Origin of the sequence: Pseudomonas sp. CFBP 8758 (genome assembly GCF_014841725.1) — a bacterium.
In the GTDB taxonomy this organism is placed as follows: Bacteria; Pseudomonadota; Gammaproteobacteria; order Pseudomonadales; family Pseudomonadaceae; genus Aquipseudomonas; species Aquipseudomonas baltica.
The window spans coordinates 114,602-342,501 of sequence record NZ_JACYUK010000007.1 but is presented as its reverse complement, the minus strand read 5'-3'; the positions used below and the strand labels follow the sequence as shown (position 1 = coordinate 342,501).

206 protein-coding genes, 2 tRNA genes, 3 pseudogenes and 1 riboswitch (2 of these 212 running past the window's edge) are annotated in these 227,900 nt (G+C 63.5%); of the genes and pseudogenes, 119 read left to right on the top strand and 92 right to left on the bottom strand.

What is annotated here, in order from left to right; translation table 11 throughout:
* Positions 1 to 61: the 5' end (the start) of a Cd(II)/Pb(II)-responsive transcriptional regulator gene (gene cadR, locus IFT75_RS17530; RefSeq protein ID WP_192055899.1), read on the bottom strand. 389 nt of this gene lie to the left of the window's left edge; only the first 61 of its 450 coding nucleotides appear in the window; the start codon lies at positions 59 to 61; the stop codon falls past the left edge of the window.
* A gap of 85 nt (positions 62 to 146) precedes the next feature.
* Here cadR and IFT75_RS17525 point away from each other — a divergent pair, with 85 nt between their 5' ends.
* Positions 147 to 2,381, top strand: a complete 2,235-nt coding sequence (locus tag IFT75_RS17525) for a heavy metal translocating P-type ATPase (protein WP_192055897.1) — start codon at positions 147 to 149, stop codon at positions 2,379 to 2,381.
* Positions 2,382 to 2,646: 265 nt separating this feature from the next.
* Here the strand turns inward: IFT75_RS17525 and IFT75_RS17520 are convergent, their stop codons facing one another.
* Positions 2,647 to 4,005 (bottom strand): DUF3482 domain-containing protein, encoded by a 1,359-nt coding sequence (locus tag IFT75_RS17520; RefSeq protein ID WP_192055895.1) that lies wholly within the window; start codon positions 4,003 to 4,005, stop codon positions 2,647 to 2,649.
* Positions 3,998 to 5,377 carry a DUF2868 domain-containing protein gene (locus IFT75_RS17515; RefSeq protein ID WP_122480537.1) on the bottom strand — a complete coding sequence of 460 codons (1,380 nt, stop codon included), beginning with the start codon at positions 5,375 to 5,377 and terminating at the stop codon, positions 3,998 to 4,000. The genes IFT75_RS17520 and IFT75_RS17515 overlap by 8 nt, the downstream gene beginning before the upstream one ends.
* A 65-nt stretch (positions 5,378 to 5,442) precedes the next feature.
* Between IFT75_RS17515 and IFT75_RS17510 the strand changes: the two genes are divergently transcribed.
* The gene (locus IFT75_RS17510; RefSeq protein ID WP_192055894.1) at positions 5,443 to 5,955 is read left to right on the top strand and encodes a dihydrofolate reductase; all 513 of its coding nucleotides are present in this window, start codon (positions 5,443 to 5,445) and stop codon (positions 5,953 to 5,955) included.
* A gap of 58 nt (positions 5,956 to 6,013) precedes the next feature.
* Here the strand turns inward: IFT75_RS17510 and IFT75_RS17505 are convergent, their stop codons facing one another.
* The 3 genes from IFT75_RS17505 to IFT75_RS17495 form a co-directional block, all read right to left on the bottom strand.
* Positions 6,014 to 7,405, bottom strand: a complete 1,392-nt coding sequence (locus tag IFT75_RS17505) for an L-cystine transporter (protein WP_192055892.1) — start codon at positions 7,403 to 7,405, stop codon at positions 6,014 to 6,016.
* Between the two features lie 206 nt (positions 7,406 to 7,611).
* Positions 7,612 to 9,453: a dihydroxy-acid dehydratase gene (gene ilvD / locus IFT75_RS17500; protein ID WP_122480534.1), complete on the bottom strand. Its 1,842-nt coding sequence runs from the start codon at positions 9,451 to 9,453 to the stop codon at positions 7,612 to 7,614.
* Positions 9,454 to 9,864: 411 nt separating this feature from the next.
* Positions 9,865 to 11,061, bottom strand: coding sequence for a class I SAM-dependent rRNA methyltransferase (locus IFT75_RS17495; RefSeq protein ID WP_192055891.1), 1,197 nt, complete (start codon positions 11,059 to 11,061; stop codon positions 9,865 to 9,867).
* Between the two features lie 184 nt (positions 11,062 to 11,245).
* Here IFT75_RS17495 and mutM point away from each other — a divergent pair, with 184 nt between their 5' ends.
* Together mutM and IFT75_RS17485 are read left to right on the top strand one after the other, a co-directional pair.
* Positions 11,246 to 12,058 (top strand): bifunctional DNA-formamidopyrimidine glycosylase/DNA-(apurinic or apyrimidinic site) lyase, encoded by an 813-nt coding sequence (gene mutM, locus IFT75_RS17490; protein ID WP_192055889.1) that lies wholly within the window; start codon positions 11,246 to 11,248, stop codon positions 12,056 to 12,058.
* Positions 12,059 to 12,167: 109 nt separating this feature from the next.
* The gene (locus IFT75_RS17485; RefSeq protein WP_192055887.1) at positions 12,168 to 12,512 is read left to right on the top strand and encodes a multidrug transporter; all 345 of its coding nucleotides are present in this window, start codon (positions 12,168 to 12,170) and stop codon (positions 12,510 to 12,512) included.
* Positions 12,513 to 12,546: 34 nt separating this feature from the next.
* On the opposite strand, the gene IFT75_RS17480 is transcribed toward IFT75_RS17485, so the two are convergent.
* Complete coding sequence (locus tag IFT75_RS17480) at positions 12,547 to 12,798, bottom strand: YfhL family 4Fe-4S dicluster ferredoxin (RefSeq protein WP_043191560.1); 252 nt, start codon at positions 12,796 to 12,798, stop codon at positions 12,547 to 12,549.
* Between the two features lie 101 nt (positions 12,799 to 12,899).
* Positions 12,900 to 13,382, bottom strand: coding sequence for a pantetheine-phosphate adenylyltransferase (gene coaD, locus IFT75_RS17475; RefSeq protein WP_122480527.1), 483 nt, complete (start codon positions 13,380 to 13,382; stop codon positions 12,900 to 12,902).
* Between the two features lie 268 nt (positions 13,383 to 13,650).
* Between coaD and IFT75_RS17470 the strand changes: the two genes are divergently transcribed.
* A complete protein-coding gene (locus IFT75_RS17470; RefSeq protein WP_192055885.1) occupies positions 13,651 to 14,505 on the top strand; it encodes a sulfurtransferase in 855 nt (284 codons plus the stop codon).
* On the opposite strand, the gene IFT75_RS17465 is transcribed toward IFT75_RS17470, so the two are convergent.
* Genes IFT75_RS17465 through IFT75_RS17450 form a run of 4 tightly spaced genes read right to left on the bottom strand, consistent with a single transcriptional unit; the run spans position 14,468 to position 18,934 of the window.
* Positions 14,468 to 15,499 (bottom strand): hydrolase, encoded by a 1,032-nt coding sequence (locus IFT75_RS17465; protein WP_192055883.1) that lies wholly within the window; start codon positions 15,497 to 15,499, stop codon positions 14,468 to 14,470. The two genes, IFT75_RS17470 and IFT75_RS17465, sit on opposite strands and share 38 nt — an antisense overlap.
* Positions 15,500 to 15,523: 24 nt before the next feature.
* Complete coding sequence (rsmD, locus tag IFT75_RS17460; protein ID WP_192055881.1) at positions 15,524 to 16,111, bottom strand: 16S rRNA (guanine(966)-N(2))-methyltransferase RsmD; 588 nt, start codon at positions 16,109 to 16,111, stop codon at positions 15,524 to 15,526.
* Positions 16,111 to 17,586 carry a M16 family metallopeptidase gene (locus IFT75_RS17455; protein ID WP_192055879.1) on the bottom strand — a complete coding sequence of 492 codons (1,476 nt, stop codon included), beginning with the start codon at positions 17,584 to 17,586 and terminating at the stop codon, positions 16,111 to 16,113. Before IFT75_RS17455 ends, rsmD begins: the two co-directional genes overlap by 1 nt.
* Entirely contained in the window at positions 17,579 to 18,934 is a 1,356-nt protein-coding gene (locus IFT75_RS17450) for a M16 family metallopeptidase (RefSeq protein WP_192055877.1), read from the bottom strand. Before IFT75_RS17450 ends, IFT75_RS17455 begins: the two co-directional genes overlap by 8 nt.
* Before the next feature lie 232 nt (positions 18,935 to 19,166).
* On the opposite strand from IFT75_RS17450, the gene ftsY reads away from it, so the two are divergent.
* The 4 genes from ftsY to rpoH all read left to right on the top strand — a co-directional run bounded on the left by ftsY (position 19,167) and on the right by rpoH (position 23,353).
* Complete coding sequence (gene ftsY, locus IFT75_RS17445) at positions 19,167 to 20,648, top strand: signal recognition particle-docking protein FtsY (protein ID WP_192055876.1); 1,482 nt, start codon at positions 19,167 to 19,169, stop codon at positions 20,646 to 20,648.
* A complete protein-coding gene (gene ftsE, locus IFT75_RS17440) occupies positions 20,645 to 21,316 on the top strand; it encodes a cell division ATP-binding protein FtsE (protein ID WP_122480520.1) in 672 nt (223 codons plus the stop codon). The genes ftsY and ftsE overlap by 4 nt, the downstream gene beginning before the upstream one ends.
* Entirely contained in the window at positions 21,313 to 22,344 is a 1,032-nt protein-coding gene (gene ftsX, locus IFT75_RS17435) for a permease-like cell division protein FtsX (protein WP_122714503.1), read from the top strand. Before ftsE ends, ftsX begins: the two co-directional genes overlap by 4 nt.
* 154 nt (positions 22,345 to 22,498) lie before the next feature.
* Complete coding sequence (gene rpoH, locus IFT75_RS17430) at positions 22,499 to 23,353, top strand: RNA polymerase sigma factor RpoH (protein ID WP_043191535.1); 855 nt, start codon at positions 22,499 to 22,501, stop codon at positions 23,351 to 23,353.
* A 104-nt stretch (positions 23,354 to 23,457) separates the two neighbouring features.
* Here the strand turns inward: rpoH and mtgA are convergent, their stop codons facing one another.
* Positions 23,458 to 24,180 (bottom strand): monofunctional biosynthetic peptidoglycan transglycosylase, encoded by a 723-nt coding sequence (mtgA, locus tag IFT75_RS17425; RefSeq protein ID WP_192055939.1) that lies wholly within the window; start codon positions 24,178 to 24,180, stop codon positions 23,458 to 23,460.
* 79 nt (positions 24,181 to 24,259) lie between these two features.
* Between mtgA and IFT75_RS17420 the strand changes: the two genes are divergently transcribed.
* The 4 genes from IFT75_RS17420 (at position 24,260) to trmB (ending at position 26,498) form a co-directional block, all read left to right on the top strand.
* Positions 24,260 to 24,631 (top strand): DUF423 domain-containing protein, encoded by a 372-nt coding sequence (locus IFT75_RS17420; protein WP_122480518.1) that lies wholly within the window; start codon positions 24,260 to 24,262, stop codon positions 24,629 to 24,631.
* 70 nt (positions 24,632 to 24,701) lie between these two features.
* Positions 24,702 to 24,917, top strand: a complete 216-nt coding sequence (gene thiS, locus IFT75_RS17415) for a sulfur carrier protein ThiS (protein ID WP_342030363.1) — start codon at positions 24,702 to 24,704, stop codon at positions 24,915 to 24,917.
* Between the two features lie 54 nt (positions 24,918 to 24,971).
* Positions 24,972 to 25,766, top strand: a complete 795-nt coding sequence (locus IFT75_RS17410; protein ID WP_122480517.1) for a thiazole synthase — start codon at positions 24,972 to 24,974, stop codon at positions 25,764 to 25,766.
* A gap of 9 nt (positions 25,767 to 25,775) precedes the next feature.
* Positions 25,776 to 26,498: a tRNA (guanosine(46)-N7)-methyltransferase TrmB gene (gene trmB, locus IFT75_RS17405; protein WP_122480516.1), complete on the top strand. Its 723-nt coding sequence runs from the start codon at positions 25,776 to 25,778 to the stop codon at positions 26,496 to 26,498.
* Between the two features lie 119 nt (positions 26,499 to 26,617).
* On the opposite strand, the gene IFT75_RS17400 is transcribed toward trmB, so the two are convergent.
* The 8 genes from IFT75_RS17400 to IFT75_RS17365 all read right to left on the bottom strand — a co-directional run bounded on the left by IFT75_RS17400 (position 26,618) and on the right by IFT75_RS17365 (position 32,936).
* Positions 26,618 to 26,941 carry a DUF3392 domain-containing protein gene (locus IFT75_RS17400; RefSeq protein WP_122480515.1) on the bottom strand — a complete coding sequence of 108 codons (324 nt, stop codon included), beginning with the start codon at positions 26,939 to 26,941 and terminating at the stop codon, positions 26,618 to 26,620.
* 11 nt (positions 26,942 to 26,952) lie between these two features.
* Complete coding sequence (gene hemW, locus IFT75_RS17395; protein ID WP_192055874.1) at positions 26,953 to 28,140, bottom strand: radical SAM family heme chaperone HemW; 1,188 nt, start codon at positions 28,138 to 28,140, stop codon at positions 26,953 to 26,955.
* Positions 28,137 to 28,733: an RdgB/HAM1 family non-canonical purine NTP pyrophosphatase gene (gene rdgB / locus IFT75_RS17390; protein WP_192055873.1), complete on the bottom strand. Its 597-nt coding sequence runs from the start codon at positions 28,731 to 28,733 to the stop codon at positions 28,137 to 28,139. The genes hemW and rdgB overlap by 4 nt, the downstream gene beginning before the upstream one ends.
* A 112-nt stretch (positions 28,734 to 28,845) precedes the next feature.
* Positions 28,846 to 29,466 carry a methionine biosynthesis protein MetW gene (gene metW / locus IFT75_RS17385; protein ID WP_043191520.1) on the bottom strand — a complete coding sequence of 207 codons (621 nt, stop codon included), beginning with the start codon at positions 29,464 to 29,466 and terminating at the stop codon, positions 28,846 to 28,848.
* Between the two features lie 7 nt (positions 29,467 to 29,473).
* Positions 29,474 to 30,613 (bottom strand): homoserine O-succinyltransferase MetX, encoded by a 1,140-nt coding sequence (gene metX / locus IFT75_RS17380; protein WP_122480513.1) that lies wholly within the window; start codon positions 30,611 to 30,613, stop codon positions 29,474 to 29,476.
* A 152-nt stretch (positions 30,614 to 30,765) separates the two neighbouring features.
* Positions 30,766 to 31,356, bottom strand: a complete 591-nt coding sequence (locus IFT75_RS17375; protein WP_122480512.1) for a YggT family protein — start codon at positions 31,354 to 31,356, stop codon at positions 30,766 to 30,768.
* 21 nt (positions 31,357 to 31,377) lie between these two features.
* A complete protein-coding gene (proC, locus tag IFT75_RS17370) occupies positions 31,378 to 32,199 on the bottom strand; it encodes a pyrroline-5-carboxylate reductase (protein WP_192055871.1) in 822 nt (273 codons plus the stop codon).
* The gene (locus IFT75_RS17365) at positions 32,196 to 32,936 is read right to left on the bottom strand and encodes a YggS family pyridoxal phosphate-dependent enzyme (RefSeq protein ID WP_192055870.1); all 741 of its coding nucleotides are present in this window, start codon (positions 32,934 to 32,936) and stop codon (positions 32,196 to 32,198) included. Before IFT75_RS17365 ends, proC begins: the two co-directional genes overlap by 4 nt.
* Positions 32,937 to 33,002: 66 nt before the next feature.
* Here IFT75_RS17365 and IFT75_RS17360 point away from each other — a divergent pair, with 66 nt between their 5' ends.
* Entirely contained in the window at positions 33,003 to 34,037 is a 1,035-nt protein-coding gene (locus tag IFT75_RS17360) for a type IV pilus twitching motility protein PilT (protein WP_192055868.1), read from the top strand.
* A 226-nt stretch (positions 34,038 to 34,263) separates the two neighbouring features.
* Here IFT75_RS17360 and IFT75_RS17355 read toward each other — a convergent pair whose 3' ends face one another.
* Positions 34,264 to 34,899, bottom strand: a complete 636-nt coding sequence (locus IFT75_RS17355) for a C40 family peptidase (protein ID WP_192055867.1) — start codon at positions 34,897 to 34,899, stop codon at positions 34,264 to 34,266.
* Between the two features lie 249 nt (positions 34,900 to 35,148).
* Between IFT75_RS17355 and IFT75_RS17350 the strand changes: the two genes are divergently transcribed.
* Entirely contained in the window at positions 35,149 to 35,556 is a 408-nt protein-coding gene (locus IFT75_RS17350; protein ID WP_122480507.1) for an NINE protein, read from the top strand.
* Between the two features lie 211 nt (positions 35,557 to 35,767).
* Here the strand turns inward: IFT75_RS17350 and IFT75_RS17345 are convergent, their stop codons facing one another.
* The 7 genes from IFT75_RS17345 to gshB all read right to left on the bottom strand — a co-directional run bounded on the left by IFT75_RS17345 (position 35,768) and on the right by gshB (position 41,807).
* Positions 35,768 to 37,039, bottom strand: a complete 1,272-nt coding sequence (locus IFT75_RS17345) for a dihydroorotase (RefSeq protein ID WP_192055865.1) — start codon at positions 37,037 to 37,039, stop codon at positions 35,768 to 35,770.
* Positions 37,036 to 38,040 (bottom strand): aspartate carbamoyltransferase catalytic subunit, encoded by a 1,005-nt coding sequence (locus IFT75_RS17340; RefSeq protein WP_122480505.1) that lies wholly within the window; start codon positions 38,038 to 38,040, stop codon positions 37,036 to 37,038. Before IFT75_RS17340 ends, IFT75_RS17345 begins: the two co-directional genes overlap by 4 nt.
* 11 nt (positions 38,041 to 38,051) lie before the next feature.
* The gene (gene pyrR, locus IFT75_RS17335) at positions 38,052 to 38,570 is read right to left on the bottom strand and encodes a bifunctional pyr operon transcriptional regulator/uracil phosphoribosyltransferase PyrR (protein WP_185794912.1); all 519 of its coding nucleotides are present in this window, start codon (positions 38,568 to 38,570) and stop codon (positions 38,052 to 38,054) included.
* Positions 38,571 to 38,787: 217 nt separating this feature from the next.
* Positions 38,788 to 39,228, bottom strand: coding sequence for a Holliday junction resolvase RuvX (ruvX, locus tag IFT75_RS17330; protein ID WP_122714513.1), 441 nt, complete (start codon positions 39,226 to 39,228; stop codon positions 38,788 to 38,790).
* The gene (locus IFT75_RS17325; protein ID WP_192055863.1) at positions 39,228 to 39,797 is read right to left on the bottom strand and encodes a YqgE/AlgH family protein; all 570 of its coding nucleotides are present in this window, start codon (positions 39,795 to 39,797) and stop codon (positions 39,228 to 39,230) included. The genes ruvX and IFT75_RS17325 overlap by 1 nt, the downstream gene beginning before the upstream one ends.
* Positions 39,798 to 39,858: 61 nt before the next feature.
* The gene (locus IFT75_RS17320; protein ID WP_122480501.1) at positions 39,859 to 40,764 is read right to left on the bottom strand and encodes an energy transducer TonB; all 906 of its coding nucleotides are present in this window, start codon (positions 40,762 to 40,764) and stop codon (positions 39,859 to 39,861) included.
* A gap of 89 nt (positions 40,765 to 40,853) precedes the next feature.
* Entirely contained in the window at positions 40,854 to 41,807 is a 954-nt protein-coding gene (gene gshB, locus IFT75_RS17315) for a glutathione synthase (RefSeq protein ID WP_192055861.1), read from the bottom strand.
* Positions 41,808 to 41,999: 192 nt separating this feature from the next.
* Here gshB and IFT75_RS17310 point away from each other — a divergent pair, with 192 nt between their 5' ends.
* The 7 genes from IFT75_RS17310 (at position 42,000) to IFT75_RS17280 (ending at position 50,843) form a co-directional block, all read left to right on the top strand.
* Positions 42,000 to 42,389, top strand: coding sequence for a response regulator (locus IFT75_RS17310; protein WP_122714517.1), 390 nt, complete (start codon positions 42,000 to 42,002; stop codon positions 42,387 to 42,389).
* 54 nt (positions 42,390 to 42,443) lie between these two features.
* Positions 42,444 to 42,809: a twitching motility response regulator PilH gene (gene pilH / locus IFT75_RS17305; protein WP_122480669.1), complete on the top strand. Its 366-nt coding sequence runs from the start codon at positions 42,444 to 42,446 to the stop codon at positions 42,807 to 42,809.
* A 9-nt stretch (positions 42,810 to 42,818) separates the two neighbouring features.
* Positions 42,819 to 43,358, top strand: a complete 540-nt coding sequence (locus tag IFT75_RS17300) for a chemotaxis protein CheW (RefSeq protein WP_185794914.1) — start codon at positions 42,819 to 42,821, stop codon at positions 43,356 to 43,358.
* A gap of 58 nt (positions 43,359 to 43,416) precedes the next feature.
* Positions 43,417 to 45,474 (top strand): methyl-accepting chemotaxis protein, encoded by a 2,058-nt coding sequence (locus tag IFT75_RS17295; RefSeq protein WP_192055859.1) that lies wholly within the window; start codon positions 43,417 to 43,419, stop codon positions 45,472 to 45,474.
* Positions 45,475 to 45,476: 2 nt separating this feature from the next.
* On the top strand, positions 45,477 to 49,550 hold the full coding sequence (locus IFT75_RS17290; protein ID WP_192055857.1) for a hybrid sensor histidine kinase/response regulator: 4,074 nt from the start codon (positions 45,477 to 45,479) through the stop codon (positions 49,548 to 49,550).
* Entirely contained in the window at positions 49,543 to 49,998 is a 456-nt protein-coding gene (locus IFT75_RS17285) for a chemotaxis protein CheW (protein WP_122714520.1), read from the top strand. Before IFT75_RS17290 ends, IFT75_RS17285 begins: the two co-directional genes overlap by 8 nt.
* An 86-nt stretch (positions 49,999 to 50,084) precedes the next feature.
* A complete protein-coding gene (locus IFT75_RS17280) occupies positions 50,085 to 50,843 on the top strand; it encodes a substrate-binding periplasmic protein (RefSeq protein ID WP_192055856.1) in 759 nt (252 codons plus the stop codon).
* A 34-nt stretch (positions 50,844 to 50,877) separates the two neighbouring features.
* Here the strand turns inward: IFT75_RS17280 and IFT75_RS17275 are convergent, their stop codons facing one another.
* The 4 genes from IFT75_RS17275 to gpmI all read right to left on the bottom strand — a co-directional run bounded on the left by IFT75_RS17275 (position 50,878) and on the right by gpmI (position 55,854).
* Positions 50,878 to 51,633, bottom strand: coding sequence for a divergent polysaccharide deacetylase family protein (locus IFT75_RS17275; RefSeq protein ID WP_192055854.1), 756 nt, complete (start codon positions 51,631 to 51,633; stop codon positions 50,878 to 50,880).
* A gap of 1 nt (position 51,634) precedes the next feature.
* Positions 51,635 to 52,960: a S41 family peptidase gene (locus tag IFT75_RS17270; protein WP_122480492.1), complete on the bottom strand. Its 1,326-nt coding sequence runs from the start codon at positions 52,958 to 52,960 to the stop codon at positions 51,635 to 51,637.
* Between the two features lie 62 nt (positions 52,961 to 53,022).
* The gene (locus IFT75_RS17265; RefSeq protein WP_192055853.1) at positions 53,023 to 54,315 is read right to left on the bottom strand and encodes a murein hydrolase activator EnvC family protein; all 1,293 of its coding nucleotides are present in this window, start codon (positions 54,313 to 54,315) and stop codon (positions 53,023 to 53,025) included.
* A gap of 3 nt (positions 54,316 to 54,318) precedes the next feature.
* Entirely contained in the window at positions 54,319 to 55,854 is a 1,536-nt protein-coding gene (gene gpmI / locus IFT75_RS17260) for a 2,3-bisphosphoglycerate-independent phosphoglycerate mutase (protein ID WP_192055851.1), read from the bottom strand.
* Positions 55,855 to 56,071: 217 nt separating this feature from the next.
* On the opposite strand from gpmI, the gene IFT75_RS17255 reads away from it, so the two are divergent.
* Genes IFT75_RS17255 through secB form a run of 3 tightly spaced genes read left to right on the top strand, consistent with a single transcriptional unit; the run spans position 56,072 to position 57,272 of the window.
* The gene (locus IFT75_RS17255) at positions 56,072 to 56,485 is read left to right on the top strand and encodes a rhodanese-like domain-containing protein (protein ID WP_122480489.1); all 414 of its coding nucleotides are present in this window, start codon (positions 56,072 to 56,074) and stop codon (positions 56,483 to 56,485) included.
* A gap of 1 nt (position 56,486) precedes the next feature.
* Positions 56,487 to 56,741 (top strand): glutaredoxin 3, encoded by a 255-nt coding sequence (gene grxC / locus IFT75_RS17250; RefSeq protein ID WP_122480488.1) that lies wholly within the window; start codon positions 56,487 to 56,489, stop codon positions 56,739 to 56,741.
* Between the two features lie 45 nt (positions 56,742 to 56,786).
* Positions 56,787 to 57,272: a protein-export chaperone SecB gene (gene secB / locus IFT75_RS17245; RefSeq protein WP_122480487.1), complete on the top strand. Its 486-nt coding sequence runs from the start codon at positions 56,787 to 56,789 to the stop codon at positions 57,270 to 57,272.
* Positions 57,273 to 57,374: 102 nt separating this feature from the next.
* Here the strand turns inward: secB and trmL are convergent, their stop codons facing one another.
* Positions 57,375 to 57,830: a tRNA (uridine(34)/cytosine(34)/5-carboxymethylaminomethyluridine(34)-2'-O)-methyltransferase TrmL gene (trmL, locus tag IFT75_RS17240; RefSeq protein WP_122480486.1), complete on the bottom strand. Its 456-nt coding sequence runs from the start codon at positions 57,828 to 57,830 to the stop codon at positions 57,375 to 57,377.
* Between trmL and IFT75_RS17235 the strand changes: the two genes are divergently transcribed.
* Positions 57,829 to 58,269, top strand: coding sequence for a hypothetical protein (locus IFT75_RS17235; RefSeq protein ID WP_192055849.1), 441 nt, complete (start codon positions 57,829 to 57,831; stop codon positions 58,267 to 58,269). The genes trmL and IFT75_RS17235 overlap by 2 nt on opposite strands.
* Before the next feature lie 856 nt (positions 58,270 to 59,125).
* Here the strand turns inward: IFT75_RS17235 and ntrC are convergent.
* From ntrC to glnA, 5 genes are all read right to left on the bottom strand, one after another.
* Positions 59,126 to 60,562 (bottom strand): nitrogen regulation protein NR(I), encoded by a 1,437-nt coding sequence (gene ntrC, locus IFT75_RS17230; RefSeq protein ID WP_122480484.1) that lies wholly within the window; start codon positions 60,560 to 60,562, stop codon positions 59,126 to 59,128.
* On the bottom strand, positions 60,559 to 61,644 hold the full coding sequence (gene glnL / locus IFT75_RS17225) for a nitrogen regulation protein NR(II) (RefSeq protein WP_122480483.1): 1,086 nt from the start codon (positions 61,642 to 61,644) through the stop codon (positions 60,559 to 60,561). The genes ntrC and glnL overlap by 4 nt, the downstream gene beginning before the upstream one ends.
* A 277-nt stretch (positions 61,645 to 61,921) precedes the next feature.
* Complete coding sequence (locus tag IFT75_RS17220) at positions 61,922 to 62,518, bottom strand: DUF4124 domain-containing protein (RefSeq protein ID WP_192055938.1); 597 nt, start codon at positions 62,516 to 62,518, stop codon at positions 61,922 to 61,924.
* Entirely contained in the window at positions 62,518 to 63,033 is a 516-nt protein-coding gene (locus IFT75_RS17215) for a DUF4124 domain-containing protein (protein ID WP_185794922.1), read from the bottom strand. Before IFT75_RS17215 ends, IFT75_RS17220 begins: the two co-directional genes overlap by 1 nt.
* 132 nt (positions 63,034 to 63,165) lie before the next feature.
* Positions 63,166 to 64,572 carry a glutamate--ammonia ligase gene (gene glnA / locus IFT75_RS17210; protein ID WP_122480480.1) on the bottom strand — a complete coding sequence of 469 codons (1,407 nt, stop codon included), beginning with the start codon at positions 64,570 to 64,572 and terminating at the stop codon, positions 63,166 to 63,168.
* 422 nt (positions 64,573 to 64,994) lie between these two features.
* On the opposite strand from glnA, the gene thiI reads away from it, so the two are divergent.
* The 4 genes and pseudogenes from thiI to IFT75_RS21685 all read left to right on the top strand — a co-directional run bounded on the left by thiI (position 64,995) and on the right by IFT75_RS21685 (position 70,725).
* The gene (gene thiI, locus IFT75_RS17205; protein ID WP_192055847.1) at positions 64,995 to 66,449 is read left to right on the top strand and encodes a tRNA uracil 4-sulfurtransferase ThiI; all 1,455 of its coding nucleotides are present in this window, start codon (positions 64,995 to 64,997) and stop codon (positions 66,447 to 66,449) included.
* 263 nt (positions 66,450 to 66,712) lie between these two features.
* Complete coding sequence (gene typA / locus IFT75_RS17200) at positions 66,713 to 68,533, top strand: translational GTPase TypA (protein ID WP_122480478.1); 1,821 nt, start codon at positions 66,713 to 66,715, stop codon at positions 68,531 to 68,533.
* Positions 68,534 to 68,751: 218 nt separating this feature from the next.
* A pseudogene (locus IFT75_RS21690) lies at positions 68,752 to 69,603 on the top strand (cache domain-containing protein); the annotation flags it as partial.
* A 36-nt stretch (positions 69,604 to 69,639) separates the two neighbouring features.
* A complete protein-coding gene (locus IFT75_RS21685) occupies positions 69,640 to 70,725 on the top strand; it encodes a methyl-accepting chemotaxis protein (RefSeq protein ID WP_446731082.1) in 1,086 nt (361 codons plus the stop codon).
* 218 nt (positions 70,726 to 70,943) lie between these two features.
* On the opposite strand, the gene IFT75_RS17190 is transcribed toward IFT75_RS21685, so the two are convergent.
* On the bottom strand, positions 70,944 to 71,354 hold the full coding sequence (locus IFT75_RS17190) for a YkgJ family cysteine cluster protein (RefSeq protein ID WP_122480476.1): 411 nt from the start codon (positions 71,352 to 71,354) through the stop codon (positions 70,944 to 70,946).
* A 187-nt stretch (positions 71,355 to 71,541) separates the two neighbouring features.
* On the opposite strand from IFT75_RS17190, the gene IFT75_RS17185 reads away from it, so the two are divergent.
* From IFT75_RS17185 to IFT75_RS17115, 15 genes are all read left to right on the top strand, one after another.
* Positions 71,542 to 73,992, top strand: coding sequence for a glycogen/starch/alpha-glucan phosphorylase (locus IFT75_RS17185; RefSeq protein ID WP_122480475.1), 2,451 nt, complete (start codon positions 71,542 to 71,544; stop codon positions 73,990 to 73,992).
* 329 nt (positions 73,993 to 74,321) lie between these two features.
* Positions 74,322 to 75,332: a class 1 fructose-bisphosphatase gene (locus tag IFT75_RS17180; protein WP_122714533.1), complete on the top strand. Its 1,011-nt coding sequence runs from the start codon at positions 74,322 to 74,324 to the stop codon at positions 75,330 to 75,332.
* Between the two features lie 367 nt (positions 75,333 to 75,699).
* Positions 75,700 to 76,188 carry a lipocalin family protein gene (locus tag IFT75_RS17175; protein ID WP_425312021.1) on the top strand — a complete coding sequence of 163 codons (489 nt, stop codon included), beginning with the start codon at positions 75,700 to 75,702 and terminating at the stop codon, positions 76,186 to 76,188.
* A gap of 146 nt (positions 76,189 to 76,334) precedes the next feature.
* Positions 76,335 to 77,045 carry a histidine utilization repressor gene (hutC, locus tag IFT75_RS17170; protein ID WP_240998863.1) on the top strand — a complete coding sequence of 237 codons (711 nt, stop codon included), beginning with the start codon at positions 76,335 to 76,337 and terminating at the stop codon, positions 77,043 to 77,045.
* 114 nt (positions 77,046 to 77,159) lie between these two features.
* A complete protein-coding gene (locus IFT75_RS17165) occupies positions 77,160 to 78,128 on the top strand; it encodes an ABC transporter substrate-binding protein (RefSeq protein WP_122480471.1) in 969 nt (322 codons plus the stop codon).
* Between the two features lie 45 nt (positions 78,129 to 78,173).
* Positions 78,174 to 79,025: an ABC transporter permease gene (locus IFT75_RS17160; RefSeq protein WP_122480470.1), complete on the top strand. Its 852-nt coding sequence runs from the start codon at positions 78,174 to 78,176 to the stop codon at positions 79,023 to 79,025.
* Positions 79,022 to 79,843 (top strand): quaternary amine ABC transporter ATP-binding protein, encoded by an 822-nt coding sequence (locus IFT75_RS17155; protein ID WP_185794927.1) that lies wholly within the window; start codon positions 79,022 to 79,024, stop codon positions 79,841 to 79,843. The genes IFT75_RS17160 and IFT75_RS17155 overlap by 4 nt, the downstream gene beginning before the upstream one ends.
* A 134-nt stretch (positions 79,844 to 79,977) precedes the next feature.
* Entirely contained in the window at positions 79,978 to 81,123 is a 1,146-nt protein-coding gene (srmL, locus tag IFT75_RS17150; protein ID WP_185794928.1) for a PheS-related mystery ligase SrmL, read from the top strand.
* Positions 81,124 to 81,227: 104 nt separating this feature from the next.
* Positions 81,228 to 82,199 carry a prolyl aminopeptidase gene (gene pip / locus IFT75_RS17145; protein ID WP_122480467.1) on the top strand — a complete coding sequence of 324 codons (972 nt, stop codon included), beginning with the start codon at positions 81,228 to 81,230 and terminating at the stop codon, positions 82,197 to 82,199.
* A complete protein-coding gene (dtd, locus tag IFT75_RS17140; protein WP_122480466.1) occupies positions 82,196 to 82,633 on the top strand; it encodes a D-aminoacyl-tRNA deacylase in 438 nt (145 codons plus the stop codon). The genes pip and dtd overlap by 4 nt, the downstream gene beginning before the upstream one ends.
* Before the next feature lie 262 nt (positions 82,634 to 82,895).
* Entirely contained in the window at positions 82,896 to 84,641 is a 1,746-nt protein-coding gene (locus IFT75_RS17135; RefSeq protein ID WP_122480668.1) for a glucan biosynthesis protein, read from the top strand.
* Positions 84,634 to 87,210, top strand: a complete 2,577-nt coding sequence (gene mdoH / locus IFT75_RS17130) for a glucans biosynthesis glucosyltransferase MdoH (RefSeq protein ID WP_192055843.1) — start codon at positions 84,634 to 84,636, stop codon at positions 87,208 to 87,210. The genes IFT75_RS17135 and mdoH overlap by 8 nt, the downstream gene beginning before the upstream one ends.
* Positions 87,211 to 87,560: 350 nt before the next feature.
* Positions 87,561 to 88,358, top strand: a complete 798-nt coding sequence (locus tag IFT75_RS17125; RefSeq protein WP_122480464.1) for a transporter substrate-binding domain-containing protein — start codon at positions 87,561 to 87,563, stop codon at positions 88,356 to 88,358.
* Positions 88,359 to 88,433: 75 nt separating this feature from the next.
* Positions 88,434 to 89,396 (top strand): ABC transporter permease subunit, encoded by a 963-nt coding sequence (locus tag IFT75_RS17120; protein WP_192055841.1) that lies wholly within the window; start codon positions 88,434 to 88,436, stop codon positions 89,394 to 89,396.
* The gene (locus tag IFT75_RS17115) at positions 89,389 to 90,123 is read left to right on the top strand and encodes an ATP-binding cassette domain-containing protein (protein WP_192055936.1); all 735 of its coding nucleotides are present in this window, start codon (positions 89,389 to 89,391) and stop codon (positions 90,121 to 90,123) included. Before IFT75_RS17120 ends, IFT75_RS17115 begins: the two co-directional genes overlap by 8 nt.
* A gap of 127 nt (positions 90,124 to 90,250) precedes the next feature.
* Here IFT75_RS17115 and IFT75_RS21680 read toward each other — a convergent pair whose 3' ends face one another.
* The 11 genes and pseudogenes from IFT75_RS21680 to ubiE form a co-directional block, all read right to left on the bottom strand.
* Positions 90,251 to 90,964 carry a methyl-accepting chemotaxis protein gene (locus IFT75_RS21680; RefSeq protein WP_446731081.1) on the bottom strand — a complete coding sequence of 238 codons (714 nt, stop codon included), beginning with the start codon at positions 90,962 to 90,964 and terminating at the stop codon, positions 90,251 to 90,253.
* A gap of 141 nt (positions 90,965 to 91,105) precedes the next feature.
* Positions 91,106 to 92,167 (bottom strand): annotated as a pseudogene (locus IFT75_RS21675) (methyl-accepting chemotaxis protein); the annotation flags it as partial.
* A 129-nt stretch (positions 92,168 to 92,296) separates the two neighbouring features.
* Positions 92,297 to 93,004, bottom strand: a complete 708-nt coding sequence (locus IFT75_RS17105) for a 16S rRNA (uracil(1498)-N(3))-methyltransferase (protein ID WP_192055837.1) — start codon at positions 93,002 to 93,004, stop codon at positions 92,297 to 92,299.
* On the bottom strand, positions 93,001 to 93,789 hold the full coding sequence (tatC, locus tag IFT75_RS17100) for a twin-arginine translocase subunit TatC (RefSeq protein WP_122480460.1): 789 nt from the start codon (positions 93,787 to 93,789) through the stop codon (positions 93,001 to 93,003). Before tatC ends, IFT75_RS17105 begins: the two co-directional genes overlap by 4 nt.
* A complete protein-coding gene (gene tatB / locus IFT75_RS17095; RefSeq protein ID WP_192055835.1) occupies positions 93,786 to 94,262 on the bottom strand; it encodes a Sec-independent protein translocase protein TatB in 477 nt (158 codons plus the stop codon). The genes tatC and tatB overlap by 4 nt, the downstream gene beginning before the upstream one ends.
* 3 nt (positions 94,263 to 94,265) lie before the next feature.
* A complete protein-coding gene (locus IFT75_RS17090; protein WP_122480458.1) occupies positions 94,266 to 94,526 on the bottom strand; it encodes a twin-arginine translocase TatA/TatE family subunit in 261 nt (86 codons plus the stop codon).
* A 25-nt stretch (positions 94,527 to 94,551) separates the two neighbouring features.
* Positions 94,552 to 94,887, bottom strand: coding sequence for a phosphoribosyl-ATP diphosphatase (locus IFT75_RS17085; protein ID WP_122480666.1), 336 nt, complete (start codon positions 94,885 to 94,887; stop codon positions 94,552 to 94,554).
* A complete protein-coding gene (hisI, locus tag IFT75_RS17080; protein WP_192055833.1) occupies positions 94,880 to 95,281 on the bottom strand; it encodes a phosphoribosyl-AMP cyclohydrolase in 402 nt (133 codons plus the stop codon). The genes IFT75_RS17085 and hisI overlap by 8 nt, the downstream gene beginning before the upstream one ends.
* 52 nt (positions 95,282 to 95,333) lie before the next feature.
* Complete coding sequence (ubiB, locus tag IFT75_RS17075; protein WP_122480456.1) at positions 95,334 to 96,941, bottom strand: ubiquinone biosynthesis regulatory protein kinase UbiB; 1,608 nt, start codon at positions 96,939 to 96,941, stop codon at positions 95,334 to 95,336.
* On the bottom strand, positions 96,938 to 97,561 hold the full coding sequence (locus IFT75_RS17070) for a ubiquinone biosynthesis accessory factor UbiJ (protein WP_122796584.1): 624 nt from the start codon (positions 97,559 to 97,561) through the stop codon (positions 96,938 to 96,940). The genes ubiB and IFT75_RS17070 overlap by 4 nt, the downstream gene beginning before the upstream one ends.
* Complete coding sequence (gene ubiE / locus IFT75_RS17065; protein WP_043191385.1) at positions 97,561 to 98,331, bottom strand: bifunctional demethylmenaquinone methyltransferase/2-methoxy-6-polyprenyl-1,4-benzoquinol methylase UbiE; 771 nt, start codon at positions 98,329 to 98,331, stop codon at positions 97,561 to 97,563. The genes IFT75_RS17070 and ubiE overlap by 1 nt, the downstream gene beginning before the upstream one ends.
* 129 nt (positions 98,332 to 98,460) lie before the next feature.
* On the opposite strand from ubiE, the gene IFT75_RS17060 reads away from it, so the two are divergent.
* Positions 98,461 to 98,739, top strand: a complete 279-nt coding sequence (locus IFT75_RS17060) for a polyhydroxyalkanoic acid system family protein (protein WP_043191383.1) — start codon at positions 98,461 to 98,463, stop codon at positions 98,737 to 98,739.
* Here IFT75_RS17060 and IFT75_RS17055 read toward each other — a convergent pair.
* The 6 genes from IFT75_RS17055 to IFT75_RS17030 all read right to left on the bottom strand — a co-directional run bounded on the left by IFT75_RS17055 (position 98,736) and on the right by IFT75_RS17030 (position 106,255).
* Complete coding sequence (locus tag IFT75_RS17055; protein WP_192055832.1) at positions 98,736 to 99,113, bottom strand: gamma-butyrobetaine hydroxylase-like domain-containing protein; 378 nt, start codon at positions 99,111 to 99,113, stop codon at positions 98,736 to 98,738. The two genes, IFT75_RS17060 and IFT75_RS17055, sit on opposite strands and share 4 nt — an antisense overlap.
* 153 nt (positions 99,114 to 99,266) lie before the next feature.
* The gene (gene hslU / locus IFT75_RS17050) at positions 99,267 to 100,604 is read right to left on the bottom strand and encodes an ATP-dependent protease ATPase subunit HslU (protein WP_192055830.1); all 1,338 of its coding nucleotides are present in this window, start codon (positions 100,602 to 100,604) and stop codon (positions 99,267 to 99,269) included.
* Positions 100,605 to 100,691: 87 nt separating this feature from the next.
* A complete protein-coding gene (gene hslV / locus IFT75_RS17045) occupies positions 100,692 to 101,222 on the bottom strand; it encodes an ATP-dependent protease subunit HslV (protein ID WP_043191380.1) in 531 nt (176 codons plus the stop codon).
* A 204-nt stretch (positions 101,223 to 101,426) separates the two neighbouring features.
* On the bottom strand, positions 101,427 to 102,116 hold the full coding sequence (locus IFT75_RS17040; protein ID WP_122480451.1) for an SPOR domain-containing protein: 690 nt from the start codon (positions 102,114 to 102,116) through the stop codon (positions 101,427 to 101,429).
* A gap of 1 nt (position 102,117) precedes the next feature.
* Positions 102,118 to 103,854, bottom strand: coding sequence for an arginine--tRNA ligase (argS, locus tag IFT75_RS17035; RefSeq protein ID WP_192055828.1), 1,737 nt, complete (start codon positions 103,852 to 103,854; stop codon positions 102,118 to 102,120).
* A 181-nt stretch (positions 103,855 to 104,035) separates the two neighbouring features.
* Complete coding sequence (locus IFT75_RS17030; RefSeq protein ID WP_192055826.1) at positions 104,036 to 106,255, bottom strand: primosomal protein N'; 2,220 nt, start codon at positions 106,253 to 106,255, stop codon at positions 104,036 to 104,038.
* 303 nt (positions 106,256 to 106,558) lie between these two features.
* Here IFT75_RS17030 and rpmE point away from each other — a divergent pair, with 303 nt between their 5' ends.
* The 3 genes from rpmE to IFT75_RS17015 all read left to right on the top strand — a co-directional run bounded on the left by rpmE (position 106,559) and on the right by IFT75_RS17015 (position 109,031).
* Complete coding sequence (gene rpmE, locus IFT75_RS17025) at positions 106,559 to 106,777, top strand: 50S ribosomal protein L31 (RefSeq protein ID WP_043193699.1); 219 nt, start codon at positions 106,559 to 106,561, stop codon at positions 106,775 to 106,777.
* 50 nt (positions 106,778 to 106,827) lie between these two features.
* The gene (locus tag IFT75_RS17020) at positions 106,828 to 107,583 is read left to right on the top strand and encodes a thermonuclease family protein (protein ID WP_342214385.1); all 756 of its coding nucleotides are present in this window, start codon (positions 106,828 to 106,830) and stop codon (positions 107,581 to 107,583) included.
* A gap of 179 nt (positions 107,584 to 107,762) precedes the next feature.
* Entirely contained in the window at positions 107,763 to 109,031 is a 1,269-nt protein-coding gene (locus IFT75_RS17015) for a malic enzyme-like NAD(P)-binding protein (RefSeq protein ID WP_122714552.1), read from the top strand.
* A gap of 246 nt (positions 109,032 to 109,277) precedes the next feature.
* Here IFT75_RS17015 and IFT75_RS17010 read toward each other — a convergent pair whose 3' ends face one another.
* Positions 109,278 to 111,722, bottom strand: coding sequence for a penicillin-binding protein 1A (locus tag IFT75_RS17010; protein ID WP_425312023.1), 2,445 nt, complete (start codon positions 111,720 to 111,722; stop codon positions 109,278 to 109,280).
* 183 nt (positions 111,723 to 111,905) lie between these two features.
* On the opposite strand from IFT75_RS17010, the gene IFT75_RS17005 reads away from it, so the two are divergent.
* From IFT75_RS17005 to IFT75_RS16960, 10 genes are all read left to right on the top strand, one after another.
* The gene (locus IFT75_RS17005; protein ID WP_122480446.1) at positions 111,906 to 112,970 is read left to right on the top strand and encodes a pilus assembly protein PilM; all 1,065 of its coding nucleotides are present in this window, start codon (positions 111,906 to 111,908) and stop codon (positions 112,968 to 112,970) included.
* Positions 112,971 to 113,540 (top strand): PilN domain-containing protein, encoded by a 570-nt coding sequence (locus tag IFT75_RS17000; protein ID WP_122480445.1) that lies wholly within the window; start codon positions 112,971 to 112,973, stop codon positions 113,538 to 113,540.
* Entirely contained in the window at positions 113,537 to 114,196 is a 660-nt protein-coding gene (gene pilO, locus IFT75_RS16995; RefSeq protein ID WP_122480444.1) for a type 4a pilus biogenesis protein PilO, read from the top strand. The genes IFT75_RS17000 and pilO overlap by 4 nt, the downstream gene beginning before the upstream one ends.
* On the top strand, positions 114,193 to 114,720 hold the full coding sequence (pilP, locus tag IFT75_RS16990) for a type 4a pilus biogenesis lipoprotein PilP (protein WP_192055824.1): 528 nt from the start codon (positions 114,193 to 114,195) through the stop codon (positions 114,718 to 114,720). The genes pilO and pilP overlap by 4 nt, the downstream gene beginning before the upstream one ends.
* 36 nt (positions 114,721 to 114,756) lie before the next feature.
* Positions 114,757 to 116,859 carry a type IV pilus secretin PilQ gene (pilQ, locus tag IFT75_RS16985; RefSeq protein ID WP_185794939.1) on the top strand — a complete coding sequence of 701 codons (2,103 nt, stop codon included), beginning with the start codon at positions 114,757 to 114,759 and terminating at the stop codon, positions 116,857 to 116,859.
* Between the two features lie 4 nt (positions 116,860 to 116,863).
* Positions 116,864 to 117,382 carry a shikimate kinase AroK gene (gene aroK / locus IFT75_RS16980; protein WP_185794940.1) on the top strand — a complete coding sequence of 173 codons (519 nt, stop codon included), beginning with the start codon at positions 116,864 to 116,866 and terminating at the stop codon, positions 117,380 to 117,382.
* Positions 117,383 to 117,465: 83 nt separating this feature from the next.
* Positions 117,466 to 118,569 carry a 3-dehydroquinate synthase gene (gene aroB / locus IFT75_RS16975; RefSeq protein ID WP_185794941.1) on the top strand — a complete coding sequence of 368 codons (1,104 nt, stop codon included), beginning with the start codon at positions 117,466 to 117,468 and terminating at the stop codon, positions 118,567 to 118,569.
* Positions 118,570 to 118,639: 70 nt separating this feature from the next.
* Positions 118,640 to 120,214 (top strand): SPOR domain-containing protein, encoded by a 1,575-nt coding sequence (locus IFT75_RS16970; protein ID WP_122480664.1) that lies wholly within the window; start codon positions 118,640 to 118,642, stop codon positions 120,212 to 120,214.
* A gap of 394 nt (positions 120,215 to 120,608) precedes the next feature.
* Positions 120,609 to 125,057, top strand: a complete 4,449-nt coding sequence (gene gltB / locus IFT75_RS16965) for a glutamate synthase large subunit (protein WP_185794942.1) — start codon at positions 120,609 to 120,611, stop codon at positions 125,055 to 125,057.
* A 33-nt stretch (positions 125,058 to 125,090) separates the two neighbouring features.
* On the top strand, positions 125,091 to 126,509 hold the full coding sequence (locus IFT75_RS16960; RefSeq protein ID WP_122714560.1) for an FAD-dependent oxidoreductase: 1,419 nt from the start codon (positions 125,091 to 125,093) through the stop codon (positions 126,507 to 126,509).
* Between the two features lie 177 nt (positions 126,510 to 126,686).
* Here IFT75_RS16960 and IFT75_RS16955 read toward each other — a convergent pair whose 3' ends face one another.
* On the bottom strand, positions 126,687 to 127,727 hold the full coding sequence (locus tag IFT75_RS16955) for a threonine aldolase family protein (protein ID WP_192055822.1): 1,041 nt from the start codon (positions 127,725 to 127,727) through the stop codon (positions 126,687 to 126,689).
* A gap of 211 nt (positions 127,728 to 127,938) precedes the next feature.
* Here IFT75_RS16955 and IFT75_RS16950 point away from each other — a divergent pair, with 211 nt between their 5' ends.
* The 9 genes from IFT75_RS16950 to IFT75_RS16910 all read left to right on the top strand — a co-directional run bounded on the left by IFT75_RS16950 (position 127,939) and on the right by IFT75_RS16910 (position 138,677).
* Positions 127,939 to 128,649, top strand: a complete 711-nt coding sequence (locus tag IFT75_RS16950) for a TraX family protein (RefSeq protein ID WP_192055821.1) — start codon at positions 127,939 to 127,941, stop codon at positions 128,647 to 128,649.
* 161 nt (positions 128,650 to 128,810) lie between these two features.
* The gene (gene glyA / locus IFT75_RS16945) at positions 128,811 to 130,064 is read left to right on the top strand and encodes a serine hydroxymethyltransferase (protein ID WP_122480436.1); all 1,254 of its coding nucleotides are present in this window, start codon (positions 128,811 to 128,813) and stop codon (positions 130,062 to 130,064) included.
* Between the two features lie 16 nt (positions 130,065 to 130,080).
* Complete coding sequence (locus tag IFT75_RS16940; protein WP_192055818.1) at positions 130,081 to 131,331, top strand: sarcosine oxidase subunit beta family protein; 1,251 nt, start codon at positions 130,081 to 130,083, stop codon at positions 131,329 to 131,331.
* Between the two features lie 14 nt (positions 131,332 to 131,345).
* Complete coding sequence (locus IFT75_RS16935; RefSeq protein ID WP_122480434.1) at positions 131,346 to 131,672, top strand: sarcosine oxidase subunit delta; 327 nt, start codon at positions 131,346 to 131,348, stop codon at positions 131,670 to 131,672.
* Positions 131,669 to 134,686: a sarcosine oxidase subunit alpha gene (locus IFT75_RS16930; protein ID WP_122480433.1), complete on the top strand. Its 3,018-nt coding sequence runs from the start codon at positions 131,669 to 131,671 to the stop codon at positions 134,684 to 134,686. The genes IFT75_RS16935 and IFT75_RS16930 overlap by 4 nt, the downstream gene beginning before the upstream one ends.
* A 155-nt stretch (positions 134,687 to 134,841) precedes the next feature.
* On the top strand, positions 134,842 to 135,474 hold the full coding sequence (locus IFT75_RS16925) for a sarcosine oxidase subunit gamma (RefSeq protein WP_185794945.1): 633 nt from the start codon (positions 134,842 to 134,844) through the stop codon (positions 135,472 to 135,474).
* A gap of 143 nt (positions 135,475 to 135,617) precedes the next feature.
* Entirely contained in the window at positions 135,618 to 136,475 is an 858-nt protein-coding gene (gene purU, locus IFT75_RS16920; protein ID WP_185794946.1) for a formyltetrahydrofolate deformylase, read from the top strand.
* 200 nt (positions 136,476 to 136,675) lie between these two features.
* Entirely contained in the window at positions 136,676 to 137,875 is a 1,200-nt protein-coding gene (gene fdhA / locus IFT75_RS16915; RefSeq protein WP_122796568.1) for a formaldehyde dehydrogenase, glutathione-independent, read from the top strand.
* Positions 137,876 to 138,104: 229 nt separating this feature from the next.
* Complete coding sequence (locus tag IFT75_RS16910) at positions 138,105 to 138,677, top strand: DUF2780 domain-containing protein (RefSeq protein ID WP_122480429.1); 573 nt, start codon at positions 138,105 to 138,107, stop codon at positions 138,675 to 138,677.
* On the opposite strand, the gene IFT75_RS16905 is transcribed toward IFT75_RS16910, so the two are convergent.
* Positions 138,678 to 139,568 (bottom strand): acyltransferase, encoded by an 891-nt coding sequence (locus IFT75_RS16905; protein WP_192055817.1) that lies wholly within the window; start codon positions 139,566 to 139,568, stop codon positions 138,678 to 138,680.
* A 143-nt stretch (positions 139,569 to 139,711) separates the two neighbouring features.
* Here IFT75_RS16905 and rloA2 point away from each other — a divergent pair, with 143 nt between their 5' ends.
* From rloA2 to IFT75_RS16890, 3 genes are all read left to right on the top strand, one after another.
* The gene (rloA2, locus tag IFT75_RS16900; protein WP_192055815.1) at positions 139,712 to 140,215 is read left to right on the top strand and encodes a retropepsin-like aspartic peptidase RloA2; all 504 of its coding nucleotides are present in this window, start codon (positions 139,712 to 139,714) and stop codon (positions 140,213 to 140,215) included.
* A gap of 154 nt (positions 140,216 to 140,369) precedes the next feature.
* The gene (locus IFT75_RS16895; protein WP_185794949.1) at positions 140,370 to 140,633 is read left to right on the top strand and encodes an antitoxin; all 264 of its coding nucleotides are present in this window, start codon (positions 140,370 to 140,372) and stop codon (positions 140,631 to 140,633) included.
* Complete coding sequence (locus tag IFT75_RS16890) at positions 140,630 to 141,034, top strand: type II toxin-antitoxin system VapC family toxin (RefSeq protein WP_192055813.1); 405 nt, start codon at positions 140,630 to 140,632, stop codon at positions 141,032 to 141,034. The genes IFT75_RS16895 and IFT75_RS16890 overlap by 4 nt, the downstream gene beginning before the upstream one ends.
* A gap of 13 nt (positions 141,035 to 141,047) precedes the next feature.
* Here the strand turns inward: IFT75_RS16890 and IFT75_RS16885 are convergent, their stop codons facing one another.
* The 8 genes from IFT75_RS16885 to IFT75_RS16850 all read right to left on the bottom strand — a co-directional run bounded on the left by IFT75_RS16885 (position 141,048) and on the right by IFT75_RS16850 (position 149,789).
* On the bottom strand, positions 141,048 to 141,671 hold the full coding sequence (locus tag IFT75_RS16885) for a glutathione S-transferase (RefSeq protein WP_244652774.1): 624 nt from the start codon (positions 141,669 to 141,671) through the stop codon (positions 141,048 to 141,050).
* Positions 141,672 to 141,821: 150 nt separating this feature from the next.
* Positions 141,822 to 143,459, bottom strand: a complete 1,638-nt coding sequence (locus tag IFT75_RS16880) for an ATP-binding cassette domain-containing protein (RefSeq protein WP_192055811.1) — start codon at positions 143,457 to 143,459, stop codon at positions 141,822 to 141,824.
* A gap of 484 nt (positions 143,460 to 143,943) precedes the next feature.
* Positions 143,944 to 144,309, bottom strand: coding sequence for a DUF6508 domain-containing protein (locus IFT75_RS16875; protein ID WP_192048074.1), 366 nt, complete (start codon positions 144,307 to 144,309; stop codon positions 143,944 to 143,946).
* Positions 144,310 to 144,317: 8 nt separating this feature from the next.
* The gene (locus IFT75_RS16870) at positions 144,318 to 145,508 is read right to left on the bottom strand and encodes an ADP-ribosyltransferase (RefSeq protein WP_192055809.1); all 1,191 of its coding nucleotides are present in this window, start codon (positions 145,506 to 145,508) and stop codon (positions 144,318 to 144,320) included.
* 186 nt (positions 145,509 to 145,694) lie between these two features.
* Positions 145,695 to 145,856, bottom strand: coding sequence for a hypothetical protein (locus IFT75_RS16865; protein WP_163007696.1), 162 nt, complete (start codon positions 145,854 to 145,856; stop codon positions 145,695 to 145,697).
* Positions 145,857 to 145,873: 17 nt separating this feature from the next.
* On the bottom strand, positions 145,874 to 146,998 hold the full coding sequence (locus IFT75_RS16860; protein ID WP_185794953.1) for a PepSY-associated TM helix domain-containing protein: 1,125 nt from the start codon (positions 146,996 to 146,998) through the stop codon (positions 145,874 to 145,876).
* 143 nt (positions 146,999 to 147,141) lie between these two features.
* Entirely contained in the window at positions 147,142 to 147,849 is a 708-nt protein-coding gene (locus IFT75_RS16855; protein WP_185794954.1) for an exonuclease domain-containing protein, read from the bottom strand.
* Positions 147,846 to 149,789, bottom strand: a complete 1,944-nt coding sequence (locus IFT75_RS16850; protein ID WP_192055807.1) for a putative nucleotidyltransferase substrate binding domain-containing protein — start codon at positions 149,787 to 149,789, stop codon at positions 147,846 to 147,848. Before IFT75_RS16850 ends, IFT75_RS16855 begins: the two co-directional genes overlap by 4 nt.
* Positions 149,790 to 149,951: 162 nt before the next feature.
* Here IFT75_RS16850 and IFT75_RS16845 point away from each other — a divergent pair, with 162 nt between their 5' ends.
* Complete coding sequence (locus IFT75_RS16845) at positions 149,952 to 150,398, top strand: response regulator (protein WP_192055805.1); 447 nt, start codon at positions 149,952 to 149,954, stop codon at positions 150,396 to 150,398.
* Between the two features lie 224 nt (positions 150,399 to 150,622).
* Here IFT75_RS16845 and rarD read toward each other — a convergent pair whose 3' ends face one another.
* The 3 genes from rarD to IFT75_RS16830 form a co-directional block, all read right to left on the bottom strand.
* Positions 150,623 to 151,510, bottom strand: a complete 888-nt coding sequence (gene rarD, locus IFT75_RS16840; protein WP_122480420.1) for an EamA family transporter RarD — start codon at positions 151,508 to 151,510, stop codon at positions 150,623 to 150,625.
* Positions 151,511 to 151,619: 109 nt separating this feature from the next.
* Positions 151,620 to 152,594, bottom strand: coding sequence for a serine/threonine protein kinase (locus tag IFT75_RS16835; RefSeq protein WP_122480419.1), 975 nt, complete (start codon positions 152,592 to 152,594; stop codon positions 151,620 to 151,622).
* A 76-nt stretch (positions 152,595 to 152,670) separates the two neighbouring features.
* Positions 152,671 to 154,572, bottom strand: coding sequence for a PhoX family protein (locus IFT75_RS16830; protein ID WP_192055803.1), 1,902 nt, complete (start codon positions 154,570 to 154,572; stop codon positions 152,671 to 152,673).
* A 217-nt stretch (positions 154,573 to 154,789) separates the two neighbouring features.
* Here IFT75_RS16830 and IFT75_RS16825 point away from each other — a divergent pair, with 217 nt between their 5' ends.
* Both IFT75_RS16825 and IFT75_RS16820 read left to right on the top strand, forming a co-directional pair.
* On the top strand, positions 154,790 to 155,029 hold the full coding sequence (locus IFT75_RS16825; protein ID WP_122480418.1) for a type II toxin-antitoxin system Phd/YefM family antitoxin: 240 nt from the start codon (positions 154,790 to 154,792) through the stop codon (positions 155,027 to 155,029).
* Positions 155,026 to 155,412: a PIN domain-containing protein gene (locus IFT75_RS16820; RefSeq protein WP_192055801.1), complete on the top strand. Its 387-nt coding sequence runs from the start codon at positions 155,026 to 155,028 to the stop codon at positions 155,410 to 155,412. The genes IFT75_RS16825 and IFT75_RS16820 overlap by 4 nt, the downstream gene beginning before the upstream one ends.
* A 6-nt stretch (positions 155,413 to 155,418) precedes the next feature.
* Here IFT75_RS16820 and bioD read toward each other — a convergent pair whose 3' ends face one another.
* The 5 genes from bioD to bioB are packed head-to-tail and all read right to left on the bottom strand — an operon-like array spanning position 155,419 to position 159,983.
* Entirely contained in the window at positions 155,419 to 156,096 is a 678-nt protein-coding gene (gene bioD / locus IFT75_RS16815) for a dethiobiotin synthase (RefSeq protein ID WP_192055799.1), read from the bottom strand.
* A complete protein-coding gene (gene bioC, locus IFT75_RS16810; RefSeq protein WP_192055797.1) occupies positions 156,093 to 156,983 on the bottom strand; it encodes a malonyl-ACP O-methyltransferase BioC in 891 nt (296 codons plus the stop codon). Before bioC ends, bioD begins: the two co-directional genes overlap by 4 nt.
* On the bottom strand, positions 156,976 to 157,707 hold the full coding sequence (locus tag IFT75_RS16805) for an alpha/beta fold hydrolase (protein ID WP_192055795.1): 732 nt from the start codon (positions 157,705 to 157,707) through the stop codon (positions 156,976 to 156,978). The genes bioC and IFT75_RS16805 overlap by 8 nt, the downstream gene beginning before the upstream one ends.
* The gene (bioF, locus tag IFT75_RS16800; RefSeq protein WP_192055793.1) at positions 157,700 to 158,872 is read right to left on the bottom strand and encodes an 8-amino-7-oxononanoate synthase; all 1,173 of its coding nucleotides are present in this window, start codon (positions 158,870 to 158,872) and stop codon (positions 157,700 to 157,702) included. The genes IFT75_RS16805 and bioF overlap by 8 nt, the downstream gene beginning before the upstream one ends.
* A 52-nt stretch (positions 158,873 to 158,924) precedes the next feature.
* A complete protein-coding gene (gene bioB, locus IFT75_RS16795) occupies positions 158,925 to 159,983 on the bottom strand; it encodes a biotin synthase BioB (RefSeq protein WP_122480412.1) in 1,059 nt (352 codons plus the stop codon).
* A 102-nt stretch (positions 159,984 to 160,085) separates the two neighbouring features.
* Between bioB and IFT75_RS16790 the strand changes: the two genes are divergently transcribed.
* The 4 genes from IFT75_RS16790 (at position 160,086) to IFT75_RS16775 (ending at position 165,442) form a co-directional block, all read left to right on the top strand.
* Entirely contained in the window at positions 160,086 to 160,817 is a 732-nt protein-coding gene (locus tag IFT75_RS16790) for a ComF family protein (protein ID WP_192055792.1), read from the top strand.
* Positions 160,818 to 160,826: 9 nt separating this feature from the next.
* Positions 160,827 to 161,576: a TOBE domain-containing protein gene (locus IFT75_RS16785; protein WP_122480410.1), complete on the top strand. Its 750-nt coding sequence runs from the start codon at positions 160,827 to 160,829 to the stop codon at positions 161,574 to 161,576.
* Positions 161,577 to 161,770: 194 nt separating this feature from the next.
* Positions 161,771 to 163,576, top strand: a complete 1,806-nt coding sequence (locus IFT75_RS16780) for a phenylacyl-CoA dehydrogenase (protein WP_122480409.1) — start codon at positions 161,771 to 161,773, stop codon at positions 163,574 to 163,576.
* 90 nt (positions 163,577 to 163,666) lie between these two features.
* The gene (locus IFT75_RS16775; RefSeq protein WP_192055790.1) at positions 163,667 to 165,442 is read left to right on the top strand and encodes an acyl-CoA dehydrogenase C-terminal domain-containing protein; all 1,776 of its coding nucleotides are present in this window, start codon (positions 163,667 to 163,669) and stop codon (positions 165,440 to 165,442) included.
* A 702-nt stretch (positions 165,443 to 166,144) separates the two neighbouring features.
* Here the strand turns inward: IFT75_RS16775 and IFT75_RS16770 are convergent.
* Positions 166,145 to 167,602 (bottom strand): TolC family outer membrane protein, encoded by a 1,458-nt coding sequence (locus IFT75_RS16770; RefSeq protein ID WP_185794966.1) that lies wholly within the window; start codon positions 167,600 to 167,602, stop codon positions 166,145 to 166,147.
* Between the two features lie 167 nt (positions 167,603 to 167,769).
* Positions 167,770 to 167,874: riboswitch (TPP riboswitch) on the top strand.
* Positions 167,875 to 168,025: 151 nt separating this feature from the next.
* Between IFT75_RS16770 and thiC the strand changes: the two genes are divergently transcribed.
* Together thiC and cytX are read left to right on the top strand one after the other, a co-directional pair.
* Positions 168,026 to 169,930, top strand: a complete 1,905-nt coding sequence (gene thiC, locus IFT75_RS16765; protein WP_192055788.1) for a phosphomethylpyrimidine synthase ThiC — start codon at positions 168,026 to 168,028, stop codon at positions 169,928 to 169,930.
* Positions 169,931 to 170,065: 135 nt separating this feature from the next.
* Complete coding sequence (cytX, locus tag IFT75_RS16760; RefSeq protein WP_197975832.1) at positions 170,066 to 171,349, top strand: putative hydroxymethylpyrimidine transporter CytX; 1,284 nt, start codon at positions 170,066 to 170,068, stop codon at positions 171,347 to 171,349.
* Here the strand turns inward: cytX and IFT75_RS16755 are convergent.
* A complete protein-coding gene (locus tag IFT75_RS16755) occupies positions 171,318 to 172,064 on the bottom strand; it encodes an RsiV family protein (RefSeq protein WP_185794968.1) in 747 nt (248 codons plus the stop codon). The genes cytX and IFT75_RS16755 overlap by 32 nt on opposite strands.
* A 197-nt stretch (positions 172,065 to 172,261) precedes the next feature.
* Between IFT75_RS16755 and IFT75_RS16750 the strand changes: the two genes are divergently transcribed.
* The 9 genes from IFT75_RS16750 to IFT75_RS16710 all read left to right on the top strand — a co-directional run bounded on the left by IFT75_RS16750 (position 172,262) and on the right by IFT75_RS16710 (position 181,584).
* Positions 172,262 to 172,879: an NUDIX domain-containing protein gene (locus tag IFT75_RS16750; protein ID WP_185794969.1), complete on the top strand. Its 618-nt coding sequence runs from the start codon at positions 172,262 to 172,264 to the stop codon at positions 172,877 to 172,879.
* The gene (locus IFT75_RS16745; protein WP_197975833.1) at positions 172,834 to 173,322 is read left to right on the top strand and encodes a DUF1249 domain-containing protein; all 489 of its coding nucleotides are present in this window, start codon (positions 172,834 to 172,836) and stop codon (positions 173,320 to 173,322) included. Before IFT75_RS16750 ends, IFT75_RS16745 begins: the two co-directional genes overlap by 46 nt.
* A 92-nt stretch (positions 173,323 to 173,414) precedes the next feature.
* A complete protein-coding gene (gene cpdA, locus IFT75_RS16740; RefSeq protein ID WP_122480401.1) occupies positions 173,415 to 174,230 on the top strand; it encodes a 3',5'-cyclic-AMP phosphodiesterase in 816 nt (271 codons plus the stop codon).
* A gap of 152 nt (positions 174,231 to 174,382) precedes the next feature.
* Positions 174,383 to 174,991 carry a YqiA/YcfP family alpha/beta fold hydrolase gene (locus IFT75_RS16735; RefSeq protein ID WP_122480400.1) on the top strand — a complete coding sequence of 203 codons (609 nt, stop codon included), beginning with the start codon at positions 174,383 to 174,385 and terminating at the stop codon, positions 174,989 to 174,991.
* A gap of 35 nt (positions 174,992 to 175,026) precedes the next feature.
* Entirely contained in the window at positions 175,027 to 176,931 is a 1,905-nt protein-coding gene (parE, locus tag IFT75_RS16730) for a DNA topoisomerase IV subunit B (RefSeq protein ID WP_043191207.1), read from the top strand.
* 8 nt (positions 176,932 to 176,939) lie between these two features.
* Complete coding sequence (locus IFT75_RS16725; protein WP_425312024.1) at positions 176,940 to 177,926, top strand: esterase-like activity of phytase family protein; 987 nt, start codon at positions 176,940 to 176,942, stop codon at positions 177,924 to 177,926.
* The gene (locus IFT75_RS16720) at positions 177,923 to 178,447 is read left to right on the top strand and encodes a retropepsin-like aspartic protease family protein (protein WP_185794971.1); all 525 of its coding nucleotides are present in this window, start codon (positions 177,923 to 177,925) and stop codon (positions 178,445 to 178,447) included. Before IFT75_RS16725 ends, IFT75_RS16720 begins: the two co-directional genes overlap by 4 nt.
* Positions 178,448 to 178,454: 7 nt before the next feature.
* The gene (gene parC, locus IFT75_RS16715; protein ID WP_192055786.1) at positions 178,455 to 180,710 is read left to right on the top strand and encodes a DNA topoisomerase IV subunit A; all 2,256 of its coding nucleotides are present in this window, start codon (positions 178,455 to 178,457) and stop codon (positions 180,708 to 180,710) included.
* Positions 180,711 to 180,879: 169 nt separating this feature from the next.
* Positions 180,880 to 181,584, top strand: coding sequence for a PqiC family protein (locus tag IFT75_RS16710; protein WP_122480397.1), 705 nt, complete (start codon positions 180,880 to 180,882; stop codon positions 181,582 to 181,584).
* 60 nt (positions 181,585 to 181,644) lie between these two features.
* On the opposite strand, the gene IFT75_RS16705 is transcribed toward IFT75_RS16710, so the two are convergent.
* Positions 181,645 to 183,147, bottom strand: coding sequence for a histidine kinase (locus IFT75_RS16705; RefSeq protein WP_192055784.1), 1,503 nt, complete (start codon positions 183,145 to 183,147; stop codon positions 181,645 to 181,647).
* A gap of 192 nt (positions 183,148 to 183,339) precedes the next feature.
* Between IFT75_RS16705 and serB the strand changes: the two genes are divergently transcribed.
* Positions 183,340 to 184,290 carry a phosphoserine phosphatase SerB gene (gene serB, locus IFT75_RS16700; protein ID WP_240998861.1) on the top strand — a complete coding sequence of 317 codons (951 nt, stop codon included), beginning with the start codon at positions 183,340 to 183,342 and terminating at the stop codon, positions 184,288 to 184,290.
* A 12-nt stretch (positions 184,291 to 184,302) separates the two neighbouring features.
* Here serB and IFT75_RS16695 read toward each other — a convergent pair whose 3' ends face one another.
* The 4 genes from IFT75_RS16695 to IFT75_RS16680 form a co-directional block, all read right to left on the bottom strand.
* Entirely contained in the window at positions 184,303 to 186,084 is a 1,782-nt protein-coding gene (locus tag IFT75_RS16695; RefSeq protein ID WP_192055781.1) for a molecular chaperone, read from the bottom strand.
* Positions 186,085 to 186,241: 157 nt separating this feature from the next.
* Positions 186,242 to 187,141 (bottom strand): archaetidylserine decarboxylase, encoded by a 900-nt coding sequence (gene asd / locus IFT75_RS16690; RefSeq protein ID WP_192055779.1) that lies wholly within the window; start codon positions 187,139 to 187,141, stop codon positions 186,242 to 186,244.
* A 9-nt stretch (positions 187,142 to 187,150) separates the two neighbouring features.
* Complete coding sequence (locus IFT75_RS16685) at positions 187,151 to 187,966, bottom strand: rhodanese-like domain-containing protein (RefSeq protein ID WP_185794977.1); 816 nt, start codon at positions 187,964 to 187,966, stop codon at positions 187,151 to 187,153.
* Positions 187,967 to 188,009: 43 nt separating this feature from the next.
* Positions 188,010 to 189,530, bottom strand: coding sequence for an HDOD domain-containing protein (locus tag IFT75_RS16680; protein ID WP_342214384.1), 1,521 nt, complete (start codon positions 189,528 to 189,530; stop codon positions 188,010 to 188,012).
* A 169-nt stretch (positions 189,531 to 189,699) separates the two neighbouring features.
* On the opposite strand from IFT75_RS16680, the gene motA reads away from it, so the two are divergent.
* Complete coding sequence (gene motA / locus IFT75_RS16675; RefSeq protein WP_122480391.1) at positions 189,700 to 190,551, top strand: flagellar motor stator protein MotA; 852 nt, start codon at positions 189,700 to 189,702, stop codon at positions 190,549 to 190,551.
* A 3-nt stretch (positions 190,552 to 190,554) separates the two neighbouring features.
* The gene (gene motB / locus IFT75_RS16670; protein WP_122480390.1) at positions 190,555 to 191,580 is read left to right on the top strand and encodes a flagellar motor protein MotB; all 1,026 of its coding nucleotides are present in this window, start codon (positions 190,555 to 190,557) and stop codon (positions 191,578 to 191,580) included.
* Between the two features lie 34 nt (positions 191,581 to 191,614).
* On the opposite strand, the gene IFT75_RS16665 is transcribed toward motB, so the two are convergent.
* On the bottom strand, positions 191,615 to 192,082 hold the full coding sequence (locus IFT75_RS16665; protein WP_163007695.1) for a toll/interleukin-1 receptor domain-containing protein: 468 nt from the start codon (positions 192,080 to 192,082) through the stop codon (positions 191,615 to 191,617).
* 186 nt (positions 192,083 to 192,268) lie between these two features.
* A complete protein-coding gene (locus tag IFT75_RS16660; RefSeq protein ID WP_192055778.1) occupies positions 192,269 to 193,468 on the bottom strand; it encodes an aspartate aminotransferase family protein in 1,200 nt (399 codons plus the stop codon).
* 98 nt (positions 193,469 to 193,566) lie between these two features.
* Between IFT75_RS16660 and IFT75_RS16655 the strand changes: the two genes are divergently transcribed.
* Positions 193,567 to 194,505 (top strand): LysR family transcriptional regulator, encoded by a 939-nt coding sequence (locus IFT75_RS16655; RefSeq protein ID WP_192055776.1) that lies wholly within the window; start codon positions 193,567 to 193,569, stop codon positions 194,503 to 194,505.
* Here the strand turns inward: IFT75_RS16655 and rsgA are convergent.
* Positions 194,499 to 195,530, bottom strand: coding sequence for a small ribosomal subunit biogenesis GTPase RsgA (gene rsgA, locus IFT75_RS16650; protein WP_122480386.1), 1,032 nt, complete (start codon positions 195,528 to 195,530; stop codon positions 194,499 to 194,501). The two genes, IFT75_RS16655 and rsgA, sit on opposite strands and share 7 nt — an antisense overlap.
* A gap of 95 nt (positions 195,531 to 195,625) precedes the next feature.
* Between rsgA and orn the strand changes: the two genes are divergently transcribed.
* Positions 195,626 to 196,168 (top strand): oligoribonuclease, encoded by a 543-nt coding sequence (gene orn, locus IFT75_RS16645; protein WP_192055774.1) that lies wholly within the window; start codon positions 195,626 to 195,628, stop codon positions 196,166 to 196,168.
* Between the two features lie 78 nt (positions 196,169 to 196,246).
* Here orn and IFT75_RS16640 read toward each other — a convergent pair whose 3' ends face one another.
* Complete coding sequence (locus tag IFT75_RS16640; RefSeq protein ID WP_192055772.1) at positions 196,247 to 197,557, bottom strand: aminotransferase class I/II-fold pyridoxal phosphate-dependent enzyme; 1,311 nt, start codon at positions 197,555 to 197,557, stop codon at positions 196,247 to 196,249.
* A 28-nt stretch (positions 197,558 to 197,585) separates the two neighbouring features.
* Between IFT75_RS16640 and IFT75_RS16635 the strand changes: the two genes are divergently transcribed.
* From IFT75_RS16635 to IFT75_RS16610, 6 genes are all read left to right on the top strand, one after another.
* Positions 197,586 to 198,284: a glutamine amidotransferase gene (locus IFT75_RS16635; protein WP_192055771.1), complete on the top strand. Its 699-nt coding sequence runs from the start codon at positions 197,586 to 197,588 to the stop codon at positions 198,282 to 198,284.
* Entirely contained in the window at positions 198,281 to 198,988 is a 708-nt protein-coding gene (locus tag IFT75_RS16630) for an MOSC domain-containing protein (RefSeq protein WP_192055769.1), read from the top strand. The genes IFT75_RS16635 and IFT75_RS16630 overlap by 4 nt, the downstream gene beginning before the upstream one ends.
* 5 nt (positions 198,989 to 198,993) lie before the next feature.
* Complete coding sequence (locus IFT75_RS16625) at positions 198,994 to 199,221, top strand: hypothetical protein (RefSeq protein ID WP_049862045.1); 228 nt, start codon at positions 198,994 to 198,996, stop codon at positions 199,219 to 199,221.
* A gap of 60 nt (positions 199,222 to 199,281) precedes the next feature.
* Complete coding sequence (locus IFT75_RS16620; protein WP_122480381.1) at positions 199,282 to 200,184, top strand: diiron oxygenase; 903 nt, start codon at positions 199,282 to 199,284, stop codon at positions 200,182 to 200,184.
* Positions 200,185 to 201,264 carry a 2Fe-2S iron-sulfur cluster-binding protein gene (locus IFT75_RS16615; RefSeq protein ID WP_244652773.1) on the top strand — a complete coding sequence of 360 codons (1,080 nt, stop codon included), beginning with the start codon at positions 200,185 to 200,187 and terminating at the stop codon, positions 201,262 to 201,264.
* A gap of 108 nt (positions 201,265 to 201,372) precedes the next feature.
* Positions 201,373 to 201,981 (top strand): trimeric intracellular cation channel family protein, encoded by a 609-nt coding sequence (locus IFT75_RS16610; RefSeq protein WP_185794985.1) that lies wholly within the window; start codon positions 201,373 to 201,375, stop codon positions 201,979 to 201,981.
* Here the strand turns inward: IFT75_RS16610 and queG are convergent.
* Positions 201,966 to 203,036 carry a tRNA epoxyqueuosine(34) reductase QueG gene (gene queG / locus IFT75_RS16605; RefSeq protein WP_192055766.1) on the bottom strand — a complete coding sequence of 357 codons (1,071 nt, stop codon included), beginning with the start codon at positions 203,034 to 203,036 and terminating at the stop codon, positions 201,966 to 201,968. The genes IFT75_RS16610 and queG overlap by 16 nt on opposite strands.
* 108 nt (positions 203,037 to 203,144) lie before the next feature.
* On the opposite strand from queG, the pseudogene IFT75_RS16600 reads away from it, so the two are divergent.
* From IFT75_RS16600 to IFT75_RS16545, 12 genes and pseudogenes are all read left to right on the top strand, one after another.
* Positions 203,145 to 203,984: pseudogene (locus IFT75_RS16600) on the top strand (NAD(P)H-hydrate dehydratase); the annotation flags it as partial.
* Positions 203,972 to 204,442 carry a tRNA (adenosine(37)-N6)-threonylcarbamoyltransferase complex ATPase subunit type 1 TsaE gene (tsaE, locus tag IFT75_RS16595; RefSeq protein ID WP_192055762.1) on the top strand — a complete coding sequence of 157 codons (471 nt, stop codon included), beginning with the start codon at positions 203,972 to 203,974 and terminating at the stop codon, positions 204,440 to 204,442. The pseudogene IFT75_RS16600 and the gene tsaE, both read left to right, overlap by 13 nt.
* A gap of 16 nt (positions 204,443 to 204,458) precedes the next feature.
* Positions 204,459 to 205,868 (top strand): N-acetylmuramoyl-L-alanine amidase, encoded by a 1,410-nt coding sequence (locus tag IFT75_RS16590; protein WP_192048115.1) that lies wholly within the window; start codon positions 204,459 to 204,461, stop codon positions 205,866 to 205,868.
* On the top strand, positions 205,868 to 207,763 hold the full coding sequence (gene mutL, locus IFT75_RS16585) for a DNA mismatch repair endonuclease MutL (RefSeq protein ID WP_185794990.1): 1,896 nt from the start codon (positions 205,868 to 205,870) through the stop codon (positions 207,761 to 207,763). Before IFT75_RS16590 ends, mutL begins: the two co-directional genes overlap by 1 nt.
* Before the next feature lie 2 nt (positions 207,764 to 207,765).
* Positions 207,766 to 208,737, top strand: coding sequence for a tRNA (adenosine(37)-N6)-dimethylallyltransferase MiaA (miaA, locus tag IFT75_RS16580; RefSeq protein WP_122480373.1), 972 nt, complete (start codon positions 207,766 to 207,768; stop codon positions 208,735 to 208,737).
* Between the two features lie 93 nt (positions 208,738 to 208,830).
* Positions 208,831 to 209,091: an RNA chaperone Hfq gene (gene hfq / locus IFT75_RS16575; RefSeq protein ID WP_043191144.1), complete on the top strand. Its 261-nt coding sequence runs from the start codon at positions 208,831 to 208,833 to the stop codon at positions 209,089 to 209,091.
* A gap of 12 nt (positions 209,092 to 209,103) precedes the next feature.
* Positions 209,104 to 210,405, top strand: coding sequence for a ribosome rescue GTPase HflX (gene hflX / locus IFT75_RS16570; RefSeq protein ID WP_122480372.1), 1,302 nt, complete (start codon positions 209,104 to 209,106; stop codon positions 210,403 to 210,405).
* A gap of 96 nt (positions 210,406 to 210,501) precedes the next feature.
* Positions 210,502 to 211,686, top strand: coding sequence for an FtsH protease activity modulator HflK (gene hflK / locus IFT75_RS16565; protein WP_122480371.1), 1,185 nt, complete (start codon positions 210,502 to 210,504; stop codon positions 211,684 to 211,686).
* Positions 211,686 to 212,555 (top strand): protease modulator HflC, encoded by an 870-nt coding sequence (hflC, locus tag IFT75_RS16560; RefSeq protein WP_122480370.1) that lies wholly within the window; start codon positions 211,686 to 211,688, stop codon positions 212,553 to 212,555. The genes hflK and hflC overlap by 1 nt, the downstream gene beginning before the upstream one ends.
* A 235-nt stretch (positions 212,556 to 212,790) precedes the next feature.
* Positions 212,791 to 213,978: an ATP phosphoribosyltransferase regulatory subunit gene (locus IFT75_RS16555; RefSeq protein WP_122480369.1), complete on the top strand. Its 1,188-nt coding sequence runs from the start codon at positions 212,791 to 212,793 to the stop codon at positions 213,976 to 213,978.
* Between the two features lie 54 nt (positions 213,979 to 214,032).
* Complete coding sequence (locus IFT75_RS16550; RefSeq protein ID WP_192055760.1) at positions 214,033 to 215,322, top strand: adenylosuccinate synthase; 1,290 nt, start codon at positions 214,033 to 214,035, stop codon at positions 215,320 to 215,322.
* Between the two features lie 144 nt (positions 215,323 to 215,466).
* Positions 215,467 to 217,401, top strand: coding sequence for a methyl-accepting chemotaxis protein (locus tag IFT75_RS16545; protein WP_192055758.1), 1,935 nt, complete (start codon positions 215,467 to 215,469; stop codon positions 217,399 to 217,401).
* Between the two features lie 175 nt (positions 217,402 to 217,576).
* Here IFT75_RS16545 and IFT75_RS16540 read toward each other — a convergent pair whose 3' ends face one another.
* From IFT75_RS16540 to IFT75_RS16525, 4 genes are all read right to left on the bottom strand, one after another.
* Positions 217,577 to 219,130, bottom strand: a complete 1,554-nt coding sequence (locus IFT75_RS16540; protein ID WP_192055756.1) for an ABC transporter permease — start codon at positions 219,128 to 219,130, stop codon at positions 217,577 to 217,579.
* Positions 219,127 to 220,143, bottom strand: a complete 1,017-nt coding sequence (locus tag IFT75_RS16535; RefSeq protein ID WP_192055754.1) for an extracellular solute-binding protein — start codon at positions 220,141 to 220,143, stop codon at positions 219,127 to 219,129. Before IFT75_RS16535 ends, IFT75_RS16540 begins: the two co-directional genes overlap by 4 nt.
* Positions 220,144 to 220,508: 365 nt before the next feature.
* A tRNA-Leu gene (locus tag IFT75_RS16530) sits at positions 220,509 to 220,595 on the bottom strand.
* 186 nt (positions 220,596 to 220,781) lie between these two features.
* A tRNA-Leu gene (locus IFT75_RS16525) sits at positions 220,782 to 220,868 on the bottom strand.
* 226 nt (positions 220,869 to 221,094) lie between these two features.
* Between IFT75_RS16525 and rnr the strand changes: the two genes are divergently transcribed.
* From rnr to dnaB, 7 genes are all read left to right on the top strand, one after another.
* Positions 221,095 to 223,740 (top strand): ribonuclease R, encoded by a 2,646-nt coding sequence (gene rnr, locus IFT75_RS16520; protein ID WP_192055752.1) that lies wholly within the window; start codon positions 221,095 to 221,097, stop codon positions 223,738 to 223,740.
* A complete protein-coding gene (rlmB, locus tag IFT75_RS16515) occupies positions 223,737 to 224,486 on the top strand; it encodes a 23S rRNA (guanosine(2251)-2'-O)-methyltransferase RlmB (RefSeq protein WP_122480363.1) in 750 nt (249 codons plus the stop codon). Before rnr ends, rlmB begins: the two co-directional genes overlap by 4 nt.
* Before the next feature lie 248 nt (positions 224,487 to 224,734).
* A complete protein-coding gene (gene rpsF / locus IFT75_RS16510) occupies positions 224,735 to 225,169 on the top strand; it encodes a 30S ribosomal protein S6 (RefSeq protein ID WP_192055751.1) in 435 nt (144 codons plus the stop codon).
* Between the two features lie 28 nt (positions 225,170 to 225,197).
* A complete protein-coding gene (gene rpsR, locus IFT75_RS16505) occupies positions 225,198 to 225,428 on the top strand; it encodes a 30S ribosomal protein S18 (RefSeq protein WP_008368574.1) in 231 nt (76 codons plus the stop codon).
* Positions 225,429 to 225,466: 38 nt separating this feature from the next.
* The gene (locus IFT75_RS16500; protein ID WP_122480361.1) at positions 225,467 to 226,363 is read left to right on the top strand and encodes a hypothetical protein; all 897 of its coding nucleotides are present in this window, start codon (positions 225,467 to 225,469) and stop codon (positions 226,361 to 226,363) included.
* Between the two features lie 21 nt (positions 226,364 to 226,384).
* Entirely contained in the window at positions 226,385 to 226,831 is a 447-nt protein-coding gene (gene rplI / locus IFT75_RS16495; RefSeq protein ID WP_122480360.1) for a 50S ribosomal protein L9, read from the top strand.
* Between the two features lie 114 nt (positions 226,832 to 226,945).
* Positions 226,946 to 227,900, top strand: partial view of a replicative DNA helicase gene (dnaB, locus tag IFT75_RS16490; RefSeq protein ID WP_122480359.1) — the 5' portion only. The gene runs 443 nt beyond the window's last position; only the first 955 of its 1,398 coding nucleotides appear in the window; the start codon lies at positions 226,946 to 226,948; the stop codon falls past the right edge of the window.

Genomic DNA, 227,900 nt, shown 5'->3' with positions numbered 1-227,900 from the left:
CGTAGTAGCGGATGGTTTCGACCTGGCAGTCGGTAATTTTCGCCAGTTCTCCGATTTTCATGCTGATGACCTGCAAAAAGGTGCTTGACCCTATAGTGGCTACAGGGTGTTCACTTGGCAACCTGCACTTCAGGGAATTGCGACCAATGAGCCACCCCACCTCCGGCCATGCCCACGATCATAAGCACGAGCACGAGCACGAGCACAGCCCTGCACCCGCCAGCCATTGCTGCGCAGGCAAGGCAACGGCGCCCTCGACCGTCCAGCTCGCGCCCGGGGACAGCCAGGATGCACGGCTGAGCCAGTTCCGCATCGAAGCCATGGACTGTCCGACCGAGCAGGCGCTGATCCAGAACAAGCTGGCCAAGCTGGCCGGCGTGCAGCAGCTGGATTTCAATCTGATCAACCGCGTGCTTGGCGTGCGCCATTCGCTGCCCGATACCCAGGCGATCGAGAGCGCCATCAAATCGCTGGGGATGCATGCCGAACCCATCAATGGAGACGAGCCTGCCGCCAGTGCGCTGCCGACGCCGCGCAAGCCCTGGTGGCCGCTGGCGCTGTCAGGCGTGACGGCGGTCGCGGCCGAAGTGGTCCATTTCACCCAGGCGGCGCCGACTTGGGTCGTGGCATTGCTGGCCTTGGTGTCGATTGCCAGTTGCGGCCTGGGCACCTACAGCAAGGGCTGGATCGCGCTGAAGAACGGCAACCTCAATATCAACGCGTTGATGAGCATCGCGGTGACCGGTGCGGTGCTGATCGGCCAGTGGCCGGAAGCGGCGATGGTGATGTTCCTGTTCACCGTGGCCGAATTGATCGAGGCCAAATCCCTGGATCGTGCGCGCAATGCGATTGGCGGTCTGATGCGCCTCACGCCGGACACGGCCACCGTGCGCCAGGCCGATGGCCAATGGCTGGAACAGGACGTCAAGACTGTCGCTCTGGAGGCCATCGTGCGTGTGCGTCCAGGGGAACGCATCGGTCTTGATGGTGAAGTGATTTCCGGTCAATCCAGCATCGATCAAGCACCTATTACCGGTGAGAGCTTGCCGGTGGAGAAGGGCGTTGGCGACAAGGTGTTCGCCGGCACCATCAATCAGGCGGGTTCGCTGGAGTTTCAGGTCACTGCCGCGGCTGGCCAGTCGACACTGGCGCGTATCATCCATGCGGTCGAGCAGGCGCAGGGCGCGCGGGCACCCACTCAGCGCTTTGTGGATAACTTTTCACGGATCTATACGCCGGTGGTGTTTGCCCTGGCTCTTTTGATCGCTGTGGTACCGCCGCTGGTAGGTTTCGGCGCCTGGTTCGACTGGATCTACCGTGCGCTGGTACTGCTGGTGGTCGCCTGTCCCTGCGCGCTGGTCATTTCTACCCCGGTTACCATCGTCAGTGCGCTGGCTGCGGCTGCGCGCAAAGGCATCCTGGTCAAGGGGGGCGTGTACCTGGAAGGTGGTCACAAACTGGACTATCTGGCGCTGGACAAGACCGGCACGCTGACCCATGGCAAGCCGGTGCAGACCGATTACGCGCTGCTCGATTCCGCCTTCGAAGGCCGGGCCCAGGCGATTGCTCAGGCGTTGGCGGGACGTTCGGACCATCCTGTGTCGCGAGCGATTGCTGCTGACGCAAATGAGGCGGCCCTGGCCTTGGACAACTTTGAGGCCTTGCCTGGGCGAGGCATCAAGGGCCAGGTGGAAGGGCAGACCTATCACCTGGGCAACCATCGCTTGGTGGAAGAGCTGGGTCAGTGCTCCCCGGCGCTGGAAGCGCAACTTGATCAGCTGGAGCGCGAAGGTAAATCGGTCGTGGTATTGCTGGGCCCGCAGGGGCCGGTGGCGTTGTTCGCGGTGGCCGATACGGTGAAGCAGACCAGCCGCGAGGCCATTGCCCAGTTGCATGCCCTGGGCATCAAGACCGTAATGCTGACCGGAGACAACCCGCACACCGCCAAGGCGATTGCTGCTCAAGTGGGTATCGATCAGGCCATTGGCGATCTGTTGCCTGCCGACAAGCTCAAGGCTGTGGAGCAGCTGTACGCCCAAGGACATCGGGTCGGCATGGTCGGTGACGGCATCAACGATGCACCGGCGCTGGCGCGGGCCGAAATCGGTTTCGCCATGGCGGCAGCGGGCACCGATACTGCGATCGAAACCGCCGATGTCGCCTTGATGGACGATGATCTGCGCAAGATACCGGCGTTCATTCGGCTGTCGAGGCAGACCCGCGCCGTGTTACTGCAGAACATCGTACTGGCCCTGGCGATCAAGGCAGTGTTTCTGCTGATGACCGTGGCCGGTATGGCAACGCTGTGGATGGCAGTGTTTGCCGACATGGGCGTAAGCCTGTTGGTGGTGTTCAACGGGCTGCGGTTACTGCGCAAGTGACGTTGCACCCGTGACTGCGCGGCGCTCTTTTCGCGGCCACTGGCCGCTCCTACAAGGTTCGTGGCACTGCGGATCTCAGCGTAGGAGCGGTCATCGGCCGCGAAAGGCCCCCCCGATGCATCTGACATACCGCGGCGCTCTTTTCGCGGCCACTGGCCGCTCCTACAAGGTTCGTGGCACTGCGGATCTCAGCGTAGGAGCGGTCATCGGCCGCGAAAGGCTCACCCCGATGCATCTGACATACCGCGCCGCTCCTACGGGGTTGTCAGAGCTGCCGGGCCACCGCCTCGATCTGCTCTTCGCGCTCGCGTTGGCTCAGGTGCTTGTGGCCGTTGAGCGAGGACCATTGCGGATAGGCGCGGGCCTTGTTCAGGGCTTCGGGCAGCTTGCCTTCGCGCCAGGTCTGCTCCTGTGGCGCCGCCACTTCGATGGTGCCCATGGCGGCATGGCCACGGGCATCGAGGGCTTTGACCAATTGCTGTTGGCGCAACGCCAGCAGCCGTAGCACATTGTCGTCCACGGTCAGTTCGCGCTCGCCCTTGAACTTGCCCAGCAAGCGCGCGCCATAGCCCCGTGCGGTTTGCAGCGCGCCGCCGGCAATGGCCCCAGCGATGGCCGCCATGCCCAAGGTCAAACCGCCCACCAGCAGGTCGACGCCCGCGCCAGCCGCTGCGCCGGCCGCAATGCCGCCGCCGACCTTCACCCCCAGCTGCTTGAGCGTATCGGGGTTGAACAGATCGTCTCCCCAGCGCCCATCCGACAGCGGCAGGCCGCCTGCCGAGGCATCCTGGCTGCGGAAGGCATACAGTTTCAGCAACGTTTCCACGCAGCGCTGCTCGCGTGTGCGCACCGCTTGGCGGAGGTCTTCGATGGCGCCCGCCGCGGCGTCACTGGTAACGCTGCGACGACAGGCGGCGCAGTCGATCAGCAGTTCGGCAATCAACCGCCGCGCGCTGCCCTGGCGCGCCAGCCGTTGTGCCTGTTGATCGTCGATCAGCCGCTGCAGGGCCGGACGGGAATGCTCCAGCAGCAACGCCAGGCTTTCATAAAGACGCCGTTCACCGTCTTCGGGCGGCGCCACGCTGTCGAAGCGCACCAAGGCATGCAAACCAAGGCGGGCCAGGGCCTCGCGCCAATCCCCCTCGCGCTGCAGGCTGCTGCTGACGAAATTGAGCACTGGCAGTAGCGGTTTCCCGCAGCTGGCCAGCACTTCCAGCTCATCCCGGTACTTGGCCAGCACCGGCTCGCGTGCGTCGATCACGTACAGGCCCGCATCCGAAGCCAATAACTGGCGCAGCACCTTGGCCTCCTGCTCGAAGCGTTGACGGGCTTCGCTGCCCTGCAGAAACCGCTCGACCCGCGCCGGACCGTCGAGACGCTCGCCGGGGCGATCCAGACGCTCCACGAATTCCAGCAAGGCAATGGCATCTTCCAGCCCAGGGGTGTCGTAGAGCTCCAACAAGGCATCGCCATCCACCGAAAGACGTGCGCCTTCCACATGTCGTGTGGTGCTGGGCCGGTGTGACACTTCGCCAAAACCCACGTCGCGGGTAAGCGTACGCAGCAGCGAAGTCTTGCCGACGTTGGTATGGCCGACCACGGCCAGGGTCAGGGGCTTACTCATGGCCTGTCTCCAGCCAGCTCAACGGGGTCGATGCATCGACCGGCAGGCCCAGTGCATCCAGCCCCGCCTGCCAATCTCCACGGCGTTGTGGGTCGAGGGCCTGGCCGGGTGGCGCGGGTAACAACCACACTCGGGTAACGGTGGCGCACCTGGCCAGTTCGGCAATCAGGCCAAGGCTGCCGCGATCCGGCGAGCGCCGCGGATCGCAGGCGATCACCAGCCGCGCGGGCGGAAAGCGGGTCATCTGTTCCAGCAGCCGCTGGCGCGACTCGCGGCTGTCGAGCACGCCGGCATCCTGAATGTCGGGCGCCAGGGCAGGCGGCCACGGATGCTGGCCGTCGAGTTCCAGTGCTACCAATACAGCGCCGCTGCTCGATTCGCTGGCTGCTTGAGTGGTGACATGCGGCAACGCGTCTGGCGCCTCATCGCGCACGCCCAAGCGTTCGCTGCTGGGCATCAGCCGTTCGCGCAACTGGCTGTAGCCGGGCAGGCTGGTATCCAGGGTCAAACCCGCGCGGCCTCGGCGCCAACGCCATTGGCAGAACGCGGCCAGCACCAGGCGCGGGCCGATACCGAACACCAGCAGCACGCCGACCAGCCAACCCGCCCAAGCCTGGCGTGCGCCTTCGATGTTGGTCGACTGATCGCCACTGGCGCGGATCATGTCGATGTCCGGCACACTGAAACCCAGCAGCGCGGGCACGGCGCCCAACATCCGAGTCAGGTTGATGAAGGTGTCCGCGCCCAGAATGGTGGTCTCCCAGACGAAACCATAGCGCCGGGTCGCCAGCAGCAACAGCAGCACGGCCAGCGCACTCAGCAAGGCCAGCAGCCACAGCCCATGCACCAGTGTGCCCAAGGCCCAGCGGTTGAGTCGCCGCCGCTGCAGCAGCAATACCAGCGCCGGTGCCAGATGCACGGCTTGCGCATCACGCGCCAGTTTCTCGCTGAGCCACAACCACAGGCGGCCCAGCACCGCACCGTGTCCACCGGACGCGACCAGCCCCAGCACCCAGCTCAGCAGCAAAATGAGGTTAAGCCCCAACAGGCTGCCCAGCGCCCAGAACACGTTGACGGGCTGCAGACCATCGCCCAGCGCCGCGAATGCCAGGCCCGCGCCGCTGAACACGGCCAGTACGCCCAGCAGCAGCATCGCCAGTCGCGCACCCTGCAACCAGTGGCCCAGGGCCTGGCGCTGGCCATCACGTTCGGCCAGCAGCAGAGCACGGTGCTCGATGCGCGCGGCCAGGTCGCCGCCTTGCTGACGTGCACGGCGGTTGGCTTCCAGGTCTTCCAGGGGGCCTGCCTGCTCTTCGCGCAGGCGGATGGCTTCACTGAGCCAGAGTCGATGCAATGCAGTGGGTGCGCTCACGCGTTTTTCCAGGCGGCCGATTCGTCGTGAGCATAACCCAAGGAGGCTCTGCTATTCTGCCGGCCATGAAGACATCTCTCCCTTTAAGCCTGATCGCGGCACTCGCCGAGAACCGCGTGATCGGCATCGACAACAGCATGCCCTGGCACCTGCCGGGGGATTTCAAGTATTTCAAGGCAACCACCCTGGGCAAGCCCATCATCATGGGTCGCAAGACCTGGGACTCGCTGGGCCGACCACTGCCGGGGCGCCTGAACCTGGTGGTCAGCCGACAGCCGGACCTGCAACTGCCAGGTGCCGAAGTGTTCACTTCGCTGCAGGCAGCCATCGATCGTGCCGAAGCCTGGGCTCGCGAACAGGGCGCAGAGGAAGTGATGCTCATTGGTGGCGCGCAGCTGTACGAGCTGGGTTTTGCTCAGGCGGATCGCCTGTACCTGACGCGGGTAGCCTTGCACCCGGAAGGGGACGCCTGGTTTCCCGAGTTCGACGAGAACCAATGGCAGAGGGTGTCGAGCGTGCCCAACGAAGCGGTCGACGACAAGCCGGCCTACACGTTCGAGGTATGGGCGCGCAGATGATCGGATGGCCTGTTCGCGCCGCCTGTTCGAGAGGGCGCCCACGAACAGGCAGCAGCGGTTACGCCGAAGCCAGTTCCTTGTGCTCATCGGCTGCCAGCAAAGCCTGGTCGGTCTGACCCATCACTTGGCTGGTAATGGTGCCCGCCGCCATCGACCCGCTCACGTTCAGCGCCGTGCGGCCCATGTCGATCAGCGGCTCGACTGAAATCAGCAGCGCCACCAGGGTGACCGGCAAGCCCATGGCCGGCAGTACGATCAATGCAGCGAAGGTCGCGCCGCCGCCCACCCTGGCCACACCGGCCGAACTCAGGGTGACGATGCCCACCAACGTGGCGATCCACAGCGGGTCGAGTGGGTTGATCCCAACCGTGGGCGCAACCATCACCGCCAGCATGGCTGGATACAGGCCAGCGCAACCATTCTGGCCGATCGTCGCACCAAAGGAGGCGGCGAAGCTGGCGATCGCTTGAGGTACGCCCAAGCGACGAGTCTGCGCTTCGATGCTCAGTGGAATGGTCGCCGCGCTCGAGCGGCTGGTGAAGGCAAAGGTCAGCACCGGCCACACCTTGCGGAAGAACCGCAGCGGATTGACCCCGGCCAGGCTCAGCAGCAGCCCATGCACCGCGAACATCAATGCCAGGCCGATGTACGACACCACCACGAAACTGCCCAGCTTGACGATGTCCTGCACGTTGGAACTGGCGACCACCTTGGCCATCAGGGCCAGCACACCGTAGGGCGTCAGCTTCATCACCAGCCGCACCAGGCGCATCACCCAGGCCTGCAGCACGTCGATCGCACCCAGCACTTTCGCCCCTTTGTCGGCATCGTCCTTGAACAGCTGCAAAGCCGCCATGCCCAGGAACGCGGCAAAGATCACCACGCTGATGATCGACGTGGGTTTGGCCCGTGCCAGGTCGGCGAAAGGATTCTGCGGAATGAACGAGAGCAGCAGTTGCGGCACATTGAGGTCGGCCACCTTGCCCGCATAGTCGCTCTGGATCGTCGCCAGACGTGCCGTTTCCTGAGTCCCGGCCACCAGGCCCTCGGCGGTCAGGCCGAACAGGTTGGTCAGGCCGATACCGATCAGTGCTGCGATTGCGGTGGTGAACAGCAGCGTGCCGATGGTCAGAAAGCTGATCTTGCCCAGCGAAGAGGCATTGTGTAGACGGGCTACCGCACTGAGGATGGACGCGAAGATCAGTGGCATGACGATCATCTGCAGCAGTTGCACATAGCCGTTGCCAACCAGTTCCAGCCAACTGATGGTGCTTTTGAGCAAAGGGTGGCCGGCACCGTAGACGGTGTGCAGGCCGATACCGAACAGAACGCCCAGGGCAAGGCCCAGCAAGACCTTCTTGGCCAGGCTCCAGTCGGTGCGACGCGTTTGTGCCAGACCCAGCAGCAATGCCGCGAAGATCAGTAGGTTCAACAGCAGGGGCAGGTTCATGTCAGCTCCGAAAGATTGACGACCGCGGCTCTACGGACGCTGGTCAATCGCGAATGCTAACACCCTGAATCGAAAGGTAATTAATATCGGAATGGAAGATCGTTAGGCGTTTTTGGAATAAGCGTTTGGGCCTGCACGGCAAGAGGCCGGTCTTCAGCAGAGGTTGCGTGAAGACCGGCCGCAGGGTCCTGCCAGCGAAGGGCGTCTTACAGCCCGTCGAGCATCGCCTTGTTGCGTACCGCGCCCTTGTCGGCGCTGGTGGCCAGCAGGGCATAGGCCTTGAGTGCGGTGGTCACCTTGCGTGGGCGCACCTCGACCGGCTTCCAGCCTTTCTTGTCCTGCTCGGCACGACGGGCAGCCAGTTCGGCATCGTCCACCAGCAGGTTGATCGAGCGGTTGGGAATGTCGATCAGCACCTTGTCGCCGTCCTGCACCAGGCCAATGGCACCACCTGCCGCCGCTTCAGGCGATGCATGGCCGATCGACAGACCGGACGTGCCGCCCGAGAAACGTCCGTCGGTGAGCAGCGCGCAGGCTTTGCCCAGGCCCTTGGACTTGAGGTACGACGTCGGGTACAGCATCTCCTGCATGCCCGGCCCACCCTTGGGGCCTTCGTAGCGGATGATCACGATGTCACCGGCCTGCACTTCGTCGGCGAGGATGCCACGCACCGCGCTGTCCTGGCTTTCGAAGATCTTGGCGTTGCCCTCGAACACGTGGATGGACTCATCCACGCCGGCGGTCTTCACCACGCAGCCATCCATTGCGATGTTGCCGTAGAGCACGGCAAGGCCACCTTCCTGGGAGTAGGCGTGTTCGAAGCTGCGGATGCAGCCGTTTTCGCGGTCGTCGTCCAGGGTGTCCCAGCGGGTCGACTGGCTGAAGGCGGTTTGCGTCGGTATGCCACCGGGGCCGGCCTTGAAGAAGTGGTGCACCGCTTCGTCGGTGGTCTGGGTGATGTCCCACTTGGCGATGCCTTCGGCCATGCTGCGGCTGTGCACGGTCGGCAGGTCGGTGTGCAGCAGGCCGCCACGGGCCAGCGAGCCGAGGATGCTGAAGATGCCGCCAGCGCGGTGCACGTCTTCCATATGGTATTTCTGAATGTTCGGCGCGACCTTGCACAGCTGCGGCACGGTACGCGACAAGCGATCGATGTCGCGCAGGTCGAATTCGATCTCGGCTTCCTGGGCAGCGGCCAGCAGGTGCAGGATGGTGTTGGTCGAACCACCCATGGCGATGTCCAGCATCATGGCGTTTTCGAATGCCTTGAAGTTGGCGATATTGCGCGGCAGGACCGACTCGTCGTTCTCGCCGTAGTAGCGCTTGCACAGCTCGACGATGGTACGGCCCGCCTGCAGGAACAGCTGCTCGCGATCACTGTGGGTCGCCAGGGTGGAGCCGTTGCCCGGCAGGGCCAGGCCCAGGGCTTCGGTCAGGCAGTTCATCGAGTTGGCGGTGAACATGCCTGAACACGAACCGCAGGTCGGGCAGGCGCTGCGCTCGTATTCGGCGACCTTTTCATCCGAAGCGGTATCGTCGGCGGCAATCACCATGGCGTCGACCAGGTCCAGGCCGTGGCTGGCCAGCTTGGTCTTGCCGGCTTCCATTGGCCCGCCGGAAACGAAGATCACCGGAATGTTCAGGCGCAAGGCGGCCATCAGCATGCCAGGAGTGATCTTGTCGCAGTTGGAGATGCACACGATGGCATCGGCGCAGTGGGCGTTGACCATGTACTCGACCGAGTCGGCGATGATCTCGCGGCTGGGCAGGGAATACAGCATCCCGTCGTGGCCCATGGCAATGCCGTCGTCCACGGCAATCGTGTTGAATTCCTTGGCCACGCCGCCGGCGCGCTCGATTTCGCGTGCAACCAGCTGACCGAGATCCTTGAGGTGCACATGCCCCGGCACGAACTGGGTGAACGAGTTGGCGATGGCAATGATCGGTTTCTTGAAATCGTCGTCCTTCATGCCAGTGGCACGCCACAGCGCGCGGGCACCGGCCATGTTGCGACCGTGGGTGGACGTTTTCGAGCGATAGTCAGGCATGGAACGACTCCGGGCGGCTAATCGGGTTGCAATGAGGGATTGAGCTTTTCCTGGTCCGCGGCACGCTCGGGCGGTGTGTTGCCGTGCTTGCGGATGAGGCCGGTAACGCTGCGGGATCGCCACGCGTTCGGCCGAGCTCATAAACCCGCCGGGGGATGATTGGCGATGAGTAGGACGATTCTACACCCATGGGGGAAGGATGGAACGTGGGGCAGGGCAAGTAATCGGCAGTAAGGCCTGACGCAGCCAGGCCCTCTTGATTCTCCGTAGGAGCGGTCTGTGGCCGCGAACCAGGCGCCGCGGTGCATCAGCCAGTGCACGTCGTCCTTTTCGCGGCCGATGACCGCTCCCACGGGCGACACAATTCTCTGTAGGAGCGGTCCGTGGCCGCGAACCAGGCGCCGCGGTACGTCAGCTATTAGGCAACAACCGGCACGTAATGCTCTTGATGTACCGCGTTTCCGGAATCGCTGGATGCACCGGATGGTCCGGGCCCTGGCCGCCGCGTTCCAGCAGCTGGATGTTGCGGTCCAGGTGGCGGGCGCTGGTCAGCAGGATGTTCTGCAGGTCGTCTTCGGGCAGGTGCATGGAGCACGACGCGCTGACCAGGATGCCGTCCTTGCTGAGCAGGCGCATGGCTTGCTCGTTGAGACGGCGGTAGGCGCCTTCGCCGTTCTTCAGGTCTTTCTTGCGCTTGATGAACGCGGGCGGGTCAGCCACGATCACGTCGAAGCGTTCTTCGGCGGCCTTCAGCTCTTTCAAGGCTTCGAACACATCGCCTTCCACACAGGTGACTTTTTCGGCGAAGCCATTGAGCGCGGCATTGCGCTCGACGCCGTCCAGGGCGAAGCCCGAAGCGTCGACGCAGAACACTTCGCTGGCGCCGAAGGCACCGGCCTGCACGCCCCAGCCGCCGATGTAGCTGAACAGGTCGAGCACACGCTTGCCCTTGACGTAGGGCGCCAGGCGCGCGCGGTTCATGCGGTGGTCGTAGAACCAGCCGGTCTTCTGGCCTTCCATCACCGGCGCTTCGAACTTCACGCCGTTCTCTTCCAGGGCGACCCATTCCGGCACCACGCCAAAGGCGCTTTCCACGTAGAGTTCCAAGCCTTCGGCATCACGCGCGGCCGAGTCGTTCTTGAACAGTATGCCGCTGGGTTTGATCACCTGGATCAAGGCGGCCATCACATCGGCCTTGTAGCGTTCCATGGTGGCCGAGGCCAGCTGCACCACCAGGATGTCGCCGAAGCGATCCACCACGAGGCCCGGCAGCAGGTCGGAATCGCCGAATACCAGGCGATAGAACGGCTTGTCGAACAGGCGCTCGCGCAACGACAGACACACGTTGAGGCGGTGCACCAACAGCGACTTGTCCAGGCTCAGCTTGACGTCGCGCGACAGCAAGCGAGCGCAGATCAGGTTGTTCGGGCTCATTGCAACCACGCCCAGGGGCTTGCCACCCGCCGCTTCGAGAATGGCCTGATCGCCCGCCTGGAACCCGTTCAGCGGAGTGGCGGCCACGTCGATCTCGTTGCTGTAGACCCACAGGTGGCCGGCGCGCAGGCGGCGGTCGGCGTTGGCTTTGAGGCGAAGGCTGGGCAGGGACATGAAGTCGCTCCGGAAAAAAGAGCGGGAGTATAACCTGCCGTCCCCGTCGCCGACGGCTCATTCGACAAATGACCCGGTGCGCACGGTGGGCGCTGCGGGGCTTAGCGGTTAGAATCTCAGGGTGTCCGAGGCGTCGAGCCTGGGCACGGTTGCCTATCGATCCGCGTTTCGCATCAGGGGCCCCATGCCTGAATTACCCGAAGTAGAAACCACTCGCCGGGGCATTGCCCCGCACCTGGAAGGGCAGCGCGTGAGCCGCGTGATCGTCCGCGACCGGCGCCTGCGCTGGCCGATTCCCGAAGATCTGGATGCGCGGTTGTCCGGGCAGCGGATCGTGGCCGTCGAGCGGCGGGCCAAGTACCTGTTGATCAACGCCGAAGTCGGCACCTTGATCAGCCACCTGGGCATGTCGGGCAACCTGCGCCTGGTCGAAGCCGGCCTGCCGGCGCTCAAGCACGAGCATGTCGACATCGAGCTGGAATCGGGCATGGCCTTGCGCTACACCGATCCGCGACGTTTCGGCGCCATGCTCTGGAGCCTGGATGCGCTCAACCACACATTGCTCCAGGGGCTGGGGCCCGAACCGTTGACCGAGCTGTTCGACGGCGAACGGCTGTTTGAGCTGTCGCGTGGCCGCAGCATGGCGGTCAAGCCGTTCATCATGGACAACGCAGTGGTGGTCGGGGTGGGTAATATCTACGCGACCGAAGCGCTGTTCGCCGCCGGTATCGACCCGCGCCGCGCGGCGGGGGGCATATCGCGCGGCCGCTACCTGCGCCTGGCGGTCGAGATCAAGCGCATCCTGGCCTACGCGATCGAACGCGGTGGTACCACGTTGCGCGACTTCATCGGCGGAGATGGACAGCCGGGCTACTTTCAGCAGGAATTGTTCGCCTATGGCCGCGGTGGGCAGCTGTGCAAGGTCTGCGGTACCACCCTGCGCGAGGTCAAGCTGGGCCAGCGTGCCAGCGTGTATTGCCCGCGCTGCCAGACATGATCCGGCTGCGCGCGGCCTGCACAATGGCGGGCAGCTGATATAGTTACTTGCATCCCTGATGACCCCATCGCAAATCGCAGTCGCCCCACGTGAGCAGAAGGATTGTGCCATGAACCTGTTTCGAACCCTGTCGCTGGCGCTGGTCGTCAGTTTCGGCCTGCACGTCGTGCCGGCCACTGCCGCCGATTCGAGCATGAGCACGAGCAGCGGTGACCCGACCTACCAGATCCAGAATCCGCCGGCCTATGCCATGATCGGCGATCTGCTGATCGCGCGGCCGCTGCTGGTTGCCGCCACTATCGTGGGCGCGGGGCTGTTCGTGATCGCATTGCCGTTCACCGCCGCCGGTGGCAACGTCGGCGCCAGCGGCAAGGCCTTGGTGGTCGATCCGGGCCGGGCCGCCTTCGTGCGTTGCCTGGGCTGCACGAACAGCGGCTACGGCAACCGCGACTGAGCGTGCCGCTGGCGCATCTGCCAGCGCGCTGGAATCAATGCTTGCCGGTGATCTGCTTGTACTTGGCCATCAGCTGTTCCTGAGATTCAGGATGCGCTTCGTCCAGCGGTATGCAATCCACCGGGCAGACCTGCTGGCACTGTGGCTCGTCGTAGTGGCCTACGCACTGGGTACACAGGTTGGGATCGATCACGTAGATCTCCTCCCCCTGGGAAATGGCAGCGTTCGGGCACTCGGGTTCGCAGACGTCGCAGTTGATGCAATCGTCGGTGATGATAAGGGACATGAAGACTCCGGCCCGAGACAACGGCCCAGGCATGTGAAAACCAATGGGCGCAATTGTGCCGCATTAGCGCCCGTAGTGCACGCGGGCGCAACCTTTGCCGGCTACTTGTTGCTGAAGCGCAGGGTGAGCGCCTCGGCCACGGCCGGGTGGACGAACTTGGTGATGTCTCCACCCAGGGCCGCAATTTCCCGCACCAGCGTCGACGAAATGAAGGAATAGCGTTCCGAAGGGGTAAGGAACAGGCTTTCCACGTCCGGGGCCAGTTGCCGGTTCATGTTGGCCAGCTGGAACTCGTATTCGAAATCGGACACCGCCCGCAGGCCGCGCAGCAACACGTTGGCGTTCTGCTCCTTGGCAAAGTGCGCGAGCAGGGTCGAGAAGCCCACGACCTCGACGTTCGGCAGGTGCCGCGTCACTTCGCGGGCCAACTCCACCCGTTGCTCGAGGGCGAACAGGGGGTTTTTCTTGGGGCTCGCGGCGACCGCGATGATCACGTGATCGAACAGGCGCGAGGCGCGTTCGACCAGATCACCGTGACCCTTGGTGATCGGGTCGAAGGTACCTGGGTACAACACTCGGTTCATCACGGCGTCCTGGCGGGAATCTGTTGGGGAATGCGATGGTATCGCAGCCGGAGAGGTGGGCCAAGCCTGCATCCATGGCGCAATGCAAGCGGGATCGACTGTGGCACGCTGTCGCGGTGGTCGACCGCTCGTTGTACGATGGCCGCCAGCCCCGACGCGCCGCGCGAACGGGTGTGCCGACTGCTACAGTGATTCATGCCGCGATCGATCTTGCCCGAGCTTTTCCAGCTGCGCGCAGGTCCATCATTCATCCCCGCCGGAGTCCTTCATGCCCCTCGCGCAACTGATCAGCCCGCAAGCGCTCGCCGAACATATCGATTCCCCCGGATGGGTCCTGCTCGACTGCCGCTACAGCCTGGAAGACGCCGATTACGGCCAGCGCAGCTATGCCGAGGGCCACATCGCCGGTGCCTGTTTCGCCGACCTGGGCCGTGACCTCAGCGCCCCGGCGGTCAGGGGCGTCACCGGGCGTCATCCGCTGCCCGAGCCTGGACAGTTGCAGGAACGGCTGCAGCGTTGGGGCATCGGTGCAGACAGTCGGGTGGTTCTCTACGATGACGGGCCGGGTGCCTATGCGGCACGTGCGTGGTGGCTGCTGACCTGGCTGGGCAAGCGCGACGGCGTGTTCCTTCTCGACGGCGGGCTGGCGGCATGGCACGCCGCCGGACTGCCTTTGAGTCTGGATGCAGCGTCCACCGAGCCAGGCGATTTCATTGCAGCGCCCGACGACGAGCGTGTGGTCGATGCGACCCAGCTGCAGGCGCGCCTGCAAGCGCCCGGGTTGACTTTGCTGGACGCACGCGCATTGCCCAGGTTTCTGGGCGAGGTCGAACCCATCGACCCTGTGGCGGGGCATATTCCCGGCGCACAGTGCGCAGCCTTTACCGAGAACCTGGGGCCCGATGGGCGCTTTCTCCCTGTGCAACAGTTACGTGAGCGGTTCGATGCTCAACTCAAGGGCCGTCCTGTGGAAGAGGCCGTGGCCTACTGCGGCTCGGGCGTCACCGCCTGCCACAACCTGTTCGCCATGGCCTTGGCGGGCTACCCGTTGGCGACGCTGTATCCAGGCTCCTGGAGCGACTGGATCACCGACCCGCAGCGGCCCGTGCAGAAGGGGCCATGAACTCGATCCACTGGTTCAGCCATTGCGGTATGCGCCGTTCCAGGTAATAGCCGGGGTTGCGCAGGCTGCCATCCACGAAGCCGACGTGCCCGCCCCGCGCATGCAGTTCGAACTCGATGCAGGGCGACATTTCCTCGGCGGTGGGCAGGCTGTGGGGAAACACGAACGGATCGTCCTTGGCCTGGATGATCAGCGTGGGTTTGGCGACGCCGCTCAGGTAGTAGCGACTCGACGAGCGGCGATAGTAGTCCTGGGCATCCTTGAAACCGTGCAGCGGAGCCGTGACCTGCCCGTCGAAATCCCAGAAGGTCCTGATGCCCTGCAGCGAGCCCAGCGCTTCGAGCGCGGCCAGTCCCTCGTGCTGCCCCTCGTGCTGGAAGCGGCTGCGCTTGTCGGTCAGGTAGCCGAGCATGGCGCGCATGAAATGCGCCTGGTACACCCTGGAAAACCCCTGGGTCATGCGGTCGGCACACTGGTCCAGGCGAAACGGCACCGATACCGCCACCGCGGCCTGCAATGGGCTGTTCGCTCCGCTTTCACCCAGGTGCTTGAGCAGGATGTTGCCACCCAGTGAATAACCGACGGCGTAAAGCGGCGCCAGGGGTCGTTGCCTGCCCAGGTGGTCGAGTACGTGCAGCAAGTCTTCGCTGGCGCCGGAATGGTAGCTGCGCGCCAACAGGTTGGGCTCGCCGGAGCAGCCGCGCCAGTTGACGGCCACGCTTGCGCAACCGTGCAGCCCCAACTGCCGTTGGAGGCCGGCGACGTAGGGCGAGTTGGATGATCCGGTCAGGCCGTGCAATACCAGCACCAGTGGCGCATGGGGTGCGTGTGGGCCGTGCCAGTCGAGGTCGACGAAGTCGCCGTCCTCCAGCCACAGGCGTTCGCGCTCGCGCGCCAGTGCCGGTTGCTTGCGCCACAAAGGGCCCCACAGCGTCTGTAGATGCGGGTTGCCCAGCCCAAGGGCCGGGCGGAAGCTGGGGTGTGTTGCGTTCAACGTGGCTGCCTTGGCAAGCCTGTGTCAGCCACGCTGCCACAGGGAGTAGTAAACCTGTCCGGCTTTCTTCTCGCGGTGCAGGCGCCATGTTGCCGGCATCTGCAGCGCAGAGGGCGGTGCCTCGCTCTCCGTGTAGATCCAGGCCCGCGCGGCCAGCCAGCCTTTGTCTTCAAGCAGTGTGCAGGTGGCTGGCAGCAGGTTCTGGTGGAAAGGGGGGTCGAGGAACACCAGGTCGAATGCGCTTGGGGTCTGGGTTTCCAGGTACTTGAGCGCATCGCTTTGCAGCAGTTGGCCGACGGCACACCCGAGCAGGTCGAGATTGTGCCGAAGGCTGGAAATGGCACTGGCATTGGCATCCAGTGCCAGTGCCATGCTGGCGCCGCGCGACAGCGCTTCGAGGTACAGCGCGCCGCTGCCGGTGAAGGCATCCAGCACCTTGGCACCTTCGATGTGCGCTGCCAGCCAGTTGAACAGTGTTTCACGCACCCGATCCGGGGTAGGGCGCAGACCGGGCGCTTCCGGGAAGCTCAATTTGCGGCTGCGCCACTGGCCGCCAATGATGCGCAGGTGGCCTTGGCCACCATGGGGTTGCTTGGTTTTGACGCTGGCCATCAGTGCTCCGGTACGCCGAGCGGTTGCTCATTGGGTGTGTCCGTAGGGGCCGGCAACGGTTGCTGCGCAACCTTGGGGCCAGCCGTGACGATCACCAGTTTATCGGCATCCAGATGTTTGTTCATCGCAGCTTTCACCTGCTCCACGGTCAGCGCCTGGGATTGCTGCAGGAAGTCTTCCATCCAGGTCAGCGGCATGTCGTAGAAACCGGTGGCGCCCAGTTGCGCGACGATGCTCGCGTTGCTGGCATTGGACAGCGGGAAGCTGCCGGCTTGTTCGCGTTTGGCGTTGTCCAATTCTTCCTGGGTGGGGCCGGTCTTGAGGTAATCGCGCAGGATGTCCTGCACCAGCTTCAAGGTGCCGTCGCCGAGCTCGGCACGGGTCTGCAGGTTGATCAGAAACGGACCGCGCACCTGCATCGGCGTGAAGCCTGAGTACACCCCATAGGTCAGCCCGCGTTTTTCCCGGACCTCGCTCATCAGGCGGGTACCGAAGGAACCGCCGCCCAGGATCTGGTTGCCCATGGACAGCGCTGCGAAATCCGGGTCCTTGCGGTCGATGCCCAGCTGCGCAATGAACATCTGCGTCTGCTTGGACGGGAAGTCGATATGGGTCACACCGGCTGCGGGCGCAACTGGTTGCGCCGGCTTGGCCAGCGCAGGGCCCTTGGGCAGGGCGCTGGATACCTGTGCGGCGATCTGCTCGGCTTCGCCGCGCGACAGGTCGCCGACGATGGCGATCACCGCGTTGCCTGCAGCATAGGCACGTTGATGGAAGGCCCGCAGCTGCTCGATGCTAAGGCGCGGCAGGCTCTTGGCGTCGCCCTCGCTGGGGTGCGCATACGGATGGCTGCCATACAGCTGCGTGAACAGCTCGTTGCTGGCCAGCTTGGCAGGGTTCTGCTTCTGGAATTCGAAGCTGGCGAGCAGTTGGTTCTTGATGCGTACCAGGGCGTCTGCCGGGAAGGTAGGTTTGCCGACGACCTCGGCGAACAGCTTGAGGGCAGGGGTGCGCTTGTCGGTATCGCTGAGGCTGCGTAACGACGCGACGGCCATGTCGCGATAGGCACCGTTGGAAAAGTCCGCGCCCAGGCCTTCGAAGCCTTGGGCGATGGCGCTGACGTCCTTGCCGGCCACGCCTTCGTTGAGCATGGCATTGGTCAGCACGGCGATGCCGGGATGGTTCTGATCCTGACTGCTGCCGGCGGCGAAGGTAAGCCGCAGGTCGAACATCGGCAGCTCATGGGCCTCGACGAACAGGACCTTGGCGCCTTCGGCGGTTTTCCAGCTTTGAATGTCGAGGCGGCGATGGCTGGGTGCGGTGTTGCCCAGCTCGCTCACCGATTGCAGGCCGCGCGCGGGTTGGCCAGCGCCGGTGGCGTCCGCAGCCTGGACGGCGAAAGTGGCCAGGCAGCCGACTAGCACCAGAAGGGTCGAGCCAGCCAGGAGGCGACGGGGGGTGGTGGGCTCACTCATGAGCGGCTTCCTCTGGCAGAACGTGGGCGATACTCAAGCGATCGCGGGTGAAATAGGTGCGTGCGGCGCTCTGGATGTCCTGCGGCGTCACGCTCTTGAGGTCTTCGAGTTCGCTGTCCATGAGTTTCCACGACAGCCCCACGGTTTCGAGCATGCCGATGGTGGTGGCCTGGCTGCTGATGGAGTCGCGGCTGTAGACCAGGTCGGCGATGACCTGAGCGCGCACGCGCTCCAGCTCGTCGGCCGAGGGCGGCGTGGTCTTGAGCTCGTCGAGCAGTTTCCAGAGGCCTTTCTCGACATCGGCGAGGGTTTTTTTCTTCTGCGCATTGGGCGTCGCGGAAATGAAGAACAGACTGTCGCCGCGGGTGAAGGCATCGTACCGGGCGCCGCCGCTGGAGATCAGTTCCTCGCCGCGTTCGAGGCGTGTGGCCATGCGCGCGCTGTAGCCGCCGTCGAGCAGTGCGGAAATCAGCCGCAGGGCCTGGACGTCGCGCGGCTTGTCGGCAGTGGCCAGGGCTGGGACGTTGAAGCCGTACAGCAGGCTCGGCAGTTGAGTGCGGACATGCAATGTGGCCAGGCGCTGGCCGGGGTTGGCCAGTTCCAGCGGGATCTTCGCCGGTGGGGTGGGGCGTCGGGCGATGTTGCCGAAGAAACGTTGGGCCAGGGCCTTGACCTCGTCTGGCTTGACGTCGCCTACCACCACCAGGGTGGCGTTGTTGGGCACGTACCAGGCCTGGTACCAATGGCGCAGCTCTTCGACCTTCATGCGTTCCAGGTCGGCCATCCAGCCGATGGTGGGCGTGTGGTAGCCACTGGCCGGGAAGGCCATGGCCTTGAAGATCTCGTACGCCTTGGCGCTGGGCTTGTCGTCCGTGCGCAGGCGGCGTTCTTCCTTGATGACTTCGATTTCCCGAGCGAATTCTTCGGCGGGCAGGCTGAGGCTGGCCATGCGGTCGGCTTCGAGGTCGAACGCCACGGCCAGGCGGTCCTTGGCCAGCACTTCGTAATAGGCGGTGTAGTCGTCGCTGGTGAAGGCGTTCTCTTCGGCGCCGAGGTCGCGCAGGATGCGCGAGCCTTCGCCGGGGCCCAGTTTGTCGGTGCCCTTGAACATCATGTGTTCAAGGGCGTGGGACAGGCCGGTCTGGCCGGGGGTTTCGTAGCTGGAGCCGACCTTGTACCAGATCTGGGAAACCACCACCGGGGCGCGGTGATCCTCGCGCACGACGACCTTCAGGCCGTTGTCCAGGGTGAATTCGTGCGTGGGCTGTGTATCGGCGGCAAAAGCCGCCAAAGGCAGGCTGAGCGTGCAGAGCAGCAGGCCTGCGGCGCGGCGGGCGAGGACATTCATGGGATTCAGAACCTTGAGAGCTGCCCGCGTGGCCTTAGCGTCTACGGGCGAGGAGGTGCTAGGATACTGATCCGGTTCGCTGGGGGCCATGCCTGGAAGGCATGAACCTGCCCGGGCAACTCGACAAAATGTTGCGCGTGAACGAGCCGGCGTAAAAGCAGTCTGTGTTGCGTCTTCGAATTTTTTCCGACTCGCCGCCTGGCGCGTCGCTACCTTGAGATAGCCGTCTTCCATGTTTGGTTCCAACGACGACAAAAAGACCCCGGCCCCGGCCGGTGAAAAGAAAGGCCTGTTCGGATGGCTGCGCAAGAAGCCGCAGACACCTGTCGCCGAACAGCCGCCAACCCCTGCCGCCCAGGATCTGCCTGCAGCAGCCGACGCCGCTGCCGAGGCGATCCCGCAGGCTTCCGTGGAAGCTGCAGTGGCGCTCGCACCGGAGCCGGTTCTGGCGCCGCAGGCCGAGCCCGCTGCCGCACCGGTCGAGCAGCCTGCCCCGCACGGCCTGGTACTCCCGGTTCCCGAGGAGCCCGTGGCGCTGGTCGAGGACGATGCCCCGCAAACGCCGCCGGTCATCGCTCCGCGGCCGGAAGCGCCGGCCCCGGTGGCCGTCGAGCCTGCTCATGTTCCTTTTTCTCCACCAGCGCCACCAGCGCCGGCAGCGCCCAGCGCGCCAGCCCCGGTACCTGCGCCACCGCTGCCCGCACCCGTGGCAACCGTCGCTGCGCCCCGTGTCGAAGCGCCGACGCCTGCGGTTGCTGCCGCGCAACCTCCAGGGCAGACCAAGACCGGCTTCTTCGCCCGCCTCAAGCAGGGCCTGGCCAAGACCAGCGCCAGCCTTGGCGAAGGCATGGCCAGCCTGTTTCTGGGCAACAAGATCATTGACGACGACCTGCTCGAAGAGCTGGAAACCCGCCTGCTGACCGCCGATGTCGGCGTCGAGGCCACGTCGGTGATCATCCAGAGCCTGACCCGCAGGGTGGCACGCAAGGAACTGACCGATGCCGCCGCCTTGTACAAGGCTTTGCAAAGCGAGCTGACCGCCCTGCTGCGGCCGGTCGAGCAGCCGCTGGTGATCAAGGCCGAGCACCAGCCGTTCGTGATTCTGGTGGTGGGCGTCAACGGCGCCGGCAAGACCACCACCATCGGCAAGCTGGCCAAGAAGCTGCAGCTCGAAGGCAAAAAGGTCATGCTGGCGGCGGGTGACACGTTCCGTGCCGCAGCCGTCGAGCAGTTGCAGGTATGGGGCGAGCGCAACAATATCCCGGTCATTGCCCAGCACACCGGTGCCGATTCCGCCTCGGTGATCTTCGACGCCGTGCAAGCCGCCAAGTCGCGCGGTATCGATGTGTTGATCGCCGACACCGCAGGTCGTCTGCACACCAAGGACAACCTGATGGAAGAGCTGAAGAAGGTCCGTCGGGTGATGGGTAAGCTCGACGAGCAGGCGCCGCACGAAGTGCTGCTGGTGCTCGATGCCGGTACCGGGCAGAACGCGATCAACCAGGCCAAGCAGTTCAACCAGACCGTGGCCCTGACCGGCCTGGCCCTGACCAAGCTCGACGGCACCGCCAAAGGTGGCGTGATCTTCGCGCTGGCCAAGCAGTTCGGCCTGCCCATTCGCTACATCGGCGTGGGCGAGGGCATCGACGACCTGCGTACCTTCGAGGCAGAACCCTTCGTCCAGGCCTTGTTCGCCGAGCGGGAGCCTTCATGATTCGATTCGAACAGGTTGCCAAGCGTTACCCCAACGGCCATGTCGGTCTGCATGAACTGAGCTTCCGGGTGCGGCGTGGCGAATTCCTGTTCGTTACCGGTCATTCCGGCGCGGGCAAAAGTACCTTGCTGCGCCTGCTGCTGGCGATGGAACGGCCCACCAGCGGCAAGCTGCTGCTGGCCGGCCAGGACCTGGGGCAGATCACCAATGCGCAGATCCCGTTCCTGCGCCGCCAGATCGGCGTGGTGTTCCAGAATCACCAACTGCTGTTCGACCGTACGGTGTTCAACAACATCGCTTTGCCGCTGCAGATTCTCGGCTTGAGCAAGCCGGAAATCGCCAAGAAGGTCGATTCGGCGCTCGAGCGCGTGGCATTGGCGGACAAGGCCGACCTGTACCCCGGCGACTTGTCGACGGGCCAGCAACAGCGCGTGGGCATTGCCCGGGCCATCGTCCATCAGCCAGCCTTGCTGCTCGCCGATGAACCCACCGGCAACCTCGACCCGCGTCTGGCGGCCGAGATCATGGGGGTCTTCGAAGACATCAACCGGCTAGGCACCAGCGTGCTGATTGCCAGCCACGATCTGGCGCTGATCGCGCGCATGCGCCACCGCATGCTGACGCTGCAGCGCGGGCGCCTGATCGGTGACGGAGAGGCAGGACAATGAGTGCGACACGCAGTCCCAAGGTCGCGGACCGGGTAGCGCCCAAAGGCGGCGAGCCCACACCGCAGAAGCCGAAGAAACGCCAGCGTGACGAAGACGACGGGCCGCCGTTCAGCAGCTTGCTGCGCGCCTGGGTCGAAAGCCATCGCGCCAGTTGGGTCGACAGCCTGCGCCGTCTGGGCAAGCAGCCGATCGGCAGCTTCTTTACCTGCCTGGTCATGGCCGTGGCCTTGAGCTTGCCCATGGGCCTGTCCCTGCTGCTCAAGAACGTCGAGCGGCTGGGCGGTTCGTGGCAGCGCGCGGCGCAAATTTCGCTGTACCTGGAACTCGATGCCGGCGAGCGCGAGGGCCAGGCCCTGGTGACGCAGATCAAGGGGCTGTCGGGCGTGGCGCAGGCCGAGTTCATCAGTCGCGAGCAGGCGCTGGGCGAGTTTCAGCAGCAGTCCGGGCTGGGCGAGGCGCTCAAGGAGCTGCCCGAGAACCCACTGCCCGGTGTAGTGGTGGTCACCCCGCTGGAAATCGACAAGGCCGCCCTGGAAACCTTGCGCCAGCAACTCGCCGAACTGCCCAAGGTGCAGCAGGCGCAGCTGGACCTGGTATGGGTGGAGCGCCTGGCGGCGATTCTCAAGTTGGGCGACCGGTTCGTGTTCGGCCTGACCCTGCTGCTGGTGTCGGCGTTGCTGCTGGTGATCGGCAACACCATTCGTCTGCACATCGAGAACCGGCGCATCGAAATCGAGGTCATCAAACTGGTAGGGGGCACGGACAGCTACGTGCGTCGACCTTTCCTGTACATGGGGGCGCTGTACGGCTTCGGTGCAGGCATTTTTGCCTGGGGCATCCTGGCCTTCGGCCTGGATTGGCTCAACGATGCGGTCACCGGGCTTTCCGGCCTGTACGGCAGCGACTTCGCCCTGGGTGGAGTTCCCGTCGCCGACGGCTTGTCACTCTTGCTAGGCGCGGTATTGTTAGGGTATATCGGTGCGTGGATTGCGGTCTGGCGGCACCTGCGCGAACTGGCGCCGCGTTAGCCTGCAACAGATATGTGTGCTGTGTGAACGTGTATTCAAGTTAACTTTATTGTCATTGACCGTTAAAGCGTCATAGGGAACTTGTCCACTGGTTTCCGGTCAATTTTTCGCAGTGCCCACGGGCACGAGTCATGTGAGTCGGAGGTTTTTTCGTATGACCACTTCTTTGCAACCTGCTTATGCGCTGGTGCCGGGTGCGAACCTGGAAGCCTATGTGCACACGGTGAACAGCATTCCCTTGCTGACACCCGAGCAGGAGCGTGAACTGGCCGAGAGTCTCTACTATGAGCAGGATCTTGGAGCGGCTCGGCAGATGGTGCTCGCTCACCTGCGTTTCGTCGTGCATATCGCGCGCAGCTATTCGGGCTACGGCCTGGCTCAAGCCGACCTTATCCAGGAAGGCAACGTCGGCCTGATGAAGGCCGTGAAGCGTTTCAACCCGGAAATGGGTGTGCGCCTGGTGTCGTTCGCCGTGCACTGGATCAAGGCTGAAATCCACGAGTTCATTCTGCGCAACTGGCGCATCGTCAAGGTGGCGACCACCAAGGCGCAGCGCAAGCTGTTCTTCAATCTGCGCAGCCAGAAGAAGCGTCTGGCCTGGCTGAACAACGAGGAAGTGCACCGCGTGGCCGAAAGCCTCGGTGTGGAGCCGCGTGAAGTCCGCGAGATGGAAAGCCGTCTGACCGGCCATGACATGGCCTTCGATCCGGCTGCCGAAGCAGACGACGACAGTGCGTTCCAGTCCCCGGCGAACTATCTGGAAGACCATCGCTACGACCCGGCGCGCCAACTCGAAGACGCCGACTGGAGCGACAACTCCAACACCAACCTGCACGAAGCCCTGCAGGTGCTGGACGATCGCAGCCGTGACATCCTCTACCAGCGCTGGCTGGCCGAGGAAAAGGCGACGCTGCACGAGTTGGCCGAGAAGTACAACGTGTCGGCCGAGCGCATTCGTCAGTTGGAAAAGAGTGCGATGAACAAGCTGAAGGTTTCGATCGCGGCTTGATGTGATGTGTCGAATTGAAAAGCCCCGACTGGTTCGGGGCTTTTTGTTGCCTGGCAGGAAGTCTTTGCTGGAGAGGGCTTGCCGCACTCTCACACAGACGTGGCCTAATCCGCCCAGGGCGCCGGTCGCGGCATGTTGAGGCGCAGAAGATAGTCATGCCCGCCCAGTTGGCCCATTTGCTGGCGGATCCAGCCCGCGCGGCGAGCCACGTAAGGGCTGGGCCGGCTGGCGCTCCAGTTGCGCGGGTTGGGCAGCACGGCGGCCAGCAGGCTGGCCTGCTGGCGGGACAGTTGAGCCGCGCCCACGCCAAAATGGTGCCGCGCGGCCGCTTCGGCGCCGAACACGCCGTCGTCCCATTCCGCGCTGTTGAGGTACACCTCGAGGATGCGCTGCTTGGACCAGAACATCTCGATCAGGCCGGTGAACCAGGCCTCCAGGCCTTTGCGCAACCAGCTGCGGCCCGACCATAGAAATACGTTCTTCGCCACCTGCTGGCTCAGAGTGCTGGCACCGCGCAGCGAGCCACCTTCTTCGTTGTGCGCAAACGCTGCACGGATGGCGGCGATGTCGAAGCCCCAATGCTCGGAGAAACGTTGATCTTCGCCGGCGATCACCGCCACCTTGAGATCGTCGGCAATGTTCGCCCAGGGTCGCCAATCGCGTTGCAGGTCGATCGGCTGGCCGTCGATCAGGGATTCGATCTTGCGTTCGGCCATCAGCATGGTGCCCGGCGGTGGAATGAAGCGAAAGATCACCACCACGGCCACGCTTGCGGCGACGAACCAGAGCAGGGTCTTGCACAGACGGCGGAAGAAGGATTGCAGCATGAAGGGCTTGGCCTGGCCGAGTGAGCGGGCCATTATACAGACCCTGCGGTGCAACACGGCTTTATGAGGACACACCTGGATGCTGCGTACGTTCATGATGCTGGCTGCGTTCTTCGGCTTTACCGGTGTGGCGCTCGGCGCCTTCGCCGCCCACGGTTTGAAGAACCGCCTGAGCGCCGAGTACCTGGCCATTTTCCAGACAGGCGTCAGCTACCAACTTATCCACACATTGGCGTTGTTCGGGGTCGCGCTGCTCAGCGTCCATGTGCCAGGGCGCCTGGTGGGCTGGGCGGGCGCGCTGTTCTGTCTGGGTATCGTGTTGTTCTCGGGCAGCCTGTATCTGTTGACCCTGACCGGCGTCAGCAAGCTGGGTATCGTGACCCCGTTCGGCGGCCTGGCCTTGCTCGCCGGTTGGCTGTGCCTGGGTATGGTCGCCTGGCGCCTGGGCTGATCGCGCGGGTGGTCGGCTTGGCCTTGGGAATCCTCGGCGATCGGGCTAGAATGGCGACCCCCAAAAAATGATGGCTGCCGACCGCATGCGCATTCAATTGAACGGCGACCCTTTCGAACTTCCCGACGGCGAAACCGTTGCCGGGCTGCTGGTCCGTCTCGAGCTGGTCGGCCGCCGCGTGGCCGTCGAGCTGAACCAGGACATCGTCCCGCGCAGCCAGCACGGTGACACCGTACTGGGCGAGGGCGACCAGATCGAAGTGGTTCACGCCATCGGCGGCGGCTGATCGAGTCGCCGGCACCTTCCACGTTCGTATCTTTACCTCAGCAGAGGAATTCCGATGAGCAATGCTCGCATTGACAAGCCATTCACCTTGGCCGGTCGCACCTTCGAGTCGCGCCTTCTGGTCGGCACCGGCAAGTACCGCGACCTCGAGCAGACGCGCCTGGCCATCGAAGCCTCGGGCGCCCAGATCGTCACGGTCGCCGTGCGCCGTACCAATATCGGCCAGAACCCCGGCGAGCCGAACCTGCTCGACGTGCTGCCGCCGGATCGCTACACCATTCTGCCCAACACCGCCGGTTGCTACGACGCCGTGGAGGCGGTGCGCACCTGTCGCCTGGCCCGCGAGCTGCTCGATGGCCACAACCTGGTCAAGCTGGAAGTGCTGGCCGACCAGAAGACCCTGTTTCCCAACGTGATCGAAACCCTCAAGGCCGCCGAAGTGCTGGTCAAGGACGGTTTCGACGTGATGGTCTACACCAGCGATGACCCGATCATCGCTCGCCAGTTGGCCGAGATCGGCTGCATCGCAGTCATGCCGCTGGCTGGCTTGATCGGCACTGGCCTGGGTATCTGCAACCCGTACAACCTGCAGATCATCCTGGAAGAAGCCAAGGTCCCGGTACTGGTCGATGCCGGCGTGGGTACCGCGTCCGACGCCACCATAGCCATGGAACTGGGCTGTGAAGCGGTGCTGATGAACTCGGCCATCGCCCACGCGCAGGATCCGATCATGATGGGCGCGGCCATGAAGCACGCCATCATTGCCGGGCGCATGGCCTATCTGGCCGGGCGCATGCCGAAAAAACTCTATGCCAGCGCCTCTTCGCCGCTGGATGGCCTGATCAAGTAAGAGCCCCCGATGACTGACTCGCAAGAAACGCCAACGTCCAACGAAGGCGAACCGCGCCAGCACCGCGCTATCAAGAGCTTCGTGATGCGCGCCGGACGCATGACCGAAGGTCAGCAGCGTGGCCTGGACCAGGGCAAGCCGCTGTTCGTGCTGCCACTGACCGATGAACCGGCCGACTTTGACCAGGTGTTCGGCCGCACTGCGCCGCGCACCCTGGAGATCGGCTTCGGCATGGGCCACTCGCTGCTCGAGATGGCAGCGGCCTCGCCGGAGCTGGATTTCATCGGTGTTGAAGTACACCGGCCTGGCGTTGGCGCGCTGCTCAACGGCGTCCTGACCCAGGGCCTGAAAAACCTGCGGGTCTACGACTGCGATGCCATCGAAGTGCTCAAGCAGTGCGTTGCCGACAACAGCCTGGATCGCCTGCTGCTGTTTTTTCCGGACCCCTGGCACAAGGCGCGCCACCACAAGCGGCGCATCGTCCAGCCGGCGTTCGCCGAACTGGTTCGCAGCAAGCTGAAAGTCGGTGGTGTGCTGCACATGGCGACCGATTGGGAACCCTATGCCGAGTACATGCTGGAAGTCATGAACGTTGCGCCCGGTTACCGCAACCAGGCGGCCGATGGCGGTTGCGTACCGCGTCCGGCCGAGCGGCCGGTGACCAAGTTCGAACGCCGCGGCGAGCGGCTGGGGCATGGGGTGTGGGATCTGAAGTTCGAGAAGGTCGATTAAAGCCTTGTAGGGTCAGTGGCGGCCTCTTCGCGGGCAGAGCCCACTCCCACAGAAAAAAATGTGGGAGCGGGGCGGGCGGCGAGCCCTCTGCCCGCGAAGAGGCCCGCATGGCTGGCACATCACTTGCGATCAGCGACGATCCCCAGCAATACCAACACCACCAACAGCACCGGCGCCAGGCTGTAGTTGTTGAACTGGCTCAACCCCTTCAGCACCCAAGGCGTGGCATAGATCAAGGCCGCGCCACTGCCGATCACGCACATCAAAGCGATCAGGGGCACTCGCAGCATGCCCGAGAGCGAGCCCAGGCGGCCCTCGGCCCACGCCTTCACATCGGCGCCGAACAGCACCAGCACACAGCCCACCAAGGCCAGGGAGATCTCCGAAAGGTTGCCTCGGCCCCAGCGGGACACGGTGGCGAGCAGGTCGAGCACGAAATCCATCAGGACAATCCTTATACCAGGAAGTATTGCAGCAGGTCGTTGAGGAACAACTGCCCGCGGGCAGTGGCGACCAGACGCGTCGGTTCGACCTGTAAAAGGCCCTTTTGTTCGGCGTTGGCGCGTGCCGTCGCCAGTGACTGCAGGGACAGGCCGGTGCGTTGCGCGAACAGCCCGGCGTCGACGCCCTGGGTGAGGCGCAGCGCGTTCATCAGGAACTCGAAGGGCAACTCGTCTGCGGCCAAGGCCTTCTCGCCGGCCTTGAATGGTTTGGCGGGGTTCAGGTAATCCTTGGGCAGGCGGGTTTTCCAGGTACGCACGATGCGTCCATCAGGGTGGCTCAGCTTGCCGTGGGCACCGGCGCCGATGCCGATGAAGTCGCCGAAGCTCCAGTAGTTGAGGTTGTGCCGCGCTGCCTTGCCTGGCCTGGCATAGGCCGACACTTCGTACTGGCCGAAGCCATGCTCGGCCAGCAGGGCCTGACCGGCTTCCTGGATGTCCCAGAGAATATCGTCCTCGGGCAGCACGGGTGGCTGGTTCCAGAACACCGTGTTGGGTTCCAGGGTCAGCTGGTACCAGGACAGGTGCGTGGGCGCCAAGGCAATGGCCTGGCGCAGATCGTCCAGTGCCTCTTCCAGGGACTGATCGGGCAGGCCGTGCATCAGGTCCAGGTTGAAGTTGTCGAAACCGGCGCGGCGCGCCATTTCGGCAGCGCGCAAGGCTTCGTCACCGGTGTGGATGCGGCCCAGCGCCTCGAGCTTCTGCGGCTGGAAGCTCTGGATGCCGATGGACAGGCGGTTGATCCCCAGCTTGCGATAGGCGACGAACTTGTCCTGTTCGAAGGTACCGGGGTTGGCCTCCAGGGTGATCTCGATGTCGGGCGCGAAGGCGATGCGTTGCTCGACGCCGGCCAGCAGTCTGCCCAGGGCGGCCGCGCTGAACAGGCTGGGCGTACCGCCGCCGAAGAAGATCGAACTCAGCGGGCGTCCGTAGACCGCGGGCAAGTCCTGGTCTAGGTCGGCCAGCAGGGCGTCGACGTATTCTTCTTCAGGCAGAACCGGGCTGGCGGTGTGGGAATTGAAGTCGCAGTACGGGCATTTGCGCACGCACCAGGGGATGTGGATGTACAGCGCCAGGGGCGGCAATTGCGCCAGCGCCTGGTCGGGACGCGGTGCCGGCGGATAAAGCAGTTGGTCGTTCATGCAAGGCTCAGGCGTTGGCGCAGCAAGGCCATGGCACGGGCGCGGTGGCTCAGTTGGTTCTTTTGCGTAGGGTCGAGTTCGGCGCTTGAACAGTTGCGCTCGGGCACCCAGAACAACGGGTCGTAGCCGAATCCGTGGGCACCGCTGGCGGCATGCAGGATGCGGCCGTGCCAGAGCCCTTCGCAGAGGATCGGCAGCGGGTCGTCGGCGTGCCGCACCAGGGCCAGCACGCAGACGAACTGCGCACCACGCTCCTCGTCGGGTACGCCCTGCAAGGCGTCGAGCAGCTTGGCATTGTTGGCGGCATCGCCCTGGCCATCGGCATAGCGCGCCGAATAGATGCCCGGGGCACCGCCGAGGAAGTCCACGGCCAGGCCGGAATCGTCCGCCAGTGCCGGCAGGCCGGACAGGCGCGCAGCGTTGCGTGCCTTGAGAATGGCGTTCTCGACGAACGACAGCCCGGTTTCCTTGGGCTCGACCTGGCTGAATTCGCCGACCGAACGAAGTTGCACCGCACCGCCGAGCATGGCCTGAAGTTCCTTGAGCTTGCCGGCGTTATGGCTGGCGAGGACGAGTTGGGTGAAATTGATCATGGTTGTGAATGGGTTCCGGAGGGTTCAAAGAGCCAGTTCATGCAGTCTGTCTGATGTATCCAGTCGTCAGCTTCGCGGGCAGAGCCCGCTCCCACAGACCGCGAAAAGCCGTCTACACCGCCACCCGATGCTCCTGCAGCCCGGGGCTGCTGACCCGGTAGATGCCGATCTCGCCCAGAAGGTTGGGCCAGATCTTGCTCGCCCACCCGTGGCGGTGCTGTTGATCCACCGCCAGGCGGTTGAGCACCTGCGCGCGACGCTCGCTGCACAGGGCCTCGAAGTCGGCAAAGGTGCAGAAGTGGATGTTCGGCGTGTTGTACCAGGTATAGGGCAGGAACTCGGACACCGGCATGTGGCCCTTGCTGGCCAGGTACCAACGGCAGCGCCAGTGGCCAAAATTGGGGAAGGTGATGATGCACTGGCGGCCGACCCGCAGCATTTCGTCAAGAATGCGGTCAGGGTATTCCACGGCCTGCAGCGCCTGGGTCATGACCACGATGTCGAAGCTGTTGCTGGCGAAATTGCCCAGGCCTTTGTCCAGGTCCTGTTCGATGACGTTGATGCCCTTGCGCACGCATTCGGTGATGTTGTCCGCATCGATTTCCAGGCCGTAGCCGGTGACCTGCTTGTGGTCGCGCAGCCAGGCGAGCAACTCCCCATTGCCACAGCCCAGGTCGAGCACGCGGCTGCCGGCAGGGATCCAGTCCTGGATGATTTCTAGGTCAGCTCTCATGGATGCCTCACAGTGCAATGCGGTTCATGTAGCTGCTGAACGCCTGCAGATACCGTGGAATGGGGATCAGGAAAGCGTCATGCCCCTGTGGCGCGTCGATTTCCAGGTAGCAGACGTCTTTCTTCGCGGCCATCAAGGCGTCGACCAACTCGCGCGAGCGCGCTGGCGAAAAACGCCAGTCGGTGGTGAACGACATCACGCAGAACTTGGCCTGCACATGGGCGAACGTGGCGGCCAGATCATCGTCGTGAGCTGCGGCGGGGTCGAAGTAGTCCAGCGCCTTGGTCATCAGCAGGTAGGTATTGGCGTCGAAGCGACCGGAGAATTCCTCGCCCTGATAACGCAGGTAGCTTTCCACCTGGAATTCCACGCTGTGGAAATCGTAGTTGAGCTTTTCGCTCTTCAGGCCACGGCCGAATTTCTCGCCCATCGAATCATCCGACAGGTACGTGATGTGCCCGACCATTCGCGCCAGCATCAGGCCGCGTTTGGGTATCACCCCGCGGGCCTGGAAATCACCGCCATGGAACTCGGGGTCGGACAGGATGGCCTGGCGCGCCACCTCGTTGAAGGCGATGTTCTGTGCGCTGAGCTTGGGCGCCGAAGCGATTGCCAGGCAGTGACGAACGCGCTCGGGGTAGGTGATGGTCCACTGCAAGGCCTGCATGCCGCCCAGGCTGCCTCCAACCACCGCCGCCCACTGGGTAATTCCCAGGGCGTCTGCCAGGCAGGCCTGGCTGTGAACCCAGTCTTCGACGGTCAATACCGGGAAATCGGCGCCGAACGGTTTGCCGGTGTCGGGATCGATGCTGCTGGGCCCGGTGGAACCGTTGCAGCCGCCCAGATTGTTCAGGCTGACCACGAAGAAGCGGTTGGTATCGATGGGCTTGCCGGGACCGATGCAGCTGTCCCACCAACCCGGCTTGCGGTCGTCGGCGGAGTGGTAGCCGGCGGCGTGGTGATGGCCCGACAGCGCGTGGCAGATCAGCACCGCGTTGCTGGCACTGGCGTTGAGCTGGCCGTAGGTCTCGTAGATCAGGTCGTAGGCGGGCAGCGAGCGTCCGCAGGCCAGGGCCAGGGGTTCGCTGAAGTGGGCAATTTGTGGAACGACCAGACCGACGCAATCATCGGGAAAGACAGTGGACATCGACCCTGCTCACGCTTGAATGAGGCGTAAGTCTAAAGAGCGCGGGGCACAGGGGCAAGCAGCGCTTGGCGGGGTTGGAGGCACGCAGGCAGGGAGCGTTTGCCGCGTGCGTGAAAGCCCATCGGGACCTTCACGCAGGCGGCATGCGGCGGTCAGATCAGCAGGCGCAGGATCTGCGGCATGCCGGTACTCATGGCCAGGTTGTTGATGACCAGCATGTCCAGCAGCTTGAGTACCATGAAGGCTAGGATTGGCGAGATGTCCAGGCCACCCAGGTTGGGCAGGATGCGCCGGAACGGCGCCAGAGCCGGCTCGCAGATCTGGTTGACCAGCTCGGCACCCGGGTTGTGGCTCTGCGGCGCGACCCAGGAAAGGATCACGCTGATGATCATGGCGAAGAAGAAGATCTTCAGGAACAGCGCGGTCACCCCGATGATCGACCACACCAGCAACTGCAAGGGGTTGCCGGTGGTGCCGTAGGCGAGCAGCAAGGTCAGCGCCATGATGATCATCTGGATGACGATGGCCAGCAGCAGCGAGGACATGTCCAGCCCGAACAGGCTGGGGATGATCCGCCGCACCGGCTTTAGCAGCGGCTGCGTGGCGCGCACGATGAACTGGCACAGCGGATTGTAGAAGTCGGCACGCACCAGCTGCAGCACGAAGCGCAGCAGCATGATCAACAGATACAGGCTGCCCAGGGTTTGCACGACATAGATCGCCGCGGTATTGAGACCGTACATGAAAGCTCCTTGATGACCTGGTTATTGACCCAGCTGTTCGGCCAGCTCGGCCGAACGCCGAGCGGCGGCGTTCAGGGCGTTCTGCACCAGGGTTTCGAACCCTTCGGACTGGAATGACTTGATGGCCGCTTCGGTGGTACCGGCGGGTGAGGTGACGCGACGACGCAGTTCGGCAGCGTCGACGTCGCTGGCCACGGCCATGTGCGCGGCGCCCAGGGCGGTCTGCAGGGTCAGCCGGGCAGCCGTCTCGTGCGGCAGCCCGAGTTTTTCCCCGGCGGCGGTCATGGCTTCTATCAACAGAAAGAAGTAGGCCGGGCCGCTGCCGGACACGGCGGTGACCGCATCCAGCTGCTGTTCTTCATCCAGCCAAAGGGCCAGGCCGACCGCGCCCAGCAAGTCTTCGGCCTGCTGGCGTTGTTCGGCATTGACGTCGGCGGTGGCGTACAGGCCGCTGGTGCCCTGGCGCAAAAGCGCGGGGGTGTTGGGCATGCAGCGCACGATCGGCTGTTGCTCGCCGAGCCACGCCTGCAGGCTCGCGCAGTTGATGCCCGCGGCGATCGAGACCACCAGTTGACCGGGTGCCAGGCTCGGTGCCAGCGATTGGCACACGTCCTTCATGCCTTGCGGCTTCACGGCCAGCACCACCACGTCGACCCCCTCGATGGCCTCGGCGTTGTCGGCGAACACCTTGATGCCATGTTCGGCCGCTACCTTGTCACGCTGTTCGGCGCCGCGGTCGCTGGCGCGGATGTGGCTGGCTTCGACACCCTGCGCGCGCAGGCCGCCGATCAGGCTGGCGGCCATGTTGCCGGCGCCGATGAAGGCAATACGAGTGTTGCTCATGAAGGATCCTTGCTCAGAGGTGAGGAGGCCACAGCGGTGTGCGCCGGGGAGGTGTCTTGGCCGTAGTTGCGCGCGCCGAACAGCGCCGTGCCGATGCGCACCCACGTGGCGCCCTGGGCGATGGCTGCCTCCAGATCGTGGCTCATGCCCATGGACAAGGTGTCCAGCGGCATTGGCAGATCGTGCTGCAGCGCATGCACGCGGGCAAAGGCAGCGTTCTGCAGGGCGATGTCATCGGTGGGCTCCGGTATGGCCATGAGGCCACGCAGGCGCAGGTTGGGCAGCGCGGCGATGGCGCTGGCCAGGGTGTCTACGTCGTCGGGATCGCAGCCGGACTTGCTGGCCTCGCCGCTGACATTGACCTGGATGCAGATGTTCAGGGGGCCAAGCGCGGCCGGGCGTTGTTCGCTGAGCCGTTGGGCGATCTTGAGGCGGTCCACGGAATGTACCCAGTCGAAGTGTTCGGCGATTGCGCGCGTCTTGTTCGACTGAATGGGGCCGATGAAGTGCCAGATCAAGGGCAGGTCGGCGAGTTCCAGCTGTTTGCCCAGGGCTTCCTGCAGATAGTTTTCGCCGAAGTCATGGATGCCGGCGGCGAATGCCTCGCGCATGGCGGCGGCAGGCTTGGTCTTGCTGACCGCGAGCAGGCCGACTTGGCCGGGCTCGCGTTGCGCCTGTCGGACAGCGGCTGCGATTCGGGCACTCACTTGCGAAATGTTGTCTGCTATCGTGGACATTGAATTCGTGCCGGCGGGTTTCAGGTCTGCGGCATTCTACCTGCTTGTCTGTATTTGGGGAGTCTCATGGACATTACCGAGCTGTTGGCCTTCAGTGCGAAACAAGGCGCATCCGACCTGCACCTGTCCGCAGGCCTGCCGCCGATGATTCGGGTGGATGGCGACGTGCGCCGTATCAACCTGCCGGCGCTGGACGACAAACAGGTCCAGGCGCTGATCTACGACATCATGAACGACAAGCAGCGCAAGGACTTCGAGGAGTTTCTGGAAACCGACTTTTCTTTCGAAGTGCCCGGTGTGGCGCGCTTTCGGGTCAACGCGTTCAACCAGAACCGCGGTGCCGGTGCAGTGTTTCGGACCATTCCGTCCAAGGTGCTGAGCATGGACGACCTGGGCATGGGAGATGTGTTTCGCAAGATTACCGAAGTGCCGCGCGGGCTGGTGCTGGTCACCGGGCCGACCGGGTCGGGCAAGTCGACTACCCTGGCGGCGATGATCGATTACCTCAACAGCAACAAGCACCATCACATCCTGACCGTGGAAGATCCGATCGAATTCGTCCACGAGTCGAAGAAGTGCCTGGTCAACCAGCGTGAAGTGCACCGCGACACCCTGGGGTTCTCCCACGCCTTGCGCTCGGCGTTGCGTGAGGACCCGGACGTGATCCTGGTGGGCGAAATGCGCGACCTGGAAACCATTCGGCTGGCGTTGACGGCGGCCGAGACCGGGCACCTGGTGTTCGGCACGCTGCACACCACGTCTGCGGCGAAGACCATCGACCGGGTGGTCGACGTGTTTCCGGCGGAGGAAAAGTCGATGGTGCGCTCGATGCTGTCCGAATCGCTGCAGGCAGTGATTTCCCAGACCTTGCTGAAGAAGATTGGCGGCGGGCGGGTGGCTGCGCACGAGATCATGATCGGCACCCCGGCGATTCGTAACCTCATCCGTGAAGACAAGGTCGCGCAGATGTACTCGTCGATCCAGACAGGTGGGTCGCTGGGCATGCAGACCTTGGACATGTGCCTGAAGAACCTGCTCGCCCAGGGCATCATCAGCCGCGACTCGGCCCGCGAAAAGGCCAAGTCCCCGGACAGCTTCTGATCGGTGCATATCCCGCTGCACCGTGGCGTACGTTTCGCGGCCACTGGCCGCTCCTACAGAGAATGGCAGTCATCCGTAGGAGCGGCCAGTGGCCGCGAAGGGCGCGCCGCGGTCGGGCTGATGCCCTGCGGTGAATGGGTTGCGGCCGATGACCGCTCCTACAGACAGTTGCGCTCATCCGTAGGAGCGGTCCGTGGCCGCGAAGGGCGCACCGCGGAAAGAGGGATCAGCGCTGGACGATGCGCAGCGCGGGCTCTTTGGGCAGGACGCGCTTGGCGACAGCGTAGTGGGTGTTCCAGTACGGTTTCTTCAAGGTGTCGATGGTCACAGCCTTGCCACGACGCGGGGCATGGATGAAGCGGTCGTTGCCCAGGTAGATGGCGACGTGATTCACCTTGCGGCTCTTGATGTTGAAAAACACCAGGTCACCCGGCTTGAGGTCCTTGCGTTCAACCTTGACACCGTGGCCCGCAGCCATGGCGTTGGACGTACGCGGCAGATCAACGGCTTTCACGTCGTTGAAGGCATACTTGACCAGGCCACTGCAGTCGAAACCCTTGCTCGGGCTGCTGCCGCCCCAGCGATAGGGGGTGCCAAGCACGTTGACCGCACGGCTGAGCACATCGCTGCTCTGCTTGGACGAGGCGCTGCCGACCTTGACCGCGGTAACCTTGGCCAATGCCTGGTTGTTGCTGGCAGGGCGGGTCACGACGATGCGTGGGGCGCGTTGCGATTGTTCGGTAACGGACTGGGCGGTGTAGCCATTGAAGCCAGCGGGAAGTCGTTGCTCACGATTGGTGGCGTGGGCGGCCAGGGGCAATAATAGGCAGATGGTCAGCCATGTCTTGAAAAATGGACGCATTCGGCAGGGCTCATGTGGGTAGGCGCGCAACTTTATAACAGCTTTTTGTGTGGTTTTTAATCCGCTGGTCGAGGCACGCAGGTCGCAAATGGCACCAATCGGGCGCAGAATTGTCCTTTGTGCGGCACGCAACTCAGGTGCTGCAAGGGTTCAGCCGATGTCGGTCACAGAAATGCCATACGTCGGGACGGGGTAAAAAAGTCACAAATCCGTTCAAAAAATTTTTATATCAGAGGGCGCACATCAACAATGAACAGCTATCGGATCCACGATACCCACAGCAAAGTCATGGGCTACCTGTTGTGGATTTTGGGCTTTACCGGTGCTCATCGCTTCTACTACGGCAAGCCGGTGACCGGGACGATCTGGTTTTTCACCCTGGGGCTGTTCGGCATTGGCTGGCTCATCGACCTGTTCCTGATTCCGGCCATGGACCGGCACGCCGACATGCGCTTTCACAGCGGCCAGACCAACTACAACGTGGCCTGGGTACTGCTGACTTTTCTCGGTTTGTTCGGTGTGCACCGCATGTATATGGGCAAGTGGATCACCGGGGTGATCTACCTGCTGACTGGGGGGTTGTTCTTGGTGGGAGTGCTGTATGACTTCTGGACGCTGAATGATCAGGTGTCGATGAAGAACGCGCAGCGCGGGTAGGTCGTTCAGGCTGCAGCCCCTGCTGCGCTGTGTCAGGCAGACCGCAGCGAGGCCTTCGCGGCCGCTGACCGCTCCTACGGGGATGGTCGTTTGTGGGAGCGGGCTCTGCCCGCGAAGAAGTGGGTGCGGTGCATCAGGCAGACCACAGTGAGGCCTTCGCGGCCGCTGACCGCTCCTACAGGGATGGTGTCGTCTGTAGGAGCGGGGGGGATCAGCCAGTGAAGCTGATATGCCCATCCACCAAGGTGTAGCGCACGGCGCCCGGCAACGTGTGACCGAGGAACGGGCAGTTGGCGCCCTTGGACAGCCAGCGCTCGCCGGCAACCGTCGAGACGCCTTCATCGAACAGCACCAGATCTGCCGCTGCGCCCACCTGCAAGCGGCCTGCCGGCAAGCGCATGGCCTCGGCCGGGCCCTGGCCCAGGCGCGCGAGCAAGGTCGGCAGGTCGAGCAAGCCGTCCTGCACCAGGGTCAGGGCCAACGGCAATAGCAGCTCGACACTGCTGATACCCGGCTCGGTCGCACCGAACGGGGCCAGTTTGGCATCACGGTCGTGGGGCTGGTGATGGCTGGCAATGGACTGCACCACGCCCTTCTTCACCGCCGCACGCAAGCCTTCCCGATCCGCCGCCGAGCGCAGCGGCGGTTGCACGTGATACAGGCTGGAAAACCCGGTCAGCGCCTCGTCGGTCAGGATCAATTGGTACAGCGCCACGTCAGCCGTGACCGGCAAGCCGCGCGCCTGCGCCTGTTCGATCAGCTCCACGCCGCGGGCGGTGGTCAACTGACTGAAGTGCGCACGCACGCCGCTCTGCTCGACCAGCAGCAGGTCGCGCGCCAAGGCGACGGTTTCCGCGGTGGCGGGAATGCCCGCCAGGCCCAGAAAGGCCGCGGTCGGCCCGTCGTGGGCGAGCCCGCCCGCGGACAGGTCACGGTCCTGGGAATGGAAGATCACCGTCAGGTCGAACGTGGCGGCATATTCCAGCGCGCGGCACAGCGTGCGATTGTTGCCGAAACTGTTCAGGCCGTTGCCAAAGGCAATGCAGCCGGCATCGCGCAGGGCGATCAGCTCGGCCAGTTGCTCCCCTTCCAGACCCTTGCTCAAGGCGCCGATCGGGAACACCTTGGCATGGCCGGCTTCGCGGGCGCGATCCAGAATCAGTTCGGCCACCGCCGAGGTATCCAGAATCGGTTTGGTCAGCGGCGGGCAGCACAGGCTGGTAACGCCACCGGCCGCGGCGGCACGGGTTTCACTGGCGATGGTGCCCTTGCGGCTGTAGCCGGGCTCGCGCAGCGACACGCTGAGGTCGACCAGGCCGGGGGCGGCGACCAGGCCAGTTGCGTCCACGCGCTGGCTGGCGGTGAAATCGGCGGGTGCGTCGCCGATCGCCACGATCCGGCCCTGGCTGATGTGCAGGTCGGTGATCTGGTCCAGGCCGCTGGCCGGGTCGATTACCCGGGCGCCAAGAATACTGAGGCTCACTGGACGCTCTCCTGCTCGAATTGACGCTGGGCCGTCTGCCCGCTCATGGCCATCGACAACACCGCCATGCGGACTGCGATGCCGTAGGTGACCTGGTTGAGAATTACCGAATGGGGTCCGTCGGCGACGGCCGATTCGATCTCGACGCCACGGTTGATCGGCCCTGGGTGCATGACGATGGCGTCGGGCTTGGCACCGGCCAGGCGCGCAGTGGTCAAGCCGTAGAGGCGATAGAACTCGCCTTCGCTGGGCAGCAGGCCACCGGTCATGCGTTCACGCTGCAGGCGCAGCATGATCACCACATCGACATCCTTGAGGCCCTGCTCCAGGTCGGTAAACACCTTGACGCCATACTGCTCGACGCCGATGGGCAGCAGGGTCTTCGGGCCGATCACGCGGATGTCCGGGCAGCCCAGGGTCTTGAGGGCGATCATGTTCGAGCGCGCTACGCGCGAGTGCAGGATGTCGCCGACGATCGCTACCGACAGGTTCTCGAAGCCGCCTTTGTGCCGACGAATCGTGAGCATGTCGAGCATGCCCTGGGTCGGGTGGGCATGGCGGCCGTCGCCACCGTTGATGATGGCCACTTCCGGGCTGACGTGCTCGGCGATGAAGTGCGCGGCCCCGGAGTCGGCGTGGCGCACGACGAACATGTCGGCGGCCATCGCTTCGAGGTTGCGCAGGGTGTCGAACAGGGTTTCACCCTTGCTGGTCGAGGACGTCGACACGTTCAGGGTGATCACGTCGGCCGACAGGCGCTGGGCGGCGAGCTCGAAGGTGGTGCGCGTGCGCGTGGAGTTTTCGAAGAACACGTTGCACACGGTCTTGCCGCGCAGCAACGGGACTTTCTTGACCGCACGGGCGCCGACTTCAAGGAACGAATCAGCGGTATCGAGCACTTCGGTCAGTAGTTCGCGGGACAAGCCGTCGAGGGAAAGAAAATGGCGTAGCTGGCCCTGGTCATTGAGCTGCAGCGGGCGCTTGGCGTCGATAGGCGTCATGGCGGGGGCTCTTAAAGGCTGGAGGCGGAAACGAGGTCCTGGCGCTCGAGGGCGAGCGGGGACGGGCCGAGCAATTTTACCCGTTCATGGGCAGCCAGCGACAGGGTGGCACCGACGATGTCGGGGCGAATCGGCAGCTCGCCGGCGTCCAGGTCGAGCAGGCACACCAAGGTCACGCTGGCAGGGCGGCCGTAGTCGAACAGTTCATTGAGGGCGGCGCGGACGGTGCGGCCACTCATCAGCACGTCGTCGATCAGCACCAGATGCTGGCCCTCGATCTCGAAGGGCAGGGCCGAGGGGCGCACTTGCGGGTGCAGGCCATTCTGGCTGAAGTCGTCGCGGTAGAACGACACGTCCAGGGTGCCCAGCGCAGCCTTGCTGTCCATGGCTTGCAGCAACGCCTGAGCGACCCAGACACCGCCGCTGTGAATGCCGATGTAGCGCGGCTCGGCAATGGAGCGCTTGGCCAGATGGGCCTTGAGGTCGACAGCCATCGCGCCGATCAGCTCGGCCGGGTTGGGAAGGCTCATGTGTGCTCCTGTGGTTGAGATCGTCCGAAGAGAGGGGTGCAACGTGGCGCGGCTTGCACCGCACCTGTAGCAGCGGCGCAAGCCGCGTCGGCGGTCGTGCGGTGTATCTGGAAGAATGCGTCGAGGCCGGACGGGCGGTGTATCTGGAAAAATGCGTCGGGGCCGGACGCGGCTTGCGCCGCTGCTACAGGGGGCTGGGGTGCGGCGGCTGTCATCTTCAGGCGTTGTCACCCAGCGCGTTGGCCTCCAGCCAGCCCTGCAACAGCAGCTTGGCAGCGATGGCGTCGACCGGGTTGTCGCGGTAGCTGCCGCGCTGCCCGCCACGGGCCATGCGCTCGCCCTTGGCCTCGAAGGTGGTCAGCCGTTCATCGTGGGTGTGCACCGGGATGTTGAAGCGGCCGTTCAGGCGGCGGGCGAACTTTTCTGCCCGCTCGCTCATTTCGCTGGGGCTGCCGTCCATGTTCAGCGGCAGGCCGACGACGATGGCGTCCGGCTGCCATTCCTTGATCAGCGCTTCGACGCGGGTCCAGTCGGGCACGCCGTTCTGGGCCTTGAGGGTACACAGTTCACGGGCCTGGCCGGTGATCACCTGGCCGACCGCGAAGCCGATCTGCTTGGTGCCGTAATCCACGCCGAGCAGCAGTCTGGGTGCGCTCATCAGGCGTGGCCCGCCTGGCTGGTCAGCAGGCTGAGGTTGATGCCCAGGCGTGCCGCCGCCGCGCCGAGGCGCTGGTCGCTGTCGGTATTGAACAGGATATCGGCATCGAAAGGGCAGGTCAGCCAGGCATTGTCGGCCAGTTCGGCTTCCAGCTGACCGGCTTCCCAGCCGGCGTAGCCCAAGGTGATCAGGCTTTGCTCGGGACCGGTGCCATCGGCGATGGCGAACAGGATGTCCTGGGAGGTGGACAGCGAGACCTCGCCCAGCTCGACCGTGGCCTGGAACACCGGGCCGCTGGGGTGCAGAACGAAGCCGCGGTCGGTCTGCACCGGCCCGCCGTTGTAGATGGGCACCTGCTGGCAGGAAGCCGGTGGTTCGGTGTCCGGCCGCAACTGCTCGAGTATGTCGGCCAGGTTCAGGTCCTGCAGGCGGTTGACCACCAGGCCCATCGCGCCATTGGGCGTGTGCTCGACGATGTAGGTCAAGGTATGGGCAAAATTGGGGTCCGCCATGTGCGGCATGGCGATCAGGAACTGGTTCCTGAGGTAGCTCGTTTCGACGTTTTTCATGACTTGTAGTGTGGCGTCGGCCTGCCAGCCTGACAAGCTTGCAGGCGCAGTTTCATGTGTCTCAATTGCTCTGCAGGCGATCGCCCTTGGCGAAGCGCCAGGTACGGATGATCTCCAGGCGGTCGACGTCGGCCAGATCGCCGGTGAAAGGCGCGAACGGCGCGGCCAGGCGCACGATGCGCTGGGCCGCCTGATCGAGCAGCGGCTGGCCGGACGATTCGAGCACCAACACCTCGTAGAGCGAGCCGTCGCTGTTGATCGACACCATCAGCCGCAGGCTGCCGTAGATCTGCTGGCGGCGTGCCTCGTCGGGGTAATTGAGGTTGCCGATGCGTTCGACTTTCTTGCGCCAGTCATCCTTGTACCAGGCACCCTTGTCGCGCATGGTCGAGGCCGCGCTCAAACGGTGGATGCGCGGACGCTTGGCGTAGGCCTGCTGCTCGTGGGACAGCTCGGCTTCCAGGCTGGCGATCTCGCTGGACAGCTGCGAGCTGTCGAATTCCGGGGTAACGGCCTTTGGCTTGGGGTCGGGCTTGACCGGTGGCGGTCGTGCCTCGGTCTTCACCGGCCGGGGGGCCGTGGTGGCGATGGCCTTCTTCAGCGGTGCAGGCTCGGGCTGGGTGACCGGCTTGGGCGCAGGCGGTGGCGTCACCTTGTTGATCTTGCTGTCCTGGAAGGGCGCGACTTCAGTGGTCTTGGGCACGGCCTTCTTGTCCAGGGTGCCGCTGCCTTGCTGGTTGTCCTGGGCAAGAAAATCCGCATCCTTGGGCGCGGTCTGGCTCTTGAGCGGTGCCAGGGTCACTTCCAGGGTCTTGCTGATCTGGGTAGGCGGCTGCGTGCCGAAGCCCACGCCGACGATCAGGGCGACGTGCAGCAGCGCGGCGAGGAACAGGGTAAAACCCAGCCGATCCGCAGGGCGGGCGCCGATGCGGGTCAGTTCAGCAGGGAGGTCGGCGGGCAGCGTCATGAAGAATCCGGCAGGCGTGCAACCCGGGCGGCGATGCGCGCCCGGCAACTGAAAGGGCGTGCATCATAACCCGGAGCAGGGGCGTAGGGTCAGCGTGCCTTGAGCTTGCGATCGATGGCGTCCATCAATTGGCCGCCGATGTCGGTGCCGAATGCCGCGTCGATTTCGCGGATGCAGGTCGGGCTGGTGACGTTGATCTCGGTGAGGTGCTCGCCGATCACGTCCAGGCCGACGAACAACAGGCCCCGGGCGCGCAGCGACGGGGCGACCTGTTCGGCGATCCAGCGGTCCTTGTCGCTCAGCGGACGCGCTTCGCCACGCCCCCCGGCTGCCAGGTTGCCGCGAGTCTCGCCGCTGGCGGGAATACGCGCCAGGCAGTAGGGCACCGGCTCGCCGTCGATCATCAGGATGCGTTTGTCGCCGTCCTTGATCGCCGGCAGGTAGCGCTGCGCCATGATCTGCTGGGTACCCATGGCCGTCAGCGTTTCGAGTATGACCGACAGGTTCGGATCGCCCACCCGATGGCGGAAGATCGAGGTGCCGCCCATGCCGTCCAGCGGCTTGAGAATGACGTCGCCATGTTCGGTGGCGAACTCGCGCAGGATGTCGGCCCGACGGCTGACCAGCGTGGGCGGGGTCAGTTGCGGGAACAGCGTGGCGAACATCTTTTCATTGCAGTCGCGCAGGCTCTGCGGCTTGTTCACCACCAGTACGCCCGCGGCCTCGGCCTGTTCGAGCAGGTAGGTGCTGTAGACGAATTCGAGGTCGAAGGGTGGGTCCTTGCGCATCAGGATGACGTCGAGATCGGCCAGCGGCGCGTCGAATTCCGACTCGAACTCGAACCAGTGCTGCGGGTCGGCGAAGACCTTGAGCGGACGCATCCGCGCGCGGGCCTGGCCCTGGCCTTGATACAGGTCCTGGATTTCCATGTGGAACAGCGACCAACCGCGTGCCTGGGCTGCCAGCAGCATGGCCAGCGAGCTGTCCTTCTTGTAGGAGATGTTGGCGATCGGGTCCATGACAATGCCGAGGCGAACGCTCATGGGGTAGCTCCTGTACGCGGGACGTGCCGCTTGCGAATGGGTCTTGGAAAGTGGCGTCAGGGTGGCGCCGCATGGCCCGCAGGTCAAGGGGCAGCGGCCGATGGAACGCTGTTGGAGAGTGTGCTAAAAAGGCTCGGACTTCTTTATTGCCCGCGAAGGCGCCCGTCGGGGCAAGCGCACATCAGAGCCTCCATGAAAACGTCCGAAGCCTTCAAGATCATGGTGATCGACGACTCCAAGACGATTCGTCGCAGCGCCGAACTGTTGCTCGAACAGGCAGGCTGCCAAGTGATCACCGCACTCGATGGCTTCGATGCCCTGGCCAAGATCGTCGACGAACGTCCCGATATCATCTTCATTGATGTCATGATGCCGCGCCTGGATGGCTACCAGACCTGCGCGCTGCTCAAGAGCAACAGCGCCTTCAGCGCCATTCCGGTGGTGATGTTGTCGTCGCGCGATGGCCTGTTCGACAAGGCTCGCGGCCGCAGTGTCGGCTCGGATCAATTTTTGACCAAGCCCTTCAGCAAGCAAGAACTGCTCGCCGCGATCCGCACCCATGTGCCGGGTTTCGCCGCGTAGCGAACGTTGTCCAGCCCTGGCGCGTGCCAGGGCCTTTACCGCATGGGGAACAGCATGGCTCGAATCCTGATCGTCGATGATTCGCAGACGGAAACCTACAAACTCACCGGCATGCTGGAACGGCACGGTCATGAAGTGCTCAAGGCCCAGAACGGTGCCGATGGTGTGGCCCTGGCCCGCCAGGAGAAGCCCGACGCCGTCCTCATGGACATCGTCATGCCCGGCTTGAACGGCTTCCAGGCGACCCGCCAGTTGCACAAGGACGAAGAGACCGCGCACATTCCGGTGATCATGATCACCACCAAGGATCAGGAAACCGACAAGGTCTGGGGCACTCGCCAGGGGGCCAAGGGCTACCTGACCAAGCCGGTGGACGAGGACACCTTGATCCAGACGTTGAACACCGTCCTGGCCGGTTGACCCACGCCGATGCTGGAGTCACGCACCGCCTTCGACCTGCTGCTCGATATCGACCAGCGTTGTCGCCTGCTGGCCGCCGAGCTGCCCTCGCAGGAACTGCGCCTGCAGACCTGGAGCGGCATAGGTTTTCGTCTGGCCGGGCACTGGTACGTCGCGCCCATGGGCGAGGTCGCCGAAGTGCTGCCCGAGCCACGCAGCACGCGGCTGCCGGGGGTCAGGCCCTGGGTCGTGGGCGTGTCGAACCTGCGCGGGCGGCTTTTGCCGGTCATCGACCTGGGCGGATTCTTCGGCCATGGCCTGTCGCCGCAGCGCAAACAGCACCGGGTGCTGGTGGTGGACCGAGCGGACATCTTCGTCGGCCTGCTGGTGGACGAGGTCGCAGGTCTGCAGCATTTCAGCTCGGCCAACCACCAGGCATCATTGCCCGAAATGGCGCTGGCTGCCGCCGCGCCGTTCCTGCAGGGCCACTTCCTGCGTGAACACCCCTGGTGCGTGTTCAGCCCGGCCCGGCTGGTACAGGCCCCCGCTTTCCTGGATGTAGCACTCTGAGCATGCCTATGCGTATCCGTACTTCCCCCAGCAGACTCGCCCTACACGGGCCCACATCATGACCAAGCGCTGGCCAGGCAACTCTCTGTTGGGCTCCCGAGCCGGCGCGCAGATCATCGGCCTGTTCGTGGCGTTGGTGATCTTCATCGTTCTGCTGTTCGCCAATTTCACCTACCTCAACACCCAATCCACCTACGACAAGCAGTACATCGGCCATGCCGGCGAATTGCGCGTGCTGTCGCAGCGCATCGCCAAGAACGCCACCGAAGCGGCGGCTGGCAAGGCTGCAGCGTTCAAGTTGCTGGCCGATGCGCGCAACGATTTCGAGCGCCGCTGGGGTTTTCTCAAGGAGGGCGACAGCGCCACCGGGCTGCCTGCGGCCCCCGCGGCGATGCGCGAACAGATGCGCCTGGTGCAGCGCGACTGGGACGAGTTGCGCCACAATTCCGATGCGATCCTGGCCAGCGAGCAGACGGTGCTGTCGCTGCACCAGGTGGCTGCGACCCTGGCCGAAACCGTGCCGCAACTGCAGGTCGAGTACGACAAGGTCGTCGACACGCTGCTGCGCGGTGCCGCGCCTGCCAGCCAGGTCGCCGTGGCCCAGCGACAGTCGTTGCTCGCCGAGCGCATTCTGGGCGCCGTCAACACGGTGCTGTCCGGCGACGAAAGCGCGGCCCAGGCTGCGGAGAGCTTCGGCCGCGACGCCAACCGTTTCGGCCAGGTGCTGGGCGGCATGCTCGACGGCGATGCGCTGATCCGGGTGACCCAGGTACAAGATCCGGAGGCACGCGCGCGCTTGCGCGAGATCGCCGAGCTGTTCCAGTTCGTCTCGGGCAGCGTCGACGAGATCCTGGAAACCTCGCCCGAACTGTTTCAGGTGCGGGCCTCGGCCAGCAATATCTTCAATCAGTCGCAGACCCTTCTGGAAGAAGCCTCGCGCCTGGCCAGCGGCTTCGAGAACCTGGCCAGCGGGCGTTCCGCTGGTACCGTCGGTGGCTATGTGCTGGGCCTGGCGGCGCTGGCTTCGATCATTCTGATCGCCCTGGTGATGGTGCGCGAAACCAAACGGCAACTACGCCAGACCGCAGAGAAAAGCGAGCGCAACCAGGCGGCGATCATGCGCCTGCTCGATGAGATCGGTGGGTTGGCCGATGGCGACCTGACCGTGACCGCCTCGGTGACCGAGGAATTCACCGGTGCCATCGCCGATTCGATCAATCATTTCATCGACCAGTTGCGCGATCTGGTGGCCACCATCAACCTCACCGCCGAAGAGGTCGCTACGGCCGTGCAGGACACCCAGGCCACTGCTCACCAGTTGGCGCGGGCCTCGGGGCATCAGGCGCAGCAGATCAGTGACGCATCGGTGGCGATCAGCGACATGGCCCAGTCGATCGACCGGGTGTCGACGAACGCCTGGGAGTCGGCCAAGGTTGCGGATCGTTCGGTGACCATCGCCAACAAGGGCAGCGAGGTGGTGAACAACACCATCCAGGGCATGGACAACATTCGCGAGCAGATCCAGGACACCGCCAAGCGCCTCAAGCGGCTGGGCGAATCGTCCCAGGAAATCGGCCACATCGTCAGCCTGATCGACGACATTGCCGACCAGACCAGCATCCTTGCCCTGAACGCGGCTATCCAGGCCTCCATGGCTGGCGAGGCCGGGCGTGGCTTTGCCGTGGTCGCCGACGAAGTGCAACGCCTGGCCGAGCGCTCGTCATCGGCTACCCGGCAGATCGAGACGCTGGTGCGGGCGATCCAGGCCGACACCAACGAGGCAGTGATCTCCATGGAACAGACCACGTTCGAAGTGGTGCGCGGTGCGCGCCTGGCTCACGACGCCGGGATCGCCCTGGAAGAGATCGAGGGCGTGTCGCAGGATCTGGCCGAGCTGATCCAGGTGATTTCCAGCGCTGCCCAGCAGCAGACCAGTTCGGCAGGACAGATCTCGCACACCATGTCGGTGATCCAGCAGATCACCGAGCAGACCTCTTCAGGCTCCAGTGCAACGGCTGAAAGCATCGGCAATCTGGCGCAGATGGCCAGCGAGATGCGCCGTTCGGTGTCCGGTTTCACCTTGCCGGCGCCCAGTGCCGATGCAACTGCGGAGTGATCATGGCTGAACGGCACGAATACGTACTTCCCGCATTGTGCGAGGAGTTGCTCAAGGTCAAGGAGCAACTGGACCTGTTCGTGCGCGGTGGTCGCGAGTACACCCAGGAGTTGAACGGCCTGACGGCATCGTTGCGACAGATTGCCGATGCCCTGGCTGTGCTCGGTTTCGGCCAGCCGCGCAAGGTCGTCATCGACCAGTTGGCGGTGATCCAGAGCCTGGTGCAGGGGACCCGCGAGCCCAACGATGCCGTGTTGATGGACGTCGCCGGGGCACTGCTCTATGTCGAAGCCACGCTGGCTGGCATGGCGGGACCCAGCGATACGCCGGGGCGCGACGAGCAGCAGACGTCCAGCACCGACCTGGTGCAGATTCGCCAACTGGTGATGCGCGAAACCCGCTTCGGCCTGCAGGAGGCCAGGGACATACTGGCCGATTCCAGCGACGGCCGCTGGGACCGGCAACGGCTGCGCACCTTGGTGCCGCTGCTCACCCAGCTGCGCGGTGCGCTGGTCATGCTGCCGTTGCCCAGGGCCGCCGCGGTGCTGCAAGGCTGCAATGACGCCGTTCAAGCGCACCTGTTGGACGAGCCGACGGCATCGGTACCTGTGCCCCTGGAGCAGGTGACGGCTGCACTCGCGGCGGTCGAGCATTACCTGCAGCGCACCAGCGAAGCACCGCAGCTTGCCCATGAGGGCCTGCTGGCGGTGGCCGAGGCTGGCCTGGCAGCGGCTGCGCCAACAGACCCACACGGCGAGGCGCATGCCGCGACGGGCCCGGAGCCCGACCCCGTGGATACCCAATTGCTGGAGATCTTCCACAGCGAGGCCTTGAGCCACCTGAGCGCCGTGGAGCGATTTCTCGCCCTGGACGAGCAGGGCAACGACGTCGCCGTCACCGACGAATTGCAGCGTGCCCTGCACACGCTCAAGGGCAGCGCGCTGGTGGCCGGTGTCACGCCGCTGGCCGAACTGGCCACGGCCTTCGACGTCATGGCCCGCGAGCTGCGTGCCCACCGGCTGCCGTTCCAGGCCCGAACGCTGGGCCTGCTGGGCGATGCCCACTATCTGATGCGGCAGAAGCTGCTGCAATTGCCTGCGCAGCCGCTGACGCCCATTCCAGGTGCCGGCGAGCTGATCCGGCAGGTACAGGAACACACCACCGAACGCCTGCAGGGCGTACAGACGCTGGGCGATGCCCGGCAGGTCCAGGCGCCGCAACTGATCGAGCGGTTGCTCGACGAGGGCATGGATATCCTGCTCGATGCCGAGCGCTTGCTGCAGCGCTGGCAACAGACGCCGGCCAGCCGTGTGGAGTTGCCACGGCTGCTCGACCAGCTGACCCTGCTGGGCGAACAGGCGCAACTGACGGACGTGCAGGCGCTCGACGAGCTGTGCGAGGCGGTGCTCGATCTGTATGGCGCGGTCGAAGAAAGCAGCCTGAGTGTCAGCACGGATTTTTTCCAGCAGGCCGAACAGGCCCAGGAAGCCATGATCGGCATGCTCGATCAATTGGCGGCCGGGCAAGAGGTCAAGGCCCAGCCCACCCACGTGCGTGCCTTGCGGGCACTGTTGCAGGGTGCCCTGGCCCCGCACGCCATGGGTGTGGTGCAGCGCGAAGGCGGCGCGGTGATCGATCTTACCCTGCTTGGCAACGCCGCTGCGGCGGATGCCGAGGATGAAGGGTCATTCACCGAGGAATCCATCGAGCAGACCCAGCGGCGCTGGCTGAGCGAACCCGGCTACGAGGGGGCATCCCAGCCCCCGCCGCGTCCGGGTCCATCGGAGCCTGGAATCGAGCAGGTGGACGACGCCGACGGTGAATTGCTGGGTATCTTCATCGAAGAGGGATTGGACATCGTCGAGAGCGCAGGCGCGGCACTGGTGCGCTGGCAGGCCGAACCGGGCAACCATCTCGAAGCGGAAAACCTGCTGCGCGACCTGCACACGCTCAAGGGCGGCGCACGGATGGTGGAGATCGGTCCGCTGGGCGACCTGGCCCACGAGCTGGAATCGGTGTACGAACGCATTTCCCAGGGCCAGCTGCAGGCTTCCAGCCAACTGTTTGGCCTGCTCCACAAGGGTCACGACCGCCTGGCCCAGATGCTCGACGCGGTCCGCTCGCGGCAGGCGTTGCCAGCCGCCGGAAAGCTGATTGCCGCGATCGCCGAATTCGCCGCCGGCAGTGAGCCAGCCGGGCCCGCCGGGCCAGCTGCTTCGGCCAAGCCCGCCATTGCCGAACCGGTGGCCGCCGAACGCGGTCCCGTCGATGTGATCAAGGTCGGCGCCGAGCTGCTCGATGAATTGGGCAACCTGGCGGGGGAAACTGCAATCTTTCGCGGACGCATCGAGCAGCAGGTCAATGACGCCCAGGCGGCGCTGCAGGAAATGGAAACCACCATCGAGCGCATGCGCGATCAGCTGCGCCGCCTCGATACCGAAACTCAAGGCCGCATCCTCAGCCGTCAGCAGGTCGATGGGCAGGGTTACGAAGACTTCGACCCACTGGAAATGGACCGTCATTCACACCTGCAGCAGCTGTCGCGGGCCCTGTTCGAATCGGCCTCGGACCTGCTCGATCTGAAGGAAACCCTGGCCGGCCGCAACCTGGAAGCACAGACGTTGCTGCAGCAACAGGCGCGCGTCGACAGCCAATTGCAGGAGGGCTTGATGCGCACGCGCATGGTGCCGTTCGAGCGCCTGCTGCCGCGCCTGCAGCGTGTAGTGCGCCAGGTGGCCGAAGCGCTGGGCAAGGAGGTCGAGTTCGAAGTCAGCCAGGCCCAGGGCGAGATGGACCGCAGCGTGCTGGAACGCATGATCGCGCCGCTCGAACACATGCTGCGCAATGCCGTCGATCATGGCCTGGAGCCGATCGAGCAGCGCCTGGCTGCGGGCAAGCCGGCGGTGGGGCACATTCGTCTGGCCTTGCTGCACCAAGGCGGCGACATCGTCATCGAGATGAGTGACGACGGTGCCGGGGTGCCTCTGGAAGCAGTGCGCGCCAAGGCCATCAAGCGTGGTTTGCTGGATCCGCACAGCGACCTCAGCGACCACGACGTGCTGCAGTTCATCCTCCAGCCTGGCTTCTCCACCGCCACCAAGGTGACGCAGATCTCCGGCCGTGGCCTGGGCATGGACGTGGTCCACGAAGAGGTCAAGCAGCTGGGCGGCGCCATGAGTATCGACTCGCGGCCGGGGCAAGGTGCGCGGTTCCAGATTCGCCTGCCGTTCACCGTGTCGGTCAACCGCGCCCTGATGGTGCAGTGTGGCGAAGAGCAGTATGCGATTCCCCTGAACAGCATCGAGGGGATCGTGCGGGTCATGCCCGGCGAGCTGCACGATGCCTACCAGTCTGCCCCACCGCGCTACGGCTACGCCGGGCGGGTGTATGACCTGCGCTACCTGGGCACCCTGCTGCATGGCCTCGCCGTCCCCTCGCTGACTGCGCAGAGCCAACCGTTGCCCGTGCTGCTGGTGCGCGCGTTCGATCAGCAGGTGGCGGTGCAGGTCGATGCCTTGGCCGGCTCCCGCGAAATCGTGGTGAAAAGCCTGGGAAGCCAGTTCGCGGCCGTGCCGGGCCTGGGCGGCGCGACCATCCTGGGCGATGGCAGCGTGGTGCTGATCCTCGACCTGCTGGCTCAGCTGCGGGCCCGTCAGGGTGTGGCCGTGGCTCGCGCCGGTTATCAGCACGGTGCGCAGGTACGGCGCCTGCAAGTCCTGGTAGTCGACGACTCGGTGACCGTGCGCAAGGTCACCAGTCGCTTGCTCGAGCGTCACGGCATGCAGGTGCTGACCGCCAAGGACGGGGTCGACGCCATGGCGCTGTTGCAGGAACACAGCCCCGATATTCTCCTGCTGGACATCGAGATGCCGCGCATGGACGGTTTCGAGGTCGCCCGGCGCATCCGCCAGCATCCCACGCTCAAGGACCTGCCCATCATCATGATCACCTCACGTACGGGGCAAAAGCATCGCGAGCGGGCGATGGCCATTGGCGTCAACGAGTACCTGGGCAAGCCTTATCAGGAGAGCCAGTTGCTGGAATGCATCGAACGCTGGGGCCAGGTCCATGCTTGATCGGGCGATCGGCCGCCGCGACAGCCTTACCGCGCTGGTGCTGCCCCTGGCCGATCGAAGCCTGTTGCTGCCCAACGTGGCGGTGGCCGAGCTGATCGACTATCTGCCCGGTGAACCGGTGCTCGGCGCCGCGCGCTGGCACCTGGGAATGATCGAGTGGCGCAACCTGCGCCTGCCGCTGGTCAGCTTCGAAGCGGCCAGCGGCGGCGAAGCGGTGATCGGCGAGCGCGCCCGTATCGTCGTGCTCAATGCACTGGGTGAAACCTCGACGCGTTTCATTGCCGTACTGATCCAGCACGTGCCTCGCTCGTGCCGGGTCGACAGCCAGCTCAGCTACGTTGACGTGCCGCTCAAGCCGCTGGAAATGGCGGCGGTGCAGGTCGGCGAAACCGTAGCGCGGGTGCCGGACCTCACAGCCTTGGAAAACCTGCTGCACAGCGCGGTGTAGACACCTTGTCACGTAATCGTTGCAGGGCTTTACAGCCGTCGGCCTGACCGGCACTCTGGCGTTGCCTTTGCTGCAGGGACCTCGTAATGCTCGACCGCACTTTTCTCGCCTTTGCCTTCTGTGCTGCGCTGCTCAGTGGCAGCCCCGTGCGCGCCGAGGTCCCGGCAGGCTATTCGATGGTCTTGCTGACCGAAAACTTCCCACCCTACAACATGGCCAGCAACGACAAGAACTTCGCCCAGGAAGAGAACATCCGCGGCATCGCAGCGGAACTCGTGCGCGAAATGTTCCGCCGGGCGGACATCCCCTACAGCATGACCCTGCGGTTTCCCTGGGACCGTATCTACAAGCTGGCCCTGAGCAATGCCGGCTATGGGGTATTCGTCACCGCGCGCCTGCCCGAGCGCGAACAGGCCTTCAAATGGGTTGGCCCACTGGGTCCGGATGACTGGATCATGCTGGCCCGTGCGGACAGCCCGATCACCCTGGAGACCCTCGACCAGGCCCGACCCTACCGGATCGGCGCCTACAAGGGCGATGCCATTGCGCAGAGCCTTGCCGAGCGCGACATGCGCCCGATCGTCGCCCTGCGCGACCAGGACAACGCACGCAAGTTGCTGGATGGCCAGATCGACCTGTGGGCCACGGGCGATCCGGCTGGCCGCTATCTGGCACGTCTGGAAGGGATCAATGGGCTCAAGACCGTGCTGCGCTTCAACAGCGCCGAGCTGTTTCTGGCGCTGAACAAGGACACACCGCAGGCGGTGGTCGAGCGTCTGCAACGATCACTCGATGAGATGCGCCGCGACGGTTTCGTCGATCGGGTATTCGCCGACTATCTATGAGACACGGCACTCCATGAAACAGGGCAATGGCGAATCAGTGGTAGATCCCGCCCTTGCCATGGGCGGCCGTGGCGCGATTGCCGCGCTCGCCGATCATCTGCCGGACCGGTATCCACTCCACTCCCCTGGCCTTCAAGCGCGGTAGTTCGCGCTCCAGCACTTCCAGGGTCTGTGGATAGGGGTGTCCGATGATCACCACCGTGCCCTGTTTGTGTGCCAAGGCAATGGCTTTTTCGAGCTGGCCAGCGATGGCCTCGACGGTGCGCGTGTCATCCAGGAAGACGTCCCGGGAGAGGCTGGCCAGGCCGATGCCCTGGGCTTTGGCGGCGGCCACGGTGGCGGCGCTGGTGCGGCTGTCGACGAAGAACATGCCGTGCTGCTGCAGCTCGTTCATCAACAGGGCCATGGCCTCGGGCTGCGAGGTCATGCGGCTGCCCTCGTGGTTGTTCAGGCCGGCAGCATACGGCACGGCGCGCAGCGCGGCCTGCAGGCGAGCGAGCAGCTCACTGGCAGGCATGTCGGGTCGCCAGGCGAACGGGCCGGTCGCAGGATCCATGGGCATGTGCACCATCACGGTCTTGCCGGCCTTGTGCGCCTGGCGGGCAAAGTCTGCGGCATGGGGGGTATCCGGCATGATCGCCAAGGTGACCGGGCCGGGCAGGGCCAGGGTGCGGCTGTCCCGTGCCGGGGACTGGCCCAGGTCATCGATGATCAGGCTCAGGTACGCCGGCCCGGCGAAGCTCGGGCCGGCAAGCAGCAACAGCATGGCCAGCAACGAAATCCGGCGCATATCAGTTGCCGCGCGTCACGCTCAGGCCCTTGAGCAGGCTGAGCGCCTGGCTGATCTGGAAGTCGTCGTCCTGTGGCCGGGCCTTGCGGGCGCCGATCACCGGCTTGCCCGAAGGTCGATCGGCGCCGCCGTTGCCGTTGCCCAGGTGACCCTGCAGGTCGGCTTCCTTGAAGCTTTCGGTGTCGGCATCGCGGGTGACCTTGCCCTGACGTACCTCAACATCCGGGATGATGCCCTGGGCCTGGATCGAGCGGCCATTGGGCGTGTAGTACAACGCCGTGGTGATCTTCAGGGCGCGATCGTTGTTGAGCGGCAGCACGGTCTGCACCGAGCCCTTGCCGAAGCTGTCGGTGCCCATGAGGATGCCGCGCTTGTGGTCCTGCAGTGCGCCGGCGACGATTTCTGCCGCCGAGGCGCTGCCGCCGTTGATCAGCACCACCAAAGGCACCCGTTCGCTGGCATCGGCAGGGTCTGCCGAGAAGCGCAGTTCCGAGTTGGCGATGCGGCCCTTGGTGTAGACGATCAAGCCCTTGGTGAGGAAGTGGTCGGCCACCTCCACGGCGCTTTGCAGTACGCCGCCGGGGTTGTTGCGCAGGTCCAGAATCAGGCCCTTGAGCTTGCCGTTGTTGTCCTTGCGCAGCTTTGCCAGGGCCTTGCCGACTTCTTCGCCGGTTTTCACCTGGAACTGGGTGATGCGCAAATAGCCATAACCGTTTTCCAGCAACTGCGCCTTGACGCTCTTGACCTGGATAGTGGCGCGGGCCAGGGTCACGTCGAACGGCGTACCGCCGTCGCGCACCAGGGTCAGGGTGATTTTCTCGCCGAGCTTGCCGCGCATCAGATCGACGGCCTCGGTCATGCTCAGGCCCTGGGTGGGCTGGTTGTTGATCTTGACGATCAGGTCGCCGGCTTCGATGCCGGCCTTGGAGGCTGGCGTGTCGTCGATGGGCGATACCACCTTGATCATGCCGTTCTCGCTGCCCACCTCGATACCCAGGCCGCCGAACTCGCCACTGGTGCTTTCCTGCAGCTCCTGGAAGTCTTCGGGGCCCAGGTAGGCAGAGTGGGGGTCGAGGTTGCTGAGCATGCCCTTGATGGCATTCTCCAGCAGCGTCTTGTCATCCACAGGCTCGACATAGGCTGCCTTGATGCGGTCCATCACCTCGGCGAAGGTCCGCAGCTCGTCCAGCGGCAACGGTGCGGCGGCCGGAGCCGTGCCGACCGACCGGGCAGGCTGGGGAGCCAGATCGGCGGCGATCACTGCCGGGGCAGCACAGGCCACGGCGATCGTCAGGGCCAGCGAGGTAAGGCGGGACAGATGCGGCATGTCTAACAGACTCCTGATACGGGTTCGCGCCTTTGAGGGCTGCTTTTGAACGACTGCGCCAGTCAGCCTCGACACCATTGCGAGGGGTCGGTCGGCTTGCCTTGCTGGCGTATTGCAAAATACAGCGCTGGCGTGCTTTGCCCGCCGCTGGTACCTACGGTGGCGATGGCATCACCAGGCTTGACCACGTCACCGGCCGATTTGAGCAGGGTCTGGTTGTGCCCGTACAGGGTGAGGTAGCCATTGCCATGGTCGAGAATGACCAGAAGCCCGGCGCCGCGCAACCAGTCGGCGAACACCACGCGGCCACCGTGCACCGCATGCACCTGGCTGCCGGCCGATGCGCTGATCATGACCCCGTCCCATTTGGTGCGGACATCGTCGCCGCGGGTTTCCCCGAAACGTGCCAACAGTCGACCATCGACAGGCCATGGAAGTTTTCCCCGCGCCGAAGCAAATGCACCACCGAAGCTTTCGCCGCTGCTCGACACCTGCGGGCCACTCGGTGCGCGAGGGGCCTGTAGTGCGGGTGCTGGCGCTTCTCGGGTGGCGGCCGCCTGCGCTTCGCGCTGGCGACGTTTTTCAGCCTCCTGGGCGGCCAGCAGGGCCTTCTGCCGCGCTTCCTCGGCTTCGCGAGCCTGGCGTGCCAGGGTTTCCTCGATGGTCTTGAGCACCTTGGCCAGGTCTTCCTGGTCCTGCTGACGCGTCTGCAGCTTCTGATCGCCTTGCTTGTACTGATCGTTGAGCTTGGCCAGGGCGACCTGACGCTCCTTGCGCACCTTGTCGAGGTCTTCGCGCTGGCTGTCCAGATTGCCTTGCTGCACCAGCAACTGCGCCTGCTGCAGATTGATGTCCTTTTCCACACCCGCCAGCTTGTGCAAGGTCTGGTTGAAGTTCTTCAACTGTTCCAGGCGCGCCTGGCTCAGATAATCGTAATAAGTCAGGGTGCGGGCGAACTTCTCCGGATTCTGCTGATTGAGCAGCAGTTTCAGGTATTCCTGGCGCCCGCTCTGATAGGCCGCGCGGGCCTGGATGGCAATGAGACGTTGCTGTTCGACCCGGGCGGCCTGGAGCTTGGCTTTCTCGCCTTGCAGACGCTCCAGTTCGCCCTCAGTCTTTTTTAGTTCTTTCTGCAGGGCCTCCACCTGCTTTTCCAGCTTGCCCATCTCGGTTTCGGTGGTGCGCAGCTCTTTCTGCACCCCGGAGCGTTCCGCCTGCAGCTTGCCAAGGGTTTTCTGCAGCTCGGCGATGTCCTTGCGGGTGGCGTCGATCTGCTGCTGGGTTTGCGCGCGCTCGTCGGCGAAGGCCGGGCCGAGCAGGCATGTCAGGGTCAGGAACATCAGGGCGCGGAGCATGGGTCAGCCTTGTACCAGGATCGAGGTGCCGGTCATCTCTTCGGGCTTGGGCAGGCCCATGAGCCAGAGCATGGTGGGCGCCACGTCGGCCAACACGCCGCCGGCGCGTACCTTGACGTCACGCTGGCCGACGTAGATGAACGGCACCGGCTCGGTGGTGTGCGCGGTATGCGCCTGGCCGGTGCAGACGTCCTCCATCTGCTCGCAGTTACCGTGGTCGGCGGTGATCAACGCTTCGCCGCCGACCTTGTCGAGTGCCGCAGTGATGCGACCCACGCACGTGTCCAGGCACTCGACCGCCTTGATCGCTGCAGCCATGATGCCGCTGTGGCCGACCATGTCGCCGTTGGCGTAGTTGACCACGATGACGTCATAGCGCTGCTGCTCGATGGCTTCGACGATGCGGTCGGTCACTTCCGGCGCGCTCATCTCGGGCTGCAGGTCGTAGGTCGCCACCTTGGGCGAGGGCACCAGGATGCGTTCTTCGCCAGGGAACTCTTCTTCACGGCCACCGGAGAAGAAGAACGTCACGTGGGCGTACTTTTCGGTTTCGGCGATGCGCAGCTGGGTCTTGCCGTTCTTGGCCAGGTATTCGCCCAGCACGTTGGTCAGGCCGGTGGCAGCAAAGGCCGCCGGTGCCGGGATCTTTGCCGAATACTGGGTCAGGCCCACGTAGCCGGCCAGTTTGGGCTGGCGATTGCGCGGGAAATCGTGGAAATCGTCTTCGACGAATACGCGGCTGAGCTCGCGCGCACGGTCGGCGCGGAAATTCATGAAGATCATGGCATCGCCATCTTCGACGCGAACCGGCTCGCCGACCGTGGTGGCCTTGACGAATTCGTCGCTCTCGCCGCGCTCGTAGGCGGCCTGCAGGCCTTGCACGGCGGTGGCCGCGTGGAATTCGGAGGCAGCATCGACGATCAGGTTGTAGGCCGCGCTGACGCGCTCCCAGCGGTTGTCGCGATCCATGGCGAAGTAGCGGCCGATCAGGCTGGCGGTGCGCCCACGGCCAAGGCGGGCGAACGTGGCATCCATCAGTTCCAGCGAGGCCTGGGCGCTCTTGGGCGGAGTGTCGCGGCCGTCGAGGAAGGCGTGCAGGTAGATCTTCTGAGCACCGCGCCCGGCGGCCAGTTCGGCCATGGCCACCAGGTGATCCTGGTGGCTGTGCACGCCACCGTCCGACAGCAGGCCCATGAAGTGCACCGCCTTGCCGGCGGCCACGGCCTTGTCCACGGCTGCACAGATAGTGGGGTTGGTGAAGAACTCGCCGTCGCGGATGGCCTTGGTCACGCGAGTGAAATCCTGGTACACCACACGCCCGGCCCCCAGGTTCATGTGGCCGACTTCCGAATTGCCCATCTGCCCGTCGGGCAGCCCGACATCCATGCCCGACCCCGAGATCAAGCCATTGGGCTGGCGTGCCATGAGGGCATCGAGCACCGGCTTGCGAGCCGAATAGACCGCGTTGTACTCGTGGTTTTCACTGTGACCGAAACCATCGAGGATGATCAGGACCAAGGGTTTGGGCGTGGCTGTCATGGATCCCACTCGCTATGTCAGAAGAGCATTCAGGAGAAGCCCGGCATTTTAGGGCATTGCGGGCCTGCGTGACGAATCATGGCGGTTTATTTCACCGCGGGTGCAAGAACAACAAGCACAGACCCGCAATCAGGCCGAGCGGTTCCGTCCGGCGGGCTTTGGCCGGACTTGGCGGCTGTGTATACTGGCCGACATTTTAACGCCCTGGAACCCGCTGATGGTCGCTCACCTGATTGAATTCGCCACAAATCACTATCTGCTCGTGACCGCGTTCGTGGTCCTGCTGGTCATGCTGATCATGCTGGAAATGAGCAAGGGCGCCAAAAGCCTCAGCCCCCGCGAGCTGACTGCGCTGGTCAACAGCGACCAAGGCGTGGTCGTGGATATCCGCAACAAGAAGGACTACGCCGCGGGCCACATCGTCGGCGCGCTGAGCATTCCCCAGGACAAGCTGGCCAGCCGCGTCGGCGAGCTGGAAAAATACAAGGGCAAGACCCTGATCGTGGTCGATGCCATCGGCCAGCACGCCGGCACTGCCTGCGCCGAGCTGGTCAAGGCCGGCCACACCGCCGCCAAGCTGGCCGGTGGCGTCTCGAGCTGGCGCGCCGACAACCTGCCTGTGGTGAAGTGACATGAAGCCGATCCTCGTCTACTCCAGCGACTATTGCCCCTACTGCTCGCGCGCCAAGTACCTGCTGGAAAGCAAGAAGGCGCCGTTCACCGAGATCAAGGTCGACGGCAAGCCCGAGCTGCGCCGCGAGATGGCCGCCAAGGCTGGCCGTACGTCGGTGCCCCAGATCTGGATCGGCGAGTTGCACGTCGGCGGCTGCGACGACCTGTTCGCCCTCGAGCGCGCCGGCAAGCTGGACGCGTTGCTGGGGGCCTGATCGGTCCCCTTACCCCCACACCTCTGAAGATCACAAGGATCTGCGATGACCGACCAAGCGAACAATGGCGCTGCTGCCGCCGAAAACGAACCGCAGTTCTCGCTGCAGCGTATCTACGTGCGTGACCTGTCGTTCGAGGCGCCGAAAAGCCCGGCGATCTTCCGCCAGCAGTGGGAACCCAGCGTTTCCCTGGACCTGAACACTCGTCAGAAAGGCCTGGAAGGGGACTTCCACGAGGTCGTGCTGACCCTGTCGGTCACGGTCAAGAACGGTGAAGAAGTCGCGTTCATCGCCGAAGTGCAACAGGCCGGCATCTTCCTGATCAAGGGCCTGGACGAGGGCTCGATGAGCCACACCCTGGGTGCGTTCTGCCCCAACATCCTGTTCCCGTATGCCCGCGAGACCCTGGACAGCCTGGTGACCCGCGGCTCGTTCCCGGCGCTGATGCTGGCTCCGGTGAACTTCGACATGCTCTATGCCCAGGAACTGCAGCGCATGCAGGAATCGGGCGAAGCGCCTGCGCCTCAGTAAGCGTTGGCTTGCAGTGAACAAAAAGCGCCTTTCGGGGCGCTTTTTCGTAGGTGCGTGGTGCCCATTTCGCGAGCCCTCTGCCCGCGAAGAGGCCCTCAAGCCTTACTCGAACCCCAGCTGCCGCCAAGCCTCATACACCGCCACGGCCACCGTGTTCGACAGGTTCAAACTGCGGCAGCCTTCGCGCATCGGCAGGCGCAGCTTGTGCTGGCTGTCCAGCGCGTCCAGCACCTCGGCCGGCAGCCCACGGCTTTCCGGGCCGAACAGGAACGCGTCGCCCTTCTGGAAGCTGGCATCATGAAAAGGTCGCGAGCCCTTCGTGGTGAAGGCGAAAACCCGTGGCTGCCCCAGGCTTTCCAGGCAACTGGCCAGGTCGGCGTGGCGCTGCAGGGTGGCGTACTCATGGTAATCGAGGCCGGCGCGGCGCAGGCGCTTGTCGTCCAGCTCGAAGCCGATCGGCTCGATGAGGTGCAAGGCGCAGCCGCTGTTGGCGCACAGCCTGATAATGTTGCCCGTATTGGGCGGAATCTCTGGTTGAAAAAGGATCACGTGAAACATGCGCGGCACCGAACTGAAGGACGGGCAGCATTCTACTCCTGATCCGAGCGAGCGTTCGCAACTGTGGCCACGGGTTTTGGGCTCGCTGGCGATCATTGGCTTGCTGGTCGGACTGATGATCGGCCGCCTGGCCAATCCCGAGCCTGCCCGCTTGGACAACATCGAAGTGCACCGCGACCAGTTGGTGCTGTGGTTCAACGATGAGCCGCGGTTGCATGGCGAGGTGGTGGAAGGAACGGTGGCGATGCTGTTCGACGCCACCGGCGCTCCGGCCAGCGGGCGCTTGCTGGTGAATGGAAAACCAGTGACCTGGCGCATTCAGCGCAGTGATGAGGGGTTGTTGCTGACGGCGGTGGCAGCGCGTCCGTTGCAGGTGCAATGGCGCGCGGTGCAGCTCGATGGACGCTGGCAAACCACCGTCGAGCTGCGCGAGCAATAAAAGAGGGGACCCCGGCCTGCCTGTACCGGGGCCCCCCAAGCGGGGCTGAAATACCCGGCCTTGCAGCCGGGCGTTTCGATGTAAAGAAGGGGAGTCCCGGCCTGCCTGTACCAAGGTCCCCAAAACAGTTGTGCGGTATTCCAGCCTTGGCTGGAGTCGCGGTGTAAAGAGGGAATCCCCGGCCTGCCTGTACCGAGTTTCCCGAAACTGGGTAATGGTTAGTACATTGCAGCGTGCGTGCCAGTTTTGTTGCAGAAGCTTTCTGAACGCCAAAAACGTTTTGTCTTGGAATCTATCTGATTGGAATCTAAGGGAAAATTATTTTTATCGGATAACAGTCTTTTAGCTCATTGAAACGGACGAGGTTTTATCCGAGCAATAAGCGATGTTCGCCAGCGCATCGTGTGGGTGCACTGCACAAGGCGAATGCACAAAAGCGGAGAGTTTCTTCAAACCCCCTGTAGCAGCGGCGCAAGCCGCGTCGGCGGTACGTGCGGTGCATCAGACCCAGCTCGGTGAGGCCGGACGCGGCTGGCGCCGCTGCTACAGGGATCGGGTATGCCGTAGGGGTGTGTGCTGGGCATCTGACGCACCCCTGTAGCAGCGGCGCAAGCCGCGTCGGCGGTATGTGCGGTGCATCTGCCCCAACGCGGTAAGGCCGGACGCGGCTGGCGCCGCTGCTACAGAGATCGGGTATGCCGTGGGGGTGTGTGCTGGGCATCTGACGTACCGCTGTAGCAGCGGCGCAAGCCGCGTCGGCGGTATGTGCGGTGCGTCTGCCCCAACGCGGTGAGGCCGGACGCGGCTTGCGCCGCTGCTACAGGGATCGCATATGCCGATGGCGGTGTGCGGGACGTCAGGCTTCTTCGACCTCGTCCTCGTCGGCGCCGTCGACCTTCATGCCCAGCTCCTTGATCTTGCGCGTCAGGGTATTGCGACCCCAGCCCAGCAGCACGGCCGCGTCACGACGACGCCCGGCGGTGTGCTTCAGGGCGGTCTCGATCATGATCCGCTCGAAGCTGGGCACGGCGCTGTCGAGCAGGCTCGATTGCCCGCGTGCCAAGGCCTGGTCGGCCCATTGGCGCAACGCCTGCTCCCAGTTGGTCACCGGTGCCGCGTCCTGCGGCAGGCTCAGCAGCTCGGGCGGCAAGTCGCCAGTGTGCACTTCGCGACCCGAGGCCATCACCGTGATCCAGCGGCAGGTGTTCTCCAGCTGACGCACGTTGCCAGGCCACGGCAAGTTCTTCAGGTAGTCCTCGGTCTCGCTCTTGAGCAGCTTGGGCTCGACCGCCAGTTCCTGGGCCGCGCGGCTGAGAAAGTGTCGGGCCAGGGTCGGGATGTCTTCGCGACGGTCCGACAGACGCGGAATGTGGATGCGAATCACATTGAGGCGATGGAACAAGTCCTCGCGGAACTTGCCGGCGTGCACCAGGGTTTCCAGATTCTGGTGGGTGGCGGCAATGATGCGCACGTCGACCTTGACCGGTATGTGCCCACCGACGCGGTAGAACTCGCCATCGGCCAGCACGCGCAGCAGGCGCGTCTGGGTGTCGGCCGGCATGTCGCCGATTTCGTCGAGGAACAGTGTGCCGCCGTCGGCCTGTTCGAAGCGGCCTCGGCGCAGGTTGGCAGCGCCGGTGAAGGCGCCTTTTTCATGGCCGAACAGCTCCGACTCCATCAGGTCCTTGGGAATCGCCGCCATGTTCAGCGCAATGAACGGCGACGCGGCCCGCGGGCTGTGCCGATGCAGGGCGTGGGCGACCAGCTCCTTGCCGGTGCCCGACTCGCCATTGATCAACACGGTGATGTTGGAGTGGCTGAGGCGGCCGATGGCGCGGAAGACTTCCTGCATGGCCGGCGCTTCGCCGATGATCTCGGGCGTGCGGGTAAGAGCCGGTACTTCGGTCAGGCCTTGCTGTTCCTGGGCGTGCTGGTTGGCACGCTTGACCAGCGACACTGCCTCGTCGACGTCGAACGGCTTGGGCAGGTACTCGAACGCGCCGCCCTGGTAGGAAGCGACCGCGCTGTCCAGGTCCGAGTGCGCGGTCATGATGATCACCGGCAGGCGCGGATGCTGTTCGCGAATGCGCGCCAACAGGTCCAGGCCGCTGGCGCCGGGCATGCGGATGTCGGAGATGATCACGTCGGGCTGCTGGCGTGCCAGTCGGCTCATGACACCATCGGCGCTGTCGAAGCTCTGGGTGGTCATGCCTTCTTGCTGCAGGGCCTTTTCCAGTACCCAGCGGATGGAACGGTCGTCATCGACGATCCAGACAGTTTCACTACGGCTCATGACGAAGCGGCTCCTTGTTCCAGCGGCAGGAAGATCGAAAAGGTGGTGTGGCCGGGGTGGCTTTCACACTCGATCAAGCCCTGGTGCTGACTGATGATGTTCTGGGTAATGGCCAACCCCAGGCCGGTACCGTCGGGACGGCCACTGACCATGGGGTAGAAGATGGTTTCCTGCAGTTGCGCAGGAATGCCCGGACCGTTGTCGGTGATCTCGATCTTGCTGACCAGGCGATGCCGCACATGGCCGATGGTGAACTGGCGCATGGCGCGGGTGCGCAGGCTGATGCGTCCCAGGCGTAGCTCGTTCTGGCCGCTGATGGCCTGCATGGCATTGCGCACGATATTGAGCACGGCCTGGATCATCTGCTCGCGGTCGATCAATACATCCGGAATGCTCGGGTCGTAGTCGCGCACCAGAGTGATGCAGCCCTGGCTTTCGGCCTCGACCAGATTGGCCACGCGCTCCAGCACCTCGTGGATATTGGTCATGGCCAGCAAAGGCAGCTTGTTCGAACCGAGCATGCGGTCGACCAGATTACGCAGGCGGTCGGCTTCCTCGATGATGACGTTGGTGTAGTCCTTGAGGCTTTCCTCGGGCAGCTCGCGCGCCAGCAATTGAGCCGCGCCACGGATGCCACCCAGCGGATTCTTGATCTCGTGGGCCAGGCCGCGCACCAGCATCTTGGTGGTCTCCTGCTTGGACAGCTGGGCCTCTTCCTTGGTGATGCGCAGCAGACGGTCACGCGGATGCACTTCGAGCAGCAGCCAGGTGGCGCCGTTGCTGAGGATCGGCGTCACCGCGTAGTCGACCGTCAGCGTCTGCCCGGCCAGCGCGGTCAGCATCGCTTCGCGCTTGGTGAAGGGGTGAGCCTGTTCGACTGCCTGGCGCAGGGAGTTGAGGGCTTCGGTGGATTCGGTGAACAACTCGCTGATGAACTGACCATGGCTGCGTTGGCCACTGATCGCCAGCAGCATCTCGGCTGCGGGGTTCATGTACTCAAGGCGCAGGTCGGCATTGAGCAGAATGGTGGCAGTGGTGAGGTTGTCGAGTAACAGTCGGTGCAGGGCATCGCTGATGGTCATGGGGACAGGTGACCTCTTTTGGCACAGGGCGCCCGTGGCAGCGCCCGGGTTCGCGCGCGAAACAAACTCGCTGGTGCAGGGAAAATGCAAGAACCAAACCAAGGCTCCGAAAAGAAGCGCGGATCCTGCAAATGGGTACCATTAGTGCTTCGCAGCAGGGGATCGTCGGTCTGTGAAATGCCATGGCGACCCAAAATGGCACGGCATGCCTGGCAATGACCAGCATAGCGCACCAAAAAAGTGCGGGCAGGGATATATCGTTTTCGGCTGCCGCTGCTCAGTCGTCCTCCGGCTTGTCCTTGAGTGGACATTCCGGGCGTACACCGTAGTCGGAACTTCGGCAGGGGTGAACCCGGCGTTTCTGGATCAGCGAGATACGCTGCAGGTGGACCGGCTGGGCTGGCGTGCGCTCGATCACATGGTCGTCCTGATCGATGATCTCGGCGGCCAGGGTATGAGTGCCGCGGTCGACGTTGCTCAGGGCGAACACCGGACTGCGCCCCGGCGCCTGTGCCACTTCGCCGTCGAGCAACAGGCGGTAGCGATGGTTGGGCTGCAAGGCCGGCTCACTGGTCAGGGTCACGATCAGTGAACCGTCTTCCTCGCGCACGGCGGTGTCCGGCAGGGGCCCGAGGATGCGCAGCATCTGATAACGCGTCGCCGCGGTTCTGTTCGGCACTGGCACCTTGCTGGTGCGCGGCGGCATCACGGTAGCCGGGGCGGTGGGCGTGGCGCGTGCAGGCATCGGCACCCGTTCGGCGCCCTTGCGCGGCTGGTCGGTGAAAACCCGGTTGCCATTGGCGTCGACGTAGGTGTACACCGCGGCATGGGCCGACGCGGCGATCACTACCAGCCAGAGCAGCGTCCAGCGCATCACGGCAGGTGAACCCGCTGGACCGTGAAGGTGACGGTGGCGCTCTGCTGGATCACGGCTTCGCGGGCATCGAGGACCTGTACCGCCAGGCCATGTTCGCCGCGATCGACATTCACCAGTTGCAGGCGCGGCACGTTGCTTGGCTGACCATAGGGCTCGCCGTCGAGCACCAGGCGCAGGCGATCTCCCGAACGCAGGCGTGGCACGATCGCCACGCCCACATCGAAGGTGCCGTTGTTGGCCCGCAGCGCTTCGTCGGTTGGCAGCCCGGTCAGTTCCAGCTGGCTGTACTGGGTCTGCGGCACCGCGACGGTGGTGCTCGGCAGGGTGGTTGGCGCGGGCTTGCGCAGCGACTCGACGCTGTTGAGCGGCGGCAACTCGACCGTTTGGCTGGCACGCCCCTGGGGCGGCTGGTTGCTGTAGGCCGTGTTGCCCTCGGCGTCGGTGTATTTGTAGATCTGCGCCACGGCGGGCAGCGCACACAGCAGCAACAGGCAGGCTAGGGGTGAGCGCATGGAAACTTCTCTGAGTGGCGCTTGCATGGGGGCCAGCATAGAGCAATTGAGGGGGTGCGTGCAGCGTTGCCATGGTAGGCGCAGAACGAAAAAAGGCCACCCGAGGGTGGCCTTTCTGTCACATCACAGGGATCAGACGCTGTAGTACAGGTCGTATTCCAGTGGGTGTACGAAGGTGCGGACCTTGATTTCTTCTTCGCTTTTCAGGGCGATGAAGGCGTCGATGAAGTCATCGCTGAACACGCCGCCCTTGGTCAGGAACGCACGGCCCTTGTCCAGCTCTTCCAGGGCTTCCTTCAAGCTGCCGCAAACCTGCGGGATTTCCTTGGCCTCTTCGGGCGGCAGGTCGTACAGGTTCTTGTCGGCGGCATCGCCGGGGTGGATCTTGTTCTGGATGCCGTCCAGGCCAGCCATCAGCAAGGCTGCGAAAGCCAGGTACGGGTTGGCTGCCGGGTCTGGGAAGCGCGCTTCGATACGACGGCCTTTCGGGCTGTTGACGTAAGGAATACGGATGGAAGCCGAACGGTTGCGGGCCGAGTAGGCGAGCATGACCGGCGCTTCGAAACCTGGGACCAGACGCTTGTAGGAGTTGGTCGACGGGTTGGTGAAGCCGTTCAGCGCCTTGCCGTGCTTGATGATGCCGCCGATGAAGTACAGCGCGGTGTCGGACAGGCCGGCATAGCCTTCGCCAGCGAAGGTGTTCTTGCCATCCTTGGAGATCGACATGTGCACGTGCATGCCCGAGCCGTTGTCACCGTACAGTGGCTTGGGCATGAAGGTAGCGGTGCGGCCGTAGGCGTCGGCAACGTTGTGCACGACGTACTTCAGGGTCTGCACTTCGTCGGCCTTGGCGACCAGGGTGTTGAACTTGACGCCGATTTCGTTCTGGCCGGCAGTCGCCACTTCGTGGTGGTGAACTTCGACGACCTGACCCATCTCTTCCAGTGCGTTGCACATGGCGGTACGGATCTCGTGGTCATGGTCGACCGGTGGCACTGGGAAGTAACCGCCCTTGACGCCTGGACGGTGGCCTTTGTTGCCGCCTTCGACGTCCTGGTCGGTCATCCAGGAAGCCTGTTCCGAGAAGATCTTGAACATGGAGCCGGAAATGTCGGACTTGAACTTCACTTCGTCGAAGATGAAGAACTCAGGCTCCGGGCCGACGAACACGGTGTCGCCGATACCGGTCGACTTCAGGTATTCCTCGGCGCGATGGGCGATGGCGCGTGGGTCGCGATCGTAGCCCTGCATGGTGGACGGTTCGATGATGTCGCAGACCAGGATCAGGGTCGGCTCTTCGGTGAACGGGTCCAGAACGGCAGTGCTGTCGTCCGGAAGCAGGATCATGTCGGAGGCTTCGATGCCTTTCCAGCCTTCGATGGAGGAACCGTCGAACATCTTGCCGACTTCGAAGAAGTCGTCATCCAGGGCATCGCGCGCTGGCATGGTCACGTGCTGCTGCTTGCCTTTGGTATCAGTGAAGCGCAGATCAATCCACTTGACGTCATGATCTTTGATGAGTTGAACCGACTTCGACATGTTGTCCTCCGGGGTGGAATGGGGCCGATTGTGAAAGGGGGCCCCTAAATATGTGTGATGCCGGGCCCGATAGTCGGCCAAGGCAACCTGCCTCACAAGGGAGCAATTTGCATGCCAGTGCCCTGTGATGGGCGCAACGCTGATTCTCACTATCCGCAGGTTCGAACCCATTCCCCTGTAGCAGCGGCGCAAGCCGCGTCACGCTTCGTCCCTGGCATTAATAGGTATGAAGGCGGGACGCGGCTTGCCCCCCAGCTACACGAGGTGGGTTTGAATAGGGGTGCGCTGGTTTGGTGCGGGTCTGTTTTGGGTGGTCGATATTGGTGCGTTTGCCCGTTCGTACGATAACTGGTCAAACCTTGAGCAATTTCCGCTATAATCCGCGCCCCTCTTTTCAGGCTGGCATTTCGCGCGCTGTTTTCATGAAACTTATCGTAAAAGTCTTTCCAGAGATCACCATCAAGAGCCCGCCGGTGCGCAAGCGCTTCATCCGCCAGCTCGCCAAGAACATCCGCATGGTGCTCCGTGACCTGGACCCGCAGCTGATGGTCACTGGCGTGTGGGACAACCTTGAAGTCCAGACCAAGCTGACGGACGCCAAGGTGTTGCGCGAGATGACCGAACGCCTGAGCTGCACGCCAGGTATCGCGCATTTCCTGCAAGTGGACGAATACCCGCTGGGCGATATGGATGACATCGTGGCCAAGTGCAAGGCGCACTTCGGCCCGCTGCTGCCTGGAAAGATCTTTTCGGTACGCGCCAAGCGTGCCGGCAAGCATGCCTTCAGCTCGATGGATGTGGAACGCACCGTCGGTAGCCAATTGCGCCGCGAGTGTGGTGCTGCCGGCATCGACCTGAAAAAGCCCGACGTGGTGGTGCGCCTGGAAATCCGCGACCAGCGCCTGTTCGTCATCCATGACCAGCACGACGGCATGGGTGGCTACCCCTTGGGCGCGCTGGAACAGACGCTGGTGTTGATGTCGGGCGGTTTCGACTCCACCGTTGCCGCCTACCAGATCATGCGCCGTGGCCTGATGACCCACTTCTGCTTCTTCAACCTGGGCGGTCGCGCTCATGAGCTGGGGGTGATGGAAGTTGCCCACTTCCTCTGGAAGAAGTACGGCAGCTCTCAGCGCGTGCTGTTCATCAGCGTGCCGTTCGAAGAAGTGCTGGGCGAGATTCTCGGCAAGGTCGACAACAGCCACATGGGCGTGATCCTCAAGCGCATGATGCTGAGGGCCGCCACGCGCCTGGCCGACCAGCTGAAGATTCCCGCGCTGGTCACGGGCGAAGCCATCTCGCAGGTGTCCAGCCAGACCCTGCCCAACCTGTCGGCGATCGACAGCGCGACCGACAAATTGGTACTGCGCCCGCTGCTGGCGAGCCACAAACAAGACATCATCGATCAAGCAGTTGAAATTGGGACTGCCGATTTTGCCAAACACATGCCAGAATATTGCGGCGTGATTTCGGTCAACCCGACCACCAGTGCAAAATTGCCGCGCGTCGTCCATGAAGAGAAGTCTTTCGACATGGCCGTTCTTGAGCGAGCGCTGGAACGCGCCAAGCTGGTGTCCATTGATGAAGTCATCGACCAGCTGGGCCGGGATATCGAGGTCGAAGAGGTCAGCGAGGCGCTGTCCGGACAAGTCGTCATCGATATCCGCCACCCCGATGCCCAGGAAGACCAGCCGCTGTCACTGGCCGGCATCGAGGTCAAGGCAATGCCTTTTTATGCCCTGAACAGCCGCTTCAAGGAACTGGATTTCACTCGCCAGTACTTGCTGTATTGCGACAGGGGCGTCATGAGCCGACTGCATGCTCACCATCTGTTGAGTGAGGGACATGCCAATGTGCGCGTTTATCGTCCGACATAGAGTCCCAGGGTTGAATGGTGGGAGTATCCGCCATCGCCCTCCCGACCCCCAGACAGCGTAGGAACTACTGCGCTAGGCAATGCTGCGTCAGAAACAGGCTCGGAATGCTCATTTACAACCAGTAAACTGTGCTTCCTCGCCTATTTCTTCCTTGCCTTGCCGTCGCTCGCTACGTTCCTACGCTGTCTGGCCCGGATAGCTTTTTGTTTAATATTCGCCACGTAGAATGCGCGGCAACCGAATCCTCTGATCGAGATACACAAGTGATCGAAAATCTACGCAACATCGCCATCATTGCTCACGTTGACCATGGCAAGACCACCCTGGTAGACAAACTCCTGCGTCAGTCCGGCACCCTGGAGCGCAACGAGCTCAACGACGAGCGCGTGATGGACTCCAACGACCAGGAAAAAGAGCGTGGCATCACCATCCTGGCCAAGAACACCGCCATCAACTGGAACGGCTACCACATCAACATCGTGGACACCCCGGGCCACGCCGACTTCGGTGGTGAAGTAGAGCGCGTGATGTCGATGGTCGACTCCGTGCTGCTGCTGGTCGACGCCCAGGACGGCCCTATGCCGCAAACCCGTTTCGTGACCAAGAAGGCGTTCGAAGCCGGTCTGCGTCCGATCGTCTGCATCAACAAGGTCGACCGTCCAGGCGCGCGTCCGGACTGGGTTCTGGACCAGATCTTCGACCTGTTCGACAACCTCGGTGCCACCGAAGAACAGCTGGACTTCAAAGTCGTCTACGCCTCGGCCCTGAACGGCATTGCCGGTCTGGAACACACCGACATGGCCGAAGACATGACCCCGCTGTACCAGTCGATCGTCGACAACGTACCGGCTCCGAAAGTCGACCGCGACGGCCCGTTCCAGATGCAGATCTCGGCACTGGACTACAACAGCTTCCTGGGCGTCATCGGTGTTGGCCGTATCGCTCGCGGCAGCGTCAAGCCGAACACCCCGGTGGTCGCCATCGGCGCCGACGGCAAGAAGCGCAACGGTCGTATCCTCAAGCTGATGGGTCACCACGGCCTGCACCGCATCGACGTCGAAGAAGCCTTCGCTGGCGACATCGTCTGCGTGAGCGGCATGGACTCGCTGTTCATCTCCGACACCCTGTGCCAGCCGGACAACGTCGAAGCGATGAAGCCGCTGACCGTCGACGAGCCAACCGTTTCCATGACCTTCCAGGTCAACGACTCGCCATTCTGCGGTAAAGAAGGCAAGTTCGTGACGTCCCGCAACATCAAGGAACGTCTGGACAAAGAGCTGCTGTACAACGTTGCTCTGCGCGTTGAAGAAGGCGACTCGGCCGACAAGTTCAAGGTCTCCGGCCGCGGCGAGCTGCACCTTTCGGTACTGATCGAAACCATGCGTCGCGAAGGCTTCGAAATGGGTGTCGGTCGTCCTGAGGTGATCATCCGCGTCATCGACGGCGAGAAGCAGGAACCGTTCGAAAACGTCACCATCGACACCCCTGAGGAATCCCAGGGCAAGGTCATGGAAGAGATGGGCCTGCGTAAAGGCGACCTGACCAACATGGTGCCGGATGGCAAGGGCCGTGTTCGTCTGGAATACAACATCCCTGCTCGCGGTCTGATCGGTTTCCGTAACCAGTTCCTGACCCTGACCAACGGTGCGGGCATCCTGACTTCGATCTTCGATCGCTACGCTCCGATGAAGTCGGGCCACATGTCCGGCCGTCAGAACGGCGTACTGGTTTCGGTCGAAACCGGCAAGGCACTGACCTACTCGCTGGAAACCCTGCAGGCGCGCGGCAAGCTGTTCGTCGAGCACGGCCAGGAGATCTACAACGGTCAGATCGTCGGCTTGAACAGCCGCGACACCGACATGGGCGTAAACCCTACCAAGGGCAAGAAGCTGGACAACATGCGTGCGTCGGGCAAAGACGAAACCATCGCTCTGGTTCCACCTGTTCGCTTCACCCTGGAACAGGCTCTGGAATTCATCCAGGACGACGAGCTGTGCGAAGTTACGCCGAAGTCGATCCGTCTGCGCAAGAAGATCCTGGACGAAGGCGAGCGTACCCGCGCTGCCAAGAAAGCCAAGAACTGATCCGTAGTTCCGGTTGATTGAAAAGGCCCCCGGCGCGAAAGCGTCCGGGGGTTTTTTTATGGCTGTGTGTTGGCAGGTCTGCCCGCGAAAGGGCCGGCCCTGGCACCCTGCATACCTTCCATCGCCCACTTCTCGAGTTTCCTCGGACCGAGCCGATAGCGCAGGCAATATCGATTCCCTCCGAAGGGGGCCCCGTGAGCCTGCTACCTACCAAGATCATGTCCCGCTTCAGCCTGGGCATCCTGTTCATCCTTCTGGTCACGACGGTGGCCATCTACGCGGTCATGGTACTCAGCGGCGAGCCCAAGCTGATCCAGTCCAACACCAAGAGCGCCGAGCAGTCGGCCACGGCCATCGCTCGGCAGCTGTCGATCCAGCTGGCCGAGGTCGAGGGGCGCGTCGCCGCGCTGGCGAGTCTGGGCGCAACGCTGCCGGCCGACGTCGAGCTGGTGAAGGGTGCATTGGCACCGATCATCGACTCACAGGGCGATGCCGCCATTGCCGGCGGTGGCCTGTGGCCCGAGCCCGATGCGTTCAGCGCAGGCGTGCCGCGGCGCAGTTTCTATTGGGCGCGCAGTGGGCAGGGCCTGGGTTATTCCGAGGAATACAATGCCGGCGCCGTCGATGACTATCACGCCGCCGACTGGTACGTGCAGGGCAAGGCATCCGCGCCTGGCCGCTGCGCGTGGTCGGATGCCTACGAGGACCCGGTCAGCAAGATCCTGATGACCACCTGTACCGTGCCCTACAGTCGTGAAGGACGTTTCGCCGGTGTGGCGACCATCGACCTGACACTCACGGGCTTGGCCAACTTCCTCAAGTCCAACGGGCAGGTCACCGGGGGTTATGCGTTCGCCATCGACCCCTCGGGCAAGGTCCTGTATTTCCCGGCCGCCAACGACAAACCGGCACCTGCCGACGAGGCGGCGATGCTCGCTGCCTACCCTTGGTTCAAGGGCGTTGCCGATTGGCGCAGCAGCGGCCAGCGCGAAGCGCAGACGTTTCATGTCGATCAGGACGCCCAACTGGGTGGGGCGGGCTACATCAGTCTCACGCGGGTGCCGGCCAGTGGTTGGGTGGTGGGCCTGGCCACGCCGCAGGCACACATGACCGGCATTGCCAGCAAATTGACTGTGGATATCCTCACCACCTTGCTGCCGATCCTTGCATTGGTGTTCGGTCTGGCCTGGCTGGCCGGGCGCGCGGTGTTCAGTCAGATCAACGAAACCACGGCACAGATCGACAAGCTGGGCGAGCAGGGCGGTGGCGCCAGCGCCGAACTGGACGTGGCTCGAGCGGACGAGATCGGCCTGCTGCGCGGGGCGGTCAACCGTTACGCCGGCAACCTGCGCAGCATGCTCAAGGCCATCGCCGATGAGGCGCTGCGCCTGCAGAAACAGTCCGATGACGTTGCTCGGTTGTCGGTGATCATGGCCGAACGCGCCGAAACCCAGCGTCAGGACAACACCTTGCTGGCCACGGCGATTACCGAGATGTCGTCCAGTGCCCAGGAGGTTGCCTCCAACACCACCGAGTGTTCCGACACCGCGCAGCTGTCGCTGTCGACGGCGCGCCAGAGCCAGGGGCATGTTCAGCAGAACAGCCAGACGATCAATTCCTTGACCGGTGATATCGCCAGCGTGGCACAGGCGATCACCAGCCTGGGTCAGGACATAGAAAGTGTCAGTGGCGTGCTCGACGTGATCAAGTCGATTTCCGCGCAGACCAACCTGCTGGCACTCAATGCCGCGATCGAAGCCGCTCGCGCCGGTGAGCAGGGGCGAGGTTTTGCAGTGGTTGCCGACGAGGTGCGCACCCTGGCAGGACGGACCCAGGCTTCGGCCGACGAGATCCAGGAGATGATCGGCGAACTGCGCCAGGCGTCGGTGAAGGCGGTCAATACCATGGTCGCGGGCGAAGACCGCACGCGGACCGTGGCGCAGCAAGCTGACGTGTTGAGCGTGTCGCTGGGGAGCACGGTGGTCGGTTTTGACGACATCGTCCAGCGCACCCAGCAGATCGCTGTGGCCGCCCAGGAACAGAGCCATGTCACCCAGGAGATCAACGAACTGGCAGTGCGCATTCACGCAGCCAGCGAAGACGGCGCGCGCGATGCGTCGAGCCTCAGTGAATTGAGCCAGGGCATGCAGGCTCTGTCGACCCGTCTGGCAGGGCTGAGCCGACAGGGGTGACCGGCGGCAATTCGGCGGCGCTCCCTTCGCGGGCAGAGCCCGCTCCCACAGGGGGGAGGCGTGTGGCGATGTTCTGTAGGAGCGGTCATTGGCCGCGAAAGGGCGCTGCAGTGTGCCTGGCAGACCGTGGTATGGCCTTCGCGGGCAGAGCCCGCTCCCACAAGGCGCGCAGTGTTCGCAGGTAGGCCCCGCTCCCACAGGGGTAGCAGGGACGTTACTCAGCCTTGGCGCGATACTGGCTTGGGCTGGTAGGCACAGAAGCCTGGGCGAGGCCCGATCTTCGGATGATTGCGGCAGGTGTCCGGACGCTTTTCATAGATGGTGCACAGGCGGCTTTTCTTGTCCAGGTACAGGCAATCGTTGTTGCTCATGCGCGTCAGGGTGAAAATGCCCGACTTCTGGTTGAAGCGCTCGACGATGCCTTCCTTCTGCAAACGCTTGGCAACGTTCTTGGGGGGATCGCCTTTCTCGAACTCATCCACCACGCCGATACGGATCAGGTCCTTGATCTTCACTTCCACCGGCAGCGTGCAGCAGGTCGAGATACAGGCGCCGCACATCGGCGCGGAATATTTCTGCCAGGTGTCCAGGCGGTCCACTTCGGCGGCGGCAATCAAAGAGCTTTTCATTGTCAGGTCATCAGGTAACGTGGATCAGGGCGCGCGATCATACCGGCATTGGTGAAAAAGTGAACAACCATCTGCCTGAAACCCTGCTAATCGTGCAAAGTTACGAACCTGAGCTTTCAGCGTGTGTCGAAGCGTCTAGGCTCAGGTATTCCATCTAGAATCGTCAATTTCCCCGAGGACGCATTGCATGTCTCAGGAACCGCTTGTCCGTGACGCCGAGGTGGCCGATTTCCGCGCTGCTGTACTCGCCAAACTCACCTACGCGGTGGGCAAGGACCCCGATCACGCATTCGACCATGACTGGTTCGAGGCCATTGCCCTGGCGGCGCGCGACCACATGGTCGAGCACTGGATGGATCACACCCGGCAGATCTACCGCAAGGGTCAGAAACGGGTCTATTACCTTTCGCTGGAATTCCTCATCGGCCGGCTGCTCTACGACAGCCTGAGCAACCTCGGGCTGCTGGACATCGCCCGTGAAGCGTTGACCGACCTGGGCGTGGACCTGGAACGCATCCGTCTGCTCGAGCCCGATGCAGCGCTGGGCAATGGTGGCCTCGGCCGCCTGGCCGCCTGTTTCATGGAAAGCATGTCGACCCTGGGCGTCGCTGCCCACGGCTATGGCATCCGTTACGAGCACGGCCTGTTCCGCCAGGCCATCGTCGACGGCTGGCAGCAGGAGCAGACGGAAAACTGGCTGAATTTCGGCAACCCCTGGGAGTTCGAGCGTCCTGAAGTGATCTACCCGATCAGCTTCGGTGGCCATGTGGAAACCGTCACCGACAGCGAAGGCCAGCAAAAGCAGGTGTGGTGGCCCAGCGAGACCGTTCGTGCGGTGGCCTACGACACGCCAGTGGTCGGCTGGCGTGGCTCCAGTGTCAACACGCTGCGCCTGTGGCGTGCGCGGGCACTGGAAGAGCTGCACCTGGAGCGCTTCAACGCGGGCGACCACTTGGGCGCCGTGGCCGAAGTGGCACGCGCCGAGAGTATCTCGCGGGTCCTGTACCCCGCCGACAGCACCGAGGCGGGCCAGGAGTTGCGCCTGCGCCAGGAGTACTTCTTCGTTGCAGCCTCTCTGCAGGACCTGTTGCGTCGTCACCTCAATGGCAACGACAGCCTGCTCAACCTGTCCGACAAGGCCGCCATCCAGCTCAACGACACTCACCCCTCCATCGCCGTGGCGGAGCTGATGCGCCAGTTGGTGGACGAACATGGCCTGGCCTGGGACACGGCGTGGGAAATAACCGTCAACACCCTGGCCTACACCAACCACACACTGTTGCCCGAAGCGCTGGAAACCTGGCCCGTGGGCTTGATGGAACGCATGCTGCCGCGGCACATGCAGATCATCTACCTGATCAACGCCTATCACATCGATTCGCTGCGCGCCAAAGGCCAGGACGACGTCGATGTGCTGCGCGCGGTATCGCTGATCGAGGAAGACAACGGCCGTCGCGTGCGCATGGGCAACCTGGCGTTCCTCGGCTCGCACAGTGTCAACGGCGTGTCGGGCCTGCACACCCAGTTGATGCGCAGCACCGTGTTCTCCGAACTGCACAAGCTCTATCCCGACCGGATCAACAACAAGACCAACGGCATCACCTTCCGCCGCTGGCTGTACCAGTCCAACAGCGAGCTGACCGCCATGCTGGTCGACAAGCTCGGGCCGGAACTGCTCGACAATCCGGAAATGCTGCTGAAGAACCTCGAGCCTTTTGCCGACCAGCCCGAGTTCCGCAAGGCGTTCGCTGCGCAACGGCTTAACAGCAAGAAAGCACTCGCGCGCATCATTCATGAGCGCGTGGGGGTGGCGGTCAATCCCGAGGCCATGTTCGACGTTCAGGTCAAGCGCATCCACGAGTACAAGCGGCAATTGCTCAACCTGATGCACACCGTGGCGCTCTACCAGGCCATTCGCGCCGAGCCGGAGACGAACTGGGTGCCGCGGGTGAAGATCTTCGCCGGCAAGGCCGCGGCCAGTTATCACCAGGCCAAGCTGATCATCAAACTGGCCAACGACATCGCCCGCGTGGTCAACAACGACCCGACCGTGCGCGGCCTGCTCAAGGTGGTGTTCCTGCCCAACTACAACGTGAGCCTGGCGGAAAGCATCATTCCGGCAGCGGATCTATCCGAGCAGATTTCCACGGCCGGCTACGAAGCGTCGGGCACCAGCAACATGAAGTTCGGCCTCAATGGCGCCTTGACCATCGGTACGCTGGACGGTGCCAACGTCGAGATGTGCGAATTTCTGGGCAAGGAAAACATGTTCATCTTCGGCATGACCGCCGCTCAGGTGGAAGAACGCAAGCATGCCGGGGGCTACAGTGCCCATGGCGATGTCGCGGCTTCCCATCGGTTGAACGATGTACTGCAGGCCATCCGCGGCGGGGTGTTCTCGCCGGACGATCCATCGCGCTATGTCGGGTTGGTCGATTCGCTGACCAACTACGACCGCTTCCTGTTGTGCGCCGATTTCGACGCGTACTGGGATGCCCAGCGCAAGGTCGAGGACACCTGGCACGACGCCGACAAGTGGTGGCGCATGGCGGTATTGAACACGGCGCGCATGGGCTGGTTCTCTTCCGACCGAACCATCCGCGAGTATGCGCAGGATATCTGGCAGGCGTTGGAGTAGGGCCAGGATCGGCGGCGCTCTTTTCGCGGCCGAAGACCGCTCCTACGGATGTCTGTAGGAGCGGTCATCGGCCGCGAAGAACGCACCGCGGTGTATCAAATACAGCGCACCAGCCTTTTCGCGGCCACAGACCGCTCCTACGGATTTTTGTGTTCATCCGGTAGGAGCGGTCATCGGCCGCGAAGGGCTCGCCGCATACTCAGCGGCGAACTATATTCCCTGATAGCGATCTGATGGCTGCCGCGGCGTGGCTAGCGCTCGCTAGGTTTGACCGCACCCGTGTAAACTGTGCGGGCTTTCCCCAACCCTTTTCTACTCCGGAGTCGTCCATGTCCCGCGTTACCCTGAGTCGCTACTTGATCGAGCAGACCCGCAGCAACAACACGCCGGCCGATCTGCGCTTCCTGATCGAAGTGGTGGCGCGCGCGTGCAAAGAGATCAGCCATGCGGTGTCCAAGGGCGCCCTGGGTGGCGTGCTTGGCAGCATGGGCACCGAAAACGTCCAAGGTGAAGTGCAGAAGAAGCTGGACGTGCTGTCCAACGACATCCTGCTCGAAGCCAACGAATGGGGCGGTCACCTGGCCGGCATGGCGTCCGAAGAAATGGACAACGCCTACCAGATTCCCGGCCAGTACCCCAAGGGTGCCTACCTGCTGGTATTCGACCCCCTCGACGGCTCTTCCAACATCGACGTCAACGTGTCGGTCGGCACCATCTTCTCGGTCCTGCGCTGCCCTACCGAGCACCTGAGCCAGAACGACAGCCTCAAGGAACAAGCCTTCCTGCAGCCAGGCACCGAGCAGGTTGCTGCCGGTTACGCCATCTATGGCCCGCAGACCATGCTCATCCTGACCCTGGGCAACGGCGTCAAGGGTTTCACCCTGGATCGCGAAATGGGCAGCTTCGTGTTGACCCACGAGAACATCCAGATTCCGGAAACCACCGCCGAGTTCGCCATCAACATGTCCAACAAGCGTCACTGGGAAGCCCCGGTGACCAAGTATGTGGACGAGCTGCTGGCCGGTGAAGAAGGCCCGTTGAAGAAGAACTACAACATGCGCTGGATCGCCTCGATGGTCGCCGACGTGCACCGTATCCTGACCCGCGGCGGCTTGTTCATGTACCCACGCGACAGCCGCGAGCCAGAGAAGCCAGGCAAGCTGCGCCTGATGTACGAAGCCAACCCGATGTCGTTCCTGGTGGAGCAGGCCGGTGGTGCTTCGACCGATGGCCGCCAGCGCATCATGGACATCAAGCCCGAGGGCCTGCACCAGCGTGTTGCCGTGTTCCTGGGTTCCAAGCAGGAAGTCGAGCGCGTCACCGGTTACCACACCGAGTAAACGCCGCAAGACCGCATTGAAGCCGGGCGCTGGTGCAGGGGTTGGCGGATTCGTCTGTAGCAGCGGCGCGAGCCGCGTCGGCGGTGCATGCGGTGTGGATGAATCACCGCTGTGCCCCTGACGCGGCTTGCGCCGCTGCTACAGGGGCCGCGTTGAAGACAGGCACTGGTGCATGGGGTGCCTCTGGCCCACCGCGGTAGGCGCACCGTTGCCAATTGGAACCCGCGCCGCTTCCGCTCTTCTAAGCAGCACATCCCCTGTGTCTGCCGTTCGAGGAGAGCCCCCCATGTCGTTGCGCACGTTTGCCTTGCTGCCTTTGTGCCTGTCGCTGTTGATCGCCGGTTGCAGCAATGCCCCCGACGCCAGCATGGCGCCACGTACCGTCGACAGCGTAGACCTGAAGCGCTACCAAGGCACTTGGTACGAAGTGGCCAGGTTGCCCATGTTCTTCCAGCGCAACTGCGCCCAATCCGAAGCCCATTACACCCTGCAGGCCGACGGCAACATCGGCGTGCTCAACCGCTGCCGCACCGAGGCTGGCAAGTGGCAGGAAGCCAACGGCACCGCTTCGCCGCAGGTCCCCGGCAAGACCGACAAGCTGTGGGTGGTGTTCGACAACTGGTTCTCCCGAATGGCCCCGGACCTGGCCAAGGGCGACTACTGGGTATTGGACGTGGACGACGGCTACCAGCACGCGCTGGTCGGCAGCCCGAACCGCAAGTACCTGTGGCTGCTGTCGCGCACGCCGCAGGTGTCCACGGCCGTGCGCGAGCGCATGCTGGCGAAAGCACGCCAGCAGGGCTATGACACCACGCGCCTGATCTGGCGCGCGGCGGATGCCGATATCGGCAAGTGATGGCGTAACCCCTCTCGCGCCCGGCCCGCGCAGAGTTGTCCTGCCCAGGCGCGAGTCGCGTTACAATGTCACTCGCTGTGCCCCACGAATCAATCCAAGGAATTCTTGTGCCGACTCCGCCCGTTGTCCCTGCGCTGGCTGCCCAGATGGGCGAAAGTCCGGCGCCCTTGTATGCCCGCGTCAAACAGATGATCGCGGTGCAGATCCTCAACGGTACCTGGCCACCGCACTACCGGGTGCCCTCGGAAAGCGAGTTGGTCAACCAGTTGGGCTTCAGCCGCATGACCATCAACCGCGCCTTGCGCGAGTTGACGGCCGAAGGCCTGTTGGTGCGCATGCAGGGCGTAGGGACGTTCGTGGCCGAGCCGAAAAGCCAGTCGGCGCTGTTCGAAGTGCACAACGTCGCCGACGAGATCGCCGCCCGCGGCCACCGCCACAGCAGCCGCCTGGTATTGCTGGAAGAAGAAGCGGCCGGCGCCGAGCGCGCCTTGACCTTGAACATGCGCGAAGGCCAGCGAGTATTTCATTCGATCATCGTCCACTACGAAAACGACATCCCGGTGCAGATCGAGGATCGCTACGTCAACGCCCAGATCGCTCCGCAATACCTGCAGCAGGACTTCGTCGAAGAGACGCCGTATGCCTACCTGACCCGTGTGGCACCGCTGACCGCCGGCGAGCACCTGGTGGAAGCCATGCTCGCCAACCCCAGCGAGTGCGAACTGCTGCAGATCGAGCGCGGCGAGCCCTGCCTGCTGATCCTGCGCCGCACCTGGTCGGGCAAGACGCCGGTCACGGCGGCGCGCTTGATCCACCCAGGTTCGCGTCATCGGCTGGAAGGACGCTTCACCAAATAGGCCTGCTGGCGACACAAATACGCCAATCTGCCACAGGTCGCGCAGAACAATGGCTCATCGCGCGGTCACAGCCATAGACCGCCGTGACCCATGGCCCATGTGGAGCAGGACCCGATGAAACTGAACAAGACCCTCCTGGCAACGACCCTTTCCCTGGGCTTGCTGGCCGCTGCCGGTAACAGCCAAGCCGCCGGGTGGTGCGAATCGGGCAAACCGGTGAAATTCGCCGGCCTGAACTGGGAGAGCGGCATGCTGCTCACCGACCTGCTGCAGTTCGTGCTGGAACACGGCTACGACTGCAAGACCGACAGCCTGCCGGGCAACTCCATCACCATGGAAAGTGCCTTGGGCAGCAACGACATCCAGGTATTCGCCGAGGAATGGGTCGGTCGCAGCGAGGTCTGGAACAAGGCCGAGCAGGCGGGCAAGGTGGTGGGTGTAGGCGCGCCGATCACCGGCGCCGTGGAAGGTTGGTACGTGCCGCGCTATGTGGTCGAAGGCGACGCCAAGCGCGGCCTCGACGCCAAAGCGCCCGACCTCAAAGCCATCGCCGACCTGGGCAAATACGCCCAGGTGTTCAAGGATCAGGAAGAACCGAACAAGGGTCGTTTCTACAATTGCCCGGCCGGCTGGACCTGCGAGCTGGAAAACAGCGAAATGCTCAAAAGCTACGGCCTGCTGGACAGCTACACCAATTTCCGCCCAGGCACAGGGCCCGCCCTCGATGCGGCGGTACTGTCGAGCTACAAGCGTGGCGAACCGATCCTGTTCTATTACTGGTCACCGACCCCTCTGCTGGGCCAGGTCGACGTCGTCAAGCTGGCGGAAAAACCCGGTGTGGACAAGACCATCAGCATCAAGGTCGGCCTGTCCAAGGCCTTTCACGACGGTGCGCCGGAATTGCTCGGCGTGTTCGAAAAGGTCAACCTGCCCATCGACCTGCTCAACCAGAATCTGGCGCGCATGAGTCGCGAGCGTATCGAGTCGCCCAAGCTGGCGCGCCTGTTCCTCAAGGAGCACCCGGACGTCTGGAAACCATGGGTCAGCGAAGCGGCCGCCACCAAGATCGAAGCAGCGCTTTGACCTGGTCTTTGGTATCGACAAAGCCCCCAGCATCGAGAGCGCCCCATGTTTCCTGAAAGCTTCACTTTTTCCATCGCCAACTGGGTCAATGACGGCGTCGATGCGCTGGTGACCCGCTATGGCGATGTCTTCCGGCAGATATCCGACACCCTGCTGTGGGCCATCGTCAACCTGGAAAGTCTGCTGCGCATGACGCCCTGGTGGCTGATGCTGGCAATCGTCGGCGGCATCGCCTGGCATGCATCGCGCAAGTGGCTGACCACTGCGGTCATCGTCGGCCTGTTGTTTCTGGTCGGCGCGGTGGGGCTGTGGGACAAGCTCATGCAGACCCTGGCATTGATGCTGGTTGCCACGCTGATTTCCGTCGTGATCGCCATTCCCCTGGGCATCCTTGCCGCACGCAGCGACCGTCTGCGCGCGGTGCTGATGCCGCTGCTCGACATCATGCAGACCATGCCCAGCTTCGTGTACCTGATCCCGGTACTGATGCTGTTTGGCCTGGGCAAGGTACCGGCCATCTTCGCCACCGTGATCTACGCGGCGCCGCCGTTGATACGCCTGACCGACCTGGGCATTCGCCAGGTCGATCGCGAGGTCATGGAAGCGATCAATGCCTTCGGTGCCAATCGCTGGCAGCAGCTGTTCGGTGTGCAATTGCCGTTGGCCCTGCCAAGCATCATGGCCGGCATCAACCAGACCACCATGATGGCGCTGTCGATGGTAGTGATTGCCTCGATGATCGGTGCCCGTGGCCTGGGCGAAGACGTACTGGTGGGCATCCAGACCCTGAACGTGGGCAAGGGGCTCGAGGCCGGGCTGGCAATCGTCATTCTGGCGGTCGTGATCGACCGCATCACCCAGGCCTATGGTCGTCCCCGTCACGAGGCAGGCCGATGAACGCGCCGAAGATCGAAGTGCGCAATGTCTACAAGGTGTTCGGCAAGCGCGAGAAAGAGGCGCTGGCGCTGAGCCAGCAAGGGCAGAGCAAGGAGCAGGTGCTGGCCGCCACCGGTTGCGTGGTCGGGGTCGACGACCTGTCGTTGTCGATCGCCGCAGGCGAGGTGTTCGTCATCATGGGGTTGTCCGGTTCGGGCAAATCCACCCTGGTGCGGCATTTCAACCGACTGGTAGATCCTTCCAGTGGCCAGATACTGGTGGATGGCGAGGATATCCTGCGCTACGGCATGCCGGCGCTACGCGAATTTCGCCGTCGCAAGATCAGCATGGTGTTCCAGAGCTTCGGCCTGCTGCCGCACAGAAGCGTGCTGGACAACGTCGCCTATGGCCTCAAGGTGCGAGGCGAGAGCAAGGCGCTGTGTGAGGAGCGCGCGCAGCACTGGGTCGAAGCGGTGGGCCTCAACGGCTACGAACGTGCCTACCCGCAGCAGCTCTCCGGCGGCATGCGCCAGCGAGTGGGCCTGGCGCGGGCGCTGGCGGCGGATACCGACATCATTCTCATGGACGAGGCGTTCAGTGCCCTGGACCCCTTGATCCGCGCCGAAATGCAGGACCAGCTGCTGGAGCTGCAGACCCGCCTGCACAAGACCATCGTGTTCATCACCCACGATCTGGACGAAGCGCTTCGCCTGGGCAACCGGATCGCCATTCTCAAGGACGGACGCCTGATCCAGGCCGGCACCGCCAGGGAAATCCTGCACAACCCGGCCGACGACTATGTGGACCGGTTCGTCCAGCGGCGCAGCGTCGCGATCTGAAGCTCCAAACGGCCTGTTATTCAGAAACGTCCGACAGACGTTTCTGAATAACAGGCCTTTCAGACTTTTCTGATTGTGGTCCCCCAATACCCTGCCTAGCGTGCAGGCATTCGCCTCGAACAAGGAATGCCTGCATGCCCGTCACCAAGCACTATCTCAGCCATGAAGCGATACACAAGGCGCTGCGCATTGCCGACCTGACCGAAGCCTGCGAGCCGCCCCATGCCGTGCGCCTGCTGGTCAAGGATCTGCTTGCCGGCCTGGTGCGACAAGGCTGGCCCTTGGCCGAGGTGCACAAGGGGCCGCGGATCATCTCTGCCGTGGAAAACTTCCAGCTGTGCGGCGACGATCCCCAGGTGATGGATGAGGTAGGCAACCACAGCTGCTGGGTGGATGACGAACTGCTGCTGCGCACCCAGACCAGCAGCGCGATCATCACCGGCCTGCAAGCAGCGGCGGCGCGTCGGGCACCGGGCGAAACCATCATGCTCGCCGCACCGGGCATCACTTTCCGTCGCGATATCCGTGATCGCTGGCATTGCGCCGAGCCGCACCAGATGGACATCTGGGTACTGGGCGACGCCGAACTGGGCAATCGTCAGGATCTGCTGCGTCTGGTCGGTGATGTGCTGGACATCGCCGTGCCGGGGCGAATGTGGGGGCACAGCTGCGGAGCCTGCGGTTTTACCCGCGATGGCCTCAACGTCAGTTTGGTGACCCGCCAGGCACCGGTGGACATCCTCGCCTGCGGCTGCATCTGCCCGGCGTTCCTGCAGCGTCTGGAGGTCGATCCCCAGGCCCATGGTGGTCTGGTTCTGCGCCTGGGGCTGGACCGCCTGGCCATGCTGCGCAAGGGCGTTCCGGACATCCGCCTGCTGCGCGACGGCCATCCCCAGGTGCAGGCGCAGATGGGCGACCTCAAGGCCTGGCAGCCCCTGTACCGCCAGCCGGCGATCAGCCGTGACCTGTCGCTGGCGGTGGCACCGGGGTTGGGGATCGAGGACATCACCGAGCAGGTCCTGCAGGTGGCCGGCTACCGCGCCAGCTGGATCGAGGAACTGCACATACGCGGCTGCTGGCCGTTCGAGGAATTGCCCGCGCTGACCATCAAGCGCCTGGGCATCGTTCGCGGCCAGCACAACCTGGTGCTGCAGGTGGTGCTGCGCGACCACGCCCAGTCCCTGACTGCGCAGCAGGCCGACGGCTTGTATCGCGATATCCGCACGGCTCTGCACCAGGGCGTGCCGGGCGGCGCCTATCTGGTAGGGGAGCGCTTGTGAAACCCTTCAGTGGAAACCCTGCAATGAATAGGGAGAATGCGCCGGGCGGTCATTCGGGTTTATGATGGCCAACGGCAGAGACCCAACATCCAACGGAGCGCACGATGCAAACCTTGTACCCGCAGATCAAACCCTACGCCAGGCATGATCTGGCCGTGGAAGAGCCGCACGTGCTGTATGTCGACGAAAGCGGCTCGCCCAAGGGCTTGCCGGTGCTGTTCATCCACGGCGGCCCGGGTTCCGGGTGCGACGCGCAGAGCCGTTGCTACTTCGATCCCAACGTCTATCGCATCGTGACCTTCGACCAGCGCGGCTGCGGCCGCTCCACGCCCCATGCCAGCATCGAGAACAACACCACCTGGCGGTTGGTGGCAGACATGGAGCGCATTCGCGAACACCTGGGCATCGACAAGTGGGTGCTGTTCGGCGGTTCCTGGGGCTCCACGCTGGCCCTGGCCTATGCCCAGACCCATCCCGAACGGGTCCACGGCCTGATCCTGCGCGGCATTTTCCTCTGCCGCCCGCAGGAAATAGAATGGTTCTACCAGGCCGGCGCCAGTCGCCTGTTCCCCGACTATTGGCAGGACTACATCGCGCCGATACCGCTGGATGAGCGCGGCAACCTGTTGCAGGCTTTCCACAAGCGTCTTACCGGCAACGACCAGATTGCCCAGATGCATGCGGCCAAGGCCTGGTCCACCTGGGAAGGGCGTACCGCGACCCTGCGGCCCAACCCGCTGGTGGTCGATCGTTTCTCCGAGCCGCAGCGTGCGCTGTCGATCGCGCGCATCGAAACCCATTACTTCGTCAACAATGCCTTCCTCGAGCCCGACCAGCTGATCCGCGACATGCCGCGCATCGCCCACCTGCCGGCAGTCATCGTGCACGGCCGCTACGACGTGATCTGCCCGCTGGACAACGCCTGGGCGCTGCATCAGGCCTGGCCAAACAGCGAGCTGCAGGTCATTCGCGACGCGGGTCATGCCGCCTCGGAGCCGGGCATTACCGACGCCCTGGTGCGCGCTGCCGAGCAGATGGCGCGGCGTTTGCTGGACCTGCCCCTGGAAGAAGCGTGAAGGGGCTGCTGCAGCGGGTCAGCCAGGCCCGCGTCGAGGTGGCCGGGCAAACCATCGGGGCCATCGACCAGGGGCTGTTGGTGCTGGTAGCGGTCGAGCCGGACGACACCGCCGCCAGCGCCGACAAGCTCCTGCACAAGCTGCTCAACTATCGAGTGTTCAGCGACGAGCAAGGCAAGATGAACCTGTCGCTGAAGGATGTTGGCGGCGGCCTGTTGCTGGTGTCGCAATTCACCTTGGCGGCGGACACCCGCAGCGGCCTGCGCGCAGGCTTCTCCACTGCAGCCGTGCCCGCCCTGGCGCAGGCGCTTTTCGAGCACCTCGTGGACGCTGCAAAAAAAGCGCATCCACAGGTTCAGGTCGGGCAGTTCGGTGCCGATATGCAGGTAAGCCTGACCAACGATGGCCCCGTAACCTTTTTGTTACAAATTTAATGGCCTATTGCTGGCGAGTTTGCAGTCGTCGTCCGTTTCTCACAGCATAAATACTTGAGCTACCCTGATGCGTTGTGACGCGACGTACTAGATAATCGCGCGCCTGGGGGCCACATTTCGCTACCCGGTATGTCCAGTTTGAAGCGTGTCCGGCTCCGCTTGGGGAATCATTGTGCCCTTTTGGAGTCGGAACAGTGCTCGCCAACCCGGCGCAAGACTGCTGGCCGTTGGTTTTTCGATATGTTTTCGGCGAGGGTTGCTCGTGATTGTTAGTCCTTTAAATGCTTCAAGAACACCCCGCACTCGGTTGCGCAATGCGATGCTGGCCGGGTCTGCACTGTTCTGCCTGTTCAGCGCCAGCCAACTCTGGGCCTTCAGCCTGGATGATGTTGCCGGACGCGCCAAGGAGCTCGCCGGTCAGAAATTCGAAACTCCGCGCAGCAATCTGCCCAAAGAGTTTCGCGACATGAAGTTTGCGGACTACCAGAAGATCCGTTTCCGCAACGAAAACGCCGAATGGGCCGACGCCAAGACCCCGTTCAAGCTGTCCTTCTATCATCAGGGCATGCACTTCGACACCCCGGTGAAGATCAACGAAGTCACCGCTACCACCGTCAACGAAATCAAGTACGACCCAGCGCGTTTCGATTTCGGCGACCTGCAGTTCGATCCCAAATCCACCGATCAGTTGGGCTACGCCGGTTTCCGCGTCTTGTTCCCGATCAACAAGGCGGACAAGCAGGACGAAATCATGACTATGCTGGGCGCGAGCTACTTCCGCGTCATCGGCAAAAATCAGGTCTACGGTCTGTCGGCCCGCGGCCTGGCCCTTGATACGGCATTGCCGTCGGGCGAAGAGTTCCCGCGGTTTCGCGAGTTCTGGGTCGAACGGCCGAACGAAGGCGACAAGCAGCTGGTGATCTTCGCCCTGCTCGATTCGCCACGCTCAACCGGTGCCTACAAATTGACCTTGCGTCCGGGCAAGGACACGACCGTCGACGTCGAGTCGCGGGTGTTCCTGCGTGACCGTGTCAGCCGCCTGGGCATTGCGCCGCTGACCAGCATGTTCCTGTTTGGCTCGAACCAGCCGTCCCGTGTGCAGAACTACCGTCACGAGTTGCACGACTCCACCGGCCTGTCCATCCATGCCGGCAACGGCGAGTGGCTGTGGCGCCCGCTGAACAATCCCAAGCACCTGGCCGTGAGCAGCTTCACCGTGGAGAACCCGCGTGGTTTCGGTCTGCTGCAGCGTGGCCGCGAGTTCTCCCGTTACGAAGACCTCGATGACCGCTATGACAAGCGTCCGAGCGCCTGGATCGAGCCCAAGGGCGATTGGGGCAAGGGTACCGTCGACCTGGTCGAAATTCCGACCGCCGACGAAACCAACGACAACATCGTGGCCTTCTGGAACCCGGAAAAGATCCCGGAGCCCGGTCAGGCGCTGGAGCACAACTACCGCCTGCACTGGACCACGGACGAAGACGAGTTTCACTCGCCCGACGTTGCCTGGGTCAATCAGACCCTGCGTTCGACCGGCGACGTGAAGCAGTCCAACCTGATCCGTCAGGCCGATGGCAGCATTGCCTTCCTGATCGACTACGAAGGTCCGGTGCTGGCCGCTTTGGCTGAAGACACCGCCGTTCGCAGTCAGGTCAGCGTCGATGACAACGCCGAGCTGGTCGAGAACAACGTCCGCTACAACCCGCTGACCAAAGGCTGGCGCCTGACCCTGCGGGTCAAGGTGAAGGATCCGAACAAGGCCGTGGAAATGCGTGCAGCGCTGGTCAAGGATCTGCCGGTGGAGCCTGTCAAGGCAGCCGAGCCGGTCGAAGACAAGGCTGCGCCCAAGCATGACAAGGCACACGGCAAGGCCGACAAGGCTGCCGAGGTTGCACAGGCTCCGGCACCCGCCGCGCCTGAAACCGCTCCTGTCACACCGACCGAACCGGTCAAGACCGAGCAGGTCCTGACTGAAACCTGGAGCTACCAGTTGCCCGCCGATGACTAATTCTCCAGCTCGGCCAGAATCGCTTGGCGAATATCTGGCTCATTTGCCCCTGGGGGACGCACAGCGCGCAGAACTTGCCGACTGCACGTCCTTCACCGAACTGCACGAGCGCCTGTCCGGGCGCCCGGCGCACGATGCCGTGCTTGGCGCACAGAACTCGGTCGAGCAGCGCCTGCGGCTGGACTCGGCTGCCGAGCTGGAAGAGGCCGAGATGCTTGGCGTCGACGCCAGCGGTCGCCTGCAGCTCAAGGCCACGCCACCGATCAACCGCACGCTGGTGATTCCCGAGCCGTGGCGCACCAACGTGCTGGTGCGGGTATGGCGCAAGCTGACCGGCAAGGCCAGCAAGCCCGAGCCCACCAGCGACAAGCGGGTGCTGCCGAAGGCACGCTGGCGCTGGGTCGGTTCGATGCGTCGCTACATTCTGCTGGTGCTGATGCTGGGCCAGACCATCGTCGCCGGCTGGTACATGAAAGGCATCATGCCGTACCAGGGCTGGGGCATGGTCGACCTCGACGAAGTGGTTCGTCAGCCGATCATGCAGACCGCTACTCAGGTTCTGCCGTACTTCCTGCAGACCAGCATCCTGATCCTTTTCGGTATCCTGTTCTGCTGGGTATCGGCGGGTTTCTGGACGGCGTTGATGGGCTTCCTCGAACTGCTTACCGGTCGCGACAAGTACCGCATCTCCGGTGCCAGCGCGGGCAACGAGCCGATCGAGGCAGGCGCGCGTACCGCGCTTGTCATGCCGATCTGCAACGAAGACGTGACACGCGTCTTCGCCGGTTTGCGCGCCACGTTCGAATCGGTCAAGGCGACTGGTGACCTGGATCGTTTCGACTTCTTCGTGCTCAGCGACACCAACGACCCCGATATCGCGGTTGCCGAGCAACAGGCGTGGTTGGAAGTGTGCCGCGAAGCCGGTGGTTTCGGGCATATCTTCTACCGTCGTCGCCGCCGTCGGGTCAAACGCAAGAGCGGCAACCTCGACGACTTCTGCCGTCGCTGGGGCAGCGAATACCGCTACATGGTGGTACTCGACGCCGACAGCGTAATGAGTGGCGAATGCCTGACCAGCCTGGTTCGCTTGATGGAAGCGACCCCAGATGCGGGCATCATCCAGACCGCGCCCAAGGCTTCGGGCATGGACACCCTGTACGCGCGCATGCAGCAGTTCGCTACCCGCGTGTACGGTCCGCTGTTCACCGCCGGCCTGCACTTCTGGCAGTTGGGCGAATCGCACTACTGGGGGCACAATGCGATCATTCGCATGAAGCCTTTCATCGAGCACTGCGCCCTGGCGCCGTTGCCGGGCAAGGGTGCGTTCGCCGGTGCGATTCTTTCTCACGACTTCGTCGAGGCTGCACTGATGCGCCGCGCCGGCTGGGGCGTGTGGATTGCCTATGATCTGCCGGGCAGCTACGAAGAACTGCCGCCCAACCTGCTCGACGAGCTCAAGCGCGATCGCCGCTGGTGCCACGGCAACCTGATGAACTTCCGGCTGTTCCTGGTCAAGGGCATGCACCCGGTTCACCGGGCGGTATTCCTCACCGGCGTGATGTCGTACCTGTCGGCACCGTTGTGGTTCTTCTTCCTGGTGCTGTCCACCGCGCTGCTGGCGGTGAATACGCTGATGGAGCCGACCTACTTCCTGGCGCCGCGGCAGCTGTACCCGCTGTGGCCGCAATGGCACCCGGACAAGGCGGTGGCGCTGTTCTCCACCACCATCGTGCTGCTGTTCCTGCCCAAGCTGCTGAGCATCATCCTGATCTGGGCCAAGGGCGCGAAAGAATACGGCGGCCGTTTCAAGGTCACCTTGTCGATGCTGCTGGAAATGCTCTTCTCGATGCTGCTGGCGCCGGTGCGCATGCTGTTCCATACCCGTTTCGTGCTCGCCGCGTTCCTGGGTTGGGCCGCGACCTGGAACTCGCCGCAGCGTGACGACGACTCCACGCCGTGGAGCGAGGCGATCAAGCGTCATGGCTCGCAGACGCTGCTGGGCGCGGCTTGGGCTGCCCTGGTGATCTGGCTGAACCCCAGCTTCCTGTGGTGGCTGACTCCGATCGTGGGTTCGCTGATGCTGTCGATCCCGGTGTCGGTGATCTCCAGCCGGACCAATCTGGGCATGCAGGCACGCGATGAGAAGTTGTTCCTGATTCCCGAGGAGTACGACACGCCACAGGAGCTGCTGTCCACCGATCGCTATACCCAGGCAAACCGTGATAACGCGCTCAAGGATGGTTTCGTGCGCGCCGTTGTCGATCCGCGTCAGAATGCCTTGGCCTACGGCCTGGGTACGGCGCGGCACGGCAAGGCTGCGCCGATCGAAAGCATGCGCGCGCAGTGGGTGCATCAGGCACTGGAGGGTGGCCCGCAGAAGCTCGACAACAGCACACGCATGTCGCTGCTCAGTGATCCGGTAGCGATCTCGCGTCTGCACGAGCATGTCTGGGCCGATCAGAACGTCGCGTGGCTGGAAGCGTGGCGTCAGTCCAAGCAGGCGGAACGGCAGTCGCCGGCTGTGCCAACGCTGGACACCACTCCGGCGGCAGGCTTGCAGAACGCCTGACCGTGTTGGCCTCATTCGCGGGCAGAGCCCGCTCCCTCAAGTAGCAAAAGCACTCCTGTGGGAGCGGGGCGGGCGGCTGAGCCCTCTGCCCGCGAATGCTGCACCTCGATATTCCTGCCATGCCCCCCAACAGCGCCATCTGGCACCCACAGGCATGCTGCAGTTCTTTGTAGGAGCGGTCAGCGGCCGCGAAGGCCGCACCACGGTTACTCCGCCATGCCCTCCAACAGTGCCACCTGGCACTCATTTCACCGCCAAACTTTGTTCAACCCCCCGTTTGAGTTAGGATCGCACCCCGAAATGGTGCGCCCAGGCTTGGCCGTGCCCGAAGTTGGCTAGGGGAATTGGTAATGAACAAGTATCTGTCGCGGCTGCTGCTCGGCGTCATGGCCATGGCGGTCGTGGGTTCGGCGCAAGCGGGCGCCATCGACGAAGCGGTCAAGCGCGGCACTTTGCGCGTGGGCATGGACCCGACCTACATGCCGTTCGAAATGACCAACAAGCGTGGCGAAATCATCGGTTTCGAAGTCGACCTGCTCAAGGCCATGGCCAAGTCCATGGGCGTCAAGCTGGAGCTGGTATCGACCAGCCTGGATGGCATCATTCCAGCGCTGATGACCGACAAGTTCGACATGATCGGCAGCGGCCTGACCCTGACCCAGGAGCGCAACCTGCGCATCAACTTCAGCGACCCGTTCATCGTCGTCGGCCAGACCCTGCTGATCCGCAAGGAATTGGCCGACAAGGTCAAGACCTACAAGGACCTGAACTCGCCGGACTACCGCATCACCTCCAAGGTCGGTACGACCGGCGAGTTCGTGGCGCGCAAGTTGATCGCCAAGGCGCAGTACCACGGCTACGACAACGAGCCTGAGGCGGTACTCGACGTGGTCAACGGCAAGGCGGATGCGTTCATCTACGATTCGCCCTACAACGTGGTGGCGGTGGACAAGGTAGGTAACGGCAAGCTGGTCTACCTCGACGAGCCTTTCACTTACGAGCCCTTGGCGTTCGGCTTGAAGAAGGGCGACTACGACAGCCTCAACTTCATCAACAACTTCCTGCGTCAGGCCCGTGAAGACGGCAGCTACGATCGTATCCACAAGAAGTGGTTCGTGAGCAAGAACTGGCTCGACGAAATGCAATGACTGCGCCTCTGGCCAGACTCTCCCTGACGCGCAGGCCTGCCCTGCGCGGCGGTCTTCTAGCGGATTGAACCCCCTGTGATCAAACACCACAAAGCTCAATGGCCCTGGCACGGGCTCACCGCGCTGGTGCTCATCGGCCTGGCTTTCAGCTTGTACGCTGCCACCTCGCGCATTTCCTATGAGTGGCATTGGAATCGAGTGCCGCAGTACTTCGTCTATCAGGCCGAGCTGCCGCAGCGCGCCGAGGGCTATGGCAGCGTCGAGCGGATCGTTCAGCAGGGTGGGCAGGCGCGGGTCACCCTGCGCGACGAAGACGGTGGCGAACAGGTGTTGCTGGTGGACAGCAGCAGTGTCGTGCTCGAAGAGGGCGATGACGTCTCCGAAGGCGACCAGATCGGCGTGACGCGCCACTGGACCGCCGGACCGATCGCCTGGGGGCTGTGGACCACGCTGTGGCTGTCGCTGGTGTCCGGCGTGGCCGGCCTGCTGCTGGGCCTGGTCACCGGGCTGTGCCGGCTGTCGAGCAACCCCACCTTGCGCCATCTGTCGACGGTGTATGTCGAGCTGGTGCGGGGTACGCCGCTGCTGGTGCAGATTTTCATCTTCTATTTCTTCATCGGTACCGTGCTCAACCTTTCGCGCGAATTCGCCGGGGTGGCGGCGCTGGCGCTGTTCACCGGTGCCTACGTGGCCGAGATCGTACGCTCGGGCGTGCAGTCCATTGCCAAGGGGCAGGGCGAGGCCGCCCGCTCCCTGGGCCTGGATGCCGGACAGTCGATGCGTCACGTCATCCTGCCGCAGGCTTTCAAGCGTGTTCTGCCACCCCTGGCCGGGCAGTTCATCAGCCTGGTCAAGGACACGTCGCTGGTGTCGGTGATCGCCATTACCGAGCTGACCAAGAGCGGTCGCGAAGCCATCACCACGTCGTTCTCGACGTTCGAGATCTGGTTCTGCGTGGCGGCCCTGTACCTGGTCATCAATCTGCCGCTGTCGTATTTCGCCAGCCGGCTCGAGCGGAGGCTTGCGCAAAGTGATTGAAGTACGCGACCTGTTGAAGGTGTTCAATACCCGTGGCCAGGTGGTGCGCGCGGTCGATCAGGTGAGCACGCAGGTGGCCAGGGGCGAGGTGCTGGTGGTGCTGGGCCCCTCGGGCTCGGGCAAGTCCACCTTCCTGCGTTGCCTCAATGGCCTTGAGGCGTTCGATGAAGGCTCGGTGAGCATCGATGGCCTGCGCCTCGACGATCCCAAAACCAACATCAATGCCTACCGGCGCGAAGTCGGCATGGTGTTCCAGCACTTCAACCTGTTTCCGCACATGACCGTGCTGGAAAACCTGTGCCTGGCGCAGAAAGTGGTGCGCAAGCGCGGCAAGGCCGAGCGCGAGGCCAAGGCACGCGCATTGCTGGCCAAGGTAGGCATCGGCGAGAAGGCCGATGCGTTTCCTTCACGGCTCTCCGGTGGCCAGCAGCAGCGCGTGGCCATTGCCCGGGCGCTGTGCATGGACCCGAAGGTCATGCTGTTCGACGAGCCGACATCGGCGCTCGATCCGGAGATGGTCGGTGAGGTGCTGGAAGTGATGAAGAACCTCGCCGAAGAAGGCATGACCATGGTGTGCGTCACCCATGAAATGGGCTTCGCCCGTGAAGTGGCGGACCGTGTGCTGTTCTTCGACCATGGCCGTTTGCTGGAAGATGCGCCCCCGGCCGAGTTCTTCGACGCACCCAAGGACCCAAGGGCACAGGCGTTTTTGCGGCAGGTGTTGTAGCCCAGGTTCCTGCGCCGATCCGCAGACCGCTTTCGCGGGCAGAGCCCCGCTCCCACAAGATCGCTGCAGGCTCCTGTGGGAGCGGGGCTCTGCCCGCGAAGAGGCCTTCAGGCTCACCCAACCAGGGTCAGACCTTGAACTGACCCACCAGCCCCTGCAGATGTGTGCCCAGACGCGCCAGCTCGATGCTTGATGCCGCCGTTTCCTCGCTCGCCGCCGATGTCTGCTCGGAAACGTCGCGCACGTTGAGCACGCTGCGGTTGATCTCTTCAGCCACCACACTCTGTTGCTCCGCCGCGGCGGCGATCTGCTGGTTCATCGCCTGGATCGTCGACACGGTACGGGTAATGTCGCTCAACGACTCACCGGCACGCCGGGCCAGTTGCACACTGCTGTCGGTCATCGCCCGGCTGCTGTCCAGTGCGCTGGAAACCTCATGGGTACCGGTCTGCAGCGAAGCGATCAATGACTGGATCTCTTCGGTCGATTGCTGAGTGCGTTGGGCCAGGCTGCGTACTTCATCGGCCACCACGGCAAAACCGCGACCTGCCTCGCCGGCACGGGCCGCCTCGATTGCCGCGTTCAGAGCCAACAGGTTGGTCTGCTGCGCCACCGACTTGATTACATCGAGCACGCCGCCGATCTTGCTGCTTTCCTGTTTCAACTGATTCATGGCCTCGCTGGAATGCAGCACCTCGGCGGCCAGTCGCTCGATCTGGCCCACGGCCTGGCTGACCACTCGATCACCTTCACGGGCCTGCTGATCGGCAGCCACGGCAGCTTCCGAGGCTTCCTCGGCGTTGCGCGCCACTTCCTGCACCGTCGCCGCCATTTCATTCATGGCCGTGGCCACCTGGTCGGTTTCGACTTTCTGCGCGTTGACCCCGGCGCTGGTCTGCTCGGTGACCGCGGAAAGCTCCTCGGCGGCACTGGCCAGCTGCGTGACGCCCTCGCTGATGCCACCCACCAGTTCCCGCAGGTTCAGGGTCATACGCTGCAGGGCCAGTTGAACCTGGCCCAGTTCGTCACGTCGGGTGATGGCGGGCGACTGCCGGAGGTCGCCGGAAGCAACGCGCTCGACACTCGCCAGGGTCTGCCGTAACGGGCCGACGATCTGCGCGGTGATCGCCCATGCCGCAGCGATACCAAGCAGTGTGGCCAGGGCGGCTGCAGTGGCCAGCCACGCCTTGGCCTGGGCCGTGTCGGCATCGCGCTTGGCCGTCTGCGAGTCGCCCAGTCGGTCGCTGAGCTCGAGCAGGGTGGTGCCCAATGCCGTCATCTTGTCGATGCTCTGCAGTGTGGCCTGCTGGTTTTCGCTGAATTGCGCCACCGCCGCGCGATAGGCACGCAGGGAATCGCCGGCCTGCTGCAAGCGGCCGGTGAATTCGCCGGAAACGCTGGCCCCCGCAGCCGCGACCGATGCGATGGCCTGGTCGATGGCCGCCAGCGCCGGCTGGCGTGCTTCGTCCTTGGCGCTATAGGTGTAGCCACGCACTTGAAAGCGCGCCTGCTGGATCAGACGGCTGGTTTCCACCAGGGTGCTGTAGGCCGTCAGCTCGCTTTGGCTCAGCAGCGCTGCCTGCGCCTGATTGACTTCGGCCACGGCGCGGTCGGCGGTACTGCCCAGTTGGCTGCGGGCTGCCTCGCGACCCTGGATCGACGCCAGCGATGCGGTGAATTCCCGGCGATAGGCTTGGGTGGTGGCTATTTCCTGCTCGACGAGCGCGATGTCTTCGGGCTGCACCAGAGTGTGCTGGGCGGCCGCAAGATCGGTGTCGAGCTGGTCGAGAAGACGGGTGACATTGTCGGCACCGGAACTGCCTTTCTGCAGTTCGAACGACTGAGCGGCAATGCGCAGGTCACGCATGCGGTCGTCGAGTATGGAAATACTGGTGATCTTGTCGGCGCGCTCGATCAAGCGGGTCAGGCCAGACCAGCCCGTGGCGGCAATCAAAAGAGTAAGCAGTAGCACCACACCGAAACCAATCCCCAGTTTCAGGTTGACGCTCAGATTGCCCAGGTAGCGGGCAAAGGTGTTGGACATGATGAAGCTCCCTGACAGGCCGACAGCATGATTGTCGGCAGTTCAGGGGCATCGGCAGGTGTCGCCGAAACTCGATGGTGGCTAAGTGACGTGACCCACCGGGAATCGTCAAGCCTGGACGACGGTGGGTCAGAACAGCCGCGCCAGCAGCACCGCCACGGCGGTTTCCACCCGCAGGATACGTTCGCCCAGCTGCACTGGCTGCAAACCTGCAAGGCCCAGCAGGTCGACCTCGTAGGGAATCCAGCCCCCTTCCGGGCCGATGGCCAGGGTCACTGGCTGCTCCGTATGACGCGGGCAGGGCGGGTAGTCGCCCGGATGCCCGACCAGCCCCAAGGTGCCGGCGCTCATAGCAGGCAGGCGATCCTCGACGAAGGGCTTGAAACGCTTTTCGATCAGCACTTCGGGGAGCTGGGTATCGCGTGCCTGTTCCAGGCCCAGAATGAGCTGCTCGCGAATGGCAGCCGGCTCGAGAAAAGGGGTTTGCCAGAAACTTTTCTCGACCCGATAGCTGTTCACCAGGACCAGCTTGGCCACCCCCATGGTGGCAATGGTCTGGAACACTCGGCGAAGCATTTTCGGGCGGGGCAGCGCAAGGACCAGTGTCAGCGGCAGTTTCGCCGGTGGCGGTTGGTCGAGCACCACGGCAAGTTCGGCCTCGTGATCTTCCAACCTTGTGACCTGGGCACGCCCCATCAAGCCATCGACCTTGCCCACCCGCAGGCTGTCGCCCAGCTCGACACGGTGCACGGCCTGCATGTGGGTGAAGCGTCGATCACGCAGCACTACCTTGTCCGGCGCGGTGAAGTCGGCCGTTTCTAGCAGCAGCAGGTTCATGCCTGAGTCGCAGGCGGCTGGCCGTTGCGGTCATCGTCCTCGGTTGGTTCGTCACCGCGCTTGCGGATCAGGGCACCGAACAGGATGCCGATCTCGAACAGCAACCACATCGGCACGGCCAGCAGTGTCTGCGAGAAGATGTCCGGCGGGGTCAGAATCATGCCGACCACGAAGCAGCCGATGATCACGTACGGGCGGATCTTGCGCAGGTACTTGACGTCGACCACGCCGATCCACACCAGCAGTACCACGGCCACCGGAATCTCGAACGCCACGCCGAAAGCGAAGAACAGCGTCATGACGAAATCGAGGTAACTGGCGATGTCGGTGGCCATGGTCACGCCCACGGGCGTGGCACTGGCGAAGAACTTGAAGACCAGCGGAAACACCAGAAAGTAGGCGAAGGCCATCCCGGCATAGAACAGGAAGATGCTCGACACCAGCAATGGTATGGCAATGCGTTTTTCGTGCTTGTACAGGCCCGGTGCGATGAAGCCCCAGACCTGGTGCAGGATGATCGGCACGGCCAGGAACAGCGAGACCATCATGGTCAGCTTGAATGGCGTGAGAAACGGCGAGGCCACGTCGGTGGCGATCATCGTTGCACCTTCAGGCAGGTACTCGCGCAGCGGCGCCGACACCAGGGTGTAGATCTGTTGGGCGAAGGAAAACAGCCCGGCGAAGACCAGGAAAATCACGGCAACGCAACGCAGCAGGCGCGTGCGCAATTCGGTCAAGTGCGAGACCAGCGGCATGGGCTGGTCGTTTTCCGGAATTTCGCTCATGGGGCCCGCGGTGGCTGTGTAGATTCATTGGAGGATACGGGTATCGCAACAGCCTGGGCGCTGCTCGTGTCACGGTCAACCACAGCCGGTGTCTGCGTGGCAGTGGGCACCGTGGTAGGCGTGACGTCGGTGCTCACCGCATCACGATCAAGCACCGGTTGCGCCTGGGCGCCGGGTGGAATCGGATCGGCCAGCGGTGCGGGCGGCTCGCTCGGACGCGCAGCGCGCTGCGGATCGAGGATCTTGCGCGCCTGCTCCTCGAGCGAAAGCACGTGCTCGTTGTGCAGTTGGCGACGGATTTCGTCGGCGCCTATCTCGCGTTCCACTTCGGTCTTGATCGCGTTGAAGCTGCGTTTCAGGCGCCCGATCCACAACCCTGCGGTGCGCGCGGCACCGGGCAGTCGCTCAGGGCCTAGCACCAACAGGGCGATGAGGCCCACGAGCATGAGTTCGCTGAAGCTGATACCGAACATTGATCAGTCTTTCCTGATGGGTTCTTCGACCTTCTGATGCTGGCCGTCGAGGGTATGCGGCGGAGTCAGCGGCGAGCTGGCCTGCGGGTGGACCGGCTGTGTCGGCTGCTCGGCACCCGGTTTGTCGTCGTCGTTCATGGCTTTGCGAAAGCCCTTGATCGATTCACCGACGTCGGTGCCCAGGTTCTTGAGTTTCTTGGTGCCGAAGACCAGTACCACAACAATCAGGATGACGATCCAGTGTTTCCAATCAAACAGACCCATGATTCAACTCCTCCAAAAAGACATTTCAGGCTGACGGCAGGCGGGCGGCTTTCTCATCGTGACCGGACAGGCCGAATCGGCGATCCAGTTCATCGAGTACAGCCTGTGGGTGTTGGCCGAGTTGTGCAAGCATGACCAGGCTATGGAACCACAGATCGGCGGTTTCGTAGATGACATCGCTGCAGTCGCCGCTGTGGGCGGCATCCTTGGCGGCAATGATGGTCTCGATCGATTCTTCGCCGAGCTTTTCCAGAATCTTGTTCAATCCCTTGGCGTAAAGGCTGGCGACATACGAGCTGTCGGCGCTGGCGCCCTTGCGTTCTTCGAGCACCGCAGCGACGCGGTCCAGAGTGTCATTCATGGCCATGGCCTGCGGAATAGATGGCGGCGGGATTTTTCAGGACCGGGTCGACGACGGTCCATTGGCCGTTCTCGAAGACCCGATAGAAGCAGCTTTGGCGGCCAGTGTGACAGGCGATGTCACCGACCTGCTCGACGCTGAGCACGACCACGTCGGCGTCGCAGTCCAGGCGCAGCTCGTGCAGTTTCTGCACGTGGCCGGATTCCTCGCCCTTGCGCCACAGCTTGCCACGCGACCGGGACCAGTAGATCGCCCGGTTTTCGGTAGCGGTCAATGCCAGTGCCTCGCGGTTCATCCAGGCCATCATGAGGATGCGCCCGGTGTGGTGATCCTGGGCAATCGCCGGCACCAGGCCGTCACGGTCCCATTTGATCTCGTCCAGCCAGTCTTTCATGTGCGACTCCGACAACAGAGAGGGCTAGTGTGCCAGCCGATGGCGCGACTGGCTATCGGCGCACGACCAGGTACAAGCCCGATGCCAGCATCAACCAGGCGGGCCATGCCTGGACGCTGTCCAGGGCTATGCCGGAGACGGCGGTGACCGTTCCACCCACCAGCAAGGCGCCGCCGAGCAGCCGCAGGGCCCAGCGATCGTGGCGTTGCTCCCAGGGCGGCGGTGGATCCTTGCGATGAGGCTGAGACATTCGTTCGAGCAGATCGCGGGTCATGTTGGCCAGGTGAGGCAATTGCTCGACCTGCGATTGAACATTCTGAAACAAAGATTTCGGGCTGACCCGCTGGCGCATCCAGCGTTCCAGGAACGGCTGGGCGGTGCTCCACAGGTCGAGGTCCGGGTACAGCTGTCGACCCAGGCCTTCGATGTTGAGCAGGGTTTTCTGCAGCAGCACCAGTTGCGGCTGGACTTCCATGTTGAAGCGTCGTGCGGTCTGGAACAGGCGCATGAGCACCTGGCCGAAGGAGATGTCCTTCAGTGGCTTCTCGAAGATCGGCTCGCAGACGGTGCGGATCGCCGCTTCGAATTCGTTGAGCTTGGTTTCGGCTGGTACCCAGCCCGAATCGATGTGCAGCTGCGCCACGCGGCGGTAGTCGCGCTTGAAGAAGGCGAACAGGTTGCGCGCCAGGTAATCCTGATCTTCGGGGGTCAGGCTGCCGACGATGCCGCAGTCGATGGCGATATAGCGCGGGCTCCACGGTGCCACGGTGCTGACGAAGATGTTGCCGGGGTGCATGTCGGCATGGAAGAAACTGTCGCGAAACACTTGAGTGAAGAAAATCTCGACGCCGCGCTCGGCCAGTAGCTTCATGTCGGTGCGCTGGTCGGCCAGGGCAGCCATGTCGGTGACCTGCACGCCGTAGATGCGCTCCATCACCAAGACCTTCGGCCGGCACCAGTCCCAGTAGACCTGAGGCACGTAGAGCAGGTCGGAGTCTTCGAAATTGCGCCGCAGCTGGCTGGAGTTGGCCGCTTCGCGCAACAGGTCGAGCTCGTCGTAGATGGTACGTTCGTAGTCGGCGACCACGTCGACCGGGTGCAGCAGGCGCGCGTCGGCGGACAGCCGCTCGGCCTGGCGGGCGAGCAGGAACAGCCAGGCCAGATCCTGGCTGATGACCGACTTGAGCCCCGGGCGAACGACCTTGACCACCACCTCTTCACCGGTCTTGAGCCGAGCGGCGTGAACCTGGGCCACCGAGGCCGACGCCAATGGCTCGACGTCGAAGCGACTGAACACGTCGGTGATCTTCGCACCCAGTTGCTGCTCGATGAGGGCCATGGCCTGCTTGGGGTCGAACGGCGGCACCCGGTCCTGCAGCAGCATCAGCTCATCGGCGATGTCTTCGGGCAGCAGGTCGCGGCGGGTGGAAAGGATCTGCCCGAACTTGATGAAGATCGGCCCCAGGTCCTGCAAGGCCAGGCGCAGGCGCGCGCCACGGTTGAGTTCCTGGCGGCTGCGCGGCAGCCAGCGCCAAGGCATGGCGAAACGGGTGATTTTCAGCCACCACGGCAGTGGCAGGGCGAACATCAGGTCATCGAGGCGGTAACGAATGATGACGCGCTGGATGCGCAACAGACGGCGGACGGCAAGCAGCTTCATGCGTTATCGCTGGAATTGTGGGATCGGGCGAGGCGCTCAATACGCGCCTCGAGGCGTTCGACGTCGACTTTCAAAGCATCCAGCTCACTGAAACGGGCCTGGGCTTCCTGCTCGCCCACCAATGTACGCGCTTCCTCGGCCAGGTATTCGCCCAGGTTCTGCGTCGCCGTGGCCAGGCTCTGACGGGTCCAGCCCGTGCGGCTGCGCAAATGCCCGGCCAACAAGGCGGTGGGCACCGGACCCAGCCAGCGTGAGACTTCGTATTCCCAGTCCAGTTCAAGGTCCTGCAGCACCTTGACCAGGTCCAGCAGCGCGGCGCTGTCGCCGTCCAGATCGACCTGCGGGCTGTGCAGCACCGCGGTCTTGTCCTTGCGCAGTGCCAGCTGCACCAGGCTGGCAGCCGGCGCGCGCAACGTGCAGTCGGGCGGCGTGGCCCACTGCTGGGCCAGCATCAGGCCATTGGCACTGGGCAGTATGTACAGGGTAAACGAGGGCTGGCGGCCCTGGATGGCAATCACCTTGCCGTGCAGGTGCGCCAGGCGCGGCAACGCCGTGGCGTCCAGGCGCAGCACACGGTTCAGACCGTGTTCGACACTGGCGATCAGGCCACCGAGCAGCATCAGGGCTTGATCCCGCGGTGCAGGGCAACGATGCCACTGGTCATGTTGTGGTACGTGACGCGGTCGAAACCGGCCTGCACCATCATGGCCTTGAGGGTTTCCTGATCGGGATGCATGCGGATCGATTCGGCCAGGTAACGGTAGCTTTCCGAATCGTTGGTGATCAGCTTGCCGGCCAGCGGCATGAACGCGAATGAATAGGCGTCGTAGACCTTGGACATCAGCTTGTTGGTAGGCTTGGAAAACTCCAGCACCAGCAGGCGCCCGCCTGGCTTGAGCACGCGCAGCATGGAAGCGATGGCCGCTTCCTTGTGGGTGACGTTGCGCAGGCCGAAGGCGATGGTCACGCAGTCGAAGTGATTGTCGGGGAACGGCAGCTTTTCCGCATCGGCCTGGACGAATTCGATGTTGCCGGCCACGCCGCGGTCGAGCAGCCGGTCGCGACCGACCTTGAGCATCGAGGCGTTGATGTCGGCGAGCACCACTTGGCCGGTAGGCCCTACCAGGTCGGAGAACTTGCGTGCCAGATCGCCCGTGCCGCCGGCGATGTCGAGCACCCGGTTACCCACGCGCACGCCCGAGAGCTCGATGGTGAAGCGCTTCCACAGCCGATGCATGCCGCCGGACAGCACGTCGTTCATCAAGTCGTACTTGGCCGCTACCGAGTGGAACACCTCGGCGACCTTTTCGGCCTTCTGGCTTTCCGGTACGTGCTTGTAGCCGAAGTGAGTGGTGGGTTCGGCATCGCCGCCTTTGCGCTGATCATTCATATCGCTGTCACCAGGAAAAATTACGCACCATTCTAAGCCGCACAAGGGCGCTTTGTCTTGGCACGATGGATTGCCGGGGCAACCGGGTTAAACTGTGCGCCATTGACCCCTTACCTGTTGGAATCTCCGATGACCCAGATCAACGTCGAACGCAAACACAATCTGGGCCGCGACGCGGCGCGGCAGAAAGCTGAAGTGGTGGTCCAGAAGCTGATCGACCGCTATGACGTGCAGGCTACCTGGCAAGGCGACACGGTGGCGGTCAAGCGCAGCGGTGCACAGGGCACCGTGCAGATCGACGACGAAGCGATTCGAATCGATCTGAAGCTGGGCATGATGCTGGCGATGATGAGCGGCACCATCCAGAGCGAGATCGAAAAGGCTCTGGACAAGGCCCTGGCGGCTTAAAGCATCAACCTGACCACGGATTCGGCGGGGTCGCGGGATTTGCCGGCCGCGCGCAATTGTTCCAGGTAGTCGGCCCAGAGCTGCTCCTGGCGCAGCGCCAACTGGTACAGGTAGTCCCAGGTGAACAGGCCGCTGTCGTGGCCGTCGTCGAAGGTCAGTTTCAAGGCGTACTGGCCAGCCGCTTCGACCTTGGTCAGGCCGACCCCCAGTTTACCCACCTGCAGAATTGGCTTGCCGTGGCCCTGGACCTCGGCGGACGGCGAGTGCACGCGCAGGAACTCGGCCGCAAGGTGGAACACCTCGTCGGGGCCATAGGTCAGGCTCAAAGTCTTGGAGGCCTTGTGCAGATTGATGGCGCTGGGGATTCGGGTCATGGTGGGTCTCGAAGTCGCGCGGTGTCTGTTTCGCGGCCACGGACCGCTCCTGCGAACCCGGCCTGTGGGAACGATCATTGACGTCGCCCGCGAGCCGCGTTCCGTAGGCGCGGTCAGCGGCCGCGAAGGCCGCATCGCGCATGACAGGCCGTCTTACAGAATGTAGCGCGACAGGTCTTCGTTCTGCGCCAGCTCACCCAGGTGGCTGTTCACGTACTCGGCATCGATCTGGATCGGCGCCTCGCTGTGCGCAGCGGCCATGTCGCCGGCGCTGAACGAGACTTCCTCCAGCAACCGCTCGAGCAACGTGTGCAGGCGGCGCGCACCGATGTTCTCGGTCTTCTCGTTGACCTGCCAGGCGATCTCGGCCAAACGCTTGATCCCTTCGGGCACGAACTCGATGTTCAAGCCTTCGGTCTTGAGCAACTCGCGATACTGCTCGGTCAGCGAGGCATGTGGCTCGCTGAGGATGCGCTCGAAGTCCTGCGGGCTCAACGCCTTGAGTTCGACGCGAATCGGCAGACGACCCTGCAGTTCGGGAACCAGATCGCTCGGCTTGCTCAGGTGGAACGCACCCGAAGCAATGAACAGGATGTGGTCGGTCTTGACCATGCCCAGCTTGGTGTTGACCGTGCAGCCTTCGATCAACGGCAGCAGGTCGCGTTGCACGCCTTCACGGGACACGTCGGCACCGCCCACATTGCCGCGCTTGGCCACCTTGTCGATTTCATCGATGAAGACGATACCGTGCTGCTCGACGGCTTCCAGTGCCTTGGCCTTGAGCTCTTCCTCGTTGACCAGGCGGCCGGCTTCTTCGTCGCGGACCATTTTCAGCGCGTCCTTGACCTTGAGCTTGCGGCTCTTCTTCTTGCCCTTGCCCATGTTGGCGAACAGGCTCTGCAGCTGGTTGGTCATTTCTTCCATGCCGGGAGGCGCGGAGATGTCCACGCCACCCATCTGCTCGGCCAGCTCGATCTCGACTTCCTTGTCGTCCAGCTGGCCTTCGCGCAGGCGCTTGCGGAACAGCTGACGGGTGTTCGAATCGTTGCTCACCGGCTCTTCGTTGAAGCCTGCACGGGCGGCGGGCAACAGCGCATCGAGAATGCGCTCTTCGGCCGCATCCTCGGCGCGGTGGCGAACCTTGACCATTTCCTGCTCGCGCAGCAGCTTAATGGCCGCATCGGCCAGGTCGCGGATGATCGATTCGACATCGCGGCCGACATAGCCGACCTCGGTGAACTTGGTCGCTTCGACCTTGATGAACGGTGCATTGGCGAGCTTGGCCAGGCGCCGCGCGATTTCGGTCTTGCCGACGCCGGTAGGGCCGATCATCAGGATGTTCTTGGGCGTCACTTCGACGCGCAGTTCTTCGGGCAGCTGCATGCGCCGCCAGCGGTTGCGCAGGGCAATGGCGACAGCGCGCTTGGCATCGTCCTGGCCGATGATGTGGCGATTGAGTTCGTGGACGATTTCGCGGGGGGTCATGGACATGGTGTGTTCCGGACTCGGAGGTTCAGGCAGGGAAGGGGTGAAGGCTTGCGACGCATTACGTGCAGGCCTGGCCCCACAACCGTCTGATCACTCGGCGAGATCCTGCTCCTCGATGGTCATGTTGTGATTGGTGAACACGCAGATGTCGCCAGCGATGCCCAGGGCGGTCTCGACGATTTCCCGTGCGCCCAGCTCGGTCTTTTTCAGCAGCGCACTGGCCGCGGCCTGCGCGAACGCGCCGCCGGAGCCCATGGCGATCAGGCCATCTTCGGGTTCGACCACGTCACCGTTGCCGGTGATGATCAAGGAAGCGTCCTTGTTGGCCACCGCCAGCATCGCCTCGAGACGGCTGAGCGAGCGGTCGGTGCGCCATTCCTTGGCCAGTTCCACGGCGGCACGGACCAGATGGCCCTGATGTTTCTCCAACTGGCCTTCGAAACGCTCGAAGAGCGTGAAGGCGTCGGCGGTGGCACCGGCAAAGCCGGCGATGACCTGACCGTGGTACAGGCGACGGACTTTCTTGGCGTTGCCTTTCATCACGGTATTGCCGAGAGAAACCTGGCCGTCGCCGCCCATGACGACTTTGCCATGACGGCGGACTGAAACGATGGTGGTCAAGGGGAGAGTCTCCACGCAGCGGGGCGAAAATGCCCTGATGGAAACGAATATGGGGGTGGGTGAGGAGATTTCAACCTTTGTCGGTTGTGCGCGGTGGTGGGACAGCTTGCGGGTATCGGGAGGTCCGTGTCACGGCTTTCGCGGCCGCTGACCGCTCCTACGGTCTGCAGGAGCGGTCAGCGGCCGCGAAGGGCGCGCTGCGGTTTACTGCCGGATCTGCCTTTGCTGCAACAGCAGGTTACTAAAGCCACTTCCGGCCAGCTGTTTCTGCGCCACGGTCAGCTGCTCGCGGTTGCTGAACGGACCCACCAGTACCCGGTACCAGGTGTCTTCCTTGACCGTCCCGGACTCCACGTTCACCGACTGCCCCAGCAGGATGATCTGCGCCCGCACCCGGTCGGCATCCGCCTGCTTGCGGAACGAACCGGCCTGCAGGTAGAACTGCGTGGTTGCGGCAGGCTTGATCACCGGCGGGGCCGGCGGCGGAGTCGCGCCACTGAGCGCGGCCTGAGCCCGGGCAGTGTCGATCTTGGCTGCCTCGGCCGGGGTTACCGGCGCCTGGGCCGGAATCGGTGGGGTTTTCTCGGGCACCGCTTCGGGTGGCACGATCACCTCGGATTCCGGCAGCAGCGTATAGAAGTCGTACTTGGGCTTGACCGGTGCCTGCGGGCTGGGCGGCGTCTTGTTCGCCTCGGCGATCTTTTCCGCTTTCAGTTGCTCGGCCTTGACCCGCTTGACGTCGCTGTTGCCCGGCTCGAGCTTCATCAGGAACACCACGAAGGCGCCTACGCTCAGGCCGATCGCCAGCCACAGCCAGCCTGGGATGGGCTTCTTCGCAGGTGCGGAATTGCGGCTGGCGCCGCGTTTGGGTGCGGGTTTTTTCTTGGCAGCCAACTTACATACGCTCCAGTGTTTCCAGGCCCAACAGAGCCAATCCTTGCTTGAGGGTGCGACCGGTCAGCGCCGCCAGGCGCAGGCGGCTGTTTTGCTGAGCGGGGTGTTCGGCCGCCAGAATCGGGCAGTTCTCGTAGAAGCTGGAGAACAGCCCGGCCACATCGTACAGGTAAGTGCACAGCACATGGGGCGTGCCTTTCTCGCCGACGTTGTTCAGTACTTCGGTGAACTGCGCCAGCTTGGCAGCCAGTTCCTTCTCGTGCTCGGCTTCCAGCACGATCTGCCCTTCGACGTCCGCGAAGTTCTTGCCCAGCTTGCGGAACACACCGGCCACGCGGGTATAGGCGTAGAGCAGGTAGGGCGCGGTGTTGCCTTCGAAATTGAGCATCAGGTCGAAGTTGAAGCTGTAGTCGCTGGTGCGGTGCTTGGACAGGTCGGCATATTTCACCGCCCCGATGCCCACGGCTCGGGCGATCACGCGCAGGTCGGCCTCGGCGGTCTCGGGGTTCTTTTCCTTGACCAGGGTGTAGGCGCGTTGCTCGGCTTCATCGAGCAGGTCGACCAGTTTCACGGTGCCACCGTCACGGGTCTTGAACGGACGTCCGTCGGCGCCGTTCATGGTGCCGAAACCCATGTGCTCCGGCTGCATGCCGTTGGTGATGAAACCGGCACGGCGCGCGACCTCGAACACCTGCTGGAAGTGCAGGGCCTGGCGCTGGTCGACGAAGTACAGCGCGCGGTCGGCCTTGAGCACGTTGCTGCGATAGCGCACCGCTGCCAGGTCGGTGGTGGCGTACAGATAACCGCCACCGGCCTTCTGCACGATCACCGGCAGGGGCGTGCCTTCGGCCGTCTTGAATTCTTCGAGGAACACGCACTGCGCGCCGTTGCTTTCCACCAGCAGACCCTTGGCGCGTAGGTCCGCGACCACGTTGGCGAGGTCGTCGTTGTAGGCGCTTTCGCCCATCACGTCGGCCGGCGTCAGTTTGACGTTCAGGCGCTCGTAGGTGCTTTGGCAGTGCGACAGGGAAATTTCGTTGAAGCGTTTCCACAAGGCCAGGCATTCGGCATCGCCGGCCTGCAATTTGACCACCAGGCCGCGGGCACGCTCGGCGAACTCTGCGGATTCATCGAAGCGCTGCTTGGCCGCGCGGTAGAAATTCTCGAGGTCGGAGAGCTCGTCGCTGGTGGCGGGCTTTTCCTGCAGATAGGCCAGCAACATGCCGAACTGGGTGCCCCAGTCGCCGACATGGTTCTGGCGGATCACGGTATCGCCAAGAAACTCCAGCACATTGGCCACGCCGTCGCCAATGATGGTCGAACGCAGGTGGCCTACGTGCATTTCCTTGGCCAGGTTGGGTGCAGACAGATCGACCACCACACGCTGCGCGGGGCCGGCCTTGCGCACGCCGATGCGGGCATCGGCCAGGGCGGCGTCCAGGCGCGCGGCGAGAGCAGCACTGTTCTGGAAGAAATTGAGGAAGCCGGGGCCGGCGATTTCCACCTTGCTCACCTGCTCGTCGGTCGGCAGTGCGGCAATCAGCTTTTCTGCCAGGTCGCGCGGCTTCATGCCGGCAGGCTTGGCCAGCATCATGGCGATGTTGCTGGCGAAATCGCCGTTCTTCTTGTCGCGCGAGTTTTCCACCTGGATTGCCGGCGTCAGACCTTCTGGCAGCACACCTTCGGCGACAAGGTGGGTCAGGGCTTGTTGAATCAGCTGGCGAATGGTGTCTTTCATGGGGTTCTCGGTCGACCGCAGGTACGGCGGTGCTGGATGCACGGGTGGAAAAACTGGGCATTATCCGGTTGTTGGCCGGGGTTGCCAACCCGCAAATCCCCCCTGCAAACCACCACCCCTGCAGCAGCGGCGCCAGCCGCGACGGCGGACGCCGCCGATCCCTGCCTCTGGTGCGCCTATCTCAATACAAATCCACCGGGTCCACATCCAGCGACCAACGCACCTGTCGCCCGCTCGGCAGTTGCTCCAGTTGCAGCATCCAGGCATTGAGCAGGCGGTGCAGCGGAGCGCGCAGCGTTGCCTGGACCAGCAACTGTGCGCGATAGCGTCCGGCGCGCCGTTCCATGGGTGCCGGGACCGGCCCCAGCAGCTCCAGGCCGCCCAGGGCCAGTTGCGCCACCAGCACTTCGGCTGCCGCACAGGCCTCATCCAGAAAGGCTTCGGCCTGGCCCGGCTTGTGCGCTTCGGCACGCAGCAGCGCCAGGTGCGCGAAGGGCGGCAGGCCTGCACCGCGTCGCTCTGCCAGGGCCTGCTCGGCGAAAGCGAAGTAGCCCTGCTCGGTCAGTTGCACCAGCAGCGGGTGGTCGGCCAGGTGGGTCTGAATGATCACCTTGCCCGGTTCCTCCGCGCGACCGGCGCGGCCTGCCACCTGAACGATCAACTGTGCCATGCGCTCGCTGGCGCGGAAGTCGCCGGAGAACAGCCCGCCGTCGGCATCCAGAATCGACACCAGGGTGACCCGTGGAAAGTGATGCCCCTTGGCAAGCATCTGGGTGCCGACCAGGATGCACGGATGGCCTTTCTGGATGGTTGCGAACAGCTGGTTCATCGCGTCCTTGCGCGAGGTGCTGTCGCGGTCGACGCGCAGCACCGGGTAATCGGGAAAGAGGATCGCCAGGCGTTCCTCGGCGCGCTCGGTGCCTGCGCCGACCGGACGTAGGTCCACCGTGCCGCACTTGGGGCACTGGCGCGGCACGCGTTCGACATGCCCGCAATGATGGCAGCGCAACTCGCCCGAGCGTTGGTGGACCGTGGTACGGGCATCGCAGCGTGGGCACTCGGACAACCAGCCGCAGTCGTGGCACAGCAGGGTGGGCGCGAAGCCGCGGCGATTGAGAAACACCAGCACCTGTTGGCCATTGGCCAGGGTCTGGCCGATGGCCTGCTGCATCGGTCCGCTGATGCCGCTGTCCAGCGGCCGGCTCTTTACATCCAGGCGCATGAACTTGGGTTGCTGGGCGCCACCGGCGCGATGGTCGATGCGCAGCAGGCCGTAGCGGCCGGTATGGGCGTTGTGCAGGCTTTCCAGGGAAGGCGTGGCCGAGCCCAGCACAATGGGAATGTTCTCTTGGCTGGCGCGCACCAGCGCCAGGTCGCGTGCGTGGTAACGTAGGCCTTCCTGCTGTTTATAGGAGCCGTCATGCTCTTCGTCGATGATGATCAGCCCAGGGTTCTTCATCGGCGTGAACAGCGCCGAGCGGGTGCCAATGATGATGTCGGCCTCGCCATCGCGTGCCGCCAGCCAGGCGTCGAGGCGGTCGCGGTCATTGACCGCCGAGTGCACCAGCGCGATGCGTGCGTTGAAGCGCTGCTCGAAGCGCGCCAGGGTTTGCGGGCCGAGGTTGATTTCCGGGATCAGCACCAACGCCTGTTTGCCGGCTTCCAGGCATTCGTGGATCAGTTGCAGGTACACCTCGGTCTTGCCGCTGCCGGTCACGCCCGCCAGGAGAAACGCATGGAAGCCGCCGAGGCTGGCGCGAATCGCCTCGAAAGCCGCGCGTTGCTCTTCGTTGAGCGGCAGTTCCGGTTGCGCCAGCCAGTGTTCGGCCCGCGGCCCGGGGCCGTGGCGGCGAACTTCCACGCTGACCAGTTGCTTGGCCAGCAGCAGGTCGAGGCTGTCCTTGTTCAGTTGCAGCTTGCTCAACAGCTGATGGGCGACGCCATGGGGGTGCTGGGCCAGGGTCTTGAGGGCATCGCGCTGCTTGGGTGCGCGGGCGATGCGCGGGTCGTCCAGGCGTGCATCGGCGGCGGCGTGCCAGAAGCGCTCCTGGCGCGCTTCGGCCGGTTCGCCCTGACGCAGCAGCACCGGCAACGCCCAGCTGAGGGTGTCGCCCAGGCCGTGCTGGTAGTACTGCGAAGTCCACAGGCACAGTTTGAACAGCGCAGGCGGCAACGGGCTGACCGCATCGAGCAGGGCAATGGCCGGCTTGAGCTTGTCGGCCGGTACGTCGCTGTGGCTGACCACTTCGATCAGGATGCCGATCATTTCCCGCCGCCCGAACGGTACCCGCAGGCGCATGCCGGGCGTGAACACGGTGTGCGCAGTGTTGGCGGGCGCCTTGTAGTCGAACAGGCGTCGCAGCGGCGAGGGCAGGGCGAGGCGCAGGATGACGTCGGGCACGCGGGAGTTCTCTTGAGTGGGAGCAACTGCAGTCGCAGGAGCGGTCATCTGCCGCGAGGGCTGCGCCGCGGTGTTACCGGAATGACGCGGTGCGCCATTCGCGGCCGGAGACCGCTCCTACGTGATTTACGGGTCGCGGCTGGTTGCCGCTCGCACGGGGTTCGAGGTGCGCAGACTAGCAGACGACGGCCGGTGCGAGCGACACCTTGCGTGTTCGTCCTGTTCTGTTAATATACGCGGCCTAATTACGTGCGGTACTCGACAATGGTGTCGGGTGGCGGCACGCAGCCTGAGGAAGTCACCATGAAAGCCGATATCCATCCAGTATACGAAGCCATCGACGCTACCTGCAGCTGCGGTAACGTCATCAAGACCCGTTCGACTCTGGCCAAGCCACTGAGCCTCGACGTCTGCTCCGAATGCCACCCGTTCTACACTGGCAAGCAGAAGACCCTGGACGTTGGCGGTCGTGTTGACCGTTTCAAGCAGCGTTTCGGCGGCTTCGGCGCCAAGAAAGCTTGATTGATTTGCTCTCGCTGTTGAAGAAGGCGCCCCTTGCGGGCGCCTTTTTTGTGGGCGTTTTCTGGCTTGGCGCCGCTCAGGCCGAGGCCTTCTGCCCGGCTCCGAGCGGGCTGGGCACCGCCCAGGTCCGCCAGGTCATCGACGGCGATACCCTGCGCCTGCAGGATGGCCGCAGCGTCCGCCTGATCGGTATCAATGCGCCTGAGATCGGTCGCCAGGGGCGCGGCGACGAGCCCTACGCCGTGGCCGCGCGGCGCCGATTGCAGGCGCTGGTCGATGACAGCGACGGCCTGGTCGGCCTGCAGTTGGGCCGCGAGAGCCAGGATCGCTACCAGCGCACCCTGGCCCATGTCTATGGCCGCGGTGGGCTGAACTTCGAGGCGCAATTGCTGGCCGAAGGACTGGCCCTGCAGGTCGCGGTGGCGCCCAATGTCGAGCAGGTGGCCTGCCAGCAGCAGGCCGAGCACGCCGCTCGAAAGGCCGGGCTGGGGCTGTGGCGTCAATCGCCGGCCATCGCCGCCGCGCAGGTGGAGCGTGCCGGCTTCGCCCTGCTCGGCGGGCGGGTCAGCAAGGTCGAACGCAACCGCGCCGGGGCCTGGATCGAACTGGACGACTCGGTGGTCCTGCACGTCGCGCCCAAGGTGTTCGCGCTGTTCCCCGAAGGCTGGCTCGATGCCCTGAAAGGCCAAAAGGTCGAGGCCCGCGGCTGGGTGCTGGATCGCAATCGGCGCGGCAATCGGGCTGCCGGGCAGTTGCGCTGGATGTTGCCGGTGAGCACCCCGCAGATGGTGCAGATACAGCCGTGAACCGGCCAGAGGCGCCTGTGCATGGGCTGCCTCGCAGGCCCTCGACGGCCCTGTCGGTACCCGCCGAAAGTCGTAGGCCAGGGGCCTTGACGCATGTGACCGGGTAGTCTTGTCGGGTGTAGGCATCTTGCGTATCCTCGCGGGTCTCGTCAGACCAACGTAAAAGCGGAACGCCCCCAATGTCAGATTTGAAAACTGCCGCTCTCGAGTACCATGCCCATCCACGCCCAGGCAAACTGAGCGTCGAACTCACCAAGCCCACTGCAACCGCCCGCGACCTGTCGCTGGCCTACAGCCCCGGTGTAGCCGAGCCCGTTCGCGAAATCGGTCGCGATCCCGAGCTGGCCTACAAGTACACCGGCAAGGGTAACCTGGTAGCGGTCATCTCCGACGGCACCGCCATTTTGGGCCTGGGCAACCTCGGCCCGCTGGCTTCCAAGCCGGTCATGGAAGGCAAGGGCGTTCTGTTCAAGCGTTTCGCCGGCATCGACGTCTTCGACATCGAAGTCGACTCGGAAAGCCCGCAGGCCTTCATCGACACCGTCAAGCGTATCTCGATCACCTTCGGTGGCATCAACCTGGAAGACATCAAGGCGCCCGAGTGCTTTGAAATCGAACGCGCGCTGATCGAGCAGTGCGACATTCCGGTGTTCCACGATGACCAGCACGGTACCGCGATCGTCACCGCAGCCGGCATGATCAACGCGCTGGAAATCGCCGGCAAGACCCTGGAAGACGCCAAGATCGTCTGCCTGGGCGCGGGCGCCGCCGCCATCTCGTGCATGAAGCTGCTGGTCAGCATGGGCGCTCGCATCGAGAACATCTTCATGATCGACCGCACGGGCGTCATCCACGCCGGCCGCGACGACCTGAACCAGTACAAGGCGGTCTTCGCCCACACCACCGAGAAGCGCACCCTGGCCGATGCCCTGCAGGGCGCCGATGTGTTCGTCGGTCTGTCGGGCCCCAACCTGCTGAGCGCCGAAGGCTTGAAGTCGATGGCCGCCAATCCGATCGTGTTCGCCTGCTCCAACCCCGATCCGGAGATCTCACCGGAACTGGCGCATGCCACCCGCGACGACGTGATCATGGCCACCGGTCGTTCCGACTACCCGAACCAGGTCAACAACGTGCTGGGCTTCCCGTTCATCTTCCGTGGTGCCCTGGACGTTCGCGCCAAGCGTATCAACGAAGAAATGAAGATCGCCGCCGCCAACGCCCTGCGTGAACTGGCCAAGCTGCCCGTGCCCCAGGAAGTCTGCGACGCCTACGGCGGTATCTCGCTGGAATTCGGTCGCGAGTACATCATTCCCAAGCCGATGGACCCACGCCTGATCACCCTGATCTCCGACGCCGTGGCCAAGGCTGCGATCGAGACCGGTGTGGCCACCCTGCCGTACCCCAAGCATTACCCGCTGCAGAGCGTGGATGACGTGTTCAACGGCTAAGCCTTTGGAAGCGCCATGAAAAAGCCCCGGCTCGCGAGAGTCGGGGCTTTTTTTGTGATCCGAGTGACGCCTTCGCGGCCACTGACCGCTCCTACGGGTGTGCACGATCTGACGCTTTCGCGGCCACTGGCCGCTCCTACGGGTGTGCACGATCTGGCGCCTTCGCTGCCACTGACCGCTCCTACGGATGTCCACAAACCGTGTAGGAGCGGCCAGTGGCCGCGAAGGGATCGACGCGGTCTGGTATCAGAACAGGTCGATCGGCGCCGATTCGTCTGCCGGGAGCGGGCTGCCAGGTGCGCTGCCGCCACCAAACTCGCTGTTGGAAGGCGGTGTGTCTTCGCTCTTGAACAGCTCGAAGTAGGCGCCCGGCGTGCCCGGTGCGGCCGCGCGGCCGCTGATCGGGTCTACCCGCAGGCTGAGGATGCCGTCGGGCTCGGGCTGCACATGAGCCGGCTTGTCCTTGAGCGCGGCGGCCATGTAGGTCATCCAGATCGGCAGTGAAACGGTGCCGCCAAACTCGTGCCGGCCCAGGGTTTCAGGCTGGTCGAAGCCCGACCAGACAGTGGTCATGTAGTCGGCGTTGTAGCCCGAGAACCAGGCATCCTTCGAGTCGTTGGTAGTGCCCGTCTTGCCGGCCAGGTCGGTGCGACCCAGGGCCATGGCGCGGCGCCCGGTGCCCTTCTTGATGACGTCCTCGAGCATGCTGGTGAGGATGAACGCGGTGCGCCCGTCGATGATCCGCTCGGCAATCACCGGGGCCGGGGCGGCGCCTGGCGTCAAGGTGGCGTCCACCGCGATGGGGGCCGATACCGTGGTCGCGCTGGCCGGTGCGGCCTGGGGCGTGGCGGCGGCGATGTCGTCGGCCGGTACCGTCGGCGGATTGGCGCGGAACAGAGTCTCGCCGTTGCGGCTGTCGATACGCTCGATCAGGTACGGTGAAACCTTGTAGCCGCCATTGGCGAACACGCTCCAGCCCGTGGCAATTTCCATTGGTGTCAGGGTGGCGGTGCCCAGTGCCAGCGACAGGTTGCGGGGCAGGTCCTGCTTGTTGAAGCCGAACTTGCTGATGTAGTCGATGGTGCTGTCTACACCCAGGCTCTGCAGCACGCGGATCGATACCAGGTTGCGCGACTTGTACAGCGCTTCACGCAAACGGATCGGGCCCAGAAAGGTATTGGTGTCGTTCTTGGGGCGCCAGACCTTGTCCACCGACTCGTCGACGAACACGATGGGGGCGTCGTTGACCAGGCTGGCGGGCGTGTAGCCCTTGTCCAGTGCCGCGCTATAGATGAACGGCTTGAAGCTCGAGCCGGGCTGGCGCTTGGCCTGCATCGCACGATTGTAGTTGCTCTGTTCGAACGAGAAACCACCGACCAAGGCACGGATGGCGCCGGTGCGCGGGTCCAGCGACACCAGCGCGCTCTGCACCGTCGGTACCTGGCTGAACTTCAAGGTGTCATCGTCTTGACGCTGTACGCGGATCAGATCGCCTACCTGCGCAACGTCCGACGGCTGAGCAGGCGTGCGCCCGACACTGTTGGTGTTCATGAAGGGGCGCGCCCATTTCATGCTGTCCCAGGCGATCGACTCCTGCTTGTCGTCGCGGGTGAGCACGACGATGCCCGTCTTGTCGACCTTGGTGACGATGGCAGGCTCCAGGCCGTTCAGCGGACGCTGGCGAGTCAGTTCCTGGGCCCACTCGCGCGGCGTCTTGCCGGGCAGGCGAGCTTCCGGACCGCGATAGCCATGGCGTTGATCGTAGGCGATCAGCCCGGAGCTGATGGCGTGGTTGGCGTCTTCCTGCAGATTGCTCGGCACCGTGGTGGTGACGTTGAAGCCCTGTGTATAGGCCTCGCTGCCGTAGCGACCGACCATTTCGGCACGGGCCATTTCGGCGATCCACGGCGCGCTGACTTCCGGCGTGGGCACGTGATAGCTGGCGTTGAGCGGCTCGCCGACGGCAGCGTTGTAGCTGGCTTCGTCGATCTTGCCCAGGCGGAACATGCGCCCCAGGATCCAGTCGCGACGCTCCTTGCTGCGTACCGGGTTGGCCAGCGGGTTGAAGCGCGAAGGCGCCTTGGGCAGGCCGGCGATCATCGCCATCTGCGCCAGGCTTACGTCGCGGATCGACTTGCCGTAATACACCTGTGCGGCGGCTTCGATCCCGTAGGCCCGGTTGCCCAGGTAGATCTTGTTCACGTACAGCTCGAGAATCTCATCCTTGGTAAGTTGGCGCTCGATTTGCAAGGCAAGGAGGATTTCAGTGATTTTGCGTGAAAAACTGCGTTCGGACGTCAAGAAATAGTTCTTGGCGACCTGCATGGTGATGGTACTGCCGCCGGTCTGGATATGACCGCTGCGCACCAGCTGCGAGGCGGCGCGCATGAGGCTGCTGGGGTCGACGCCGTAATGGTTTTCGAAATTGTCGTCTTCTGCGGACAACAGGGCTTGGATGAAATGTGGCGGAATCTCGGCGAACTTGATCGGCGAGCGGCGCATCTCGCCGAACTCGGCGATCAGTTTTCCGTCGCTGCTGAAGACCCGCAGGGGGATCTGCAGCTCGACGCTGCGCAGGGCGTCGACAGACGGCAAGCTGGGGCTGAGATACAGAAATGCCCCGCTGAGCACGAGCAACAGCCCGCAGACGACGGCGAGGAAAGACCACCAGAAAAACTTCAGCAGGCGTATCAAGGCTTTTGGATTTCCAGATAAAAGAATGGGTTAAGCGCAGCACGCGGTACGTGGAAAAAACGCTGGGCATTATAAGCATTTTTCGACCCGGAGCGTCATTTGCGCTTCTGTCAAGACTGCTATTAAATGCCTCGTACGACAAAGGGTCCGTAAGTCGCGGATAGTAATAGGGAATCGGTTGTGCGTGGACTCTTCAGCAAGAAAGCACATTCGCTATTGGGCATCGACATCAGCTCCACGTCGGTCAAATTGCTCGAGCTGAGCCGCACGGGCAACCGTTTCCGGGTCGAGTCGTATGCCGTGGAACCGTTGCCGGCCAATGCCGTGGTCGAGAAGAACATTGCCGAACTCGAAGGCGTCGGCCATGCCCTGAGCCGCGTGCTGGTCAAGGCGCGCACCGGTACCCGCATCGTCGCGGTGGCCGTGGCCGGTTCGGCGGTGATCACCAAGACCATCGAGATGGACGCCGGCCTGTCGGACGACGAGCTGGAAACCCAACTCAAGGTCGAGGCCGACCAGTACATTCCCTACCCCCTCGAAGAAGTCGCCATCGACTTCGAAGTGCAGGGCTATTCAGCGCGCAACCCCGAGCGGGTCGAGGTATTGCTGGCTGCCTGCCGCAAGGAAAACGTCGAGGTCCGCGAGGCTGCCCTGGCCCTGGCCGGGTTGAGCGCCAAGGTGGTGGATGTCGAGGCGTATGCGCTTGAGCGTGCCTTTGGCCTGCTCACCGCGCAGCTGGCCGGTGGCAACCAGGCCCTGACCGTGGCCGTGGTGGACATCGGCGCGACCATGACCACCCTCAGCGTGCTGCACAACGGCCGCATCATCTATACCCGCGAGCAGTTGTTCGGTGGGCGCCAGCTGACCGAGGAAATCCAGCGTCGCTACGGCCTGTCCAACGAGGAAGCCGGCCTGGCCAAGAAGCAGGGCGGGCTGCCCGACGACTATGTGGCCGAAGTGCTGCAACCGTTCAAGGATGCCGTGGTACAGCAGGTGTCGCGCTCGCTGCAGTTTTTCTTTGCCGCCGGCCAGTTCAACGATGTCGACTACATCATGCTCGCCGGTGGCACCGCTTCGATTTCCGGCCTGGATCGGCTGATCCAGCAACGCCTGGGCACCCCGACCCTGGTGGCCAACCCGTTCGCCGACATGGCCCTGAGCAGCAAGGTCAACGCCGGTGCGCTGGCCAGCGATGCACCGGCCTTGATGATCGCCTGTGGCCTGGCGCTGAGGAGCTTCGACTAGATGGCAAGGATCAACCTGCTGCCGTGGCGCGAGCAGCTGCGAGAAGAGCGCAAGCGACAATTCCTGATTGCCATGGCCGGCGTGCTGGTCGGCGCCATCGCGGTCATTTTTCTGGCGGACCGATTCATCGGCAATGCCATCGACACCCAGACGGCGCGCAATGCCCACCTGCAGTCCGAGATCGTCCTGCTCGATCAGCGCATCAAGTCGATCAGTGAGCTCAAGGCGCGGCGCAAGCAATTGCTCGAGCGCATGAAAACCATCCAGGACCTGCAGGGCAACCGCCCGATCATCGGACGCATCTTCGACCAGATGGCGCGCACGCTGCCCGACGGCGTGTACTTCACCGACGTGAAAATGACCGACAAGAGCATTGCCATTGCCGGCGCCGCCGAGACCAACAACCGCGTGTCCGACCTGTTGCGCAACCTCGACGCTTCGCCCTGGCTGGAAGCGCCCGCCCTCAACGAAGTCAAGGCCAACACCAGTGCCGACGTCAACGGCGCCAACAGTTTCCAGCTGACCGTGCGCCAGACCGCTCCGGTCCAGGCCGAAGGGGACGACAAATGAACCCTTCGAGCTGGATGGACAGCCTGCGCAAGGTCGAGCTCAGCGAGCTTGACCTGAACAACATCGGTTCGTGGCCCACCGCGGTCAAGGTGATTGCCGGCGTGTTGCTGATGGCGCTCATTCTCGGCCTGGGCTACAACTTCCACATCTCGGACCTCGAAGCGCAATTGCAGCAGCAGGCCGATCAGGAAACTGCGCTCAAGGAGCAGTTCTCCACCAAGGCCTTCCAGGCGGCGAACCTGGAGACCTACACCGAACAGATGCAGGAAATGGAAACGTCGTTCGGCGCGATGCTGCGCCAGCTGCCCAGCGACACCGAAGTGCCGGGCCTGCTCGAGGACATCACGCGTACCGGTCTGGGTTCGGGGTTGGAGTTCGAAGAAATAAAATTGTTGCCTGAGGTGACCCAGCAGTTTTATATCGAGCTGCCGATACAGATCAGCGTGACCGGCACCTACCACGACCTGGCCACCTTCGTCAGTGGCGTGGCCAGCCTGCCACGGATCGTCACCCTGCACGATTTCGAAGTGAAACCCGTGGATCCGAAGGCCAGCAACAGCCAGCTGCGCATGAGTATCCTGGCCAAGACCTACCGCTACAACGATCAAGGCCTGCCTGGCGCGGACGCGGCACCGACACAGGGGCAAGCGAAATGAAAGCAGTATTCGTTGCAGGCCTGGCCGCGTGCATGCTGGTGCTGGCAGGTTGCGGTGGCAACGGCGATTTCGCCGACCTCGACGCATTCATGGCCGAGGTCAAGGCCAGGCCCAAGGGCAAGATCGAACCGATACCGCGCTTTGCGCCCTATCAGGCGTTCAGTTACGAGGCTGCGTCGTTGCGCAGTCCGTTCCAGCCACCGATGAAGATCGAACTGGTGAACAGACAGAAGGGCTCCCGGCTCATCAAGCCCGACACCACGCGGGTCAAGCAATTCCTGGAGGGTTTCAACATCGAGGATTTCGAAATGGTCGGCACCCTGGGCAATGCCGGTGGCCGCTTTGCCCTGATGCGCGGCGCCGGTGGCGTGCACCGCCTGAAGGTAGGCGATTACCTGGGTCGCAACGACGGGCGGATCATCGCCATCAGCGATGCCCAGGTCGATGTCGTTGAAATCGTTCCCGATGGGGATGGTGGTTGGTTGGAGCGGCCTCGCACCATCCCGCTCAAAGAGCGCTCGTAAAGGGCTTGGGTCAAGCATGTCTAGTGGAACTCGAAAATGAACAGGATTCTCTCAGCCTTCGGTATTTCGCTAGGGATAGCGATGCTTTCACCGATCGTCATGGCCGCGAACTTGAAGACGCTCGACGTTGCTTCCCTGCCCGGTGATCGCGTCGAGCTCAAGCTTTCGTTCGACGGCCCGGTCACGGCGCCACGCGGCTATACCACCGAGCAACCGGCCCGGATCGCCCTCGACCTGCCGGGTGTGACCAGTCAACTGGGCGCCCGCAGTCGCGACCTGGGCGTGGGCAATGCCCGCAGTGTGGTGGTGGTGGAGGCCACCGACCGCACGCGGATCATCGTCAACCTGACCAAGCTGGCGCCCTACAGCACCCGCGTGCAGGGCAACGACCTGTTCGTGCTGGTGGGCGAGGGTGCCGCGGCCCTGCAGGGCACGGCGATACCGGCTCCGACGGCCGCTCGGCCCGCCCCGCGACCCGCAGCCGTGCCTGCTCCTGCGCGGGCGGCGGTGCCCGCCGGCCGGGCCATTCGCAACGTCGATTTCCAGCGCGGCGAGCTGGGTGAGGGCAATGTCATCATCGACCTGAGCGACCCGACCATCAGCCCCGATATCCAGGAGCAGGGCGGCAAGATCCTGCTCACTTTCGCCAAGACCCAGCTGCCCGATCCGTTGCGCGTGCGTTTGGACGTGAAGGATTTCGCGACCCCGGTGCAGTTCGTCAACTCCTCGGTCGGCGCCACTGGCGCGACCGTGACCATCGAGCCCAGCGGCAGCTTCGACTACTCTTCGTACCAGACCGAAAACCGCCTGACCATCAGTGTGCGGCCGCTGACCAACGAGGACGTCGCGCGGCGCAATGTCGAGCGCAATGTCTATACCGGCGAGAAGCTCTCGCTGAACTTCCAGGACATCGACGTGCGTTCGGTGCTGCAGCTGATCGCCGATTTTACCAACCTCAACCTGGTGGCCAGTGACACGGTGCAGGGTGGCATCACCCTGCGCCTGCAGAACGTTCCCTGGGACCAGGCGCTGGACCTGGTGCTCAAGACTAAGGGCCTGGACAAACGCAAGGTCGGCAACGTGCTGCTGGTGGCCCCGGCCGACGAGATTGCCGCCCGCGAGCGCCAGGAGCTGGAGTCGCAGCGGCAGATCCAGGAGCTGGCGCCGCTGCGCCGCGAGTTGATGCAGGTCAACTATGCCAAGGCTGCCGACATCGCCAAGCTGTTCCAGTCGGTGACCCGTGGCGAGAACGTCGAGACCGAGCGTGGCTCGATCACCGTCGACGAACGCACCAACAACATCATTGCCTACCAGACCCAGGATCGCCTCGACGAACTGCGTCGCATCGTCACCCAGCTGGATATTCCGGTGCGTCAGGTGATGATCGAGGCGCGCATCGTCGAAGCCAACGTCGGCTACAACAAGGCGCTGGGCGTGCGTTGGGGCGGTTCGACCAACCTGAGGGGCAAGAACAACTGGACGGCCTACGGCCTGGACAACAATGGCGACGAAGCCGGCAACACCGGCGCCGACGTCGGCAGCAACACGCCCTTCATCGACCTGGGGGCCGCCGATGCGACCTCTGGCATCGGCCTGGGCTTCGTGACCAACAACGTCCTGCTGGACCTCGAGCTCAGTGCCATGGAAAGCACCGGCAATGGCGAGATCGTCTCCCAGCCCAAGGTGGTGACCTCGGACAAGGAAACCGCGAAGATCCTCAAGGGCACCGAGGTGCCGTACCAGGAGGCCAGCTCCAGCGGCGCCACCACGGTGTCGTTCAAGGAGGCTTCGCTGTCACTCGAGGTGACGCCGCAGATAACCCCGGACAGCCGCATCATCATGGAAGTGAAGGTCACCAAGGATGAGCCCGACTACCTGAACGCGGTGCTGGGTGTACCGCCGATCAGCAAGAACGAGGTCAACGCCAAGGTGCTGGTCAACGACGGCGAGACCATCGTCATCGGTGGGGTTTTCTCCAACACGCAAAGTAAAACCGTGGACAAGGTGCCCTTTTTGGGCGACGTGCCGTATGTTGGGCGCCTTTTCCGTCGGGATGTCGTGTCGGAAGCCAAATCCGAGCTGCTGGTATTCTTGACACCGCGTATCATGAATAACCAGGCGATTGCTGTGAGTCGTTGATTCTGTGCGAAATTTGATACTTGTTGGGCCAATGGGTGCAGGCAAGAGCACCATTGGCCGTTTGCTGGCCAAAGAGCTTCGGTTGCCGTTCAAGGATTCCGACAAGGAAATCGAGACCCGTACCGGAGCGAATATCCCGTGGATCTTCGATCAGGAAGGCGAGGTCGGCTTTCGCGACCGCGAGCAGGCCATGCTGGCCGAACTGTGCGAGTTCGACGGCCTGGTGCTGGCTACCGGCGGTGGCGCGGTCATGCGTGATGAAAACCGCCAGGCATTGCACGCCGGCGGGCGCGTGGTCTACCTGCACGCCTCGGTCGAACAGCAAGTCGGTCGCACGGCACGCGATCGCAATCGGCCTCTATTGCGCACCGCCAACCCGGAGGCCACGCTGCGGGCCTTGCTGGCAATCCGCGATCCGCTGTACCGCGAGATCGCCGACCTGGTGGTGCAGACCGACGAGCGCCCACCGCGCATGGTGGTCCTCGATATCCTCGAACGCCTGCAACGCCTGCCGCCGCGCTGAAGGCGGCCGTACGCGCGGCCATCCGCTACCGGCGCAGGGCGCCGTTTGACGGCATTCGATTTACAGAACAATAGTGGGGACACATGCAGACACTCAAGGTTGACCTCGGCGAACGCAGCTATCCGATCTACATTGGCGAAGGGCTGCTAGATCAGGCTGGGTTGCTGGCCCCGCACATCGCCGGGCGAAAGGTGGCGGTCATCTCCAACGCCACGGTAGCGCCGCTCTACCTGGATCGCCTGACCCAGACCCTGGGCGCCTATTCGGTGGTGCCCGTGGTGCTTCCGGACGGCGAAGCGTTCAAGAACTGGGAAACCCTGCAGACCATTTTCGATGCCATGCTCACGGCACGGCTGGATCGGCGCGTTACGGTCATTGCCTTGGGCGGCGGTGTCATTGGTGACATGGCCGGGTTCGCTGCTGCCTGCTACCAGCGCGGTGTCGATTTCATCCAGGTGCCGACCACGCTGCTGTCCCAGGTCGACTCGTCGGTGGGCGGCAAGACCGGCATCAACCATCCGCTGGGCAAGAACATGGTCGGTGCGTTCTATCAGCCGCAGGCGGTGGTGATCGACACCACCACCCTGGCCACCTTGCCGCCGCGCGAGCTGTCGGCGGGGCTGGCGGAGGTGATCAAGTACGGATTCATCTGCGACGAACCGTTCCTGGGCTGGCTGGAAGATAACGTCGATGCCCTCCGGGCGCTCGATCAGGCGGCCCTCACGCTGGCCATTGCCCGTTCCTGCGAGGCCAAGGCACGAGTGGTGGGTGCGGACGAACGCGAGTCCGGTGTGCGCGCCACGCTGAACCTGGGGCATACTTTCGGCCACGCCATCGAGACCCATATGGGGTATGGTGTGTGGCTTCACGGTGAGGCCGTGGGGGCCGGTACGGTGATGGCGCTGGAGATGTCCATGCGCCTTGGCTGGATCACCCAGGCCGAGCGGGATCGCGGCATTCGTCTGCTGCAGCGCGCCGGCCTGCCGGTGGTGCCGCCGGCGGAAATGACGCCGACCGATTTCCTCGAGCACATGGCAATCGACAAGAAAGTGCTGGATGGCAGTCTGCGCCTGGTGCTGCTGCGCAGCATCGGCGAAGCAGTGATCACCGCCGACTACCCGCACGATGTGCTTCAGGCGACCCTGGAAGCGGATTACCGCGCCATCGTCGCCGGGCTGGAAGCCTAGTGGAGCCTGTTCCAGCAGGACGTGTTTCCAGCAACCCATCAACGATCCACCTTTGTTCTACGAGAGTTCGATGACAAGTCTGCATGCCGATGAGGCCTTTCTCGGCCACTACCAATTGGATCATGACCCCTTCGCCGCAAGGGTGCCTGGCTTCAAATTCTTCCCGGCCCAGCGCAAGCCGGTGCTGGGCCAATTGCACCATCTGGCGCGCTATAGCCAGCTGTTGCTGGTGGTTACCGGCCCGCATGGCAGTGGCAAGACCCTGCTGCGCCAGGCTTTGGTCGCCAGTACCAACAAGCAGTCGGTGCAAAGCATCGTGGTGTCGGCGCGCGGGGCCGGCGATGCCGCCAGCGTGCTGACCCAGGTCGCCCAATCGCTCAACCTCAATACTCTGGAAGTGCCGGCCCTGCTGGCGCAGATCGTCCAGCTGGGGCTGACCGGGCAGGAAGTCTACCTGCTGGTGGACGACGCGGAACAACTCGACGAATCCGCACTCGAAGCCCTGCTGGCGTTGGCGGCGGGCACCGCGGACGGGCGCCCACATGTGTTCCTGTTCGGCGAGCCTTCATTGATCGCGGGCCTGGAGCAGTTCAGCGCCGGGCAGGAATTGTTCCACGTGATCGAGCTGCAACCGTACAGCCTCGAGGAAACCCGCGAATACCTGGCGCTGCGTCTGGAGGGTGCCGGTAAGGGAATCCAGTTGCTCACCAATGATCAGATCGCCGACATTCACGAGAACTCGGATGGTTGGCCAGGAGCCATCAACCAGGTTGCTCGTGACGCGCTGATCGAGGCCATGATCGCTAGCCGCTCGTCGGTGAAGCGTCCTGCTATGGGGTTTAAGATGCCTAAGAAACACGTATTGGCGATTTCCGCCGTTGTCGTCGTCGCTGTGGCTGCCGCCTGGCTGATCCCCAGCCGCGACGGCAAGGCACCGAGCACGACAGAACAGGCCCAGTTGCCGATGGGGCAGGGGCAGCCAAGTGCCGCTCAATCCAACAACGGCAATCCATCGGTCGAATTCAATGGCAGCTCCCAGTCGTTGCCGATGAATGGACAGCAGCCGGTCATGCGTGGCCCGCTGGCAGAGTCCACCGGCATGGGCGACGGAGAAGAGACGGGCGACGCGGTGAATACGTCGCCGCAGCCGCCTACCGTGACCACCATCGCACCGCCAGCCGGTGTGCCGGCAGGTTCGCCTGCAGCGGTCGCGCCGAGCCCAGCGCCTGCGCGTCAGACAGCTCCGCCAGCAACCACCAAACCTGCGCCGACCACAGCCGTCAAGCCTGCGCCTGCGCCCACCGTGGCGGCCAAGCCAGCTCCGGCGGCCCCTGCAGCGGCCGGCAAAGCTGCCGCCGGCGGCAGTTGGTATGCCGGGCAGTCGCCAAGCAATTATGTGGTGCAGATTCTGGGGACCAGCAACGAAGGCGCTGCGCAGGCCTACGTCAAGGAGCAGGGTGGCGAGTTCCGCTACTTCAAGAAAACCCTGCAAGGCAAACCGCTCTACGTGATCACCTATGGCAGCTTCGCCAGCCGTGATGCCGCCGTTGCCGCCATCAAGAACTTGCCAGCCAAGGTCCAGGCTGGTAAACCTTGGCCACGCACTGTCGCCAGCGTCCAACAGGACCTCGCGACAGCTCGCTGATTGTCGGGCGGCACCCTATCCCCGCCGCCCCACCCTCCGGCGTCATCTGAATCCCGAGCCTGCCCCGCACTGCGAGGCAGGCTTCGCCGTCCCTGTTCCCTGGTTTGCTCTGAAAGGCTCAAGCACGGGCCCTGCAGGCATGCGGGCTTGCACTGTCAGGCTGCGGGATTCAGAATCCAGCTCAAGTCGCTATCACACTAGCCTGCTGGAAACGTTCACATTTGCGACAAATGAGTTATTGATTTCGTCGCTGAATTTGTGACCACCCGTAGCGCTGTGTACAATGACCTCCCTTTTGCCCCCGCAAAGCCGGCGAACGTTCGGCGCGTGTGGTAACTAGTTGAATCGAAAAGAAATTGCCTCGAACAAGAGGCAGCCTGGTGAGAATGTGTCTATGAAAACAGGTCTGTATCGTCCGGATGAATTCAAGGATAACTGCGGTTTTGGCCTGATTGCCCATATGTCGGGTGAGCCCAGCCATAACCTGTTGCAAACGGCCATCGAGGCCCTGACCTGCATGACCCACCGCGGTGGGATCAACGCCGATGGCAAGACCGGCGACGGGTGCGGCTTGCTGATCCAGAAGCCCGACCTGTTTCTGCGTGCCATCGCCCAACAGCACTTCGGCAACGAACTGCCCAAGCAATATGCCGTGGGCATGGTCTTCTTCAATCAAGACCCGGTACGCGCCCAAGCGGCCCGCGAAAACATGAACCGCGAAATCGAGGCTGCCGGCCTGCAGTTGGTCGGCTGGCGCGACGTACCGATCGACACCAGCGTGCTGGGCCGCCTGGCCCTTGAGCGCCTGCCAAAAATCCAGCAAGTGTTCGTCGGGGGCGAAGGCCTGAGCGATCAGCAGTTCGCGATCAAGTTGTTCAGTGCCCGCCGCCGGTCCTCCGTGGCCAATGCCGCCGACACCGATCACTACATCTGCAGTTTTTCGCACAAGACCATCATCTACAAAGGCCTGATGATGCCGGCCGATCTCACGGCCTTCTATCCAGACCTGTCCGACGAGCGTCTGCAGACCGCCATCTGCGTGTTCCACCAGCGCTTCTCCACCAATACCCTGCCGAAATGGCCGCTGGCCCAGCCATTCCGCTTTCTCGCCCACAACGGCGAGATCAACACCATCACCGGCAACCGCAACTGGGCGCTGGCCCGTCGCGCCAAGTTCGCCAACGATCTGATCCCGGATTTGGAAGAGCTCGGCCCGCTGGTCAACCGCGTGGGTTCCGACTCTTCGAGCATGGACAACATGCTCGAACTGATGGTCACCGGTGGTATCGATCTGTTCCGTGGCGTGCGCATGCTGATTCCGCCGGCCTGGCAGAACGTCGAGACCATGGACCCGGACCTGCGGGCGTTCTACGAATACAACTCGATGCACATGGAGCCCTGGGATGGACCGGCCGGCGTGGTCATGACCGACGGCCGCCATGCCGTGTGCCTGCTCGACCGCAACGGCCTGCGTCCGGCGCGCTGGGTCACCACCAAGAATGGCTACATCACCTTGGCCTCGGAAATCGGCGTGTGGAACTACCAGCCCGAGGACGTCATCGCCAAGGGGCGTGTGGGCCCGGGCCAGATCCTGGCGGTCGACACCGAAACCGGCCAGGTGCTGCACACCGATGACATCGACAACCGCCTGAAGTCGCGCCACCCTTACAAGCAGTGGCTGCGCAAGAGTGCGCTGCGCATCCAGTCGACCATGGAAGACAACGACCACGGTTCGGCCTTCTACAGCAGCGACCAGCTCAAGCAGTACATGAAGATGTACCAGGTGACCTTCGAGGAGCGCGACCAGGTGTTGCGCCCACTGGGTGAACAGGGCCAGGAAGCTGTGGGTTCGATGGGCGACGACACGCCGATGGCGGTTCTGTCGCGTCGCGTGCGCACGCCTTACGACTATTTCCGCCAGCAGTTCGCGCAGGTGACCAACCCGCCGATCGACCCGCTGCGCGAAGCGATCGTGATGTCCCTGGAAATCTGCCTGGGTGCCGAGCGCAACATCTTCCAGGAGTCCCCGGAGCATGCTTCGCGGGTGATCCTCAGCTCGCCGGTCATCTCGCCCGCCAAGTGGCGCTCGCTGATGAACCTGGATCGGCCGGGGTTCGATCGGCAGGTCATCGAGCTGAACTACGATGAAGCCATGGGCCTTGAAGCCGCCGTGCGCAACATCGCCGATCAGGCCGAAGAGGCGGTGCGCGCCGGACGTACCTTGCTGGTGCTCAGTGACCGCAACATCGCTGCGGGCAAGCTGCCGGTGCATGCGTCGCTGGCCACCGGTGCGGTGCACCATCGCCTGACCGAGAAAGGCCTGCGCTGCGACAGCAACATCCTTGTGGAAACCGCTACCGCCCGCGATCCGCATCACTTCGCCGTGCTGATCGGCTTTGGCGCTTCGGCGGTCTATCCGTTCCTGGCCTATGAAGTGCTGGGCGACCTGATCCGCACCGGTGAAGTGTTGGGCGACCTCTACGAGGTGTTCAAGAACTACCGCAAGGGCATCACCAAGGGTTTGCTCAAGATTCTCTCGAAGATGGGCATCTCCACCGTGGCGTCGTACCGCGGCGCCCAGCTGTTCGAGGCCATCGGTCTGTCCGAGGAAGTCTGCGAGCTGAGCTTCCGCGGTGTGCCGAGCCGCATCAAGGGCGCGCGCTTCGTCGACCTGGAAGCCGAGCAGAAAGCCCTTGCCGCCGAGGCCTGGAGCCCGCGCAAGCCGATCCAGCAAGGCGGTCTGCTGAAGTTCGTGTACGGCGGCGAGTACCACGCCTACAACCCGGACGTGGTCAACACCCTGCAGGCCGCCGTGCAGCAGGGCGACTACAGCAAGTTCAAGGAATACACCGCGATCGTCGACAACCGTCCGGTGTCGATGATCCGCGACCTGCTCAAGGTCAAGACGCTCGACGAGCCGCTGGGCATGGACCAGATCGAACCGCTGGAAGCGATTCTCAAGCGTTTCGACTCGGCGGGCATTTCCCTGGGTGCGTTGTCGCCCGAAGCCCACGAAGCGCTGGCCGAGGCAATGAACCGCCTGGGTGCGCGTTCCAACTCCGGTGAAGGCGGCGAAGACCCTTCGCGCTACGGCACCGTGCGCAGTTCGAAGATCAAGCAGATCGCGACCGGCCGCTTCGGGGTCACCCCCGAGTACCTGGTCAACGCCGAAGTGCTGCAGATCAAGGTGGCCCAGGGCGCCAAGCCCGGCGAGGGCGGCCAGCTGCCCGGCGGCAAGGTCAACGGCCTGATCGCCAAGCTGCGCTATGCCGTGCCTGGCGTGACGCTGATCTCGCCGCCGCCGCACCACGACATCTACTCCATCGAGGACTTGTCGCAGCTGATCTTCGACCTCAAGCAGGTCAACCCGGCCGCGCTGGTGTCGGTCAAACTGGTGGCCGAGGCAGGTGTGGGCACTATCGCCGCCGGCGTGGCCAAGGCCTATGCCGACCTGATCACCATTTCCGGCTACGACGGTGGCACCGGTGCATCGCCGCTGAGCTCGATCAAGTATGCCGGTGCACCGTGGGAACTGGGCCTGGCCGAAACCCACCAGACCCTGCGCGGCAACGACCTGCGCGGCAAGGTGCGGGTACAGACCGACGGCGGCCTGAAGACCGGCCTGGACGTGATCAAGGCGGCGATCCTGGGTGCCGAGAGCTTCGGCTTCGGCACCGCGCCAATGATTGCCCTGGGCTGCAAATACCTGCGCATCTGCCACCTGAACAACTGCGCCACCGGCGTGGCCACGCAGAACGAGAAGCTGCGCAAGGATCACTACATCGGCACGGTCGACATGGTGATCAACTTCTTCACCTACGTGGCCGAGGAAACCCGCGAGTGGCTGGCCAAGCTGGGCGTGCGCAGCCTGGGCGAGCTGATCGGGCGCACCGATCTGCTGGAAATGCTGCCGGGTGAAACCGCCAAGCAGCAGCACCTGGACCTGACCCCCTTGTTGGGCAGCGACCATATTCCAGCCGACAAGCCGCAGTTCTGCCAGGTGGAGCGCAACCCGCCGTTCGACAAGGGCCTGCTGGCCGAGAAGATGGTGGAAATGGCCTTGCCGGCGATTCAGGGCAAGACCGGTGGCGAATACGCGATGGACATCTGCAACTGCGACCGCTCCATCGGCGCGCGCATCTCCGGGGAAATCGCCAAGCTGCATGGCAACCAGGGCATGAACGCCAATCCGCTGACCTTCCGTTTCAAGGGCACTGCGGGCCAGAGCTTTGGCGTCTGGAATGCCGGTGGCTTGAACATGTACCTGGAGGGCGATGCCAACGACTACGTCGGCAAGGGCATGACCGCTGGCAAGCTGGTGATCGTGCCGCCCAAGGGCAGCCCGTTCAAGACCCAGGACAGTGCCATCATCGGCAATACCTGTCTGTACGGCGCCACCGGCGGCAAGCTGTTCGCCGCCGGTACCGCAGGCGAGCGTTTCGCGGTGCGCAACTCCGGTGCCCACACGGTCGTGGAAGGCACGGGCGATCACTGCTGCGAATACATGACCGGCGGTTTCGTCTGCGTGCTCGGCAAGACCGGCTACAACTTCGGTTCGGGCATGACCGGCGGTTTCGCCTACGTGCTCGACCAGGACAACAGCTTCGTCGACCGGGTCAACCACGAGCTGGTGGAAATCCAGCGCATCAGTGGCGAAGCCATGGAGGCCTACCGTACTCACCTGGAGCGCGTGCTGGCCGAATACGTCGCCGAAACCGACAGCGAATGGGGCCGCAACCTTTGGGAAAACCTGGACGACTATCTGCGTCGCTTCTGGTTGGTCAAGCCCAAGGCCGCCAACCTGAAATCGCTGCTGTCCAGCACCCGTGCCAACCCGCAGTGATATGCGCCTGAACAGTTTGATGAGGTTTTAACAATGGCTGAACGTCTGAGTAATGACTTCCAGTTCATCGAGGTCGGGCGCAAAGATCCGAAGAAGAAACTGTTGCGTCAACGCAAGAAAGAGTTCGTGGAGATCTACGAGCCCTTCAAACCCGCGCAGTCGGCCGACCAGGCCCACCGCTGCCTGGGCTGTGGCAACCCGTACTGCGAGTGGAAGTGCCCGGTGCACAACTTCATTCCCAACTGGTTGAAACTGGTGGCCGAGGGCAACATCCTCGCCGCCGCCGAGCTGTCGCACCAGACCAACACCCTGCCTGAAGTGTGCGGCCGGGTGTGCCCGCAGGATCGTCTGTGCGAGGGTGCCTGCACCCTCAATGACGGCTTCGGCGCGGTGACCATCGGTTCGGTGGAGAAGTACATCACCGACACCGCGTTCGCCATGGGCTGGCGCCCGGACATGTCCAAGGTCAAGCCGACCGGCAAGCGCGTCGCCATCATCGGCGCCGGCCCGGCCGGTCTGGGCTGCGCCGATGTGCTGGTGCGCGGTGGCGTGACTCCGGTGGTGTTCGACAAGAACCCGGAAATCGGCGGTCTGCTGACCTTCGGTATCCCCGAGTTCAAGCTGGAGAAGAGCGTGTTGAGCAATCGGCGCGAAGTCTTCACCGGCATGGGCATCGAGTTCCGCCTGAACACCGAGGTGGGCAAGGACATCAGCGTCGAGCAGTTGCTGGAAGAATACGATGCGGTGTTCATGGGCATGGGCACCTACACCTACATGAAGGGCGGCTTCCCCGGTGAAGACCTGCCTGGCGTGCACGATGCCCTGGATTTCCTGATCGCCAACGTCAACCGCAACCTGGGCTTCGAAAAGTCGCCGGAAGATTTCGTCGACATGAAGGGCAAGAAGGTCGTGGTACTGGGCGGTGGCGATACGGCCATGGACTGCAACCGTACCTCCATTCGCCAGGGTGCCAAGGCGGTGACCTGTGCCTATCGGCGTGACGAGGCGAACATGCCGGGCTCGCGCAAAGAGGTGAAGAACGCCAAGGAAGAGGGGGTCAGATTCCTCTACAACCGCCAGCCGATCGCCATCGTCGGTGAAGACAAGGTCGAAGGGGTGAAGGTGGTCGAAACCCGTCTGGGCGAACCCGATGCCCGTGGCCGTCGCAGCCCCGAGCCGATTCCGGGTTCCGAGGAGATCATCCCGGCCGATGCCGTGGTCATCGCTTTCGGTTTCCGCCCAAGCCCGGCGGCGTGGTTCCAGGACCACAGCATCCAGACCGACAGCCAGGGCCGCGTGGTGGCGCCGGAGCAAGGTCGGTTCAAGCACCAGACCAGCAACCCGAAGATCTTCGCCGGCGGCGACATGGTCCGCGGTTCGGACCTGGTGGTGACCGCCATCTTCGAAGGCCGCAACGCTGCCGAAGGGATCCTGGATTACCTGGAAGTCTGAGTCAGGCTGGGCGGTGGTGAGCTAGGAGCGGTCATCGGCCGCGAAAAGCGCACCGCGGGGTGTTCAGCCATACCGCGGCGCACCCTTCGCGGCCGATGACCGCTCCTACGGTGGAACTGCGGTGGCATGAGCGAGATGTAGGAGCGGTCCGTGGCCGCGAACGGGACGACCCGGTGCTCAGGCGGCCATTACGGCCTGAATGTCGCGGGCGAGCTCGCGCACGCGGGCTTCCTCCGTGTCCCATGAGCACATGAAGCGGGCGCCGCCGCTGCCGATGAAGGTGTAGAAGCGCCAGCCCTTGGCGCGCAGGGCTTCCAGGGCCGGTTCCGGCATCTGCAGAAACACCCCGTTGGCCTCTACTGGAAACATCAACTCCACCCCCGGTATACCCTCGACCAACGCCTTGAGCAGTTGCGCGCAATGGTTGGCGTGTCCGGCATGCTTGAGCCAGGCATCGTTCTCCAGCAACCCTACCCAAGGCGCCGACAGGAAACGCATCTTCGACGCCAGCTGCCCCGCCTGCTTGCAGCGATAGTCGAAATCTTCGGCCAGCCGGTGGTTGAAGAACAGAATGGCCTCGCCCACGGCCATGCCGTTCTTGGTGCCGCCGAAGCACAACACATCCACTCCCGCTTTCCACGTCAGCTCGGCCGGTGTACAGCCCAGAAACGCACAGGCGTTGGCAAAGCGCGCGCCGTCCATGTGCAGGTTCAGGTTCAGTTCCTTGCAGGTGGCGCTGATGGCCTTGAGTTCTTCGGGGCGGTACACGCTGCCCAATTCGGTGGCCTGGGTCAGGGTGACCACGCGAGGCTTGGGGTAGTGGATGTCCTGGCGCTTGAGCGCGACTTCGCGAATGGCCTGAGGGGTCAGCTTGCCCAGCTCGGTGCGCGCTGTCAGCAGTTTGGAACCGTTGGAGAAGAATTCCGGGGCACCGCACTCATCGGTTTCGACGTGCGCGGTTTCCGAGCAGATGACGCTGTGGTAGCTCTGGCACAGCGACGACAGGGCCAGGGAGTTGGCCGCAGTGCCGTTGAAGGCGAAAAACACTTCACAGTCGGTTTCGAACAGGCGGCGGAATTCATCGGCGGCGCGTGCGGTCCATTGATCGTCGCCATAGGCGCGCTGATGGCCCTGGTTGGCCTGCTCCATGGCCGCCCAGGCTTCGGAGCAGATGCCCGAATAATTGTCGCTGGCGAACTGTTGGGTTTGGTCGTTCATGGGCGGGTCCTTGGTGTTAGGTATGCGGGCACTGTAAACCAACTGTGAAAGATGTGTCGTCTAGGCGGGCCTCTTCGCGGCCACTGGCCGCTCCTACGGGAAACGTGTCGTCCATGCGGCCAGCTCCTGCGCTGTGTGAGGCTCGCGTGGGAGCGGTCTGTGGCCGCGAAGAGGCCGGTATGACAACCCAAAAACTGGAGCTTTTTCTCGGATGATCCGACATCACGCACTGGATCTGCTCAAATGGCTGGCCATGCTGTGCATGGTCCTCGACCACCTGCGCTATGTCGGCTGGTCGCTGGACTTCCTCTACGTGCCGGGCCGCCTGGCTTTCCCCTGGTTCTGCCTGGCGATTGCCGCCAACCTGACGCGCCGCCCTGAGGCTGCCCTGGGCGGCCGCTACCTGGCCTGGTTGCTGAGCTTCGCCGCTCTGTCGGAAATCCCCTACCGCCTGTTCGTCTACCCGGCCGACACTCTCAACGTGCTGCCCACCCTCGCTCTGGGCTTGATCGTGGCCAAGGCCTGGCAGCAACGTCGACAACCCGCCATGGCCGCACTTGGCTGCGCGGTGGGTGCCGTGGCGGCGTTGTTCGACCACCAGCTGATGTTCGGTCTGGCGGGCGTGCTGCTGCCATTGGGATTTGTCCTGGCCTGGCAGCGCCCGCTGTACTGGGCGTTGCCCCTGGGCGTGCTGTGCCTGGCCGCCAACGCCTGGGCCAACCTGTTCGAATCCGCGCGGCACTTCTACTGGCCGGCAATCGGCGGCATCGTTGCCTGTCTGCTGGCACCAGGGCTGGGCCTGCTGGTGCTGCGCGTCGGGATACACCAGGCAGTTGTCCCCATGCGCCGTTGGGCGTACGCCATCTACCCCCTGCATTTCCTCGCCCTGCTGGGCCTGCGCCTGCTGTTGCGGGCACTCTGACGCTGGCCTGATCGCGCCATGTCGTAAACGAACCTCTGCAAGGCGCGCGCAGGCATTTGGTCGGATCGCGCCGGCCCTACCATCGCAATCAAAGGGGGCAGCCGTTGCCGGTCGCCTTCGTCCAACATGCCAGGCGCCACGCCGCCGCTGGGGAGACCGCGATGTTCAGCAAACAAGATCAGATCCAAGGTTATGACGACGTCCTGCTGGCTGCCATGAACGCCGAGGACCAGCGTCAGGAAGACCACATCGAACTGATCGCCTCGGAAAACTACACCAGCAAGCGCGTGATGGAAGCTCAGGGCAGCGGCCTCACCAACAAGTACGCCGAAGGCTATCCGGGCAAGCGCTACTACGGTGGCTGCGAGCACGTGGACAAGGTCGAGCAACTGGCCATCGATCGCGCCAAGCAACTGTTCGGTGCCGACTATGCCAACGTCCAGCCGCACTCGGGTTCCCAGGCCAACGCCGCGGTCTACCTGGCACTGTTACAGGCCGGCGATACGGTCTTGGGCATGAGCCTGGCCCATGGCGGTCACCTGACCCACGGTGCCAAGGTCAGCTTCTCCGGCAAGCTCTACAACGCCGTGCAGTACGGCATCGACACCGACACCGGCCTGATCGACTACGACGAAGTCGAGCGCCTGGCGGTCGAGCACCAGCCGAAGATGATCATTGCCGGCTTTTCGGCCTACTCCAAGACCCTCGACTTCCCTCGCTTCCGTGAAATCGCCGACAAGGTCGGAGCCTACCTGTTCGTCGACATGGCCCACGTTGCCGGGCTGGTTGCCGCTGGCCTGTACCCCAACCCGATCCCGTTCGCCGACGTGGTCACCACCACCACCCACAAGACCCTGCGCGGTCCGCGCGGCGGTCTGATCCTGGCCCGTGCCAACGAAGCCCTGGAAAAGAAATTCAACGCCGCGGTATTCCCCGGCGGCCAGGGCGGCCCGCTGATGCATGTGATCGCTGCCAAGGCGGTGTGCTTCAAGGAAGCGCTGGAGCCCGAGTTCAAGACCTACCAGCAGCAGGTCATCGACAACGCCCAGGCCATGGCCGGCGTGTTCATCGAGCGAGGCTTCGACGTGGTGTCCGGCGGTACCGACAACCATCTGTTCCTGGTCAGCCTGATTCGCCAGGGCCTCACCGGCAAAGACGCCGACGCCGCCCTGGGCCGTGCGCACATCACCGTGAACAAGAACGCCGTGCCGAATGACCCGCAGTCACCGTTCGTGACCTCGGGCCTGCGCATCGGTACCCCAGCGGTCACCAGCCGTGGTTTCAAAGTGGCCCAGTGCCTTGATCTGGCCGGCTGGATCTGCGACATCCTCGACAATTTGGGCGATGCCGACGTCGAGGCCAACGTGGCCCGTCACGTGACGGCCCTGTGCAGCGACTTCCCGGTCTACCGCTGAGAGTGGAGTGAACACCATGCAACGTTATTCTGGCTTCGGCCTTTTCAAGCACTCGCTCAGCCACCACGAAAACTGGCAGCGCATGTGGCGCACACCGACCCCCAAGAAGGTCTACGACGTCGTCATCGTCGGCGGCGGCGGGCACGGCCTGGCGACCGCCTATTACCTGGCCAAGGTCCACGGCATCACCAATGTGGCCGTGGTCGAGAAGGGCTGGCTGGGTGGCGGCAATACCGCGCGCAACACCACCATCGTGCGCTCCAACTACCTGTGGGATGAGTCGGCCCACCTGTACGAACATGCCATGAAACTGTGGGAAGGCTTGTCCCAGGACATCAACTACAACGTGATGTTTTCCCAGCGCGGCGTGTACAACCTGTGCCACACCCTGCAGGACATGCGCGACTCCGAACGCCGCGTCAGCGCCAACCGCCTCAACGGCGTGGACGGCGAGCTGTTGAACAACAAGCAGGTGGCCGAAGAGATCCCCTACCTGGACTGCACCAGGAACACCCGTTACCCGATCATCGGCGCCACCGTCCAGCGCCGTGGCGGCGTGGCCCGTCACGACGCCGTGGCCTGGGGCTATGCCCGCGCCGCCGATGCCCTGGGCGTGGACCTGATCCAGCAGACCGAAGTGACCGGCTTTCGCAAGGAAAACGGCGTGTGCATCGGTGTCGAAACCAACAAGGGTTTCATCGGTGCCAAGCGCGTCGGTGTGGTTACCGCCGGCAACTCCGGGCACATGGCCAAGCTGGCCGGTTTCCGCCTGCCGGTCGAATCCCATCCGCTGCAGGCGCTGGTGTCCGAGCCGATCAAGCCCATCATCGACAGCGTGATCATGTCCAACGCCGTCCATGGTTACATCAGCCAGTCGGACAAGGGCGACCTGGTGATCGGTGCCGGTATCGACAGCTGGGTCGGCTACGGCCAGCGCGGTTCGTACCCGATCATCGAACACACCCTGCAGGCCATCGTCGAGATGTTCCCGGTGCTCTCGCGGGTGCGCATGAACCGCCAGTGGGGCGGCATCGTCGACACCACGCCGGACGCCTGCCCGATCATCTCCAAGACCCCGGTGCCGAACATGTTCTTCAATTGCGGCTGGGGCACCGGTGGCTTCAAGGCCACGCCGGGCTCGGGCCATGTGTTCGCGGCCAGCCTGGCCACGGGCGAGATGCACCCGCTGGCCAAGCCGTTTTCCATCGAGCGCTTCCACAACGGCGCGTTGATCGACGAACACGGCGCCGCAGCCGTCGCCCACTGACAGGAGAAACCACCATGCTCAACATCTTCTGTCCACACTGTGGCGAGCTGCGCAGCGAAGAAGAATTCCACTGCTCGGGCCAGGCGCACATTGCCCGCCCGCTCGACCCGGGTGCGTGCACCGACGCGCAATGGGGCGAGTACATGTTCTTCCGCAACAACCCGCGTGGCCTGCAGCACGAGCTGTGGATCCATGCCGCCGGTTGCCGCCAGTATTTCAATGCGACCCGCAACACGGTGACCTACGAGATCCTGGAAACCTATCGCATCGGCAGCCAGCCGCAGTTCGTCGAAAAGACCATTGATGAGGCGCCGCAGATCGCCTCGGGAGACAAGCCATGAGCCAGGTCAATCGCCTCTCCACCGGCGGACGTCTGGAGCGCAGCAAGAAGCTGACCTTCACCTTCAATGGCACGACCTACATCGGCTATGAAGGCGACACCCTGGCCTCGGCCCTGCTGGCCAATGGCGTCGACGTGATCGGCCGCAGCTTCAAGTATTCGCGTCCGCGCGGCATCGTCGCAGCCGGTGCCGAGGAGCCCAACGCGGTGCTGCAGATCGGCGCCACCGAAGCCACCCAGATCCCCAACGTGCGGGCGACCCAGCAGGCGCTGTACCAGGGCCTGGTTGCCACCAGCACCAACGGCTGGCCGAACGTCAATACCGACATGATGGGTATCCTCGGCAAGGTCGGCGGCAAGCTGATGCCGCCGGGGTTCTACTACAAGACCTTCATGTACCCGCAGTCCTTCTGGATGACCTACGAGAAGTACATCCGCAAGGCTGCCGGCCTGGGTCGTTCGCCGACCGAGGTGGACCCGGATTCCTATGACTACATGAGCCGCACCTGCGACGTGCTGGTGGTCGGCGCCGGCCCTGCCGGCCTGGCCGCTGCCCTGGCCGCCGCGCGCAGTGGCGCCCGGGTGATCCTGGCCGACGAGCAGGAAGAGTTCGGCGGCTCGCTGCTCGACACCCGTGAAAGCCTCGATGGCAAGCCTGCCGGCGAATGGGTCGCCGCAGTGATCAGCGAGCTTGCAGGCATGCCTGAAGTGGTGCTGTTGCCCCGCGCCACGGTCAACGGCTACCACGACCATAATTTCCTGACCATTCACCAGCGCCTCACCGATCACCTTGGCGACCGTGCACCGATGGGCCAGGTCCGCCAACGCATGCACCGGGTTCGCGCCGGGCGCGTGGTGCTGGCAACCGGTACCCACGAGCGGCCACTGGTGTACGGCAACAACGACGTGCCGGGCAACATGCTGGCCGGCGCCATCTCCACCTATGTACGTCGCTACGGCGTGGCACCGGGCAAGAAACTGGTGCTGTCGACCAACAACGACCACGCCTACCGCGTAGCCCTGGACTGGCACGACGCCGGCCTCAAGGTGGTCGCCGTGGCCGATGCCCGCCACAACCCGCGCGGCGCGCTGGTCGAGGAAGCACGGGCCAAGGGTATTCGCATCCTCACCGCGAGCGCGGTGATCGAAGCTCGCGGCAGCAAGCATGTCACCGCTGCCCGCGTCGCTGCCATCGACGTCAAGGCGCACAGGGTAGTCAGCCCCGGCGAATGGCTCGATTGCGACCTGGTCGGCAGCTCGGGCGGTTACAGCCCGGTGGTGCACCTGGCCTCGCACCTGGGCGGCAAGCCCGTCTGGCGTGAAGACATCCTCGGCTTCGTGCCGGGCGAAGCACCGCAGAAACGCCTGTGCGTCGGCGGCGTGAACGGTGTGTATGCCTTGGCCGATGCCATGGCCGACGGTTTCGAAGGCGGTGCCCGAGCGGCCTCGGAAACAGGCTTCGGCGTCGTCGAAGGCACCTTGCCCAATGTCTTGACCCGCGTCGAAGAGCCGACCCTGGCGCTGTTCCAGGTGCCCCACGACAAGGACACGGCGCGCGCGCCGAAGCAATTCGTCGACCTGCAGAACGACGTCACTGCGGCCGCCATCGAACTGGCTACCCGCGAGGGTTTCGAGTCGGTCGAGCACGTCAAGCGCTACACCGCGCTGGGCTTCGGCACCGACCAGGGCAAGCTGGGCAACGTCAACGGCCTGGCTATCGCCGCCCGCTCGCTGAACGTCACCATTCCGGAAATGGGCACGACCATGTTCCGCCCCAACTACACGCCGATCACCTTCGGTGCGGTGGCCGGGCGTCACTGTGGCCACCTGTTCGAGCCGGTGCGTTTCACCGCGCTGCATGCCTGGCATGTGAAGAACGGTGCCGAGTTCGAAGACGTCGGCCAATGGAAGCGCCCCTGGTACTTCCCCAAGCGTGGCGAGGACATCCATGCTGCCGTCGCCCGCGAGTGCAAGGCAGTGCGCGACAGCGTCGGTCTGCTGGACGCCTCGACCCTGGGCAAGATCGACATCCAGGGCCCGGACGCCCGCGAATTCCTCAACCGCATCTACACCAACGCCTGGACCAAGCTGGACGTGGGCAAGGCGCGCTACGGCCTGATGTGCAAGGAAGACGGCATGGTCTTCGACGACGGCGTCACCGCCTGTCTGGCCGACAACCACTTCCTGATGACCACCACCACCGGCGGTGCCGCGCGGGTCCTGCAATGGCTGGAAATCTACCAGCAGACCGAATGGCCAGACCTGAAGGTCTACTTCACTTCGGTCACCGACCATTGGGCGACCCTGACCCTGTCCGGCCCCAACAGCCGCAAGCTGCTCAGTGAAGTGACCGACATCGACCTGGACAAGGACGCTTTCGGCTTCATGACCTGGAAAGAAGGGCAGGTGGGGGGTGTGCCGGCGCGCGTGTTCCGCATCTCCTTCACCGGCGAGCTGTCGTACGAGGTCAACGTCCAGGCCGACTACGCCATGGGCGTGCTGGAGAAGATCATCGAGGCCGGCAAGCAGTACAACCTGACCCCCTACGGCACAGAAACCATGCACGTGCTGCGTGCCGAGAAGGGCTTCATCATCGTCGGCCAGGACACCGACGGGTCAATGACCCCCGACGACCTGAACATGGGCTGGTGTGTCGGGCGGACCAAGCCCTTCTCGTGGATCGGCTGGCGCGGCATGAACCGCGAAGACACCGTGCGCCACGAGCGCAAACAACTGGTCGGCCTCAAGCCGGTCGATCCGAACAAGTGGTTGCCCGAGGGTGCCCAGCTGGTGTTCGACCCCAAGCAGGCGATCCCCATGAGCATGGTCGGCCACGTAACGTCGAGCTATGCCAGCAACTCGCTGGGTTATTCGTTCGCGATGGGTGTGGTCAAGGGCGGTCTCAAGCGCATGGGCGAACGGGTTTTCTCGCCGCAGGCCGATGGCAGCGTGATCGAAGCCGAAATCGTCTCCTCGGTGTTCTTCGATCCAAAGGGCGAGCGGCAGAACATCTAGCACAAGGCGCCCGTAGGAGCGGCCAGTGGCCGCGAAAGGCACGCCGCGGTGTGCCAGGCCTACCGCAGCAAGCCCTTCGCGGCCGATGACCGCTCCTACGGGAGCTCACCACCTTCTTACAGGCTTGAACAGCATTCACTGACAGGTGCAGCAAAATGACCACAGTCAACGTATACCAGCAACGCCCCGCTTCGGGCGCCAAGGCCGAAGACCCGCTCCACCATGCCGACCTCGCCAGCCTGGTGGGCAAGGGTCGCCAGGGCGCCGGTGTGACCCTGCGCGAGAAAAAGCTGCTGGGTCACCTGACCCTGCGCGGCGACGGCCATGACCCGATCTTTGCCGGCGCCGTGCACAAGGCAACCGGCCTGGAATTGCCCGGCGCCTTGAGCCTGGTCAGCAGCGGCGACACGTCGCTGCAGTGGCTGGGCCCGGACGAGTGGCTGCTGATCGTTCCCGGTGGCGAGGAACTGGCCACCGAGCAACGCCTGCGCGAAGCGCTGGCCGGGCTGCATGTCGCGGTGGTCAACGTCAGCGGCGGCCAGTCGCTGATCGAGCTCAGCGGGCCGAACGTGCGCGACGTGCTGATGAAGTCCACGAGCTACGATGTGCACCCGAACAATTTTCCGGTAGGCAAGGCGGTGGGTACGGTGTTCGCCAAGTCTCAGCTGGTGATCCGCCGCACCGAAGAGGACACCTGGGAGCTGTTGATCCGCCGCAGCTTCGCCGATTACTGGTGGCTGTGGTTGCAGGATGCCTCGGCCGAGTATGGGCTGAGCATCCAGGCCTGACAGTGCAGGGATTGCACAGCCCTGTGGGAGCGGTCATCGGCCGCTAACCAGGCGCCGCGGTGCATCGGACATACCACCGTGCGCCGTTCGCGGCCGATGACCGCTCCTACAGTTGTTTCGACCTCGACACCAAAGGACTACCCATGAGCCGCGCCCCTGACACCTGGATCCTCACCGCCGATTGCCCCAGCGTATTGGGCACGGTGGATGCGGTTACGCGCTACCTGTTCGAGCAGGGCTGCTATGTCACCGAGCACCACTCGTTCGATGATCGACTGTCGTCGCGCTTCTTCATCAGGGTCGAGTTTCGTCAGCCCGACGGCTTCGATGAAGTTGCCTTTCGCGAAGGCCTCGCCGAGCGCGGAGCCAGCTTCGGCATGATCTTCGAGTTGACCGCGCCGCAATACCGGCCCAAGGTGGTGATCATGGTTTCCAAGGCCGATCACTGCCTCAACGACTTGCTCTACCGCCAGCGCATCGGCCAGTTGCCGATGGACGTGGTCGCAGTGATCTCCAACCACCCGGACCTCGAGCCGCTGGCGCGCTGGCACGACATTCCCTATTACCATTTTCCGCTCGACCCCAAGGACAAACCCTCCCAGGAGCGCAAGGTGTTGCAGGTGATCGAGCAGGCCGGCGCCGAACTGGTTATCCTCGCCCGCTACATGCAGGTGTTGTCGCCAGAGCTGTGTCGGCGTCTGGACGGGTGGGCGATCAACATCCATCACTCGTTGCTGCCTGGTTTCAAGGGCGCCAAACCCTATCATCAGGCCTACAACAAAGGCGTCAAACTGGTCGGGGCAACCGCGCACTACATCAACAATGATCTGGACGAAGGTCCGATCATCACCCAGGGTGTAGAGGTGGTCGATCACAGTCACTACCCCGAAGACCTCATCGCCAAGGGCCGCGACATCGAATGCCTGACCCTGGCCCGAGCCATCGGCTACCACATCGAGCGCCGCGTGTTTCTTAACGCCAACCGCACGGTAGTGCTGTAGCAGCGGCGCGAGCCGCGTTCGGCCCTGATGTGATGTGTCAGATGTACCGCGCCGTCATTGACGCGGCTCGCGCCGCTGCTACGGACGACCGCGCATTCCTGTAGCAGCGGCGCGAGCCGCGTCGGGGCATCGCACGAGCAAACGCATGACCGCAGCACGCAAAACCCAAGCTCAAAAACAACAAACAGCGAGGTGAAAGCATGTCTGGTAATCGTGGAGTGGTGTATCTGGGCTCCGGCAAAGTCGAAGTGCAGAATATCGATTTCCCCAAATTGCAGGACCCCAGGGGCAAACGCATCGAGCATGGCGTGATCCTGCGCGTGGTCTCGACCAACATCTGCGGCTCCGACCAGCACATGGTCCGTGGCCGTACCACCGCTCAGGTCGGCCTGGTGCTGGGCCATGAGATCACCGGCGAGGTCATCGAAGCCGGCCGCGACGTGGAACACCTGAAAGTCGGCGATCTGGTTTCGGTACCGTTCAACGTCGCCTGCGGCCGCTGCCGTTCCTGCAAGGAGCAGAACACCGGCGTCTGCCTGACCGTCAACCCGGCGCGCCCCGGCGGCGCCTATGGTTACGTCGACATGGGCGACTGGGTCGGTGGCCAGGCCGAGTTCGTGCTGGTGCCCTATGCGGACTTCAACCTCCTGAAGCTGCCGGACCGCGATGCCGCCATGGAGAAGATCCGCGACCTGACGTGCCTCTCCGACATTCTGCCGACCGGCTATCACGGTGCCGTGACCGCAGGCGTTGGCCCTGGCAGTACCGTCTACGTGGCCGGTGCAGGCCCTGTCGGGCTCGCTGCCGCGGCTTCCGCGCGCCTGCTGGGTGCGGCAGTGGTGATCATCGGTGACGTCAACCCGGTACGTCTGGCGCATGCCAAGGCCCAGGGCTTCGAGATTGCCGACCTGTCCCAGGACACACCGTTGCACGAGCAGATCGCCGCCTTGCTGGGCGAGCCGGAAGTGGATTGCGCAGTCGATGCGGTAGGCTTCGAAGCACGCGGTCACGGTCACAGCGGGGCCAAGGCAGAAGCACCGGCCACCGTGCTCAACTCATTGATGGGCGTGGTACGTGTGGCGGGCAAGATCGGCATCCCCGGCCTGTACGTTACCGAAGATCCGGGCGCGGTGGACGCGGCGGCGAAGATGGGCAGCCTGAGCATTCGCTTCGGACTGGGTTGGGCCAAGTCGCACAGTTTCCATACCGGCCAGACGCCAGTGATGAAGTACAACAGGCAGCTTATGCAGGCCATCATGTGGGACCGCATCAAGATCGCCGATATCGTCGGCGTGGAAGTCATCTCGCTGGACGACGCCCCGCGCGGCTACGGCGAATTCGACGCGGGCGTACCGAAGAAATTCGTCATCGACCCGCACAAGCTGTTCAGCGCCGCCTGACCAGACCCGCTCCTGCAACGAGCATACAACTCCCCTGTAGGAGCGGCCATCGGCCGCGAAGAGGCCACCGCGGTGTATCTGCACGACCGCAGCGCGCCCTTCGCGGCCATAGACCGCTCCTACGTGGCTTCATCTTTGGCATTACACAATTTTCACCCCCGAGGAACATAATGGGACCGAACTGCCGTTTGACGACGGTCCGTCTATCTGTCCCCGAGGTTGCTGCACAATGAACATCACTCGCGCCATGGCCCTGGCTTCCCTGATGGCCGTTGCCACCAGTCCCGCCTTCGCCTTCAACCTGAACGACGCGGTCAATGCCGCCTCCACCCTGCAGAACGGCAAGCAAGGCAACAACGCTGCCGTTGCCGCAGCCCCGGAAGCCGCAGGCCTGCTGAACACCTTGGGTTCGACCCTGAACATCACTCCGACCCAGGCCATCGGCGGCACCGGCGCCATGCTGGGCCTGGCCAAGAATCAACTCAGCACCGCCGACTATTCGCAACTGAGCAAATCCGTTCCCGGCATCGACAAGCTTTCGGGCAACAACGCCTTGGGTGGATTGGGAGGCCTGAGCGGCCTGCTCGGCAAGTCCGACCAGAAAAACATCAGCGCACTGAACAACGCCCTTGGCGACGTGAAAACCACCAGCGACATGAACAGCGCCTTCAGCGCGCTGGGCATGAACAGCGGCATGGTCGGTCAGTTCGCGCCAGTCATTCTTCAGTACCTGGGCCAGCAGGGTGTCGGCGGCCCGTTGCTGCAAAGCCTGGGCAGCATCTGGGGCGCCACCGGCAGCTGATCAACGTCCCGATTCGGTGCGCAACGTGCCGATCAATTGGTCTTTCTCGGTCCATAGCTGGTTGACCCAGTTCTGGACCTTGAGCCGAAATACCGCATCGTTTTCATAATCGCCATCGATCAGGCCCGGATCGATGCTGCGCGACTTGATATCCACGATCACCTTGCGCACATCCCCGCACAACAGGTTCCAGAAACCCGGGATACGCCCGTGTGGATACACCACCGTGACGTCCAGCAAGCGATCCAGTTGCGGCCCCATCGCGGCCAGTACGAAGGCCACGCCGCCGGCCTTGGGCTTGAGCAGATAGCGGAAAGGGGAGGCCTGCTGCTCGCGCTTGGCCTGGGTGAAGCGCGTCCCTTCCAGATAATTGACGATGGTCACCGGCTGACGCTTGTACAGCTCGCACGCCGCCTTGGTGATTTCCAGGTCCTGGCCCTTGAGGTGTGGGTGCTTGTCCAGAAACGCCTTGCTGTAGCGCTTCATGAACGGATAGTCCAGCGCCCACCAGGCCAGCCCCAGGAACGGTACCCAGATCAGCTCCTTCTTCAGAAAGAACTTGAAGAACGGCGCGCGACCGTTGAGTGCCTGGATCAACGCGGCAATGTCGATCCACGACTGGTGATTGCTTACCACCAGGTAGGACGTGCCCTTGCGCAAGTCGCGTGCTCCGCGAATATCCCACTCGGTACGGTTGCAGACCTTGAAGATCAGTTTGTCGATCTCCGACCAGGTCTCGGCAATCCACATGACCGCCGCCGAGGCATGGTCGCGCCAGCGACCACGCACCACCAGCTTGACCAAGGCGAACACCAGCAAGGGGCCGATCAACACCAGCGTATTGAGCAGCAGAAGGGCGGTCGCAAGACAGCCGGTGAGAAGGCGGCGCATAGGGCTACTCTGGCTTCATGAAGCAGGCAATGATAAGCACAAGCGCGGCTGTAACCAATTCTGCCCGAGGGTTTCGTCAACAAATGTTTCACTTTTATCTCGGTATGCTGCGCGCATTGCACACTGCCCCGAAGGAATCCCAGGTGAAGAACGTACTCGCCCTGTTGTCCATACTGGCCCTGCCCGCGCTGGCAGCAGAGCCGACCCTGTATGGTCGCTATGAATACATCAAACTGCCCGAAATTGGCGGGCAGACGCTCAAGGCCAAGATGGACACCGGCGCACTGACAGCGTCGCTGTCGGCCAAGGACATCCAGACGTTCACCCGCGACGGCGACGACTGGGTACGCTTTCGCCTGGCCACCAAGGATGCCGACAACAAGATTTACGAGCACAAGATCTCGCGCATGAGCAAGATCAAGAACCGCGCCGAAGAAGACGACGATGGTGAAGGTACCGAAGTCTCGCAACGCCCCGTGGTCGACCTGGAGCTGTGCCTGGGCGACGTCAAGCGCACCATCGAGGTCAACCTGGTAGACCGCAGCAGCTTCAACTACCCCCTGCTGATCGGCGCCAAAGGCCTGCGTGAATTCAAGGCCGCGGTAAACCCTGCCCGCCGCTTCGTCGCCGACAAGCCCGACTGCTGATTCTGCGTGTGACAGGCTGGCAATGCGCCTGTCACGTATCCAACGTGCATTAATCAGGATCGTGAGGCCTACGAGGCGAACGGAAAATCTCTCATTTTCCCCCCCTTGGATGCTGGTATATATTGTGGTGTATACCAGCACTGGGGAATGCACCATGTCTCAGACAGCGAAAGTCTTCGTAAATGGTCGAAGCCAAGCCGTGCGCTTGCCTGCCGCTTTCCGATTCGACACCGATGAAGTCTTCATACGGCGCGATCCCGAGACCGGCGATGTTATTTTGTCCAGAAAGCCGGATTCATGGGATGAGTTTCTGGCACTTGTCGCGGAAGGTGGCGTTCCAGACGACTTCCTGAACGCCGACGATCGCACCCAGGCGGGTGGTGAAAACCGTGATCCACTTGACGGTATCCCTGAATGAAGCAGCTGATGCTGGACACCAATACAGTCAGCTACCTGCTCAAGGGGCATCCAGCGGTCATCAAGAACTTGAGCGCTGTGCCCATGGCATCGGTGTGCATTTCCTCCATCACCGAGGCAGAGTTGCTTTATGGCTTGGCCAAGCGACCGTCGGCGCAGCGATTGGCGGGGCTTGTCAATGCGTTCTTGAAAACCGTCGATATCCTTCCCTGGGGCAGCCAGGCGGCCCAGGCCTATGGCTCGAGCCGAGCCGTAGGCGAGCGTCGCGGGCAATGTCTGGGCACATTGGACGGCCTTATCGCCGCCCATAGCCTTTCGCTCGGGATGACACTGGTCACCAGTGACAAGGCGTTTCGTCTTGTCGAGGGACTCGAGGTACAGGACTGGTGCGAGGTCGCGTGAGCACCCCGGCCTGTCAGGCCGACGGCACAGTCGAGCGCAGCGACTCGCGCTCACTCACCTCGGCATACCACCCTGCCAATTCCGGATAGCGCTGCCGCCAGCCAGACTCCGGCATGCGAAAATCAACATACCCCAGCGCACAGGCCACGCCGATCGCCGCGATATCGAACGCTGCGCTCAACTCCGCGACCGCCGTGGCCTCCAGATACGCCAGTCCCCGTTCGATCTTTTCCGCCTGATGATCCAGCCACAACGGCCAGTGCAGCTCAGGCGGCCGCAGGGCCTTCTCGTAGCGAATCAGCACGGCCGCGTCGAGCATCGCATCCGCCAATGACGCCACCGTCAACCGCCGCCAGCGCGACGCTCCTTCCCGAGGGATCAGCGGGTTGCCCACATGCTGGTGATCCAGATACTCCAGGATCACCCGACTGTCATGCAGCGTAGTGCCGTCTTCGAGCACCAACGCCGGAATCTTCCCGGCCGGGTTGTCCTGGTTCACTGACGCATCCGGACTGACAGGGCTCAACGCCACCGTCTTCAGCGCGACCCGTTCCAACTGACCGGTCTCATGCAGCAGCACCATGACCTTGCGAGCAAAGGGGGAGGCGGGGTTGTGGTAGAGCGTCATGGCGGGCATGAGGTGTTCTCCTTGGATAAGGAAACACCCTGTATCAGCTGTGAGATGGGGTCAAGTCGTCTCAGCTTGATCGTGATCCACGCTCTCCGACATTGGGTGCGTTGGCCAGGAATGCAGGTTCACAGCTCAACTTGTACACAGGGCTATCGCTCAGCGTTGTGTCACTTCCGCTATGCCTTCGAGCAGACCTGCCTTCTTTCTCAACAGATGCCATGGCCCATCGGCAACGATTCTGCCCTGCTGAATAACCAGAACCCGGTCGAAACGCGGCAATGCTTCGATATCGTGAGTGACGCAGATCAACCCTTTACCTTTGAATGCATGCATCAAGGTGTCCCATGTTGCCATGGCCAGCTCCTGATCGAGTGAAGCGGTTGGCTCGTCGAAAAGATTGAAGCGTCCAGGTCTGTTCAACAAGCGAAGCAGGCCAAGCCGCTTGGCCTGTCCGCCGGAGAGGTTGGACGCGGTATCGTTGAGATTTAGTTGAGTCAGGAGTGCGTCCAATGACAACTTTCGGGCGTGCTCCAGCAGTTCAGGGTCAGCGGCATGGCCATACATCACGCCCGATTCCAGATCGCCCGGCAGAAATACCGGACTTTGCGGGCAGTAGCGCAGCGCGCGCAGCTGTGAGGCGCCGCAGATACGCTGAACGCAGATACCATTCAAAGAGAGATATTGTCGATACGCTGCATCCATACCCGCCAGCAACTCGAGCAGTGTTGACTTGCCTGCACCACTGGGGCCCGTGATCGCCACGCTCTCATCGGACTTGAATCGCAGGGAAGCGTCGAGCGTCAGATGTCGGCCTGACACCTCGCATGCTGCCAACTCCAAGGAGGAGATGAGGGGTGTCCCAGGTTGCAGTGATCGCTCCGGTCCATCGAATCGCGGAAGGCTGAGGGTCTGCTGCAGTTGCACTCTGTCAGCCATGAACTGGTGGGCCGAACGATAGGCTTCGGCAATGCCCGATATGTTGGTGAGAAATCCACCCGCAATCGAGCATAGGGCAACCAACTCGCCGATGGTCAATGTCGGGTTTGTCATCCCCTGGTTTCGAACTCCCCACACCATAAGTCCACACGTGGAAAGCCCGATGAAGAGCATTTTCGCGGACCCCAGCGCCGCGGCAGAACTGGCGACGGTGGTAGCGCAACGCGCGTAGCGCTCGAATGCGAGGTTGAGCGGGGATAGCGTTTGTTCTGCCGCGCCTTCCAGCTTGATCGACCGTGCAGCGCGCAGCGTGCTGAACAGACGTTCAGATACTTCGTCTTCGCTGTCGTTGACGTCGTTGATATGTCGAGTCCGCCACTGGATGATTCTGTGGCACACATATAAATAGATGCATGACGCCGTCAACAGCGCTGCAAAGAGTTGGGCGCCGCCAAAGTGCACAAACAGAACGCTGACGACAAGGATCTCGATGATCAGGGGCAGCCCAACGGTGACAAAGAAATTCAGTATCTGCTCATGAGCGGTAATGCCTCGGTCCGTCGCTTTGATCAAATGGCCGATTCTCAGATTATTGAAGATGCTGAATTCTTTTCTGAATATCTCCGCCATCCAGCTGATGGATCGATCCTTGACCGTCTGCTGCACCAGTCGAGTCAGGACATACGTCTGGATGGGTGCAACCGCAGCTGTCACCAGTATGACCAACGCATAACCACCGAGCAGATAAGGTATCGCCAGGTTTTCAGCGCTGTTGTCGAGTGACAGGTTGTCAATAATGGAACCCAGCAAGAGTGGAGGCGCGAACAACGAAAGTTTGAGGATGAATATCGTGATCAAGGTAGCCCCGAATAGGGCTGGTCTTTGCGTTATTGCATGCGCCAAGAAACGCGTCATATCGATGGGGTCTCATCAAAGGGAAGGTGCGCGGTACAGTCAGATGCACAGCTTAGGCGGAGCAGAACAATGGCAGGGATACGAGGGCATAGAGATATCATCAGGTCGAGTTCTGTACAACTGTTGAGTACAGTCCTGCATCCTAAAAGGCTGTAGGATATCTAACAGGGAGGTTTCAGAAAAATTAGTCTTGAAGTAGGACGCAAGGTTGGGTTATTTAATGTAAAGCGGTTTATTACGCAGACCTTGATAGCATCAAGTGGGCAGACTTCTGTGGGAGTGGGCTCTGCCCGCGAAGAGGCCGGCCTTTGCAACACACACTTCAGGCTATATGCCGAACGTGCCGAGGCCGTCACCTTCGCGAGCCATCCCGTAGCAACGGCGCAAGCCGCGTCAGGAGCCGCATTGATCCACCACGTGCGCCGAACTACATAGTTTTGCGCAGCTCCACAAGACGCCCGAACGCCGTCTCAAGATACCCCTCATCCAGCAGCCGCAGCAGATGCCCCGTGCAAAACCTGTCCAGGCGTATATTGGCCAGCAGCAAGGCGCGAAGCTCCCCAGCGTCCGCACGCTCCAGTTTCGACGCATCATTCAGCTCGGTGGCAGTGAACACCTGCTGCCAATCCAGGGCCGCGAAGAACCCGGAACTGTAAATTGCATCGATGAAGCGGCCGATGGCGTAGAACACAGCGTCGCTGTGCAAATCCAGGGCTCCCAAGGCAGCAGTGTCCGGCCAGGCCTTGAGGAGTTCATCCACGCTGGCGGGGGAGGGCGCATGAAGTGCGAACATATCGTGCCTCACAAATGGTTGAAGAGAATATGGGCAGTATTAGCCAGTACTTCATCCGTGGTTAGATACAGCCGAATATGACCATCCTCCACCGTCTCTTCGATGGCGCTGATGAGATGGCGCATGGCGAAGTCAAACAGCACTTCCTGTTCGGTGGGTACCACGGATATGCCGCTCACGTCCTTGCCCAGCCACTGCTTGAACAGCAAGTTATAGTCGCCGACGATAGGTGAATCGATGTTCTTGGTTGTGCTGGAATACGCGGCCTCCACCACCGTCAGGGTTGTAGCGTATATATCTTCGATACCGTCGAAGATATTCAAGTAGCGTTTTACCGGCACCCCTGCGGCGTTGCGTAACTGGCCCAGCGCCGTACTCAAACCTTCGATACTGGCCTGGTACTCGACAAATAACGGGTCGGTCACCGACCCGGCCCGAAGCGCCCGGTTGACGTACCAATACAGGCTGCCCGTGTAGGCCTGTACCAGCCGGTACTGACGTTGAGTAAGGCCGACTTCGGCAGGCGTCCATCGCAGTAGGTCATCCTGTAGGGATGGTGCCTGACGGAAAGGCTGCGAACCCGGCGCAGGATTGCCGATGCCGCGGGCAGGTGGCGATTGGTACTGGCCCTTGAGTTGCGCAAATAGGGTCCGGGCACTGTCTTGATAGTCCGCATCCACACACAGCGCTATGTACGGCCACTCCCCTCGAGCTGCCAAGCTGACGCTGGCGAAGAACATCATGCGCAGCATCACATCGTGGTCAGCCTGTCCCGGTGCTGCACTCAGTATCGTGGCGGCCACTCGTTGGCAACCGTCTGCACCAGTGAACAGGCGTAGCGCCTGAAAGGCCATCCAAACATCACGACCGGCCGTTTCGGCGGCATCCTGTGGCTCGAACACCAACAGCCTCTTGAATGGCCAACCCTCCGAGGCCGGCTGCGCGGCAGAGATCCAGCAGGGCAGGTGCGGACGAAAGTCGATGGCTGGCGATCGCTCCAGATCTGCGACCACGATGCCTGCACCGTGCAACTGTTCTATCCAGCCGCCTTGCGATGGGTCGTAATCACCGGGCCGGCTCGAGATCATGAGGTAATCGACCGGAGCTTTATACAAACCCAGCAGGTCGCTACGGTGCAGGGTGACTTTGCGTGTGTCGGTACCGAAGCGATCGACGGGTACTTGATCGAGGAGTTCCATGTTCAGAACCTGCGTCAACCGATGGCGGGAAAATTAAAGATTACGCTTGAAAATCAACTATGGAAGTTGAATGACAAACTAGGCGATCAGTGGAAAACAGAAATATTCATGGTTTAAACCATGAACGGTTTTATTCATGGTCTGAACAAAACATCACCGCGCAGTTGAGCGAGCGATCATCCCAGCTCAGCCCTTCCTCACCAACCCCCACACCCCCAGCACCGCAGGAACCCCCAACCCCACCCACGCCAGGGCATCCCACCCGCCATCCCCCAGCAGGGCAGCGAACAATCCGGTGGCGCCGAGCACGCCGACCAACAGCGGAATGCGGAACACCGGCCAGAACATCGACTTCTTCCTTTTCGTCACGCAGTGGCCTCTGCGCCAGAGGCCTTGGCGGCGCGGCGTCGGACCCACCACAGGTACACGCCACTGCCCAGCACGATGATGGTCAATACATCCAGCGCCGCCCACAGGATCTGCATCGGCATGCCGCCGTAATCGCCGAAGTGCAGCGGCTGCGACAGGCCCATGGCGTCCATGTACCAAGGCCGTTCGACCACGGCAGTGACGTCCAGCGTGGTGGCGTCGATCAGCACTGGCGTCAGCAGGTGCGAGGTCAGGTGGGTACCGCCTTGCATGAACACCGCGTAATGGTGTTCGCTGGAAAAGCGCGTCCCGGGGAAGGCGATGAAGTCGGGTGTCATGCCTGGCGCAGCGCCGTGGGCGATGTCCAACAGGCGGGTGGCGGGCGCCAGTTGTTTGAGCGGTGGCGCGTCGCGGTAGGGTTCGATCAAGGCGCTGAGGGTTTCTGCCCGCCAGGCACCGATCAGCAGGTCGGCGCAGGCGCTGATCACCCCCGTCACGCCCACTACCAGCGCCCAGGTCAAGGTGACTACGCCGATCAGGTTGTGCAGGTCGAGCCAGCGGGTGCGGGTGGATTTCTGATTGCGCACGGTGCCAAACGTGAGTTTGCGCATGAACGGCGCATACAGCACCACTCCGGAAACGATCGCCAGCACGAACAGCAGACCCATGAATGCCAGCAACAGCTTGCCGGGCAGGCCGGCATACATGTCCACATGCAAGCGCAGCATGACCATCATGAAGCCACCGTTGGCCGAGGGCGTTTCCACGGCTTCGCCGGTACGCGCATCGAGCATGAAGGTGTGCGACGAATTGGGCTCGGTGTCGGCGGTGGCAGCGGTAATCGCCAGCACACCGTGGGGCTCGTCCTCGTCCCAGCCGAAGTACTGCACCACCTCACCCGCACGATGGGCCTGGGCGGCTTCCACCAGCTGTTGCAGATCCAGTTGCGGGGTGTTGGCAGGCATTTCGCGGAACTGTGGCGCATCGCCCAGCAGGTGTTCGATCTCGTGATGGAACACCAGGGGCAGGCCAGTGATGGCCAGCATCAGCAGGAAAAGGGTGCAGATCAGGCTGGTCCAGGTGTGGATGAAGGACCAGCGGCGGATGGTGGTGCTTTTCATTTCAGGGCCTGCAAAAAGAACCCAGCCGTCCACACAGGGATGGCTGGGTCATGGCGCGTTGAGTGCCAGGACGTTATCACCTGTAGTCGATACTGGCGACCGCTGTCGGGTAGCGGTCGGGTGCATACACGCCTTTGCGCTGGTCAGAACACCTGGTTCTGCTGCCTGCGCCGCCACTGGCTCACTTTCTCGGCCAGGACGCGGGGGCTATCCAGACCTTGGCGGCGCGCACGGCTGAACAGCAGCATGGCCAACTCTGCGGTGACCAGCGCATCGGCACTGGCGTGATGGCGCTCGCCGACCTGCAGGCCGAAATGCGTGGTCCAGTCGTCCAGTCCAGCTGCGCGCAGCAGCGCATCGGGGCAGAGCATCGGGGCCAGCTCGGCGACATCGATGAAGGGGTGTTGCAACGTGTAGCCCAGACTGTCCTTGAGCGCGCGGCCCAGCATGTGCTCGTCGAACGGTGCGTGGAACGCCAGCAGCGGGCTGTCGCCGACGAAGGTCATGAAATCGAGCAGGGCGTCTGCGGGCACCTGGCCGGCGGCGATCGCTTCCGGCCCCAGGCCATGGATCAACACACTGGCGCCCAGGCGAGGTTGCTCGCGCAGCAATGTGCGTTCGAACTGCTGGGAGAAGTCCACCGCGCCGTCTTCGATGACCACCGCGCCGATCGACAGCACCTGGTCCTTGTTCAGGTTCAAGCCACTGGTTTCCAGGTCCAGCACCACCCAGCGCTGTTCGCGCAGGCTGCAGTCAGCCAAAGGCTGCGGGCCTGGCAACCCTTGCAGGCGCTGCTGCAGCTCGACTGCCAGCGGGGTGGGGCGTGGCCGTCGCCACGGGAACAAATTCACAGTTGATACCTCAGGCTCAGGCTGGCCTGCAGACGTTGGGCCTGGCGCAGCGACTCGCGCAGGATGCGCCGGTCCAGGTGGTTGAGCTCGGCGGGGTCGATGCGATTGGAGTAGGGCAAGTGCTGCCGGGCCTGGGCCTGATGCTGCTGCATGCGCGTCTGCTGGATGAAATGGTACGCCTCTTCGTAGGCGGCGCCGTCCTGCGCGTCGATGACCTCCTTGGCCACCAGTTGGCGCAGGCGCTCCAGGGTATTGCCGGTGTCGATGCCGTTGGTCAGGGCCAGCAGGCGCGCGCCGTCAACGAAGGGCGTCAGGCCTTGCACCTTGAGGTCCAGGGTGGCTGCCTTGTCGCTGCCTTGACGGGTCAGCACGAAGTCGCGAAAGCGCCCCACCGGTGGGCGTTGGCGCAAGGCGTTCTGCGCCAGCATGCGCTGAAACAGGCGATTGTCGGCCACCTGCTCCAGCACGCTGCGGCGCAACTGCGCACACGCCGAATCATCGCCCCATACCGTGCGCAGGTCGAAGTAGATGCTCGAATTGAGCAGGTTCTCCGGGCTCGCTTCGCGAATGAAGCCGGCGAAACGCCGTGCCCATTCCAGACGCGACAGGCACAGCTCGGGGTTGCTGGCCATGACGTTGCCCGAGCACAGGCTGAAGCCGCACTGTGCCAGGGCCAGGTTGATCTGGTGCGCCAGTGGCAGCAGCTTGCCGCGGATTTCGGCAGCGTGGGCAGCGTCGCGGGCTTCGAAGACGATGCCGTTGTCCTGATCGGTGTGCAGGGTCTGCTCGCGGCGGCCCTCGCTGCCGAAACACAGCCAACTGAAAGGCACGCCCGGATCACCGCGCTCTTCCAGCACCAGCTCGATCACCCGGCAGACGGTGTGATCGTTGAGCAAGGTGATGAGCTGGGTGATCTGCGTCGACGATGCGCCATGGGCCAGCATGCGCTCGACCAGAGCGCTGATCTCCCCGCGCAAGGCAATCAGTTGTTCCAGGCGCGACGCATGGCGAATGGTGCGTGCCAGGTGCACCAGATCCACCCGCTGCAGGGAAAACAGGTCGCGCTCGGAGACCACGCCGCACAGGCGCTGGTCTTTCACCAGACAGACATGGGCGATGTGCCGTTCGGTCATGGCCACGGCAGCATCGAAGGCGCTGGCTTCAGGGCTGAGATGGAAGGGCCGCGGGATCATGTAGCGCTCGATGCCCGCACCGAAATCGGTGGCCGCGTCGGCCACGGCCTGGCGCAGGTCGCGCAGGGTGAAAATGCCCTGGGGGGCCTTCAGGTCATCGACGATGACGATGCTGCCCACTTGCTGCTCGTGCATCAGCCGCACGGCGTCGCGCAGCGGCAGAGAGCCTGAGCAGGTCACCGGGTGGCGCATGGCGAGGTCCCCCAGTCGGGTGTTCAGCGAATACTGGGTGCCCAGGGTTTCCACGGCCTGGCGCTGCACTTGCTGGTTGACCTGGTCGAGCAGGCTGCTCACCCCGCGCAGGGCGAAGTCGCGGAACACCGTGGACAGTGCGAACAGCTTGATGAAGGCCGGCTTGTTCAGCTGCAGGCAGAAAGTGTCTTCGGCCGCCAGATGCTCGGTGCGCGTGGCCCGTTCGCCGAGCAGGGCGGCCAGCGGGAAGCACTCGCCGGCAGTGATCTCGAACGTGGTTTCGGTGCCGCGACGCGCACTGTGCGGCCGCTCGCCCACCACCTGCCCCTGCTTGACGATGTAGAAATGCTCGACAGCGCCATCGGCCGGTTTGATGATGCTTTCACCGCCGGCATAGAAGCGCAGCTGGCACTGCTCGACCAGGTACGCCAGGTGGGCGTTTTCCATCTGGTTGAACGGTGGGAAGCGTTGCAGGAACTGCACGGTGCCGTGGATGTTCTGCAGCACCGCGGTCTTGCCCGCCTGGGTGAAGGCGTCGGTTTTGCTCATGGCCATTACCGCTCGATAGGTCGAATCGGAAGTTGTTGTTATGGGAGATTTGTCTTTATCGTTCGGCCATGGTCGACTGCATGGGCGAAGGTGCCCATTGGACGTAAGTCTAAAAGGCGGGATCGAGCGCAATGGCCTGATGGATGGGTTCTGGATGACGGGAAGCGTATGTCCGATCACGAATTGTTGTTGAGCGATGCCGAGCGTGAAGCGCTCAGCGAACTGGGCCAGGTGCAGGCACTGCCGCCGCAGCTGGTGCTGGTAGTGGATGATGACGACGACACGCGGGACGTCCTTGCGCAGATTCTGGCGCTGCATGGCATCGAATGCCTGCAGGCCGACAGCGCCATGGGCGCAATGCTGCAGTTGCGCGCCAACAGGGGCATCGGGCTGTTGATCACCGACCTGCGCATGGGGCCCGAGTCGGGCCTGGACCTCATCCGTGAAGTGCGCGAGTCGGAGCGTGCGGCGCTGCCGATCATCATCATTTCAGGCGATGCCAGCGTGAAGGATGCGATTACTGCCATGCACCTGAGCGTGGTGGATTTTCTCCTCAAGCCGATCGACCTGGACCTGCTGGTAAAACTGGCGCGCGAAGAGCTCGGCTTGATCTGAAGCCTCTCTCAGGTTATCCAAGGTTATCCTGCGCCTGCCTGTGGATAACCTGTGTCGACCTCTCTGCAGGGCGCGTCCTGCAAGGCTTACAGGAAATCGTTCAAAAAACAGCCAGTTTACGGCATGTTGTGCACAATCCACGGGGACCAGGCTGTGGATAACCTCGGCGTAGATCGCTGTACACCAAGCTCCGCGCGGGCTGCAGCCAGTTGATCGTTTTCTGATCAGTCGCGTTTGCGTCGATTCCACCAGATATCCACACTGTAGATAGCCAGCCCCGCCCAGATGAAGATGAACGTCATCAAGGTCGCGGGAGCCAGGTGTTCGCCGAACACCTGAACGGCCAGCAGCAACACAAGCGTTGGCGCGATGTACTGCAAGAAGCCCAGCGTGGTATACGGCAAATGGCGCGCCGCGGCGTTGAAGCACAGCAGCGGCACCAGTGTGATCGGCCCTGCAGCCATCAACCAGAGCGCGTCGCTGGTGGTCCAGAAGGCCGGTTGGATACTGACGGCATCGCCGTGCCAAAGCAGCCAGCCCGCGGCCAGCGGTACCAGCAACCAGGTTTCGATCACCAACCCCGGCAACGCCGCCACCGGTGCCCGCTTGCGAATCAGTCCGTAGAAACTGAACGTCAAGGCCAGTGCCAATGAGACCCATGGCAGGCTGCCCACCTGCCAGACCTGCTGCGCCACCCCCGTCGCCGCCAGTGCCACGGCGATCCATTGCAGCGGGCGCAGCCGCTCGCGCAGGATCAGCAGCCCGAGCAATACGTTGAGCAGCGGGTTGATGTAGTAGCCCAGGCTGGCCTCGAGCAGTCGACCGTTGTTCACCGCCCACACATAGACCAGCCAGTTGGCGGCGATCAGGCAACCGCTGCCCACCAGTATCGCCAGGCGTACGGGGTTCTCGCGCAATTCGCGCAGCCAGCCGGGGTGTTTCCACACCAGCAGCAGCAACGACCCCAGCAGCGCCGACCAGAGCACCCGCTGGGCGATGATCTCCACGGCCGGGTAGTGCGCAAGGGTCTTGAAGTAGAGAGGGATGAACCCCCAACAGATGTAGGCGCTCAGGCCCAGGATGTACCCCCGACGGGGATTGGCGACTTGCATGGAGCTCCCTGCTGGCACGGTTTCGATATCGAATCGCTGGTCGGTAACTGTTACACATCAAACCATTGGAAACAAAAAGACGGGCACTGCTTTCAGGCACAGCGTCAGGCTAGAACAGCTTCAGCGGCTCTTCATTGAGTGCGGCCAGCTGCTCGCGCAGCGCCAGCACCTGGTCACCCCAATACCGCTCGGTGCCGAACCAGGGAAAGCTGCGCGGAAAGGCCGGGTCTTCCCAGCGCCGTGCCAGCCAGGCGCTGTAGTGCATCAGGCGCAGCGCCCGCAGGGGTTCGATCAGCGCCAGCTCGCGCGGATCGAAGTCGTGGAATTCGCGGTAGCCGTCCATCAGCTCGGACAGCTGGCCGAGGCATTCCTGGCGGTCGCCGGCGAGCATCATCCACAGATCCTGCACCGCCGGGCCCATGCGGCAATCGTCGAGGTCGACGATATGGAACACGTCGTCGCGGCACATCATGTTGCCGGGGTGACAATCGCCGTGCATGCGGATGTTCTGGTGCGGCGTGGCCTTGTACACCTCTTCCACGCGCTTGAGCAGGTCACGGGCGACCGACTCGTAGGCGGGCAGCAGGCTGCGCGGCACGTGGTTGCCTTCGAGCAGGGTCTGCAGCGAAGCGTGGCCGAAGTTCTGCACCGCCAACGCCTCGCGGTGCTCGAACGGGCGTGTAGCACCTACGGCATGCAGGCGGCCCAGCAGCTGGCCCAGGCGATAGAGCTGATCGAGATTGCCCGGCTCGGGCGCCCGGCCGCCCCGGCGAGGAAACAGGGTGAAACGGAACCCGGCGTGTTCGAACAGCGTTTCGCCCTCGTGCACCATCGGTGCAACCACGGGCACTTCGCAATCGGCCAGCTCGGCCGTGAACGCGTGTTCTTCCAGAATGGCAGCGTTGGTCCAGCGGTCGGGGCGATAGAACTTGGCAATCAGCGGTTGGCCATCTTCGATGCCCACCTGATAGACGCGGTTCTCGTAGCTGTTGAGTGCCAGCACCCGTGCATCGCTCAGAAAGCCGATGCTTTCCACGGCGTCGAGCACCAGGTCTGGGGTGAGTGTTTCAAAAGGGTGGGCCATGCGAACTCCTGCGCGCGGCAGGCTGCCGCGTCCGGCTCGCCATGGTAGCGCAGACGCGGCAACAGCGGTGGCCGGGTTACGCGCCGATCACCCCGCCATCCTCGCGGCTGATGGCAATCACCGACGAGCGTGGCTTGCCGTTGGGCAGGTGTTCGGGGAAGGTCGAACCGCCGTTTTCGCCCGGATGCTGGATGCCGATGAACAGGGTGCGTTGATCGGCAGCGAAGCTGACGCCGGTGACTTCGCAACCGACCGGGCCGACCATGAACCGGCGGATTTCGCCGCTGGCAGGGTCGGCGCAGAGCATCTGGTTGTTGCCCATGCCGGCGAAGTCGCCCACGTTGGTGGTATCGCCATCGGTCTGTACCCACAGTCGACCGGCATCGTCGAACGCCAGGCCATCGGGGCTGTTGAACATGTTCTGCGGATTGATGTTGGACGAGCCGCCCTTGGCCTGGCCAGGGTGCACGCTGGGGTTGCCGGCCACCAGGAACAGGTCCCACTCGAATTCCATGGCGCCGTGCTCGTCGCCGCTTTCGCGCCAGCGCAGGATCTGACCGTAGACGTTCTTCGCGCGCGGGTTGGGGCCGCCGACCGGTTGGCCGTCGTCACCGCGTTTGACGTTGTTGGTCAGGGTGCAATAGACCTGGCCATCTTTCGGGCTGACCACGATCCACTCGGGACGGTCCATGCGCGTGGCCTGCATGACGGTGGCAGCCAGTCGCGCGTGGATCAGTACCTCGGCCTGGCTGGCAAAGCCTTTGCTGGCATCCAGGCCGTGCTTGCCATGGGTCAGCTCCAGCCATTGGCCACGGCCCTTGGGGTGGTCAGGGTTGCCGTCGCCGTCGTCGAAACGCGCAACGTACAGGGTGCCGTGGTCGAGCAGGTCACGATTGGCCTTGGGGTTGTGGTGGTCGATGCGATCGCGGCTGATGAATTTGTAGATGAATTCGCCGCGCTCGTCGTCGCCCATGTACACCACGGCATGCCCGTCGCGGGTTTCGGCCAGGGCTGCGTTCTCATGCTTGAAGCGACCCAGTGCGGTGCGCTTGACCGGCATGGCGGTGGGGTCGAACGGGTCCACTTCCACGACCCAGCCATGACGGTTGAGTTCGTTGGGGTTGCGCGCCATGTCGAAGCGCGGATCGTGGGGGTGCCAATTGATTTCCTTGCTGGCCGCGACCACGCCGTAGCGTTTCTGCGCTGGGGTGAACGCCAGCGTTGCGTCGGTGCTGCCGAAGCAGTCGGTAAAGTTTTCTTCGCACGTGAGGTAGGTGCCCCAGGGCGTCTTGCCATTGGCACAGTTCTGGAACGTGCCATGCACCAGTTGCCCGGTGCTGTCGGCCGCAGTTTTGAGCAGGGCATCACCGGCCGCCGGGCCGCTGACACGGATCGGCGTGTTGCCATGTACTCGGCGGTTGTACTGCGAACCCTGGACGAAGTGCCAGTGGCCGGCCTTGCGCTGGATCTCGATCACCGACAGGCCTTCGCAGGCCAGGGCCTTGCGCACCTCGTCGGCCGACTGCGGGCTACCGCCATGGGCGTAGAGATAACGGTAGTTGGTGTATTCGTTGTTGATGGCCATCAACGCGCGATTGGCGTCGTTGGGGAAGGGGAACAGACTCATGCCATCGTTGTTGTCGCCGAACTGCACTTCCTGGGCTTCGGCGCTGCCGTTGCCACTGGGGTCGAACGCAGGGCCGCCGGCTTGCAGGGGTTGCCCCCAGCTGATCAGCACGCTGGCCCGATAGCCTGGCGGCAGGCTGATGGTGTCGCTGGTGGCAGCCGCAATGCCGGTGAAACCGAGCAGGCCGCTGTTACCGGCGCTCACGGCGCTGGCCATGGCCGTGCGGGTCAGCAGGTTACCGCCCATGAACATTGCGGCACCGCACAATGCGCCAGCACCGATGAAGCGACGACGGCTCAGCCCGGTGATCTTTTCCAGGTCGGTGGCTTGGTGTTCTTCTAACAGGCTCATGATCATCTCCCTTCAGGTCAGCGAGTACCTTAAGGAGGGATTATGACGAACAGGTTGCAGGCAGGGGGTGTGCCGATGCGTGCGTGCAGAAATGTTTCCGAATACAGCAATACGGGGGGAACCACGGTGCAAAGCCAGCATGAATGCGCACAAGAGAATTAGCTAACCAGATGGGCTAAGATACACTGTAGTCACCTGTACAAAGGAGTCGCCACCGATGGCCATTCACAATGTTCACGATGCCAAAAGCAATCTGTCCCGGCTACTGGATCAAGCTGCGGCCGGTGAAGTGGTCGTCATTGCCAAAGCCGGCAAGCCGGTTGCCCGGCTGGTGGCTTATGACACGCCACTAGCGGGTGAAGCAAAGCGTATCGGTTTCATGCTTGACCTGGAGGTACCCGAAGACTTTGATGAGCTGGACATTGAGGTCGCCAATCTCTTCGAGGGCAAGGTGTGAAGTTACTGCTCGACACGCATATCCTGATCTGGGTTGCCAAGGACAGCCCGATGCTTACAGCAAGTGCTCGATCGTTGATCGGCAATATGGATCACGAGGTGTACTTCAGCGCAGCGAGCCTGTGGGAAGTGGCCATCAAGAACGGTCTGAGCCGCAGCGCCACGGTCATCGATACGGCGCGTCTGCGCCGGCAGCTATTGCTCAATGGCTACAGCGAGCTACCCATCACTGCAGCCCATGGCATGGCCGTGGAAAAACTGCCGCCCATTCATCGCGATCCGTTCGATCGCCTGCTATTCGCCCAGGCTACCCTCGAGAGCATGCAGTTGCTGACGGCCGACGCATTGTTGAGCCAATACGGCGCACCCGCATTGCACGTTTGAATCGTCCTACCCAATAAGCTCCAGATGCAGATGCTCGGCAACGCTTTGGGCACTGGCGTCCTTCAGGTAGGGCACCCGACCCAGGCAGGGCGCTGGCATGCGTTCGGCCAGGGTGGCGAGGTTATCTTCCAGGCGTGAGGTTTTCGGTTCGATGATGTTGGCCACCCAGCCGGCCAGCTGCAGGCCGTCGCGGGCGATCGCTTCCGCACTGAGCAGCGCATGGCTGATGGCGCCCAGGCGCACGCCCACCACCAGAATCACCGGCAGTTTCAGGGCAATGGCCAAGTCCGACAGGTTGGACTGGTCGGACAGCGGCACGCGCCAGCCGCCGGCGCCTTCGATCAGGGTGAAGTCTGCCTGCTGGGCCAGCACGTGGCGCATGGGCGCCAGCAACGATCCAACCGTCAGCGCCACGCCAGCCTCGCGAGCGGCAATGTGTGGAGCGATCGCCGGTTCGAAGGCCACTGGATTGACCTGCGCATATTCCAGGCTGATCGAACTCTGCGCCATCAAGGCCAGCGCATCACTGTTGCGCAGGCCCTTGGGTGTGACATCGCAGCCCGAGGCAACGGGCTTGGCACCCAGCGTGCTGAGGCCCCTGAGCATAGCGGCGTGCAACAGGCCGGCCGCGATCGTGGTCTTGCCGATGTCCGTGTCGGTACCGGCGATGAAATAGGCGCTCATCGGGATTGTCCTTGCTCGACAGGTTTGCGCAACACAGCGTAGACCACCTGGTAGGTGGCGGGCAGCCCCAGCGGTGTGCGAAAGGTTTCATAGGCGTGCAGCAGGCCAAGCATGCGCGTGCGGCCAGTCAGGCCGTCGGGTCGGCCGGGGTTGAGATTGTGCGCGCCCAGCGCCTTGAGTTCATGGGTCAGGCCGCGCACGTCCGCGTAGTGCAGCACATGGGGCACGTTATCCAGGCTCAGTACCTCCAGACCGCTGTTGGCGCACAGGCGCTGGTAGTCGGCGAACTCACGGAAGCGGTTGACGTGCACCCGGCCATCCACTGCGCGCCAGCTCTGACGCAGCTCGTGCAGCGTGCCCGCGCACAGGCTGGCAAGGGCCAGCACGCCGCCGGGCTGCAAGGCCCTGTAGGCCTCGGCGAGCACGGCGGCGAAATTGCTGCACCATTGCACTGCCAGGCTCGAATAGATCAGGCCACAGCAGCCACTGCGCAACGGCAGCTGCTCGGCATCCCCGGCCACATGCCAGGTGGCGCCGCCCTGGGCGCGCGCGTGTGTCAGCATGCCTTCGGCAATGTCCAGCGCCACGCCGGCGACCTCGGGAAAACGCTGCGCCAGGGCGCGGCTGAAATAGCCCGTGCCGCTGCCCAGGTCGAGCCATTGCGAGGGTTGCAGATCGGCCGGCAGGCGCGCGAGCAGCGCATGGCCAACGTCGCGTTGCAACTGCGCGACGCTGTCGTAACTCGCCGCCGCCTTGGAAAAGGAAGCCGCCACCCGCCGCTTATCCGGCAACGCAGACCCCGCCTCGGCCCCTGTAGCAGCGGCGCAAGCCGCGTCGTCTACCACCGCAAAACGTGCGCCAAACGCAAAACCCTTGCCGTTATTCATCAAAACCTCGCTCACGCAGGAAGGCCTGAATTGCACCGGCAACCCTTTGCGAGTCCTCCAGCATGAACGCATGGCTGGTCTGCTCGACCAGGCCGATTTCAGCTTCGGGCAGCAGCTCCCGCAACGCGCTTACTGCACCAACAGGCACCAGCGAATCGTTCCCGGCAAACAGGTGCAGTTGCGGCCCGGCAAACGCCTGCAACGCGGCCCGGGTATCCAGCTCCGCCAGCACATGCAGGCCCTCCACCAACGTCTGTGTCGAAGTCGGCTCAGCAACCGCCAGTCGCCGAGAAAGCCCGCGCGGATCAGCAGCGCCTTGCGCACAGAGCGACGCGAAGCGCTTCAGCAGGTTTTTCGGATCCGCCTCGCAAGCGGCCAGAAACGCTTCGAACGTCTTAGCGGGCATTGCATCCGGCCAGTCGGCGCGGGCCACGAAACAGGGGTTGCTGGCCAGCGTCAGCAAGCCACGACAGCGCTCGCCACGGCGCGCCGCCAGTTCGGCAGCAAGCATCCCTCCCAGCGACCAGCCGCCCAGCCAGACACCGTCCGGCAGGCGTTCGTCGAGCGCGTCGAGCCAGTCGGAAAGCTGGATGGAACCGGGCTCGGGCAAGGCTTCGATCCGCGCCTGCACGGGTTCAGCGAGCCCTCGCAAGGCGGCGACCAGGGGATCCAAAGCACCGTTGCCCAGGCCCCAGCCAGGTAGCAGGATCAAGCGATCAAGCATGTTCAGCTCCCAGCAGCGGGTAGCACTCAGCCAGCGCATCGAGCAGTCGCTGCACCTGGGCACTGCTGTGAGCGGCCGAAAGCGTGACCCGCAATCGCGCACTGCCGACAGGCACCGTTGGCGGGCGAATGGCCGTCACCAGCACTCCGCGCTCGCGCAACAGCCGCGACAAATGCAGGGCTCGCCCGGCGTCGCCGATGAGAATGGGTTGAATGGGCGTGAAGCTGTCCATCAAGGTCAGGCCCAACCGGGCAGCGCCCCGTCTGAACTGCGCGATCAGGGTCGCCAGGTGCTCGCGCCGCCAGTGCTCGCTGCGCAGCAGCTGCAGGCTGCGCAACGTAGCGCAGGCCAGCGCCGGTGGCTGGCTGGTGGTGTAGATGTAGGGCCGGGCGAACTGCACCAGCGTCTCGATCAGTTCCTCGCTGCCGGCTACGAAGGCGCCCGCAGTGCCGAAGCCCTTGCCCAAGGTCCCGACCAGCACCTGCACATCGTCCAACCCCAACCCGAAGTGTTCGACGATACCGCCACCGGTGGCGCCCAGGGCACCGAACCCGTGGGCATCGTCGACCATCAGCCAGGCACCCTTGGCGCGGGCCGAAGCGGCCAGTTGCGGCAGCTCGGCAAGGTCACCGTCCATGCTGAAGACGCCATCGGTCACCACCAGCGTATTGCCGGTGGCTTTGTCGAGGCGCGCTTCCAGGCTGGCGGCATCGTTGTGCAGGTAACGGCTGAAGCGCGCGCCGCTGAGCAGCCCGGCGTCCAGCAGCGAGGCGTGGTTGAGACGGTCCTGCAGCACGGTATCGCCTTGCCCCACCAGAGCGGTGACCGCCCCCAGGTTAGCCATGTAGCCGGTGGAAAACAGCAACGCCCGCGGACGCCCGGTGAATTCGGCCAAGGCCTCTTCCAGCGCGTGGTGAGGGCTGCTGTGACCGACCACCAGATGCGATGCTCCACCGCCCACGCCCCAGCGCTCGGCGCCCTCGCGCCAGGCCTTGATCACTTCGGGGTGGTTGGCCAGGCCCAGGTAGTCGTTGCTGCAGAAAGCCAGCAGCGGTTGGCCATCGACCACCACGCATGGCCCCTGCGGGCTTTGCAGCAATGGACGCTGACGATAGAGGTCGGCGGCGCGGCGCTCGGCCAGGCGCGCGCTGAGGTCGAAGGGCATGCAGGCCTCGAATGGCAGGGGGTGAACGCCGGCCGCTGGGGCCGGCGCAGGGTCAGGCGGACGCGGCGTCGTAGAACAGGTCGCTGCTCTTCTGCTCGACCAGGGCCTGTTCGATGGCCGCTTGATGGACCTCGTCGGCGTGTTCTTCACGAGCTTCGGGAGCGATCCCCAGGCGGGCGAACAACTGCATGTCCTTGTCTGCCTGCGGGTTGGCCGTGGTCAACAGCTTGTCGCCATAGAAGATCGAGTTGGCCCCGGCCAGGAAAGCCAGTGCCTGCATCTGTTCGTTCATCGCTTCGCGCCCGGCGGAAAGGCGCACATGGGACTGGGGCATGAGAATGCGCGCCACGGCGAGCATGCGGATGAAATCGAACGGGTCGATATCCTCGGCGTTTTCCAGCGGCGTACCGGCCACTTTCACCAGCATGTTGATCGGCACCGACTCGGGATGCTCGGGCAGGTTGGCCAACTGGATCAGCAGCCCGGCGCGGTCGTCCAGCGACTCGCCCATGCCCAGGATGCCGCCGGAGCAGATCTTCATGCCGGCGTCGCGCACGTGGGCCAGGGTCTGCAGGCGTTCGCTGTAGGTGCGGGTGGTGATGATGCTGGCGTAGAACTCCGGCGAGGTGTCCAGGTTGTGGTTGTAGTAGTCGAGGCCGGCCTGGGCCAGGGCCTTGGTCTGGTCTTCGTCCAGGCGCCCCAGGGTCATGCAGGTTTCCAGGCCCAGCGCCTTGACCCCGGCAACCATTTGCAAGACGTACGGCATGTCCTTGGCCGAGGGGTGTTTCCAGGCCGCGCCCATGCAGAATCGCGTCGAACCGATCGCCTTGGCGCGGGCGGCTTCCTCGAGCACCTTCTGCACTTCCATCAGCTTTTCTTTTTCCAGCCCGGTGTTGTAGTGCCCCGATTGCGGGCAGTACTTGCAGTCCTCGGGGCAGGCGCCGGTCTTGATCGACAGCAGGGTCGAGACCTGGACCCGATTGGGGTCGAAATGCGCCCGGTGCACGCTTTGCGCCTGGAACAGCAGGTCGTTGAACGGCTGCACGAACAGCGCCTTGACCTCGGCCAGGGTCCAGTCGTGACGAACGGTTGCAGTTGTACTGGCGCTCATCGGCGATTCCTTGTTTATGCTTGGGCGCGCGCACGGACGCTGGAATGTCCATGGGCGCAACGCGGCTATTGAGTCGAATGCGGGCATGATTAAGGAAGCTCCATGCACTGTCAACCTTCTGCGGCTACCAAGGTCTACAAGTGGCTAGAAACTGATCAGATTTGCCTGCTGTGCGACGAAGCGTCGGGCAATCCCTATGCCCTGTGCGAGGCCTGCGAATGCGACCTTCCCTGGCTGGAGGAGCAGTGCACGGTGTGCGCATTGCCCTTGGCGATGAGTGGGTTCACCTGCGCGCCCTGTCGGCGCCGGCCACCCGCATTCGGCAAGGTGGAAACCCCCTGGCACTATGGTTTTCCCGTCGACAGCCTGATCACCCGCTTCAAGCACAACAGCCAGTGGCCCTATGGACGTTTGCTGGCCGAGTTGACCAGTCACTGGCTCGATCATCGTTTCAATGAAGGGTTGCCACGCCCGCAGTTGCTGATCCCGGTGCCCATGGGGCGCAAACGCCTGCGCAGACGAGGTTTCAACCAGGCTGAAATGCTCGCTCGATGGTTGTCCGAGGCACTGCACATCGACTGCGATTCGACCCTGGTGCAACGACCGCGCGAGACCCAGGCGCAGCAGGAACTGGGCGCCAAGGCGCGCCTGCACAACCTGGAACGCGCCTTTGCCTTGATGCCCGGTGCGGTGCTCGATGGAGTGCACGTCGCCTTGGTCGACGATGTGATGACCACCGGCGCCACCGCGCAGGCCCTGGCCACGCTGCTTCGCGAGGGCGGCGCCGCGCGGGTCGACGTCTACTGTCTGGCGCGCACGGCCAAGCCCGAGTAGCCTTGGGCCATGACCTTGCCTCCTTTGCTTGCCCAGTACATCGCACGTCGTCCGCAACGCATCGAACTGCTGCGTCATATCGCCGAGCAGGGTTCGATCACCCGTGCCGCCAAGGCGGCTGGCCTGAGCTACAAGGGCGCCTGGGACGCCATCGACGAACTCAACAACCTGGCCCAAACGCCGCTGGTCGAACGGGTCGTGGGCGGCAAGGGCGGTGGTGGCGCATGCTTGTCCGCGGAAGGGCAGCGCATGCTGCGCCTCTACCAGAAACTCCAGGCCTTGCAGGCGCAGGTGCTCGAAGCCGCCGAGGACGTCGGCGACCTCGACCTGCTGGGCCGACTCATGCTGCGTACCAGCGCCCGCAATCAACTGCACGGCCGCGTGACTGCCATCGACGCTCAAGGGCGCAACGACGAAATCACTTTGGACCTGGGCGCGGGGTTGAGCCTGCGCGCGCAGATCACCCATGACAGCACGCAAACCCTGACGCTGGTGCCCGGCGCTGGTGTGGTGGCCTTGATCAAGGCGGGTTGGTTGTGCGTGTTGCCACTGGATGCTCCCGCCATGCCTGGTCACAGCTGCCTGGAGGGTGTGCTGGAGCAGGTCCTGAAGGACGCTCGAGGGCCTTGCGAAATGCGTATCGGCCTGGCGAATGGGCAGACCCTGTGCGCACTTTCCGAGCACTGCTCGATCCGTGAGGGCGACTCGGTCAATGTGTGGCTCGATCCTGCCAACGTTCTACTCGGTACTCCGCTCTAACCCGCGCCATACCCGCCGAACCCTGTCGATCCCGGCTTTCAGCGAACCAGCCCGCAGCCGCCACGGCACCGTGACGGCCGCCGGGCGGGTATTGACTTTGCGCAGGCGTAAACGTATGTTTCAAACAGCCGTTTGATAGCGACAACCTGTCGCAGGTCGAACCCATCGGAATCCATCAGCAGAGGTTTATCGCTATGCCTGAGTACAAGGCCCCCTTGCGTGATATTCGCTTCGTCCGCGACGAGTTGCTCGGCTACGAAGCGCACTATCAAAGCCTGCCCGGCTGCCAGGATGCGACCCCGGACATGGTCGATGCCATCCTCGAAGAAGGCGCCAAGTTCTGCGAACAGGTACTGGCGCCGCTGAACCGTGTGGGCGACATCGAAGGCTGCACCTGGAGCGAAGACGGCGTGAAGACGCCGACCGGCTTCAAGCAGGCCTACAAACAGTTCGTCGAAGGCGGCTGGCCAAGCCTGGCCCACGACGTCGAACACGGTGGCCAGGGCCTGCCCGAATCCCTCGGTCTGGCGGTGAGCGAGATGATCGGCAGCGCCAACTGGTCGTGGGGCATGTACCCCGGCCTGTCCCACGGCGCCATGAACACCATTTCCGCCCACGGCACGCCCGAGCAGCAAGAGGCTTACCTGACCAAGCTGGTGTCCGGCGAGTGGACCGGCACCATGTGCCTGACCGAACCACACTGCGGCACCGACCTGGGCATGCTGCGCACCAAGGCCGAACCCCAGGCCGACGGCAGCTATGCAATCAGCGGCACGAAGATCTTCATTTCTGCCGGCGAACACGACATGGCCGACAACATCGTGCACATCGTGCTGGCACGCCTGCCCGATGCACCGGCCGGCACCAAGGGCATCTCGCTGTTCATCGTGCCCAAGTTCCTGCCTGACAGCGATGGCGCGATCGGCGCGCGCAATGCGGTGAGCTGTGGCTCGCTGGAACACAAGATGGGCATTCACGGCAACGCCACCTGCGTGATGAACTTTGACAGCGCCACCGGCTACCTGATCGGCCCCGCCAACAAGGGCCTGAACTGCATGTTCACCTTCATGAACACGGCACGCCTGGGCACTGCCCTGCAGGGTCTGGCCCATGCCGAAGTCGCGTTCCAGGGTGGCCTGCGCTATGCCCGCGATCGCCTGCAGATGCGCTCGCTGACCGGCCCCAAGGCGCCCGACAAGGCTGCCGACCCGATCATCGTGCACCCGGACGTACGGCGCATGCTGCTGACCATCAAGGCCTTCGCCGAAGGCACGCGGGCCATGGTCTATTTCACCGCCAAGCTGGTGGACGTGCTCAAGTTCAGCCAGGACGAGGAAGAGCGCAAGCGCGCCGATGCCCTGCTGGCGTTCATGACGCCGATCGCCAAGGCGTTCATGACCGAAGTCGGTTTCGAGGCCGCCAACCACGGCGTGCAGATCTACGGTGGGCACGGTTTCATTGCCGAGTGGGGCATGGAGCAGAACGTGCGCGACAGCCGCATTTCCATGCTGTACGAAGGCACCACCGGCATCCAGGCACTCGACTTGCTGGGGCGCAAGGTGCTCATGACCCAGGGCGAGGCCCTCAAGGGCTTTACCCGGATCGTGCACAAGTTCTGCCAGGCCAACGAAGGCAACGAAGCCGTTGCCGAGTTCGTTACACCCCTGGCGCAGTTGAACAAGGAGTGGGGCGAGCTGACCATGAAGGTTGGCATGGCCGCCATGAAGGATCGCGAAGAAGTCGGCGCAGCCTCGGTCGATTACGTGATGTATTCGGGTTACGCCTGCCTGGCCTATTTCTGGGCCGACATGGCTCGTGTGGCAGCGCAGAAGCTGGCTGAAGGCACGGGCGATGCCGCGTTCTACACGGCCAAGCTGCAAACGGCGCGCTTCTACTTCCAGCGCATCCTGCCGCGCACCCGCACTCACGTTGCCGCCATGCTCTCGGGCGCGGCCAACCTGATGGACATGGACGAAGCGCACTTCGGCCTGTCCTACTGACAGGTACGCCAACCAGCCGGGCGGCGCGCGTGTTGCCGAGCGCGCCACCCGGCTTTCGAACCTCAGCCCTCGAATTTTTGCGAGTCAGCCATGGCGGATTACAAAGCTCCCCTGCGCGATATGCGCTTTGTCCTGAACGAAGTATTCGACGTTGCCAGCCACTGGGCGCAGCTGCCGGGCCTGGCCGACAGCGTCGATGTCGACACCATGGAAGCCATTCTCGAGGAGGCCGGCAAGGTCACCGCCCAGGCCATCGCGCCCTTGAGCCGGGCGGCCGATGAAGAGGGCTGCCACTGGCGCGATACCGCGGTGACCACCCCGGCCGGGTTCATCCAGGCCTATCGGACCTACGCCGAGGGTGGCTGGGTCGGCGTGGGCGGCGAACCTGCCCATGGTGGCATGGGCATGCCCAAGGTGATTTCGGCGCAGGTCGAGGAAATGGTCAACTCGGCCAGCCTGGCGTTCGGCCTGTACCCGATGCTGACTGCCGGTGCCTGCCTGTCCATCAACGCCCATGCCAGTGAAGAGCTGAAACGCACCTACCTGCCCAAGATGTATGCCGGGACCTGGGCCGGCTCCATGTGCCTGACCGAAGCCCATGCGGGTACCGATCTGGGCCTGATCCGCACGCGTGCCGAACCGCAGGCAGACGGCAGCTACAAGGTCAGCGGGACGAAAATCTTCATCACCGGCGGCGAACACGACCTGACCGAGAACATCATTCATCTGGTGTTGGCCAAGCTTCCCGACGCACCGCCCGGCCCCAAGGGCATCTCGCTGCTGCTGGTGCCCAAGTTCATGGTCGATGCCGACGGTAACCTGGGCGCGCGCAACGCGGTGTCCTGCGGTTCCATCGAACACAAGATGGGCATCCAGGCGTCGGCCACCTGCGTGATGAACTTCGATGGCGCCACCGGTTACCTGGTCGGCGAGGCCAACAAGGGCCTGGCGGCCATGTTCACCATGATGAACTACGAGCGTCTGGGCGTAGGCATTCAGGGCCTGGCGTCGGCCGAGCGCTCCTATCAGAACGCTGTGGAGTACGCCCGTGACCGGCTGCAGAGCCGTTCGCCCACTGGGGCCATGCAGGCCGACAAAATGGCCGACCCGATCATCGTCCACCCGGACGTGCGGCGCATGCTGCTGACCATGAAAGCCTGCAACGAAGGCGGGCGGGCGTTCTCCACCTACGTGGCGCTGCAGTTGGACACCGCCAAGTACAGCGAAGAGCCGGCCACGCGCAAGCGCGCCGAAGACATGGTGGCTTTGCTGACTCCGGTGGCCAAGGCCTTCCTGACCGACCTGGGCCTGGAAACCACGGTGCATGGCCAGCAGGTATTCGGTGGCCACGGCTATATCCGCGAATGGGGCCAGGAGCAGTTGGTCCGCGATGTGCGTATTACGCAGATCTACGAGGGCACCAACGGCATCCAGGCGCTGGACCTGATGGGCCGCAAGGTGGTGGGCAACGGTGGTGCGTTCTATCAGCTGTTTTCCGACGAAGTGCGTGCCTACGCCGCCCAGGCCGATGCCGCGTTGCAGGAGTTCACCCAACCACTGATCCACGCGCTGGACCGTTTGGATGCGCTGACTGCTGGGGTTCTGGGCCGCGCCGCGAACGATCCGCGCGAGATCGGCGCCGCATCGGTCGAGTACCTGCAGGCCTTTGGTTACACCGCCTACGGCTACATGTGGACGAGAATGGCGGCGGCCGCGCTGGGCAGGCAGGACGAGGCGTTCTATGCCAGCAAACTGGGCACGGCGCGCTTTTATTTCGCCCGGTTGTTGCCGCGGATCCACTCGCTGGCGGCTGCCGTCGATGCCGGCAGCGCGTCACTGTTTCTGTTGGATGAGGAGCAATTCTGACGATGTAAGCTTTGGCTTACATCACGTGGTGTCTTTGAGCTATATCCACGGATTGGATCCACAGTTAATCTTCACTCCAAGGACGTTGCGCAGGATGCGCCTAGATATAACAGGGACACGTAGGATTTCTGCCAGGATGGCGGACGGAAATGGATGTCATGGGAAACAGTCTGCAAAACCCCGCTTCGGCGGGGTTTTCTTTTTTCCGCTCCCGAATAATTTCCCCTGTAGCAGCGGCGCAAGCCGCGTCACCCACTGCGCGGTACACCTGACCCACTGCATCAAGGCCGGACGCGGCTCGCGCCGCTGCTACAGGAACGCGTGGGGCTCATTACGGGCTGCGCGACCCCTGTAGCAGCGGCGCACGCCGCGTCACTGGCGACGCGATACACCTGACACTCCGCATCGACGTCGGACGCGGCTCGCGCCGCTGCTACAGGAACGCGTGGGGCTCATTATGGGCTGCGCGACCCGTGTAGCAGCGGCGCAAGCCGCGTCACCCACTGCGCGGTACACCTGACCCACTGCATCAAGGCCGGACGCGGCTCGCGCCGCTGCTACAGGAACGCGTGGGGCTCATTACGGGCTGCGCGCGCCCTGTAGCAGCGGCGCAAGCCGCGTCACTGGCGACGCGATACACCTGACACCCCGCTTCGACGCCGGACGCGGCTCACACACCCCCTGTAGCAGCGGCGCGTCAGGTCATGGTTTCGCTGGCGGCTTGAGCAGTGCTTCGGCCGCTTTGGCCAGGTCTGGCGGGAGGAAATCCCGGTCCGGGTTGTAATCGGCCTTGAGGAATCGTGTCAGGTCCTGCAGGTCGCCGGGGCTCAGGATGCCCGCCGCCTGCTTGAGCCGCAGGTTGTCGAGAATGTAGTCATAGCGGGTGTTGTTGTAGTCGCGCACCGAGCTGTACAGCTGGCGCTGCGCATCGAGCACGTCGACGATGTTGCGCGTTCCCACCTGATAGCCGATTTCCGTGGCCAGCACCGAGCTCTGGTTGGAGATGATCGACTGCTTGCGCGCCTGCACCTGCTCGACATCGGTGTTCACCGCGCGGTGCAGGTTGCGGGTGTTCTCCACCACCTGTCGGCGCAGGCTTTCACGCTGCTGCTCACTTTGCGTGAGCCGCGCATAGGCCTCACGGACCTGCGAACTGGTCAAACCGCCGCTGTAGATCGGAATGTTCAACTGCACCCCGATGCTGCGCTGCGACACGTCGCTGCCATAGCTCACGCCCGGCAGATTGGAAGGATTGCTGAAACCCAGATTGTCGTTGTCACCCTTCTGGTATTGCGCCACCGCATCCACCGTGGGCGCATGCCCGGCCTTGCGCTGGCGCAAGGTCTGCTCGGCAGCTTCCACGGCGTAGTTGCTGGCCAGCAGATCGAGGTTCTGCCGGGAAGCGGTGTCGACCCACGCACTCGCGTCGTTGGGCATCGGCGCCAGCACCGGCAAGGTGTGAACGATACCCTGGATCGAATTGTATTCGCGGTTGGTCAGCGTGATCAGGGCCTGGAAGGCGTCGTCGACCTGACGCTGGGCGATGATTCGATTGGCCCGGGCGGTGTCGTAGCTGGCCTGGGATTGCAGGGTGTCGGTCTTGTCGGACAGACCGACGTTGAAACGCTCCTGCGACTGATCGAGCTGGCGCCGGAAAGCATTCTCTTCGGCACGCGCGGTGGCCAGATTGTCCTGCGCGCGCAGCACCGAGAAATAGGCCTGGGCACTCTGCAGAATCAGGTTCTGCTCGGTGGCCGACAACTGCACCGCCGCCTGCTCGTCGACCGCTTTGGCGGCCTTGAGCTGAAACCAGCGGTCGGCGCGGAACAGCGGCTGGCTCAACTGCGCCCGGTAGGAATTGCCGCTGCGGTTGTACACCGCCGACGGTTGGTCCAGCGCCGTGCGGGTATCGTTGATGTCGTAGCCCGCCGACAGGTTGGGCAGCAAGCCTGCCCGCGCCTGCGGCACGATTTCGCTTTGCGCGGCGTAGTCGGCCCGCGAAGCGGCCAGGTCGGCGTTGTTCAGCACCGCTTCCTGATAGACGCTGACCAGGTCGGTCATGCTCGCCAGCGGTGCCTGCTGCGCCAGGACCATGCCTGGAATGGCACCGGACACGGCCAGGGCGAGGGCCGTTGCCGAGGGAAATCTACTGCGCAGCATGGGGCAATCCTTGGTCTGAAAGCTGGGTCTGGGCATCAGCTGTGAAAATAGGCGTGGGGCAGGGCGAGTGTAGAGCGCGACGCGCTGCACAACAATCCGGCGCAACGGCCAATATCAAGACCTGCAGGCGGAGTTGGCGTTCCGTGTGCGGGCCGTCTATGCTGTGCACGTTCTTGTCGGGGTGCCTTGCTATGAGGCTGAGATCGGATAATCCGGATCCCGTTGAACCTGATCAGGTTAACGCCTGCGTAGGGAACAAGATTTCTCGTCCTTTCGGCGAGTCCTCTTGTGCTTCGTCCGGGGTCTCGCGCATTTTCTGCACGGCACCTCGCGTACAAGCACAGCATCCGTTCACAGGGTGCATCCGTGCCTTTCAGGTTCGCTCCGACATTCCCGTGATGGATGCCGTCTGGAGAGCCTGTGATGAATACAAAAGCAAAAAACACCGTGCATTTGAGCGAATCGGCCCGGGTCGATTCGGGCTCCGTGCAGCCCTTCACCCGTTCACGCAAGATCTACGTCCAAGGCTCGCGTGCGGACATCCGCGTGCCGATGCGCGAGATCAGCCTGGATGTCACGCCCACCGACTTCTCGACCGGCAGCGGCGCAGGTGAAATCAACCCGCCGGTGACCGTCTACGACACGTCTGGCCCGTACACCGACCCCAGCGTCGTCATCGACGTGCGCAAGGGCCTGGCCGACGTGCGCTCGGCGTGGATCGACGACCGCGGCGACACCGAGCGCCTAGCCGGCCTGAGCTCCAACTTCGGCCAGCAACGCCTGAGCGACGAGGAACTGACCAAACTGCGCTTCGCCCATGTGCGCAACCCGCGCCGCGCCAAGGCCGGCGCCAACGTCAGCCAGATGCACTATGCCCGCCAGGGCATCATTACCGCCGAAATGGAATACGTCGCCATCCGCGAGAACATGAAGCTGGCCGAGGCGCGCGCTGCCGGCCTGCTCAAGGACCAGCACAAGGGCCACAGCTTCGGCGCCAGTATTCCCCAGGAGATCACCGCCGAATTCGTCCGCGACGAGATCGCCCGCGGCCGCGCCATCATTCCGGCCAACATCAACCACACCGAACTCGAGCCGATGATCATCGGCCGCAACTTCCTGGTGAAGATCAACGGCAACATCGGCAACAGCGCGCTGGGTTCCTCCATCGAGGAAGAAGTGGCCAAGCTCACCTGGGGCATTCGCTGGGGCTCGGACACGGTGATGGACCTGTCCACCGGCAAGCACATCCACGAAACCCGCGAGTGGATCATCCGCAACTCGCCCGTGCCGATCGGCACCGTACCCATCTATCAGGCCCTGGAAAAGGTCGGCGGCGCGGCTGAGGACCTGACCTGGGAGCTGTTCCGCGACACCCTGATCGAACAGGCCGAGCAGGGCGTCGACTACTTCACCATCCATGCCGGTGTGCTGTTGCGCTATGTGCCGCTGACCGCCAAGCGGGTCACCGGCATCGTCAGTCGCGGCGGGTCGATCATGGCCAAGTGGTGCCTGGCGCATCACAAGGAAAACTTCCTGTACACGCACTTCGATGACATCTGCGAAATCATGAAAGCCTACGATGTCAGCTTTTCCCTGGGCGACGGCCTGCGTCCGGGGTCGATCGCCGACGCCAACGACGAAGCCCAGTTCGGTGAGCTGGAAACCCTCGGCGAGCTGACCAAGATCGCCTGGAAGCACGACGTGCAGTGCATGATCGAAGGTCCGGGGCATGTGCCGATGCAGCTGATCAAGGAGAACATGGACAAGCAGCTCGAATGCTGCGACGAAGCGCCGTTCTACACCCTGGGCCCACTGACCACCGACATCGCGCCGGGTTACGACCACATCACCTCGGGTATCGGTGCGGCGATGATCGGCTGGTTCGGCTGCGCCATGCTCTGCTACGTGACGCCGAAAGAGCACCTCGGGTTGCCGAACAAGGATGACGTGAAGACCGGCATCATCACCTACAAGATTGCCGCCCACGCCGCCGACCTGGCCAAGGGACATCCGGGCGCGCAGATCCGCGACAACGCCTTGAGCAAGGCGCGCTTCGAGTTTCGCTGGGAAGACCAGTTCAACCTGGGGCTGGACCCAGACACCGCGCGTGCCTACCACGACGAAACCCTGCCCAAGGATTCGGCCAAGGTCGCGCATTTCTGCTCGATGTGCGGCCCGAAGTTCTGCTCGATGAAAATCACCCAGGAAGTGCGCGAGTACGCGGCCAACCAGAAGATCGAAGCCGTCGACCTGAGCGTGGAAGAGGGCATGCGCGAGCAGGCGCAGCGCTTCAAGCAGGAAGGCAGCCAGCTGTACCAAAAGGTCTAGTCAGTATCTTCGGTGGTGCGGTTTTCGCGGCCGCTGACCGCTCCTGCGATCCCTCCGTAGGAGCGGTCAGCGGCCGCGAACCGGCACCACCGATGCCCCAACAACCTTCGACCCATTTCCACTCGAGCCCAGCCATTGAAAACCTCCTATTCTCCCGATACTGCGGTGTCCGCCGCCCAGCGCGTGCTGGGCGGGCGCGACCTGTTCTCCCTGTGGTTTTCCCTGGGCGTGGGCCTCATGGTGCTGCAGACCGGCGCCCTGCTGGCGCCTGGCCTGGGCCTGGCCGGCGCACTGGCGGCGATCTTCCTGGGCACCCTGGTGGGTGTTTTGCTGCTCGCCTCGGTCGGCGTCATCGGTAGCGACACCGGCCTGTCCGCCATGGCCGCCCTGCGCCTGACCCTGGGCCGCGGCGCCGGCAGCGTTCCGGCCTTGCTCAACCTGTTGCAACTGATTGGCTGGGGATCGTTCGAGATCATCGTCATGCGCGATGCGGCCAGCCTGCTGGGCACGCGCGCGTTCGGTGAGGGCAGCCTGGGCAGCAACCCCTGGCTGTGGACCGTGTTTTTCGGCGGCCTGGCGACATTGCTGGCGGTCACCGGGCCGCTGACCTTCGTGCGCAAGGTGCTGCGCAAATGGGGCATATGGCTGCTGTTGGCAGCGTGCCTGTGGCTGACCTGGAACCTGTTCGCCAAGGCCGACCTGACGACCCTGTGGAACACCGCTGGCGACGGTTCCATGGACCTGGCCACGGGCTTCGACATCGCCATCGCCATGCCCTTGTCGTGGCTGCCGCTGATTGCCGACTATTCGCGATTCGGCAAGCGCGCCAAAAGCGTGTTCGGCGGCACGGCCGTCGGGTTTTTCATAGGCAATTTCTGGTTGATGAGCCTGGGCGTCGCCTACACCCTGGCGTTCGCGCCCAGTGGCGAAGTCAATGCGCTGCTGCTGGCGTTGGCCGGGGCCGGCCTGGGCATACCGCTGTTGTTGATCCTGCTGGACGAGTCGGAGAACGCCTTCGCCGATATCCATTCGGCGGCGGTATCGACCAGCTTGCTGTCAGGGCTCAAGGTCGAACACCTGGCCTTGGCCATCGGCATCATCTGCACGCTGATCGCCTGCCTGGCACCGCTGGCGCAGTACCAGAACTTCCTGCTGCTGATTGGCTCGGTATTCGCGCCGCTGTTCGGCGTGGTGCTGATGGACCACTTCGTGCTGCGCAGGCGTTCGGCGCAGGTCGAACCGCGCGCCGTGCACTGGAGTGCGCTGCTGGCCTGGCTTGGTGGCGTATGCCTGTACCACGTGCTGGCCAATCTGTACCCGCAGATCGGCGCAACCCTGCCAGCGCTGCTGGTGGCCGGGTTGCTGTACTACCTGATCGAGCGAGTACTCAACCGCGACCCGGGAACAGCTCGGGCTTGATCACCCCATTGAGGCGCGGGTAGGCGATCTTCACTTCCGGGTGGCCCATGGCGTAGGGGGCGATGCTGTACACATTGTACTTGAGCACCACGCCCCCATAGGTCAGGGCAATGTTCGGCGTTTGCTGGAAGGGCCACTGGCGAATGAACTCGGCGTCCTTGTCCAGTTTGCTGGCGACCAGCCAGCCGCGGTGGGCTTCTTCGGCGGCCTGCCAGAACGCACGCTCCTGGCCTGGGACCAGCATGTCCTGCAAGGTCAGCTCGCGGTGTTCGCGGCGCGACCAGTTGATGAAGCCGCGCCCGGGCATGCCATGGGCGCCGCCGGTCATGGCGTAGCTGGACAGTTCGACCACAACAATGCCGTCATGCTGTTCGCGTACCTTGGCTTGCAGGTAGCTGCTGTAGCGTGGCTGGGCCTCGCGCATGAACTGCTCTTCGTAAGCCTTCAGGGTCGCGGGCACGCGGGCGTCCGGGGTATTGACGGTCATCTCGCGCAAGCGTTTGTCGATGGCTGCATCCAGGCCCGGCTCGTCGGGAAAGTGCACCACGTCGATGTTCACCAGCGGGCAATCCTGATTGTCGCAGCCAGGCTTGAGGTGCTCGAAAGCCTCGCGCTTGGTGTCCAGCGGCGCCCGGTAGTTGGGCTGGAAGAGGCTGGAGCAGGCACCCAGGGTCAGGGCGACGCAGGCCACGGAGGCGAACTTGAGAAACGACATGAGGGTCCTTGGCGGGTAATGGAATTATCGTGGTTGGACTGTCGGTCGAACCGTCGGTTCGCCAGCTGCGCAATCTTAATGCCTGCTCGCCCAACCGCCTATCCCGAGGCGCGCGGCTTCACCTCAAAGGGGCTGCAATACGGGCCCATCGCGGTTAGGATGGCCCCATGCTGCATGCACGAGTAAGAGGTTTTTCCATGCCAGATTCATCACGATCAATGCCTTCGGCGGTCGAAATCGACAAGCGCGAGCTCTGCTTCCAGGGCTTCTACAAACTGGACAAGCTGTTCCTGCGCCACGAGCTGTTCAACGGTGGCATGAGCAAGCAGATCAGCCGCGAATTGTTCGTGCGCCACGATGCCGTGTGTGTGTTGCCCTACGACGCCGCTCGCGACGAACTGGTGCTCATCGAGCAGTTCCGGGTCGGCGCGGTGGGCAAGGTCGACAACCCCTGGCTGATCGAAATGGTCGCCGGGCTGATCGACAAGGACGAGCGGCCCGAGGAAGTCGCGCACCGCGAGGCCGACGAGGAAGCGGGCCTGCAGATCGAAGCGTTGTGGCCGATCAGCAAGTACTTCCCGTCACCCGGCGGCAGCGACGAGTTCGTGCACCTTTACCTGGGCCGCTGCAGCAGCGAGGGCGCAGGTGGTCTGCATGGCCTGGAAGAAGAGGGCGAGGACATCCGCGTCAAGGTCTGGGCATTCGACGATGCCCTGCAGGCCGTGCGCGATGGTCGAATTATCAACGCGGCAGCGATCATCGCCATCCAATGGCTGGCCCTGAACCGCGACGAAGTCAGGGGGCTGTGGTCGTGAGCCCGTTGCGCGAGCGCTACCGCGTCGATCTGGTCGGCCTGCAGGCCGCCTGCGAAGCCAATTACGCGCGGCTCATGCGCCTGCTGCCGGACATGCGCAGCCAGCAGTTGTCACGCCGCATCGCCATGACCCAGGCCGACCAGATGCTTGGTGTGCTGACGCTGGAGGTGCTACTTGCCTGTCCGTACACCACCACCCTGCGCGTACGCCAGGAACACAGCCTGCCATGGCTGCCGGTGCCGCAGATGGAGGTGCAGGTGTACCACGACGCGCGCATGGCCGAAGTCGTCAGCGCCGAGCACGCCCGGCGTTTCCGCAGCGTCTATCCCTACCCCAATGCGGCCATGCACCAGCCTGACGAAAAGGCCCAGCTCAATCTGTTCCTGGGTGAGTGGCTGAGTCATTGCCTGGCCTGTGGCCACGAGTACGAAGCGGTACGCTGAACATCGGCCTGCACGAGCGCCGCAGGTCGCATTGCCCTTGTCATCCAGGCTGCGCATAATTTGCCGGTTCGCCCTTTTGCCTGGAGACGGTCTTGTCGAGCCTATCTGATCCTGCTGTCGATGCACCGGTAGTGCTCGTGCAGCTTTCCGACAGCCACCTGGTGGCCGCAGCCGACGGTGCCATGTTCGGCTTGAACACGCGACGGAGCCTGGCGCAGGTAGTCGCGCAGGTGCTCGAGGAGCAGCCGCGCATCGACCTGCTGGTCGCCACCGGTGACCTGTCCCAGGACGGCACGCTGGCGTCTTACCAGGCGTTCGCGCAGGCCACCCAGGTCATTTGCGCACCCACGCGCTGGCTGCCCGGCAACCACGACGAGCCGGCGCTCATGCGGCAAGCCGCAGAAGGCACCCAGTGGCTGGAGCCTGTGGCGGATGTGGGTGCCTGGCGGGTGACGCTGCTCGATTCGGCCATCGCCGGTTCGGCAGCCGGCCATCTGGCCGACGATCAGTTGCAGTTGCTCGAGCGGGCGCTCGCTGAAGCACCGCACAAGCATCATCTGGTGTGCCTGCACCACCATCCGGTCGCGATCGGCAGCCAATGGATAGAGCCCATCGGGCTGCGCAACGCCGGGGCCCTGTTCGAACTGCTCGGGCGTTTCCCGCAGGCGCGTGGTGTGCTCTGGGGGCATGTGCATCAGGAGATCGACCGGCACGCCCATGGCTTGCGCCTGCTGGCGTCGCCGTCCACGGGCATTCAGTTTCTGCCCGGCAGTGAGGATTTCGCCCTGGACAACCGCGCGCCGGGCTACCGCTGGCTGCGCCTGATGCCGGACGGGCAGATCGAGACCGGCGTGTCGCGGCTGGCGAACTTCACCTTCACCCCGGACCTGGACGCGGCGGGTTACTGATTCAGAGGCGGTAGTGCGGCCTTCGCGGCCAGAGCCCGCTCCCGCAGGGTTTCGCGCCAGGATTGCGGCTTGCCCATATACCGACGCAGCAACACCCCAACTGCACCCCCGACAAGGTAAACTGCGCGCCATCTCTATGCCCGGAGGCCCCCATGCCCGGTTCGATCCTCTACATTCACGGTCTGAACAGTTCGCCGGATTCGCAGAAAGCCCGCCAGCTGAGCGCGCTGATGCAACGCATCGGCCTGGCCGACCAGCTACGCGCGCCGGCGCTGCACCACCATCCGCGCCAGGCCATTGCCCAACTGGAAGCCGCGCTGGCGCAGCTCGACGCACCATTGCTGGTGGGAAGCTCCCTCGGCGGCTACTATGCGACGCACCTGGCAAAGCGCTTCGGCCTCAAGGCATTGTTGATCAATCCGGTGGTCAATCCCCACCACCTGTTCGATGGCTACCTGGGAATGCAGACCAACCACTATACGGGCGAACGCTGGCAGTTGACCCGCGACCACGTCACGGCCCTTGCCGAGCTGGAAGTGCCGGCGCCCACCGACCCCGAGCGGCTTCAGGTGTGGCTGCAGACCGGCGACGAAACCCTCGACTATCGCCAGGCTGCGGCCTTCTACCAAGCCTGCAGCGTACACATCGAAAACGGCGGCGACCACGGCTTCCAAGGCTTTGCGCAAAAGTTGCCAGCGCTGCTGGCATTCGCCGGCATCGACGCGGCGCGTTACCAGGCCGTCGATTTTGCCCAGCTTTGATCACTCTTTTCACGAACGACTGACGACGAGACCCCATGGCCAATCCCAGCGCTAGCTCCTATAACGCAGACGCCATCGAAGTCCTCTCGGGCCTCGACCCGGTGCGCAAGCGCCCGGGCATGTACACCGACACCAGTCGGCCCAACCACCTGGCCCAGGAAGTCATCGACAACAGTGTCGACGAAGCCCTGGCGGGCCATGCACGTTCTATCCAGGTCATCCTGCACGCCGATCACTCTCTTGAAGTGTCCGACGATGGCCGTGGCATGCCCGTGGACATCCACCCCGAGGAAGGCGTCAGCGGCGTCGAGCTGATCCTTACCAAGCTGCACGCGGGCGGCAAGTTTTCCAACAAGAACTACCAGTTTTCCGGCGGCCTGCACGGGGTGGGCATCTCGGTGGTCAACGCCTTGTCCAATCAGGTGCGGGTCAGGGTCAAGCGCGACGGCAACGAGTACCAGATGACCTTCGCCGATGGCTTCAAGGCCACCGATCTGGAAGTCATCGGCACCGTCGGCAAGCGCAACACCGGCACCAGCGTGTACTTCGCCCCGGACCCGAAATACTTCGATTCGCCGAAGTTTTCCGTCAGCCGCCTCAAGCATGTGCTCAAGGCCAAGGCGGTGTTGTGTCCCGGCCTGCTGGTCAGCTTCGAAGACAAGGGCAGCGGCGAGAAGGTCGAGTGGCATTATGAAGACGGTCTGCGTTCGTACCTGATCGATGCGGTCACCGAATTCGCTCGCCTGCCCGACGAGCCGTTCTGCGGCAGCCTGGCAGGCAACAAGGAAGCCGTGGACTGGGCACTGCTGTGGTTGCCCGAAGGCGGCGACAGCGTTCAGGAAAGCTACGTCAACCTGATCCCGACGGCTCAGGGCGGTACCCACGTCAACGGGCTGCGCCAGGGTCTGCTGGATGCGATGCGCGAGTTCTGCGAGTTCCGCAACCTGCTGCCACGCGGCTTGAAGCTGGCGCCCGAAGATATCTGGGAACGCATCGCCTTCGTGCTGTCGATGAAGATGCAGGATGCGCAGTTCTCCGGCCAGACCAAGGAGCGGCTGTCCTCGCGCGAGGCGGCTGCGTTCGTCTCCGGCGTGGTCAAGGACGCCTTCAGCCTGTGGCTCAACGCCCATCCCGAATTGGGCATGCAGTTGGCCGAACTGGCGATCAGCAACGCCGGGCGTCGCCTCAAGGCGAGCAAGAAGGTCGAGCGCAAGCGCATCACCCAGGGCCCCGCATTGCCTGGCAAGCTGGCTGACTGCGCCGGGCAGGACCCGGCCCGCTCCGAACTGTTCCTGGTCGAAGGGGACTCGGCCGGTGGCTCGGCCAAACAGGCGCGGGACAAGGAGTTCCAGGCGATCCTGCCGTTGCGCGGCAAGATCCTCAACACCTGGGAGGTGGACGGCAGCGAAGTACTCGCCAGCCAGGAAGTCCACAACATTGCCGTGGCCATCGGCGTCGATCCCGGTGCCGCCGATATCAGCCAGCTGCGCTACGGCAAGGTGTGCATTCTGGCCGACGCCGACTCCGACGGCCTGCACATCGCGACCCTTCTATGCGCGCTGTTCGTCCAGCACTTCCGGCCTTTGGTGGACGCCGGTCACGTCTACGTCGCCATGCCGCCGCTGTACCGCATCGACCTGGGCAAGGAGATCTTCTACGCCCTGGACGAGGCCGAGCGCGACGGCATCCTCGACCGCCTGGTCGCCGAAAAGAAACGCGGCAAGCCGCAGGTCACGCGCTTCAAGGGCCTGGGCGAAATGAACCCGCCGCAACTGCGCGAAACCACCATGGACCCCAACACCCGCCGGCTGGTGCAACTGACCCTGGACGACTTCGCCGGCACCACCGAAATCATGGACATGCTGCTGGCCAAGAAACGTGCGGGCGACCGCAAGGCGTGGCTCGAGTCCAAGGGCAACCTGGCCGAGGTGCTGGCTTGATCGCAGCGCTGCTGACAGCCCTGTTCGCCCTGGCCCTGCCGACGCTGGCCGTGGCGTCGGGGCAACCACCCGTGCCCGAGCTGACCCTGGTCGGCGAGCACGCGGTGGACGGTATGCCCACCGGGAACCTGTCCGGCCTGGCGCTGTGCCGCAAGACCTTGTGGGCCGTTTCGGACCGGGAGGACGGTACGGTCTATCGGCTCGATACCTCGACTCCCAACTGGCAGGCCACGGCCGTAACCTTCAAGGCGCCGCCGGTACCGCCCAGCGGGCTGCCCGTTCGTCTGCGCATGAGCAGTTGGGCGGCGGCCTTCGTGCGTGGCGGCGACTTGGATTTCGAAGGCATCAGCTGCGATGCCCGAGGCAACCAATACCTGGTCAGTGAATCCCACGTCGCGGTGCTGCAGATTCCCGTGTCAGGCGAGCCGAAATGGTTGACCCTGGACCCGACCCTGGTCAGTCAGGCACGCGCCAGCCACCTGCTGTTGCATTTCAATGCCCTGTTCGAAGGGCTGACCGTCAATCTGGCGGGCGACCGCCTGTGGCTGGCTGCCGAACGTCAGCAGCGCGGCCTGCTGGCCGTTCGCAAGCGGCCATTGAGCTGGAGCTGTGAGGGGCGTTGCGTATTGCTTGCCGAAGGCGGTGCGGAAGCCCTGCCGGTGCAGATTCCCCGGGCCAGGCACATGCCGCGCGATTTTGCCGATCTGGCCTGGTTCGATGGCAAGCTGTTCACGCTGGAACGCAATGCCTATCGCATCTGTCGTCGCGACGCGGACACGGCTGCCGTGGAGCGATGCTGGTCGTTCGCCGCCGAGGCGCTGTTGCCGGCTCGCCGCTATGATGCTCCTTACGGTCTGACCGAAGCGCTGAGCGTCGATGCCGAGGGGGCATGGGTGGGCACCGACAATAACCAGTGGGCCCGCGCCGATGGCGAGCGGCGTCCGGTGGTCTGGCGCTTCGCGGCCCCCGCCGGCGGCTGGAGCGCCGCGCCATGAGCCAGGCCGCACCGGGCAGGCGTGTTGGCAAGGTGTTGATGCTGCTGGCCTGGGCCGCAGCGTTGTACCTGGCCACGCAGTTCTTCGGTGACTGGGAACAGCGTCGAGAAAATCCCAATGCGGTGCCGGTTTCCCAGCACGGCGACGGCTACGTGGAAGTGCAACTGGCCGGCAATGGCCAGGGGCACTTCGTCAGCGGCGGCTTCATCAATGGGCAGCCGGTGCAATTCATGCTCGACACCGGCGCCACCGATGTGGCCATGCCCGAAGCGGTCGCGCGCAAGCTCGATCTGGCCCGCGGTGCGCCGGTGCTGCTGACCACTGCCAATGGCAAGACCCAAGGCTATCGCACCGAGATCGCCACTCTGCAGCTGGGCGATATACGCCTGAGCAATGTCCGCGCCCTGGTGGTGCCGGGCTTCGACGGCGACCAGGTGCTGCTGGGCATGAGCGCCCTGAAACAACTTGAATTCACTCAGCGCGGCGGCAACTTGCTGCTGCGCCAGACCACGAAACGATGAGGCTTGCATGAGCGATTCCCTCGATCTCAGTCTTGACGGCGTAGAACGCCGGTCCCTGGCTGACTTCACCGAACAGGCCTACCTCAACTACTCCATGTACGTGATCATGGATCGCGCCTTGCCGCATATCGGTGATGGCCTCAAGCCGGTCCAGCGACGCATCGTCTATGCCATGAGCGAGTTGGGCCTGGACGCCGACGCCAAGCACAAGAAGTCCGCACGTACCGTGGGCGATGTACTCGGCAAGTTCCACCCCCACGGCGACTCGGCCTGCTACGAGGCCATGGTCCTGATGGCCCAGCCGTTCAGCTATCGCTACACGCTGGTCGATGGCCAGGGCAACTGGGGCGCACCGGACGATCCCAAGTCGTTCGCCGCGATGCGCTACACCGAGGCGCGTCTGTCGCGCTATTCCGAGGTGCTGCTCACCGAGCTGGGCCAGGGCACGGCGGACTGGGTGCCGAACTTCGACGGTACCCTCGACGAGCCGTCGGTGCTGCCGGCACGGCTGCCCAATATCCTGCTCAACGGCACCACCGGCATTGCCGTAGGCATGGCCACCGACGTTCCACCGCACAACCTGCGCGAAGTGGCCAGCGCCTGTGTGCGCCTGCTCGACGAGCCCAAGGCGACGATCGAGCAGCTCTGCGAACACATCCAGGGCCCCGACTACCCGACCGAAGCGGAAATCATCACCCCGCGCGCCGATCTGCTGAAAATCTACCAGACCGGCCGCGGCTCGGTGCGCATGCGCGCGGTGTATCGCCTGGAAGACGGCGACGTAGTCGTCACCGCCTTGCCGCACCAAGTGTCCGGCGCCAAAGTGCTGGAACAGATCGCGGCGCAGATGCAGGCCAAGAAGCTGCCGATGGTGGCCGATCTGCGTGACGAATCCGACCACGAGCATCCGTGTCGCATCGTCATCATTCCACGCTCCAATCGCGTCGAAGTCGACGACCTGATGCAGCATCTGTTCGCCACCACCGATCTGGAGTCGACCTACCGGGTCAACGTCAACATCATCGGTCTGGACGGTCGCCCGCAGTTGAAGAACCTGCGCACGTTGCTGGTCGAATGGCTGGAGTTCCGTGTCAACACCGTGCGCCGTCGCCTGCAGTTCCGCCTGGACAAGGTCGAACGTCGCCTGCACCTGTTGGACGGCTTGCTGATCGCCTTCCTCAACCTGGATGAAGTGATCCACATCATCCGCACCGAGGAGCATCCCAAGGCGCGCCTGATCGAACGCTTTGCCCTCACCGAGATCCAGGCCGACTACATTCTCGACACGCGCCTGCGTCAGCTCGCGCGCCTCGAGGAAATGAAGATCCGCGGCGAGCAGGAAGAACTGGCCAAGGAACGCGCCAAGCTGCAGGCGCTGCTGGGCAGCGAAAGCAAGCTGAAGAAGCTGGTGCGCGCCGAGCTGATCAAGGACGCCGAAACCTATGGCGACGAGCGTCGCTCGCCGATCGTTGCGCGCAGCGAAGCACGCGCGCTGTCGGAGAACGAGCTGATGCCGACCGAGCCGGTGACGGTAGTGCTGTCGGAAAAAGGCTGGGTGCGCTGTGGCAAAGGTCACGATATCGACGCCACGGGCCTCTCCTACAAGGCCGGTGACGGCTACAAGACCGCAGCCATCGGGCGTTCGAACCAGTTCGCGGTATTCATCGACTCGACCGGGCGCAGCTATTCGGTGGCCGCGCATACCCTGCCTTCGGCCCGTGGCCAGGGCGAACCCCTGACCGGCCGCCTGACGCCGCCACCCGGCGCCACCTTCGAGTGCGTGATGCTGCCCGACGACGACGCGCTGTACGTCATCGCGTCGGACGCCGGCTACGGCTTCGTGGTCAAGGGCGAAGACCTGCAGGCCAAGAACAAGGCTGGCAAGGCACTGCTCAGCCTGCCCAAAGGGGCCAAGGTGATCAACCCGCGTGCCGTACCCGATCGGGAACGGAACTGGCTGGCCGCGGTAACCACCGAGGGCCGCCTGCTGGTGTTCAAGATCAGCGACCTGCCGCAACTGGGCAAGGGCAAAGGCAACAAGATCATCGGCATTCCCGGTGATCGCGTGGCCAGTCGTGAAGAATTCGTCACTGACCTTGCGGTGGTCGCCGAAGGCTCGACGCTGGTGCTGCACGCGGGTAAACGCACGCTGTCGCTCAAGCCCGATGACCTTGAGCACTATAAAGGCGAGCGCGGTCGGCGTGGCAACAAGCTGCCCCGCGGTTTCCAGCGTGTCGACGCCCTGGTCGTGGAAAACCTCTGATCGACGACCGCGCCTGGACGGTGGCCGTGCTGCCGTTCGACGGACAAGCACTGGAGTCAGGGCGCGGATTCACGGATGATAGGCCCTTTCGCGGCGCTGCCAAGCGGCAGCGTCCAGACGACTCGGTCGAGTATTGCTGCGGTTGCCGTGTGGCAGCCGCCTGGATGAAATGATGAAACTGTTGCGCCTTCCCGTGATTTTATTGCTCAGCGGCGTGCTGGGACTGGCCGGATGCAGCACGCATCAACCGGTGGCCCTGTACCAGCTCGACAGCGGCAACCCCGGGCTGCCCAAGGAAAGTCGGGGTATGGCCGTGCTGCTGGGGCCAGTATCCGTGGCCGACTACCTGCAGCGCGAAACGCTGCTGCAGCGCCAGTCCGACGGCAGCCTGAGAGCGTCCACCGACGGTCGTTGGGCCGGCAGCCTTTCTGCCGACATCGACCAGTTGCTGTTGCGCCAGATGGCCTGGCGCCTGGACAGCCAGCGCGTGGTGTTGGCGCCTACGCCCGCCAACTTCACGCCTGACGCCCAGGTGCTGTTGTCGATCACTCGACTCGATTCAGGCAGCGGCCAGCCTGCCGTCCTGGATGCCCAGTGGCGTGTCCTCGACCGCCGTGGGCAAGTGCGTGACAACCGCATCGTCCATCTCGAGGAAAAGCATGACGGCGGCACCGCGGATCAAGTCCAGGCCCAGGGCGTACTGCTGCAGCGCCTGGCCGCACAGCTGACTGCGGCGCTCAAGCCGTTGGCCAACCAGCCGGCGCTGGTCGAGGAGCGCAAGTCCGCGCCGGCGCAGGTGCGCCGCGAGCAGGAAAAGTCGCGGATTCCTCTGGCTACGCCCATCCGCACCGATCTGGAAGTGTTCCGCTTCTAGAACGGCGCCCACAAAAAAGCCCGCATTGCGGGCTTTTTTTATGGGCAAACGCTCAACCAATCAGCTGATTCGTGCCAGTTGGCGTTCCAGCAGGGACGGGTAGGGCTCCAGCAGCCGCTCGACGCAACAGGCCCCTTCGGGGCTGGCGATCGAGCGAATGCGCGCGCGTTGACGGATCAGCGGGTCTTCGCCGATCTCGCGCACCACCAGCAGCAGGTTGCGACTGTGCTGCGAGAGCGCCAGTGCATCCTGCGCCGATTCGGTCAGCAGCAGGTCGATGGAATTCAAGCCATGAACGTCATCGCTGAGCACCAGACCCAACTGCAGTTGCAGGGTGATGCCGCTGTCGGCGACCTCGATCTGCAAGGCATGGCCCAGGGCACGCAACAGTTCGCCGCAGCAGATCGCGTTGGTCAGGTAGTCATCACCGCTGTGTTCACTGTGGAACAGCATCAGCGTGCTGCCGTCGTTGAGCATGTGCACTTCGCTCTCGTACAGCGAGGCGGCCTGTTGCAGGCAGTCGTGATAACGCTCCAGCAGCTCGGCCAGACGTGCCTTGGGCAGGCGACGCAGTTGTTCCTGCGCACCCAGTTGCACGGCCAGCACGGCGCTGTCGGTGTGCACCCGAGCCACGGCAGTGGTCGGCTGCTTGATCACGGCCACCGGGGTTTCGCGCAGGTCGGCGAACGGGTCGTCACCGAAGTCTTCTTCGTCTTCGTCAGCCTGAATCTGGCGCATGACCGGTTTTACCGGCTTGGCTGCCACGGGCGGGAAGGGGCCCGGCTTGGCGGTTGCCGTGCGCACGGGTGGCGCTGCGTGCGGCACCTCGTCTTCGTCGGTGTCGTCGGGTTCGACCTCTGGCTCGCGCGGCTCTGGCGCCAGCTGTGCGTGCAGCTGCCGGGCCAGGTCGCCGATCTCGTCGGTGCGCTGGGTGGCCGGGGTGAACTCGTCGGGGTTGCGCAACCAGACCCGCAGTTGCAGCAGCGGCGTGGAAATGTAGCGACCCAGCCGCAGGCTCAACGCCAGTGCCAGCACCAACAGGATACCGGCCAGAACGCCCATGCTTTGCAGGCTGATGGTCAACGGCTGCTGGAACTGATTCATGTCCAGGCTGATGCGCAGTTGCCCGGCCAGCGCATCCTGGAAGTTGATCTTGGTTTCGTACAGCCCCTGGCTCTGCCCCAGCAGGCCGCTTTTGGGGCGCTGTCCGGCTTCGGCGAGAATGCGATTGTCCGGGCTGAAGATCGCCGCGTGGGCGACCAGCGGGTTCTTCACCAGGTTGTTGAGCAGCACGTTGAGGCTGAGAATGTCGTTGGACACCAGCAACTCGGTAGCGGACGTGGCCGTTTGCGTAGTCAGGCTCTGCCCCACCGCGTCGGCCTGCTCGTGCATGGCCTGCTTGAACTGCAGACCCATGACGCAGGCGTAGATCACCAGGGCTATGGCAACCAGCACGATGTTGGTGAACGCGATGCGCAAAGCCAGGGGCACTCGACGGTGGCGCACGGCTCGGAAGATCAGCAGGAAGAAGTTGTCGGTTTTGACTGGCGTAGGCCGGTTCACTGAGCGCGGCTCTTTGTCCGTGAAGTTGGCGCGCAGTATAACGAGCACCCTCCGAGCGGCAAAGCGCTGCCTGTGCCCGATGGTCACTGAAAGTGGTTAGAATGCGTTTTTTTTCATGAAACGGGGTGCCTCTTGCGCGAAATCGTCCTGCTCAACATCACCGCTCGGGAGCAGTCGGGCATCGCCGATGCCTTGCGCGCCGCTCTGGCCGCCGATACCACGTTCAGCGCCGCCCAGTCCGCCACGCCGGCTGAACATGTGGTCAGCGTGATGGGGCGCCAGGTCGGTTACCCTGCCTTGCAGCAGGTTATCAGCCTGCTGAGCGAGCATGGCTTGGCGTTGGCGAGCATCGAGCGCCTGTCTGCGGCGGCGGGCGGCAACGCCTGTTTCGAGCTGGGCCTGCTCGGCACGCTGGAGCAGCCGCTGCAATTGCGCGGGCAAGTGCTTGAGCTCAGCGCCGCGCTGGGTCTGGACATCGTCTACCAGCCCGAATCACCTCAGCGCCGACAGCCACGCCTGGCGGTGTTCGACATGGATTCGACCCTGATCGAGGCCGAGGTGATCGACGAACTGGCCAAGGCGGCCGGCATCGGCGAACGCGTCGCGGCCATCACCGAGCAGGCCATGCGCGGCGAAATCGACTTTCGCGCCAGCTTCAAGGCGCGTCTGGCACTGCTCGACGGTCTCGACGTTGCGGTACTCGATGACATCGGTGCGCAGCTGCGCCTGAGTGAAGGGGCCGAGCGCCTGTTCGCCGAACTCAACCGCATGGGTGTGAAGACGGCCATTCTGTCCGGTGGCTTCACGTATTTCGCCAGGCAGTTGCAGGAGCGCCTGGGCATCACCCATGTGTTCGCCAACGAACTGCAGGTGGTCGACGGCAAATGCACCGGCGTGGCAGTCGAGCCGATCGTCGACGCCCAGCGCAAGGCCGACCTGCTGCAGCAGCTGGCTCGTGAACAGGGTGTGGAGTTGAGCGAGACCCTCGCCGTGGGCGATGGCGCCAACGACCTGGCCATGCTGGCGATTGCAGGCCTGGGCGTGGCGTTCCGTGCCAAGCCGCTGGTACGCCAGTCGGCGCGTCAGGCCATCAGCGTGCTGGGGCTGGATGCCGTGCTGTACCTGCTGGGCCGCCGCGACTGAACGCAGCCTGGCTCAGAGGTCTTTCCACAGCGAATCGAAGTCTTCTTCGGGTGCAGCATCGTCGGCACCGGCCGGCGCCGGTTTGGCCACTTCCAGCAGGTGGTATTCGAACTGGTTGAAGCTGCCGGTGCCGGTCATGCGCTGCCCAAGGCCGGCCGGGCGTTCTTCACCTTGGGTGTTGATGATCACCTTGTTGCCTTCGAGGAACGGCATGCGTGGGGCCAGCAGGGAGGCGGGTATGTCGATGGCGCGGATTTCCGGCAGCAACAGGCCGCGCAGGAACTGGCTGTTCTGCTCGCTGACGCGCACCAGTTGCAGACCGCATGGCTGCGCGTGCGGTGCCACCAGCTCGATGCCCATCTGCGTGCCGCCACTGCGCACCTGACGGATCCAGCGCACTACCGCCACGCTCCAGCCCTGGGCCTGAGTGTCCTGAATACCGATCATTTCTCCGGCCTGCAGCTGCGGCGGGACTTCCCTTGGCCATGCCAGGCAATAGCCGCCGGGGCTGTGGTTGACGATCTGCAGAGCGTAGGTAGGGAAGTGCTGGTCATTGTTGGACGCGCTGGCGGCGCCGCTGCCTTCGCCGCTCGGCAGGTCGTACTGGATTTCTTCGTAGTCGCCGTGCCGGTCGGTTTCGCTCGGCCTGCTCCAGGACTGGGTGGCGGCGCCCGGCACGAACTGCGCGCTCTGGGAAAGGGCCGGACGCTTGAGGATCTCGCTGAAGGAACGCTCGCCGCCAATGTAGTAATGCAGCGCGCTCATGCCGATGCACACCGTCAGGTTGCCCTGACCGGGGGTGCGGGTAAAGGTGCGTTCCGCCACATCGCCCCAGGCGGCCGCCACGTGTTGCAGCAGATCGATACTGAAGTTGCTGGGGATCAGCCGCGACTGAGCACGCTGCTCGACCGGCATTTCCAGGTGCGTCTTGATCGCCTCGACCAGATCGGCGGGGTCGAGTCCGACCAGCAGTGGCAACTGGTCCTCTTCATACAGCGTCTTGTAGCGCGGCGGGCTGTCTTCGTCGGGCGCCATGGCGAACAGGCTCGAAGCCAGGGTGGCAGGCTGCACACGCACCAGCAGACTCCAGGCCTCGAGCACTTCGGCCAGACGCAGGATCGCCTGCTGGCGCATCTGGTTGCAGCGTGAACTGCCCAGCAACAAGGCGGCGGTGTAGCTTTGCTGCACGCTCAGGGTCGTGCCATGCGCGGCCAGCGGATCGTTGATCGGGACGTTCTGCAACTGATGCGCCAGGGCCGCCTGGTACAGCTGGTGCAGTTCCAGCCAGACCCCGTCGGGCACCGGGCAGTACAGCAGGCTGGCGCGCATCACTGGCCCATTCAGGCAGTGCAGGGCGCGCTGCGCAGCGGTGGCCAGGAGCGTGGCGCGATCCTTGGAGGCACGGTCTTTCGCGTAGGTGGCGCTAATGCGCAGCACGATCTGCTTGTAGCCGATGGCCAGATGGTTCTGCAGGGCCTGGCACAGGTTGGCGACCTTGCGCGAGCGTTCGTCGAGAACGATAGACTGGTTGAGGAAGTGTCGTTCCAGATGCTTGCAGACGAAATACACCTCGGGCCGCAGCAGCTCGAGCAGTTGCAGGCGGTTTTCGCTGGGCGTGAGCAGCTGGTTGAGCTCGCCGAGGCCCTGGTACAGCAACCGGGCGGTTTCCCCCAGATTGGCCTTGGGCAGCTTGGCAATCCAGCGCTTGAGGTCGCGCGGGGTCGCTTCGCAGAAGGTCAGGCTCAACTGCGATGGCGTCGGTGCGCGCAACAACAGATGGGGGCGTGGCGACATCGGTCGTTTCCTGGTTCAACTCAGGTCGTCGCTCGAGGGCTTGAACGACGAGAAAAGACAGGCCATTCATTTGGCCGTATGCAAGGACTCTAACAGCATTGGATAACGGTCGCAGCCTCGATGTCGCCGAGGCTGCGCCGCGCAGGCTGCAGGCGGTTCAGATCACGGTGGAAACTGGCGCCGGCGCCACGTCGTCCGCGCTGGCCGCCAGCCCGATGCCCTGGCCCATGTTCACCGGTGACAAGTTGGCCAGATGATGGGCCCATTTGACTTGCTCCGGGCCAAACAGCATGACCACGGTGGAGCCCAGCTTGAAGCGGCCCATCTCGGCACCCTTCTCCAGATGGATCGGCGCGCGAGCGGCTTCGTCGTAGCGAAAGGTCTTGAGTTCGCGCTTGGGCGGCGTCACCAGGCCCGCCCAGACGGTTTCAATCGAAGCGACGATCATCGCGCCCACCAGCACCATGGCCATCGGCCCGCGTTCGGTGTCGAAGATGCACACCACCCGTTCGTTGCGCGCGAACAGTTCAGGCACGTTCTCGGCAGTGGTCTGGTTGACCGAGAAGATGCGCCCCGGCACATAGATCATTTCGCGCAGGGTACCCGCCAGTGGCATGTGCACCCGATGGTAGTCGCGCGGTGACAGGTAGATGGTAGCGAACTTGCCACCCATGAAAGGAGCGGCGTTGTCTGGATCGCCGCCCAGCAGTTCGAGCACGCTGAAGCTGTGACCCTTGGCCTGGAAAATGCGACCGTGATCGATGGTACCCAGCTGGCTGACGGCGCCGTCAGCCGGCGAGAGTATTGCACCGGGGGTCGGGTCCAGCGGACGCGCATCGGGCTTCAGGGCACGGGTGAAGAAGGCGTTGAAGTTCTCGTAGGCACTCAGGTCTTCGACCTGGGCCAGCGACATGTCGACGTTGTAGCGCTCGGCGAACCAGCGGGTGAAGGCGTTCTTGAACCAGCGCGAGCGGCATTCGGCAACGCACCCGGCCAGGCGCGAGAGCAGGTGATGGGGCAGCAGGTATTGGCTGATGATGAACAGGCGATCTTTCATTGAGTGTCCTTAAACTTCGGTGGGGGTGTCGGGGTGGTTGCCCCATTCGCCCCAGGAACCGGCATAGCCCTTGACGCGTGGATAGCCCAGCGCCTTGGCCACGAGATAAGTGAAGCCAGAGCGGTGATGGGTCTGGCAGTGAGTGATGATTTCCTTGTCGGCGGTGATGCCCAGGCCGTCGAGCATCTGCGCCACGTCGCTGCGGATGCGCAGCTGGCGCGCCGGATCCATGGCGGCGGTCCACTCCAGGTTGATCGCACCGGGAATGTGCCCCGCCTTGGCTGCCAGCACTTTTTCGCCCGAGTATTCCAGCGGGCCGCGGGCATCCCAGATGGCCAGGTCGCTGGCGCCCAGGCGGCTTTGCAGGTACTCGCGGGTTGCGGTGGGCTCGTCGTGCAGGGTCAGCGACACCGGGCCGCCGGCGCTGGCTGGCGTGTCCTGGCTCAGCGGCAGGCCGGCGGCCTCCCAGGCCAGGATGCCGCCATCGAGGTAGTGATAGCGAGAATGGCCGATCACGTCGAGCAGCCAGATGAAGCGTCCGGCCCAGCCGCCGCCCTCGTCGTCGTAGACCACGTAGGTCGCCTGCGGGTGGTGACCCAGCTCGCCGAACAGCTGCTCCAGTGACGCCAGCCCGGGCAACAGCCCCGGTGCAGGCGGCTGACCCAATTGGGTACGCTTGGGATCGACGAAACGCGCCCCGCGGATGTGCCCGGATGCGTAGCGCGCGTCGCTGGTCAGGTCGACCACGATCAGGTTGGCGGCATCGAGCCGAGTACTCAGCGCCTCGGGCTCGATCACCAGGGGCAGGCCAGCGAAGTCAGGCATTCGGGTCTCCAGATAAAACGGAACGACGATTGTAGCGCAAGCCTTACCGGCTGCGGTTGGTAAAGGTGTCCAGCGCGCGCTCGATGCACTGTGCGGTCTTGCCGAAGCCCTGCACACTGATCTCGGAAAACGGGCGTCCGCCCTGGTCGGCGACCAGCAACGTGTGCACGCGGCCTTCGACGCCCAGCGAGCGCAGCAGCACGTGTTCACCGCGGAACAGCGCGCGCAGGGTCGCCGGCAGCAGTGCCTGCAGCTGCGCGCTGTTGGCGCTGCCCATGCGCAACTGCGTCGGTTGGGCAAGCAGCCGCTGCAACAGGCTGCTGTGCTCGATGCCCAGGCTCAGCGCGGCCGCCTCCTTGGGCAGCCCCGCGCTCTGGTGCACGCGCAGGCTGCCATGGCTGCGGTCGACCATCAGCAGCATGACCCGCTGCATGCCGCATGCCAGCAGTGCATCGCGCGCGCAGGTGGTCAGGTGCAAGGCATTGTTGAACGGCGTTGGCGTGGCCAGCAGCTGCGTGCACAGGTGCCGCCAGCCCGCCAGTGCCGCTTCGCTGGGTGCCGGCGCCGGTTCGCTGTCCTGCGTCGCGGGCGTGTGCTGCGGCGGCCACGGCAGGCTGCGTGCCGGGTGCCACAGGTCGGTAGCCCAGTGCACACGGGCGCTGTGCACCGCATGTTGATGAACCTGTTGCTGCACCTGCTCCAGCGGCACTTGCAGGTACAGGCAGCTCAGGTACTGCCAGCGCTGCAGGTGGGGGGTGAACCAGCCGTGCTGCGCCGCCAGGGCCAGACCATTGGCCATCAGGATGGTATTGGCCGGCTGGTTCAACCAGCGGCGCAGCGCCGGCTCGTCGTCCAGCTGCTGTTGCTGACGCAGGCGGTGCTGGTTGTCGCGGGCGATGTGCAGCGCCTGCACCAGCGCCCGCCGTTCCCCCAGCAGCAGGCGATAGCCGTGCAGCACCCAGGCCGGCAAGCGCCATTTCTGCGCCAGTGCCTGGCAGAGCACCAGCAGCGGTACGCCGAACAGCGCCTGCTCGACCGTGGCCGCCGCTTCGCCCTCGGCAATGACCCGGCGCTCCCATTCATCGAGCAGTTCGGGGTAGGTTGCAGCCAGTGGCCAGAGCGGCGACAGGAACAACAGGCTGCCCCAGTGGATCTCCTGCCACAGCCGCGCCAGCCGTGCCGCGAACAGGCCATTGGCCTGCTGGCTGGCATGCTGGCTGATCATTTGCAACTGACGCAGGGTCAGCGGCATCTGCTGCGGGTCGAGCGCGGGCAGGCGCATCAGCAACTCTTCGGCACGCGACAGGCCCAGCCGGTTCAGGGCCACTTCGAGGCTTTCCGCCGGTTCCGCCAGGCTGTTGCTGGCATGCCGGTTGGCTTCGCGCATCACGCTGAGCACCAGCGCCGGGCTGTGCTGCATCAGGTCAGCGATGTCGCGCAGCGAGCGGCGTCGGTCCTTGATCGCCGCGCGAACCTTGTCGTGGTAGAGCCTGGGGATCGGCAGGCGCACGCCATCGAGCAATGCGAGCCAGGTGTCGAGGGTTTGAGGCTTGGCGTTGGACACTATGCTTATCCTGATGCATGCCTGAATGCAGGCCGACTACACGAACGGACCAAACTGGCTTTTGAAAACCGCTGCCTATAGTCTGGCGCAGTTCTGCCGATAAGGAGAACAACAGATTCAACATCACCTTTTTCGTCCATGAACCCGACTTCTGAAGTGTTTTTTATCCATGGCTAAAATTATCGGCATCATTGTCGTGTTCGCGAGCGTGCTCGGCGGATACGTTCTTTCCCATGGTCAGTTGGCTGCCCTGGTGCAGCCCTTCGAGGTGCTGATCATCGGTGGCGCCGCACTGGGCGCGTTCCTGCAGGCCAACCCCGGCAGCACCACCATGATCGTGCTGAAGAAGTCGCTGAAGATGTTCAAGTCGCGCTTCAGTCATGCCTTCTATCTGGAAGTGCTGAGCCTGCTGTTCGAGATCCTCAACAAGAGCCGTCGCGAGGGCATGATGTCCATCGAGGCCGACATCGAGGACGTCGCCGCCAGCCCGATCTTCGCCAAGTACCCAGCCCTCCTCAAGGACGAGCAGATGATGGCGTTCATCTGCGATTACCTGCGCATCATGTCTTCGGGCAACATGGCCCCACACGAACTCGAAGGCCTGTTCGACATGGAGCTGCTGAGCATGAAGGAAGAGCTCGAGCACCCGTCCCACGCCGTCACCGGCATCGCCGATGCGTTGCCCGGTTTCGGTATCGTTGCGGCGGTGCTGGGTATCGTCGTGACCATGGCCTCGCTGGGTGATGGCGACAAGGCAGCGATCGGCGGTCACGTCGGCGCCGCCCTGGTCGGTACGTTCCTGGGTATTTTGGCGGCCTATGGTTTCTTCGGGCCCTTGGCGACCTGCCTGGCCCATGATGCCAAGGAAGAACTGAACGTCTACGAGGCCATCAAGGCGTCGCTGGTGGCTTCGGCCTCGGGCATGCCGCCGTCGCTGGCCGTGGAGTTCGGGCGCAAGGTGCTGTACCCGGCGCACCGGCCCAGCTTCGCCGAACTCGAACAAGCCGTACGCGGTCGCTGAGTCATGGAAAACAACCAGCCCATCATCGTCAAGCGGGTCAAGCGCTTTGGCGGCGGCCATCATGGCGGCGCCTGGAAGATCGCATTCGCCGACTTCGCGACGGCGATGATGGCGTTCTTCCTGGTATTGTGGCTGTTGTCCGAAGCCACGCCTGAACAGAAGATCGCCATCGCTGGCTACTTCAAGGACCCGATCGGCTTCTCCGAAAGCGGCACGCCCTATGTCATCGACCTGGGCGGCTCGCCCCAGCTATCGCCCGAGAAGACGCTGAATCCGGACGTCGAGGTGTCGCCGCCCAAGCCCGAGACCTCGACCCAGGTCGCGGCCGAGCAGGCCGAGCAAGTGGCCCAGCAGGTTGAAAAGGAACGCCTCGAATTGTTGCTGCAGGAACTGCAGAACAAGGTCGACGAAAACCCCCAGCTGCAGAAATTCAAGGACCAGATCCTTTTCGAGATCACTCAGGACGGTTTGCGCATCCAGATAACCGACGCCGAGAATCGGCCGATGTTCGACCTGGGCAGTGCGCGGCTCAAACCCTATTTCGAGGACATCCTGCTGGCCATGGCGGACACCATCAAGGCGGTGCCGAACAAGATCAGCGTCAGCGGTCACACCGATGCCAAGCCCTACGCCGGCAGTGCGGCGGGCGGCTTCGGCAATTGGGAGCTGTCGTCCAACCGTGCCAATGCCGCGCGCCGCGCGCTGGTAGCCGGCAGCTACCCGGAAGACCAGATCGCCCGAGTGGTTGGCTATGGCTCGTCTTCGCTGTTCGACCGCAAGGATCCGCTGAACTCCATCAATCGCCGTATCGATATCGTGGTGCTGACCAAGAAGGCCCAGCGCGACATCGAAGGCGAGCAACCGGCCCTGGAAACGCCTGCACCCGGCGCGCCTCCAGCTGCCAGTCCTCCTGGCGCGTCGATCGGTGATCCCGATGCGCCGGTGCAGCCGCGCGAGCTGCGCCAGCGGCTGAACCTCTTCGAGGACGGCTCGACGAAGATGGTCGAGCCGGGCAAACCCGCGCCCTGATGGGCCGCACCGCCTTCCCAGCCTTGCCGCCTAGCTAGAATCCACGCCCGATGCGTTCGCGCAGGCCCCTGTGGATATCGCGCGCGCACAGCTGCAGCGGCGTCTCGCGCTGACTGGCCGGCATGCGCAGGGCCGCCTCGCGGTGGTAGGCCTCGATGACGAAGTCCAATTGCTGCGTGCGCGTCAGGGTCGGCCAATGGGCCAGGTATTCGGGCAGCGCCTGGTCACCCATTCGATACACGCAGATGCGTCGGTCCCACGAGGTCGCCTCGCCGATGGAGAAGGGTATCCACCAACGCCGCGCGCTGCTGTGGGACATCATCAGGATCACGTGGGTGCAGTCACGGATGTGCGCGGTGATCGTCTCGGTGACATGCAGGGTGGTCAGCGATTCGAAGTCCATCACGTCCATGCGCACCTCGATCCCGGCCCTGCGCAGTTGCTTGCGGACCCGCAGCGCGTGTGGATGATCGGCATGCTGGTAGCCGATGAACACGCTCATCGCCGACTCCCGCCAGCAGTCGGTCGAGCGAGGCGCAGGCAGGCAACGGGCAGGTCGAGCATGGAAAACCTTCATCGTGAGTGTTGAAGGTTGAAAGATTGTTCAATGCCGTTTAAGCGGCAAGGTATGTCATTCAAAAGAGACATTCCTTACCTAGGAAAGTAACTTCTCCTACAGCCAATTCCTCTAGCTGGCACCTGTGCACAACCCTTGCGGCGCGCGCACCAGGGCGGACAGGGCATCGGTAATACGCTCCACCTCAGCCGCGCTCAGGGTCAAGGGCGGCAGCAGGCGCAGGGTGGTGCCACGGGTCACGTTGATCAGCAGGGCATGCTCTTGCGCCGCCCGCTGCATCAGTTCGCGACAGGGCCGGTCCAGTTCCACGCCGATCATCAGGCCCACGCCGCGCACAGCCTTGACTCCGGGCAAGATGCCCACTTCGCTGCGCAAGCATTCGAGCAGCGCCTGCCCCTGGCGCGCGGCGTTGTCCAGCAGCCCCTCGCGCTCGATGATGTCCAGCACCGTACAGCCAACCCGGCAGGCCAGCGGGTTGCCGCCGAACGTGCTGCCATGGCTGCCGGGCGTGAACAGGCGGCCTACTGCCGCGCTGGCCAGGCAGGCGCCGATCGGAATGCCGTTGCCCAGGGCCTTCGCCAGCGTGACCACATCCGGCTGGATGTCCGCATGCTGGTAGGCGAACCACTGGCCGGTGCGACCGATGCCACTCTGGATCTCATCGAGCATCAGCAACCAGCCATGGTTGTCGCAGTGCTCACGCAGGGCGCGCAGGTAGGCGGCAGAGGCGACATGCACACCGCTTTCGCCCTGAATCGGTTCGAGCAGCACTGCCGCAATGCGCTGTCCGAACGCCTGGGTGACCCTGGCCAGCGCGTCGAGGTCGGCGAAGGGGATCTTCACGCAATCCCCCGGCAGTTGGCCCAGTCCGGCGCTCAAGTGCGCGCCGTCGCTGGCTGCCAGGGTGGCCAGGGTGCGCCCGTGAAAGGCGTTGTTCATGACCACCACCAAAGGCCGGGCGATGCCGCGGGCATGGCCATGCAGGCGGGCCAGCTTCAATGCGGTCTCGTTTGCCTCGGCCCCCGAATTGTTGAAAAACGCCAGGGCCAGGCCGGATTTTTCAGCCAGCTTCGCGCCCAATCGTTGCTGCCAGTCGATGGCATACAGGTTGGACGTGTGCAGCAACAGCCCGGCTTGTTCGGCAATGGCGGCTACCACGTCGGGATGGCTATGGCCCACGTTGGTCACCGCCACGCCGGCCAGTGCATCCAGGTATTCGCGGCCGCTGTCGTCCCACAGGCGGGTGCCGAGGCCGCGGGTGAACGTCAGGGGCAGGGGTTGATAGGTCGGCATCAAGTGGCTGGCGCTCATCGCGAATCGCTCGGGAGAAAATGAATCTGCAGTATTCCCTTCAAGCTCAGATGGATAAACGCCGCTAGACTGGATGCACTTTTCACTTGGAGTTGATAATGGATCTGTTCCAAGCCATGCAGGTGTACGTGAAAGTCGTGGAGCTGGGCACCATGACGGCAGCCGCCAACGCCTGCGACCTGTCCACGACCATGGTCAGCAACCATCTGCAGGCATTGGAGCAGCGTCTGGGCGTTACCCTGTTGCTGCGCACCACGCGCCGTCAGCAGGTGACCGACGCGGGCCAGGCCTACTACCAGCGCTGCCTGGAGGTGCTGGGGCTGGTCGCCGATTCCGAGCGCTGGGCCGAACACACCCAAGGCACCCCGCAGGGCCTGTTACGGATCACCGCGCCGCCCACCTTCGGCGCCGAGTGCCTGGCGCCGGCACTGGCGGGGTTTCTTCAGCGTTATCCACAGATCAGCGTCAGCCTCAGCCTCGGTGATCAGGTACAGGACATGCTCGACGGCCGGTACGACGCCGCCCTGCGCCTGGGTAATCTGGAGCCCTCGACCTTGATCGCGCGTCCGCTGGACGACTATCGGCTGAGCATCTGTGCGTCCCCGGACTACCTGCGTCGCCATGGCACGCCTGGCCACCCCGAAGAGCTGGCTGCGCACGAGTGCCTGCAGTTCATGTACAACCCAGGCGATGAGTGGCGCGGCACGCAAAAGCGGTGGTCCATGCAGGGGCCCAATGGCTCGATCGGCGTCGATGTTCGAGGGCGTCTGGTCACCAACAGCAGCGCCGGGCTGCGTCAGGCCGCCCTGGCGGGCATGGGCCTGGTGATGCTTCCCGACGTGCTGGTGCGTGGCGATCTCGAGGAAGGCAAGCTGGTCCAGGTACTGGCTCGATACGCGTTGCCCGGCAGACCCATGCACCTGCTTTATCCACAGGCGCGCTACCGTTCGCCGAAGCTGCGCGCATTCGTGGACTACATCGTCCAGACCCTGGGGCCGCAGCCCGCCTCAGGGTCAGCAGATACCCTGGATCAGTAGGTGTCTTGGGTCAGGCTGGCGATGATCGAGCGGTAGCTGTTCATGCGCTGCTGCTGCACACGGCCATCGTCCAGTGCTGCGAGCAAGGCGCAGCCGGGTTCGCGGTCATGCTTGCAGTCGCGGAAGCGACAGGTGCCGAGCAGGTCGGCGAACTCGATGAAGCCGGCTTCGACGTCGGCGCGGCTGACATGGCCCAGGCCGAACTCGCGGATACCGGGGGAGTCGATCAGCTCACCGCCGCCGGGGAAGTGGAACAACCGTGCGGTGGTGGTGGTGTGCGTGCCCTGGCCGGACCATTCCGACAGCGCACCCACACGGGCCTGCACTTCAGGCAGCAGGCTGTTGACCAGCGATGACTTGCCTACGCCGGACTGGCCGACGAATACGCTGATGTGACCATCCAGGCGTGCCTGCAACTGCTGCATGCCATCGCCCTGATGAGCCGAGACCTCGAGCAGTGGGTAACCCAGCTGGCGATACACCGCCAGCAGCGCGTTGAGCGCCGGCGCATTTTGCTCGTCGATCAGGTCGGCCTTGTTCAGCAGCAGCAGGGGATGGATGCCCGCGTGTTCGGCAGCCACCAGGTAGCGGTCGATCAGGTTGGCATGGGGTTCGGGCATGGGCGCGAACACGATGACGATCAGGTCGACGTTGGCCGCGACCGGCTTGAGCTGCCCGCGGCTGTCGGGGCGGCACAGCTCGGTGCTGCGCGGCAGTTGGGCAACGATGACACCGATGCCCTGATTGCCGGCGCGCCAGACCACCTTGTCGCCAGTGACCAGCGCCGGCAGGTTGGCGCGCAGGTAGCAGCGGCAAACCTGACCGGTCTGTTCGCCTTCCAGCGCCTCGACTTCCACCTGAACACCGAAGTGCGCGATTACCAGCCCTGTCTGCTCGGGGCCCAGGTCACCGCCTTCCAGCGTCTCCAGGGCCTGGGACTCGCGCTTGGCGGCGCGGGCAGCGCGCTCGCCCTGGATTTTTTCGATGCGCCAGTTCTGGCGGCGGTTCAGTTGGCGTTTGGCCATGTGTGTTCCGTGTAAATGAATGCAGGTGTTGACGAAGGCGGGATACTAGCACGGCCGGCTAGGCTAAACTGCGCAGCTACGCCGAGGAGACTTTCATGCAGAACCCACAGAACCTGATCTGGATCGACCTGGAAATGACCGGCCTGGACCCGGATCACGATGTCATCATCGAAATGGCCACCATCGTCACCGACAGCGACCTCAATACCCTGGCCGAAGGGCCAGTCATCGCCATCCACCAGAGCGACGAGATCCTCGCCGGCATGGACGAGTGGAACACCCGTCAGCACGGCGGCTCCGGCCTGACCCAGCGGGTGCGCGAGAGCACCGTCAGCATGGCCGATGCGCAGGCGCAGACCATTGCCTTCCTCGAGAAATGGGTGCCCAAGGGCAAGTCGCCGATCTGCGGCAACAGCATCTGCCAGGATCGCCGCTTCCTCTACCGGCACATGCGCGAACTGGAAAACTACTTCCACTACCGCAACCTCGACGTATCGACCCTCAAGGAGCTGGCCGCGCGCTGGGCCCCGGAGGTCAAGGACAGTTTCCAGAAGGGCAGCACCCACCTGGCCCTGGACGACATCCGCGAATCCATCGCCGAGCTGCAACACTACCGCAAGCATTTCATCAAGTTCTGAAGCCCGGAAACCTCTGCTGTGGGAGCGAAGCGGGCGGCGATCCCTCTGCCCGCGAAGAGGCCATCAAGCCTACCTCTCTCAATACACCCGACGCCGCGGTGCCTGCATGGCACTGGCGATATCGCCGGCCAACCGCGCAATATCGGCATGAGCCAGGTTGCCGACACTGACACGCACCGCCGGCCCGCTCTGCAACCGGAACGGCCGGCCCGCCTGGACTGCCCAGCCGGCGGCTGCCAACGCCTGCACCGTCGATGTCTCGTCAATAACCGGCAGCCATACGTGCAGACCTTCACCCGCGCTGGACAGCCTCACACCGTTGAGTTCTAGCGCTTCGAGAAGCGAAAGCCGCCGGCTTCGATAGTTGGCGCCAACTGCCGTCAAACGATCCGCTTGCAGCATCGCGCTCCACAGATGAGCGGTCAGCCGTTGCAGCAGCAGACTGACCCAGCGCGGGCCTACCCGCTGCTGGCGTTGCATCTCGGCGTGCAGGGACGCGCTGGCGCTGGCAATCGACACCCGCAGATCAGGGCCCAGAAACTTGCTGGTCGACAGCACGTAGACCCATTGCTGTGGCAGCGGCTGCAAATCAATGGTCGGGGCCTGGCTCAGCGGCCCCCAATGATCGTCGATCACCAACAGGGTCTGCACCGGGTCCTGCATGGCCTGCGACCACTGCCGCCAACGCTGGGCGTCGAACGAACAGCCGGTCGGGTTCTGCGCGCGAGGCGTCAATACCACGGCCCCCGCACCGCGCAGCACCTCGGGCGCCGGTGACAGCGCGCCATGGTCGTCCATCGCCAGGGTCACCGGCTTGAGCTGCAGCCCGGCGAGTAGATCGCGCAGCGGTGGCCAGCACGGGTCTTCGATCAGCACCGTGGCGCCGGGTCGGCAGCGCGCCCGCAGTGCTCGCTCCACAGCGTCCAGCGCCCCGCAATACACGCCCACGTGCTCGCTGGGCAATCGCTGGCTCACGAGCCAGTCGCGTGCCAGGCCGGATAGCTGTGGATCATCGCCGAACTGGTCGAAACCATTCTGCTTGAAGTTGCGCAGCAGCCAGTCGTGATCCGCGGCTGGCAACAGCGCGGCATCCAGATTGCCGCTGGCCATGTCGTCGAGGCCCTGAGGAATAACGAAGCCGTGTTCGGCGACCTGCGACCCAGGTGCATTGACGCGCGTGCCGCGGCGCCCGTCGGTAATCAACAGGCCGCTGTCGCGCAGCCTTCCATAGGCCGCCGCGACGGTATTGGGGCTGACCTCGAGCTGCATGGCCAGGTTGCGGACCGAAGGCAGCGAAGCGTTTTGAAGCAAATCACCCTGGCGGATCTGCCGCTCGATGGCGTCGGCGATCTCGACGGCGGTGGATGCATTCGTCAATAATGTATTCATACATTCATATTATTGTATTGGTACAAAAATGAAAAGAGCAGTGGTCCTGCGTCACCTCGCGTTCGAAGACCTGGGTTGCCTGGCTGCGGTGCTGGAAGCCGAAGGCTATGCAATCCAAACGATAGAGGCGCCTCTGCACCCGCTGGCGTCGCTCGATGTGAACTCGGCAGACCTGCTGATCATCCTTGGCGGGCCCATTGGCGCTTTCGATGAAGGGCGGTACCCATTCCTGCTGGACGAACTCCAGCTCATCCGCCAATGCCTGGACAACGGTAAACCCTTGTTGGGCGTCTGCCTGGGCGCTCAGCTGATCGCTCGCGCCCTGGGCGCCGACGTTGCCGCCATGGGCCATAAGGAAATCGGCTTCGGCCCCGTCACGCTGACCGCAGCCGGAAGCGCCTCGGTACTGGCGCCCCTGGCGAACGGAATACCCGTATTGCACTGGCACGGCGATCAGTTCGACATTCCAGCGCAGGCCACGCTGCTAGCCAGCACCGAGGCCTGCCCTCATCAGGCATTCAGCGTGGGCGATCAGCTGCTCGCGCTGCAATTTCATCTCGAGGTGGCACCGCAGGCACTCGAAGCATGGCTGGTCGGCCACGCCAACGAACTGCATCAACAGCGAATCGACCCCCGCGAACTGCGCGCCCAGGCTCAGGCCCTGGGTTCTGCAGGCGTACAAGCAGCCAGCACGATCCTGATCGACTGGCTGGCGCGCCTGCGATGAGTGGGGCGCGGTCCGTCATCGAGTTGCGGCACGTGCTCGCGGGCAAGTCTCGCCGTTTTACGCGCCCAGGCAGTTTCACCGGTATCGACAAGGAGTCGGTATGCGGACCGGTTGAAGTGGGAACGCTGGGAATAACAGGCGATGAGCAGGGAGACCGCCGCATCCATGGAGGCCCCGACAAAGCCCTTCACCACTACCCGTTCGAGCACTACCAGGCGTGGACACAGCTCATCGGCGAGCATCCACGCCTTGCACGGCCAGGCGCATTCGGCGAGAACCTGTCGACTGTCGGTCTCGACGAAAACACCGTTTGCCTGGGTGACATCTTTCGCTGCGGCGACGTGCTCCTCGAAGTCAGCCAGACCCGCCAGCCTTGCTGGAAGCTCAGCGACCGCTTCGAGGTGAGCGATATGGCCTTGCGCATGCAGGCCAGTGCAATGACCGGCTGGTATTACCGGGTCCTCGAGGGCGGTGTCCTGCGAGCAGGCGACGCAATGGTGCTCGAGGACCGCCCCATCCCTCGATGGCCGTTGCGCAGAGTCATCGCGCTGTTGTACGAACGGCCGCTGGACCTCGATGAGTTGAGCCAACTTGCGCAACTGCCGCTCGTACCATCCTGGCGCTCACTCGTGGAGCGGCGCCTGACAACGGGCCAGATCGAGAACTGGGCCAGCCGAGTGCTGGGTCCCCTTTCAGGAGAGTAGAAACCATGCAGCACTTTCGCGTCATCGTTCAATTGCACCGGGCGTACTGGTGCCAGTTCGATATAGAGCATGCCGCTGCCGAGCATGCATTGGCGGATGTGGTCCGCCGCTTCCCCGAAGGCGAGGGCTACACCCTCGACATACAACGCAAAACGGGTGAGCGCCGGTTGTTGGAATCCACGCCTGACGGGATTCGGTTGCTGTATGCGCAGGGCATGTTTGCAAAGACTTGAATGCCATCAATGGCGCAATTGGTTGAACATTACAGGTAAAGAGGTACACAGCACGTGAATATGGAAGTTGGTCCGGAAAGCCATGATGGCGTCAGGAACATGCTGGAGAAGTTGTCTTCTTTGTGGAACGTACGGGCAGCAGTCAATAATGATGCGACCCCGTACAGCGAATTGCTCTTCGAACACGGCAGGTTGGACTTTAGCGAGTCGCTGGTTCCGTTTCGAAGTCATCCAGCCTGGCAGGCAGCTACGGCTGAAATGAAATCCAGATGTCTGTCCTATGGCTGGATTATCTATAACCTCAAAACCATTTATATCGAATGCGACATTGTGACACCTGCCTGCGAGGACATCATCAAAAGGCCACCTGTTGAGTCTCGCAACCGCGACATCCTGCAGCGAGTGATGTCTGAGGCGCTGCTTGACGAAGCGCTCCATACCAAAATGTCAGTTACGGCATGCAATTACATCTATCTGAACCGCAAGCTGCCCTACCTCGATTTCAGCGACTTCAATCTCATCCGCTGGCGGGACCAGATATTGTCCACATGTAAGGCTGAGTGGCAGCGGCGGCTCACTCGATTCGGTATTGCCTGTGCCAGTGAAACCTTGATCACTGACTACCTGAAAACCTTGTCCGAGGATGACTCCATCCAGCAGGTGTGCCATGAGGTGACTCGTACTCACGCAGTGGATGAGTGGAGCCATTCAAGTGTTTTCAGTTTTGTAGCGTGCGATATCGTCCACACGCTAAGTGTTGGCGAACGAACGTACTTGCAGGCTGTGATTGCCAGGACGGTAGAGATGTTTGCCGATAACGAACTGGGTGCGTGGGCTCGGGCGCTTTCTCTAGCGGGATTCCAGGGGTATGAGGCAATGCTTCTGGAGTGTTCTCGATCAAGCGAAGTAGAGGTCTACACCGAGTCGGTTTTCAGTCTCCTTGCACGTATAGGTCTGGAATAGATGGTGCTTTCGGCCAAGAATAATTCATCTGCAGTAGAGCCAGTTGGGCCAGGTTTTCTACGGTGTGATGTGGCATGCGACGTTGCCGAGAACGCGAGGAGATTTGTCTTCACGGTGCTCGATGAACAGCGTGAAGAAGAATATGTCCCAGGCCGTTACCTGATACTTGAATACGCAGGTGCTACCGGTCAAGTTCGCACGGCCTGCTATTCGATAGTGGCCTGCCCCACGCGCTGGCAGGTTGAGATCATCGTCCAGCGCGTGCCTTCCAAAGGGTTGTCAGAGACGATGTTCAATCATCTGATGGTCGGCGCCCTGGTGCGCTGTGTGGGCGTTGCAGGAGATATCACGGCGCAACAACTTTCTGGTTTGGATAGCGTGGCGCTGTTGGCTGGTGGTATCGGGTTTACCTTGCCTTGGGCATTGATACGCGAATTCAGGCAATGGGCACGGCAAGGCCGCCGAGTGCCACGGATCACATTGCTGTTGTGCACGCCCTCTCTGGAAGCCGTGCCATGCTTCGCCGAGTTGATGACCCTGGAGCTTGCCGAACGCTGGTTCACTTTGCGCATCCATGTCACCCGGCAGTCGTTGTACCAAGACAACGGCTGCTTGTGGAGGGGGCGTCCAAACCAGGGGGTACTGGACGCCCTGGAGGGGTCGCAAGGCATCGTAATCTGCGGAAGCCAGGCATTCGCTGTAGAAATACACCGGGCCATGCAGGTTCGGCATGGTGGGGCCCAGTACTTTATCGAAGCATTCAGCTCGGCCGATTCGCCGTTGCCCGCCAAGCAGGCCGACACTGGAACGGTGCGTTTGAAGATCCCCGCGTCGGGGGTCGAGTTCGAAGCGGTTCATTCGCTGACCCTGCTTGCGCAGTTGGAATCCCAGGGCCTGAAAGTGCGCAGTCAGTGTCGTGCTGGAATTTGTGGTGCGTGCAAGATCAAAGTCCTGAAAGGGGAATGTCGCAGCGAGGCCGATTTTGCACTGAGCGTACAGGAGCGCGCGGCTGGGTACGCATTGGCGTGTTGCAGCTATCCTGTGGGCGATGAACTCACGCTGTGTCTCCGGACCTCGTGAAGCGGACAACGCCAGTGCGTGCCCGGTATCATGAGGGATCATCGCGGCGCCCATGTTGCAGTCGATACCGCGCCCATCACACTGCTCGTCTTTTGGCTCCAGGTTCCCATGCTGCTGACCCTCTACCTCATCGCCATCACCGCTGAAGCCATGACCGGTGCCTTGTCCGCAGGGCGGCGCGGTATGGACTGGTTCGGCGTGGTGCTGATTGCCTGTGTGACTGCATTGGGCGGTGGTTCGATGCGCGACGTGTTGCTCGGCAACTATCCGCTGACGTGGGTCAAACACCCGGAATACCTGGTACTGACCAGCGTGGCGGCGCTGGTGACGATTTTCATCGCGCCACTCATGCGCCGCCTGCGTTCGCTGTTTCTGGTGCTCGATGCGCTGGGGCTGGTGGCGTTTACCCTGATCGGTACCATGACCGCGCTGGAGCTGGGCCACGATTATCTGGTGGCTTCCATCAGCGGCATGATCACCGGGGTCTTCGGCGGCATCCTGCGCGATATCCTCTGCAACGACATTCCCCTGGTGTTCCGCCGCGAGCTGTATGCCAGCGTCTCATTCGCTGCGGCGTGGTGCTTTCTGGGTTGCACCTACCTGGAGCTGGTGCCGATTCAGGCGCTGTCCATCACCCTGTTCGGCGGTTTTCTGCTGCGCCTGTTGGCTATTCGCTTCCATTGGGAAATGCCGAAGTTCGTCTACGACGATCGTTGAGCGTGGGCCGCAAGGGCCCATTCGACGTGTTCCCGGACCAGTTCGCTGGGGTCCTCGCGGCGTGCCTTCAAGGCTTCGAGCACCGGGATGCTCGACGGTGCGTTGCCCAGCCCAACCGCCAGGTTGCGCAGAAAGCGCTCGTAACCGGCGCGGCGCAGGGGCGAGCCTTCGGTGCTGCTCAGAAACCGGTCTTCATCCCACAAAAACAGCTGCGCCAGTTCGGCATTGTCCAGTTGATGCCGCGGCTGGAAATCGCCTTCGCCCGAAGGGCGGGCGAAGCGGTTCCATGGGCAAACGATCTGGCAGTCGTCGCAACCGAACACACGGTTGCCGATCAGCGGACGCAGCTCGGTGGGAATGGGGCCCTTGAGCTCGATGGTCAGATAGGAAATGCAGCGACGAGCATCCAGCACGTAGGGCCCGACGAAGGCGGCGGTAGGGCAGATGTCCAGGCAGGCCGTGCAGCGCCCGCAGTGCTCGCTGGCGTGGGGCTCGTCGACCGGCAACGGCAGATCGACGAACAGTTCGGCGAGGAAGAAGTAGCTGCCGGCCTTGCGGTTGAGTACCAGGGTGTTCTTGCCGATCCAGCCCAGCCCCGCTTCCTGGGCAATGGCTTTTTCCAGCACCGGCGCGCTGTCGACGAAGGCGCGGAAGCCGAACGGGCCGATGTCCTGCTGGATGCGTTCGGCCAGGTGCTGCACGCGTTTGCGGATCAGCTTGTGGTAGTCGCGGCCCAAGGCATAGCGCGACACATAGGCTTTTTCAGGCTGCGCCAGGCGTTGCGCCATCTGGGTGTCGCCGGGCAGGTAGTCCATGCGCAGCGAAACGACCCGCAGGGTGCCTGGCACCAGTTGCTCGGGGTGTGAGCGCTTGCTGCCATGGGCAGCCATGTAGTCCATTTCGCCGTGATAGCCAGAATCGAGCCAGCGCTGCAGGTGCTGTTCATGCTCGCCCAGGTCCAGGCCTGCGATGCCGACTTGCTGGAAACCCAGTTCGCGTCCCCATTGCTTGATGGAGAGCGCCAGGGCGGGAAGGTCGATGGTGGGAGCAGACATGCGAGCGAGGAAACCTGTGCGGAGGTGGGTATAATTCTGCCAGACATCGACAGTAAAGGTTCAAGCATGCCGCCAGACACGCAAATTCCCGACGCGGGGCAGCGCCAGCCTTCGGCCGCTGTGCAGCTCGACCCCACCACCTTGCCGGTTCTGGCCGCGCGGCCGATGGATGCGCACAAGGGCATGTACGGCCGTGTACTGGTGATCGGTGGCGACCATGGCACCGGCGGTGCGGCCTTGCTCAGCGCGCAAAGTGCCCTGCGCAGCGGGGCCGGCATGGTAACGCTGGCTACCCGCGGCGAGCACGTGGCGTCGGCGCTGGCGCGCATGCCGGAAGTGATGGTTGCCGATATCGCTTCGGCCAACCAGCTGCTGGCGCTGGCCGAAGCGGCCACGGTGCTGGTGGTCGGGCCCGGGCTGGGGCAGGCCAGCTGGGGCCGAAGCTTGCTGTCGGTGGCGGCCAGCCAGGACAAGCCACAGGTGTGGGACGCCGATGCACTGAATCAGTTGGCGCAGGGCGCCGTCGCGCTGCCGGCCGATGCCGTGCTGACCCCGCACCCAGGGGAAGCGGCCAGGCTGCTGGGTATTTCCACCGCGCAGGTGCAGGCCGATCGCCCCGCGGCGGCCCTGCGCCTGGCGCGTCAGTATTCGGCAGTGTGCGTGCTCAAAGGGGCGGGCAGTCTGATCGCTGCGCCCGATGGGCGCCTGGCGATCTGCGATCAGGGTCATCCCGCCATGGCCACCGGAGGCCTGGGCGACGTGCTCGCCGGGCTGGTCGGCGCCCTGCGTGCCCAAAGCCTGGATGGCTTCGATGCGGCCTGCCTGGGTGTGTGGCTGCATGCCGGCGCCGGAGAGCGGCTGGGCAAGCTCGGTCGTGGTCTGGCGGCCAGCGACCTGATACCTGCCATTCGTCAGTTGCTCGAGGAGCATTATCCGTGTCTGAAGTAGAAATCTACCTGGAAGGCGAGGCTGCCATGCTTGCATTCGGTGCGCGCATGGCAGAGGTGACCCATGGCCACGGATTGATCTTCCTGGAGGGTGATCTGGGCGCCGGCAAGACCACCTTTTCCCGAGGCCTGATCCGCGGCCTGGGCCACGTCGGAGCGGTCAAGAGCCCGACCTTCACCCTAGTCGAACCCTACGAGATCGGAGTTATAAAAGCCTTTCACTTCGACCTCTATCGTCTTGTTGATCCAGAGGAATTGGAGTATTTGGGCATCCGCGACTACTTTGAAGAGGACGCCTTGTGCCTGATCGAGTGGCCCCAACAAGGCGCAGGCTTTTTGCCAAAGCCGGACCTGACCATTACCATAAGCCCGCAAGCGGCCGGAAGGCTGTTGAAGTTATCGCCACAGGGCCCGCGCGGTGTGTCCTGGTGTGCCGCTGTGGCACAGAAATCCAAATAAATTGATGGGGTTAGGTATGCGCATTCGCGCGCTGGTCGCGGTCGTTGGTCTGATGTTGACGGGTTTTGTCGTCAATGCCGTGGCCGCTACACAAGTCAAGAGCGTGCGCTTGTGGCGAGCGCCGGATAACACCCGGCTGGTCTTCGACCTCACCGGTCCCGTCCAGCACAGCGTGTTCACGCTGTCGTCGCCCGATCGACTGGTCATCGACATCAACGGCGCCACTGCGGCCGGTCCGTTGAGCGTGGCGCCTGGCGACTCGCCCGTCACCAGCGTGCGCTCGGCACAGCGTACCCCCACCGATCTGCGCGTGGTGGTAGACCTGAAAAAGGCCATCACCCCGAAAAGCTTCACGCTTGCGCCCAACCAGCAATATGGCAACCGCCTGGTGGTCGACCTGTTCGACTCCGCGGCCGATGCCGAGCCCACGCCACCCCAGCCGGCCGTGGCCATCACGCCGGCGGTGCCGGTGACGCCGACGCGTCCGGCCATCAAGCTGACCCCGGTGCCCAACGGCAAGCGCGATATCGTCATTGCCATCGATGCCGGCCACGGCGGCGAAGACCCAGGCGCCTCGGGGCCGCGCGGGCAACACGAAAAAGACGTGGTGTTGCAGATTGCCAAGGAATTGCAACGCCAGATCAATGCCGAACAAGGTTTTCGCGCCGAGCTGACGCGCACCGGCGACTACTTCATTCCGCTGCGCGGGCGTACCGAAATCGCCCGCAAGAAGGGCGCTGACCTGTTCGTGTCCATTCACGCCGATGCCGCGCCCTCCTCGGCGGCTTTCGGTGCCTCGGTATTCGCCCTGTCCGAGCGCGGCGCCACGTCGGAAACCGCACGCTGGCTGGCCGATACCGAGAACCGTTCGGACTTGATCGGTGGCGCCGGTAACGTCAGCCTGGATGACAAGGACCGCATGCTGGCCGGCGTGTTGCTGGATCTGTCGATGACCGCCTCGCTGACCTCCAGTCTCAATGTGGGCCAGAAAGTGTTGAGCAACATTGGCCAGGTGACACCGCTGCACAAGCGTCGGGTCGAGCAGGCCGGGTTCATGGTGTTGAAATCGCCGGACATCCCTTCGATCCTCGTTGAAACCGGGTTCATCTCCAACTCCAACGAAGCCAACAAGCTGCAAAGCTCGGGTCACCAGCAGGCGCTGGCGCGATCCATCCGTACCGGCGTGAAGCAGTTCTTCCAGCAGAACCCGCCGCCAGGTACCTACATGGCCTGGTTGCGCGACACCGGCAAGATTGCCCGCGGCCCCAGCACTCACGTGGTGCGTCCCGGCGAAACCCTGGCCATGCTGGCGGCGCGCTACGACCTGGGCATCGCCACCTTGCGCAGCGCCAATGACTTGAAAACCGATGAATTGAAGATAGGTCAGGAAGTCACCATTCCCAGCACTGCCCTGGCGTCCCAGTAATGGTTGAATCGGCGCGTATCGAGCTCCTCAGTCCGCGGCTCGCCAACCAGATCGCGGCTGGCGAGGTGGTCGAACGACCGGCTTCGGTGATCAAGGAGCTGCTGGAAAACAGCCTGGACTCCGGCGCCCGGCGCATCGACATCGAGGTCGAGCAGGGTGGCGTCAAGCTGCTGCGCGTGCGCGACGACGGCAGCGGCATCTCGGCCGACGACCTGCCGCTGGCCCTGGCGCGCCATGCCACCAGCAAGATCCGCGACCTGCAGGATCTCGAGCGTGTCATGAGCCTGGGGTTTCGCGGCGAAGCGCTGGCCTCGATCAGTTCGGTGGCGCGGCTCACCCTCACCTCGCGCACCGCGGCGGCCGATCAGGCCTGGCAGGTAGAAACCGAAGGCCGCGACATGGACGCCCGCGTGCAGCCTGCGGCGCACCCAGTGGGGACCTCGGTAGAGGTGCGCGACCTGTTCTTCAATACGCCGGCGCGGCGCAAGTTTCTCAAGACCGAAAAAACCGAGTTCGACCACCTGCAGGAAGTCATCAAGCGCCTGGCGCTGGCGCGCTTCGACGTAGGCTTCCACCTGCGGCACAACGGCAAGAGCATCCTCGGCTTGCATGAGGCCCATGACGAAACCGCCCGTGCACGGCGGGTCGCTGCGGTCTGCGGGCCGGCGTTCCTTGAACAGGCGATGCCTATAGAAGTCGAGCGCAACGGCCTGCGGCTGTGGGGCTGGGTAGGCTTGCCGACGTTTTCGCGCAGCCAGGCCGACCTTCAATACTTCTTCGTCAACGGCCGAGCGGTGCGCGACAAGCTGGTTGCCCACGCGGTACGCCAGGCTTATCGCGACGTGCTGTTCAACGGCCGTCATCCGACCTTCGTCCTGTTTCTGGAAGTGGACCCAGCGGTGGTCGACGTCAACGTGCACCCGACCAAGCATGAAGTGCGCTTTCGCGACGGGCGCATGGTGCACGACTTTCTCTACGGCACATTGCACCGGGCGCTGGCCGATGTTCGCCCGGAAGATCAGTTGGCGAGCGCGCCGGCGCAGGCCCAGCCGTTGCGGCCGAGCGGGGTCCAGGCAGGCGAGTTCGGCCCTCAGGGTGAAATGGGCCTGGCGGCCAACCTGCTGCACTCACCGATGGCCCAGCCGCAGTCAAGTGGGGGTTCCAGCGGCGGTTATTCATACACGCCACGGCCGACCGCTGCCCTGCCGGTGGCCGAGGCGCAGAGCGCCTACCGGGAGTTCTTCGCACCGCTGCCTACCGCCGGCAGCAGCACCGCGCCGATTCCCAGTCTGCCACCAAGCCAGGGCGACATCCCCCCGCTGGGCTACGCGCTGGCACAGCTCAAGGGTATCTATATCCTGGCCGAAAACGCCCAGGGGCTGGTTCTGGTGGACATGCATGCGGCGCACGAGCGCATCATGTACGAGCGCCTGAAGATCGCCATGGCCAGCGAAGGTCTGAGCGGGCAGCCCTTGCTGGTGCCCGAATCGCTGGCCATGAGCCAACGCGAGGCGGACTGTGCCGAGGAGCACGCGGCGTGGTTCCAGCGGCTGGGCTTCGAGCTGCAGCGGCTGGGCCCGGAAACCCTGGCCATACGCCAGATTCCAGCCCTGCTCAAGCAGGCCGAGGCCAATCGCCTGGTCGGCGATGTCCTGGCCGACCTGATGGAGTACGGTACCAGCGACCGTATCCAGGCCCACTTGAACGAATTGCTGGGCACCATGGCCTGCCACGGTGCCATTCGTGCCAACCGGCGCCTGGCCATTCCGGAAATGAACGGCCTGCTGCGCGATATGGAAAACACCGAGCGCAGTGGCCAGTGCAACCATGGTCGACCGACCTGGACCCAGATGGGACTGGACGACCTGGACAAACTCTTCCTGCGCGGGCGTTGAACATGAGTGGCCTACCTCCGGCGATCTTCCTCATGGGGCCCACGGCCGCGGGCAAGACCGACCTGGCCATCGAGCTGAGCAAGGTGCTGCCGTGCGAGCTGATCAGCGTCGACTCGGCCCTGGTCTACCGCGGCATGGACATCGGCACCGCCAAGCCGTCGCGGGCGGTGCTCGATGCCCATCCGCACGCACTGATCGATATCCTCGATCCGGCGCAAAGCTACAGCGCCGCCGACTTTCGCCGCGATGCCTTGCAGGCCATGGCGCAGATCACCGCGCGGGGCAACATCCCGCTGCTGGTTGGCGGCACCATGCTGTATTTCAAGGCTTTGCTCGAGGGGTTGGCGGACATGCCGGGCGCCGATGCCCAGGTGCGCGCCGATCTCGAGGCGCAGGCCGCGCTGCACGGCTGGCAGGCACTGCATGACCAGCTTGCGGCGGTCGATCCGGTTTCTGCCGCGCGCATTCATCCCAACGATCCGCAACGGCTGATCCGAGCGTTGGAGGTCTACCGCGTGAGTGGTTCGAGCATGACCGAGCTGCGCGCGCGACAATCTGCGCAAAGTACCGAGGCAGGCGCATTGGCAAGCGGGCAATTGCCCTATACTGTGGCCCACTTGGCAATCGCACCCGCCGATCGCTCGGTGCTGCATGAGCGAATTGCCTTGCGTTTCGGACAAATGCTGGAACAAGGCTTCGTCGACGAGGTCACTGCCTTGCGTGCTCGAAGTGACTTGCATGCTGGGCTTGCGTCTATACGAGCGGTGGGCTATCGGCAAGTCTGGGATCATCTGGATGGCCAGCTGACCGAGGTGCAGATGCGCGAACGCGGCATCATCGCCACGCGCCAATTGGCCAAGCGACAGTTTACCTGGTTGCGCAGTTGGGCCGATCTGCACTGGCTCGACAGCCTGGCCATCGACAATCTGCCTCGCACCTTGAAATACCTGGGTTCGGCCTCCATATTGAGCTGAGTCCCGCAATTGCCGTCTATCCTTGGGTCTGACGGTCAGAGCCTTCATCTTTTCAAAGCTTTTCCACTATTGATCCTTAAAGGAGTGCGGCACATGTCAAAAGGGCATTCGCTACAAGACCCTTACTTGAACACCTTGCGTAAAGAGAAGGTCGGCGTCTCGATCTATCTGGTGAACGGTATCAAGTTGCAGGGCCAGATCGAATCGTTCGACCAGTTCGTCATTTTGCTGAAGAACACGGTCAGCCAGATGGTCTACAAACACGCTATTTCCACGGTTGTACCGGTGCGTCCGATTCGTCTGCCAAGTGCGACCGAATCCGAGCAGGGCGACACCGACCCAGGTAACGCTTGATAGGAGTCTGCCTTGTTCTTTGAGCGCCACGGTGGTGGTGAGCGAGCGATCCTCGTTCATCTGGATGGTCAGGACCCTGAGGCGCGCGAAGACCCGCAGGAGTTTCAGGAGCTGGCCATCTCGGCCGGCGCCGAAACTGTCGCATTCGTCAATGTCGCCCGTCATCGGCCCAGTGCCAAATTTCTGATCGGCAGCGGCAAGGTCGAGGAGCTGCGTGACCAGGTCAAGGCCGAGCACGCAGATCTGGTGATCTTCAATCACACCCTCACACCCAGCCAGGAACGCAACCTCGAGAAAGTCTTCGAGTGCCGCGTGCTGGACCGTACCGGTCTGATCCTGGATATCTTCGCGCAACGCGCCCGTACCCATGAAGGCAAGCTGCAGGTCGAACTGGCCCAGCTCGAGCACATGAGCACGCGGCTGGTTCGCGGCTGGACTCACCTCGAGCGCCAGGGCGGTGGTATCGGCCTGCGCGGCCCTGGTGAAACCCAGCTGGAAACCGACCGGCGTCTGCTGCGGGTACGCCTGCGGCAGATCAAGCAGCGCCTGGAAAAGGTTCGCAGCCAGCGCGAGCAGGCACGTCGCGGCCGCCGGCGAGCCGACATTCCGTCGGTGTCCCTGGTGGGCTACACCAACGCCGGCAAGTCGACCTTGTTCAACGCCGTCACGCAGTCCGAGGTGTACGCGGCCGACCAACTGTTCGCCACGCTCGACCCGACCCTGCGCCGACTCGAGTTGAACGACCTGGGGCCGGTGATCCTGGCCGACACGGTGGGTTTCATTCGTCACCTGCCGCACAAGCTGGTCGAAGCGTTTCGCGCCACCCTCGAGGAATCGAGCAACTCCGACCTGCTGCTGCACGTGATCGATGCCCATGAGCCCGAGCGCATGGCGCAGATCGAACAGGTCATGGCCGTGCTCACCGAGATCGGCGCGCAAGGCTTGCCGATCCTCGAGGTGTATAACAAACTCGACCTGCTCGAGAACGTCGAGCCGCAGATACAGCGCGATGCCGACGGCAAACCGGTCAGGGTATGGGTGTCGGCGCGCGACGGGCGCGGTCTCGAGCTGGTCAAGCAGGCGGTTGCCGAGCTGCTCGGCGAAGACCTGTTCGTCGGCACGCTGCAGCTGGGCCAGACCCTGGGCCGCCTGCGCGCCCAGCTGTTTTCGCTGGGCGCGGTGCAAAGCGAAGCGCATGATGAGCAAGGTGGCAGTCTGCTGGCAATACGCCTGCCGCGTGCGGAGCTCAATCGCCTGGTCAGTCGCGAAGGCATGGAGCCCGCTGAATTCATCGAGCAACACACTTTGCAATAAAAGCCTCGTGTGGCAGCTGTGCTGTCATGTCGGGCATTCTGTAGCATTGGTCGGCGCGCCGTGGGTGCGTCTTTGCTTTATCAGATGGAGAGCGCTATGGCTTGGAATGAGCCGGGTGGCAACTCGAACAATCAAGATCCTTGGGGTGGTAAACGCCGTGGAGGCGACCGCAAGGGGCCACCGGATCTCGACGAGGCCTTCCGCAAGCTGCAGGACAGCCTGAACGGGTTGTTCGGCGGTGGAAAGAAACGCACAGGTGGCGGTGGCGACGGTGGAGGCACGTCAAAGGGCGGTGGTCTCGGCCTGTTGGGCATCGGCCTTGCCGTGCTTGGCGCGATCTGGCTGTACAGCGCGGTGTATGTGGTCGACGAGCAGGAGCAGGCCGTGGTGCTGCGCTTCGGCAAGTACTACGAAACGGTGGGTCCGGGCCTGAACATCTATTTCCCGCCGATCGACCGCAAGTACCTGGAAAACGTCACGCGCGAGCGTTCGTATACCAAGCAGGGGCAGATGCTTACCGAAGACGAGAACATCGTCGAAGTGCCGCTGACCGTGCAGTACAAGATCACCAACCTGCAGGACTTCGTCCTGCGCGTCGACCAGCCCGAAATCAGCCTGCAGCATGCTACCGACAGTGCGCTGCGCCACGTGGTGGGTTCCACCGCCATGGACCAGGTGCTGACCGAAGGCCGCGAGCAGATGGCCGGCGAGATCAAGGAGCGCCTGCAGCGTTTCCTCGACACCTACCAGACCGGTATCACCGTGACCCAGGTCAACGTGCAGAGCGCGGCAGCCCCGCGTGAAGTGCAGGAAGCCTTCGACGACGTGATCCGCGCCCGGGAAGACGAGCAGCGCTCGCGCAACCAGGCCGAAGGCTATGCCAACGGCGTGATTCCCGAGGCTCGCGGGCAGGCCCAGCGCATCATCGAAGATGCCAACGGCTACCGCGACGAAGTCGTATCGCGTGCCAAGGGTGAGGCCGACCGCTTCACCAAGCTGGTCACCGAGTACCGCAAGGCACCCGACGTGACCCGTCAGCGCCTGTACCTGGAAACCATGCAGGACGTGTACAGCAACACCAGCAAGGTGCTGGTGGCCAGCAAGGAAGGTCAGAACAACCTGATCTACCTGCCGCTGGACAAGATGGTCGGTGGCGACCGCAACAACGGCAGCACGCCTGCCGCCAGCACGCCGGCCTCGGCCAGCGACGCCGCCGGCGCACGCGCTGCGGCCGACCTGCAGCAGCAACAGCGTGAAATGCGTTCAAGGGAGAGTCGCTGATGGGCAATAAATCTGTGATCGCCCTTGTCGTCACCGTCGTTCTGGCGGTGGCAGCATGGAACTGCTTCTACATCGTTGCGCAAACCGAACGTGCGGTCCTCCTGCAATTCGGTCGCGTGGTCCAGGCCGATGTCCAGCCCGGCCTGCATGTGAAGCTGCCGTACGTCAACCAGGTGCGCAAGTTCGATGCGCGGCTGATGACCCTCGACGCCCCGACCCAGCGGTTCCTGACCCTGGAGAAGAAAGCGGTGATGGTAGATGCCTATGCCAAATGGCGTGTGAAGGATGCCGAGCGCTACTACACCGCTACTTCCGGCATGAAGCAGATCGCCGACGAGCGTCTGTCGCGACGTCTCGAATCGGGTCTGCGTGACCAGTTCGGCAAGCGCACCCTGCACGAAGTGGTGTCGGGTGAGCGTGACGCGTTGATGTCCGACATCACCACGTCGCTCAACCGCATGGCAGACAAGGAGCTGGGTATCGAGGTCATCGACGTGCGCGTCAAGGCCATCGACCTGCCCAAGGAAGTCAACCGCAGCGTGTTCGAGCGCATGAGCACCGAGCGTGAGCGCGAGGCGCGCGAGCACCGTGCCAAGGGTAACGAGTTGGCGGAAGGCATCCGTGCCGACGCCGATCGCCAGCGTCGTGTGCTGTTGGCCGAAGCCTATCGCGAGTCCGAGGAAGCGCGTGGTGACGGCGATGCGCAGGCAGCGTCCATCTACGCCCAGGCCTATGGTCAGGACCAGGAATTCTATTCCTTCTTCCGCAGCCTGCAGGCATACCGCCAGAGCTTCGCCAACAAGAGCGACGTGATGGTGCTGGACTCCAAGAGCGATTTCTTCCGCTTCATGGAGAAGTACAAGCCCTGATCGGCTTTCCCCGTCGAGCGGTTTAACCGTTCGGCGGGGTGAACGATCGGCGAAACGTGTGTATGATGCGGCAGCCGGGAAATTCCCGGCTTTTTTGCGTCTGCAAGTTAGATTGGCCGATTCATAGGCCCGGTTCATGAGGACATTGCCCCGCGACCTGCTTGCGGTGGGCGATTTCTGCTTCACTCAAGGCTAGCCCGACGGCAGGCCGCCCGGATCATAGGGGAAAGGCGTAATGGCAACGGTAGACCGCTGGCTGCTGCCAGATGGCATCGAAGAAGTACTGCCGCCCGAGGCTGCGCGCATCGAAGTCGCGCGGCGTCAGGTGTTGGACCTGTTCCAGAGCTGGGGTTACGAGTTCGTCGTAACGCCGCACATCGAATACCTCGAGTCGCTGCTGACCGGTGCCGGGCAGGACCTGGACCTGCGCACCTTCAAGGTGATCGACCCGCAATCGGGCAGGCAGATGGGCTTCCGTGCCGACATCACGCCGCAGGTGGCGCGCATCGATGCGCACACCTTGCGCCGTGAAGGGCCGAACCGCCTGTGCTATGCCGGCAGTGTGTTGCATGCACAGCCGCGGGCACTGTCCAGTTCGCGCAGCCCGATCCAGCTGGGCGCCGAGCTGTATGGCGACGCCAGTCCGAGCAGCGACGTGGAAGTCATCAGCCTGATGCTGACCATGCTGGAAATGGCCGATGTGCCAGACGTGCACATGGATCTGGGGCACGTCGGTATCTACCGCGGCCTGGCCCGCGCGGCCGGGTTGTCGGGCGATGTCGAGCAGCAGTTGTTCGATGCCCTGCAGCGCAAGGCCATCGACGAAGTGATCGTCCTCACCGAAGGGCTGCAAGCGGACATCGCCGAGATGCTGCGCGCCCTGGTTGGCCTGTGTGGCGGTCGCGAAGTGCTGGCTCAGGCCAAGGTACGCCTGGCCAACGCACCGGCGCCGGTGATGACCGCACTGGACGACCTGCTGGCGATTGCCGAGCGGCTGTCGTTGCGTTTTCCACAATTGCCGCTGTACTTCGACTTGGGCGAGTTGCGCGGTTATCACTATCACACCGGCGTTGTGTTCGCCGTGTTCGTTCCGGGCATGGGCCAGTCCATCGCCCAGGGCGGCCGCTACGATGACATTGGTGCGGACTTCGGCCGTGCCCGCCCGGCAACCGGTTTCTCCACGGACCTCAAGTCCCTGGTGACGCTGGGTCGGGCCCGGATCGAACTGCCCGTCGGTGGCGTCTGGATGCCTGACAGCACCGATGCGGCCTTGTGGCAGGCAGTCTGCCAGCTGCGCCGCGAGGGTCGCCGCGTGGTCCAGGCATTGCCGGGACAGACGATCGAGGCTGCCGGCGAGGCAGATTGCGATTGTCAATTGATTCAGCAGAACGGGCAATGGCAAGTGCTGCCACTGGCCTCTTGAGTTTTCCTGCCGGCCGCTGCCGGCACCAAGTTTGCGCGAATGAGGACAAGTGTTATGGGTAAGAATGTCGTAGTCCTGGGCACCCAATGGGGTGATGAGGGCAAAGGCAAGATCGTTGATCTGCTGACCGAACATGCTGCTGCGGTGGTGCGCTATCAAGGCGGCCACAACGCCGGTCATACGCTGGTCATCGACGGCGAGAAAACCGTCCTGCACCTGATCCCTTCGGGCGTGCTGCGCGAGGGCGTCCAGTGCCTGATCGGCAACGGTGTGGTAGTTGCACCCGACGCTCTGATGCGCGAGATCACCAAGCTCGAGGACAAAGGCGTACCGGTGCGCGAGCGCTTGCGTATCAGCCCGTCCTGCCCGCTGATCCTGTCTTTCCACGTGGCGCTGGATCAAGCCCGTGAAAAGGCCCGTGGCGAGCTCAAGATCGGCACCACCGGTCGCGGCATCGGCCCGGCGTATGAAGACAAGGTTGCTCGTCGCGGCCTGCGTGTGGGCGACCTGCTCAACATGCCGCGCTTCGAAGACAAGCTGCGTGAACTGGTGGATTACCACAACTTCATGCTGGTGGGTTATTACAAAGAGCCTGCCATCGAGTTTGAAAAGACTCTGGCCGAGTGCAAGGAATACGCCGAGCTGCTCAAGCCGCTGATGCTCGACGTGACTGCCGAACTGCACGACCTGCGTCGTGCCGGCAAAGACATCATGTTCGAAGGTGCCCAAGGTTCGTTGCTCGACATCGACCACGGTACCTACCCGTACGTGACCAGTTCCAACACCACCGCGGGTGGCGTTGCGACCGGCTCCGGCGTTGGTCCCATGTTCCTGGACTACATCCTGGGCATCACCAAGGCGTACACCACCCGTGTAGGTTCGGGTCCGTTCCCGACCGAGCTGTTCGATGAAGTCGGTGCGCACCTGGCCAAGCAAGGCCACGAGTTTGGCGCGACCACCGGCCGTGCTCGTCGTTGTGGCTGGTTCGACGCCGTCATCCTGCGTCGCGCTATCGATGTGAACAGCATCTCGGGCATCTGCCTGACCAAGCTGGACGTACTCGATGGTCTGGAAACCATCAATATCTGCATCGGCTATAAAGATGCGGAGGGCAAAGACGTTGCCCCCACTGACGCTGACAGCTACGTGGGCCTGCAGCCAGTGTACGAAGAAGTACCGGGCTGGAGCGAGTCGACCGTGGGTGCGAAAACCCTGGAAGAGCTGCCCGCCAACGCTCGTGCCTATATCAAGCGAGTCGAGGAGTTGATCGGCGCACCGATCGACATCATCTCGACCGGCCCGGACCGCAACGAAACCATCGTGCTGCGTCACCCGTTCGGCTGACAGCGGTTCGCGCAATACAGCAAAGGGCCCTTCGGGGCCCTTTGTCGTTCGAGCAACAGGCAAACCTTCTCGGCACGGCCTTTGCTGTGTGAGTCCTCAATCAGGCGCCATCGTCAGAATGGCGTCAATAAAAAGGGGATTCACATGTCCGCTGTCCTTTCTCTTATGCGCAGCCGTTTGCTGCGTCCGGTCTTCATCGCCCTGGGCATCGCTCTTTTGGTGCAGGTGCTGGCCGCCATTGCGCTGACCCGAAGCACGGTCACCGCGCTGGAAGCGGATCTGGATCGTCGCATGGCTCAGGACAGCCAACGGCTGACGGGCGAGCTGCAAAGCGCGAGCGCGGAAGTGTCTTCCGGCCTCGAGAGCCTTTCGGGCAATACTCGCCAGCGCCTGAGTGCCGGTTTGTCGGCGCGTTTGAGCGGCGAGCAGGCGCAGATCCGCGCCACGCTGGACAAGGACCTGCAAGAATCGGCCACCGACATGGCCGAATTGCTGGCCTCGGTCGCGCCGCGGGCAATGTGGGATAACGATGTACCGACGCTTTCCGAGTTCGCCCGCCGTGCCCAGCGCAACCCCAACGTGCTGTTCGTGATCTACAACGACGCCCAGGGCGAGCACTTGACCCGTTACTTGAACCGCGACAACCCCATCAACCAGGCGCTGTTGGCCAAGGGTGCCGGTGAGCGAGCTCTGGACAAGGTGCTCAATGCGGCCAAGACAGACCCGGCGGTGATCTATGTCGAGGCCTCGATCAACCCCAATGGCGCAGAGATCGGCCGGGTACTGATGGCTGTCTCGCGCACCGGTGTAGAGGCCGAGGTGGCCGAACTGGACAAGCGCTTCGCGGCATTGATTGCCAGTGCGGGGCAGTTGGTGGGCGAGAGCCTGCAAGGCGCCTCGGCCGAAAGTGCCAAGGCGCTGCAGGCGCGTCTGCAGTCGGCGGAATCGGCGGCGGCGACCATGCAGGCCAATACCCACAACACGGTGCAGGCCGCTGCGGCGCAGTTGCGCTGGCGCATCGGGCTGTGTCTGGCCCTGGTCGGCATGGTCATGCTGGTGGTGCTGGCCGCGGTACTGGGGCGGCGCGTGGTGCATCGTCTGCGTCTGCTGGTCGGTGCGCTGGATGATCTGGCCGCAGGCGAGGGTGATCTGACCAAACGCGTCGCTATCCACAGCCGTGACGAGATCGGCGACATGGCGGCGGCGGTCAATCGTTTCGTCGACAAGCTGCAGCCTATCGTTCGCGAGGCGGGTGAGGTGGCGCACAAGACCGGTATCGAGATCGGCAGCATGGCCCAACGCAACGCTGGTGCCGATGATGCCGCTCGACTGCAGCGCGATGAAGTAGCGCAGAGCCTGCACGACTTGTCGCAGATGGCCGATGAGGCTCAGGCCGAGAGCCAGGCGATGCAGTCGGCCTTGCAGCAGGTGGCGCAGATTCGCAAGGCCACCGACGACAATACTCGTGCCTCGCAACAGGTCGGGGGGTTGATCGAGGCGTTGGCTAGCCAGGTGCAGAGCGGCTCAAAGGTGATCGAGCGCCTGGCCGAGCAGAGCCAGCAGATCGAGGTGGTGTTGACGGTGATCCACGGGATCGCCGAGCAGACCAATCTGCTGGCGCTCAATGCCGCCATTGAGGCGGCGCGGGCCGGTGAGACCGGGCGCGGTTTCGCCGTGGTCGCCGACGAGGTGCGTGCGCTGGCAAGCAAGACGCAGAGTTCGACCGGCGATATCCAGGCCCACATCGGCGCTTTGCAGGCCGGTGCGCGGGAAGCGGTGGCGGCTATCGGTCAGGCCGGACGACAGGCGGACGAAGGCCTGGCAGTGCTGCGCGACAGTGCGCGGCTGCAGCAGGCCGTTCAGGCTTCGGTGGAACAGGTGCACTCGGCGATCGGCCTGGCAACCCAGGCGGCCGAACAGCAGGCGCGAGGCGCGCAGGCGGTGAAGGGCAGGGTGCAGGTGATCCACGCCCAGGCAGAGAAAGCAGCGTTCGCCGTACAGCAGACCACGGCCAGCAGCCGGGAACTGGACAAGCTCGCTGCCCAGCTCAAAGCCAGCCTGGGCCAATTCCGCGCCTGAAGCCGCGCTGCGGTCTGCCTGACGAACCGCGGTGCCTTTTCGCGGCCACGGACCGCTCCTACAGGATTGCGTGGCATCAGCGGTCATCGGCCGCGAAGGGCGCGCCGCGGTTCTTGCTGACGAACCGCGGTGCCCGTTTCGCGGCCACGGACCGCTCCTGCAGGATTGCGTGGCTTCACTCTGTGCGGTTCAGGTACATGCGGGTGGTGAGCAGGTACACCGGGACGCCGGAAATCAGGATCAGCAGTGCCGCGTAGGGCGCGGCGGCGGCGAACTCCATGTTCGAGGTGTGCGACCACACCTCGGTCGCCAAAGTCGTCATGCCAGTTGGGGCCAACACCAGCGTGGCGGTCAGTTCTTTCATGCCATCGAGGAACACCAGCGCGAATGCCGCCGCCATTGCCGGGAAGATGATCGGGAGAGTCACCCGGCAGAACGCGGTGAACGGCGTGGCGCCCAGGGTACGTGCCGCTTCTTCGAGCGCAGGCGCGGCCTTGTTCAGGGCAGTACGCACCGGCGCCTGCGCCAGGGGCAGAAACAGCAGCGCGTAGGCCAGCAACAGTAGCCCTGTGGTCTGGTACATCGCCGGAACGTAGTGCAGGGCGAAATACACCAGCGTCAAGGCGATCACCAGCCCCGGTAGCGCATGCAGCAGATAGGGCAGGCGTTCTGCCCAGATGGCCAGGCGGCCCCGGTGGCGCACCACCAACAGCCCCACGGGCAATGCCAGCGCCAGGCACAGCGCGGCGCCGCCCAGGGCCAATGCCAACGAGGTCAACAGCGCCTCGCCGATGGCCGCCACGGGAAAGGCCGCCGACGAGCCCTTCACCAGCCAATAGCCGAGCATGGCCAGTGGCACCCCACTGCCAACGACCACCAGCAGCAGGCAATACAACTGCGCCAACACCCGCCAGGCGCCGAGCCGCAAAGGGGTTGCACGCCGGGCAGCGCCCTGGCCGGTGCGAATGTGACGCGCGTTGCCACGCACCTTCAGCTCCAGCCACAGCAGCAATAGGCACAGAACCAGCAGCAGTGCCGACAGCATCGCCGCATTGGTGTTGCTGAATTCCAGTTCGAACTGTTGATAGATCGCTGTGGTGAAGGTCTGCAGCCCCAGGATCGACAGGGCGCCGAACTCCACCAGCATGTGCAGCGCGATCAGCAGCGCCCCACCCAGTACCGCCGGCCACAGCAGCGGCAGGGTGACCTTGAAGAACACCCCCGTGCGGTTCTGCCCCAGCGTGCGCGCCGATTCCTCCAGAGAGGTGTCCAGATTGCGCAGCGTTGCGGCAACCGGCAGAAACACCAGCGGGTATTTCGACAGGGTCATCACCAGAATCGCGCCGCCCAATCCTTCGAATCGTGGGCTGAGCGAAACCCAGGTAAAGCCGCTGACGAAGGCAGGTACCGCGAACGGCAAGCAGAGGATCACGCCCCAGAGACGTCGGCCGGCCAGGTCGCTGCGTTCGAGCAACCAGGCCAGGCTCACGCCGATGACCACGCAGGCCGCCGTCACCCCGGCCATCAACATCAGGGTGTTGCCCAGCAAGCGCAGCACGTAAGGGCGCCACAACAGCCTGATGGCTTCGTGGAGGCCCGCTTGCCACGCCTTCAGGCCAACGTAGAGCAGGGGCAGCAGGCTCAGCCCGACCAGCAGCAGGACGGGTACGAGCACCCAGATCGAGGGGCGCTTGCGCCGCCCCGCAGGCACGACGAGAGATGTGGTCAATTCAGGCCGACGTCCCGTTCCAGGTCCAGCGCGTCCTCGGCATTGCCGATGTCTGCCGGAGTGATGGCCGGTGCCTGCAGCTCGTCGAACGGCTTCAGGCCGCGGTCCGAGACCATGCCTTTGTGCAGTGGGTACTCGGCAGTGGTCTGGGTGATGACGCGCTGGCCTTCCTCGCTGGCCATGTAGGCGAGCAGCGCCTGGGCTTCCCGCGGGTGCTTGCTGGACTTGAGAACGGCAGCGGAAGAAATGGTGATCAGGCCGCCGGCGTCGCCATTGCTGAAGTAATGCAGTTTGGAGTCGAGCTGGCCTTTCTCGCGCTGGAGTGCGAACCAGTAGTAGTTGTTTACCAGAACAGTGGCGATTTCACCGTTCTCCACCGCCTTGAGGGCGACCATGTTGTTGGTGTAGGTCTTGCCGAAGGCGCGCAGGCCGGTCAGCCATTCCTCGGCGGCCTCGCGACCGTGCAGCTTGATGATGGCCACGGCCTGCTCCTGGAAGGCTCCGCTGGTGGGCACGAAGCCGACCTTGCCCTGCCACTGCGGCTCGGCGAACTCTAGCACCGTTTCAGGCAGGTCTTTTTCGTCGATCAGCTTCGGGTTGTAGGCCACCACCCGTACGCGAGCGGTCACGCCCATCCACGAACCGTCCTTGGCGACGTATTCGGGCGGCAGCATGCTCAGGGTGCTGCCGTCGATTTTGGCCAGAAAGCCTTTCTCGCCCAGATTGTTCAGAGGAGGTGATTCTTCGGTGTAGATGAGATCCGCCGGAGAGCGCTGGCCTTCTTCCATTACCTGGCTGGCCAATTGATTGCTGCTGCCCTTGCGGACATTGACATGAATCCCGGTCTTGGCCTCGTAGGCCTGCGCGATGGCCTCGCCTATTTCCTTGTGCTGGCCATTGTAGAGGGTCAGTTCGACCTTGTCGGCGGCCAGGGCCAACTGGGCGGCCAGTGCCGTGCCCAGCAGGCAGGCGGCCAGGGTGCGAAAAAGGGACCGGAGGGTTGGTGTGGGCATGGGGCAACTTCCTTACGGCAGGGCAGCGGAATCTTGAAACAATTGTAAACGATATAGGTTCTCAGGTGGCCTTTCGGATCCACGCAAGGCTTATCCCTGGGAGCGGTCATCGGCCGGGAAGGGCGCCCTGGGGTGTGTCAGGAAGACCGCGTCGCCTGTTTCGCGGCCACGGACCGCTCCTACGGGAGCGCGCGTATGCAGACCTATCGTAGGAGCGGTCATCGGCCGCGAAGGGCGCGGCGAGGTGTGTCTGATATACCGATGCGCTCTTTCGCGGTCACGGACTGCCCCTACGGGAGAATGGTGGGGAGATTTTGGGGTGCCGGAAACGCAAAAACCCGCTTTCGCGGGTTCTTGTGAAGAATTGGTGCCCAGAAGAAGACTCGAACTTCCACGACCGTAAGGTCACCAGCACCTGAAGCTGGCGTGTCTACCAATTTCACCATCTGGGCAGCATCAGCAGCGTTGCACGCCGTTGATGGGGCGCACTATACGACCGCCCTTTTGATCTGTAAACCCCTGTTTTGATTTTGTTAATTCAAAACATCCAACTGCCTGAAAAAGCCCTGAAACGCAAAAACCCGCTTTCGCGGGCTTTTGTGAGTGGCACAAGATTGATGTAATCTCGTGTCCTGAATTGGTGCCCAGAAGAAGACTCGAACTTCCACGACCGTAAGGTCACCAGCACCTGAAGCTGGCGTGTCTACCAATTTCACCATCTGGGCAGCATCTGCAACGCTGTGCGTTGTCGATGGCGCGCACTATACGGAGCGCTCTTTACGCTGTAAACCCCTGTGGCGAGAAAAATCGACTAAAATTCCCCAGTGGCGTCCCGGACACTGTTTTCGACCTCGGGGCAGGGCTTTTAACTGGCAGGCAGCGCCTGAAATTTCCCGTTTCAATACGCGTATGCCAAACTAACGCCTATATAGACAAGGTGAATTCTCTCTAATGGCCGATTGGCAGACCCTCGATCCCGAGGCCGCTCGTGAAGCGGAAAAATACGAAAACCCCATTCCCAGCCGTGAGCTGATCCTCAAGCACCTCGACGAGCGCGGCTCTCCCGCCAGCCGCGAGCAGCTGGTGGACGAGTTCGGCCTCACCACCGAGGACCAGCTGGAAGCCCTGCGCCGCCGCTTGCGTGCCATGGAGCGCGATGCGCAACTGATCTACACCCGTCGTGGCACCTATGCCCCGGTGGACAAGCTGGACCTGATCGCCGGCCGCATCAGCGGTCACCGCGATGGTTTCGGCTTCCTGATCCCCGACGACGGCAGCGACGACCTGTTCATGAGCCCGGCGCAGATGCGTCTGGTGTTCGATGGCGACCGTGCCCTGGCACGGGTTTCCGGCCTCGACCGTCGCGGCCGTCGCGAAGGCGTGATCGTCGAAGTGGTGTCGCGTGCCCATGAAACCATCGTTGGCCGCTACTTCGAAGAAGGCGGCATTGGTTTCGTGACACCGGACAACCCCAAGGTGCAGCAGGAAGTGCTGATCACCCCCGGTCGCCACGGCGCCGCGAAGATCGGCCAGTTCGTCGGGGTGAAGATCACCCACTGGCCAACCGCGCGCTTCCAGCCTCAGGGTGACATCGTCGAGGTGCTGGGCAACTACATGGCGCCCGGCATGGAAATCGACGTCGCCCTGCGCACCTACGACATTCCTCATGTATGGCCCGAAGCCGTGCTCAAGGAGGCCGCCAAGCTCAAGCCGCAGGTGGAAGACAAGGACAAGGAGAAGCGCATCGACCTGCGTCATCTGCCGTTCGTGACCATCGACGGCGAAGACGCGCGCGACTTCGACGATGCCGTCTATTGCGAAGCCAAGAGCAAGCTGCGCCTGTTCAACGGCGGCTGGACCCTGTACGTCGCCATTGCCGACGTGTCCAGCTACGTGAAGCTTGGCTCGGCGCTCGATACCGAAGCCCAGGTACGTGGCAACTCGGTGTACTTCCCCGAGCGCGTGATTCCGATGCTGCCCGAGCAGCTGTCCAACGGCCTGTGTTCGCTGAACCCCCATGTCGACCGCTTGGCCATGGTCTGCGAGATGACCATCTCCAAGACCGGCGAGATGACCGACTACAGCTTCTACGAAGCCGTGATCCACTCCCATGCGCGCCTGACCTACAACAAGGTCAGTACCCTGCTCGAGCATTCGCGCAGCAGCGAAGCCAAGGCCCTGCGTGGCGAGTTCGGCGATGTGCTGCCGCATCTCAAGCAGCTGTATGCCCTGTACAAGGTGCTGCTGTCGGCGCGTCACGTGCGTGGTGCCATCGACTTCGAAACCCAGGAGACGCGCATCGTCTTCGGTTCCGAGCGCAAGATCGCCGAGATCAAGCCGACCATCCGCAACGATGCCCACAAGCTGATCGAGGAATGCATGCTGGCGGCCAACGTGGCCACTGCCGAATTCCTCAAGAAACACGAAATCCCGGCTCTGTATCGCGTCCACGACGGTCCGCCGCCGGAGCGTCTGGAAAAGCTGCGTGCCTTCCTCGGCGAGCTAGGCCTGTCGCTGAACAAGGGCAAGGACGGTCCGTCGCCCAAGGATTACCGTGCACTGCTGGAAACCATCCAGGGTCGCCCGGATTTCCACGTGATCCAGACCGTCATGCTGCGTTCGTTGAGCCAGGCGGTGTACAGCGCCGACAACCATGGTCACTTCGGCCTGAACTACGAGGCGTACACCCACTTCACCTCGCCGATCCGCCGCTACCCCGACCTGCTCACGCACCGGGCGATCCGCAGCGTGATCCACTCCAAGCAGGACACCCCGCACGTCAAGCGCGCCGGTGCCCCGACCATTCCCAAGGCGCGCATCTATCCGTACGACGAAGCGGCGCTGGAACAGTTGGGCGAAGAGTGTTCGATGAGCGAGCGCCGTGCCGACGAAGCCACTCGTGACGTGGTCAATTGGCTCAAGTGCGAGTTCATGAAGGACCGCGTGGGCGAAACCTTCCCTGGCGTGATCACCGCCGTGACCGGTTTCGGCCTGTTCGTCGAGCTGACCGATATCTTCGTCGAAGGCCTGGTGCACGTCACCGCGCTGCCGGGCGACTACTACCATTTCGACCCGATCCACCATCGTCTGGCCGGCGAGCGCACCGGGCGCAATTTCCGCCTTGGCGACACGGTCGAGGTGCAGGTCATGCGGGTCGACCTGGACGAGCGCAAGATCGATTTCGGTATCGGCGAAGCAACGCTGAACCAGCCGATCGGGCGCAAGAACCGCAAGGCCGACGCGCCGGCCGGCAAGCCCAAGAGCTACCCGACCACGCCGGCGGTCGAAAAGACCGCCGCCGAGAAGCCGGCCGCCGCTGCCGCCAAGCGCAGCGCTGCCCCGAGCAAGGCGCGCAAGGCCGACAGCGAAGAGGTCTATCGGGCATCCGATGCCGCCGCGCAGAACGCCGAGGTGCGCAAGAGCCGTGAAATGAAGAAGGCCCTGCTTGCCGATGCAGCCAAGGGCGGCTCGGCCAAGGCTTACGGCAGCCGCAACGGCGGTACTGGCAGCACGGGCGCCGGAGGCGATGCCAAGGCGACCAAGCACCGCAAGGGTCCATCGAAATCGGGCAGCCGCAAACCCAAGGCCAAGTCATGAGTCAGCTGGAAAAAATCTACGGCGTGCACGCGGTGGAGGCGCTGTTGCGCCATCATCCCAAGCGGGTCAAGCAGATCTGGCTGTCCGAGGGGCGCAGTGAGCCGCGGGTACAGACCCTGGTCGACCTCGCCACGCAGAATCGTGTGGCGGTTGGCCAGGCCGAGCGGCGTGAGCTGGATGCCTGGGTCGAAGGCGTGCACCAAGGGGTAGTGGCGGAGGTCAGCCCGAGTCAGGTGTGGGGCGAGGCGATGCTCGACGAGCTGCTGGATCGCACCGAGGGCCCGCCGTTGCTGCTGGTTCTGGATGGCGTGACCGATCCGCACAATCTGGGTGCTTGCCTGCGTACCGCCGATGCGGCCGGTGCGCTGGCGGTGATCGTGCCCAAGGACAAATCGGCCACCCTCACTCCTGCCGTGCGCAAGGTGGCGTGTGGCGCAGCGGAAGTGATTCCGCTGGTGGCTGTGACCAACCTGGCCCGTACCCTGGAAAAACTCCAGCAGCGTGGCCTGTGGGTCGTGGGTACCGCCGGCGAGGCGGACAACGAGATCTACCAGCAGGACATGACCGGGCCCACCATCCTGATCATGGGCGCCGAAGGCAAGGGCATGCGTCGCCTGACGCGCGAGCACTGCGACTACCTGGTCAAGCTGCCGATGGCGGGCAGCGTGAGCAGCCTGAACGTGTCGGTGGCGACCGGTATCTGTCTGTTCGAAGCGGTTCGTCAGCGTAACGCCAAGAAGAAATGATCCACCCGGGCCAACCCCTCCGCGAGCCCTCTGCCCGCGAAGGGGTTGGCCGCGACACCGCCATCGCTGTACAAATATTCACCAATCCCCTTGCTTCCCCCCAACCCCTTCTCTACAATTGCGCCCCTTGCCGTGATGGCTGGTGCACTCGTGCGCCTCTATCCAAAAGCCACAAGGCAAGACACACAGTGTCATTCACTCCTTGTCTGACCGCTCTGGCGGCAGGCTACAACCCGTAAGGAGCATTCATGCGTCATTACGAAATCATCTTTCTGGTCCACCCGGATCAGAGCGAGCAAGTCGGCGGCATGGTTGAGCGTTACACCAAGCTGATCGAAGAAGACGGCGGCAAGATCCACCGTCTGGAAGATTGGGGCCGTCGTCAACTGGCCTACGCCATCAACAACGTTCACAAGGCTCACTACGTGATGCTGAACGTTGAGTGCACCGGCAAGGCCCTGGCCGAGCTGGAAGACAACTTCCGCTACAACGATGCCGTGATCCGTAACCTTGTCATCCGTCGCGACGAAGCCGTCACCGACCAGTCCGAGATGCTCAAGGCAGAAGAAAACCGCAGCGAGCGCCGTGAGCGTCGTGACCGTCCTGAGCACTCTGACAGCGCCGATGGCGATGACAGCGACAACAGCGACAACAGCGACGCCAGCGATAACGCTGACGAGTAATCCACGGACCTTTTGAGGAGCCCATTACATGGCACGTTTCTTCCGTCGTCGTAAATTTTGCCGCTTCACCGCTGAAGATGTGAAGGAGATCGATTACAAGGATCTCAACACTCTGAAAGCCTACGTATCCGAAACCGGCAAGATCGTTCCAAGCCGTATCACCGGTACCAAGGCTCGTTATCAGCGTCAGCTGGCCGTCGCTATCAAGCGCGCCCGCTTCCTGGCCCTGCTGGCCTACACCGACAGCCACGGCCGCTGAGACCGGGTTGTCGATACGCAGTAAAAGGATAGATACGCATGCGTGCCCTGGCTGATTTCATCATGCGCGGTCGCATGCAGGCCACTCTGGTAGTGGTCGGATGCGCGGCATTGCCGCTGTTGTTCTGGTTGAGTGCTGCCGCAGCGTGCCTGGTGTACCTGCGGCGCGGCATGAGTGACGCCATTGGCGTCCTCATCTGGGCTCTGCTGCCGGCTTTGGCCTGGTGGTACTTCGGTGAACCGCGCACCTTGATGGTGTTGCTGGGCGCACTGGGGCTCGCGGCGCTGTTGCGCGCGGGGTGGGCCTGGAATCGCGTGCTGCTGGCCAGCATAGCGCTGGGGCTGGTGTACGGAGTGTTGTTGGGCGTGGTGTTTCGCGAACCCATCGAAGCGTTGGCGCAGGCGTTGAACGAACGCCTGCCGCAGATGCTCGGTGGTCTCTACCAGCAGATGTCGGTAGAGGAGCGGGCCAGCCTTGGCAGCCTCATTGCGCCGGTACTCAATGGCCTGATAGCGGCCTTGTTGCAAGTCGTCAGCGTGGCAGCCCTGATGCTGGGGCGTTACTGGCAGGCGGCGTTGTACAACCCGGGTGGTTTTGGCAGCGAGTTTCGCGCCATTCGCATTCCACTCTGGCCGGCGGTATTGCTGCTGGCGTGCATGCTCATCGGTCCGAACTTCGGACCTCAGATGGCCATGTTGACGCCGCTGTGCAGCGTACCGCTGGTGTTCGCCGGGCTGGCCCTGATGCATGGGCTGGTCAAGGCGGGCAAGCTGGGCAGGTTCTGGCTCGTGGGGATGTACGTCACGCTCGTGCTGTTTATGCAGCTGATCTATCCGTTGCTCGTGGTCCTGGCCATTGTCGACAGCCTGATTGATTTTCGCGGTCGAATCGGGCCGAAAGGCACCGATAGCGATTCCGCGAACGGTGAAGGTTAAAAGTTAAGAGGTTTATACCAAATGGAACTGATCCTGCTGGAAAAAGTCGCCAACCTGGGCAACCTGGGCGATAAGGTAAATGTTAAGGCCGGCTACGGTCGTAACTTCCTGCTGCCATTCGGCAAGGCTACCGCTGCGACCGCTGCCAACCTGGCTGCGTTCGAAGAGCGTCGCGCCGAGCTGGAAAAAGCAGCTGCCGACAAGAAGGCTTCGGCCGAAACGCGTGCTGCCCAACTGGCCGAGCTGGAAGTGACCATCACTGCCACCGCTGGCGACGAAGGCAAGCTGTTCGGTTCGATCGGCACCCACGACATCGCTGACGCCCTGACCGCCTCCGGCGTCGAAGTGGCCAAGTCTGAAGTGCGTCTGCCGAACGGCACCATCCGTAACGTTGGCGAATACGACGTAGCCGTGCACCTGCACAGCGACGTTGAAGCTACCGTACGCGTTGTCGTAGTAGCTGCATAAGTCGGCTGGCACCTCTGGTGCCAGGCGGTTTAACATCGGGCACGACCTGTTCACAGGTCGTGCCTTTTGTTTTTGTGAAGAAGCTGTTTTCTGCAACCCGAATTTCAAGTGGCCATGAACGAGATATCCGCTCCCGAGCAATACGATCTGCAAACCGCTGCCCTCAAGGTGCCGCCGCATTCCGTCGAGGCCGAACAGGCCGTGCTCGGTGGGTTGATGCTGGACAACAACGCCTGGGAACGTGTGCTCGATCAGGTTTCGGACGGCGATTTCTATCGTCATGACCACCGGCTGATCTTCCGCGCCATCGCCAAGCTGGCCGATCAGAACACGCCTTTCGACGTGGTCACCCTGCACGAACAGCTCGACAAGGAAGGCCAGGGCACTCAGGTCGGTGGCCTGGGTTACCTGGGCGAGCTGGCGAAGAACACCCCGTCGGTGGCCAACATCAAGGCCTACGCGCAGATCGTTCGCGAGCGTGCCACCCTGCGCCAGTTGATCAGCATCAGCAGCGAGATCGCCGACAGTGCGTTCAATCCGCAGGGGCGCAATGCTGCCGAGATTCTCGACGAGGCCGAACGGCAGATTTTCCAGATCGCCGAGGCGCGGCCCAAGACCGGTGGCCCGGTCAGTGTCAACGACCTGCTGACCAAGGCCATCGATCGCATCGACACCCTGTTCAATACCGATGCGGCCATCACCGGCCTGTCCACCGGCTACACCGATCTGGACGAGAAGACCAGCGGCCTGCAGCCGGCCGACCTGATCATCGTCGCCGGCCGTCCGTCCATGGGCAAGACCACCTTTGCCATGAACCTGGTGGAAAACGCCGTACTGCGCAGCGAGAAAGCCGTGCTGGTGTACTCGCTGGAGATGCCAGGCGATTCGCTGATCATGCGTATGCTTTCCTCGCTGGGACGTATCGATCAGACCAAGGTGCGCTCGGGTCGGCTGGACGACGACGATTGGCCGCGCCTGACCTCGGCGGTCAACCTGCTCAACGATCGCAAGCTGTTCATCGACGATACGGCCGGAATCAGTCCGTCGGAGATGCGTGCGCGTACGCGTC

Bases quoted from the DNA above. Each gene is read 5' to 3' on its own strand.
- bioF (WP_192055793.1), bottom strand. From the start codon at position 158,872: ATGCCCTTCGACCTCAGCGCGCGCCTGGCCGAGCGCCGCGCCGCCGAC.
- IFT75_RS17060 (WP_043191383.1), top strand. From the start codon at position 98,461: ATGACCCAGATCAACGTCGAACGCAAACACAATCTGGGCCGCGACGCG.
- IFT75_RS17365 (WP_192055870.1), bottom strand. From the start codon at position 32,936: ATGTCCACGATAGCAGACAACATTTCGCAAGTGAGTGCCCGAATCGCA.
- parE (WP_043191207.1), top strand. From the start codon at position 175,027: ATGGCCAATCCCAGCGCTAGCTCCTATAACGCAGACGCCATCGAAGTC.
- IFT75_RS17470 (WP_192055885.1), top strand. From the start codon at position 13,651: ATGCCCCTCGCGCAACTGATCAGCCCGCAAGCGCTCGCCGAACATATC.
- thiC (WP_192055788.1), top strand. From the start codon at position 168,026: ATGAATACAAAAGCAAAAAACACCGTGCATTTGAGCGAATCGGCCCGG.
- IFT75_RS16660 (WP_192055778.1), bottom strand. From the start codon at position 193,468: ATGAGCGCCAGCCACTTGATGCCGACCTATCAACCCCTGCCCCTGACG.
- IFT75_RS17155 (WP_185794927.1), top strand. From the start codon at position 79,022: ATGAACGCGCCGAAGATCGAAGTGCGCAATGTCTACAAGGTGTTCGGC.
- metX (WP_122480513.1), bottom strand. From the start codon at position 30,613: ATGTCCACTGTCTTTCCCGATGATTGCGTCGGTCTGGTCGTTCCACAA.
- aroB (WP_185794941.1), top strand. From the start codon at position 117,466: ATGCAGACACTCAAGGTTGACCTCGGCGAACGCAGCTATCCGATCTAC.
- mutL (WP_185794990.1), top strand. From the start codon at position 205,868: ATGGTTGAATCGGCGCGTATCGAGCTCCTCAGTCCGCGGCTCGCCAAC.
- IFT75_RS16750 (WP_185794969.1), top strand. From the start codon at position 172,262: ATGCCAGATTCATCACGATCAATGCCTTCGGCGGTCGAAATCGACAAG.
- IFT75_RS16555 (WP_122480369.1), top strand. From the start codon at position 212,791: ATGGCAACGGTAGACCGCTGGCTGCTGCCAGATGGCATCGAAGAAGTA.
- IFT75_RS17070 (WP_122796584.1), bottom strand. From the start codon at position 97,561: ATGCTGCTCGGTGGCCTGATCGCCAGTGTCGAACACGGTCTGAACCGT.
- rsgA (WP_122480386.1), bottom strand. From the start codon at position 195,530: ATGGCCAAACGCCAACTGAACCGCCGCCAGAACTGGCGCATCGAAAAA.
- motB (WP_122480390.1), top strand. From the start codon at position 190,555: ATGGAAAACAACCAGCCCATCATCGTCAAGCGGGTCAAGCGCTTTGGC.
- IFT75_RS16955 (WP_192055822.1), bottom strand. From the start codon at position 127,727: ATGAACGACCAAACCCAACAGTTCGCCAGCGACAATTATTCGGGCATC.
- trmL (WP_122480486.1), bottom strand. From the start codon at position 57,830: ATGTTTCACGTGATCCTTTTTCAACCAGAGATTCCGCCCAATACGGGC.
- IFT75_RS17525 (WP_192055897.1), top strand. From the start codon at position 147: ATGAGCCACCCCACCTCCGGCCATGCCCACGATCATAAGCACGAGCAC.
- fdhA (WP_122796568.1), top strand. From the start codon at position 136,676: ATGTCTGGTAATCGTGGAGTGGTGTATCTGGGCTCCGGCAAAGTCGAA.
- IFT75_RS16860 (WP_185794953.1), bottom strand. From the start codon at position 146,998: ATGAAAAGCACCACCATCCGCCGCTGGTCCTTCATCCACACCTGGACC.
- glyA (WP_122480436.1), top strand. From the start codon at position 128,811: ATGTTCAGCAAACAAGATCAGATCCAAGGTTATGACGACGTCCTGCTG.
- IFT75_RS16735 (WP_122480400.1), top strand. From the start codon at position 174,383: ATGCCCGGTTCGATCCTCTACATTCACGGTCTGAACAGTTCGCCGGAT.
- IFT75_RS17290 (WP_192055857.1), top strand. From the start codon at position 45,477: ATGGCTGAACGGCACGAATACGTACTTCCCGCATTGTGCGAGGAGTTG.
- IFT75_RS17420 (WP_122480518.1), top strand. From the start codon at position 24,260: ATGCTGCGTACGTTCATGATGCTGGCTGCGTTCTTCGGCTTTACCGGT.
- IFT75_RS16930 (WP_122480433.1), top strand. From the start codon at position 131,669: ATGAGCCAGGTCAATCGCCTCTCCACCGGCGGACGTCTGGAGCGCAGC.
- hfq (WP_043191144.1), top strand. From the start codon at position 208,831: ATGTCAAAAGGGCATTCGCTACAAGACCCTTACTTGAACACCTTGCGT.
- IFT75_RS17340 (WP_122480505.1), bottom strand. From the start codon at position 38,040: ATGACGCCTATCGACGCCAAGCGCCCGCTGCAGCTCAATGACCAGGGC.
- asd (WP_192055779.1), bottom strand. From the start codon at position 187,141: ATGAAAGATCGCCTGTTCATCATCAGCCAATACCTGCTGCCCCATCAC.
- bioC (WP_192055797.1), bottom strand. From the start codon at position 156,983: ATGAATAACGGCAAGGGTTTTGCGTTTGGCGCACGTTTTGCGGTGGTA.
- IFT75_RS17505 (WP_192055892.1), bottom strand. From the start codon at position 7,405: ATGAACCTGCCCCTGCTGTTGAACCTACTGATCTTCGCGGCATTGCTG.
- IFT75_RS17375 (WP_122480512.1), bottom strand. From the start codon at position 31,356: ATGTACGGTCTCAATACCGCGGCGATCTATGTCGTGCAAACCCTGGGC.
- ubiB (WP_122480456.1), bottom strand. From the start codon at position 96,941: ATGAAGCTGCTTGCCGTCCGCCGTCTGTTGCGCATCCAGCGCGTCATC.
- IFT75_RS16845 (WP_192055805.1), top strand. From the start codon at position 149,952: ATGTCCGATCACGAATTGTTGTTGAGCGATGCCGAGCGTGAAGCGCTC.
- IFT75_RS17105 (WP_192055837.1), bottom strand. From the start codon at position 93,004: ATGAACCTGCTGCTGCTAGAAACGGCCGACTTCACCGCGCCGGACAAG.
- IFT75_RS17015 (WP_122714552.1), top strand. From the start codon at position 107,763: ATGTCAGATTTGAAAACTGCCGCTCTCGAGTACCATGCCCATCCACGC.
- ilvD (WP_122480534.1), bottom strand. From the start codon at position 9,453: ATGCCTGACTATCGCTCGAAAACGTCCACCCACGGTCGCAACATGGCC.
- secB (WP_122480487.1), top strand. From the start codon at position 56,787: ATGACCGACCAAGCGAACAATGGCGCTGCTGCCGCCGAAAACGAACCG.
- bioD (WP_192055799.1), bottom strand. From the start codon at position 156,096: ATGAGCGCCTATTTCATCGCCGGTACCGACACGGACATCGGCAAGACC.
- IFT75_RS17180 (WP_122714533.1), top strand. From the start codon at position 74,322: ATGTCCCGCGTTACCCTGAGTCGCTACTTGATCGAGCAGACCCGCAGC.
- IFT75_RS16905 (WP_192055817.1), bottom strand. From the start codon at position 139,568: ATGCGCCGCCTTCTCACCGGCTGTCTTGCGACCGCCCTTCTGCTGCTC.
- pilO (WP_122480444.1), top strand. From the start codon at position 113,537: ATGAACCCTTCGAGCTGGATGGACAGCCTGCGCAAGGTCGAGCTCAGC.
- IFT75_RS17160 (WP_122480470.1), top strand. From the start codon at position 78,174: ATGTTTCCTGAAAGCTTCACTTTTTCCATCGCCAACTGGGTCAATGAC.
- IFT75_RS16775 (WP_192055790.1), top strand. From the start codon at position 163,667: ATGGCGGATTACAAAGCTCCCCTGCGCGATATGCGCTTTGTCCTGAAC.
- IFT75_RS17360 (WP_192055868.1), top strand. From the start codon at position 33,003: ATGGACATTACCGAGCTGTTGGCCTTCAGTGCGAAACAAGGCGCATCC.
- IFT75_RS16940 (WP_192055818.1), top strand. From the start codon at position 130,081: ATGCAACGTTATTCTGGCTTCGGCCTTTTCAAGCACTCGCTCAGCCAC.
- hslU (WP_192055830.1), bottom strand. From the start codon at position 100,604: ATGTCCATGACCCCCCGCGAAATCGTCCACGAACTCAATCGCCACATC.
- rpoH (WP_043191535.1), top strand. From the start codon at position 22,499: ATGACCACTTCTTTGCAACCTGCTTATGCGCTGGTGCCGGGTGCGAAC.
- rpsF (WP_192055751.1), top strand. From the start codon at position 224,735: ATGCGTCATTACGAAATCATCTTTCTGGTCCACCCGGATCAGAGCGAG.
- miaA (WP_122480373.1), top strand. From the start codon at position 207,766: ATGAGTGGCCTACCTCCGGCGATCTTCCTCATGGGGCCCACGGCCGCG.
- ntrC (WP_122480484.1), bottom strand. From the start codon at position 60,562: ATGAGCCGTAGTGAAACTGTCTGGATCGTCGATGACGACCGTTCCATC.
- IFT75_RS16890 (WP_192055813.1), top strand. From the start codon at position 140,630: ATGAAGCAGCTGATGCTGGACACCAATACAGTCAGCTACCTGCTCAAG.
- IFT75_RS17275 (WP_192055854.1), bottom strand. From the start codon at position 51,633: ATGCGCCGGATTTCGTTGCTGGCCATGCTGTTGCTGCTTGCCGGCCCG.
- parC (WP_192055786.1), top strand. From the start codon at position 178,455: ATGAGCGATTCCCTCGATCTCAGTCTTGACGGCGTAGAACGCCGGTCC.
- IFT75_RS16925 (WP_185794945.1), top strand. From the start codon at position 134,842: ATGACCACAGTCAACGTATACCAGCAACGCCCCGCTTCGGGCGCCAAG.
- rpsR (WP_008368574.1), top strand. From the start codon at position 225,198: ATGGCACGTTTCTTCCGTCGTCGTAAATTTTGCCGCTTCACCGCTGAA.
- IFT75_RS17280 (WP_192055856.1), top strand. From the start codon at position 50,085: ATGCTCGACCGCACTTTTCTCGCCTTTGCCTTCTGTGCTGCGCTGCTC.
- IFT75_RS16870 (WP_192055809.1), bottom strand. From the start codon at position 145,508: ATGGAACTCCTCGATCAAGTACCCGTCGATCGCTTCGGTACCGACACA.
- IFT75_RS17190 (WP_122480476.1), bottom strand. From the start codon at position 71,354: ATGAAAAGCTCTTTGATTGCCGCCGCCGAAGTGGACCGCCTGGACACC.
- IFT75_RS17165 (WP_122480471.1), top strand. From the start codon at position 77,160: ATGAAACTGAACAAGACCCTCCTGGCAACGACCCTTTCCCTGGGCTTG.
- IFT75_RS16745 (WP_197975833.1), top strand. From the start codon at position 172,834: ATGGCTGGCCCTGAACCGCGACGAAGTCAGGGGGCTGTGGTCGTGAGC.
- IFT75_RS17485 (WP_192055887.1), top strand. From the start codon at position 12,168: ATGAACCTGTTTCGAACCCTGTCGCTGGCGCTGGTCGTCAGTTTCGGC.
- IFT75_RS17300 (WP_185794914.1), top strand. From the start codon at position 42,819: ATGCTGGAGTCACGCACCGCCTTCGACCTGCTGCTCGATATCGACCAG.
- IFT75_RS17520 (WP_192055895.1), bottom strand. From the start codon at position 4,005: ATGAGTAAGCCCCTGACCCTGGCCGTGGTCGGCCATACCAACGTCGGC.
- IFT75_RS17055 (WP_192055832.1), bottom strand. From the start codon at position 99,113: ATGACCCGAATCCCCAGCGCCATCAATCTGCACAAGGCCTCCAAGACT.
- IFT75_RS17085 (WP_122480666.1), bottom strand. From the start codon at position 94,887: ATGAATGACACTCTGGACCGCGTCGCTGCGGTGCTCGAAGAACGCAAG.
- IFT75_RS16620 (WP_122480381.1), top strand. From the start codon at position 199,282: ATGGAAGTTGGTCCGGAAAGCCATGATGGCGTCAGGAACATGCTGGAG.
- IFT75_RS16550 (WP_192055760.1), top strand. From the start codon at position 214,033: ATGGGTAAGAATGTCGTAGTCCTGGGCACCCAATGGGGTGATGAGGGC.
- IFT75_RS17235 (WP_192055849.1), top strand. From the start codon at position 57,829: ATGCGCGGCACCGAACTGAAGGACGGGCAGCATTCTACTCCTGATCCG.
- pip (WP_122480467.1), top strand. From the start codon at position 81,228: ATGCAAACCTTGTACCCGCAGATCAAACCCTACGCCAGGCATGATCTG.
- IFT75_RS17480 (WP_043191560.1), bottom strand. From the start codon at position 12,798: ATGTCCCTTATCATCACCGACGATTGCATCAACTGCGACGTCTGCGAA.
- IFT75_RS16545 (WP_192055758.1), top strand. From the start codon at position 215,467: ATGTCCGCTGTCCTTTCTCTTATGCGCAGCCGTTTGCTGCGTCCGGTC.
- mdoH (WP_192055843.1), top strand. From the start codon at position 84,634: ATGACTAATTCTCCAGCTCGGCCAGAATCGCTTGGCGAATATCTGGCT.
- proC (WP_192055871.1), bottom strand. From the start codon at position 32,199: ATGAGCAACACTCGTATTGCCTTCATCGGCGCCGGCAACATGGCCGCC.
- thiI (WP_192055847.1), top strand. From the start codon at position 64,995: ATGAAACTTATCGTAAAAGTCTTTCCAGAGATCACCATCAAGAGCCCG.
- orn (WP_192055774.1), top strand. From the start codon at position 195,626: ATGCAGAACCCACAGAACCTGATCTGGATCGACCTGGAAATGACCGGC.
- IFT75_RS16785 (WP_122480410.1), top strand. From the start codon at position 160,827: ATGACCTTGCCTCCTTTGCTTGCCCAGTACATCGCACGTCGTCCGCAA.
- IFT75_RS17185 (WP_122480475.1), top strand. From the start codon at position 71,542: ATGTCTCAGGAACCGCTTGTCCGTGACGCCGAGGTGGCCGATTTCCGC.
- IFT75_RS17355 (WP_192055867.1), bottom strand. From the start codon at position 34,899: ATGCGTCCATTTTTCAAGACATGGCTGACCATCTGCCTATTATTGCCC.
- IFT75_RS16960 (WP_122714560.1), top strand. From the start codon at position 125,091: ATGGCTGAACGTCTGAGTAATGACTTCCAGTTCATCGAGGTCGGGCGC.
- IFT75_RS16615 (WP_244652773.1), top strand. From the start codon at position 200,185: ATGGTGCTTTCGGCCAAGAATAATTCATCTGCAGTAGAGCCAGTTGGG.
- hemW (WP_192055874.1), bottom strand. From the start codon at position 28,140: ATGAACGACCAACTGCTTTATCCGCCGGCACCGCGTCCCGACCAGGCG.
- IFT75_RS16590 (WP_192048115.1), top strand. From the start codon at position 204,459: ATGCGCATTCGCGCGCTGGTCGCGGTCGTTGGTCTGATGTTGACGGGT.
- mutM (WP_192055889.1), top strand. From the start codon at position 11,246: ATGCCTGAATTACCCGAAGTAGAAACCACTCGCCGGGGCATTGCCCCG.
- IFT75_RS21685 (WP_446731082.1), top strand. From the start codon at position 69,640: ATGACCGGCATTGCCAGCAAATTGACTGTGGATATCCTCACCACCTTG.
- IFT75_RS16850 (WP_192055807.1), bottom strand. From the start codon at position 149,789: ATGGCCATGAGCAAAACCGACGCCTTCACCCAGGCGGGCAAGACCGCG.
- gpmI (WP_192055851.1), bottom strand. From the start codon at position 55,854: ATGACAGCCACGCCCAAACCCTTGGTCCTGATCATCCTCGATGGTTTC.
- bioB (WP_122480412.1), bottom strand. From the start codon at position 159,983: ATGAGCGCCAGTACAACTGCAACCGTTCGTCACGACTGGACCCTGGCC.
- IFT75_RS16865 (WP_163007696.1), bottom strand. From the start codon at position 145,856: ATGTTCTGGCCGGTGTTCCGCATTCCGCTGTTGGTCGGCGTGCTCGGC.
- IFT75_RS17400 (WP_122480515.1), bottom strand. From the start codon at position 26,941: ATGGATTTCGTGCTCGACCTGCTCGCCACCGTGTCCCGCTGGGGCCGA.
- IFT75_RS16830 (WP_192055803.1), bottom strand. From the start codon at position 154,572: ATGAGCCTGTTAGAAGAACACCAAGCCACCGACCTGGAAAAGATCACC.
- tatB (WP_192055835.1), bottom strand. From the start codon at position 94,262: ATGTTCGGTATCAGCTTCAGCGAACTCATGCTCGTGGGCCTCATCGCC.
- IFT75_RS17215 (WP_185794922.1), bottom strand. From the start codon at position 63,033: ATGCGCTCACCCCTAGCCTGCCTGTTGCTGCTGTGTGCGCTGCCCGCC.
- IFT75_RS16720 (WP_185794971.1), top strand. From the start codon at position 177,923: ATGAGCCAGGCCGCACCGGGCAGGCGTGTTGGCAAGGTGTTGATGCTG.
- IFT75_RS16885 (WP_244652774.1), bottom strand. From the start codon at position 141,671: ATGCCCGCCATGACGCTCTACCACAACCCCGCCTCCCCCTTTGCTCGC.
- IFT75_RS16875 (WP_192048074.1), bottom strand. From the start codon at position 144,309: ATGTTCGCACTTCATGCGCCCTCCCCCGCCAGCGTGGATGAACTCCTC.
- IFT75_RS17455 (WP_192055879.1), bottom strand. From the start codon at position 17,586: ATGAGTGAGCCCACCACCCCCCGTCGCCTCCTGGCTGGCTCGACCCTT.
- ftsY (WP_192055876.1), top strand. From the start codon at position 19,167: ATGTTTGGTTCCAACGACGACAAAAAGACCCCGGCCCCGGCCGGTGAA.
- grxC (WP_122480488.1), top strand. From the start codon at position 56,487: ATGAAGCCGATCCTCGTCTACTCCAGCGACTATTGCCCCTACTGCTCG.
- rsmD (WP_192055881.1), bottom strand. From the start codon at position 16,111: ATGGCCAGCGTCAAAACCAAGCAACCCCATGGTGGCCAAGGCCACCTG.
- IFT75_RS16895 (WP_185794949.1), top strand. From the start codon at position 140,370: ATGTCTCAGACAGCGAAAGTCTTCGTAAATGGTCGAAGCCAAGCCGTG.
- IFT75_RS16950 (WP_192055821.1), top strand. From the start codon at position 127,939: ATGATCCGACATCACGCACTGGATCTGCTCAAATGGCTGGCCATGCTG.
- IFT75_RS17325 (WP_192055863.1), bottom strand. From the start codon at position 39,797: ATGAAAAACGTCGAAACGAGCTACCTCAGGAACCAGTTCCTGATCGCC.
- IFT75_RS16625 (WP_049862045.1), top strand. From the start codon at position 198,994: ATGCAGCACTTTCGCGTCATCGTTCAATTGCACCGGGCGTACTGGTGC.
- IFT75_RS17265 (WP_192055853.1), bottom strand. From the start codon at position 54,315: ATGCTCCGCGCCCTGATGTTCCTGACCCTGACATGCCTGCTCGGCCCG.
- rnr (WP_192055752.1), top strand. From the start codon at position 221,095: ATGGCCGATTGGCAGACCCTCGATCCCGAGGCCGCTCGTGAAGCGGAA.
- glnA (WP_122480480.1), bottom strand. From the start codon at position 64,572: ATGTCGAAGTCGGTTCAACTCATCAAAGATCATGACGTCAAGTGGATT.
- IFT75_RS17175 (WP_425312021.1), top strand. From the start codon at position 75,700: ATGGCGCCACGTACCGTCGACAGCGTAGACCTGAAGCGCTACCAAGGC.
- gltB (WP_185794942.1), top strand. From the start codon at position 120,609: ATGAAAACAGGTCTGTATCGTCCGGATGAATTCAAGGATAACTGCGGT.
- motA (WP_122480391.1), top strand. From the start codon at position 189,700: ATGGCTAAAATTATCGGCATCATTGTCGTGTTCGCGAGCGTGCTCGGC.
- IFT75_RS17450 (WP_192055877.1), bottom strand. From the start codon at position 18,934: ATGAATGTCCTCGCCCGCCGCGCCGCAGGCCTGCTGCTCTGCACGCTC.
- IFT75_RS17320 (WP_122480501.1), bottom strand. From the start codon at position 40,764: ATGACGCTGCCCGCCGACCTCCCTGCTGAACTGACCCGCATCGGCGCC.
- ftsE (WP_122480520.1), top strand. From the start codon at position 20,645: ATGATTCGATTCGAACAGGTTGCCAAGCGTTACCCCAACGGCCATGTC.
- hflK (WP_122480371.1), top strand. From the start codon at position 210,502: ATGGCTTGGAATGAGCCGGGTGGCAACTCGAACAATCAAGATCCTTGG.
- pilP (WP_192055824.1), top strand. From the start codon at position 114,193: ATGAAAGCAGTATTCGTTGCAGGCCTGGCCGCGTGCATGCTGGTGCTG.
- queG (WP_192055766.1), bottom strand. From the start codon at position 203,036: ATGTCTGCTCCCACCATCGACCTTCCCGCCCTGGCGCTCTCCATCAAG.
- srmL (WP_185794928.1), top strand. From the start codon at position 79,978: ATGCCCGTCACCAAGCACTATCTCAGCCATGAAGCGATACACAAGGCG.
- ftsX (WP_122714503.1), top strand. From the start codon at position 21,313: ATGAGTGCGACACGCAGTCCCAAGGTCGCGGACCGGGTAGCGCCCAAA.
- IFT75_RS16610 (WP_185794985.1), top strand. From the start codon at position 201,373: ATGCTGCTGACCCTCTACCTCATCGCCATCACCGCTGAAGCCATGACC.
- IFT75_RS16825 (WP_122480418.1), top strand. From the start codon at position 154,790: ATGGCCATTCACAATGTTCACGATGCCAAAAGCAATCTGTCCCGGCTA.
- IFT75_RS16655 (WP_192055776.1), top strand. From the start codon at position 193,567: ATGGATCTGTTCCAAGCCATGCAGGTGTACGTGAAAGTCGTGGAGCTG.
- IFT75_RS16910 (WP_122480429.1), top strand. From the start codon at position 138,105: ATGAACATCACTCGCGCCATGGCCCTGGCTTCCCTGATGGCCGTTGCC.
- pyrR (WP_185794912.1), bottom strand. From the start codon at position 38,570: ATGAGCCTTCCCAACCCGGCCGAGCTGATCGGCGCGATGGCTGTCGAC.
- IFT75_RS17270 (WP_122480492.1), bottom strand. From the start codon at position 52,960: ATGCCGCATCTGTCCCGCCTTACCTCGCTGGCCCTGACGATCGCCGTG.
- IFT75_RS17295 (WP_192055859.1), top strand. From the start codon at position 43,417: ATGACCAAGCGCTGGCCAGGCAACTCTCTGTTGGGCTCCCGAGCCGGC.
- IFT75_RS16970 (WP_122480664.1), top strand. From the start codon at position 118,640: ATGACAAGTCTGCATGCCGATGAGGCCTTTCTCGGCCACTACCAATTG.
- pilQ (WP_185794939.1), top strand. From the start codon at position 114,757: ATGAACAGGATTCTCTCAGCCTTCGGTATTTCGCTAGGGATAGCGATG.
- IFT75_RS17350 (WP_122480507.1), top strand. From the start codon at position 35,149: ATGAACAGCTATCGGATCCACGATACCCACAGCAAAGTCATGGGCTAC.
- IFT75_RS17000 (WP_122480445.1), top strand. From the start codon at position 112,971: ATGGCAAGGATCAACCTGCTGCCGTGGCGCGAGCAGCTGCGAGAAGAG.
- IFT75_RS16500 (WP_122480361.1), top strand. From the start codon at position 225,467: ATGCGTGCCCTGGCTGATTTCATCATGCGCGGTCGCATGCAGGCCACT.
- IFT75_RS17220 (WP_192055938.1), bottom strand. From the start codon at position 62,518: ATGCGCTGGACGCTGCTCTGGCTGGTAGTGATCGCCGCGTCGGCCCAT.
- IFT75_RS17255 (WP_122480489.1), top strand. From the start codon at position 56,072: ATGGTCGCTCACCTGATTGAATTCGCCACAAATCACTATCTGCTCGTG.
- IFT75_RS16790 (WP_192055792.1), top strand. From the start codon at position 160,086: ATGCACTGTCAACCTTCTGCGGCTACCAAGGTCTACAAGTGGCTAGAA.
- IFT75_RS16665 (WP_163007695.1), bottom strand. From the start codon at position 192,082: ATGAGCGTGTTCATCGGCTACCAGCATGCCGATCATCCACACGCGCTG.
- hflC (WP_122480370.1), top strand. From the start codon at position 211,686: ATGGGCAATAAATCTGTGATCGCCCTTGTCGTCACCGTCGTTCTGGCG.
- rdgB (WP_192055873.1), bottom strand. From the start codon at position 28,733: ATGATCAATTTCACCCAACTCGTCCTCGCCAGCCATAACGCCGGCAAG.
- purU (WP_185794946.1), top strand. From the start codon at position 135,618: ATGAGCCGCGCCCCTGACACCTGGATCCTCACCGCCGATTGCCCCAGC.
- IFT75_RS17495 (WP_192055891.1), bottom strand. From the start codon at position 11,061: ATGTCCCTGCCCAGCCTTCGCCTCAAAGCCAACGCCGACCGCCGCCTG.
- rarD (WP_122480420.1), bottom strand. From the start codon at position 151,510: ATGCAAGTCGCCAATCCCCGTCGGGGGTACATCCTGGGCCTGAGCGCC.
- trmB (WP_122480516.1), top strand. From the start codon at position 25,776: ATGACTGACTCGCAAGAAACGCCAACGTCCAACGAAGGCGAACCGCGC.
- pilH (WP_122480669.1), top strand. From the start codon at position 42,444: ATGGCTCGAATCCTGATCGTCGATGATTCGCAGACGGAAACCTACAAA.
- IFT75_RS17410 (WP_122480517.1), top strand. From the start codon at position 24,972: ATGAGCAATGCTCGCATTGACAAGCCATTCACCTTGGCCGGTCGCACC.
- rplI (WP_122480360.1), top strand. From the start codon at position 226,385: ATGGAACTGATCCTGCTGGAAAAAGTCGCCAACCTGGGCAACCTGGGC.
- ubiE (WP_043191385.1), bottom strand. From the start codon at position 98,331: ATGAATGATCAGCGCAAAGGCGGCGATGCCGAACCCACCACTCACTTC.
- IFT75_RS16710 (WP_122480397.1), top strand. From the start codon at position 180,880: ATGATGAAACTGTTGCGCCTTCCCGTGATTTTATTGCTCAGCGGCGTG.
- hisI (WP_192055833.1), bottom strand. From the start codon at position 95,281: ATGAAAGACTGGCTGGACGAGATCAAATGGGACCGTGACGGCCTGGTG.
- mtgA (WP_192055939.1), bottom strand. From the start codon at position 24,180: ATGCTGCAATCCTTCTTCCGCCGTCTGTGCAAGACCCTGCTCTGGTTC.
- IFT75_RS17510 (WP_192055894.1), top strand. From the start codon at position 5,443: ATGAAGACATCTCTCCCTTTAAGCCTGATCGCGGCACTCGCCGAGAAC.
- IFT75_RS17285 (WP_122714520.1), top strand. From the start codon at position 49,543: ATGCTTGATCGGGCGATCGGCCGCCGCGACAGCCTTACCGCGCTGGTG.
- IFT75_RS16835 (WP_122480419.1), bottom strand. From the start codon at position 152,594: ATGGCCCACCCTTTTGAAACACTCACCCCAGACCTGGTGCTCGACGCC.
- IFT75_RS16770 (WP_185794966.1), bottom strand. From the start codon at position 167,602: ATGCTGCGCAGTAGATTTCCCTCGGCAACGGCCCTCGCCCTGGCCGTG.
- IFT75_RS16630 (WP_192055769.1), top strand. From the start codon at position 198,281: ATGAGTGGGGCGCGGTCCGTCATCGAGTTGCGGCACGTGCTCGCGGGC.
- IFT75_RS17090 (WP_122480458.1), bottom strand. From the start codon at position 94,526: ATGGGTCTGTTTGATTGGAAACACTGGATCGTCATCCTGATTGTTGTG.
- IFT75_RS16755 (WP_185794968.1), bottom strand. From the start codon at position 172,064: ATGTCGTTTCTCAAGTTCGCCTCCGTGGCCTGCGTCGCCCTGACCCTG.
- IFT75_RS17125 (WP_122480464.1), top strand. From the start codon at position 87,561: ATGAACAAGTATCTGTCGCGGCTGCTGCTCGGCGTCATGGCCATGGCG.
- hutC (WP_240998863.1), top strand. From the start codon at position 76,335: ATGGGCGAAAGTCCGGCGCCCTTGTATGCCCGCGTCAAACAGATGATC.
- thiS (WP_342030363.1), top strand. From the start codon at position 24,702: ATGGCTGCCGACCGCATGCGCATTCAATTGAACGGCGACCCTTTCGAA.
- gshB (WP_192055861.1), bottom strand. From the start codon at position 41,807: ATGAGCGTTCGCCTCGGCATTGTCATGGACCCGATCGCCAACATCTCC.
- IFT75_RS16935 (WP_122480434.1), top strand. From the start codon at position 131,346: ATGCTCAACATCTTCTGTCCACACTGTGGCGAGCTGCGCAGCGAAGAA.
- glnL (WP_122480483.1), bottom strand. From the start codon at position 61,644: ATGACCATCAGCGATGCCCTGCACCGACTGTTACTCGACAACCTCACC.
- metW (WP_043191520.1), bottom strand. From the start codon at position 29,466: ATGAGAGCTGACCTAGAAATCATCCAGGACTGGATCCCTGCCGGCAGC.
- tatC (WP_122480460.1), bottom strand. From the start codon at position 93,789: ATGAGCGAAATTCCGGAAAACGACCAGCCCATGCCGCTGGTCTCGCAC.
- IFT75_RS16695 (WP_192055781.1), bottom strand. From the start codon at position 186,084: ATGTCGCCACGCCCCCATCTGTTGTTGCGCGCACCGACGCCATCGCAG.
- IFT75_RS16635 (WP_192055771.1), top strand. From the start codon at position 197,586: ATGAAAAGAGCAGTGGTCCTGCGTCACCTCGCGTTCGAAGACCTGGGT.
- IFT75_RS16780 (WP_122480409.1), top strand. From the start codon at position 161,771: ATGCCTGAGTACAAGGCCCCCTTGCGTGATATTCGCTTCGTCCGCGAC.
- rlmB (WP_122480363.1), top strand. From the start codon at position 223,737: ATGAGTCAGCTGGAAAAAATCTACGGCGTGCACGCGGTGGAGGCGCTG.
- IFT75_RS21680 (WP_446731081.1), bottom strand. From the start codon at position 90,964: ATGAATGAAATGGCGGCGACGGTGCAGGAAGTGGCGCGCAACGCCGAG.
- IFT75_RS16685 (WP_185794977.1), bottom strand. From the start codon at position 187,966: ATGCCTGACTTCGCTGGCCTGCCCCTGGTGATCGAGCCCGAGGCGCTG.
- IFT75_RS16640 (WP_192055772.1), bottom strand. From the start codon at position 197,557: ATGAATACATTATTGACGAATGCATCCACCGCCGTCGAGATCGCCGAC.
- argS (WP_192055828.1), bottom strand. From the start codon at position 103,854: ATGAAAGACACCATTCGCCAGCTGATTCAACAAGCCCTGACCCACCTT.
- rpmE (WP_043193699.1), top strand. From the start codon at position 106,559: ATGAAAGCCGATATCCATCCAGTATACGAAGCCATCGACGCTACCTGC.
- coaD (WP_122480527.1), bottom strand. From the start codon at position 13,382: ATGAACCGAGTGTTGTACCCAGGTACCTTCGACCCGATCACCAAGGGT.
- IFT75_RS16805 (WP_192055795.1), bottom strand. From the start codon at position 157,707: ATGCTTGATCGCTTGATCCTGCTACCTGGCTGGGGCCTGGGCAACGGT.
- IFT75_RS16535 (WP_192055754.1), bottom strand. From the start codon at position 220,143: ATGCCCACACCAACCCTCCGGTCCCTTTTTCGCACCCTGGCCGCCTGC.
- IFT75_RS17310 (WP_122714517.1), top strand. From the start codon at position 42,000: ATGAAAACGTCCGAAGCCTTCAAGATCATGGTGATCGACGACTCCAAG.
- ruvX (WP_122714513.1), bottom strand. From the start codon at position 39,228: ATGAGCGCACCCAGACTGCTGCTCGGCGTGGATTACGGCACCAAGCAG.